Genomic DNA, 230,686 nt, shown 5'->3' on the forward strand with positions numbered 1-230,686 from the left:
GTATTCAACATTAACGAATGCTATATCATCATGATCTATTTTAGCAATTCTAGATAAGTAGCTATACGTCAACTCATCATCAGAGTCTAAAAACACTACATATTTTGAAAATACAGACCTCAACCCTAATCTTCTGCAGAAATTAGCTCCTTTATTTCGAGGAAGAGCAATCATTTTAACTAAACCATTAGCGTTAATCTTAATATATTCAGCAATAGCATTACAATGACTATTAATCGAAAAATCGTCGACAACAATGATCTGAAAATCGAAACCAAAATCAAAACCCAGCAATATTTTAATATTTTTTATTACTGTATCTGAATTATTATAATGCGGTATAACAAACGATATCAAACACATTTCAAAAAAATACCTCAGAAAATTAAACTAGAAACCTATAATCTATATAATGCACGAATAACTTGCAATTGATCACACAGATCTATTCTGAAATTCATCAAATTCGCGTACGCATTATACGAAATAAGATCCACTTATCACGTACAATAGCGTCACCAAAATCATTATAATCCCTAGTAAAATCACCAATAATGACCAACATGCCTAAATTTTCATCTACTAAGCTTCATTGGCTTGCCGACACACCCACATCCGCCCTCTTCGACGACATCTACTTCTCCATCGAAGATGGTTTGGCCGAAACCAAGCACGTGTTTCACGATAGCAATCAACTCACCGAACGCTTTGCGGCAGTTGATACCTTCACCATCGGCGAAACGGGCTTCGGTACGGGGCTTAACTTTCTCGCCACGTGGAAGCTGTTTCGTGAACAAGCGCCGGCATCAGCTAAGTTACATTTTGTGAGTGTTGAGAAATACCCTATCGCATTGGATGATCTCACCCAAGCCCTCGCCCTATGGCCAGAGCTTAGCATGTTCTCTGAACAGCTTATTGTCCAGTATCCATCGCCTTCACCGGGATTTCATCAACTTTTTTTTGATGACGGTCGTATTACGCTGACCTTGATGCTGGGTGATGCGGTTGATTGTTACCGCCAGCTTGACGCTCAAGTGGATGCTTGGTTCCTCGATGGTTTCACGCCAGCGAAAAATCCTGAGATGTGGTGCCCTGAACTGTTTCAGCAGATCGGTCGTCTCAGCAAGCCGGAAACAACCTTTTCCACCTTCACCTGCGCTGGCGTGGTTAAGCGCGGTATGCGAGATGTAGGCTTTACGGTAAAAAAAGTAACCGGCTTTGGTCGTAAACGGGAGATGTTCGTGGGCACTTTTACTGCTGATAAACCCGATCAACACCCACCGGAAAGCCCAGCATGGGCGCGATTACCCCTAAAACACAGTGGAGAGAAAACCGCCATTGTGATCGGTGCAGGTATTGCGGGCTGCTCTACGGCCCATTCATTGGCGAAACGTGGCTGGAAGGTTACGGTGGTCGACAGACATCCACAGATTGCCGCTGAAGGCTCCGGCAACCATCAAGGGGCACTGTATGCCAAGCTCCCCATTGAGCCCATACCCACCAGCCGTATCCATCTATCGGGCTATCTCTATAGCAGTCATTTTTTGAGCCAATATCTCTCTGATCGTTCTGATATCTGGTCACCCTGCGGTTTACTACAGCTCGCTGCCCATGAAAAAGAACAGGCTAAGCATCAGAAACTGGCCGAGTCCGGTAACTACCCTGACTCCGTGGTTCGTTATGTCGAGCAGCAGGAAGCGTCTGAGATTGCGGGCACCACAGTGAGTAACAGTGGTTTATATTTTCCTGAAGCCGGCTGGGTGTCACCGCCGTTATTGTGCCAGTGGTTATGTGAGCACCCCAATATTACGGTCATGACCGATACTCAGATTACTCGACTCGTACGGGATGATCACCAGTGGCACTGCTTCACCCAGAACGACCAACCCTTGACCGCAGCGATATGCATCATCGCGTCAGCCGCCGATAGTGTGGCCTTTGAGCAGACTAGCTATCTTCCAGTTCAGAATATTCGTGGGCAGGTGTCTATCACCAATGAACACTCGGGATTACCTGAGCTTAACACCGTCCTCTGTAGCGAGGGTTATATCTCTCCTACACAACAAGGGCGTTATTGCTTCGGCGCGACCTTCGAGCTTAAAGATCCATTGACCGATATCCGCGAGTCAGGCCACCAGCATAACCTCACAAAGATCACCAATATGGCGCCCGATCTCGGTGATGCGCTGACGCAGTACCATGTCAATCATCCTCTAAGCGGCCGCGTCGGCTTTCGCTGTGCATCACCTGATAAGCTGCCGATTGTCGGCCCCGCCCCGGTCTATGATGGGTTTATCAAGGATTATGCTCGGCTGCGACACGATGCAAAGTCCGTGATCGAAACAGTGCCACAACACTATCCTGGATTATTTGTTAACCTCGCCCATGGATCTAAAGGGCTGATTAGTTGTCCTATTAGTGGAGAGGTTATCGCGGCGATGCTGGAAAATGAGCCCTTACCGCTGGAGAAAGAACTGATCGATAAACTCATCCCAGCACGATTTATCATCAAGAATTTGATCCGCCGGGCGATATAATCTAATTGATTCAATATGAAGCGTAGTGAACTGTTATGGCATTGGTTATTTACGACCAGGGATACCGCATCAAGACACCGGTTAAATCACTGTTTGCTCCCCGTGGAGTGGAACAACTCGGTGCGTCTACCCATACCGCCCCCGCCGGTGGTGATCGAGACCATGAGAAAGAGATGGTCGATCAGTCACAACAACATGATATCGCGCCCAGCGGCCAAGGCCATGCTCAGGGCAGTGCCCGTAAAGCAGCATCGGTTTATAGCCAAACTGGGGGCGACAATAACAGCTTAGAGCACCGTGCTTATATACCGGCCTCGCTGATTATGTCCTATCCGATACAATCGGTCTTAGAGGGCAGTAAGATTCAGTCGGCGCTATACAAAATGAAACAGTATTCGATCAGTCACCTGCTGGTGCTATCGGGGACAGGACGACTCATGGGTATAGTGACGGAAAAACTTTTGCTGCAATACCTAAGCTATCAAGGGGCGCAAGAACATACCATTGAGGACACCATCGAACGCTGCTATTCCACCCAAGTGATCACCGCCACGCCGGATACCAATATTCGGCAATTGGCCGTCAGTTGTGTGGAGCATCACCTGAGTTGTATTCCGGTTGTGGAGGATGACGGTACGCTGAAAGGGATTATCACCCGTACCGATCTACTGCAGTCGCTCATCAATAACGAGTGGCTGGACAGCCGCTAACTCCATCCTTTGCCACGATTTAATGACGGCTTGTTCACTACCGCTTAGGCGGTAATGCGTTTTCTTCGTTTAGGCGGATAGTCTCATCTCGACTACCAAATAAACCGGCCAGAAAGGCAAACACCTTTTTAATACCCCGCCAGATTTTCGGCAGCAACCAGATGACCAGCGCAATAAACAGCACCAGCGCGATAAGAAAGGCTACAGGATAGTTTAACGCAGCCCACAGGCCACCAAACACCGCCAAATCTTCGGTAATGGATGCGGCCCAGTTACTCACCGGTTCGGGGGAGGTGTTGATCATCACTCGTCCACCCGCTTTGAAAGCATGACTGGTCGCCGACAGAGAGCCCCCAACCAAAGCCGCTGCAACGATAACCGCGGGATTCATATCACCCATCGCACCGGCGGCCAGCGCTGCTCCTGCGGGAATACGTATAAAGGTGTGCAGGGTGTCCCAACCGGTATCTACACCGGGGATTTTATCGGCAAAAAATTCAACACAGTACATAAAGCCTGCGGCCATCAACACCATCGGATCTGCAACGATTTCTAAGCCACTAGGTAACTCAAAATGACCCATATTGGCCGCTAACCCGAGCATCAAAATGGTGGCGTAAAGATTGATACCACTGGCCCAACCGACCCCCATGGTCAACGCAATCAGGGCGGTAATCTGTTCTAACTGATCCATGACCTACCTCGTTCAACTATAAACGTTCACGAGCCACTATATTGCACAGGCCTGTACTCTGACTGAACAAAACCACGGCTTCACCGCTAGTCAGTTTAGCCCTAACCTGATCGATACGCGTATCCATGCTGGTTTCATTAAAACCATAGTCTGTCCCATCACGGGTTACAAACTCCTTAATCAGGCTGGTGAGGGTATCGGTTTGAAGTTGTTCCCAAGGAATAATCATCGTTACCAAGGCCAGCGAAAGAAGCTGTCGGCACGCTCTCGTATACGAGGGCAAGATTTTAAGTCTTCTCGGTATTGCTCGGCCCGCTGTTCAACCTGTTCCGCCTGTTGAAGTAGCACCGGATCGGGATGATATTCCAGTCGACGCAATCCACCATGGCCGATGCGTGATGCGATATAGAGCTTGCCCGCATCGTTCATCGCTAGATCGTTACGCTGACTGGCCATCTGCGCATGCCAGCCAAGATAATCCAGCGCAGTGTCAATCTCAGCCACCGAACCCGACCAGTTCTCACTCGCTAGGCGATACTCTTCCCAATCGGCATAAGGCGGCTGGATATACTCGCTGGCATCGGTACCCACCGGCATGTTTAACTCAGCCAAGGCGATATGCAGAGGCAGCCCCCAATGGCTTTCGGTGGCTACCGCAGCATCGAGCCAATCGTTATTCTGATAGAGGCCACGGCAAAATGGATTATCAGGCTTGGCAAACCGTTCCGGAACGACGTCAGCAATCTGACTACAGCCCTGCAACAACAAGGCACTCAGCAAACACAAAGGGATTGACCGGTAAAACATCGAGCGCTGCATGGGTTTGTCTTCCTTAATCGTTATAGTCTGCCAACAATGCTATGAGTTGTGGTTCATCCATTACTGGGATATTAAGTTCTTCGGCTTTCTGTAATTTAGAGCCGGCCCCTGGACCCGCCACCACACAATCGGTTTTCTTCGAGACGCTACCGGCCACTTTAGCCCCTAGCGCCAGCAACTGTTTTTTAGCCTCTGTACGCGGCATCTGCTCAAGTGTACCCGTCAGCACCCAGGTTTGCCCCGCTAATGGCAGATCCTGATGATCTACCTCAACATTCTGCCAGTGAACGCCCGCAGCACGAAGCGCTTCAATGACTTCTCGGTTATGCACCTGATGGAAAAAGCTCACAATATACTGCGCCACAATCGGGCCGATATCCGGCGCCGCCTGAAGTTCCTCTTCGCTGGCGCTCATCACCGCTTCGAGTGAGCCAAAATGCAGGGCTAAGGTTCTTGCAGTCGCTTCGCCCACTTCACGGATGCCCAAGGCATAGATAAAGTTGGCTAGTTCCGTCGCCTTGCTCTTCTCGATACTCTGCAACAGTTTAGTCGCTGACTTATCCCCCATCCGCTCCATACTGGCTAACTGCAAATGGTGTAATCGATAAAGATCCGCAGGGCTATGCACTAACTCTTTCTCGACTAGGCCGTCGATCAACTTTTCCCCCAGCCCATCGATATCCATCGCTTTACGAGACACATAATGTTTGAGGGCTTCTTTACGCTGGGCGGCACAACTCAATCCTCCCGAACAACGCGCTACGGCTTCGCTGTCCACACGAATAATTTCAGAATCGCACACAGGACAGCGTTGCGGTAGTTGAACGACCTCGGTGTTGGCAGGACGGAGTTCCAATACCACCGAGACCACTTGCGGGATAACATCACCGGCGCGCCGAATAATCACACTATCGCCGGCTCTGATGTCTAGGCGTTCAACCTCATCCATATTGTGCAAGGTGGCATTACTCACCGTCACACCGCCAACAAAGACCGGCTGTAAACGCGCCACCGGCGTGATCGCTCCGGTGCGCCCCACCTGAAATTCAATCGCGTTTACGATGGTCATCTCTTCCTGTGCGGGGAACTTATGTGCAATCGCCCAGCGAGGCGCCCTTGAGACGAAGCCTAAGCGCTGCTGTAGCGCGATATCATTAACCTTGAATACGATCCCATCAATCTCATAGGCGAGCTGGTTACGGCGCTCTGAGAGCGCGTCAAAATACTCAAGACAGCCCTTTGCCCCCTGCACCACGGCCATTTCTGCGTTAATTTTCAGCCCCCAGGTGGCCAGTTTACGCAAAATCGCCTCATGGCTATCAGGAAGTTCACCGCCACTGACCACGCCTACGGAATAACAGCACATCTCCAGTGATCGTTGTGCGGTAATCTTGGGGTCCAACTGACGCAGACTGCCTGCCGCGGCATTACGGGGATTCACAAAGGGTTTATCGCCCCGTTTCAAAGCCGCTTCGTTAAGCCGCGTAAAGCTCCGGCGGGGCATATAGATCTCCCCCCGAACCTCCAGCCGTTCGGGGTAACCAGAACCCATCAACTTGAGTGGTATCGATTCAACGGTTCTGACATTAAGGGTAATATCTTCACCGGTGCTACCATCCCCGCGGGTGGCGCCCCGTATTAATTGACCATTTTCATACAGCAAGCTGACAGCGATACCATCCAGCTTTGGCTCGCAAGCAAAGGCTAACGGGGTCTCTTCATCCAGTTTTAGGCGATCACGCAGGCGTTTTTCAAAGCTATACATATCCTCGGCCGAAAACGCATTATCCAGCGACAACATCGGCATCTCATGACGCACCTGAGTAAAGGCCGCTAGCGGTTCAGCCCCTACTCGCTGGGTCGGAGAATCCGGCGTAATCCATTCGGGGTGTTCATCTTCGAGCGCTTTCAACTGACGAAAGACCCGATCATATTCAGCGTCAGGCACCTGAGGATCATCGAGCACATAATATTGGTAGTTGTAGTGACGCAATTGATCGCGCAGCTGCTCAAGCAACTGCGTCATAGAGGTATCAGGTTTCATCGGCTTTTATCTGGGACTATCAGGCGGTTGTCGTTTTTTTCAGCTTACGCATTTCGAATTTACGAATGCGCTCACGATAATGTTCTTTGGTTTGATTACGCATAGTGGAGCGGTTCTCATCCAGCAGCACGCCGTTGAGATTAGCCGCCACCGCAGAGGCTGTGGCTAACATACATTCGTAAGCGTTCATCACATCGCGGGGTTCTTCCATGGACATAAAGAACGTCACACCACGGGTTTCAATGCTATCCATGGTGTCGATATCGAAATAGCCGGGTTCCAGCGCGTTGGTCATACTGAACTGTATCGCGCCTTTATCGATACCATCTTCATAACGATGGAATATTTTCATATCGCCATAGCGCATACCGCAGGCCAATAAAATTTGCAGCAGGTTACGGCCAGAAAAGCTTTGCTCCCCTTCCGTGGCCACCACAGAGATCACCAGCACCTTATCGGCTTCAGGAATTTTCTGCAGCGATTGACCTTTGATACCCATCGCAGCCGATTCAGCTTTATCTTGCGCTTCAGCTGTTTGCTTAATATGGCCATGATCAGCGGATGGATTTGACCTAGAGACTGTCGGCTCATCTCGGGAGGCCGCCGCGACATTAGCCGATTCATCGGTAAATAACCCCGTTAGTTCGGTTTGCTCATCATCATCGATAGCCGAAAAATGAGCGGGTTCGATGGGCGCTTCATACCTTGGTTTTGACTGAACGGATGGTTCGGCTTTTCTTAAAGGTGCGGCACGCTCTTGGTGTTCCGGCAGATCCATACTGGCCTGCTGCAACGGCTGATGATCGTCCCGTTTCGGACGCATAAGCTCGCTGACCGGGCGGGTATAATCAAATTCATGTTCGTCTTCATCAACCATGATGTCATCGCGGGTTTCGCTGCGGAAACCCTCTGGCAACGAATCGATCAGATCATCCTCTTCGACGGCGTAGGCCGCAGGGCGACGCTTATCCACTACCTCTTCGGCAGAGAACATATCATCGATATCAGGCTGATCTGTTGCTTCAACAGGTCGGACTAAGGGCGCGGTTTCTGGTTCTAATTCTACTTCTAGCTCGGCTTCTAACTCTACTTCTGGCTCTGGCTGAACAATCGATTGAATCATAGGAATATCATCGACAATATCACTATCATCAACGGTATTTATGGAATCGGTTCGCGAAGGTTCTGCTGACTCAATCTCTACAAGTGTTTCCGGCTCAGCTGTCCGTACAACCCGCACCGCAGAAACACCTTCATCCATTTCATCAAATGAAGGGCCATCATGATGGGGAGGAAAGCTATCGGCTGGCGCAAACAATGGATCTTGCTCATCCGCCACATCGGTTAGCAAGGATGGGATCTCATACTCAGGTTGTGGTTTATCAGCTGCGGGGGTCGCAAGAGGCTCTTTCGATACCTCAGGTTTATGCGCACCTAGTTTTAACTCAGGCTTTAACTCAGACTTTAATTCAGGCGCGGACTGGGCCTTTGCTGACGCTGCAGGCTGAACTTCAGGCTCGACCTTTCTCACCGGTGACAGGTCTAAGCTATTAAAACTAGGCTCAACATGGGCTTCTGCAGTACGGGCATCTGAAAAACTAGGCTCCGTCTTATCAGCGGAAGTAGTACGGCCGAACGCAGGTTCTCGGCGAGCATCCGCGCGAACGTCACCGCTCTTATTAGCATTCGTATTAGCATTCGCGATATTTGCATTAGCAACACGGGCGCCGCCACCCGGCAATTCAGGATTAAAGGAGGATTCTTCGACGACTTCGGGTAGATCGGCTAACGACTTATCGATTTTCATCTTCAGTCGATTACCGCTACCACGCATCCGGCGCCAACCATCCAATACAATCAGGAGAACAACTATCACGCCACCGATAATCAGCCATTCGCGTAATCCTAATTCCATTGCCAGATATTACCCTTATCTAATTTATATACATTGCACAGAAATACCTGTGCTGGATTTCATCAATTATTCAACGACGTGATCAATAGACAGTTCTAATATATCAACTTGTCCATGAACAGCAACAGAAGAAATGATTCCGCTCAAATCACCCGGCTGAGGCGTCGGTTGTCCTGACGCCGATATCCGCGCGACCAACTCAACGGTTTCGGCTCCCGACAGCTTCGCTTGTGGACTCATAGAGCTACTATCATCCAACACCACGGTCAACGGCAGATCAGCGACCGTCAAGCGCTTAGCCGCCAGTGGCATGCGTCCACCGACTGGACGGGCTAAGACAAACAACGTCATATCGGGCGTCACACGACTACGCAACGCGGGGTCGAGGCTCACGGACAATGTCAATTTCACCTCGGCTAATTCAGGTAGATCGGGAACCGTCTCACCTGCCGCCAACAATTTATCCCGAGCCGAACGAATACCCGACTTGAGTGAATCCGCCTGCTCATCTACCGCATTACGAAGCCCTTTCTGCCAGAATGCCATTGCCTGGCGATAGTCTTCCTTCTCGTAGGCCGCAATACCTAGCAGACCCAGTGCCGTCACTTCATAGGGATCGATCGACAGCGTTTTTTCGACTTCGTTATTAATCTGATCATTCAACTGCCCTTGATTGGCAAAAAACAGCGCTTGGGCATATTGACCATTCACACCGGCATATTGCGGTGCCTCTTCTGGTAAATATTTTAACGCGTTGCTATACCCTTCTGCTGCCGCTGGGTAGTTTTGCATGCTCATAAAGGTGTTTGCCAGCAGATACCAACCCTGAGGGTTTTCTGGTTCCTGTGCAAGACGGTTTTGCAGGGCGGTCACCGCTTCTTCAACCGTCGGTGTTTTACCATTAAATGGATCGATAGGGCCGTTGATTGCGATGGCTAAGTCACCTGAGCGCCCTTGCTCTGAATAGATAGCTAACCCCGCTGCCGGCACCAAGATTGCCAGTACAAACGCCGTGATAACGCCACGGGAGGTAATGATCAAGGGTTTACTGGATGAACTAACGGTATCATCCACGTCTTGGAGCAGGTTGCGTTCTAATTCGAGCTTCAACGAGGCAAAGTTTTCCTCATCGAGGTTGCCCGCTGCACGCTCATGATTAAGCTCGGCAAGACGCTCTTCGTAGATAGAGATATTCAGTTCGCGACGATCGACATCCGCCTGATTCTCCGCCCCAGACTGACGTCCTTGATAAACCGGATATAGAACGAATGCCACCGCCAGCAGTGAAAGCAGTGCAATACCTAACCATAACGCCGTCATTTAGTTTGTTCCTGTTTCAATAACTGATCGAGCTTTTGTTTTTCCACATCACTCAGGTTAGCCTTGGGTTTACCCGGCTCGGCCTTTTTGCGTTTGCCACTCACCAACAACACCACGACCACACCAATCAGCAGCAAACCCGCTGGCCCATACCATAGCAGATAGGTTTGCTCGGTCACCCGCGGCCGATAGAGAACAAATTCACCGTAGCGACCGACCATAAAATCAATTACCTGCTGGTCGTCAGCACCCTCTTCCAGCATGCGGTGTAACTCGTTACGCAGATCTTCGGCGATCGGCGAATTGGAATCAGCAATATTCTGATTCTGACACTTAGGGCAGCGCAACTCAGCCGCTAGCGATTGAAACCGCTCACGGGTAGCATTGTCCTTAAATTCATAAGTATCGATGGCGGCACTGGCTAACGTGCTAACACTCAGCAGTATCACCCATAAAACATGGCGGATCATCAGTTCACCTCCAGCTGTTTCATACGCTCACGCAAATCACTCCAGACCCGCTCATCGATCGCACCGATATGCTTGTAACGGATAATTCCTTGAGCATCCAACAGAAAGGTTTCCGGCGCACCATAAACCCCTAGATTTAATCCAAGTTTTCCGTCTGGATCATAAATATTCAGAGCGTAAGGATTTCTGTAATTATCCAGCCAGATCTTCGCTTTCTCGCGATCATCCTTGTAGTTAACGCCGTAGATCGTAATGCCTTCATTCTGAACCATACGGTTTAGCTGGGCATGCTCCTCTTTACAGGTCGGGCACCAGGTTGCCCAAACATTCAGCAGTGCTGGGCGCCCTTTTAGATCGGCAGCGGTAATGGTCTGTTGCTCATCGAGCAGATCAGACAAACTAAACGCAGGTACCGGCTTATTGATCAGCGGTGACGGTATGCTTTCGGTATTTTTACCAATACCGTTCCAAAGAAACAGCCCTAGTGCAACAAACAACACTAGGGGAACAATAACAATTAATCGACGCATCGTTATACCTATTGAAACACTTAATCAAGCCGCAGCCCGGGCAGCTTCCCGCCGGGCCTGTTTACGGTATCGAGGATCGGTCGCCGCCAGGAGACCACCAGCGGTCATCAGCAAGCCACCTAACCAGAGCCAGCGAACATAGGGTTTGTACTGCACCCGCACGGCCCAAGCACCATCGCCTAAGGATTCGCCCAACGCCACATAAAGATCACGGAACAAACCAGGATCGATATCCGCTTCAGTCATCACATTGCCTCGGGCAGGGTAGAAGCGTTTTTCCGGTTTTAACTCACCGTAAAAGTCGCCTTTATAAAGCACCCGTATCACCCCCACATCAGCGGTATAGTTAGGCCCCTGTTTTTTCTGTGCGCCTAAAAACTCAAACTGATAGTCACTAAAATGCAGCACATCACCCGGCGCCATTCGCAGGTCTCGTTCTTCGTTATAGATGCTAACCATCAGTGCACCCACAACCGCTACCGCGATCCCGAAGTGAGCTAGCATCATGCCCACATAGCTACGGGACATACCTGTTAAGGCTTTTTTCAGGTTACTGCGACCCGCGACCTTGCGCCAAAAATCTTTGATGCTGGTAAAGACCACCCAGAACACCAGCGTCATCACACCGGCAACCGTTAGATTAAAGCTCTCGGCATAATAGTATTGGAATAACAGCCCGGCAATCAGGCTTAATACCGCTGGCAACCATAGCTGCTGTAGCAAATAGGTCAGTGACGTTTCCCGCCACCGAGCAGCCACACCGACCCCCATCGCGCCAAGAATCAGCAACATCAAAGGAATAAACAGCGAGTTAAAATATGGCGGGCCAACCGAGATCTTACCCCACCCCATCGCATCCACAATCAATGGATAGATAGTGCCGAGCAATACCATCATCGCCGAGACGACCAAGAGGATATTATTAATCAACAGCATGGTTTCACGGGATAACAAAGCAAAGCTGGATTCACTCTTCACATTCCCCGCTTTTACCGCGTAGAGCACCAAAGAGCCACCGATGGTAATAACCAACAGCGCCAGAATAAAATAACCACGGTCGGGATCGGACGCGAACGCATGCACCGAGGTCAACACACCGGAGCGCACGAGGAAGGTGCCGAGCAGACTCAAAGAGAAGGCAAAGATCGCCAGCAATACGGTCCAACTCTTAAACACACCCCGTTTTTCGGTCACCGCCAGTGAATGCACCAGCGCCGTGCCTACTAACCAAGGCATGAAAGAAGCGTTTTCCACAGGATCCCAGAACCACCAGCCACCCCAGCCAAGCTCGTAATACGCCCACCAGCTACCCAAACCGATACCTAGGGTCAGGAAAGCCCAAGCAATACTCGTCCAAGGACGAGACCAACGGGCCCAAGCAGAATCGAGACGACCGGTAAGCAACGCAGCAATAGCGAAAGCAAAGGCGACAGAGAAGCCCACATAGCCCATATAGAGCATCGGTGGGTGAATAATCAGCCCGATATCCTGCAGCAACGGATTAAGATCGCCACCTTCCAACGGAAACGCCGGCAGATGTCGATCAAATGGGCTGGAAGTCATCAGGGTAAAGAGCGTAAAACCAACGGCCACGATCCCCATCACCCCTAACACTCGGGCAACGATCTCGATCGGCATGTTTTTACTTTTGAAGGCCACCGCCACGGTCCAACCACTGAGAATAAACACCCACAGTAGCAAGGAGCCCTCATGCCCACCCCAGACCGCACTGATCTTAAAATACCAAGGTAACAGGGTATTGGAGTTGGTGGCCACATAGACGACGGAAAAATCATCAACGACAAAGGAGTAACCCAAACAGGTAATACTGATCGCCAAAAAGAAAAACATCCCCACCGATAACGGGCGGGCATAGTTCATCATCAGCGTATTACCCATGGAAGCGCCGACCATCGGCACAACCGCCAGTAAGGCAGACATACAGAGCGCTAAAATCAGCGCGTATTGTCCTAATTCTGGAATCATAACGGCTGGGCTCCTTTAGCGCGCATCTGCTCCGGCATCTTACCGGCTTTTTCTAACGCTTCGGCGACTTCCGGTGGCATATAGTTTTCATCATGTTTCGCAAGCACTTCGACGGCTTCGAACACGCCATCACTGTTCATCTCACCCTGAGCAACGATCCCCTGCCCTTCACGGAAAAGGTCCGGCAGAATACCCGTAAAGTGAACCGTCACCTTGTTAGCAAAGTCAGTCATCTCGAAGGTCACGTCCAAGCTTTCGGTATCCCGCTTCACACTACCTTCAACCACCATGCCGCCGGCTCGGATACGGGTCCTTTCCGGCGCTTTTTGTTCGACAATATCGGTGGGCGAATAAAATAGGTTTATATTTTGGTTAAGCGCGTACATCACCAACCCGACAGCGGTGGCGGCACCAAAGACAATAAAAAGCACAATAATCAGGCGCTGTTTACGTTTAGGGTTCATGGGTTTTGTTTCTCCCTGCGCAGCCGGCGGGCTTGCTCACTAAAGATCTGACGCTTTTGCATCAGAGGATTGACGATATTGATCGCGATCACCGCCAGTGCGATCGCATAACTCAGCCAGACATAGAGGCCGTGACCGCCCATGTCGATAAATTCGGCAAATGATTCGAAACTCAAACTGATACCCTCAATTAGCCATCAAGGCGCGTACCCAACTGCTACGACGCTCACGTTGAATAATTTCATTGCGCAACCGCAGCATCATTGCTACGGCAAAGAAACAGTAAAAACCGATCACCATGACCAACAGTGGCAGCCACATTTCAGATGGCATCGCGGGACGCTCGGTCAGTGTGAAAGTAGCCGGCTGATGGAGTGTATTCCACCAATCGACGGAGTATTTAATAATCGGAATATTAACCAGCCCCACCAAGGCCAGCACCGCCGTCGACTGGGCCGCCGTGCGCTCGCTTTCAATGGCAGAATTCAGGGCAATAATCCCCAAATACAGAAAAAACAGTATCAACATCGAGGTTAGTCGTGCATCCCACACCCACCAAGAGCCCCACGTCGGTTTACCCCAGATGGCACCGGTCGCTAACGACAAGATAGCGATAGAAGCGCCAATCGGTGCACAGCATTTCGCCACCATATCGGCGATTTTCATCTTCCAGATAAGGCCGATTGCGCCCGCCACTGCCATCAGCATATAGCAGGACTGCGCCAAGATAGATGCCGGCACATGGATATAGATGATGCGGAAGCTATTGCCTTGCTGGTAGTCCGCAGGCGCAAAAGCCAACGCCCAAACCGTCCCGACCACCAAGGTCAACAATGCCGCTATCGCAAATATCGGTAGTAATTTACCGGTAATGTCATAACACCAGCGGGGAGAAGCCAGTTGATAAAACCAACGTGGCATCCACTTCTTTTCAGCCATATTTCAACCTTTCGGGGATTTACCCACTTACACTAATTCTCAATGCGGCACCTATTGCCAGCGGAGCCAACACCAAACCCAGAGACAACATGGCTCCAAGAATGGCCAAATATCCCCCTAGGGGCAGGCCTGTCACAGCACCCTGTACCGCCGCGCTACCAAAAATAAGTACCGGAATATAAAGCGGCAAAACCAGCAACGAGATCAACACGCCGCCTTTGCGTAAACCAACGGTTAGCGCGGCGCCAATCGCGCCCACCAAGCTTAAGGTTGGCGTGCCAAGCAATAGGCTCAGCACCAATCCCCACATACCATCGCTGGGTAAAAACAACATGACGCCCAGCAGCGGAGCCAAAATAGTCAAGGGCAAACCGGTTAACATCCAGTGGCCCAGCACCTTCGCCAGCACCACTAAATAGAGCGGCTGCGGGCTAAGTAAAATTTGTTCCAGAGTTCCGTCTTCAAAATCAGAACGAAACAGGCTATCCATCGATAGCAGGGTTGCCAACAACGCGGCAACCCAGACCACACCCGGCGCCACATCAGCCAAAAAAGTGGGATCGGGGCTAACCCCTAACGGAAACAGGGTCGCCACCATCAAAAAGAAAATCAGTGGGTTGACCAGATCACTCTTACGCCGATACGACAGTAGCAGTTCTCTTTTTAATGCCCCCCAAAACGGGCCATCAACTCGGCACTCGGTGATCATAGCGTCGACTTCCGGTCGATTAGGCATACTATCACTCATAAAGTTCCCGCTAATTGATCAAGATTAAGTCGGCGTATTTTATCACCCATCGCCAGCTCATGATGGGTCGTCAGAATAACGCTCCCTCCCTGCTCGGCATGGGCCATCATCAGCGCCTCTTGTGCAGCGACACCTTGTTTATCGATCGCCGTAAAGGGCTCATCCAAAATCCATAGTGGCGCTCGGCTCAGATAAAGCCGCGCCAAACTGACACGACGATTCTGCCCTGCAGACAGCGTATGACAGGGCACATCTTCATAACCGGTCAAACCCACCTGCATCAGCGCATAATCAAGTTGCTCCAGCGCCATATCGGGGTGCAGTGAGGCATACCAATGGAGGTTTTCCCGCGGTGTCAGCACCGCCTTAACGCCCGGCTGATGACCAAAATAGAGTAACGCTTCACGGTATTCCGAGGCACACTTTTCAAGATGCTCCCCTTGCCAGTAGATATCCCCCTCGAAGTGAGATGACAAGCCACTAAGAATACGCAACAAGGTGGTTTTACCACTGCCATTCTGGCCTTCTATCTGAATCACTTCACCCGCGTGCACTTCGAAGCAAAGCGCTTCAAAAAGCACTCGCTCATCCCGTTCGCAGAACAGATTCTCGATTTTCAGTCTGGGTGTGGACAACAGGGCAACCTCAAAAAAGCCACTTCAAAAAGTAAAAACGGCAATGCCTACCTTTATAATTAGCAATATCCGCCGAAAGCAAGGCATTATATACAAAATAAACAGCCGTAGTGCATAACTCGGTTAAAAGAACTATGAAGGTGTTGAGCCGGTGCAGGAAAATCGCTAATGCTTAATCCGCTGAGCATACAAAATCTGCAAAGCAGCGCGGGTAAATCGCTATCGGCCACCGAACTGGTGCGTGCTTTGCCGCTAAATACGCCAACGCAAATTAACGTTCGCCAAAGCAGCGCCGATGCTTCACGGCCTAATCAGTTTAACCTGCAAGTACAACTGGGCAGTCAGCTCTATCAATTGAAGAGTGACCAGTCACTACCGTCAGGCAGCACGGCCACACTCACGCGAACCGCCGCCGGTCAGTTGCTCCTGAGTAGCACGCCCAATCAATCTCCAGCGGCCCAGCCTAACACCCTAGGCACGCCAGCAACGAACAACCAAAACACAGCCGCCAATCAACCGCTTATCCCACTAAAGACCAGTACACAAACATCCGCGGGCACAACGGCAACGATTCCGGCCAGCGCCGCCACGCAAATCAACTCACTATTACCGCTAAACCGCCCTGTGTTGGCGACTCTGACGGTGGCCGTGCGGACAGGCGCAAGCGAGGGCAACCTTCTCGCAACGATTAATGGTCGTAGCGTGCCCCTGTCGCTCAATCAAGCACTACCCTTTGATGGTAAAGTGGTGTTGACCCGAACCTCCGATCAACAGGTTCAGATACAGCCTCTCCCTGCATCCACCCAGAACCAGAATCTCAACAATACGATCAACGACGCATTACGCTATGTGTTACCCACCCAACAACCGGTTGCCGGCAGTCTACTCAAGCTTCAGCAACTCAATAACAAAACCGGGGGCGAGAAAAGCCCTGTTAATAGTGCGATCAGCTCAATACTGAGCCTGTTTGGTGTCAAAACAAGCTCCGCGGCAGACGCTCAAACGGGGGTAAAACAAAACTTACTCAATGGCGGTCTATTTACCGAGAGCAACCTAGCGAATCCCGGTAAGCTGATCACCAGTAATGAGATGAAATATCAGCTCAATCAGCTATTACAGCAAGCGGATAAACTGCCGGAACAGGCACGACAGCAGCTACAAGATATTGTGAAAGGCTTGCTCAACCGAGTCACCAGCAACCAGTTAGAAAGCCTACAAAACACCCGCACAAACAATGACGGTGTAGAACGTTTTTTCACCCTGGACCTTCCGGTTAAAAATGGTGAACAGCTCGATAATGTCGAACTCAAAATATCCGAACACCGCCGCCAGCTCTCTGAGGATGAATGGCAACACTCATGGCGCGTCAGACTACACTTTGATCTAGAACAACAGGGCACCATTGATGCGGAACTGGTGCTGGAGGATGAACATCAGATAACCGCTCATTTTTGGTGTAGCCAAGCGGAGGTTGCAGAGGAGTTAAATGACAAACTACCCGAGTTCAATCAGCAGCTACATCAGCAGGGCTTTAGCATTCAATCAACCCATTGCAGTGAAGGTGCAGCGCCGAAAGCGATCAACCGAATCGAGCCACTAATCGATGTTACGACCTAAGCGAGCCCAAAGATGAGCAAAAAAGCAGACGAGTATCAGAAAGCCATTGCCCTGAACTACGATCATGAAGGTGCCCCAACGCTAACGGCGAAAGGACAGGGTGTGATTGCCGAGCAGATCATCCGGCTCGCCAAGGAGCATGATGTACATATCCATGAGAGCCCGGAGCTGGTTGAAGTGCTGTTACGCTTGGAACTCGGCGATGAAATTCCAGAGAGCCTGTATCGTGCCATCGCCGAAATTATTGCTTTTACCTATAAGCTAAAGAATGGGACAAATTAAAGCGAACGCTTTCTCCCGCCATAACAAGATCAACCCTGTTTATCAGGCGCCGCGATCTCTTTATGTAACAAGGCCATCAGTTCGGCTTCGGGTCGACCAATGCCGCAGTTTTTAACCAGATCATCGACATCAGCGCCCATTTCCATCAACCGAGCCGCCTGATTATAGGCCAACACGCCGGGGTCACGATTCGCTAATTCCTGCTGTTTTTCAGCGGTAATATTGAGCTGATTTTCCACATCCATCAACCGATGCCCCATGCCGATAGAACTACTCGTCAGGGCTTGAATCTCATTGCGCAGCACATTGATCAGCGCTTCATACTGTCGCTGATGCTGCTGTAACTGTCGTCGGGCATGAATCGTATATCCTACCGATACCGATGCGATCAAGGCGACTACCGCCAAGGCTAACCAGATCATCTTATCTCCTCTTCACTGATGTCGGGCCGCATTGAGGCCATCTAATAACGCGGGGATATTCATCACTGCACATTGGTGCTCCATACAGGTACCCAACAGCCAAGGCCTGGCTTGCGGGTTGTTATTCCACGTAATACTGTCTTCTTCAATCGCTTGGGAACCGATCATCGAATCGATGGTGATCGCCCAGCCGGCATCTTTAATCTTGATCAATTCAGAGTAATCCGCTTTATCGGGCTCATAACGCTCGGGAATCGTCCACATACCGGTATCGACCACCCGCACCAGCGTACCGGACTCATCATAGCTGCCTAACACCCAATCAGCACTATGATTCAAGCCCAACTTCATGGTGCTAATATCATGGGCACCCTGCAGATATTTAATCGGTAAGGCTAACCTAACCCCGTACATTTTCACCAACAGACATTGCAGTGGCTCAGCCGGTTCTGGTTCTGGTTCTGGTTCTGGTTCTGGTTCTGGTTCTGGTTCTGGTTCTGGTTCTGGTTCTGGTTCTGGTTCTGGTTCTGGTTCTGGTTCTGGTTCTGGTTCTGGTTCTGGTTCTGGTTCTGGTTCTGGTTCTGGTTCTGGTTCTGGTTGAACAGTATCAAATGACTGAGGCTGCATATCCAATGTTATTTCTAGCTCTTCCAGTGCAATATCTTCCATCTCGGGGCCTGCTTTTGGCAGATCCAACACACTAGGGGCCTCACTGATATCCGCCGCCATCGCTTGCTCTTGCGCGAGTTCCAGCTCAGCGTCGACACTGCTGGAGCTATGATCATCTTTCAGCAAGGCATCCAGATACTCTTTCACCAGTTGTTGCTGCCGGTTCAATTGCCCGTCACTCATGCTCTGCTCCGTTCCGCCAAACCGCGTAAAATACGGATATACGCCTGCACGCCCGGCATGGTTAAATCCAGCTCAGACGGTGTCACGCCCTTTGCACTCGCGGTAATAAACTTACTATCCACCGGCACTACTGATGCGGCCATATGATCAACAAATCGCTGATGCAACTCCCGTAAACAACTCACGGAGGCCGGAATCGTGCGGTCATAAAATGTGGGGATCAAGGTATAGGTCAACTGCCGTTTACGCGCCCGATTAATCATCGCAATAGTTCGCAGCATTCGCTCGAGCCCCTTCATCGCGAGAAACTCGGTTTGTACCGGTACTAACAGATGACCACAGGCAGCTAAAGCGTTGATCATCAACACACCTAACACCGGTGGACTATCGATCAGCACATAATCATAACGGTCTTTAACGAGACGTAACGCTTTAGCGATCTGTAGCCCCATGCCTTCCTGACCGCCTGATTTGCGTTCCAGTGTGGCCAGTGCTGTGGTTGCCGGTATAAGGTCGATGCCCGCGTTCGAGGTCGGCATCAACAATGGCTCCAGCAGTTTAAGATCCACCTCGCGACCGAGTTGAAACAGGTCGTATACACTGTTTTCTAACTCATCGGGGTCATATTTAAAATAACTGGTCATCGAACCGTGAGGATCTAAATCCACCAGCAGTACCCGCTGCCCGGCATCAGCTAATAGCCCAGCCAATGCAACCGCCGTCGTGGTTTTACCGACACCACCTTTCTGATTAGCAACCGCCCATACTTGCATTATTGCGGTAACTCCTGTGCCTGCGGAGAGAAGCTCTCCGGCGACGTTAATGTTTCTGTATCCAGAGGTTGAGTGGGTTCTTCGCGCTTAAAGCTAATCCGTCCCTGCTCATCCTTCACGGTTTTTATAGCTGATTCAGGCAAGCCACTTTCAGTCAAAATCGTGCTCACTGCATCCTCACTGACTTGCTCGCTACCAAAAGCCGAAACCACCCGCTGAGTTTTACGATCACGGGTGACCACGATAACAATGCGCCGATTGATTCGGCGACCAACTTCGGTGCCGTTGTCGGCTAACGGTTGATATTCTCCATAGCCGACTGCCGCCATTCGCTGCGGTGGCACGCCGTTCATCTCCAAAATTCGCACCACACCGGCAGCTCTCGCGGCGGATAGCTCCCAATTAGAGGGGTAACGATCCGATGAAATAAACTGATTATCAGTATAGCCTTCAACGTGAATAGGGTTGTCATACTGTTTGAGTATTTTCGCCACCCGTTCAAATACCGGGTCACTCGTAATCGCTGGCAACGCTCCCCCTTCGGGATAAACAAGATTGGCGCCCAACTCTAATGCCACCCAGAGGTTGTTGCTCTGTACCGCAACATGCCCGCTGCCGATCAATTTTTTAAACTGCATCTGCAACTGTTCACCGATCGCTTTCAGCGCGGCGCTATTTTCCGGTTTAGGTGGCACTATTTTAACCACCGAGGTCTCTTGATTGGCCTCACCATGGGACACCCCCACGCCGGTGGGCAACACATCCGTTGGACTACCGACCGGCGAGCTCAACACCGACTGTTGAGAAAACACACCGGCCAATGATTCGGCAACCTGCCGATATTTCTCTTCATTCACCGAAGACATGGCATACATCACCACGAATAAAGCCAACAACAATGTCAAAAAATCAGCATAGGAGATAACCCAACGCTGAGAATGTGCATCCTGTTCATCAACTCTACGCCTGGCCACCTTAAGACTCCTGCTCCAGATAGCCCTGTAGTCTTAATTGAATAATGCGCGGATTCTGGCCCTCAGCGATCGACAACAATCCTTCTAGCATCATCTCCTGAAAATAAAACCGTTTCAGCACCATCGCACGAATCTTATTAAATAGCGGCAAAAACAGTAAATTAGCAATCGCCACGCCGTAGATGGTTGCCACGAAAGCGGTGGCAATACCGGAGCCAAGATTAGCCGGATCAGCGAGGTTAGACATCACATGGATCAGCCCCAGCACCGCGCCTATAATACCCATGGTTGGCGCATAACCTCCCATACTCTCCAGCACCTTCGCCGCCTGTAAATCGCGATTTTCACGGCTAACTAACTCTGTTTCTAGGGTCAAACGGATAACATCAGAGGTGCGGCCATCCACTAGCATCTGCAGGCCGTTGCGCACAACGCTATCACTCTGCCCGGCAATCTCATCCTCCAAGGCTAATAAGCCTTTGCGACGGGCAAGCACACACCAGTTAACAATATTATTGACCCCTTCGCGGTAATCTAAATCGTCCTTACCAAACACGCTCGCCGATAGTTTGATCGCACGTGAAAGCTCCCCTGGGGATGACTGAATCAGCACCGCCGCAAAGGTACCGCCGACCACAATCAATAACGCGGGAACGTCAAAAAGCTCATCAAAACCGCCCCCTTCGAGGTAGTTACCGCCAAAAATGGCAATAACCGCCAGCAGTATGCCACTCAAACTTACGAGGTTCATCGATGCCCCCAATGGTTAAATAGCTGCCGGATGCTGTCTAGATTGAGTACCGCATCGGCTAAATCCGCTTGAATAATCGCCTTCGGCATACCAAAAATAGTACAGCTCTCTTTATCCTGCGCCCAAACCGTTGCCCCCGCATTTTTCAAAATACGCGCCCCGTCGCAACCATCTGCGCCCATCCCCGTCATGACGAGCGCCAGCGCCCTGTTCCCATAGCCTTTAGCCACCGAGGCAAAGGTAAGATCGACACTGGGTTTATACGTCATCCGCTCATCACTCGCGCGGATAATCAATTTCCCAGAGTTTGCGGGATCTAAGATCATCTGCTGTCCACCCGGTGCGAGATAAGCATGTCCAGGTTTAAGCTGATCGCCATTTTCGGCTTCTTTAATCGAGATAAGACTGAGGTCATCGAGACGCTTCGCAAAGACCGAGGTGAAAGCTTTCGGCATGTGCTGCGTCAGTAGAATAGGCACGGGAAAATCAGCGGGAATCTGCGTCAAAATAAACTGTAACGCCGCGGGGCCACCGGTAGAAGAACCGATGGTGACAATATCACACTCAGGCCAATGAACCCCATGAGCCTGCTTATCGACCCGCGACGCTCTGGGGATGGCGGTTGCACTAACGGCATGTTCTTGAGTTCTAGCGCTGATAAAAGAGGCTGGCCGTTGTTTCTGCCGCCCTAATACAAGAATTTTTTCTGCCAGAATACTTTCAATATGTGCGGATTCCTCTGAGCCTGAGCCAGACACCCAAGCCCTAGCATCTTTCTCCATGTAATCCGCTGCCCCTTGAGCTAAGGCTTCAAGGGTAACCGATGCGCTGCGACGGGTGAGCGAGGAGAGCATAATCACCTGACAAGGGCATTCATGCATGATCTGCTTTAAGGCGGTGATGCCGTCCATCTTCGGCATCTCGACATCCATGGTGATAACATCCGGCTTCAGCTGTTTAGCTTTCTCCACCGCTTCCACGCCATCTTTCGCCGTATCCACCACCGTAATATCGGGGTGATTAGCCAATATTTGCTTGATACGGTTACGAAAGAAAAATGAATCATCAACCACTAAAACTCGAACGGCCATACAGTTATCCAGTATAAGTCTGCCGAGCGTATATCATGCTCAACTAGCGTATGCCTTCAGCAGGCTGGGAATATCAATAATCAAAGCGATCCGTCCATCACCGGTAATAGTGGCGCCGGACAATCCAGGGGTTCCATGTAAAACAGAACCGAGCGGTTTAATCACCACCTCTTCTTGGCCGACAAGCTGATCAACCACAAAGGCGACCTGCATCGTACCGACATTGGTGATCACGACATGGCCATTTTCAGGCAATGGATCCTTCTCGAACCCTTTCATCAACCAGCGTTTCAAATGGAACAGCGGCATCGCTTTATCACGCACAATAATAACCTGCTGACCATCCACCATATTAATTTGGGTCAGGTCGAGGTTAAATATCTCATTCACGTTCACCAGTGGCAGCGCAAACGCTTGCTGTTCTAGTAGCACCATCAGCGTTGGCATAATAGCGAGGGTCAGCGGCACCTGTATCTCAATGCGCGACCCCATCCCCAGAGTCGAATCGACATCCAGCTTCCCGTTCAGTTGAGAGATTTTGGTTTTCACCACATCCATCCCAACACCACGGCCAGAAACATCGGAGATCTGCTCTTTGGTCGAAAATCCTGCGGCAAAGATCAGGTTATAACACTCATGATCCGTCAAGCGCGCAGCCGCTTCCTGATCAAGCATCCCCCGTTTAACCGCCAGATTTCGTAGTAGGTCTGGGTCCATACCCGCGCCATCATCCTCAATCACCAGCAGGATATGATCACCTTCCTGCTCCGCCGACAGCAAGACATGGCCTTCACGGGGTTTATCATTAGCCTCCCGTACGGCAGGCTCTTCAATACCATGATCGATAGCGTTTCTAACGAGGTGAATCAGTGGATCAGCTAGGGCTTCAACGAGGTTTTTATCCAGATCGGTATCTTCGCCCCGTAGCTCAAGATTAACTTCTTTATGCAACTGGCGAGAGAGATCTCGAACCAAACGGGGAAAACGCCCAAATACTTTTTTAACCGGCTGCATACGGGTTTTCATGACCGACATCTGCAGGTCGGCGGTCACCATATCGAGGGATGCCAAGGCTTTGGACATATCCCCATCATCGACCTCGGTACCCAATCGAACTAAACGGTTGCGCACCAACACCAGCTCACCGACCATGTTCATGATCTGATCCAGCAAACGGGTATCCACCCGTACATTACTTTCGGCGACCGGTTTATGCTGCTGCGGCTGAGATTTAGCCGCTGTGGGCGCTTGAGCATGTTCACTATCGGCTACAACCGGCGCAGTCGACGCCGGCTTTACCTGCACAACAGGGGCTACAGCGGGCGCAGCGGCAACCGCAGCAAAAGCACCTTCCCCTTTAGACTGTAGATCATCTAATAAATTTTCGAACTCATCATCCGTAATCAGCTCGCTACCGGCAGGCGTGACAGGGCTAGCCGTCACTGAAGGCGCTACCGCACCGAGCAACTGATCAAATTCCGCATCAGCACTGCTCTCTACATTACCTGCTGGGCTAACACCCGGCGCACCACCAGGGCCATGCAGTGTATCCAGTAGATTATCAAACTCATCTTCGGTAATCAGATCGGAAGTCGGTGATACAGTACCCGGTGCACCATGGGCACCGTGCAATTGATCTAACAGATCATCAAACTCTTCTTCGGTGATCAGGTCTGAGGTGGCGTCTGCGTTATTGCCCAGATCGCCCACCAACATATCGAACTCAGCACTCACCGCCGCGTCGTTATGGACGGGAGCCGGCTGTATTATTTTTTCTGCCACAACTGAAGTTTGCACCGGCGCCGCTGCCTGACCCGATGCCATTGCGTTTAAACCCGCTAACAGTTGCGGATCGACCGGATCGGGAAAACCGCCCTGTTTCACCGTTTCAAACATCGCATTGATGTTATCCAATGCCTGTAACACCAAGTCCATCAGTGTTGAGGATACCTGTAAGGCGCCATTACGTAGCTGATCAAATAAATTTTCGGCGCTATGGCAACAATCCACCATCGGATCTAACTGTAAAAAGCCAGCGCCGCCTTTGACCGTATGAAAACCGCGAAAGATAGCATTGAGTAACTCGCTATCCTCTGGGTGCTGTTCAAGATCGACCAGCTGTTCAGATAGCTGTTCGAGAATTTCCCCGGCTTCGACTAAAAAATCTTCCAGTATTTCCTGATCAACATTCAAGGACATTCGTATTACCCTTTAAAAACCGAGGCTAGACAGCAGATCATCAACATCATCCTGATTGGATGCGACCGCCCCTTCGTTACGCCCTTTCATTTGCGGCCCTTCGCCTTTGGCCTCTGAACGCTCGGCACTCGCTGATACGTCTGCCGAGGTGGCACCGGCAACAGCCTTGCTTGTCGCCAACGCTCCCAAACTATTGACTCGGGAGGCCACAGCCATCAAACCTACTAGTTTTTCTTCGATATCGGCGACCAATTGAATCACCCGCTTAATCAGCTGGCCTGTAATATCCTGATACTCTTGAGCGAGCAAGATACCCATCAGACTCTCTTTGAGGCTAGCTAAAGTAACGGAGTGATCTACCGCATAGCGACAGGCTTTTTCATACAGCGCTTCAAGTTGAGGATGATCCTGTTTCAGTGCCGCCAACTCATCAATCAGCTCTTGACGCCGCACCACATCCTGTTCGATCAAGGCCACATATCGCAGCGCATCATCAACCTGATCAATGGTTTTATGGGCGTTGGTTTCCGTCAGTTCGATAACATAGGAGAGACGTTCAGTGGCGTCTGAAATTGAAGCGATATGCTGTTTAGAATCCTGTAACAACTCGGCTGAGCTAACATCATCGGTAAAGCCAACAATGGCGTTATGGACCGCCCGCGTCAGGGTGCCCACTTCATGATAAAGCGCCCGATGGCGCATCTCATTGAGTTCTTGCACCTCATCCATTGCCTGTGGCAACTGCCCCTGATTCAGCAGATCGACTAATCGCTCTGCTCGCGTTTGCAGTTCAGCCTCAAATAGATGCTGGTCATAATACGTTTCAAAATCAGACATTAACGCCTCCTAGCCCTGTAGGCGCTCAAAGATTTTATCTATCTTTTCTTTTAGTACCGCGGCGGTAAATGGCTTAATAATATAACCGTTTACACCGGCCTGAGCCGCCATGATGATCTGGTCCCGTTTCGCCTCAGCCGTCACCATCAGGATCGGAATATGGCTCAGTGAAGGGTCAGCCCGCACGGTTTTCAACAGATCAATGCCGGACATCTTCGGCATATTCCAGTCGGTCACCAAAAAATCGATACCGCCCGACTTCAACACAGGCAACGCGGTTGCACCATCATCGGCTTCAACAATATTGGTAAATCCAAGGTCACGCAGCAGATTTTTTATAATCCGGCGCATTGTTGAGAAATCATCTACTACCAGAATTTTCATGTCTTTATTCAAGACAATCCCTCCTAACACTCTTTTAAGCGATGCGGTATTCGTTCAACCTCATCGCCACTCTTTTAAACGGCCACGTAATCGTAATGCCGCCTGACTATGTATCTGGCTCACTCGTGATTCACTCACACCAAGCACTTTACCAATCTCTTTAAGATTGAGTTCTTCATCGTAATACAGTGACAACACAAGTTTTTCACGTTCAGGCAACCCCTGTATTTCAAGGGCTATGGCCTTCATAAAATCTTTTTGTTCAAACTCTTCAGAAGGATTTGGTTCATTACTGGCAATGGTTTCGCCTGGCCCTTCATCCTGAGGCCCCGTCAATTTATCAAAACTAAACAGACGACTCTCAGATGAGTCTTTCAATAATGCATGATATTCCGTCACACTAATATCAAGTTCCGCAGCAACCTCCCCATCTTGGGCATCTCGGCCAGTACGCGACTCGATAATCTGAATAGCTTCGGAAACTCGACGACCATTACGGTGTACAGAGCGAGGCGTCCAGTCTCCACGACGGACTTCATCGATAATAGAGCCGCGAATACGAATGCCGGCATAGGTTTCAAAGCTAGCCCCTTTGCTCGCATCATATTTTTTGGCCGCTTCCAATAGCCCCACCATGCCGGCCTGAATCAGATCTTCCAGTACGACATTACTCGGTAGTCTTGCCAGTAGGTGATGAGCAATACGCTTCACCAGCGTCGTATGCTGCTCAATAACCTCCTGACTTGACTTAAACTGAAGCGGATTATACATAGAGACCATACGCTACTCTGATAATTTATTCAGGCGCCAGAAATCAAGCGCTCAACAAAGAATTCAAGGTGCCCCCGGGAGCTGGAAGGCATCGGCCAGGCGTCTACTTTCGTCGCTAGCTGTTTATAGGCCAACGCCGCTTTACTCTGCGGAAACGCTTTTAAAACAGCACGTTGCTGCTTCACTCCCTTTCTGACTGCTTCATCATAAGGGATTGAACCCAGGTATTGAAGTGTCACGTCAAGAAAGCGGTCAGTTACTGTTAATAACTTGTTATACATGTTCCGTCCTTCCTGCTCAGAACGGACCATATTGGCCAATACCCGAAAACGGGTCATTTTGTAATCACGATTCAGCAGTTTCATCAGCGCGTAGGCATCGGTAATCGACGTCGGCTCATCACAGACCACAACCACCACATCCTGAGCGGCGTTCACAAAACTCACCACCGCCTCAGAGATACCCGCAGCGGTATCGATCACCAAGATATCGAGATCATCGGCAATCTCACTGAATGCGTGGATCAGTTCCGAGTGTTCGTGGACGCTGAGAGAGGTCATCGCTTGAGTTCCGGATGCCGCCGGTACTATCCGGACATTAGTGCCAACATCGATCAGTAACTCTTGCAAACGACATTCACCGGATAACACATCGGAAATATTGCGCTTCGCTTTCACGCCCAGCAACACATCCACATTAGCCAAGCCTAGGTCGGCATCCATCAGTACCACTCGATGGCCCATCTCACCTAACGCCAGACTCATATTGACCGAGACATTGGTTTTACCGACGCCACCTTTACCACCGGTAACAGCAATCACCTTAACCGGTCGAGAACTACCCATGGCGGTTTCCTGTATGTGTTAACAAATCAGCTCTCCCAATGCTCATCTCTGGCCAACCTATCTTGCTGATGTTCATGAAATACACGGCGACTACGGCTCGCTTTCTGTGCCGTAATCACCGCTCGGCTTACCAGATCTTTTTTGTGTGCCACATCTATATCATCGGGCACCCGCTGACCATCGGTCACATAACTCACCGACAAACCATTCTCGATAACCAGATCTAACGCTTCGCCCAGATTACCGGATTCATCCAATTTACTCAGTACACAGCCACTTAAACCCAGTGGCGCATAGGTTTCATACGCACTTTCAATCACATGTCGCTGACTCGAACAGGATAACACTAATAACTTTTTCAGCCGCACAGACACATCTTCTAACATATTCAACTGTGCTTGAGTGTGCGGTTCGTGGGCGTTCATACCGGCGGTATCGATCAATACTAACCGTTTACCCCGAAGCGAACCTAACACCTCATCCAAGGAGTTGTTTTCATCCACCACCCGTACCGGCACATCGAGGATACGGCCAAAGGTTAACAACTGCTCATGGGCCGCGATACGATAGGAGTCGGTCGTCACCAGCGCCACACTTGAACTGCCGTGTTTTAAGACATAGCGCGCCGCCAGCTTGCCGATGGTGGTGGTTTTGCCCACCCCAGTCGGCCCAACGAAGGCGATCATGCCGCCACGTTCAACAAAATCCTCGCCCATCACCGGAATATGATCGCTAAACCGCGTCAGGGTTGTCCGCCAAGCATCATCAAGCTCATCCGTATCAACCACTTTAGCGGATAGCTGTCGACTCACCTGCGGCCCTAAGCCGATCCGCTCGAGGCGACGTTCCACCTTCGTGATGGCCGAGTCAGCCAACTCATGACGGGGGCGTTTAGCGACATTAGATTTCGCTCGCAGAGGCTTAGGCGGTACCGGTGCGCTTTTCGGCGTTTCATCCAGCACCGGTGCTTGGGGACGTTTAAGCAGACTTTTAAGGGACTCAATTTCTTGCTGTAACGAAAGGATAGCGTCTTGTTCACTTTCGCGAGGCGCTTCTGCTGCAGGTTTAAATTCATGCCGCTGCCGAGTGGGATCGAGTCGCGGTTCAGCTACCCGAGCGGGACGCTCTTGAACCTGAGGCGGATGCTGCTGTCGACCTTGCTGGCGACGCTTAAGGGTATCGAGGATTTCACTCAGCTCGTCGTCATCATCGTCTAGTTGGCGGTTTTTTTGCCGAGGTTCCGGTGCGCCTTCCTGAGCAGTCGCGATACGCGCTTGAACCTTACGCAACTCTTCAGCAAGATTACTCTGCAATTTAGCGGGTTGCGCCGATTCTTTACGGGCGTGCTCTACCGCCCGCTTGCGTTTAAAATCCTGTTGCGCCGCTTCGTACTCATGCTCATGGGCAGCCACGACCTCAACGCCACCCGCCACGCGATGATTAGAGACGATCACGGCATCCGGGCCGATCTCGTCCCTGACCCGTTGCATGGCCTGCCTCATATCCGGAGCAAAAAAGCGTTTAACTTTCATAACCGTCTCTATTCATTACCCAATCAAGCCTTCGCCTGATTCTGGCCACCCACTGTAGCAATAATCGTAACCCGTTTATTTTCGGGGATTTCCTGATAAGAGAGCACACTAATTTGATGCTCTCCATAGCGTACAAACTTAGCCAACAACGGCCGTATCGGCGCTGCAACCAGCAAGATTGAAGCCCGTCCAGCAATCTCTTGCTGTTGCGCCACCTCAGCCAAGGAGGTTTGCAACCGCTCAGCCATGGTCGGTTCAATCACCATGCCTTCACCGCCCTCTCCCCGCTGAACCGACCCCAGCAATAACTGTTCGAGTTGAGGATCGAGGGTAATTACCGGCAGTTCTTCATCATTACCAACAATATTCTGCACAATCATGCGCGACAAAGATATACGCACGGCGGCGGTCAACCCCTGAGGGTCCTGCGTCCGCGCTACCGCCTCGGCCAATGATTCGGTAATGGTCCTGAAATCCTTGACCGGCACCTGCTCCATCAACAGATTCTGCAGCACTTTTAACAGTGTACTCACAGAAAGCTTGCTTGGAACTAACTCTTCTACCAGTTTTGGGGATGTTTTTCCTAACATATCCAATAATTTCTGTACTTCATCATGCCCCATCAACTCATGGGAGTGGGCTTGAAGAATCTGATTCAGGTGGGTAGCGACCACCGTACCGGCATCCACCACGGTATAACCGAGGGTCTGCGCCTGCTCTTTTTGACTCTGTTCTATCCATACCGCATCGAGACCAAAAGCGGGATCTTTCACATCGATCCCTTTTAACGCCCCAAACACCTGCCCCGGGTTAATCGCTAACTCGCGATCCGGATAGACTTCAGATTCACCGACAGACACCCCCATCAAGGTAATGCGATACGCGCCAGGCATAAGATCGAGGTTATCCCGAATATGCACCGATGGAACGAGAAAACCTAAATCTTGTGACAGTTTTTTACGCACACCTTTAATTCGGTTTAATAGCTGCCCACCTTGCAGTTTATCCACCATAGGGATCAGACGATAACCCACTTCCAGCCCGATCATATCGACCGGCATTACATCATCCCAGTCCAGCTCTTTTACATCCTGATCAGGCTCTGGCTGTTTGGTCTTAGTTGTCGTCTCCTCAACCAGCGCCGCCGCCGTGGCAATATTTCGCTGATTAATAAAGTAGGCGCCAATACCCGCCGCAATAGCTAAGGATAAAAAGGCAACATGGGGCATACCAGGAATGGAGCCCATAATGAAGAGAATAGTCGCCGCCACCGCTAACGCCTTTGGCGAACCGAACAACTGGCTAATCACCTGCTGTCCCATATCCTGAGAAGAGTTCACCCGGGTAACCATAATCGCGGCAGCGGTTGATAGTAGCAATGATGGTATCTGTGCCACCAAACCATCACCGATGGTCAACAAGGAGTAATAACGGGCCGCCAACTCAAACGACAGATCATGCTGTAACATGCCGATCCCTAGCCCACCCAAGATATTGATCACCAAGATCAAGATACCGGCGACCGCATCCCCTCGGACAAACTTACTGGCACCATCCATCGAACCATAAAAGTCGGCTTCTTGCGTGACGTCCTCTCGGCGTTTTCTCGCATCGTCTTGGCTAATCAAGCCGGCATTCAGATCGGCATCGATCGCCATCTGTTTACCCGGCATAGCATCCAAGGTAAAGCGAGCACTTACTTCCGATATACGCCCGGCACCTTTGGTTACCACCACAAAGTTGATAATCACCAAAATCATGAAAACCACTAGGCCTACCACATAATTACCACCGATCACCACCTCACCAAAGGCCTCGATCACCTTACCTGCTGCATCGCCCCCCTCGTGGCCATAGAGCAACACCACCCGTGTGGACGCCACATTCAGTGCCAAGCGCATCAAGGTCGTAATTAAGAGAATGGTGGGGAAGACCGCAAAATCGAGCGGGCGCATCGAATAGACACACACCAGCAGCACAACGATCGACAGGGCGATATTAAAGGTAAACAATGTATCCAGCAGAAACGGCGGCATCGGCAGCGTAACCATGCCGAGCACCAGCAGCAGCAAAAAAGGGATACCTAGATTCCCTTTACCTACTCCACGAACATTGTTGTAGATGGCTGCTCTATCCATTACGCCCCAAACGAGATCTCGCCGCTCACAAAGCGTCAAAAAAACATCATTAAATAATTAGTTATTAGAATATTAAAAAATAGCATTAATATGAGGCTAAAAACATCAATTTTTTGACGCTTTACTCACCATAGCGCAAGAAAATGCAAGAATCCCGCCAGATACAGAGAATTTAACAAAAAAAGAGCAAAACAGAGGAAAGATTATTCATCCTGACGCAACTCATCAGGAATATCCAAATCCTGAGAAACGTCTTTCGGCGCTGGGCCTTGCTGACGTTTATAGCGCTGCAATTGGAAGACATACGCCAGAATCTCAGCCACCGCCTTAAACAATCCAGCGGGAATCTCTTCATCAACTTCGGTCGAATGATAGATCGCCCGCGCCAGTGGCGGTGCGGACAGTATCGGAATATCGTGTTTATCGGCGATCTCTCGGATCTTCAAGGCGACAAAGTCACCCCCTTTCGCCACCAGATAAGGCGCGCCACCGCCCCCTTGGTCATATTTTAACGCCACCGCATAATGGGTTGGGTTGGTAATTACCACATCCGCCTCAGGCACCGCGGACATCATCTTACGCTGGGATATTTCACGCTGTAGTTGACGAATACGCCCTTTCACCTCAGGCTTACCTTCGCTGTTCTTCATCTCATCTTTAACTTCTTGAAGGGTCATTTTCAGCTTTTGCGTATAGTCGTATATCTGAAAGGGCACATCGATCAACGAGATCAAAATCATCGTGCAACTCATCACCAAAAATGCCCAGATGACGATCTCAGTAGCATGGGACATCGCCGGAAAAACATCCTGCGAGCCCAAGGAGAATAGCGCCTGCTTCGATGCCATCAGCACCATAAATGAGAGCGACCCTACCACCAAAAATTTCGCCAATGCCTTAAATAGTTCCAACAACGCTTTCAGCGAAAACATCCGCTTAATGCCTGCCAGAGGATCGATTCGGCTAAACTTAGGCGCCATCGCCTTCATACTCACATTCCAGCCGCCCAGCGCAAGAGGCCCAACAATCGCCGCCACCAACAGCACCATAAAAAAGCCTAAGCAGGCCCGCAGCGCTTCGGATAACGAATAACCTAAATGCGCAAACATCGAAGCAGGGTCCATAACCGCCTGCCGATCAAGGCTAAAGTTATATTTCATCATCCCTGCCATTTTATCCGCTACTTCACCGCCAAACATCATCGCCGCAGCCGCAGCGGCTAACAATAAGATAGTGGTGCCTAACTCCTTCGAGCGGGCAACATCCCCCTTCTCTTTGGCGTCACGCAGCCGTTTCGACGTGGGTTCTTCGGTTTTCTCCTGACCGCTATCTTCAGCCATCTATAGCACTCCTACGCCGATAACCTCATCGAGGTAATTAAAGGCAATCGCTACAAACCGCTGATACTGACCCAAGAAACCTTCAAGGCTGACCCAAGCGATCACCAACCCTACGAGCATGGTAAATGGAAAACCGATAGCGAAGATATTCAATTGCGGGGCCGCCTTGGCCATCACGCCAAAGGCAAAGTTGATCACCAGCAGGGCCGTCACCGCCGGCAACGCCATCAATAGGGCGCTGGCTAGCATCCAACCACCCGATTTAGCCAATGCCATATACCCGGAGACCGGCATCGAACCGGCCGAAATCGGTAATACAAAAAAGCTCCGTGCCAAGGCTTCGAACATCACTAAATGCCCGTTAAATGACAAAAACAGCAACATCACCATCATCAGATATAACTGCGATAATACCACTACTGAGACACCGTTGGCCGGATCACTCACCGACGCAAAGCCAAGCCCCATCTGCGAGGAGATCAACTGCCCACCCAAGGAGAAAATCTGAAACAACACCTGAAGCACAAAGCCCATAGCCGTCCCGATGATCACCTGCTGCGCTATCAGAATATAGGCTTCCAAAGACATACCATCGACCACCGGCATCGCCGGTAGAGTTGGCAGTAACACCACGGTCATCGCTAACGCTAATCCCATACGGATGCGGACGGCCACCAGCTGGGTACCGATCATCGGAATAACCATAAAGAAAGAGGCGATACGAAAGAAAGGCAGCAAGAATTGTGCTACCCATTGTTCCAACTGAAGCGTCGTCAGTTGCAGCACAGGCTACCCCAAAAACAATGGAATATTGGCAAAGATGCTGTTGAACTGATCCATCAGCTGCCCAAGAATCCACGGTCCTGCCCACATAATGGTTAGCAAGGTCACCAACAGACGTGGCAAAAAGCTCAGAGTTTGTTCATTAATCTGCGTCGCCGCTTGAAAGGTCGACACCATCAACCCCACTAGCAACGAGGGCACCACGATAACCGCCACCAGCACCACGACCAAAAACAGGGCTTCGCCAAATAGATCAAGAACCATTCCCGGTGTCATAACATAGTCTCCAAGCTCGGCTTTACAGGAGCTTTCATCTGGATTTTAAGCAGATCAAACAACAAAACTACCCGCCAATGTCCCTATTACCATAGCCCAACCATCAACCAGTACAAATAACATAATCTTAAAAGGCAGCGAAATAATCACCGGTGACAGCATCATCATACCCATCGCCATCAAGATACTCGCCACCACTAAGTCGATCACCAAAAACGGAATAAACAGCATAAATCCGATCTGAAAGGCGGTTTTCAACTCACTGGTGACAAAGGAGGGGACCAATATCGTGAAAGGAATATCATCCGGTGTTTCCACCGCAGGGGTACGGGAGATATTCATAAAGAGATTAAGATCGGTCTCTCGGGTCTGCGCTAACATAAAGCCTCGAAACGGAATACTCGCCGCTTCCAACGCTTCTAACGAAGTGATCTCTTCATTCAGATAGGGTTGCACCGCCTGTTCATTCACATCATCCAACACCGGCGACATAATAAACAGGGTCAGGAACAGCGCTAAGCCGACTAGTATCTGATTCGAGGGAGTTTGCTGTAAACCTAACGCCTGACGCAAAATCGCAAAGACAATGATAATGCGGGCAAAGGAGGTCATCATCATCAGAATAGCGGGCAGGAAGGTCAACAGCGTCATCAGCCCCAGAATCTGGAGCGTCACACTGTAATCTGCCGTTCCATCGGCATTCGTCGTTAACGTAACCGCCGGAATACCAATATCGGCCGCCTGCGCAAAGCTAGGCAGCAAGACGCAGAAAAACGGCAATAGCCGAGCGAATAAGCGGCTCACTCGGCCTCCTTACGGCTCAGCACCTGCTGAAGCTTAGCGGCGAATTCGCTGGGCGCTGTACCGGTCTCAATCAGCGGTTGATCATAACTTTGCAATAGATTCACTCGCCCCGGCGCCACCCCCAACAATAGCTGCTGATCACCGGCCTGAACCAGCACCAGCTTTTCCCGTGTCGTCAACGGCACGGAAGCCACGACACGCAAGGCTTTATTCTGCCCCGGCAAGCCGGAATAACGCTTCAACAGCCAAGCCAATGACAAAATCAGCGCGATAACCAGAATCAAGCCCGCCGTTAACTGCATGATCGAACCACTGTTAACGGGGTCGACCATCTGACGCGGCACAACAGAAGCGGTTTTACCTTCTGTTTCGGCAGCTACAGCGAAACCGCCACCACAGCAGAGCAGCACAGCCGACCATAAGCGCAGACGCAAGCCAATCATCTTAGCTTATCTATGCGTTCCTGCGGACTGATCACATCAGTCAGCCGGATTCCGTAGCGATCATTCACCACGACAACCTCACCATGTGCCACCAGCGTACCGTTCACCAGCACATCCAACGGCTCACCGGCCACCCGATCTAGCTCGACAACCGACCCCTGATTAAGCTGCAGCAGGTTGCGAATCGAGATATCAGACCGGCCAACCTCCATGGATAACTTAACGGGGATATCAAGAATCACATCTAAGTTCGGGTTATCCAGCCTAACGCTATCATCTTTCAGCTCATCCAGATCAATGGCTTGCCCTTGCGAGGCTTCAGACTGCGCCTGTTCAGCCATCGCAGCGCCCCAATCATCAAGACCCTCTTCCTGGCCCTGCTTGTCAATATCGTCATTACTCATGAGTGATACGCTCTGTCCAACGGTTTAGTCATTTTTACTCCGGCTAATAATTTTTACCGCCAGATTCCCTCGAGATGTCCCTAGCTTACAATTAAATACCGGTACTCGTGCAGCTTTTAGTTTCAGCGTGTCGGCAATATCGATAGGAATAATATCACCCGCCTCCAGTTGCATAACATCGCGCAACTTCATTTTACGCTCGGCGATCACCAGATCTAGGTTGATCGGCGCGCCCAACATATCTTTTTTCAGTGCAGTGAGCCATTGCTCATCCAGCTCTTCCTCAGCGGGTTTATAGCCAGAGATCAGGATATCCCGTATCGGCTCCAGCATGGAATAAGGCATGGTGACATGAAACTCACCGGTACCGCCTTCCATATCGACCTGAAAGCTGCTGACCACCACCACTTCAGAGGGGTTAATCACGTTAGCCATCGCGGGATTGATTTCATGGCCGCTAATCTCAAACTTTAGCGGCATCACCGGCTCCCAAGAGCCTTCTAAATCGATAAAAAACTGCCCAATAACTTTATTAATCAGGCGAATCTCTGTGGGTGTAAACTCCCGCCCTTCAATCTTGGCATGCCGGCCATCGCCACCAAAAAAACTATCCACTAAGCGAAAAACGAGCTTAGCATCCATCACCAACAGCGCGGTGCCTCGCAAAGGCGACACCCGCAGCAAATTAATACTCGTAGGTACATAAAGCGTATGGATATAGTCGGAGTACTTCATAATCTGCACGCCGCCAACGGAGACATCGGCGTTATTGCGTAGCAGTGTAAACAGGGAGATGCGGGTATGACGGGCAAACCGTTCGTTGATCATCTCCAGCGTCGGCATCCGGCCACGAACGATCCGCTCATGGCTGGCAAGATCATAAACCTTGACCCCTTCACCCTCTTCGACAACGCTTTCTTCAGTCTCGATATCCCCATCATCCACGCCATGCAGTAGCGCGTCGATTTCATCCTGAGAAAGCAGATCTTTAACTGTCATATATGCTTATCCATCACTGCATTACAAAGCCTGTAAAGAGGATTTTCTCAACGCCGGGCTTGCCGATTTTCGCCTGCATAACCCCTTGTATCGCAGCCAAAGCGTCTTGTTGAAGCTTCACTTTGCCTTCCATCGTGCGCATTTCATCAAACGACTCACTGGAAAATAATTGATTCAACACAGAGACAATTTTTGGCATATGCTTGGTTAAGGCAGCCACCACCTCACTGTCGCGACTTTTTGCCTCGACATACAGTTGCATATAGTGGGTACGACCATCTTTACTCGGTACAACGATGGTAAAGTAAGGACTACCCTCTAAGGTTCTAATCTTGGTATATAACGCCCGCGCGGGCTTATCCGGCGCAGCCTTCTCGGCATCCGCGGAATCATCTGAACCCACCAAGAACATCGCTACCCCACCACCTATAATGGCTGCCAAGAGAACCCCAGCCACGGCGATAATAATCAGTTTTAACTTACCCAATCCCTTTTTGTTACCCTCAGTCGCCTCGCCAGCAACTGCATCTGCACTTTCATCAGCCATTATTTGCCCCACTGACTATCGACCGGAAAACCGGCAAAAGCATAAGAATACAACTCAAGCTGTAATATAACATACTGATTCAACAGCGGAAGCAAGCGAGTCAACATTCAGGCTAAGTTCGCCCTTTAGGCATAATAATCGACCAAAGAAAGGCTTTCGGTGACGGCGGATTCATCTTCACCCTCATCAACGCTACCGTTCGAATACCCCGCATAAGCAGCACTGCCCGACGGTGACCCATCACGCTGCTGACCCGATTGGTCTTCCACCGACGATTCCGACAGATTAAACCCTTGATCGGCAAACATCTCACGCAGCTTCGGCATATTTTGCTCTAATGCTTCTCGCACACTGCCGTGGGGAGTATTAAACACCACGCTGACCTGATCATTCTTCACATGCAACTTCACCTGCAACGAGCCTAGCTCCGGCGGATCAAGCTGAATTTCGGCAAACTGACCATTTTTTGACGCCATCATCATCACTCGGTCATTGACCGCCTGACTCCAACTGGGCGTACCAGGCCTAACACCCTGAGGCATTACCTGGGGTGACTCTTGAGCGGTCCGGGTCGATTTAGACGCCGCAGCGAGTGAATCGGCAAAACCGGTTAGCGAGCTTTCTTGTCGACTCTCTGAGCGGCCACTCAACTCTAGACTAGAGGCTTTATCGGTACCGGAAGACTTTAAGGACGCCCGGATGCTATCCGCTATTAACGTGCCGCTCTGAGCAACCGCCTGCCCCGTTGTTGGATCAATCACCGGCCCAGCTTGCGTAGAGGCCGCCTGACCCAATGTTTGCGCAGTCATTTCTGTTGCTACCGCACCTGTGACTGCTGAGCCTATGGCTTGCCCTGCTGCCTGTCCTGCTGCTTGCCCTGCTGCTTGCCCTGCTGCTTGCCCTGCAGCTTGTCCTGCAGCTTGTCCTACTATTTGTCCTACTATTTGTCCTGCCGTCTGATGAGCAGCTTGATTCACGGTTTGCTGAGCAGTCTGAGATGCCACAGATTGAACCAAATCACCGCTAGGCCGCACAGCTGACTGTTGAGTTAAGCCTGACAGCTCGGTTCCTATAACCGCCTCTCTAGTCTCTCGGGATGCCTGCCTATCGATAGCAGCCGCGTCGCTTTCCACCGCAACCTTTTGATCAATAACGCTAGTATCAAGCACACTGCTGACCAACGTTCCCGCGCTGACGTCCTGATGATCACCCTGCCCCTGTGCAGCCGTTATCACTGGCATAACACCTTCAGGAAAGGTCCCGTTGGTCGCTGCAATTGGTGATTCAGTCACAAAACCCGCACGTCGCCCCGTTGATACAGCAGGCGCTGCATCCGCGGGTGCAGACTCAATCGAGCTTGCTACTTTTTCAGGCACCTTCACCAAACCGCTTAATGCCGAATCAGCGCTAACCACCACACCGACATCACGATGCTGCGCAATCTGTTGTAGTGTTTGATCACCTAGCTGGGTGACATCAGGATAAGATTCAAGCTCTTTATCTAACAATCGACTTGACTGCAACCGTTGCTCAGTCATCTCTGCGGCTTCAGCCGTGACATCAGCCACCGTATCAACCACGATTTGCACACCGGATGCTCCGGCAGGCAAAGATCGACCCCCGTCCGGCAAAGGCTGTCCGCCCTGCTTTTGTTGCTCAAGCATTGCCCGCTGCTGCGCTTGCTGCATCGATTGATCGAATGACGACAAATTGCTGGCGGCTGGCGGGTTCAAATGACCCATGGATGGCGTGTCCGCGGCACTAACACCACGGTTTGATGCCGATCCAACATTTAACAATGATCCAACTCCCGTCGTCGAAAGCGTTTGATTCATGCTGCACTCCCGGGCAGATTGATAGCTAAGCATGAGAATGCACAATCAGTGCCACTTTAACGAGAAAGATTAAAGTCAGATCAACGGGGGACGAATAAGCTGTGAACGCTCATCCAATTCTTTCTGCAACTGACGATCAGCCTCTTTAGATTCCTGCCCCTTCAGCTTATCGACAAGCATCTCGACAGATTTAAAGTGCTGATAAGCACTCTGCCAATGGGCAGTCACTCTTTCTAACTGCTCGCGATCTATTCGCAAGGCGTTTTCCTGCTGCTCAACCGCCACCCGTAACTTTTGCATAAACGCCTGATGGGTATGAATCTGTCCTGGGGAGATACCGCTAGCGCCGACCTGATAGAAGTTATTGGCATAATCCGTGTAATAACCCTGCAACTGCGCCAGAGTGCCTTCCCCCTGCTGCACCTTCCCCTGCGCCTGGCTCAACCACTGGTCAGCCTGCTTGCGTTTACGCTCCGCAAGATCTAATACCACCTGCAATCGCTTTGAACGCTTCATGGTTTCGCCTGCTTATTCTTGTTGCCCATCGCAATATTCTGCTGCCCCTGCTGCACGCCGGGCATACTGGCAGGGTTAGGCGTTAGCACCATCGCTAGATCGGTTAGGCTCTTCTTAAAGGCGTAGGATTCATTGAGCCCCTGCTGCAAAAAGGCGTTCATCAGAGGCATCCGCTCGATCGCGAAATCGGTCTCGGCATCACTCCCCCGCACATAGGCACCGATTGATATAAGATCCTGATTTTGCTGAAATTTTGAATAGAGCTGTTTAAAGCCCATGGCCGCTTGCAGATGATCAGAACTCACCACCGACGGCATCGCTCGACTGATCGACTGCTCAATATCAATGGCGGGGTAATGGCCTTTTTCCGCCAAACTTCGCGACAACACAATATGCCCATCCAGAATAGCCCGGGCAGAGTCGGCGATAGGGTCTTGCTGATCATCCCCCTCGGTCAATACCGTATAGAACGCCGTGATGGAGCCGCCGCCCTGTTCGCCGTTACCGGCACGTTCCACCAACTTAGGTAGCTTGGCAAACACCGAAGGCGGATAGCCCTTAGTGGCCGGCGGCTCGCCCACGGCCAACGCAATCTCACGCTGGGCTTGGGCATAACGGGTTAACGAGTCCATCAGCAACAGGACATTCTTACCCTGCTCGCGGAAGTACTCGGCCAAGCGGGTCGACAACTGAGCCGCCCTTAAACGCATCAGCGGTGATTCATCGGCGGGCGAGGCGACCACCACGGCTCGGCGCATACCCTCTTCACCCAAGCTATGATCGATAAACTCTTTTACCTCACGACCACGTTCTCCGATCAGCCCCACCACTACAATGTCTGCTTCGGTAAAGCGGGTCATCATCCCCAGCAATACACTCTTACCCACACCACTACCGGCAAAAAGCCCCAAACGCTGTCCACGCCCTACGCTTAACAACGAATTGATCGCCCGAATACCGACATCGAGTGTCTGCTTGATAGGCTGCCGGCTCAGCGGATTAATATTGCGCCCCTGAAGTGGCACAGTGGTTTTACAGCCCAGTTCGCCGAGGCCATCCAAGGGTTTACCCACACCGTTAATGACGCGACCCAGCAACTCAAACCCCACCTGCACGTCACTACCACCAGCCATCGGGCTGACGCGGGCGCCAGGGGCCAAACCTTCTAATTGATCAACAGGCATTAAATAGAGACGGTCGCCGGAAAAGCCCACCACTTCGGCTTCCACCGGTGCGCCATGTTCAGGATAGATAAGACAGTATTCACCCATCGAAGCCTTGATACCCACCGCTTCTAGAGTCAAACCGATAAGACGCGTGACTTGTCCATGGGCTACGGGCGCTGGTATTTGATAATCCAGCCCTTTAAGACGGGATAAGCGGTTTATTAGCGGATCATTCATGGGCGTCTGATGACGGCTCAATCTCTGCCGAGACCGACGCCTCATCTTCCAACTGGGTAAGCGTCTGACGTAACTGCTTCGCGGCCGCTTCGAAACGACGTTCAACGGTGTTATCGAGTAGACCATAACCGCTAGCGACCTTACAACCACCCCGCGCCATCGTCGACTCTTCTACCAAGGACCAGCGGTCATTCAAGGCTAACAGCGGTTCTAAGGCTGGCACATCATCGGGATGTAAAATAACTTTAATATCGGCACCGGTTTGCGGCAACTGGGCTATCGCATCATCGACCGCTTTCATTATCGGCGCACTATCTAGCTCAATCTGCGCACCGATCACCGCCTCACTAAATTCGGTGATCAACTCAACCAGCAACCGTTCAAGCTCGGCCGTCATCTGCTGTAACGGTTCAGCCAGCTGCTGCTGCAATGTTTTTAGCAATGCTAACTGCGTATCGATTTCAGCACGGGCCGCCGCTAAACCCTCTTGATGACCGGCTTCCCGCCCCTCTTCAAGCCCTTTCTTTAAACCTTCATCATGGCCCTGCTGCAGACCTTCCTGATGAGCATCTTCACGAATTTTCTCGAGTTCCGACAGCTTTAAGCGGCCATCGACCTCCTCTTCAACCACCTCTTCGACCACAGGTTTAGGCTTTTGCTGCAACCCAACCACGTGACGACCTTGCACCACCGGCAACGTCCATAGTGCGGCGGCCTTCGCATCTTCTGCACGAATTCTGATGACTGTTTTATCGATCGCCTTCATCGTCATTACAGCATCTCTTCGCCGCCGCTACCCAGCATAATTTCACCTTCGTCGGCTAGACGACGCGCCACCGTCAGAATCTCTTTCTGAGCATCTTCCACTTCACTCACACGCACCGGCCCTTTCGCTTCGAGATCATCCCGCAGTAGCTCGGCCGCACGTTTAGACATATTTTTAAAGATTTTATCCTGCAACGAAGATTCCGCACCCTTCAGTGCAACCACCAAGGTATCGGTATTGATTTCACGCAGAATAACCTGAATGCCGCGGTCTTCAACCTCAGCTAAGTTATCAAAGACAAACATCATCTCAGAGATCTGATCACTCAGAGGCTCATCCACCTCACGAATTTTCTCCATCAACTCCTGTTCGATATTGCTATCGAAGTAGTTCATGATATTCGCCGTTGTCTGCAGCCCGCCTAGGCTGGCGCTCTGACTACTAGAGCCGGAGAATTGCAGTTCAAGAATATCATTCAACTCTTGTAGCGCCGACGGCTGAATCTGATCGAGCGAGGTGATACGCATCAAGATTTCAAGACGCACATTTTCATCAAAGCGTTGCAATACATGCGCCGCTTGATCGGGGTCGAGATAAGCGATGACTACCGCCTGTATCTGCGGATGCTCATAACGAATAATCTCGGCCACTTGCCGAGAGTCCATCCATTTTAAACTTTCTAACCCAGAGGTATTGGTGGTCATCAGAATACGGTCAACCAGTGTCTGCGCGCGATCATTCCCCAACGCCTGACTCAGCATCTCTTTAATGTAATGGTCGTTATTAATACCGATACTGGTCTGGTCACTAATCGCTTCCATAAAGTCAGCCATGACCGACTCAACCGCCGACTGGGGAATATTATCCAGATTACTCATGGTCAGGCCGAGCTGCTGCACCTCTTTTTGCCCCAGATAGCGCAACACTTCAGCCGCATCGCTCTCGCCCAACGAAATCAACAATACCGCGGCTTTCTGAATATTGGTCAGCTCAATGCCTGATTCTGTCACCTGATCATTCATTCTCAATCACCCACTGTCGGATCGCCTGCGCCACTTTGGCGGGATCTTCAGCGATCATGCTGCGAATCGCGTTCATCTGATACTCATAGGTTTCATTTGGCGTGGGCGCCAGCGCATTATCAATACCACTAAAGGTAACATGGTCCGGCGAGATACCACTCATATCCAAGGATTCAAGATCACCGGCCATATCCGTTTCAGTTTTAGCCTCTGCACCATCAGCCGCAGCCTTTTGGGCCGCGCTAATCGCCAAGCTCTTCATAATCGGCCGCAATACACCAAAGACCAACAGCAGCACAAACAAGCCACCGAGCACCTGCTTCACCAGATCCAGCACCCACTCCTGCTTCCAGATGGGCACTTCTTCTTCCTGATAAATCTCAGGCACAGCAAAGGGCGAATTAATCACACTCACACTATCACCCCGAACGGCCGAGTAACCCACCGCATCTTTAACCAGTATAGCCAAGCGATCGAGCTCATTCTGCTCCCAAGCGGCGCGAACCTTTTCACCGCCCTCAGGATTGGCCGTAGGAATATCATCAACCACGACAGCCACCGATAAACGATTAATCTGACCCAGCTGATGTTTGGTATAACTGATCGAGCGATCGAGTTCGTAGTTACGCGTCGCTTGCGAGCGGGCATTTTTCGGCACGGCTCGCTCGACAACGCCCTCGTTCTGAATGCCGGTCGCGCCAACTTCCGGCACTGAACTGGCCCCCGGGGGTTGATTAGACAGGGCACCCGGCACACCGGAGGCGGCTTCCTGCCCCGTGGTGCTTTCATCCAAAACCTGCTCACTGCGCAACGCAGGCAGATCTGGGTTGTAGATCTCATCGGTTTGTTCAACCGAGGTAAAATCAATATCAGCCGACACTTCCGCCCGATAACGACCCAGCCCAACCACCGGCTGCAAAATACTGTTAACCCGATTAACCAGGGTCTCTTCTATGCGACGGGTATATTCCAGCTGTTTGGCGGCCAGTACTACATCGGTATCCATATCCCGGGTATTGAGTAGACGGCCTTTTTGATCAACAACGGTAACATCTTCGCTGGATAACTCTGGGATACTGGAAGCAACCAGATTGGTAATCGCTTCCACCTGAATCGCCTCTAGGCGACGCCCCGCCACGAGATCAAGAAACACCGAAGCGGTCGGTTTGCGCTGATCACGTATAAATACCGATTGTTTTGGCAATGCCAGATGCACCCGCGCACTTCGCACCGCCAACATACTGGTCACAGTACGGGCCAACTCGCCTTCTAATCCGCGACGATAGCGGGTGGTTTCCATAAATTGGCTAGTACCCAGCCCCTGCTCTTTATCGAGCAGCTCAAAACCTACGGTGTTATCACCGTTAAAGCCTTCGGCGGCTAAGCGTAAACGGGCTTTATGCACATACTCTTCTGCCACTAGAATATTGTGGCCGGTGGAATCAAACTTATAGGGAATACCGTTGAGCTGTAGCTGCTCGATGATCGGATTAGCATCCGCGTAGGAAATATCATTATACAGCACCCGATAATCGGGTTCTTGTGACCAGAGGACAACCGCAAAGCCGATCGCAATAGTGGCGGCTAGCCCCACCATCAGACCTAACTGGCGCACCAACCCCAAGCGGTTAAAGCCAAAGGCTACCGACCCACCTGTTGCTGTTTGCACTGCTGCGTTTTCCATCTAACCGAGTACCCTGATGCTACTTCTGCACTGTATTGTGTGTTTCATTAACATTAGATCGACATTTTAATGACGTCTTCATAGGCACTAATCATCTTATTACGCACCTGAGTTAACGCCTGAAAAGACACCGAAGCCTTCTCCATGCTGATCATGACCTGATGTAGATCAACCCCCGCAGAACCCTGTTCGTAAGAAGTTGCTAAACTTTTCGCCTGCGCTTGAGCGTTATTCACGCCATCGATGGCTCCTTTAAACAGATCAGCAAAGCTTTCACCATTCTGCTCATCGGCAACCTGCCGAATCGCAGTAGGACGACTAATCTCAGAGGACATGCCCTGCTGGGCCTGCATTTTGACTTCACGCATCTGCTGTAGCACTGCGTTAATCTCTGCACGTTCAATCATACACACCTCGGAAATGGCAATATATTGACATTATAAGTTTGATCCGCCACTTAGCAAGCAACAAAACACTCTATTCGCCAATTTTATGACACAAAAACCTGTCAATTTTTAATCTCACCTTGGTATAAAGCAAAAAACGAGCCATAGGCCCGTTTATTTTTTGACAGCAAATACCTACCGAGACGCCGGCGGTTGGCCATATTTCAACCGAACATACATCAATGCCACTGTAATCGCGTCCCCCAGTGCCGTATGCCGCTCTAACATCGGAATATCCAGCTGTTTAGAGATCGTATCAAAGCGCAAATCAATATCACCGCCAACATACCGCCACTTAATAATATCGTGATACACATGGGACAACTCAATCGCCTTGCCCGGCAAACCAAAACCATAGCGTGGCCGCAGATACTTCTCTAACATGCGCACATCATAATTAACGTAATAACCAAGAATAGGCCGATTGCCGACAAAGGCTAGCACCTGCTCCAACGCCTCATCCATATCCACGCCATCGATGAGGTCCGCCGCCCGTATCTTATGTATCTTGATCGAATCGCCGGTCAAGCTCTTAGGCGGTTTCAGCTTAATATCCAGCCGTTCGCTGGTCATCACTTTGCGACCTTTGATTTTCACCGCACCAATCGAGAGTATTTCACCCTCTTTAATATTAAGACTGGTGGTCTCACAATCCAGAGACACCACTTCATCGCCATCATAAGGCTTAAACAGATGTGCATGAGGACCCTTTTTATGGTTCATGCGCTCCTTTATTTTACGAATACTTCTGGGAATAATCATTTTCCGTGTTAGCCTCCCAGGTGATATCTAAGCTCTAGGTGTTTCTTAAAACCCTTAACGATATGCATGCCATCCCTCAGCAGATCTTTTTCCATTTTATCCAGTGATGATAATTCAAGAATATTGGGCGTTTGATCGACACCGCTTTCAGATTCATCGATCCGCTTAACCTGTTGCTTCAAACGAGTTTGAATAAACAGGGCGAGCGCTTCACCTAATTCACGCCCATGCTCCGCTTTCATCTGCCCCATCTCCACCAGCGCTTCGATACGTTTAAAGGTGTTGGTTTCGAGTATTTTGAACTGCAGTGCCATGGTGCGAATACCATGCACGATGGGGAAAATACCCGCTTTCTTAACATCCAGTTCGCCTTTATCTTTCAAATTACCGAAAAAAGTGAGTGGCGTATTAAACTCAATGGCCGCTCGGGCAAAATGGGAAAAGAACACATCGTTATTTTGTAGGTGGCGTAAAAACCAGTTTCTTGAGGCCTTAAACAGCGCCACATTACCCGCCACCGGATGCGCATCTACGGCGATAGCCAGATTCATCTGCGCCTCGCCTTCGCACTGATAAGACCAGTCGCTCATCGCCTGCGTCCACTGGCCGATCGACTTAACCCAAGCCGGATTAGACACCATAATATTGCCCGGACACTTAGGAAAACCAAAGGATATCAAGGTTTCAGTAAAACGCTCCATGGTCGCCTGCATCTCTGGCCAGATCAAACCATCTCGATAGATCAGAGCATTATCCTGATCGGTCTTCATGATCTGTTCTCCACGGCCTTCACTGCCCATCACCACCAAGCAAACATGGGGCTGCATATCAGCGGGCACAATCAAACCAAACAGTTTGGCAATCACTCGCTCATTCATCGCGGCGATCAACTCCATGGCAAAACGCGCCTTAACGCCCTGCGACACCAAGGCTTTGATCAGGTCATTCAGCCCATGCGCCGCTTCATAAAGGTCTTCAACCGTCTGCGCCCGCTCGATGCGCAGGCCGATTACATGGGAGTGGCTAGAAAAATAGCTCAACACATCGGTCAGTTCAATGACGCCTGTTAGGCTACCATTATCCATCACCACAATCCGCTCGATACGCTGCTGGGTCATGGTAATCAATGCATTAAAGAGATAATCATCGGAGGTCATCGAAATCAGTCGATAGCTGGCGATACCCGCGACACCCGCGTCGAGAGACAGCTTATTGATAATCACCGCATCCAGCAGATCAGTACCCGTTACCATGCCGTAGCGATTGCCCCGCTTAACCAAAACGCAATCAGAGCGTTTTTCACGCATCAACTGAGTCGCCTCGGTGATCGTCGTGCCATCCAGTACAATCAACGGCTCTCGGATCAAGCCATCTTTAATCTGCGCCAACATAAACTCTGCCATATCCTGATCACCGCCCTCCTGGGCTTGGATTTCAGTTTTGGCAGAAAGACTTTGCTGGAAGTAATCGGCAAAGCGGCTATTGCTAGCGCAGAGATCGAGCAGTACACGGGTCGGCAGTATGTGACAGATAGTCTCATCGACAGCGATAAAATTATGGATCGCCTTACCTTTGAGGGCCGACCAACCACCGAAGTAATCTTCGTTGGTATAGTGCACATAGAGATGTTCCTGCGCGCCCTGCTCTTCGACCTCATCACTCTCGGCGACACGCCCCTTTAAGATGATATAGACACCTTCAGGCACGCTACCGGCGGCAAGAATCGTCTCACCCGACTGATAATAGCCAATATCAAGGCTTGAACTCAGTATTGCCTGCTCCTTCTCGGTGAGCAAACTGAACGGCATATTTTCTATTTTGAAAGATGTTGGCATTGTAATCTCCTCAATCCGCCGCTACTGCAAAGCGTCTGATTAAAGGGTCATAAAAACCCTTTAAGCCGAAACTTTCGCTTCATAAAACAGGTCCGATAAAAAAGGCGCGCCAACCTTCGCTGACGCGCCTTACATTTAATCAGATCTTTTCAGACCTTAGTGCGCGTGAGCTTCACCTGCACCGCGGGGTACACGAATACTCTCAACCATTTCCTGAATTTCAGCAGGTGGTGGAGGAGTCATCATGCAAACCACATAGGCAACGACGAAGTTCAGGATCATACCAACGAAGCCGAAGCCACCGGTGGAGATACCCAAGAACAGATCATCTTTCGATCCACCCATAAAGGTGAAGTAGATCATGTAAGCCATGGTAGAACCAAGACCGACGATCATACCGGCAATCGCGCCCTCTTTGTTCATGCGCTTATTGAAGATACCCATTACGATAACAGGGAACACGGAGGAGGATGCCAGACCAAAGGCCAATGCAACTACCTGTGCCACGAAGCCTGGAGGATTGATGCCGAAGTAACCCGCAATACAGATGGCCACCACTGCAGCAAGACGAGCATACATAAGCTCCTGCTTCTCACTGATATTTGGATTAACACAGGTTTTCATCAAGTCATGCGCAATCGCTGTGGAGATAACCAACAACAAGCCCGCTGCTGTCGATAGTGCTGCGGCAACCGCACCCGCTGCAACCAAGGCAATAACCCAGCTAGGTAACTGAGCGATCTCAGGGTTAGCCAATACCATGATGTCACGGTCAACATAGACTTCGGTCACGAATGGAGCACCCGGAGCCGGTGTTGGATTAACCTTAGCGTTGGTAACCGCACGCTCACCATGAATACCACGGGCTTCACCATCAAACGCTGGCTTACCACCTTCAAACGCTGAACCGGCAGCATACTGTACTTTGCCGTCACCGTTATAATCGTGCCAGCCTAACAGACCCGCATTTTCCCAGTTCTTAAACCAGGTAGGCATCTCACTGTAGGCAGTACCTACATTAGTTGCATCAGTACCGTTAATCGTTTCGATCAGGTTTACACGACCGAAACCAGCAACACCCGGAATCGTAGTGTACAGAATCGCGATAAAGATCAACGCCCAACCCGCAGAAGTACGCGCATCTTTAACACGCGGCACGGTGAAGAAACGTACGATAACGTGCGGCAGACCCGCAGTACCCGCCATCAAGGCCGCTGTCAGACAGAAGACATTGATAGTGGATTGCTGACCCGAGGTATATTCAGCGAAACCAAGGTCAACAGACAGCTTATCCAAGGTTGCCAAGACAGACATACCTGAATCCAGCGTCGCACCCAAACCAATTTGCGGCAAGAAGTGACCGGTTATCTGCATCGACATAAAGATCGCAGGCACCATGAACGCCAGAATCAGTACGCAATACTGTGCAACCTGAGTATAGGTAATACCCTTCATGCCACCCAATACGGCGTAGAAGAATACGATCGCCATACCGATAATAACACCGGTGTTGATATCAACATGCAGGTAACGGGAGAACACAATCCCCACACCACGCATCTGACCAGCAACATAGGTAAAGGAGATCACGATAGTACAGATGATGGCGATAACACGCGCCGTCTGTGAGTAATAGCGATCGCCGACAAAGTCAGGCACGGTAAACTTACCAAACTTACGCAGGTAAGGTGCCAGCAGCATCGCCAATAGCACATAGCCACCGGTCCAGCCCATTAGGTAAGCGGCACCATCACGACCAATGAACGAGACCAAGCCCGCCAAAGAGATGAACGACGCTGCAGACATCCAGTCAGCCGCCGTTGCCATACCGTTAGCGATAGGGTGTACACCACCGCCCGCCACGTAGAATTCTTTTGTTGACCCCGCACGGGCCCAAATAGCAATACCGATATAGAGCGCAAAGGAGCCCCCTATAAAGATGTATGTAAGTAGATCAAGACTCATATTAGTAATCCTCAGCTCAGCCGTTATTGTTGTTATTCATGAACGTCGTATTTTTCATCAAGCTTATTCATGCTGATTACGTACATCCAGATTAGAGCTACATATACGAAGATTGCACCCTGCTGCGCGATCCAGAAACCCAGAGGGAAACCGAAGAACGGAATTGCGTTCAATTGATCGACAAACAGGATTCCTGCTACGAAAGACACTACAAACCATACTGCGAGGTAAGTTATGATAATGCGTAGGTTTTCAGCCCAGTAGGCCGAAGCATTGTCTTGTGAAGAAGTAGACATTTGCACCATCCTTATTTTTGTTATTAAGGTTAATTAAAAGTTGTGGACTATTAGAATTTAACAAAGAGTGAAGGCAATAAAATCCCCTACTTTGGTCTGATTAAAGTGATCAAAAAGCCACCAAATCAGCCCGAGCCCACGCCCTACGCCACCTGAGGGCATTCCGGAAAAACCGTTAGAACTCAATAGACTAGACAAAGGTATAAGAGCAATAGGGTTCTTCCCTCGAGTTCGGTTACACTAGACACTTCAATAGCGTAACAACAGGCAGACCTGACGATGCTTTCTGGCGGCTCTATTATTCTTATCTCTCTAGCCTATGTGGGGCTACTCTTTGCCATTGCCTACTTTGGCGACCGCAGTGCTAAAGGACGCTCATACGCCAGCAATCCAGTAATCTACTCCCTGTCTCTGGCTATCTACTGTTCATCTTGGACGTTTTATGGCGCGGTAGGCCGAGCATCGGTCACCGGTTGGCAGTTTCTAGCCACCTATCTAGGCCCAGCCATAGTGTTTATTTTTGCTTGGCGAGTGATCGAAAAGGTCATTTTGGTCAGCAAGCAGCAGAACACCACCTCTATCGCCGATTTTATCTCCTCCCGTTACGGCAAAAGCCAGGCGCTAGCGGTGCTCGTCACCATCATCGCAGTATTTGGCACCATCCCCTATATCGCTATGCAGCTGAAAGCCGTGGCGATCAGCTATGATGCGATCGCCCCCGGCGCTACCGAAGCCCTCAGTAAAGGTAACGATACCGCCCTGTTTGTCGCTTTACTCATGGCCCTCTTTACGATTCTATTCGGCACCCGCCATATCGATGCCACCGAACACCACGAAGGCATGGTATTAGCGGTCGCGTTCGAATCGATCGTTAAGCTCACCGCCTTTATCGCTGTCGGCCTGCTGGTCACCTTTCAAATTTTTGATGGTGTACCCGATCTGATTAACCATATCCGCGCCCAACTTAACAACAACGCTAATTTCAGCAGCCCACTGAATGGCAACTTTCTTGGCAACAGTTTCCTCACCGAGATACTGCTCGCCTGTGCAGCAATACTCTGCCTACCACGTCAGTTTCACGTCACCATTGTCGAAAACACACGGGTGGAAAACCTGAAAACCGCCCGCTGGCTATTTCCGCTTTATATGCTGCTGTTATCCCTATTTGTCTTGCCGATCGCCACGGCCGGGATGACCCTATTCGCCGATACCGATATCAATGCCGATACGTTTTTATTGATGCTGCCACTGCATGTCGGCTTTGAAGATCTCGCCACCTTTGCCTTTATCGGCGGCCTATCCGCCTCCACCAGCATGGTCATTGTGGCGGCTATCTCGCTCTCCACCATGGTCTGTAACGATATTGTGATGCCTCTGTTACTAAGGGTTTCTTGGCTCAAATTATCGAAAAACAAAGACCTCGGGGCGCTGCTGCTCAAGGTTCGACGCATCACCATCATCTGCCTGATGATCATGGCCTATTTCTATTATCGGATATTAGGGGATCAAGGCACCTTAGCGTCCTTTGGCTTACTGGCCTTTGCCGCTTCGGCACAGTTTCTACCGGGATTACTCGGTGGCGTTTATTGGAAAACCGGCTCACGCTACGGCATTTTAGCGGGCCTCAGTGCTGGCTTCTTGATCTGGCTTTACACCCTCGTATTTCCCACGCTATCCAGCGCGGGGCTGCTACCGGCCTCTTTTATCGAAAACGGATTATTCGGCTACGACCTGCTGCGCCCAACACAGCTGTTCGGCATCACCGGTATGGACCCGCTCACCCACGGTACGTTCTGGAGCCTGTCGATCAATACCTTGCTCTACGTGGTGATATCTCGCTACAGCCCGCAACGACTGGTCGACCGAATTCAAGCCAGCGCCTTCGTCGATGTTTATAGTAAAAACCTTTCCGAAACCTCACGGGTGTTCAGCCATGCAACCGTGGGTGATTTGCAGATACTCACCGAACGCTTTCTCGGTATCAGCCGTACTCAACACGCCTTCACCGGCTTTGCTCTGAAGGCCGGTATCGATCCACCCCTGTCCGGCGATAAAGCCAGCTCAGAACTGATTCAATTTACCGAACGGCTACTAGCCGGCGTGATCGGTGCCTCTTCCGCACGCATTGTGCTGGCATCGACACTGCGCGGTAAGGATATGCAGATCGGCGATGTGGTTACCATCGTTGACGAAGCCTCGCAGGCACTGCGCTTTAACCGTTCGCTGCTGCAGTCCACCATTGAAAACATCACTATGGGGATTAGTGTGGTGGATCAACAGATGCGCTTAGTCGCTTGGAACCGCCGCTATATCGAGATGTTCGAATACCCCAATGGGCTGATCTGCGTTGGTCGCCCCATTGAGGAGATCTTCCGCTATAACGCTACAAACGGGGAGTATGGCGCGGGCAATATCGATCAACAGGTGAAAGATCGCCTCACGACGTTAAAAGAGGGCAAAGCGCACTCATATGAACGTCACCGTATGGATGGCTCGGTGCTTGAAGTACGCGGCAACCGTATGCCTAACGGTGGTTTCGTCAACACCTACATGGATATCACCGAGCATAAACGGGTACAGGAAGCCCTGCGTGAGAGTGAACAGAATGTGCGTACCTACACCGATAATGTGCCGGTACTGATCGCCTTTTTGGATACCGATCGTAACTTCCGCTTCGTTAACAAAGCCTATGCCACCACCTTTGGACTCGATCGGCACAATATCGCCGGCGTGAATAGCGCCAGCATTCTCAGCCCCGAAGAGTTTGAGATGCGCCTGCCCTACGTCAACAAGGTATTGCAGGGTGAACGGCAACGCTTTGAAACGAAGATCCCCTCCTCGGATGGCCACACCCGTTATGCCGAAGTCACCTATATCCCCCATATCAACGAAGCGGGCTATCAACTCGGCTATTTCACCCTTTATCAAGATATCACCGAGCGCCGTAAGGCCGAGCAACTCCTACAAGAAACCAATGAGAATCTCGAACAGCGCGTGCGGGAGCGAACCCATACATTGTCGGTGGTTAACAAAGAGCTACGTAAAGAGAACACCATCCGCGCCCTCATCGAGGATGAGCTACGCCAAGCTAAGTTTGATGCGGATGCCGCCAACCTCGGCAAAACCCGTTTCTTAGCGGCCGCTAGCCATGACCTGTTGCAACCTCTGAATGCCGCCCGCCTGTTCATCTCGGCACTCGCACAGCAGAAACATAACGAAGAGACCCAACAACTGGTCCACAACCTTGATGGCTCGCTAAAAGCCGCCGAGAGTCTGATCACCACGATCTTAGATATCTCCAAGCTGGATGCCGGTGCCTTAGAACCGAACCTTAGCCATTTCTCGATCAATGCCATGTTCGACCACCTCAGTGCTGAATTTACCGCGCTGGCGGAAGAGAAAAACCTACAGTTCGATTTTGTAAAATGCTGCCAGACCGTCCACTCCGACCAACAGCTACTACGTCGAGTGCTGCAAAACTTCTTATCCAATGCGATTCGCTACACGCAACAGGGCAAGATCATGCTTGGCTGCCGTCGCGTGGGCCGACAGTTACGTATTGAGGTGTGGGATACCGGTGTCGGTATTCCGACAGACAAACTCAAAGAGGTCTTTGAGGAGTTCCATCGCATCAACAACCCTAAGCACTCTCAGGTTGACGGCCTAGGCTTAGGGCTGGCCATCACCGAGCGTATCGCCCGGATGCTGCACCACCCGATCGATGTGCGCTCCTGGCCCAACAAAGGCACGGTCTTTAGTGTCACCGTGCCACTAGGGGATAAAACCAAAGCGGTTAAACCGCGCCCAGAAAAACGGGGTTGGATTCGCAGTAAAGGGCTCGAAGGGATTAAGGTGCTGGTGATTGATAACGAACCTAAGATTCTCGAAGGTATGGGGGCGTTATTACAGGGCTGGTCCTGCAGCGTGCTCACTGCCATCTCGGCGGCCGATGCGCAAGCCGATATTATTGCGCAAGAGTTTGTACCGGATATTATTCTCGCCGACTACCACCTCGATGAAACGCTCACCGGCGTGATGGCGCTGCAAACCTTAGCGCCATTATGGGATCATCCGATCCCTGCGGTGGTGATTACCGCCGACCGCACCGACTCGGTCAAAGAGGAGATCAACGCACATCATGCAGAGATTTTACATAAACCGATCAAACCCGCCGCACTGAGGGCGATTATCAGTAAGCTGATCACCGTGAAGCCATAAGCTTTTCACCTTAAAGTGATCGGCTCGCAATCGCTTAGGCTGTTGATGATTCGCGGCTGGCCGCTGGCGAAGAGGCAATACCAAACCGTCAACACTTACCGACCAGACACAAAAAAGCGCACTCAGGGTGCGCTTTTTAATCGAAAGACGTTTGGCTGCTTATTAACCCATTTCAGTCTTAGGTGGATCAACACACAGACGCTGTGCAGCGATAACCGCTTGAGTCCTACTATGAACACCGAGCTTACGCAAAATCGCCGTTACATGGGCTTTGATGGTCGCTTCGGAGACATTGAGGTCATAAGCGATCTGCTTATTCAGCAAACCTTCGGTTAGCATGGTGAGTACCCGAAACTGCTGCGGTGTCAGGGATGCCAAATTGGTGGCGAACTTCTGATCCTCTTCGGTTACATCCACAACCCCTTCGGCGACCTCTTCTGGCAACCACTCTTCACCTTCAAGCACCGTGGTAATCGCTTCAGCAATCACATCAAGAGGAGAGGATTTAGGGATAAAGCCAGAAGCACCATAATCTAGCGCCCGCTTCATCACCGAGGATTCTTCACTCCCCGAGACCACGACCACCGGAATACCGGGATTTTTGCCGCGCAAAAAGACCAAACCGGTAAAGCCATTGGTGCCTGGCATATGCAGATCGAGTAATACCAAATCAGCATCGGAGTGACTTTCAACCGCCGCCTGTACCGCTTCTAGGGAATCGGCTTCGACGATTTCAACGCCGGGGACAGCCTGAGTGACAGCCTGTTTCAGTGCTGCACGAAATAACGGATGATCATCCGCAATGATTATCTTCTGCGCCAGTTGCATTCAGCTAATCTCCCTCCTTACTCGTTTTCACCGATGAAAACGGGTAAATCTATCTATTTATAAGGTGTAAAACGCGACACGATAGCCGCTTGCCACCTGATGATACTAACACCACTTGTAACGCAAAACTCCCCCCCGACCTTAAAATCGGGAGGGAGTTTAATAATTGTAGCTCGAAGTCAGTGCCTTAGCACCTTTACTTACGATTCATGCGGTGTTCAATCAGATCATCAACAACCGAAGGATCAGCTAGTGTTGAGGTATCACCCAACGCAGTGAAATCATCCTCGGCAATCTTACGCAGAATACGGCGCATGATTTTACCGGAACGGGTTTTCGGCATACCTGGCGCAAATTGAATCAAATCCGGTGACGCAATCGGACCGATCTCTTTACGCACATGCAGTCGCAGCTCTTTCAGCAGCTCATCGGATTGCTCAAACCCAGACTGCAGGGTGACATACACATAGATACCCTGACCTTTGAGTTCATGTGGATAACCGACTACAGCTGCTTCAGCAACCGCGGGGTGTGCCACCAGTGCCGACTCTACTTCAGCGGTACCCATCCGGTGACCAGACACGTTGATCACATCATCCACACGGCCGGTAATCCAGTAGTAGCCATCTTCATCACGGCGAGCACCGTCACCTGTGGTGTAATAGCCCTTATACGTTGTGAAGTAGGTTTGCACAAAGCGCTCATGATCGCCCCAGATAGAACGACTCTGACCCGGCCATGAATCTTTAATTACCAAGTTACCATCGGTGGCACCTTCCAGCTCATGACCATCAGCATCCAGCAACGCAGGCTGTACACCAAAGAATGGACGGGCAGCCGCACCCGGTTTCGCTGCGGTGGCACCCGGTAGTGGCAGAATCATCATGCCGCCGGTTTCAGTCTGCCACCAAGTATCAACGATAGGGCAACGGTTCTGACCGATCACGCGGTAGTACCACTCCCATGCTTCAGGGTTAATCGGCTCGCCCACGGAACCAAGAATACGCAGGCTAGACAGATCGGAATCACCGAGCACATCTTCACCCTGCTGCATCAAGGCACGAATAGCCGTTGGTGCGGTGTAGAACTGGTTCACCTTATGTTTTTCGATCACTCGACCAAAACGGCTGTTATCCGGATAGCTAGGCACACCTTCAAACATCAGTGAGGTCGCACCATTTGCCAGTGGCCCATAAACGATATAACTATGACCGGTTACCCAGCCTACGTCGGCGGTACACCAGTAAACATCGCCATCTTTATAATCGAAGGCGTATTCATGGGTCATAGAGGCATACACCATGTAACCACCGGTCGTATGCTCCAAGCCTTTTGGCGCACCGGTAGAACCCGAGGTATACAGAATAAACATCGGCGCTTCGGCGTCCATCTCTTCAGCGGGGCAATCGCTAGAGGCATCAGCGACAAGATCTTCATACCAAACATCAACCTCGTCATTCCAAGCAACATCCTGCTCGACCCGTTTAACGACGATCACGCTTTTAACTCGGGCTTTAGCCTCGGGATGTTCCAGCGCTTTATCAACATTCAGTTTAAGCGGCACCGATTTACCGGCCCGCAGTGAATAGTTAGAGGTCACGACCACCTTAGAGTTAGCGCCTTCAATTCGGGCCGCCAACGCTTCAGGCGAGAAACCACCAAAGACAATCGAGTGCACCGCACCGATACGGGTACAGGCCAACATAGCCACCGCCGCTTCAGGAATCATCGGCATATACAGCGTGACGACATCACCCTTCTCGACGCCCTGAGCTTTCAGTGCATTCGCAAACTTACAGACACGTTCGTGGAGATCACGATAGGTGATGTTTTCAGAATCACTTGGATCATCACCTTCCCAGATAATAGCGACCTGGTCGCCACGGGTTTCGAGATGACGATCAAGACAGTTATAAGAGGCATTCAGTGTGCCATCTTCAAACCAACGGATATCAACATTATGCGGATCAAAAGAGGTGTTTTTAACTTTCGTGTAGGGTTTAAACCAATCGAGTCGTTTACCTTCGTTGCCCCAAAAGGTGTCCGGATCGTTAATCGATTGCTCATACATCGCAAGATATTTTTCATTATTGATATGCGCAGTCGCAGCCAGCTCTTCGCTAACCGGATATATTTTAGAATCGCTCATGTTGATGCCCTTAGCTTATTATTTATTCTATGCTGTGATCATGCCGAGTCATCTTCGTTCAGCATGTCTCCCTATCCCTGCTCTACCGATATTATTATTGTTTGCGGCGAGATGTTTCAACTAACGTTACCGCTAGCCCGCCTTCAGAGAAAATCAGAAAATAGCAGTCTCTCTGAAACGGTTATTATAGTGGTTAATGTTATACCTAATGGAGCCATTCCTCCTGAATTAGACATTGGTCTATCCATCACAGGCCATTAGTCGTAGAAATGGTTATCCTACACCTTTAGTATCAAAACCAGCCTCAAAACCGTCTCAAAAAACAGACTATCTCGATTCGTTACCCAAGCCCTAGCGTCTCAATCCGCTTTAAGATTAGCCTTTCAATTCAGCGTCGAGATCGATACCGGCTTCACGCATCTGCGCCAGCTTATAACGCAATGTCCGAGGGCTAATCCCCAGTTTTTCCGCCGCGTCTTTACGACTGCCGCTGGTTTCCCGCAGGGTTTCGATAATCAGTTGAAACTCATGCTGCTTCATATCATTGCCCAACTGACTCTGCTCATCGCTCGCCACGGGGGCCGCATTAATACGCCCCGCCATATCGGCGGCTTGCATACTGCCCGGTTGGATATGCAGATCGGCAGCACCAATCAATGCGCCCTGCTGTAAAATCAGCGACCGTTGCACGATATTATCCAGCTCACGCACATTGCCCGGCCAGTGGTAAGCCTGCAGCGCCCGCTGTGCATCATCGCTGAGCGATACCGAGGTACGATTCATTTTGCGAGAATACTTCGCTAGCAACCGTTGCGCCAACGGCACGATATCACCGACACGCTCCCGTAGCGGCAACCACTGCAGCGGAAATACATTTAACCGGTAGTAAAGATCTTCACGGAATTTATGCTCTGCGACAAACTCTTCTAACTTACGGTTCGTGGTCGCCAGAATGCGCACATCCAAGTTGATCACTTTACGTCCACCGACCCGCTCTACCTGCTGCTCTTGCAACACCCGTAATAACTTCGCCTGTAAACCCAAATCCATTTCGGAAATCTCATCGAGCAAAATCGTGCCGCCATTGGCCTGCTCAAACTTGCCGGGGTTACTGGTATAAGCTCCGGTAAACGCCCCTTTCTCATGGCCAAACAGGGTGGCCTCCAGCATATTTTCAGGGATCGCCGCACAGTTAATCGCCACAAAGGGCTTATCCGCCCGTGGTGAGTGCATGTGGATATACTGCGCCAACACCTCTTTACCGGTACCGCTTTCACCGGTGATCAGCACCGTGGAATCGGTTTCGGCCACCCGCCGTGCCACCTGTAACAGCTGTTTACTGCTGTTCTCTTCGGCGATAGGTTGGATGTTATCGGGCTCATTCAGGTGACTACCGGTATAACGCTTTACCACATCGATCAACGCTTCGGGGGCAAACGGCTTCATCAGATAATCCACCGCGCCACTGCGCATCGCCTCAACCGCTTTATTCACCTGGCCATATGCGGTGATCAGCATCACCGGCAAACAGGGCTGAGCCTGCTGTATTTTGCCCAGTAACTGGTGGCCATCCATGCCACCCATATTGACATCACTCACCACCATATCCACCGAGTGTTCGGCGATCACTTCAAGTGCCTGCTCGCCGGATTCGGCTTCTAAATAGTCAAAACCGGCCAGCTCTAGGGTATCCACCAGCGCCTCTCGCAGATCGGCATCATCTTCAACCACTAATATTTTCATCGTCATAAGCTATCCGGTCCTGATTGATCGCTGAGGCCACTCTGATGAGTGACGGCATGGGCTTGATCATCCATATGATAGGGGATCAGAAAGGCTGCCTGAGTCCCCACACTTGGCTGAGAGCGCAGCAGAAACTGACCATGATGCGCCTTCGCCACCACCTGAGCCACCGCCAAGCCTAGCCCCGTGCCGTGGGACTTCGTCGAATAAAACGGCTCCAACACCTTACGGCATAGCGCCGCATCCATACCCGGGCCATTATCTCGCACTTCGATACCTAAGTTATCACCCACCAACTGCGCTTCGATCACCAACTCACTGCCTTTACCGCCCGCCTGCAGTGCATTGTTGACCAAGTTCATAATCGCCCCCAGCAGGGCATCTTTATTACACTGTAGCTGCAGATCAGGCACCCGGTTGATACAGTCACAATCCGCATCCCAACTCAGTAGCGGCATATCTAGCGCATCTTCCAGTTCCCGAAACAGTTGCGCGATACTGATGCGATCGTCTAGACGGGTTTCACCCCGCGCAAAGATCAGCATATCCCGCACCTGTAACTCTAAGTTTTCCAACCGCGACTTTACCTTGCCAGCAAACTTAATACGCTGCTCTGGCCGCAACTCTGGCTTCATTAGATGTCCAGCATAGAGTAACGCGGCGGAGAGAGGGGTGCGCACCTGATGGGCCAACGAAGCCATCATCCGCCCCATCTCTGACAGCCGTTGATAGTGGGCCAGACGCCCTTGCAGTAAGCGGGTATCGGTCTGATCGGTCAACATCAACAGTTGCCCGGTTTCATTCACTAAGGTACTCGTCGACAAGCTGACACGGCGACCGCTTTTTAGTGATACCTCATGCCCATCATCGCTACGCGGGGCGAAACTACGCTGTATCACCGCCACCCAGGTTTCATGTTTGAGCGGTAAGCCCAGCAACTGCTCGGCGGCACTATTACACTCAGCCACCCGCCCTTTACTATCGATCACCACTACACCGGCGGGCAACAGATCGAGCAGGTCTTCGAGTCGTCCCGATAGGCGATCATGGGCCGCCTGTTTTTCGACACTCGCCTGCTGCGCCTGAGCCAGCTGCGCCTTTAATCGGCTGTTTTCCTGTTCTAACTGAACAAGCTTAGTCTGTGCGTCTGTCATCATCTATTTTCGCTGAATTCCATATTTACGCATCTTTTCCACCAGCGTTGTGCGGCGAATCTGCAGTAGGTCGGCGGCCCGCGCCACCACCCCGCCGGTTTTATCCAGCGCCTGAGTAATAAAGCCCTGCTCGATAGTCTCGGTATAGGCCTTCAGGTCCATCCCCTCATCCGGCAACAGCATTAACGCCTGTCCAGTCGGGTCTACCCCCTCTTCAGCGGCAACCGGCATCTTATACAGATCAGGATTCGGCTCCGCCACATGGCGAAACTTCTCCGGTAATTCATTCACCCCCACCACCGCATCGGGATAGAGAATTGCCAACCGTTCGACAAGATTGGCCAGTTCGCGGATATTGCCCGCCCAATCATGCTGCTGTAACGAGCAGATCGCCGCCGGATGAAAACGGATACGCCCAAAGCCCTCTTTCGCCACCCGTCGCGCAAACTCCTCCACCAATGGCGGAATATCCTCTATGCGGGCTCGCAGGGGCGGCATATCAATCGGAAACACATTGAGACGATAATAAAGATCTTCGCGAAAACTGCCCTCGACAATCATCTGCTCGAGATTTTTATGAGTCGCGGCAATAATCCGCACATCGCAATCGATCGTGACACTACCGCCCACCCGTTCAAAGCAGCGTTCTTGCAACACCCGCAACAGTTTCACCTGCATTGGCAATGGCATATCGCCGATCTCATCGAGAAACAGGGTGCCACCATTCGCCAACTCAAACCGCCCCGCCCGCGAACTGATCGCACCGGTAAAGGCACCCCGTTCGTGGCCGAACAACTCACTCTCTAATAGGTCCGCCGGAATAGCGCCACAGTTAACCGGCACAAAAGGCCCATTGTTGCGTTTCGAGGCCCGATGCAGGTTATTGGCAATAATCTCCTTACCCGTCCCGCTTTCGCCGGTAATCAGTACATTGACATCCCGTCCGGCCACCTGACTGATCATCTTCCGCACCAGCGCCATCGCCTCACTGTGCCCCACCATGCCTTCAAACTGGCTCGCCACGGATTTCGGTGAGAAGAGATCGGGCTGCCCAGCATATTGCAGCTGCAACTGCCGGTAGATCAGCGCACGATGCAGCATCACCGTCAGCTCGGTTAAACGGGCATCGGGGTTCAGCCGACCAATGATCTTTTCCTGCAGCGCTGCCGGCAACTGCTCTAACTCAGGCCAGGGAGAGATCGCCACCACCGGCAGCTTGTCATCCAACTGATCTAACTGCTGCATCAGTTTTTCCAGCGACACTGGCACGCGACAATGCCCCAACCAGACCACCGCCCGATCGCCCGGCGGCGTGACATTCTGCAACCAAGACACATAGTCGGTGGTGATATGGCTGATATCAGCAAAGTCTAGCCGCTTTGATAGATGGGTGCGGCTATCGGCGTCATCATCGATATAAATAATATGTAGCGGGCTACTCATAGGATTAGTCACTCTCGCTCAACAGTCATCGACTGAAAATTCAGTCCAACCCTTGAGCATAAGGCTCTAACAACAACTTTTCGTCAGGGGTCTCACAGATGCTTTCACAAACACCTGCACAATACGTCAAATTTATGACATGCAGAGGTAAAAGACAACAGATGGCAGTGATGTTTTTTTGACGCTACCATGCAATACACTACACCTCCGCCGCCTTACGGCTTACCTTGTTTGTTTTAAAAAACACACCATTCAATAAACACAACCCAAAATGGGTAATCACGCCACACCCCGTATTTAGGGGGTTTAGGTAAAAAAAACCATTTATTATCAATTTTTCTCACCGACACCCCTAAAGTTTCAAAAAACGACGCCGTTAACCCTTTCACGAAATGAATTAATAGTGAGGTAGCTAAGGCTGCCTCGGAAGCTCAAAAAGGCCGAATCAGAAGACATACACTGGTTAGGTTAAGGAGATGAGAAAATGGCACTAGGTATACAAACAAACGTTGCATCATTGAATGCCCAAAACAATCTGAGCAAGTCGCAGAGCAGTCTAGAAACGTCGCTAGAACGTCTATCGACTGGTTTACGTATCAACAGCGCAAGTGATGATGCGGCCGGTTTAGCAATCTCTGACCGTATGACCTCTCAAATCAACGGTTTAACCCAAGCAACACGTAATGCTAACGATGCTATCTCCCTGACACAAACCGCTGAAGGTGCGATGTCAGAATCCACCAACATTCTGCAGCGGATGCGTGAACTGGCTATCCAATCTGCCAACGATACTAACAGCGCATCTGATCGCGCTAACCTGCAAAAAGAAGTCTCTCAGCTACAGTCTGAATTGAACCGTATTGCCGATACCACCTCTTTTAACGGAAAAAACATTCTAGACGGCACCTTCACTTCTGCTAAGTTCCATGTCGGTGCTGAAGCTGACCAAACCATTAATGTCTCTATTGGTAGTGCTCGTGCCACTAGCATGGGTAACTACTCGTTAACTACCAATGGAACAAGCACTAAGGCAGTGGCAGCAGCAGCCACTGCGGGAGATAACTCTACAGGCGATGAAGATCTCACTATTAGCGGTCCATTAGGTTCAACATCAGCTGCTGTGGATATAGCAGCAAAAGATAGCGCTAAGACTGTTGCTGAAAAAGTGAATGCAGTTCAAAGCGACACAGGTGTAACAGCCAAAGCAATAAGCCAAGCAAAACTTTCCGGCATCTCTGCAGGCAATATTTCTCTAACACTAACAGGTGATACTACTGGTGGTGCACAGGCCATTACCGCCAACGGCGTAACAGCCACTGACGTATCTGCACTGTCAGAAGCCATCAATGCCAAAACATCAACTACCGGTATTACCGCAGAGCTATCCAGCGATAAAACATCGATCACTCTAATCAGTGCAAATGGTGATGATATTGTCATTGAAGGAGCCTCGAACGGAGTAGATACTACTGCTGTAATGTCTGTACAAGGTCTTAATGCGGATGGAACGGACTCTGGGACAGCGGCCAACCTTGTAGATGCATCAACTACAACAGCAGGAGTCGATAGTACACGTGTCGGTGGCGATGTAACCTTCTCTGCCAGCGGTACATTTAATGTTACTGCTACTGCTACTGGTGGGCTATTTGATGCAACCGCAAAGACTGCGGAACTAAATTCCGTCGCAGAAATTGATATCAGCACACAAACGGGCTCTAACGATGCTTTAGATGTGATCGATCAAGCACTAGCCTTTATTTCTGAATCTCGGGCAGACCTTGGTGCGGTGCAAAACCGCTTAGAAAGCACTATCAGCAACTTGACCAGTATTACCGAGAATGTGACTGCTGCTCGTTCTCGTATAATGGATGCTGACTTTGCCTCTGAAACTGCAAGCCTGACTAAAAACCAGATTCTGCAACAAGCGGGTACTGCGATGTTGGCTCAGGCCAATACATTGCCACAGGGCGTTCTGTCTCTGCTACAGTAAAGATAAGGCACTAATAAAAAGGGGCGGGCTTGGCCCGCCCTTTTTTTGTTAAGCCTATAGCAGCCATCAACCACCGATGTAAGGATGTACGTTATGTCTAATGATATGCAGATCACTCCTAACCAGACCACGGCAACGGCTAGCGGCACACCGTCCCAGCCAAGCAATCGCCAAGCGCCAAGCGTTCAGCAGCCAACCGAGACTGTTGAAAAGTCAGCGATTCCCGATGCTGAAACACTCGAGCAAACCGTGACTGACATTAATGACGTGATGGCTCAATTTCAGCGAACCCTGAACTTTTCAATTGACCATGACGCCGGAAAAACGATAATTAAGGTTATCGATACGTCGAATGATGAACTCATCCGTCAGATACCCTCTGAAGACTTTATCGAAATCAGCAAGCACATTGAACAGATGAACAATTTATTGTTCAGTGGGAAGGCTTAGATTGCCTTCTTTATTTCTCGCTTAGAGAAAATTAAAACGAGGTAGCTATGACCATCTCATCACCAGGTATCGGCTCCGGCCTTGATATCCAAAGCATTGTCCCCGATTTAGTGGCGGCTGAACGTGAGCCCACGCTCAATCGGTTATCCCAATCTGAAGCCACCCTACAGGCAGAACTTTCTGCGGTTGGCCTACTGAAAAGCGCACTCTCCGACTTTCAAAGCAAGTTTAGCGGCCTAAAAGATCCTTCCAGCTTCAGTAATCGCACCTCATCCTCCTCTGATACAGACATCGCAGGCTTCAGCGCCGATAATGATGCGGCGGCGGGAAGTTACTCTCTCGAAGTCACCAGTTTAGCATCGGCACAAAAGTTGGTGACTCAACAAGATTATATTGTTAGTGAAGGTACTCTCGACTTTAGTGATGCCGATGGCAGTTTCTCTGTCACCTTGGACAGCAGCAATAATGCAACCATTCAAGATGTACGTGACGCCATCAATAACGCTGACGATAATATCGGTGTAACCGCCACTATTCTCAATGTGAATGGCAATGAACGCTTAGTGTTTACCGCTAACGAATCCGGCACCGATAATGCGCTTACCATTAGCGGCACATCCACCACCGGCGACTTAGATATCTATGATTATAATTCCGGCAGCGCGACTCCCGATGCTAATGGTGATGTCGCGAGCTACTATGATCAAGTAATCACGGCAGCTGATGCAGTCTTTAGTGTTGATGGCCAATCGATGACCAGCTCAAGCAACACCATTACTGATGTTATCCCCGACGCGACGATCACTCTCAAAGACAGTAATGTTGGCGAACCCATTACGCTTTCGATCAGTGAAAATAGCAGCGCTATTAAAAACCAGATCACCACACTGGTTGATGGCTATAATGAACTGATTGCGCTTATTAATGAGCAGACCAGTTACGATGCCGATACGGGGGCAGCAGGTTCTCTGCTAGGCGATTCCTTGGTTAATACCATTGAGCGCCAGATCCGCAACACCTTAACCGACCGTATCGAAAACAGCGACAGTAATTACACCTCTTTGGCTTCTATCGGTATCACCACCACCACTGATGGCAGCCTCGAACTGGATAGCGACACCCTAGATACGGCGCTTGAAAACGATTACACCGGCGTAGCAACACTGTTTTCTGATGAAACGCAGGGCGTGGCCTTTAAAATCGATGCGATGCTAGAAAACTACTTACAAACCAGCGGCACCATCGATGGTCGAACAGACTCTATTAACGGTAAATTAGAGGATATAACAGACGAGCGAACAGCCCTTGATTATCGTAGTGCACTGCTTGAAACTCGACTATACAAGCAGTTTAACGCCATGGATTTACTGGTCGCTCAGTTAAACTCTACCGGTTCTTGGCTCACGTCAGCACTGGACAGTCTACCAGGCGTAGTTCCCCAAACTAATTAATAACGTTTATATCGCTGTTACGCTTATCTTTCGAACAGATACAACAATCCTTAAGGATCAATAAATGAAACGCAACCTTGCCTCCCAACAGTATCAAAAAGTGGGACTCAACTCGGCTTTGGCAAATGCAACACCCCACCAGCAAGTCTTAATGCTGATGAATGGCGCTCTAGGCAGTATTGCAACCGCTAAAGGCGCGATAGAGCGCCATGATATCGAACTTAAAGGCACCAGCTTGAGCAAAGCCATCTCTATTGTCGGCGGCTTACAAGCATCACTGGCTGACACTGAAGCGAATGAGATCGCACAGAATCTTGATAACCTCTATACCTATATGGCCGACACGCTGTTGAAAGCCAATATTGAATCATCGATAGAGAAGCTAGATGAAGTCACGCAACTCATGCTGGATATCAAATCGGCTTGGGAGCAGATTCCCGCTGAACACCATAATACCCAGAGTCCAGTAGAGAAATAAACATGGCTCAACTCAGCCCTGCTGCACTCAATTGGCTGCAGCAGTTTTCCGATATTGAACATCTGCAGCAAGCTATTTTCGCCGTGCTGAAAAAATATTCGGCTGGTCAACAGACGGGCGATAATCCCGATGATGAGGCTGAATTCGTTGACCTAGTCAAACAACAAGATCAACTGATTCGCCGACTCCCCTTCGATCAACTTAACGCTGAAGATGTTAGCCAATTGCAAGACAAGATAGCGCAATTACAACAGCATCATCAGACACTCACTCAAGCGATCAACCACCAAAAGCAGCGTTTGCTGAATCAATCCAGCCAAAGTAAAAAAGCAGGTCGCAGTATCAAAGCCTATCAACAGACACAAGATTTATAGTGTTGCTTGACGCCCAGCTTAAATAACGCATATGAAAAAGCCCAGTCACCTGGGCTTTTTCATATAACAACATCCCTAAAGGGACGACCTCAGTTTATATAATTAAATAAGCTAAGGCCCTGTATCTTGGCAAAACTACCGTAAGCCGCGTTTAACGCTGTTTCCTGTAACGTAAACTGACTAATAGCCTCAGCATAATCGAGATCCCGTATAGCTGACTGGGCTTCATTGGTATAAATAATATACTCACTATTGACAGATTCCTGAGCCTCTAAGGTATTGATTCGGCCACCAATACTGCCACGCACTTCAATGTTTTTATTCTCGATAGTATCGATCTGCAGTAGTGCTCGATTGACCGCCTCATTGAGCTTTTCAGAACCTAGAGAATCATTAACGGTATCTGTATCACTGAGGGCAGCACTGAGTTGATGCACCATGTTTAGTACATTCGTACGCTCAGTATCTGTTTCAAGCGTTACCGAGCCATCTGCTGGATTATCAATCTCGAGACTAACCCCTTCGAACTCAATGACATCACCCTGTTGATAACTAATATCCGTTAACGCTATCGCCGGATTACCACTAAAAACAGGATCTCCCTGCGAACCTTCCACACTATAAGTGCCTGCGGCGGTATCAAAGGAGATAATGGCAGGCCCGCGACTATCCGTAAACGCTTCAAACGTGCCGAAGTTTGTAATAACACGCTCTGAAAATTCAGCGCCACTTGCGGGTGCTAAGGTCAACTGGCTTGCTACATTCTCGAAGACATTAAAACCGGAATCGGTTGAGATAATATTGGTATTTGCCCCCACCTGTATAGAACGCGTTCCTTGATCTCCGTTATAGACGTAACTGTCTGTTGCGCCATCATAACTATAGGCCGCATCAAAACCAGCATGCCCCGAGAAAAGATACTCCCCCTGCACATCTTGAGTATTGAGCAGTCCAAAGAGTTGATTCTCTATCTCATCCAGCTCACTGACGATCAACTGACGATCATTATCACTCACCGCCCCGCTATTCGCCTGTATCGCTAGCTCTTTTATTCTGACGGTTGCTAGATTCACCGCATCTAAGGTTGTTTCTTCTAGGCTAAGACGACGACGAGATACATCAATATTGTCCTGATACTGTTCAGCTTTCGCGACCTCTTTATCCAATTTAATGAGCTGCGCCGTTCCTACTGGATCATCAGAGGGCTGTAAAATACGCTGCCCAGTGGATAACTGTTCCTGTGTTTTATACAGGCTGCTGTTGGCCGTATTAATATTCTCAGTGCTACGACTAAAGATCTGCGCAGTTGAAATTCGCATCATGTACTCCTAGAACTATAAACTTTGCAGCAGACTATCAAAGATAGTCTGCGATACCCGGATCAGCTGTGCCGATGCCTGATACGCCTGTTGATATTGCACCAGCTTAGTCGCTTCTTCATCTAGGTTAACCCCAGAGACACTGGATTGCGCACTGATACTCGTATCCAGTACCGCCTTATTCGCCTGCTGCGAGATAACTGCGGTCGCCGTTCTAGTACCTACCTTCTCAATCAAACTGCCGTACAGGTCTTGATAGGACCCTTGATCAAACAGTTTACTTTGCTGCATATTCGATAAAGCAAAGGCATTTCGGTTATCCGACACACCATCTTCGTTGAAATCAAAACTAAAGCTATCTCCCGCCTTAGGCTGATTAGCGACGGTAATACTGTAACCGTCCAACTCAATGTCATTACCCGCGATATATGTTTGATCTAATGCCCCAACGGGCACCGGACTATTTGGATCGGTCATATCATAGACGGTGTAGGTCATTTCTCCGGTAGTAGAACCAACCAAGTCATTAAAGACTATTTTAACCGGAGGAGACATCTCACCGGCTGTGGCAAAAGTCGCTGCCTTTGGGTTAGTAACGCTAACCGTTGCGACACCACTCCCTTGGTTATCAATATCAGTGCTAATACGAATCGGTGATGCCAGTGCTAGCTCCTGACCACTTTGAATAACGAGTGACAAATCTTCTGCGCCACTGGTGACCGGCTGAATAGTAAAACTATCCCCTTTCATTAAATCGGTATCGGTCTGAATGGTGACTTTAATACCATCAACAGCAAAGGATAAAAACTCACCATTTGGGTCTATGTAAACCTGATTCTGACCGACAGCATCAATACCCTCTGCAGTCGATAATGGCGCTAATGGATCATCATCAACATTATCAAGCTGATCAACACGTATCTGTTTTCCGTCACTACTGCGATACAGCGTTAACCGACCACCATCGCCGACAACTAGCTCATATTCACTTGCTTGAAGTTGATCAACATTCTGTATTTCAACCCGCGCAACATTAATATCTGACTGATTGTTACTATTGGGCGTAATGCGTTTGCGCTGTAAAAAATCGTCATTCATATCGGTAAACAGATCGCCACCGAACTCATTATTCAAATTAATACCGGCACGATGCTGCTCATTCATGCTCTCCGCTAACCCAATGGCAATAAGCCCCAACTGGTTGCGTGCATCATTTAGCGCCTCTTCCCGATATTGAATAAGGCCGCCCACCTTACCCCCAGTAATTTCACCATTGATGTTCACCGTTGCATTAGCATTGACCACCGCTAGTTCTTTTTGCGAACTATCCGTCCCTAACACGGAGACAACCTTCTCTGCAGTAGAGCCAATCACCAGTGGTTGCCCATTACCGATAAAAATACTGTATTGATCAGAGCTTTGATCAACGACCGTTACACCGACTATTTCAGAAAGCTGATTCGTGAGTTGATCTCGCTGATCCCGCATCTCATTCGTTGAGCGATTAGTCGCTTCCGCCACACTTATTTTCGCGTTAAGGTCAGCGATATTCGACGCTATTGTTGTGATCTGCCCAGCATAACTATCCATCTGCTGATTGATCGTATCGCCTTGACTCTGGATATTTGCGTCTAAGTCATTAAAGCGCTGCACCAAGGCATCAGACTGTGTAACAAAGAGTTGTCGATTGGCGGTCGAGGTCGGATCATCCACGACACTCTGTAAGGCACCAAAGTAATCATCCAATGCCGTAGAAATACTTTGCGTATCACTCGCCAATAAATTATCTAGTCGTGAAGAGAGGTCCGCATAAGCCGATGACTGATTATAGGAGGAGAGATCAGTCCAGACCTGCTGAGTAAGAAACTTATCAGTGATCCGTTCAATATCTTGTACATACACCCCACCTAAGTTTGGATGTGCAACAAGGTCTACTTGCTGACGGCTATAGCCGTCAGTATTTACGTTACTAATATTTTGACCGATAGTATTCAGCGCGGCTTGGTTTGCCTGCGCGGCCTGACTACCAATACTTAACAAATTGGACATATATAAACTCCCGGGAACACTCTATCGGCAAAGCAGGGAGCAGACAGGTTTCACCTTATAACTGCTCACTATAGCGGCCAACCCTTAACTTTCTTTAATGTTAGATCCAATACTCGTCGTGGTACTGAGCCCGGCCAGAACATCCCCATCAAAAATACGACCGATCTTCTCGGCATAGTTGGGATCTGTAGCATAACCGGCCTGCTGCAAACTATTCAGGTAACTATAAGGATCACCCGCCTGTTCCAGCGCCTGTTGATAACGCGGGCTATTACTCAAGAAATCGGCGTAATCACGAAAACTCTGTTCATAAGAGTCATATACCCGAAACGAAGCGCGTTCCTGCTGCGCGACGCCATCACGAAATTCGACGGTGCCCACCTGCGCTTTCTCGCCATCCCAACGACTATCCGCTTTAATATTAAAGAGGTTATGGCTGGTGCCATCGGGTGTTTGAATCAGATACCGTCCCCAGCCCGTTTCCAGCGCCGACTGAGCCAATAAAACCTTAGGATCAACCCCCAACTCTGCCGCCACGCTCTCGGCCAACGGCAATAGGGTTGCTACAAACTGCTCTGGGGTATCGAAGCGTCGCGGTTGTGAAGGTTCGGCTGTTGTCTGCTCCTGTGACGCAGTATCACTCACACTCACCGCTGCTACCTCAGGGGCCTCAGAGGCATCCTGTGACGCTTGCGTCGATACTTGTTCGGCTGCCTTCTCTAACGCCCGACTGTTCGCCTGTGCCTGACCCAAAATCGCAGACGCAGCCATACTGGCGGCGGTATCCACGGTTCGATTTAACATCCGTTCCGATTCGGACAGCGGTTTCAGCCGGTTCTCCTCATCATCACTCTCCAGTCGTGGATCGACATTACCACCCAACTGGCGCACCAAAATTTCGGCCAAACCGAAGCCTTTATTTTCGGCGATCTCTTTTGTCAGCTGGGTATCACCCATCTGCTGATAAAATTCCACCTGCGGACTATTGAAATAGCTATCTTCAGAAAAACTGGCATTGGCTTCACGCATGCTTTTAACCAGCATGTTCAAAAATAGCTGTTCAAACTGTTCCGCCACCGCTTGCAAGGCTTCAGGATCTTTATCCTTGGCCTGCTGACGCAACTTATTCATCTCACCTAATTCGGTGAAGAGCTGAGCATGTTGACTCGGATCGGTGTTCATCATCAGCCTCAGATAACTATCAGTTCTGCTTTAAGGGCGCCGGCTTGTCGCAGCGCTTCCAATATGGCCATCAGATCACCCGGAGCAGCCCCTACTTGGTTAACCGCCTCGACGATATCCTGCAAAGAAGCACCCGGTGAAAATTCAAACATGTGGCCACTGCCCGCATCGACCTCAATACCGGTACGCGGCGTAACAACCGTCGCACCGCCCGCTAAAGCGTTCGGTTGATCGACAGCCAGATCTTCGGTGATCGCCACCGTCATACCACCATGGGTGATAGCCACCGGTGACACACGCACGTTTTGACCGATAATAATGGTGCCGGTCCGTGAGTTAATAATCACCTTAGCCACTTCCTGCGCCGGCTGAACCTCTAGGTTTTCTAGCACCGATAGGAAAGACACCCGCTGGTTTGGGTTACGAGGGGCAGACACCCGAATCGAGGTTGCATCCATCGCCTGCGCCATACCCGGCCCTAACAAACTATTGATCTGTTCGGCGACGCGGCGCGCCGTGGTAAAGTCAGCATAGTTCAAATTCAGCACTAAGCTATCGCCCTGTGCAAATGCATTCGGCACAGTCCGCTCAACCGAAGCGCCACCGGGGATGCGTCCAACACTCGGTACATTGAGGGATAACCGCGAACCATCAGAGCCCTGCACACCAAAGCCAGACACCACCAGATTACCCTGTGCGATCGCATAGATCTGACCATCGGCCCCTTTCAACGGTGCCATAATCAGACTACCGCCCCGTAGGCTTTTAGCATCACCGATGGTCGATACTGTCACATCGATCACCTGCCCCGGCTTAGCAAAAGGCGGCAGATCAGCATGCACCGCCACCGCGGCAATGTTTTTCGAGGAAGGGTCGATACTCGGCGGAATAGCCACACCAAAGTTATTCAACATGTTGCGAAAGGTCGCCGAGGTAAACGATGTTTTATCACCGGTACCATCCAAACCCACCACTAAACCATAACCCACTAATTGGTTACTACGCACACCAGCCACCGAGGTCAGATCTTTTATGCGTTCCGCATTCGCGGTGCTACTCAACAGCAACGTTATTAAAGCGATCATCCAGAAACGATTCATCATGGTTCTCCGTATCATTCCTTAGAATGGCCACAGCGGGCCGATAAAGAATTTTGACAACCAACCCATGGAGTTGGAATCATTCAGCTCACCCGAGCCACTATAGGTAATCCGTGCATCCGCTAGCTGGGTTGAATTCACCGTATTGCTTGAGGTGATATCCTGTGGCCGAATCATGCCGCTCACACGGATATATTCATCCCCCTGATTCAGGGTTAGCCACTTCTCACCTTTCACAATCATTAGCCCATTCGGCAGCACTTCATGCACCGTCACGGTAATGTTGCCATCCAGACTATTACTCATATCGGATGAGCCTTCACCATCAAAGGCTGTTTCTGACTCTCCCGAACCAAAACTCAGCGGCTTACCCAAAATCGTTGGTTGAATGCCAAACACCGTTGGCGAGTCTATAGTTTGTGAATTTGATTTATCCACCGACGTTTTATTACTTTTCGTGGAGGAGGTGCTCTCCTCCAGCACGATAGTAATAATATCGCCCACCCGATGCGCCCGACCATCACCATACAAACTGTTACTGGTGGCAGCATTAAAGATAGAGCCGGTCACTTCCCGTGGGGCTTCCATCGCTTGGGGACGAACCGGCGCAAAGCGTGGGTTATCAGGCTTTGGCACGGCGCTAGTGCACCCCCCTAACAGGAGTACAGCGGCCAGCATAGCGAGATATAATTTCATCGGTTAACTCCTACTCAGATCAATACATTAAGGCTTATAGGTTCTGAGTCACGTAAGACAACATCTGATCGGCGGTCGAGATGACTTTCGAGTTCATCTCGTAAGCACGCTGAGTGGTGATCATATTCACGAGCTCTTCAACGGCATTGACGTTAGAACCTTCCAGCATCCCTTGGCGTAACTGTCCCGTGCCCCCTTCGCCGGGATTGGACAGAACCGGATTACCACTGGCGGCGGTTTCAAGGTAGAGGTTTTGACCATAGGACTGTAACCCCTGAGCGTTGACAAAATCAGCCAACTGAAGCTGCCCAATCTCTTGCGGGTTTGGATCTCCCTGAACAACCACACTCACAACACCATCGACCCCAACGGTCATCGACTGCACTTCGTCGGGCAGGGTCAAGCCTGGCTCGAGCAAATACCCTTCGGAGGTCACGATCTCACCATCGGAGTTCAGTTGAAACTGACCGTGCCGAGTATAGCCAGTATCGCCATTCGGCAATGCAACAGGCCAAAAGCCACGCCCTTCAATCGAGATATCAAAGGCTTCACCGGTGGTTTCTAACTCGCCTTCTTGAAACAGCTTTTGCGTACCGGCGACCCGCACCCCCGACCCCAGCTGCAAACCCGAGGGTAGTTGCGAGTCATCGGCGGTCTGAGCACCCGGTTGACGTTGAATCTGATACATCAGATCTTCAAAGACGGGACGATCTTTTTTAAAGCCAACGGTACTGACGTTTGCCAGGTTGTTGGAAATAATTTTCAGGGAGGTATCCTGCGCGCTTAAACCCGTTTTTGCTACAAAGAGGGCTCCATGCATACTTATTCTCCACCTGCGTTATTCATCATTATGCTGTCACTGAAGTGACAAAATTTGGGTGGCAGCCGAGGAGTTCTCTTCTGCCGTCTTCATCATTTTTACTTGCATCTCGAACTGACGCGCCAGATCGATGACCGAAGTGAGTTCGGATATCGAGTTCACATTGCTCGATTCCAAAAAACCGGAACGTATTTTCACATTGGCATCCGGCAACAGCGGCTGATTATTGCCGGTATGCATCATGCCATCGACCCCTTTAAACAGTTCCCCCGCATCAGGGTTAACCAGTTTAATACGATCGAGAATCGCCAATTCGCTAGCCGCATCGCCTGCAGGGCGAATAGTAATAGTGCCATCGCCGCCGATTTCCAGCTGCTCAAAGGGCGGCAACGTAATGGGAATTCCACCATTACCCATCACCTGATCACCCGAATGCGTCACCAACTGATTAAGACTATTGATCTGCAACTCGCCTTGGCGGGTATAAGCCTCATTGCCATCCGCATCGATGGTCGCTATCCAACCATCACCATCAATGGCGACATCCATCGAACGTCCAGTTTGCATCAGGGTACCGCTGGACATATTGGTGCCCGGCCGTTCAGCCATGGCGTAGACCCTGGAGTTAAAACCGTCACCTTCAACCTGCATTGCCCGCGCTTGAGCAAAGTCAGCCTTAAAGCCTGTTGTCGTCGCATTCGCCAGATTGTTCGCGTGGGCTTGTTGAGAGCGCATATTCTCGCGCGCGCCACTCATAGCCAGATACAACACTTTATCCATGGGATACCCCGTTTGCCGCCTTAACGCTAAAACGGTCAGACATTGCCGCTTTAGTGGTTTAAATTCACTAACAGATAAAATGCAATGCCTGTGCCAACCTTTCATAAAGACGTAAAAAAGGCGACCGAGGCCGCCTTATAAACAACTGAGTTATTACCCAAAATCAGATCTGGAGAATCGCCTGAGTGACGGTATTCAGCGTTTCGAGGGTTTTAGAGTTAGCCTGGAAATTACGCTGAGCTTCAATCAGGGCAACCAATTCAGTCGACAGATCAACGTTAGATTGCTCCAGAGCCGCCGAACGCAAACTACCATTCAAGCCGGTACTCGGTGGGTTCAGCAGCGCACCACCGGATGACAGGGTCGCCGTCCATTCAGTATCGCCCGATGGCTGTAAGCCCGACTGGTTTTCAAAGGTCGCAAAGGCAACCACGCCTAGGTTCTGGGTTTCGCCATTAGAGAAACTCGCCACCATCTCACCGGTTTCAGCAAAACTGACACCGATCAGATCACCCTTCGTATACCCATCCTGAGAGGATGATTTGACGATCGAAGCGGAAGCAAACTGCGTACTATCAGTCAAATCCAAATCGATCTCGGTGTCAGCGTTCGCAGGGTCGGCACCTTTAACCGTTAAGGCAGGCGCCGTTGCACCCGCAACGAAGCTGGTACCATTAACACTATCCAAAAAGCCAGTACTTGGATCAAACCCAAGCATCACCGCGCCGACTTCGCTTAGGGTATTGCTACTATCAACCGAGAAACCGGTCTCGCCAGGATCAACACTCTTACCTATATCCAGCAATTCAGTACCGTTCAGATAGGCATACATCTGATACTGGCCACGATAACTATTATCCCCGTCATAGGTGTCATCAGCATTGGCCGTTAATACCGCAATAGTTGATGCACCGGTTTCGGCTACGCTAAATCCAGTACCAATATCGCCATATTCCGCCTTGAAGCGAACATCCAACTGAAACGTACCACCCTCTTCAACCACAGTGACCGACTCGACACTTGGATTACGGTCTTTAATCTCAGCTTGCTTATCGGTAATCAGGGCGGAGATTTCATTTACGGTAGAACCGCTAGGAATACTAATCGCCACACCACCGATGTTCAGCTCAGTATCAGCATCGGGACTCCCTAATGTATAAGCCTTATTCTCATTAGCATCACGTTCAGTTTTCGTAGGGACTATATCTACTCCACCGCTATCCTGAATGAGCATGTCACCATAACTACTGTATTGAGAGTAAGTTTCAAAGCTCACCGAACCTGTACCCGCAGCAGCGGTAGCATCTTGAGTGAATGCCAGCGTCGATGTGTCGATACGCTTGTCAGTATTCTGTAACGTACTTAAATCGGCAGCCGAGGGGGTACCTGACGCATCAAAGCTAACATCAACACCACTAATATTTAAAGTAGCGGGAACACTCACATTGACCGCATAAATATCACGAACGGGACGCTGCTCAACCATATTATATTTAATGGTATTTTCATTACCCAGACTATCAAACGTTCTCACTGTGGTGCTGTAAGTAAAGCTGGCCGGCACGTCTTTATCATAGGGTGTCGTTAACAGTGTTGGATCTTCCGCATCATTAATATTGAACGATAGATCAATGTTCCCGGTTGCATTAGGCGGGCTTTCTTTCTCTGTTACCGCTAAGTTTTGCAGAGGTAAACGGTTACCTTTATCATCTAAACCATACCCCTGTAGGTACTTACCCGTTTTAGACACGATGTAACCATCTTTATCCAGCTCAAAGGCACCGGCACGGGTATAGGTAACACCCCCCTGCCCATCATCTAACTGAAAGAAACCAGCCCCATTGATCGCAAGATCAAGGTTATTACTGGTAAATTCGGTGGTACCCGCCTCAAAGTTTTGCGCGATGTCCGTGACGGTTACACCGGAGCCAGCCACATTACTTGAACCGGCCCCCACGATCGCGGAAGCATAGACATCACCAAACTCGGTACGCGAGGATTTGAAGCCAACGGTACTGGAGTTGGCAATGTTATTACCGGTTACATCAAGATCAGTCGATGCCGCTTTTAAACCTGTTATCGCAGTGCTAAAACCCGCCATAATTATCTCTCCGATTTAACCTATTCGTTTAACATCAGTAAAGTCCACTGAGCCTGCATCGGTATTCACTTTCATACCGATACCATTCTGCCCGAGCGTGACGCTATTGACGTTGTAAGCAATATAGCTAGTCGCGGTTGCGTAATTACCGTCAACCTGCGCCTCAGCGACGACGCGATAATCACCCGCAGGGCGATCACCCGCACTCCAAACAAAGTATTGATCACCGGCCGCTTGGCTACCCATCTCCACTTCATCGACAAGATTATTATTACTGTCGTAGATAGAAACCCGTAGATTTTCAGTACTCACTGGCAACTCGACGACGCCTCGAATCTCACCGGACTCAGCCACTTGCGCCATATCTGTCTTGGCGTAGATGTCCTGACCAATCATCGACGATGCCTGCAATGTCGCCTGACTCGACAGCAATGAAGCCGCCATCGTTTCCATAGTAGTGTTGAGCTTGGCGATATTTTCAACCGTACTCATGCTGGCAATCTGCTGCATGAATTCGCTGGTTTCGGCCGGGCTAGTTGGATCCTGATTCTGTAGCTGCGCGATCATCAGCTTCATGAACATCTCGCTGTCTTCACTACTACTGCTTGTCGTTGTGGTAGAACCACTCTGATTCTGCGCATTGATCTGATCGTAGATCGACTGCGTTCCTGTAACGTCGCTAACACTCATAACTTTTACCTCTCTTCAGACCTTCTGCGCTTATTGCCCCAGGGTTAGCGCTCGCTGCATCATCTGTTTTGCCGTATTCATGATCTCAGCATTAATCTGAAAAGAGCGTGACGCCGAGATCATATCCGCCATCTCTTCAACAACATTGACATTGGGGTAGTAAACATAGCCGGTCTCATCCGCCATCGGATGATCTGGGTTGTATTCCGAACGCAGAGGCGCGTCACTTTCCACAATGCCGGAAATAGCCACACCCTGCCCAGCCTGCACACCCAAGGGCGCACTCCCCGGCTGAGTGTTGGCCATCTCTTTTAGCTCAAATACGGGTTTTCGCGCACGATAGGTTTCACCGGCACTACTACTCACGCTCTCGGCATTGGCCATATTACTGGCCGTGGTATTCAGGCGCACCGTTTGTGCGCTCATGGCTGAACCCGCTATATCAAAAACATTACCCAGAGACATGATTACTCACCCTTAATCGCGCTAGTTAAGCCTTTAAATTTATTATTCAGAAACTGAAACGATGCCTGATAATCAATTGCATTTTCGGTATATCGCGCCATTTCTGCCTGCACATCCACCGTATTGCCATCCACACTCGGCTGGCTGGGTATGCGATACATTAACTCTGACGCATAGTCCGCGCTGATTAAGCCGGTGCTGTGTTCATCACTCGTACGGCTCATCTGCAAAGGCTGCTGACCACCCTGAACACCCTGTAAAACACTTTCGAAGTCGATGTCCCGAGCCTTGTAATTCGGGGTATCACTGTTGGCAATATTATTGGCCAAAATTTCGGCACGTTGAATTCTTACGCCTACGGCTTTTTCATGAATTCCCAGTGCGTTATCAAAACTAATGGCCATCGATTTGCCTCCCAGTGTTTACTTGCATAGGTATAATGCAAAACTAATACCAGAATATAAATTTCATTAAAATACAGCGAGTTAAAATCATTGCCATACCAAAGCGGCAACCGTTAACCGGATAACAGCGGCAAAGCGGCAAGACGACAGAGAGGGCGGCAAGGCAACGGATCAATCACCCGAACGCGTTACTTGCCTAAGATGGAGATAGACGTAAATCAGAAAAGGAATTTATTTAGCTTTATAGATAATGCCAGGACGGCAGTGAACCATATCAAACAGATCGTTGAGGTTCCCGATAGATTCAGACGCCCCCAGCAACAAATAACCACCGGGTTTCAGTACCTTATGAATCTTTCTCAAAATATCACTTTTGCGCTCTGTGGAAAAATAGATCAACACATTACGACAAAAAACAATATCGCAGGGACCGATACCCGGATAATCACCCAGCAGGTTCAGTTCTTTAAAGATCACCCGCTGCTTGACCTTTGGCATCAACCTCCAAACATCTTCAGCGCTGGGTTCAAAAAACCTTTTTAAGCGATCTTGAGATAACCCCCGACCCAGTGCCAGCATCTCATATTCGGCCAGCCGTGCCTGTTCAAGCACACGGGTAGAAATATCGGTGGCGATAATCTCTTCACCTAATCTAAAGGTGCCTGGATGTGCGCTCTTAAACTCATCAATGATCATACTGATCGAGTAGGGTTCTTGGCCGGTTGAACAGGCCGCCGACCAGATTTTTAATCGCTGCGAAGACGCGTTAACCGCCAGCTCCGGCAGTAGCTTATCTTTTAAAATCGCGTAGGGGTGATTATCACGAAACCAGAGTGTTTCGTTGGTGGTCATCGCATTAATGACCTGCTCTTTAAGACGGCTGTTACCCGGGTGCGCCAATACCGTCGTCAGTTGACCCAGTGAGTTATATTCGCCTTCAATAAGAATTTTGCCGAGCCGGCTTTCAACCAGATATTGCTTATGTTTTGCCAACAGAATGCCGCAAGCTTTCTCGAGAAATAGACAAAACTGATCGAACTCGGGTTGAGTGATGCTTATTTTCTTATCATTCAGCGTCATGCCCTCATGTTTCTTTGAGTGACTCACCCCTCGATTGACTCGATTCGCTTAATCACAGCATCCGCCAATTCATCTGGATTAAACTTACCGATAAAAGCATCCGCACCCACACGTTTAACCATCGCCAAATTAAAGCGTCCACTCAAAGAGCTATGTAACATAACATACAAGGACCTTAAGCGGATGTCCTCACGAATTCGTTTAACCAGTGTATAGCCATCCATCTGAGGCATCTCGATATCAGAAATAACCATGAGGAAGGTGTCGGTTAGTTTTTGCTCTTTATCGGCTAACTGCGTCAACATATCCAACGCTGCCTGACCATCATTCGCCGTCACCACATTGATATTCAGGTTCTCTAACGCTTTTTTCACCTGTGTTCGGGCAACGCTCGAATCGTCGACCACCAAAATACGGTAGCCTGACGCACTCTTTTTCACACTGTCGGTGATGGTGGTTGATTTCAGATCCGTGCTCACCGGAATTAGATCAGCCAACACCTGTTCAACATCTAGAATCTCAATTAAACCACCCTCAAACTGAACCACAGCGGTCAGGTAGTTCTTCTCTTTGGTTTCGATGGGCGGTGGACTGACCTGATCCCATTTAGCCGGTAGAATACGATCAACATTACGCACTAAGAAGGCTAAAACACGGCGGTTATACTCGGACACAATCAAGAAACAATCCAGCCGCTCCTGTGCATCAACGGGCGTACCACCAATCGCTTGAGACAGATCGATCACCGGAATGGTTTCACCGCGAATATGCGCCAGCCCCTTCAAGGCGGTTGTCTGTTTAGGAATGCCGGTTAGCTCAGGACAGGTTAGAACTTCACGGACCTTGAAGACATTGATACCATAAATTTGGTCATCATTGAGTCCGAACAAAAGCAGTTCAAGACGGTTTTGTCCCGCCATATTGGTACGTTGGTTTACAGTACTGTTTATACCTGACATGATGCTCTCTGTGCTAAGCGTTACCTGAACATTGACAACCTGATTGCAATAACAAGGTTGCAATGAGAACTTCTGGATTCAGCGTGAAAAAATATACATTCTCCACAATAATCACTCTTATAGCTATGTTAGCCGTGCCAGTAAAGGGCGCACTGGCAGAAGATTCGCTTTTAATCTCCCAACAAGCACAACAATACCTAGAAAAACAGTATCAAATTAGTCAGCCGATGGCCCGTACTATCGTCAAAGTAAAGCCTCTAGCCAAAACCCTAGAGAGACGTCATTGCAATGAACCCATCACCATTACCCACGCGCCTAGTAGAGCGAATCGCATATCCGCCAAAGCGATCTGCCATCAACCTGCGTGGACGATTTACCTATCGGCAACGGTAGAGCAATGGCTGCCGATCGTTCTTACCAGTCGAGCGTTAAGAAAAGGCACCATTTTGGGAGATTCTGATATTTATCTCAAAGCATTTGATATCAAACGCATCACATCGACCTATTTTACCAATCCCGGCGAACTCATTGGCCGAGAGCTAAAACGCTCAATTGCCGCTAACCAGGTCATCTCGCCCTCACAGGTTGAAAAAAAGCTGCTGGTCCGCAAAGGTGATGTCGTTTATATTCAAGCGAACAAAGGGCCAATGTCTGTACGGGTGACCGGCACCGCCCAACAAGACGGCTCCCTTGGTGAACAGATATCGGTTATCAACAACCGCTCAGGCAAGCGGGTTTACGCTTATGTCAAAAGCCAAGGTGTAGTCTCGGTTAATGGCCGCTAACAGCCCCTCGCGGGCCGATATATGAACTGCTATACTAAGGCCATTATTTTTATAAATACTGTTAAAGTTTCCCATCGACTCGCCGATAGCTGTATGTAGAACAGTATGAGGACCAGAAAATGGTTATTGATATCACGGGTTTAACGTCTTCTTCTCAGGCGACTAACTCTCGTGCCAAGGTAAATGAACAACCTGCAGCCGAGAGTGGCACATCGCAATCACAGACACCTGCGGCGGAATCTACACGCTCGTCTGGCGTTAGCTTGAGCGCGGCTGCACAGGCTGTGCAAAAGAGTGCGGGGGAAGTAGCTGAAGGAGGCTTCACCGTTAACGAACAGAAAGTCGCTGATCTGAAGGCCGCTATTGATAGTGGTAGTTATCAGATTGATTACGAGAGCACTGCTCGCAACCTGTTCCAGCTCGAAAGTCTGCTGGACTAATATCGGGATCACACGATTGTGACAAATCCGCTACCCTCTCTCGACCAAATAAATGCCCTGACTCTTCAGGGCATTACTTTGCTAACAACTCTCAATGAGTTGCTCGATGCCGAATATAAGGCACTGCAACAACGAGAAGTTGAGCAACTACAAACCTTGGTCGACAATAAAACAGCGGTGTTGCTCCAATTAGAAGAGAACAATCAGGCCCGTAATCAATGTTTTGGCGCGGCCGGTATCTCCCCCGATAAAGCAGGCTTAACCGACTACCAAGCCCGCTTAACCGATGCAGAAGGCTTATCATTCAAAGCTCATTGGAGTGAACTCGAGCAGATACTGCGACAGGTGAATGATAAAAACAAACGCAATGAAATAGTTATCTCGCGTAACAGCCGCAATCTGGAACAGCTGATGAACATCCTCAGAGGACAGAACCAGAAAAACACTCTCTATAATCAGAGTGGTGGAAAGGGCAACTACGCAGCGCAAAACAGCCTCGGAAAAGCCTGATTCTTTACCATTCCTGCCAGCACTAAAGCACAAACCGCACCGGTCATATTCACAGCCGAACCAGACAGCATCATTTTCATGAAGCCTCAGCATCGCCAGAAAAGATATTTCCCATCTAATCCTCGTCATCTAAAATTTGTTTGCCATAGTTAACCAACACTTGACCATCAGGCTAACGATGTGACCGATTGCGTCTAATGTGGCGACTCGATGAAGCAAGGCTAAGCAAGGCAGTGATTCCCACTTATCCCCGATGCCCCCTCTAATGAAAGCATGACTATTTGCAGCATATTAACGTTTGTATGGGGAAGACGCTTTTCCAATGCGCCCAAAACACTTAAAATGAAGCCATTTGCTCACGCCAATTCACCACTACTCAGAGCCCCATTAATGAACATTAAATATGCTATTGCCGCTGTCAGCATCAGCTTTGCAGTGACCACTACTGTACAAGCCGACATTGTGGTTTCATCCAAAATCGACACCGAAGGCGGCTTACTGGGTAATGTCATCGCCCTTGCACTAGAAGATGCCGGTTTACCGGTTGAACGTCGCTTGCAACTAGGCGCAACCCAAGTCATTCGTGAAGCACTGCTGGCTGATCAGATTGATATCTACCCAGAATACACCGGCAATGCGGCTTACTTTTTTAATGAAGCTGACAGCGACGTCTGGAAAGATGCCAAAGCGGCTCACGCGCGCGCGGCTGAATTAGATGCTGAAAAAAACCACCTGACTTGGCTAAAATCCGCACCCGCCAACAACACCTGGGCGATCGCCTTGACAGGAAAAGTCGCTGCGCAACATAAACTGACCACCATGTCAGAGTTCGGCGCTTGGGTCGCTAATGGCGGTGAAGTAAAGCTAGCGGCATCAACCGAATTTGTTTCTTCACCTGCGGTATTACCCGCAATGCAGAAAGCGTATCAGTTTAAGTTAACTCCTGATCAAACCGTGGTGTTGGCTGGCGGCGATACTGCCGCAACGATTCAAGCAGCGGCGCGTGGTACTTCCGGCGTGAATGCGGCCATGGCTTACGGTACTGACGGTGGCGTTGGTGCAACGGGCTTAGTCGTCATGGTTGACGATAAAGGTGTGCAGCCTGTTTACGAACCGGCTCCCGTGGTTCGCGATGCCGTGCTAAAAGAATACCCTTCGATCCCCGATGTGCTAAACCCGATTTTTGAAGGACTGGACATGGCGACACTGCAAAAGCTGAACGGTCGCATCCAAGTCAATGGCGAACCTGCTGAAGCAGTGGCGCGCGACTACCTGACCAAAACTGGCGTATTGGACTAATCCCAACTGTGAAATCCGTGCGAGCAGCAGAACTCAGACTATCCCTACCAGGCCTGCTGCTCGCAGCGCTCGGTTTTCTTGCCTTGCTCGCGCCGTTTATGACGTTAGCCGCCAACAGAATCGTTGCGGGTGAAGGCTTAACTGCTTGGCATCTGGCAGGGCCTGATGTCACCCTGCCAGGTTTGATCGCCATCGTTTCCGGTTTGATTCTTGGCCTGTTTGCCGCATGGCCTAAGGCACGTTTGATCGGTGCAACCCTTGGACTAGCAGGGATCGTTTGGCTACTTTCCCAGAGCGCTTCACCCTTGCTGGAAGGCGCTGGAGAGTACGCGCGGGTTTCGCCGGGATTAGGATTCTGGTGCTTATTAGCCGTGCTGATGTTAGTCATGGCCGACGCAATAACCAGCCTTTCTCCTGGCCCACGAACGCGCATTGCTTTGTTAGCATCGATGCTCGGGTTACTGGCCATCGTACTAGGCACCGGCTTGCTATCTGACCTCTCGATCATGCAAGAATACGCCAGTCGCAAAGACGCTTTTCACGCCGCGGCACTGCGCCATCTGACACTTGCCTTTGGCTCACTAGCCTCTGCTACGGCTATCGGCATTCCTCTCGGCATACTCTGCTATCACGGCCCGAGATTGCGTAAAATTGCACTTCCCGTGCTGAGCTTTCTGCAAACCATTCCATCGCTAGCGATGTTCGGCATTATGATTCCGTTGCTAGGTTGGGTGGCTAATAGCTATCCCGCCGCCAAAGCGATGGGGATTGCTGGTGTAGGATTTGCACCCGCCTTTTTAGCTTTACTGCTTTATTCCTTATTACCGGTGGTGGCCAATATGGTCGCTGGGCTGCAAAGCACGCCAGAGAAAGCACGGGATGCCGCACGGGGCATGGGAATGACAACATGGCAACTGCTGATGCGTGTTGAATTGCCGCTTGGATTGCCCGTGATTCTAGCCGGACTGCGCATTGCCTTAGTACAGAACATTGGACTCGCCGTGATTGCCGGATTGATCGGTGGCGGCGGTTTTGGCACCTTCGTATTCCAAGGCCTTAATCAAACCGCCACCGACCTGATATTACTCGGCGCATTGCCCACCGTGGCACTGGCATTGACGGCTGCCATTCTGATGGATGTGCTGGTCGAACTGACCAACCCGACTCCAAGGAAAGCATCGTGATCGAGATCGATAAGATAAGCAAAACCTATGATGGTGTAACGGCGGTAGATGAGGTTTCGATGGTGGTTGATACGGCCACGATTACCGTGATTGTGGGTACGTCTGGTTCCGGAAAAACAACTTTGCTGCGTATGATTAATCGTCTTGTCGAGCCAAGCTCCGGCGAGGTGCGCATTAACGGAGAAGCCACCCATACGGTAGCAAAAACCTCACTGAGACGGCGTATCGGCTATGCCATCCAAGGTCATGGTTTATTCCCACATTACACCGTCGCACGCAATATCGGAACCGTGCCAACACTGCTCGATTGGTCGCAAGAAAAGATCGATACCCGTGTCGATGAGTTGTTGGATCTGTTTTCAATGCAGCCAGATAAATTTCGTGATCGCTACCCTGCGGAACTATCCGGTGGGCAGCAGCAACGCGTGGGGGTGGCTAGAGCGCTAGCTTCACGTCCTGATCTATTATTGATGGATGAACCGTTTGGCGCACTCGACCCCATCATCCGAGCTCATGCTCAGAAAGATCTGCGGCATATACAGCGCACGCTGGGCTCTACGATTATGTTGGTCACTCATGATATGGAAGAAGCCATTCAACTAGGTGACCGAGTCGCGGTAATGGATGCCGGTCGACTAGTGCAATACGGCACACCTGCCGAGATTATCCAACAGCCTGCCACCGAATTTGTTGCCAAGATGGCGGGAGGTGTGGAGCGACCGCTGCGACTTTTATCTTTATATCCGGTCTCTGACATTATCGAAGAAGGGACAGCAGAGGGCGAGCCGCTAGATGCAAATACCTGCTTGCGGGATGCTCTCTCCATTTGCCTGTGGTCAGGTCGCGACGTATTGCCGGTTGTGAATGAAGGCGTGCCCGCTGGCCGCGTAACACTGGCAGCCATTCGCGCCCGCGCCGAAGGCCCGACATGAAATTGGCAATGATATTTCGGACGGCGCTGGTCGCTCTGTTGTTAGCGCTGGTGATCAAGCCTATCTGGTTTACTTGGGCGTTCGCCCCGTTGGCGCCCGAGAAAGGTCCGATCATTTACGAAAGAGCGTCCCTGCTCTCGCTGTCATTAAGTCACCTTGGTCTGGTGTCGCTGGCCTCAGTTGCAGCGACCTTAGTGGCTGTGACATTAGCTATTCTTGTTACACGACCGGCGGGCGCAGCGTTCTTACCCTTATCGCGGACCATTACCAATATGGGCCAGACATTTCCACCGGTTGCGGTATTGGCACTCGCCGTTCCCGCGCTGGGTTTTGGTACTGGGCCAACACTGGTGGCGCTGTTTTTGTATGGGCTTCTGCCAATTTTTGAGAATGCGATTACCGGCTTTTCAACCTTACCACCCGCCACGATGGAAGCGGCTCGTGGGCTGGGTTTGAGTCGCTGGCAAAGACTCATTAGAGTTGAGATACCCTTGGCGTTGCCGGTCATTCTCACTGGGATTCGGTTGTCCGTCGTGATTGCTTTGGGGACGGCAACTATCGGCTCAACCGTGGCAGCGCGGACCTTGGGCGAGGTGATTATCGCGGGCTTGTTAACCCATAACACGGCTTATGTATTGCAGGGTGGTTTGATTGTGGGGCTGTTTGCCGTACTTATTTATGATGCGCTTGTGCAGCTTGAGGCGATGCTTGTTAACAAATATTCTGCATAGTCTGATTAACGAATAATTAAATGGTGCCGGTATAGCAGGACCAAATACTGCATAGCCTCGCCCCGCTCTCTTGAAACCGGCAGATTAAGCCTGTTCAACATTGGCGGGCTATACCGGATGCTAATCCCCTCGAAAAATAACGATGCTCAAAAGTAGAATTTTTTGTCATCTATATGCATAAAGTTTTGCATGAAAAAGTCATCTAGGTCGATCAATATTGAAATTCAATCCGGCCTAAGGCATAGTAGCGCCCCTATGACCCCGTAGCTCAGCTGGATAGAGCGTTTGCCTCCTAAGCGAAAGGCCGCGCGTTCGAATCGCGCCGGGGTCACCATTTCCTCTCCATGAATATAGCCAATCCAGATATTTCTAAACGGGTTCGGCCGGTACTAAGACTCAAATAACGATTAGGGTTGTTGGCCCGCCGCTAACCGAGCATTGATCTGATCGACAACCGCCGGTAAATCGGCTACCGAGTCAATCACGTAGTGAGCCCCTGAGAGCGACATCTGACGATGAGCTTTCATCCGGATACTCTCCTGATCCTGAGTACTCAGCGCCTCCCACTGCGCTAGGCTTAAACCGTTAGCATTACCACTAATGGCCACCCCAACGGTCCACATGCCCGCGTTCAAACCTTCTTCGATACCGGTTTCAGTATCATCTACCTTGATACAGGCTTGAACTTCAAGAACACCCAGCTTATCCATCACCGCCTGTGCCATATAAGGATATGGGCGGCCTTTTGAGACTTCGGTGGCACACACATTCACATCCGCTTCATAGCCTAATTCTTTAGCAACCGCTTTAACCTGACCATACATTTCTGTGTTGTAGCCCGTATTTCCGCCTAACTGAATACCCTGCTGACGTAATTCGCTCACGGTATTAAGCCACCCTGGAATCAACTCACCACAGCGTCGAATAGACGCTAACTGCAAGGGTAAAAACTCTTCATATAGGGATTGTACGTCGTCTTCAACGGGTTCCGCCCCCGTAACCGTCTGCCACTGCTCTGCGATCTCGGGCATCGCCAGCATTTTTCGAATATGGACACTCTTTTCAGTCCCCATCGGCTCTCTTGCTTGAGCCTCGGTCGCTATCACACCATGTTTTTTAAATAGCTCTAAAAAAGCAATGATAGGCGCCCGCGACCCAAAATCGATCGTTGTGCCCGCCCAGTCACAAATCACGGCTTTCACTGGCCCGGTGTATTTTCGGGTATATTGGTAGTGGCTTGCTGTAGCTATCATCGTTGTCCTTCCTGTTTTGGCATATTCAATGTCATGCCCCATTATATGTTTCGCCGTATCGATCGACGGTTAGTTCATGCCAACCAGTAAAGCTCTGTACTGATAACCTTAATCAATCGTTCCATATCTTCAGGAAATACATGCCCTATATTGCCTATACGAAAACAGTCTGCATCTGAGACTTTGCCCGGATAAATCACAAAACCTTTGAGCTTCAGCCGTTGATAAAACTCTTCAAATTGATAAGCGGCGTCAGTCGGATTATAAAAAGTGGTGATAAAAGGTGACTGAACATCATCCTCTAACATCGTTTTGAAACCTAAAGCTCGCATGCCATCAACCAATACCTGATGGTTTTGTAAGTAACGCTGATGCCGAGCATCAACACCACCTTCCGCCGCTAGTTCAATCAACGCCTGATCGAAGGCTCTCACCGTATGAGTGGGGGATGTAAAACGCCATTTACCACCGCCCTCTTGCATGCATTTCCATTGATCATACAGATCAAGAGAAAGTGAACGGGCCATCCCTTGTGTCAGTTCTAGTGCTGAGCGTTTTGCAATGATAAAGCCGAAACCTGGTACACCTTGGATGCACTTATTTGCACTGCTAATCAAAAAATCAATATCGAGTTTTGCAACATCGATTGATACGCCACCAAAACTACTCATGGCATCAACGATCAAACAGGTATTGCTGTTTTTGACAATCTTCGCAATCTGCTCAATAGGATTAAGCCGCCCAGTCGTCGTTTCACAATGTACAACCGCAACGTGACTATAGCCGTGATCACCGGATAACTGCTGTTCAAGGGCGTCTAAATCGATAGCGCCTTGCTCACCGAAATCCCACACCTTAACGTCGATCGACAGCACATCAGCAATTTGACCTATACGCTTGCCATAAGTCCCATTAGCGAGAACTAATAACTTACCATCAGGGGGAATAACCGAACCAATAACACTCTCAACAGAGGCAGACCCACTCCCTTGCATTAATACGCAAGTGAATTCTTCAGAGGCAGCATCGCTTTCAGGCAACGCTAGCGCAACAAGCCTGTCACGAATAGCGTTAACGAGTTGATTATATTCCTGATCCCAAGTGCACCAATCTTTCATCATCGCTTGGCGTACCGTCGGGCTAGTCGATAGAGGGCCCGGTGTTAAAAGTAGATAGGGGTTATCTGGTATAGCGCTCATCAAGTATCGCCTCTGTATGGCCAATGTATTTTTCTGGTATAGACCAGATTTGAATTAAATAATATTGCTTGTTATTAGCTCAGTCAACATATGAATTAAATATTTTTTATATGTTAAAAATAATAAATTATTGGCATATACCAGAAATATATTACTTTATAAACCTTGCCTATAAGTTTTATTTATTAAAGTTAAAATGGCCAGCCCAGCGGGTAATCCCCGAAAAGTTACGTCGTTAAAAAGGAGTGTTTTCGTAATCTATACGCAGTAGGTTCTGCATAGAAAAGTCACTGTATACGGATAACCAAATCATGACGATTTTTAAGAAAGCTGAAGCAGGAACGCCTGCATCAGTGAAACCTATTATCGCTATCCGACTAAGTTAGCCTCAGAGAATAACAAAATCGCAGATTGGCTCACTCAGTTGACGGAGAAAAATACGGGTTGGGGCTTTGGGACGCGTGCGTTGAATACCTTCGCAACGTTAATGGCTTATCACTGGAAACATAAGCGGGTTTACCGCATCGACTCTGAGTTGGCATTGAGCCTAAGAATATGGCCCCGAGACGGCTAAAGAGACACAAACCTGAGCTGTTACCGCTGCGTGGTAATCAGGCATGGTCAATCGACTTCATGCACGATTCATTATCTGATGGCAGGGAGCGCCGTTTTTTAAATGTGATAGATGATGTTAAGCCTTAAGGTTTAACGGCTGACGCCGGTTTTACAAGGCCTTCGATGCGGGCTTAGATACCGGCTATACGGTCGCTTAACTTCTACTTTAAGCTCCTGTGAAATTAGCACCTACTAAAAAGGAGCGGATTATTCGCTCCCTTACACCGTTATTAACGCATTCTTAAGCGAGCACTACTTCAGTGTGCTATTCAAGAATAGCCGGTCTAAGCGTTGTTAACTTCCATGGAGATTTCCAACACATCGTGCCGCCAAAATTCTTGGTCGAATTCGACGATATTATCATGCTGGTCATAACTAGCACGGGTTAGATATAAACAGGGCGCACCGGCAACCACCTGCAACTCTTCCGCTTGAGTGCTATCCAATGGTGCGGGGTACATGTTGATAACGGTACGGCTAATTTTAATGCCGTACTGTTCTTTCAATGTTTCCGTCAAAGAACACTCTAGTGGCAGATCCAGTAGGCCAGGACACAGCACCGGATTGACATTGATATGCTCAACTAATACGGCTCGGCCATCAATCAATCTACGGCGGCGCAAGAGATAGACGGGAGCACCCACCGCAATATCCATCGTACGGTTGACCCAATCTGATGCGGCCATTTCCGTTTTCGAAAGAATAACGGTTTCCGGCACGCGGCCCTGCGCACGTACGTTATCCATAAAGCTGACACTTTTGGTGGGGTCGTAAAACAACCTCGGCGGCGAAACATACCAACCACGGCGAATAAGTCGATAAATAAGCCCTTCGGACTCAAGCTGCATAAGGGCTTGGCGTACGGTGACCCGATTAATATCATAGGCATCCTTCAAGTCTCGCTCTGAAGGAAGTTTAGTATGAGGAAGCAGTGACCCCTCTTCTATTTTTTTTGCGAGGCTATCACGTAATCGAAGGTAGTACGGAATATGCAGGTATTTCATTGAGTACATACCAGATAAGCAGGTTTTTAGTCGCACGAAGTATACGTAAAGAGATCATTACAATCAACGATCTGCTCATGTCTGGTTTATTTAAAACTTTAAATTATCAACAGACTATAATATTTTAACCTCTAATAAAAACAATTTATCCATGATAACAAACGAAATTTTAAACCCTTACTTAAAAATCTGGTATAGACCATAATTTATATTATAAAGATAACCATTTTTAAACGAATTATCTAACATCTCTAATCCTAAAAAACATCGTCGATTAACGAGTACTAACTATGAGTGTTTTGGCAGCAATACTGCTGACAATTTCTGCCTTATTTCACGCTAGCTGGAATCTGTTAGGCAAAAAGGTACACCCCTCTCCAGCATTTTTTCTAGTCGCCAACATCATGGCATGCTTATGCCTGTTACCCGTGGTCGCCATTAATCTAAATGCTTTATTGTCTATCCCTCTTACCGTTTGGGGGTTGGTCTTAATCACGGGATTTTTCCAAGCGATATACATGTGGGGGTTGGCTGGCGCTTATAAACATGGCGCAATATCCGTTGCCTACCCCTTACTTAGAGCCTCACCGGTATTGTTTATCGCCCTATTAACGGCTCTTTTAGGCCAAGGCGCCGCTTTGACAACCACCGGTATCATAGGTGTCCTGCTCGTCTCTATCGGTTGTCTGTTAATTCCTATGCCTTCCCTGCGAGGCATTCGCGTTTCGGCGTTTCTCAACCTATCCTGCTTATTTGCACTAATCGCTGCTATAGGCACTGTCGGTTATACACTGGCCGATGATAAAGCCTTATCGACCCTCAGAAACCTAGGCGACCTGCCATTAACCGTTATTGAAATTAGCTTACTGTATCTATTTTTAGAGAATTTAAGTTGTTCATTATGGTTAGCATTGATCACTATTCCACAACAAAAAAATCGCAGAGATCTGGTTGAGATCGCCCAAAAGCATCTATCGAAAGCCACTTTAACCGGATTTTCGATGACGATTACCTATGCGATTGTATTGATCAGTATGGCGTACGTAGAGAATGTTAGTTACGTCGTGGTCTTTCGTCAGCTGAGCATTCCCATAGCTGTCATGATGGGGATTGTTTTACTCAAGGAAAACGGCAGTATCCCAAAATTCGTCGGTACCATCAGCACTTTTCTCGGCATCATAATTATCAGCATCTAATGCTTATGCCCTGCCCATAGCTCTTACTTAACACAGGCTCTTACCTGACATAGACTCTCACCTAACAGAGCCTAAGACCAGTGGTAGTCTAGGCGCTGTTATAAAACCAGTGTAGTTGACAGCGATGATGATCGTCGTAAAAATAACTTAACGACTGAATAATCCCCCAAGCATCCCTTAGAAGCCACCAGCCTTATCATCTTCTTTAGATAATCATCTTAACCCGGCCAGTCTCTATTATCGTTTAAGCTTTAGTCTCAGCTAATATCACTACCAAAGGCCAATCGCCTTCCCGTTCACCTATGTTAGCTGTTAGAATCCTGCTCCCTCATTCGACGGCACAACATACAGGAGTCACCCATGTCTAAGTGTTTCTATAAAGGTACTCCCGAAATCATGGGTAACTACGGTAAAAGTGGTTATAACACCAAAGCCAAGGTAAAACTCGGTAGTGAGATCAGCCCACTATTAGTGAATGTGACGTCCGAAGCACGACAACAGGAAGTTGAGGCGCTTGCCGCTGAGCATGACTTGGTTGTTAAGGTGACAGTTGATGCCGATATTGACGAAAATATCACCGCGCTCACCGCCCTGCTTACCACGCCTAAAACCGTGCATAACGAGAAAACACCCGAGAGAAACGCCCCCTGCTCTTGTGGCAGCGGTAAGAAATTTAAAAAATGCTGTGGCTAAACGGCAGTGGTGTAAAGAGTCCAACCCATCATGATAAAAGCGCGCCAATAACCGTTAAGCTTCTCTAATCAAACTCAAAACCGTCTTCGATCTAAGCCTACAGAGCCTTCGCATAGTGATAGAAAGGCTCGGCGACACGCTTTATGCGATCACTATCTAACCGGCAGCTATTTAATCGGCAATGTTTCCATTTGGGCAAACGATTGCCAGATCATGCTCGCCACCGGCCCTAAACTATCTTCCAAGTTACGGATTAGACGCACCTCTCCCATCACACTATATTCAACATCACTCGGGGTTAAACGAATTAACTCGCCGCGTTCGAGTTCATCCGTTACCAAGTGTTCCGCCACATAACCCCAGCCTAGCCCCGCCAAGAGCAACTGTTTTACGGTAAAGCCATCCTGTGCTTTCCAGCGACGCACGCCTTTATCCAGCATTAAGCTATCAGAATCAAAACTAAAACGACTCGTCTCAATGGTGAGATGTACCTGTGACTTTAACTGTTCAGAATGGGTCACAGGACCATCAGGAAACAGCTCCGGTGCGGCCACCATGAGAATACGAAAATGCCCAATCGGCAAGGTATCAAAATCACCTGCGGCATAAAGCGTCGGCCACCAAGGACTCACCACTAAATCCGCCTGTTTATTGCGCAACATATCCAGTGCGCCAAAACGTGATTTTTCTGAAATTTTAAATTCAGTTAATGGATACTCTTGCTGGCACAGTTTCAATACTTTCAGAACCTGCGTATAGGGACAGACCTGATCAAACGCCACCCGAATGAGGGGCTCATTACCGGCACCTAAATGTTGGCCTAGGGAGTTTAGTTGATGGCTATTCAACAATAGCTCTTGAGACTTGCGATAAAACGAAAGACCCTCTTCCGTTAGACTGAGCCGATAGCTGTCGCGGTTGAGAATTTTAAAGCCATATTCATCTTCTAACTTTTTTATTGCCATCGATAGCGCCGGCTGCGTTTTATGCAGACTTTCAGCGGCTAGTTTGAGTGAGCCACACTCAACGATACGGCTAAGCATACGTAATTGCTCGAGTTTCATATAATTTTTACTTAACGTCTTAGCAAAATTTAATGAATATTATTTAAGCAGGTTTTCACCTATAGTGCACCGCTAAATTGCTGATACCCTCAGCAGTAAAATACTGTCTGTCATTCAGTGTTAAGCACTCCACAGAATTATTATCGTCGCCGCACATGTAAACCAACATCTCTGGTTTCATTCCCGGCAATATTTTTAGAGGTTTTACATGCAGGTTTTATTCCGGCCTTTTCCGATGTCTATTCTCGCATTGCTAATCATCCTGACGGGCTGTAGTGATAATGACGCGGCCGTTTCTGCACCGCAGATCATACGTCCGGCCAAGATATTTGAAGTCGCGAACCCCACTTCATCCGATATTCGCAGCTTTCCCGCAGAAGTCGAGGCGAATGCCGATTCTAAACTAGCCTTTAGAGTCAGCGGGCAGATCTCTGAAGTATTGGTCAGGCCTGGCCATGAGGTGAAAAAAGGGCAAGTACTGGCACGTCTGGACCCGACCGATTATAAGCTCACCTTGGATGACCGCCAGGCGCGTTATGAATTAGCCCATTCACAATTTGAGCGTTCAAAAACCATGCTAGGGCGAAAGCTGATTTCGCAATCTGATTTTGATGAAGCCAGTGCCGAACTAAAAGTGGCGCTAGCGTCTTACAATGTCGCAAAAAAAGAGCTGGACTATACCTACCTGCGAGCACCTTTCAGCGGTACCGTCGCGCGCGTCGATGTTGATACACATGAAAACATTCAGGCAAAGCAAACGATCTTAGTGCTACAAACTAGCGATCAGGTTGATATCACCATCCAGGTGCCTGAAAACATCGCCTCACGTGCTAAAACGAACACCGGTTATCAACCCTCCGTGGTCTTTGATACCCATCCTGACCAGAGCTTTCTGGTCAGCGTCAAAGAGTGGGACACTCAGGCAGACCCGTCGACGCTCACCTATAAAGTCGTGTTCTCCCTACCTACGCCCGAATCATTTACCGTTCTGCCGGGTATGGCCGCCAGCGTCAAAGTGGATCTATCAAAAGTCACCGACCTCAGCAGCACCCGCTTAATGCTCCCCGTTGGCGCCGTGTTTGTTGCGGAGGGTGCACCACTCTCGGATAACACCCGATATATATGGAAGTTTGACCCTGAAACACAGCAGGTTCATCAAGCAACGGTCACTGTTGGCAACATCACCCAAGAGGGCATCGTGATTAACAGCGGTATTGAACCCGGGGACCAGGTGGTCGCGGTCGGCGTCAACTTCCTTTCGGAAGGACAGAAAGTTCGCCCCTGGAACAGAGAAGGCGGCCTGTAAATGAAACTGACGGAATACTCCATCAAACGTCCCGTCACTAGCTGGATGTTTACGCTGCTGCTATTAATTGGCGGCATTATCGCTTACAACGGTTTAGGCCGACTAGAAGACCCCTCTTTCACCATTAAGCAGGCGATGATCACCACCGCCTACCCCGGCGCCTCGCCGACTCAGGTTGAAGAAGAGGTCACCTACCTGCTTGAAAATGCGGTGCAGCAACTGCCCTATGTGGATTATGTCACCTCCATCTCCTCGGCAGGCTTTTCACAGATTATCATCGAGATGAAAAGCACTTACCGGCAGAATGATCTCAAACAGATATGGGATGAGCTGCGGCGTAAGGTGACGGATATAGCAGGACAGCTTCCTCCCGGTGCGGCAACCCCCACCGTTATTGATGAGTTTGGTGATGTCTACGGGGTATTGCTGGCCGTTAATGGTGACGGCTATTCCTACGAAGAACTAAAAGACTATGTCGACTACCTTCGCCGCGAGCTAGTACTCATTGACGGCGTTGGTAAAGTCACCGTTGCAGGGGAACAGCAAGAAGAGGTCGTCGTTGAGATCTCCCGTAATAAGCTCTCGGCCCTCGGCATCCCCGCCAGCCATATTTTTGAGCTATTAGAAACTCAGAATCAGGTCTCCAACGCCGGCAGTATCAAGGTCGACAGCGAGTATATCCGTTTACACCCGACCGGCGAATTCAGTAGCGTCAAAGAACTAGAAGGGCTGTTAGTGTCCAAGTCTGGCACCTCACAACTGGTCTATCTAGGCGATGTTGCCAGCGTCAGTCGCGCCTATGCCGAAGTGCCAAACAATATTATTAATTACAACAATCATGAGGCGCTATTACTGGGTATCTCGTTTAGCACGGGCGTCAATGTCATCGATATCGGCGAAGCGATCAAACAACGCATGACCGAACTGGAATACGTTCGCCCCGTTGGTATAGAGATCAACAGTGTCTACAACCAACCGACCGAAGTCGATAATTCGATGCAGTCATTCATGCTCAGTCTGGTTGAAGCGGTCCTCATTGTTATCGCCGTGCTACTGATATTTATGGGTCTGAAGAGCGGCGTATTGATCGGTTTGATACTACTGTTAACCGTGTTTGGCAGTTTTATCTTTATGAAGATCTTTGATATTGAGCTACAGCGTATTTCGCTGGGGGCCCTGATCATTGCCCTCGGAATGCTCGTTGATAATGCCATCGTCATTACAGAGGGCATCTTAATCGGCCTGAAAAAAGGGCAAACAAAGCTTCAAGCAGCGTTGGAGATCACCCGTCAAACCAACCTCCCCTTATTAGGTGCGACGGTTATTGCGATTACCGCCTTTGCACCCATCGGCCTATCATCCGATGCCTCCGGTGAGTTTGCCGGTAGTCTGTTCTGGGTACTGTTTATATCATTGCTGCTCAGCTGGGTCACCGCGATCACCCTAACGCCCTTTTTCGCCGACCTCATGTTTAAAGAGAGCACCGTTATCCGCGATACCAATGATGCGGATGCCGAGCTATATCATGGGGTGATATTCACCGTCTACAAGGCTATTTTGCACCTCTGTATGCGTTTTCGCGTTGTCACCATCATCATGATGGTCGCCCTATTTGCCATTGCTATTGTTGGCTTTGGCCAGGTAAAACAATCCTTCTTCCCGCCCTCCAATACGCCGATGTTTTATCTGGATTACTGGCGTTATCAAGGATCAGATATTCGTGAAACACAGGCGGATATTAAATCGATTCAACGTTACCTGATGCAACAGGACCTAGTTGAACAGGTCACCAGCACTACCGGGCAAGGGGCTCCACGTTTCATGCTCACTTACGCCCCAGAAAAATCCTATGCGGCATTTGGGCAGGTCATTGTTCGGGTTCAAGATCGAGAATCATTACCCAAGGTAATGGCCGACCTGAGAGACTATATGAACAATCATTACCCTCAGGCGCAGTTTAAAGTCAAACGGATGGAGATCGGGCCATCGACCGATGCCAAAATTGAAGCCCGCTTTAGCGGCCCAGATCCCGATGAATTGCGTCGACTGGCCAGCCAAGCTATCGCCGTCTTGCAGTCAGACCCTGGGGCTCACAATATTCGTCATGACTGGCGGCAACGTAGTAAAGTCATTCGGCCTCAATTTAATGAAGCCATGGCTCGTCGAGTCGGGATCAGTAAACAGGATGTCGATCAGCTATTATTGACCACCTTCTCAGGCCAGCAAGTGGGGCTTTACCGCGAAGGTACTCGACTGTTACCAATCATCGCCCGTGCACCGAAAGATGAACGCCTAACAATCGATAGCTTGCCGGAACTTCAGATCTACAGTTCGGCAACTAACGCCTATGTGCCGATCACTCAAGTCACCAGTGGCTTTAAAACCGATTGGGAAGATTCACTCATTATCAGACGCGACCGAAAACGCACCATTACGGTGATGGCGGATCATGATGTGCTGGGGGATGAAACCGCCGCAACCCTGTTTAACCGTATTAAACCAGAGGTAGAGGCGATCCCACTACCTTCGGGGTATCAGTTGGAATGGGGGGGTGAGGATGAGTCGTCCCGTGATGCGAAAGCAGCTCTCTTTGGTGGGCTACCGCTGGGTTACCTCTGCATGTTCATCATTACGGTGCTGCTGTTTAACTCGGTTAGAGCCCCTCTGGTGATCTGGGCCACCGTCCCTCTCGCCTTAATCGGGGTATCCTTCGGTTTGCTCGTCATGGGCGCGCCATTCAGCTTTATGGCGCTTCTAGGGCTATTGAGTCTGTCGGGGATGTTGATTAAGAACGGTATCGTACTGGTGGATCAGATCAACCTAGAGCTTTCTCTGGGTAAAGACCCCTATCTAGCGGTCTTTCATTCAGCGATCAGCCGGGTGCGCCCTGTGGCAATGGCCGCCATCACCACTATTTTAGGGATGATCCCTCTATTGTTTGATGCTTTCTTTCAATCAATGGCGGTCACCATCATGTTTGGTCTAGGCTTTGCCACCATTCTGACGCTCATCGTGGTGCCGGTACTCTATACCATCTTCTACCGTATACCCCGTCCTACTCACAACAAGGTATAACGTAAAAAGCCGATAACGACATTGTCGTTATCGGCTTTTTATCTCAAACCTACTCACATCTCTAAACCTGACACGCAAAATCCGTATCTTTGTCGCGACGTGGTTATTCGATAGCCACCAGCAACTCATGGCCCACCACTTCATCAATCACGTTATACGGGATGCGATACTCTTTTTCTTCAAACTTTACGACCGCATAGTCATAGCACATCTTTAGAATGATGCAGTTAGCAACAGTGTCACCTTTAGCGACCCGGATTATATTTCGATTATGAAGAAGCATTCCAACAGCCTTTAAAATAGATTAACTGAGCCTACTGATTAGACTTGATTCTACCACCCTCTTTTCGCTAACCCTACCGGCTATACAACATAAAAGCCCTACGCGATGGCTATAATCAGCGTTAAATGTTGGTGTTACGCCACTCAAACACACGCTATCGAACAGCATAAAAGCCTACTTCAGCAAGGAACCTAACGAAGATGACGGCAACTCGGCCAACGGCATCTGACGGTATTTTTTCAGCAGTATTTTCTTCGCTTTTTGCTCTGGCGCCAACACGACCCGCTCAACGAGGTTAAGATAACGATCGACCATTTTAAGCCGCCCCTCTTGCCGCACCTTATCATTGCGAGCGGTTTCCAAAAATAGCTGAGCTAAGTTCAGAACCGCTGAATGGTTATTGAAATCAAAATCAACCGCCGCACCAAAGGACTTGATCGCCAAACCGACCTTACCCGACAAGTAATGTTTAATACCTAACCGATTGGCCTTATCACTCATATCCGGATTGATCTGTTTGACATAAACCTCTTTATTGTCCGGCACCACTGCTGTTTTTTCCAATACCGGTAGGGCTTCGCCCGACATCACCAACAGCTCACGACCAATATCAACGGGCGTATCTAGCTCTCGATTAATCAGTTTTGCATCCCGTAGAAAACGTTCTTTCTCTTTCTCATCCCCGAGATCTTCCGCCAGTTGACTACGGATAAGAAAGGCTCTTACTTCAGCATTACGATCCGATGAAAACTGTTGGCGGGCATTAATCAATAACCCATCAATCTCACGTTCAATCTGCTCACGGGCGTTATCATCACTGCTCTTCACCTCCATACGTCGCAGGTTAGCCAACTTTAGGTAAGGCTCCGCAGAGCGGTAGCAACTGTTTTTACCTAGTGAGATAGAGCGTCGATAAGCTCCCTTCGCCAGATCCATCTCTTGGGTCTGAATAGCAACACGCCCGAGTTCCATCTGTCGCGGAATACCCAGCGGGGCACGGATTGTCGCTTCCTTTAGGGTTTCGCGGGCTTGCACTAGATCGCCCATTTTTTCATGCACTTCAGCGAGCAGGTCATACGCGGCAATTAATAACGGATTATCGTTAATCAGTTCCTGTAATAACTGTTCTGCCGCGGTCAGATCATCCAAACCACAATATGCCTTACAGAGGTACAGCCCCGCTTCTTTATCCCGAGACTCCCAATAAATACTATCAAATAGCTCGCGAGCCTTTTCATACTCCCCGAGGTCAAGCAGTAGGGTGCCGCGTACTTTTTGTAGATGGTTATATTCGGGGTGTTGACGATCGATTAACGCTTCACAAATTTGCAACGCCTGATAGCGCGCACCGGATTCAATCGCCAGATCAACAGGGCGCAAGGCTTGCTTACGGCGCATAATATGATCGAGCCGAAATTTAAGTTCTTCGATAGAGAATGGTTTGGTAATCAGATCATCGGGCTGGCTATCAATGGCGTGCAGTATCACTTCCTGCGATGAATCGCTGGTCATGCATACCCATGCAGCACTGGGCTTGATAAAGCCTCTAAAGCGAGCTTCTTCAAGAATCTGGATGCCGGTGACACTGTCGCTGGCATTATGACCTAACAGAATGACATCAAAGTCATTTTGCGCAATCAGCGGTATAACTTTGTCATTGATGGTCACCGCTTTAACATTGCTGATACCCAGCTCACGCAGCATATAGTAGATCGTTGCGCGCATATTACCGCTGCTGTCGATTAACAGGACATGCTTGTCCGAATAATCGATTCGAGTATCAGTTGAGTTATTACGCACAGAGGCCACGGTTTACCTTGTTTAAAACTTAATTCAACCAAGTATAAGAGGCATGCCGTCAGGGAGGAAGGAAAAACGTACCAAAACGAGATCTAGTTTTTACTAGACTTTTTACTAGACAAAAAAAAGCACCGGTGTAGGGTGAAACACTCGGTGCTAAATACAGTTCTATGCTGTGGAGGTCATCATATCCATTTACCAGCAAAGCGTTACTGACCCAGATCAACGGCAACCTTGGTTCAGCATTTATTACCTACAACTTTTGACTAAGCGCCGCCACAATGTTATTCCAGTAAACTAACTATAAATAAAAGAATCTGATCTGCTATGACTACCGCATTTATTACTCATCATGACCAAGGTCTGCACAATATGGGGCCGGAACACCCAGATAGCCCTATTCGCCTCTTAGCGATCCAGAAAGTTTTGCAGAAAACGGGATTGATTGAGCATCTTAAACAGATGGAGTCGGTTCATGTAACCCCTGAGCAGATTCAGTTGGCCCACGCCAACCTGCACCAAAAACGACTGGAGATGAAGGTCCCCGAAGAAGGCGTCTTTTATGCAGACGAAGATACCGCGCTCTGCCCGGACTCCCTGCATGCGGCTAGCCTAGCCGCTGGATCAGCCATTCTCGCCACCAATCAAGTGCTATCAGAAAAAGTCGACAATGCATTTTGTTCCGTCCGGCCTCCCGGCCACCACGCAGAACATAATGCGGCGATGGGGTTTTGCTTTTTTAACAACGTGGCGATCGGCGCCATGCATGCACTGTTGCAACCTAATGTTAACCGCGTAGCGATTGTTGATTTTGATGTTCACCACTGCAACGGCACGGTAGATATCTTCAAAGATAAACCCGAAGTGTTGGTCTGCTCAACGTTCCAACACCCCTACTACCCAGAACGATATGCCAATATTCAACGGGACAATATCATCAACTGCCCTATTGAAGCCCATACTCGGGCATCAATCTTCCGCGAAAAATTAGAGAAATATTGGCTGCCTGCCATTCAACAGCATAAACCCGACATTCTGTTTATTTCCGCCGGCTTCGACGCCCATCATGAAGATCCAATGGGTGATTTGAATCTGACCGAAGAGGATTACCGCTGGGCCACTCAACTATTAGCCGATGCTGCTAGAACCACCTGTGGCGGCCGTATCGTCTCGGTACTGGAAGGCGGGTACAATCCCGTATCTCTCGCGTTTAGCGTACAGGCGCACTTAGAGGTCCTTGCAGGGTATTAAATGCTACCATGACTGATTCATGGCTTTTAAAATACGTTTTTCTCTTTCTGAAACATAAAAAAACCGCCCGAAGGCGGTTTTTTTTTGTAGCTGTAGGGATTAGCCCACAAACTTAATCATAACACCCGCAGCCACTGCTGAACCGATAACACCGGCAACGTTAGGCCCCATGGCATGCATCAGCAGGAAGTTTTGCGAATTCGCTTCAAGTCCCAACTTATTCGATACCCGAGCAGCCATCGGTACGGCGGATACACCCGCAGAGCCGATCAATGGGTTGATGGAATTACCACCGGCCATCTTGTTCATCACCTTGGCCATCAACACACCACAGGCAGTACCGATCCCGAAGGCGATCACACCCAGTAGCAGAATACCCAGTGTCTGCAGATCAAGGAATTTGTCAGCAGACAACTTAGAACCCACCGACAGACCCAAGAAGATAGTCACGATGTTGATCAATGCGTTCTGAGCAGTATCGCTCAAACGATCAACCACACCACACTCACGCATCAGGTTACCGAAGCAGAACATACCTAACAGTGGCGCAGCATCCGGTAGCAACAGGGCAACCAGAATCAGCAACACGATAGGGAACATGATCTTTTCAGCTTTAGAGATATGGCGTAACTGCACCATCGCAATTTTACGTTCAGCTTCCGTCGTCAGCGCACGCATAATCGGCGGCTGAATCATAGGCACTAATGCCATATACGAATAGGCTGCTACCGCAATCGCACCCAACAGATCCGGTGCCAGCAATGAGGCCACATAGATCGCTGTCGGGCCATCCGCACCACCGATAATACCGATGGCGGCTGCATCCTGAATTGTAAAGTCCATAATCCCTAAGGTCGTCAATGACACCGCACCGATCACAGTCGCAAAGATACCAAACTGCGCCGCAGCCCCGAGGAATAATGTTTTAGGATTCGCCAGTAACGGACCAAAATCGGTCATCGCCCCAACACCCATAAAGATCAGCAGAGGCGCCGCCCCTGAAGCAATCGCAACGGTATAGAAGTTATACAACATACCGTTATTAAAGCCGTGATCGTTTGCCGCATAAACCGCTGCGGTATGGGTTGCCGCGTCTGCCGCATGATAGGCGTGCGTCACGACTGCCGGATCAGCGCTGTTAATATTCAATGCAGCAGACAATGTCTGAAGCATTTCTGGGCCACCCAGATGGATCGCATTTTCAACAGCAGACATCGCCAAACCCGCTTCCGGGATATTGGCCATAATGCCGCCGAAGCCGATTGGCACTAACAACAAAGGCTCAAAGTTCTTACGAATAGCAAGAAACAGAAGCAGGAGCCCAATCAGAATCATAAAGACCTGACCCGGCGTCACATTATATATCCCTGACGCGAGCCAGAGATCCAGTAGCTTATCCATTCAGAACCGCCCTTATACTAGCGTCAGCAGACTGTCACCAACCTGTACAGTGTCGCCTTCTTTAACATCGATAGTCGAAACAGAACCGGCACGTGCCGCACGAATCTCTGTTTCCATCTTCATCGCTTCCAGAATGACCAGAACATCACCTTCTTGAACTGTCTGACCTGGAGAAACAATCACCTTCCAGATATTACCCGCCAACGGAGCCGGTACAGATTCAGCAGGGCCCGCAGCCGGTACGGCAGCAGCAGGTGCAGCGGCCGGCGCAGCAGCAGTGATATCACCACCCTCTGAAACCTGAACAACGTAGTTCTGACCGTTAACATTAATGGTGTAAGTCTGTGGACCAGTATTCTTAGGTGCAGCCATTGCTAGGGCGTCCTCTAATGTAGGTGCGGGTTCAAATGCGTCAGGGTTGCCGCGATTTTGAAGGAATTTTAGACCAATTTGTGGGAACAGTGCGTATGTCAGAACGTCGTCAATCTCGTTCTCACCGACCGCTAGGCTGATGCCTTTCTCAGTCGCCAACGCTTGCAGTTCAGTGACCAGCTTATCCATTTCGGATTCAAGCAGATCCGCCGGACGACAGGTGATCGCTTCACCACCATCAAGCACCCGAGCCTGCAGTTCGGTATTGTAAGGTGCTGGCGCTGCGCCGTATTCACCCTTCAGGATACCCTGAACTTCTTTCGAAATGGTTTTATAACGCTCGCCCATCAGGACGTTGATCACCGCTTGAGTACCCACAATCTGTGATGTCGGAGTAACCAATGGAATCAAACCGAGATCTTCACGAACCCGAGGAATCTCAGCCAGCACTTCATCAAACTTGTCAGAAGCACCTTGTTCACGCAGCTGGCTTTCCATATTGGTCAACATGCCACCCGGCACCTGAGCGACCAGAATACGGGAATCAGTACCGCGTAAAGAACCTTCAAATTTCGCGTATTTCTTCCGCACTTCACGGAAGTAAGCCGCGATCTCTTCCAGTTGTAACAGATCAAGACCCGTATCACGATCAGTTCCAGCCAGCGCTGCAACCACAGATTCAGTCGCCGTATGACCATAAGTCATCGACATAGAAGAGATAGCCGTATCAACACGGTCGATACCGGCTTCAACTGCTTTCAGAATCGTCATATCAGACAGACCGGAAGTCGCATGTGCATGCAACTGTACTTCGAGATCGGTTTGAGCTTTTAAGCGAGACACGAGATCAAAGGCATCATAAGGTGTCAGAATACCGGACATATCCTTAATCGCGATCGATTCAGCACCCATATCTTCCAGCGTTTTCGCGTACTCAACCCACATATCAATGGTATGAACAACACTCTTGGTATAAGAGATAGTGCCCTGAGCGTGCTTGCCACTTTGCTTAACCGCTTTAATCGCCGTTTCTAAGTTACGCGGGTCATTCATCGCATCGAAGATACGGAAGACATCAACACCGTTAGTCGCAGCACGTTCAACAAACTTGCTCACAACATCGTCAGCGTAGTGACGGTAACCTAAAAGGTTCTGTCCACGTAGCAGCATCTGCTGCTGTGTATTAGGCATCGCTTTTTTCAATTCGCGAATACGATCCCAAGGATCTTCGCCAATATAACGAATACAGGAATCAAACGTCGCTCCGCCCCAGCTTTCTAGGGACCAGAAACCAACTTTATCTAGTTTCTCAGCGATTGGCAGCATGTCGTCAATGCGCATGCGGGTAGCAAACAGAGACTGATGCGCGTCCCGAAGTACTACATCGGTAATGCCAAGAGGTTTTTTATCAGACATGGGTATAGGCCTTTTGTCGATTAATGCTCTTTAAATACATATATGGTTTTGGCTGCAACTCAGTGCTTACGGAACTGATGTACAGCGGCGGTCATAACGGCAACCAACTCATCATTTCCTGGCGAGGCGGCTGCTGCAACAGCGGGTTGTGGTTTTGCGGGCTGAGGTTTCGCCTCAGGCGCAAACTTGGTTACCAGCTTCGACATAAAGCCTGTTGCAAAAACCAACAGGGTCAGGAATACGAATACGAATCCCATACCAAAGACCATCAAACTCAGGCCTTCTGACATTAGATTATCCATCTAACGGGTGCTCCTTATTTTGTACGAAACCCATATGTCCGTTGCCGGCTTGTGGCCGCGTCTCCTCCTCGGAGTGAAGGATCCGGTTGCAACAGAACAGATGAACAGTTAATAAACGGCCAACAATTAAACCTGAATTATGCCTTTCAGGCAACTACTTAGAAGGTAAACAGCCGATAAAAAGTGTGGCCAACGTCTGTAAATAAACTACAAAAAACGTCTAAAATACGTCAATCGACCTACTTAGCCATTCTGCCACCAAACCCGTTTTAATCCTCTGGACGATAGACTTTAACGTTCAAATAACCCTTATCCTGTAGGTTCTGGGCATGCATCTGACTCATGACCCCTTTATCACAATACAAAAGGTATTCATGGCTAGAATCGAGATCTTGGAATTTTGTTTCAAGATCAAAGAAGGGAATAATCAGCACTTCAGCCTTGGGCATATTCAGCGGTTTACGCTCCTGCTCGCGACTATGACGAATATCGATAATTTTCTGATGCTCACCCACCCGGGTCAACGCTTCGATCGTTGTATGCACATTGATGTCTTCGACAATTTTATCGATCGCGATCACCTGAGTATTTTCCAGCGCCTGAGCCAACACATCATAATCGAAGTTAGCCTCTTCCTCTTCAACACGCTCTAACTTCGCATTCGTGGTCGGGCGGTCGGAAATAACACCGCAATACTCGGGAATATTCTTAGCGAAATCATACGCCCCGATGGTTTTGGTAATATCAATGATATCCTGTTTATCCATAGTAACGAGCGGTCGTACCACTAGCTTACTGGTTACCGAATCAATCACCTGAAGGTTAACCAAGGTCTGGCTCGAAACCTGCGCAATACTCTCACCTGTCACCAATGCAGGTAATTTCATTTTATCCGCAACTTTTTCCGCCGCACGCATCATCATACGCTTCAAAACCACCCCCATATGGGTGTGATGAACGTTCTGTAGAATTTCACCTACAACCTCATCAAACGGTACGGAAATAAACTTAACCCGTGAAGCGCTGCCATACTTCTGCCACAGATACAGTGCGATCTGCTTCACTCCCATCTCATGGGCACGCCCACCTAGATTAAAAAAGAGAAAGTGAGTTTTACTACCTCGACGCATCGTCATATAGCTGGCAACCACCGAGTCAAAACCACCGGATATCAGAGAGACTACATCTTCCTGAGTGCCTAGCGGATAACCACCAAGCCCCTTGTGCTGATGGGAGATCAAAAATAGGTGTTCATCACGAATCTCAAGTTTAACCGTCACCTCGGGATTGTGCAGATCCACCCCTTTGGTATCACAATGTTGCAGTAGGCCACCGCCGATATAGCGCTCTAGGTCTACCGATTTAAACTCATGCTTACCGCCCCGCTTGATCCGCACGACAAAGGTTTTGCCCTGTAACTGGTCAGCATAGACCTCTTTAGTAATTTGAAAAACGTCTTCAAAGCTCCCCAAAGGATACTGGTCAACTTCAAGAATATGCTGAATACCCGGCGTACAGGTCATCAAATCGATCGCCTGCTCCCTTAGCTCAACATCCGCTGACGGCAATTCAACCTCAACTCGATCCCATAACCCCCGCACCTTAATATCGTTATCAATGCGCTTCAATGTCACTTGCAGGTTAGATTGCAGACGTTGAATAAAGCGCTTACGCACAGGTTTGCTCTTAATCGTAATTTCAGGGAAGAGTTTGACAATAAATTTCATGATTTACATCTGCGCAGGGTTAAAAGGGCGGCCATTATACATTGCTAACAGAAGGGGACAAAATTCATACAGCCCGCACAGAGCCCAATAGACAAAAAGAGTGATAATCATGCGCGACGCTTAACAATATCAACGACAGCCTTGTTCACCATAAACATCAAAAGAGCCTTGTCGATAAATGACTGACGACTAAGCGTAACGATAGGTGAGCATAATGGCGTTAATAAAATCAGAAATGAAAAAAGATCGATATAATTTAAAAAGCTAAAGATATATTCGACATTCAGATAAGCAGATAAAACATTGAAGGGAATTTATGAGGATTTATAACATAGACAATCATATTAGCTGGTGCGCCCGGCACGATTCGAACGTGCGACCGCCTGGTTCGTAGCCAGGTACTCTATCCAGCTGAGCTACGGGCGCGTACAGGTAATATTTTAAAGCAGATGAAACAATCAAACAGTTGGAACAATTAAGCAGTTGAAGCTTTCACATTTATTTAGGTGGTGCGCCCGGCACGATTCGAACGTGCGACCGCCTGGTTCGTAGCCAGGTACTCTATCCAGCTGAGCTACGGGCGCTTACCTAAAAATGTTGTGCATCCATTTATTTACCATTCTTTAGAGATTATAAATAATCTTTTCAAGAAGTGGTGCGCCCGGCACGATTCGAACGTGCGACCGCCTGGTTCGTAGCCAGGTACTCTATCCAGCTGAGCTACGGGCGCTAAATGGCGGTGAGAGAGGGATTCGAACCCTCGATAGAGTTTCCCCTATACGCCCTTAGCAGGGGCGCGCCTTCAGCCACTCGGCCATCTCACCTTGACAACGGCGCGTATAATACAAGATTGATTTTCAAAAGAAAAGTCCTAATCTTGTAAAAGCGCAATTATTCGCTTTCTTGCTCTTTCTCCTTCTGAATACGCTGATAGATCTCTTCACGATGCACAGAAATATCTTTAGGCGCGTTAACACCAATGCGTACCTGATTCCCTTTAACACCTAAAACAGTCACGGTAACGTCGTCACCGACCATCAAGGTTTCACCAACACGGCGAGTAAGTATAAGCATAGAAAAATCTCCTTATTTAACAGACAAGTACTACAGACCTGACCTCTCCTGTTTGCATTATTGCAAAACAATGGGCTGCCGCAGGGTGACCTTGCGTTAAACATTATATTTGTTCAACAGTAGCCTAACTATAGACCACTGTTGGTAAGTTTATTCGCTAACTGTATCAGCTGCGTCTAGATCGAAAGCAGAATGCAAACCACGCACCGCTAATTCCAGATACTTTTCAGCAATGACCACAGAAACCTTAATCTCAGATGTTGATATCATCTGAATATTGATATTGTCACCCGCGAGCGTATCGAACATCTTACTGGCAACACCTGAATGAGAACGCATACCCACGCCAACAATAGACACCTTAGCGATCTTATTGTTCCCGCTGATCTCCCGCGCGCCCAACTCCTCCTGCACCTGCTGAAGAACCTCCTGCGCAGCAGCAAAGTCATTACGATGGACCGTAAATGTAAAGTCAGTTGTATTATCCGCCGCCACATTCTGAAGAATCATATCGACTTCAATATTCGCCCGACTAATAGGCCCCAGAATACGAGAAGCAACACCTGGAATATCTGGCACGCCCAGAACTGTCAGCTTCGCTTCATCGCGGTTAAATGCAATACCTGAGATGACCGGTTTTTCCACTGTATTGTCTTCCTCTGTTGTTATAAGCGTACCTGGACCCTCCTTAACACTATGTAGAACCCGGAGAGGCACATTATATTTACCTGCAAACTCGACCGAACGAATCTGCAAGACCTTCGAACCAAGACTGGCCATTTCCAGCATCTCTTCGAAGGTAATCTTATCCATACGTCGCGCACCCTCTACGACCCGAGGATCAGTAGTGTATACGCCATCGACGTCAGTATAGATCTGGCATTCGTCAGCTTTTAGTGCCGCCGCTAAGGCAACACCAGTCGTGTCCGAACCACCACGACCTAACGTCGTGATATTGCCGTCGGGATCGACTCCCTGAAAACCAGCCACCACAACGACGCGGCCCTGCTGTAAATCAGTACGAATCGAATCGACTTCAATGTTCTGAATCCGTGCCTTCATATGCACATCATCAGTTAAAATTTTAACCTGACCACCGGTATAAGAGCGAGCACTCACACCACGGGCTTCAAGCGCCATACACAGCAGCGCGATGGTAACCTGCTCACCCGTAGAGACCAGCACATCCATCTCACGAGGACTCGGCTTTTCTTGCATCTCTTTGGCTAGACCGATCAGGCGGTTTGTTTCACCACTCATGGCTGAAACCACCACCACAATATCATGCCCAGCTTCACGGAACCCTTTAACTTTATCGGCTACACCCTGAATACGATCAACGGTACCAACCGAGGTTCCTCCATACTTCTGTACATATAGGGCCATGCTTATCTGTTCCCTTTATCAGCCTCACGGCTGTCATAATTACAAATTTTGTTCGACTAACTGCTGTACAGTCGCCAACACCGCTGGCAGAGCTTCAGTATCGGTTCCGCCTCCCTGAGCAAAATCAGGACGACCACCACCTTTACCGCCCAATGCGGCTGTCAGGTTGCGCACAAGATCACCGGCTTTAACCTGCCCGGTCAGATCTTTTGTCACACCCGCAGCCAAACTAACCTTGCCATCGGCAATCGTTGCCAACACCACAACACCACTTCCCAGTTTATTCTTTAACTGGTCAATCGTGTCGCGCAATGCTTTGGGATCGACACCCTCTAGCTGCTCAGCCAACACTTTAATGCCTTTCACTTCAACAGCATTGCCCAACAAGTCTGCACCTTTCGCGGCAGCCAACTGGGTTTTCATCTGCTCAAGCTCTTTTTCGAGCTGACGACTCTTATCCGCCTGTTCTTGAAGTTTGGCTTCGAGCTGCGCTGCAGACTGATCAATATAAGCAAGCGCTTTAGCACCGGTCACCGCTTCAATACGGCGAACACCCGCTGCAATACCACCCTCCGAAATAATCTTCAGCAGTGCGATATCACCGGTACGGCTCGCGTGGGTTCCACCACATAGTTCGACAGAAAAACCATCGCCCATGGTCAACACCCTAACGGTCTCTTCATATTTCTCACCGAAGAGGGCAGCAGCGCCGGTTTGTTTCGCCGTTTCAAGGTCCATGATATCGGTTTGAACCAGGGTATTCAGACGGATTTGGGCATTACAGATCTGCTCGATTTGCTTCAACTCTTCCGGTTTAACCGCCTCAAAATGAGAGAAGTCAAAACGTAACCGATCAGCATCGCAGAGTGAACCTTTCTGCTGTACATGCTCACCTAATACCTGACGCAATGCTTCATGCAGTATATGGGTAGCCGAATGATTGACCGCCGTTGCCCGACGTCTCGCTTCATCTACTTGAGGCGCAACCGTATCACCCACCTGCAGACTACCACTCACCAATACACCGTGGTGCAGATGGTTTTTAGATTCTTTAGTACAGTCTTCGACTTTAAACTCAACACCCGCAGCCGTAAGCACACCGGTATCGCCCACCTGTCCACCAGACTCGCCATAGAAAGGTGTCTGATCCAGCACGACCATACCCTGATCGCCCGCATTTAATTGCGCCACTGGCTCACCATCACTAAACAGCGCAACCACGGTGGCAGAGCCATCTAGCTGGTTGTAACCGGTAAACTCCGTCTGACCTTCAAGCTGTAAGGTATCGTTATAATCAACGTTGAACTTACCCGCCGCGCGAGCACGGTTACGCTGATCTTCCATCGCTTGATCAAAACCATCCATATCGACAGTCAATTCATGCTCACGGGCGACATCGGCCGTCAAATCGACAGGGAAACCATAGGTATCATATAACTTAAAGACGGTCTCGCCCGGAATCTCGGTACCTTTCAGGTCAGCAATAACCTCTTCCAGCAAGCGCAATCCATGATCCAGCGTTTTGGCGAACTGCTCTTCCTCTTTTAACAGGATACGTTCAACCTGAGCCTGCTTCTCTTTGAGCTCAGGATAAGCATCGCCCATCTCTGCCGTTAATGCCGCCACCAGCGTATTAAAGAACGCGCCGGTTGCCCCCAGCTTATTACCATGGCGCACCGCACGGCGGATAATCCGGCGCAATACATAACCGGCACCCTCATTAGAGGGAATAACATCATCGCAGATCAAGAAAGCACAGCTACGAATATGATCCGCAATCACTCGCAAAGACTGGTTATCTGTCTCTTGGCAACCGACGGCAACCGAAGCGGCTTTCAGCAAGTTTTGAAATAGGTCTATTTCATAGTTAGAGTGAACGCCTTGCAGAACAGCTGCGATACGCTCAAGGCCCATACCGGTGTCGACGGAAGGCTTAGGCAGCGGTGCCATCACGCCATCGGCGGAACGATTGAACTGCATGAAGACGAGGTTCCAGATCTCGATATAACGATCGCCATCTTCTTCAGGGCTACCTGGAGGGCCACCCCAAACATCTGCACCGTGATCATAAAAGATTTCACTCGATGGACCACAAGGGCCTGTATCACCCATCGACCAAAAGTTATCTTCGTCCAACTTTGAAAAACGCTCTGGATCGATACCCATCTCGTCTTTCCAGATCTTTTCCGCTTCATCATCCGAGATATGTACAGTAACCCAAAGCTTCTCTTTCGGCAGTTCCAGAATCTCGGTCAAAAAATGCCAAGCAAAACGGATCGCCTCACGCTTGAAGTAATCACCAAAACTAAAATTACCCAGCATTTCAAAAAAAGTATGGTGACGCGCCGTATAACCCACATTATCTAGGTCATTGTGCTTACCGCCGGCCCGCACGCAACGTTGACTGGTCGTAGCTCGGCTATATGGGCGCTTATCGCTACCGAGAAAAACATCTTTAAACTGCACCATACCCGCATTGGTGAACATCAGGGTTGGGTCATTCGCTGGAATCAGTGAACTACTTTCAACAATTTCATGCCCCTGAGACTGGAAATATTCCAGAAAGGCCTGACGCAGTTCAGCACTTTTCATCTTTTTCATCGCTTTAATCGCTCGCAATACCTAACCGTTACATCACTGTTTCCGATACAAAACATAAACTTAGAAACAGACGTGAAAATCATTACAAAAATGGCGAAGTAGTATATAACGAGACGTTTAATTCTACGAATATTTTTATTTCGGGAGGTTTTTCTAGACGGAGGGTTTGAGCTGATTTTTAGATCTAAAAACGGAGTTACTCATGTTCAGAAGCGGCTTCGATGGCATAATTAATCTGCGCCGCATTGAAGCCCCGCTGTGACATAAAGCGCATTCGTTTACCCTTCTCTTTATAGTCAGCTGCATCTAAGACGGTCCGGTATTTACGGGCATATAGGTCCGCAGCCAGCTCGAACCAGTCAATATCAGCTTCTTCAAAGGCGCTAGCAATTAATTCACTATCGATCCCTTTACGCTGCAACTCGAAACGGATCTTGATCAACCCCTGCCCTTGCCCCACCCGCATACGTATAAAACTTTCGGTGAAGCGCTGATCTGATTGATATCCCTTGGATTCAAGCTCATCCAGCACTGAGTCAAGATCCACCGCTTCACAACGCGCTGACAACTTATCCCGCAACTCTTTACGGGAATGCTCTCGTCGAGCCAACAAACCAATGGCCGCACTTTTTGCCTCAGCTTGAGTTTCGAATACTCTCATCTTTCCACCTCAGACAAATTAACCAGAACACACAAAAAAGGAGCCATAGGGCTCCTTATTTCAAACATTACTCAAACGATTATAGATCGAGTTGAGGCTCAGCTTCTTTTTTTTCATCTTTCGCTTTCGCGACAGGCGCGACCAATAGCTTTTCACGAATCGCTGTTTCTACTTCTACAGCGATTTCTGGATGCTCTTCGAGGTATTTAGCCGCGTTTGCCTTGCCCTGACCAATCTTAGTGCCTTGATATGCATACCAAGCACCGGATTTATCGACGAAACCATGCTTAACACCCAAATCTATCACTTCACCCATATGGTAGATGCCGCGGCCATACATGATTTGGAACTCAGCTTCACGGAACGGCGGAGATACCTTGTTCTTAACAACCTTAACCCGTGTTTCGTTACCGACGATCTCATCACCCTGCTTCACCGCACCGATACGACGGATATCCAAGCGAACAGAGGCATAAAATTTAAGCGCATTACCACCGGTTGTCGTTTCTGGCGAGCCAAACATAACACCGATTTTCATTCGGATCTGGTTAATGAAAATTACCAGTGTATTGGCATTCTTCACATTACCCGTCAATTTACGCAATGCCTGAGACATCAAACGCGCTTGCAGACCCATGTGAGAGTCGCCCATCTCGCCCTCAATTTCGGCCTTAGGTGTCAAGGCAGCAACCGAGTCGATAACCAAAACATCAACCGCGTTAGAACGGACTAACATATCGGTAATTTCTAAGGCTTGCTCACCGGTATCGGGCTGAGAGACCAACATTTCATCGACATTAACGCCGAGCTTTTCAGCATAGCCCGGATCGAGTGCATGTTCTGCATCAACAAACGCACAGGTTTTACCCATTTTCTGCGCTTCAGCAATTACCTGTAGCGTTAAGGTAGTCTTACCTGATGACTCAGGCCCGTAGATTTCAACAATACGACCGGTTGGCAAACCACCTATTCCTAGAGCAATATCCAACCCTAAAGAACCTGTCGAGATGGCAGGAATCGCTTCCCGGGGATGATCTCCCATCTTCATGACGGCACCTTTACCAAATTGACGTTCAATCTGACTCAGGGCAGCATCGAGTGCTTTCTGTCTGTTTGCATCCATTGTAATGACCTATCTCTGCAGCGCAGTTAAAATACTGTATGTTTGACCAGCATTATTAACATAGCCGCTTCTGTTTGCAAGGAAAAAATATGTTTTTTTATACAGTGCTTTTACTTAATTGTTTTATAAGCCCTTTTAAGGCTTCATTCACAGCCGACAAACGAACCGCCTGCCGATCACCGTCAAACTGAAAACAACGAGCCTCTGTTGCTTGCCCTTCAAAAGCCCACCCCATCCAGACAGTTCCTACCGGTTTTTCTGGCGTTCCGCCCCCGGGACCAGCGACTCCACTGATCGACACACTCAGATCGGCCAAACTATGCTTAACGGCACCCTCAGCCATGGCAGCCACAACCGCTTCACTGACCGCACCATCACTCACAAACAACTCTTTCGGCACGCCCAGCATCTGAGTCTTCGCTTCATTACTATAGGTCACAAAACCACACTCAAACCAGTTTGAGCTACCGGCTAAAGCAGTGATTTCCTGCGCCACCCAACCTCCGGTACAGGACTCCGCCGTCGCAATTCTGACTCGATGATCCTGTGCCAACGTTGCTAACTGCACCACCAACGCCTCGGTTTCCATTTAGCCTCCTATCCTATAGTAATCACTCTCTACAATAATCCACATGAGTAAGCGACTAATAGGGTGGAGCAATCGCTTTCTAAAAACCACTTATCGACTGACACGCCCATTAATGAATATCATCAGCACTCATGAAACTGCAACAAAGAATATCACTGCTAAAGTCCCCATGCATTAATCGACCGGTTTTCATTATAGACGAACTCATAAAGGATATATCCACACCTAAAACCCAATTAAAACAAGACAACTTGCCCTCAAGAAGCAGTGTACAGAAACAGATAAACTCCAGCATCAAACTCTATCCGTATTGATGGGTAATTTTGCTACACTATGCGCTCTTTCAATGGGCGAACTGTTTACCCTGTATAAACGTTAGCGACACCCAGTACCACATAAGCAAATATACAGAGAAGCAGACGGTATAATTAGGCCAGCAGACCCCATAACACACTGTTTTATATAGATGTCACTAGAATTTAAATGATAAAAAAAATCGTTACCGCCAAAGCAGCTAAACCCGAACATACGCCAATGATGCAGCAATACCTTAAAATTAAGGCGGAGCATCCTGATCAACTGGTGTTCTATCGCATGGGTGACTTTTATGAGCTGTTCTTTGACGACGCCAAGAAAGCATCACAACTGCTCGACATTTCCCTTACCGCTCGTGGTAAATCAGCCGGTGATCCTATCCCAATGGCGGGTATTCCATACCATTCCGCCGATGGCTATATCGCTAAAATTGTTCGTGCCGGAGAATCCGTCGCTATCTGTGAGCAGGTCGGCGATCCCGCTACTAGCAAAGGGCCCGTCGAACGCAAGGTCATGCGTATTGTCACACCGGGCACACTCAGTGACGAAGCTCTGCTTGATGAACGACGCGACAGCCTGCTGATTGCCGTCAATACCGATCTACAACGCTACGGCATTGCCATTGTCGATATCAGCACCGGTCGCTTTAGCTTGCTGGAAATTAACGATGAAGATGCTCTTCACGGTGAACTCGAACGGATCAAACCGGCTGAAATACTCTTTAATGACGGCCACAATCTCGCTGAATGCCTCAAAGGCTATACCGGACTACGCCCTCAAGCCCCGTGGAATTTTGAACGGGAAACCGCCGAGCGACTACTCTGCCAACAGTTTCAGACTAAAGATCTCAGCGGCTTTGGCTGCGATCACTTACCTGTTGCACTTGGCGCCGCAGGCTGTCTGCTGCAATATGCTAAAGACACTCAACGTACCGCGCTACCCCATATCCGCCGCCTCATCCTCGAACAGCGCGATGAGAGTGTCATTCTTGATGCGGCCACCCGTAAGAACTTAGAGATAGATCAAAACCTTGCCGGCGGGCGGGAAAACACCCTTGCGTCGGTGATTGATAAGACGGCGACGGCAATGGGTAGCCGGATGCTACATCGCTGGCTTAACCGCCCTCTACGCTGTCGTAACACCCTGCAATCACGACAAGCAGCGCTACAATGGCTGATCAGCGATTATCATTTTGAACAGATATCCCCTGCACTGAAGCAGATCGGTGACATTGAACGGGTGCTGGCACGGGTGGCGTTACGCTCTGCACGGCCCCGCGATCTTGAAAGACTAAAGAACGCCTTTCAGGTATTACCAGAGATACAGGACCACCTAGCGCCCACCCAACCCCCTCGACTCAAAGCGCTTGCGGAAACCATTAGCACCTTCCCTGAGCTCAGCGAGCTTTTAAATAAAGCCGTGATTGAAAACCCGCCAGTCGTGATCCGTGATGGTGGTGTTATTGCTACCGGCTATGATGCCGAACTGGATGAACTCCGCGGTCTGAGTGAAAACGCGGGGGACTACTTGGTTCAACTTGAAACCCGTGAACGGGAACGTACCGGCATCAGCACTCTAAAAGTGGGGTACAACCGCGTACATGGCTACTTTATTGAGATAGGTAAAGCGCAGAAAGCCGATGTGCCTGCGGATTATATTCGTCGTCAAACACTCAAAAACGCCGAACGCTATATCACCCCAGAGCTAAAAACCTTTGAAGATAAGGCTTTAAGCGCTAAAAGCCGCGCCCTAAGCCGAGAAAAATCACTTTATGAAGCGCTCATAGAAACCCTAGCCGAACCTCTCGCTGAACTTCAAGATAGTGCCGCCGCGCTCGCTGAGCTCGATGTATTGTGTAACCTCGCCGAACGCGCAGACAGCCTCGATTACGTCGCCCCTACCCTGACCGATGAGCCGCAAATTCAGGTTACTGGCGGCCGCCATCCCGTGGTCGAAGATGTACTCGACGATCCTTTTGTTGCCAATAACCTAAGCCTCTCCCCTGAGCGGCAAATGCTGATTATTACCGGCCCAAACATGGGTGGTAAATCCACCTATATGCGCCAAGCAGCTCTCATCACACTATTGGCTCACATTGGCAGCTATGTCCCAGCACAGTCAGCGACTATCGGTTTAGTTGACCGTATTTTTACGCGTATGGGGTCTTCGGACGATCTAGCCGGTGGCCGTTCAACCTTTATGGTTGAGATGACGGAAACCGCCAACATTCTGCATAATGCCACGGAGCGCAGTTTAGTGCTCATGGATGAAGTTGGGCGCGGCACCAGCACCTTCGACGGGCTATCACTGGCTTGGTCTGCTGCGGAATATCTAGCCAACGAGGTCAAAGCCATGACCCTGTTTGCGACCCACTACTTTGAATTAACGGTGCTGCCAGAGCTCTGCCAAGGGGTTTTTAATGTTCACCTAACAGCGATGGAGCATCAAGATCATATCGTCTTTATGCATGAGGTTCAGGAGGGCCCTGCCAGTCAGAGCTACGGCTTACAGGTCGCACAACTGGCGGGCGTTCCCGCAAATGTTATTAGTCGTGCTCGCCAAAAGCTCATTCAACTGGAGGAAGATACCGGACAAACCGAACAACGCCGCCAGCCGCCACCGGTACAAGATGATCTATTTGTCGCGCCCCGCCCTCATCCAGCTCTGACGCAACTGAAGGCACTGGAACCGGACAACCTGACACCACGACAAGCACTCGATCTTCTCTATGTGCTCAAAAAAGAGGCTGATCGAAGCTAAAGCAAAAAGGGCACTCTAGCTCAGCTAATCGGCTGGGCCTAAAAACAAAAAACCGAGCAGATGATATGCTCGGTTTTATGAGGCCAACAATAAGATAGAGTGCACTAACCTTTCAGTAGGTCTTCACCACAAAGGCCATTGCGTTCAACAATTTCACGCAATTTACGCAGCGCTTCTACCTGTATCTGCCGTACCCGCTCTCGGGTCAGGCCGATCTCTCTGCCGACCTCTTCTAGCGTGCTCATCTCATAGCCTCTAAGACCAAATCGTCGAGACAGTACTTCAGAATGTTTTTCCGGCAACATATTCAGCCAACCTTCCAAATTACCGCTAATATTCGATTTTTGCAGCAAGGTTTCCGGGTCGGACGATTCCTCATCGGCAATGGTATCTAACAACATCTTGTCAGAATCTTTACCCACCGGCACATCGATCGATGTTACCCGCTCGTTCAAGCCAAACATCTTCTCGACATTTTCTACCGGTTTATCAACCGCTGCTGCGATCTCTTCAACCGTTGGCTCATGATCAAGCTTCTGCGCTAACTCGCGCGCGGCACGTAGATAAACATTCAGCTCTTTGACGACATGAATCGGCAACCGAATAGTACGGGTCTGATTCATAATCGCCCGCTCGATGGTCTGTCTTATCCACCAGGTCGCATAGGTTGAAAAGCGGAAGCCTCGCTCGGGATCAAATTTTTCGACCGCACGAATTAGCCCAAGGTTACCCTCTTCTATCAGATCAAGCAGTGTTAAGCCTCGGTTGATATAGCGTCGCGCAATTTTAACCACCAAGCGCAGGTTACTTTCAATCATCCGTTTACGGGAAGGCTCATCGCCTTTTAAAGACAACCGAGAGAAATAAACCTCCTCTTCGGCAGTGAGCAATGGAGAAAAGCCGATTTCGTTCAGGTATAACTGTGTCGCATCCAGCGTTTTGGCACTCAGCAGATCGTTATGGGCCATACTCCCTTTGCCCCGTCCGCTGTTGAGAAATGTGGGTTCGTCTTTCGTCTTATCAGCCAGGTCAGTCTCTTTTACATCAACTGAAACGGTCTCTAGCCCCTGCTCATTATTTTCTACATTTACCATCGTATTAATCCCGAGTAACTTCGTTATTATTACTTTTTATGAGTTACTACTTAGTGATAATGAATTAAGTGTTCATCGTTTACGCGGCAGATACAACATTGGATCAACAGGTTGGCCATCTCTGCGAATCTCAAAATGCAGCATTGTTCGGGCAGCGCCACTATTGCCAATCTCAGCAATTTTGTCGCCTGTTTTTACCTTATCATTTTCTTTCACAAGAATGCGACTGTTATGCGCATACGCACTTAGAAATTTCTGATTATGGTGAATAATAACAAGATTGCCATAACCTAATAAACCACTACCGGCATAGACCACTTCACCCGCCTCAGCCGCATACACCGGCGCACCTTTTGGGCCAGCAAAGTTAATCCCCTTATTAACCTTACCCTTACTACTGAAACGCTGAATAATCTGGCCAGACGTGGGCCAGCGCCAACTCAAGGTGCGGGCAGCAGTAGACTTGGTCGCTTTTTGAGTGCTTGTTGACGTACTTTTCTTAGTCGCTACCACAGGGGCGGCAACCACTTTTGGAGTAGTCGTTCGTTTGACCGGTTTGGTTGTTTTCGTGGGCGCGACCGCTACAGGTTTTTGACTGGGTTTAACGGAGGAAGATCTCTGCGCCGCTCGAGGAGCGGAGCCATTAAGGGACAAAACTTGACCCGGATAGATTTGATAATCAGCGCCGATATTATTACGCCGCGCCAACTGCTTAAAATCTAAGCCATAACGAAATGCGATCGAGTAAAGCGTATCACCTCGTCGCACCCGATACTGACCGGGCGACTGACTACTCACCACTTTGACCGGCTGGCGACCGCCAATGGAACGTTCATCAATCGGCGTATAACGACTGTTAGAGCCACAGGCGGACAGCATCAAAACAACGACGAATAACGCCGTGGCTGTGAAAGTATCAGCGTGAGCTCTCACCATAGTTTATTCCTTAGCTGCCTGAAAGCGCTCCATGACAACCACAATCGCAATACCAACCAGCGCCAAACCCAACGCCCAAAGCAGAAAGGATGGTTGCCCCGTAATGCTCTCGAAATGCCACGGGAGTACATTATCTTGCAATAACGGCACCTGCTCTCCGTGCCGATTAATGGTGTAAGAGAGGGTATATTTCCACGGCCACACCTTATTCAGCGAGCCCAACATAAAGCCTGATAACAATGCCAAGGTTACCTGATGATGATGGCTAAACATCCAGCTTAGCACCCGAGAAAAGCTCATAATACCGACGACACAGCCTAACATGAATAGGCTAATGAGCTGGAGATCCACCCCCTTAACTGCCGTCAAGATATGCGCATACATTCCCAGCAGTAGTAAAATAAAACTCCCAGAGATACCGGGTAAAATCATCGCACAGATGGCGATAGCACCGGAGATAAATACCATCGTCGCCGTTGGTTCAACGCTCACCGGCGCGAGACTGGTGATGAGATAAGCAATAATGGCTCCGATAATAAAACTGGAGACGAGGTTCGCATCCCATTTTTTAATATGGCTCATTACCAGCCACACCGACGCCAGAATCAAACCAAAAAAGAATGCCCATAATAAAATCGGGTAGTTGCTAAGCAGAAACAACACTCCGCCGGCTATGGTCGCGATACTGGCCACAATACCGGCGAGCAGTACAACGAGGAAGTTGCCATTGACCTGCTTCCAGAAAGCTGCCGGCCCCTGCTTAAACAGCACCCGCAACGCGGCAGGATTAAAGCTTTTAATCGTATTAATCAGTTCTTCATAGATGCCGGTAATAAACGCAATGGTACCGCCGGAAACACCGGGAACCACATCGGCAGCGCCCATCATCACGCCTTTAAAAAACAGCCCTAGAAAATCCCTAGTTGTACGCTTTGTATTCATTTAACCTTCCGTCAATCTATCTGCTCAGCGTACCGTACCACTCAAGAGCGGCACAAATTTAACCCCTTCAAGCACCGATGTTTCATACTCCGTTTCTGAGACCTTAATAACCAGTTTAAGTTGCTGGTTTTGTGTCCCACCCACCGGAATCACCAATCGTCCACCCACCGCTAACTGAATGAGTAATTCAGCGGGGACCTCTTCCGGTGCCGCAGTGACCATAATGCCATCGAAAGGGCCTCGCTCAGCCCAACCCATGCCACCGTCACTGTGTTTCAGCGAGACATTACGGATTTTCAATAACGAAAATCGCTGACGCGCTTTCTCTTGTAGAGGCTTAATCCGCTCGACACTGAACACCTTGCTAACCAATTGTGCCAGAACCGTGGTCTGATAGCCCGAACCGGTACCCACTTCGAGTACTCGTTCCAATGGACCGCCAGCTAATAGAATCTCGGTCATGCGCGCAACAATATAAGGCTGCGATATCGTTTGGTTAAATCCAATGGGCAAAGCAGTATCTTCATAGGCCCGATGGGACAGTGCCTCATCGATAAAGATATGGCGCGGCGTATTACCCATCACATCCAACACGAGCTGATCGGAAATACCCTGTTCTTTCAGCCGCTGCACCAATCTGCTGCGGGTACGCTGGGAGGTCATCCCAATCCCCTGCAACTGCAACTTATTCACTCTGCATCCTCTAACCAGTTACTCAGATTATCCATACCGGAATACTGAGTCATATCTATATTAAGGGGGGTTATCGAAACATAGCCCGATTTTACCGCAAAAAAATCAGTACCAGGGCCGCAGTCAGCCGCGACACCGGCGCCCGCAATCCAAAACCGCTGCTTACCACGAGGATCGAAGGATTCAACCGGCGCATCCGCCATCACTCGGTGACCTAAACGGGTCACATGGGTCCCCTTTATCTGATCTAACGGCAGATCTGGAACATTCACATTCAACACCGTCCGCGGCGCTAACACCAACCCACGAATATTCTTAATGAGCTGTCGCACTACCTCTGCCGCGGTATCATAATGCTGAGGGTTACTCCCTTCTAACGATACGGCAATAGGCGGCAGGTGAAGATGTCGCCCCTCCATCGCAGCCGCCACCGTGCCGGAATAGATCACATCATCACCCAGATTGCAGCCACAGTTAATCCCAGAAATCACCATATCGGGCGCATCACTGTAGATCCCAATCCCTAGATGCACACAATCGGTCGGCGTTCCATTAATACTCACAAAACCGTTTTGATGATGATGCGATTCCAGTGGACGGTCCAGTGTTAAAGAGTTACTCGCACCACTACGGTTTCGGTCAGGCGCAACCACCACTACCTCAGCATCCTGCGCTAAAATTCGCGCCAATGACTCCAAGCCTGGGGCATAAACACCATCATCATTCGATAGTAATAATTTCATTATTCAGCCTCGGGGTCCGGTTGAGCGGCTGCCGATGACACCTGTGCTAATTCACGTAACACGCTAGTCGCGAAGCTACCCGCAGGCAGGTCGAAGGCTAACAAAAACTGATCATCCGCTTCCTGCTCAATCGTTAGATGCCCAGGCATCAATCGAGTTGAGCGGCGCTCCTGATTCAGTCCTAACTTTTCTAACCCGGCCAACTGCTCCTGCCAAGGTGTTAATTGCTCTATTTCCCACGTAGCCGCATCGGCAGTACAAATAGAACGGCCTCGTCCCCACATCGCCGCCGTCAGATGCAGATCACCCGACTGCAAACGACTCAGAATCGTCTCATCTTCTGCTTCAAAGGGAAAACAACTTTGACTACCGTTGATCATCAATACATCACCGGCCATTGGCTGAGCAAAGAAAGATTGTTCTATTCGCTGGGAAACCAACTGATTAAACATATAGGAGCGTACGGCGGAGATATATAGGCCTTTCTTGTGCCGTTGCCGTTCTTTTAACTTACCCGCAATCAGTAACGCTCCCTTGGTGAGGTTACCGCCGTGATGACCAAAGCGCTGCTCACCAAAATAGTTTGGCACGCCTTGGCGAATCTCTTCCACTCGGCTCAGTAAAACAGCAGGCTCGGTCACTTGTCGTAAACGTATCTGAAAACGGTTACCGGTCAGACTGCCCAGCCTTAATTTACGCGTATGTTTAACCGATTTCAGTACCTTGATAGTATCGGTTTCAAACAACGACCAGGTTAACGGGGATCGACCGGGCATATGTACGCTAAACCACTGTTCAGTGATGGCATGGCGATCCTTCTTGCCTGCATAACCCACTTCTTTTGGGCTAACCTGACAAAAATGTGCCAACTGCCGAGCAACCCAGTCGGTATTTTCGCCCGTCTTACGGATATACAGAAACACATGATCGCCGCTGCCTTCAGGTTCAAACGACAGATCTTCTATTACTCGAAAGTCATCGGGCTCAGTTCGGATAACCGCACGACTGGCAGGCTCACCATATAAATATTGTAATTCAGTTGGAAAGTTCATTGACGCTAGGGGTTCCGTGACTGACCGCTATCGGCCGGTGGTTTTCCTGGCAACGCGGGAACCAATTGAAAGAAGGACTCGCCCTCTTTTATCATTCCCAGCTGATTTCGGGCACGCTCTTCCAGCGCCTCCAGTCCCTGCTTAAGGTCTTTAACCTCAGCATCTAACTGATGGTTGCGATTTACCAGAAGGTCATTTTCAGCCCGTTGCCGTTCGATCTCCTGCTGCAATGCCTGCACATCACCAAGATTAGCCTCGCCAAACCATAGCCGATACTGCAGTCCGATCAAACAGACCAACAGCAGCAACAAAATTGAACGAAATAAACTCCAGCGAAACACAGTTTGACAGCACTCTTATTCTATATAGTCAAAAAAGGGGGCGTTAAGCCCCCTAGTATTTCATAGATCAGTTAAAAATTAACCCTGACCCTTAATTTCTGATAAACCGTTGTAGACAGCGTCTGCACCCAGTTCTTCTTCGATCCGTAGCAAGCGGTTGTATTTCGCTACGCGATCAGAACGGCACAATGAACCGGTTTTAATCTGTCCTGCTGCTGTACCGACGGCCAGATCAGCAATGGTGGTATCTTCTGTTTCACCTGAACGGTGAGAGATAACCACGGTAAAGCCTGCATCTTTAGCCATTTTAATGGCATCCAATGTTTCAGACAAAGAACCGATCTGGTTGAATTTAATCAGGATGGAGTTACCGATGCTCTGCTCGATACCACGGCTCAGAATTTTGGTGTTCGTCACAAACAGATCATCACCGACCAACTGAATCTTATCGCCGATTTTCTTCGTCAGATACGCCCAGCCATCCCAGTCAGACTCATCCAACCCATCTTCGATCGATACAATAGGATAGTTGTCGGTCAGTGCAGCCAAGTAATCGCTGAAACCTTCGGCATCAAAGACTTTACCTTCACCTGATAGATCATACTTACCGTCTTTGTAGAACTCAGAAGCAGCACAGTCCAGCGCCAAGGTAACATCTTTACCTAGCTCATAACCGGCATTAGAGATCGCCTCTTGAATGACAACCAACGCTTCTTCATTAGAGGCCAGGTTCGGTGCAAAACCACCTTCATCACCAACAGCCGTACTCAAACCGCGAGCTTTCAATACTGCTTTTAAAGAGTGGAAGATTTCTGCGCCACACCGCAGGCCATCGGAGAACTTAGTAAAGTTAACCGGCTGAACCATGAACTCTTGAATATCAACATTGTTATCGGCGTGTTCACCACCGTTAAGGATATTCATCATTGGAACAGGCAAAGAGAACTGACCCGCCGTGCCGTTAATTTCAGCAATATGCGCGTAAAGAGGAATGCCTTTAACCAGTGCTGCTGCTTTCGCCGCTGCAAGAGACACCGCCAAAATCGCATTGGCGCCGAGGTTTTCTTTGTTTTCAGTACCATCCAGCGCCAGCATTTTATTATCCAACGCACGCTGATCGGTAACGTCCATGCCGATCAAGGCATCGCGAATCACACCGTTAACCGCGCCTACCGCTTTCAGTACGCCTTTACCGAGGTAACGGCTTTTATCACCATCACGCAGCTCCAACGCTTCACGAGATCCAGTAGAGGCACCTGAAGGCGCGCAGGCAGAACCCATCACACCGGAATCCAGGATTACATCGGCTTCAACGGTCGGGTTACCACGGGAATCAAGAACTTCACGGGCTTTAATGTCAGCAATCTGTGCCATTGACGAAACTCCAAAAATAATATGTATTCTTTATTTTTCAAGGTCAGCGTAAGTTAACGCCGCCTCAATAAAACCGCTGAACAAACCATGCCCATCCCTTGGGGTAGAGGTAAATTCAGGGTGGAACTGGCAAGCAACAAACCACGGATGATCCGGAGCCTCGACCACCTCAACCAACTCGCCATCAACAGAGCGGCCTGAGACAATCAGACCCGCTTCTTCAAGCTGTGCAACATAGTTGTTGTTCACTTCGTAACGGTGGCGATGGCGTTCTTTAATGTCGCTGGTGCCATAGGCTTGATAAGCCGTTGTGCCCTCTTTTAAGGTACAGACCTGAGCGCCTAAGCGCATAGTACCGCCGAGATCATCGGTATAGCCGCGAACCTCTTTAGCACCCTCTTCGGTCATCCATTCGGTGATTAAACCGATCAACGGCGACGCCGTATTAGCATCAAATTCAGTACTGCTAGCATCGGTAATACCAGCTACATGGCGGGCATATTCAATAACGGCTACCTGCATACCAAGACAGATACCTAAATATGGCACCTTGTTTTCTCGGGCATACTTCACTGCCGCAATTTTACCTTCGACGCCACGTTCACCAAAACCACCGGGCACCAAAATAGCGGAAACATCTTCAAGCAGATCGACACCATCACGTTCAATCTGCTCTGAATCGATATATTTGATATTTACTTTAGTACGCAGTGCAATACCGGCATGGGAGATCGCTTCAATCAGCGATTTATAAGCATCCAGCAGCTCCATATACTTGCCGACCATGGCAATCGTCACTTCACGATGCGGGTTCAGCTTGGCATCGGATACACGATCCCATTCAGAGAGGTCAGCAGACGGACATTCTAGATTAAATTGCTCAATGACAATCTGATCCAGCTTCTGCTCACTCAGCATACGCGGAATTCTGTAGATACAGTCAGCATCCGGTAACGAGATAACCGCACGCTCTTCCACGTTAGTAAACAATGAGAGTTTACGACGAGAAGAGATAGGCAGTGCGAAATCTGAACGACACACCAAGATATCAGGCTGGATACCGATAGAACGCAGCTCTTTTACCGAGTGCTGGGATGGCTTAGTCTTAATTTCACCCGCGGTGGCGATATAAGGCACGAGCGTCAGGTGCATAAACATCGCCCGACGAGCGCCTAGTTCAACTCTTAACTGGCGCACCGCTTCCATAAAGGGCAAGGACTCGATATCCCCAACGGTTCCACCGATCTCAACCAGCGCAATATCAGCATCGCCGGAGCCTTCCAGTACTCGACGCTTAATCTCATCGGTAATGTGCGGAATAACCTGAACCGTACCGCCCAGATAATCACCACGGCGCTCTTTACGCAGCACATGTTGATAGACCCGACCCGCCGTAAAGTTATTGCGTTTCGACATGGTCGTGCGGATGAAACGCTCGTAATGACCTAAGTCTAAGTCAGTTTCGGCACCATCTTCGGTCACAAAGACCTCACCATGTTGGATTGGACTCATAGTCCCTGGATCGACGTTAATATACGGATCCAGTTTCAGCATGGTGACTTTCAGCCCCCGGGCTTCAAGAATAGCTGCGAGTGAAGCGGATGCAATGCCTTTCCCCAATGAGGAAACAACACCGCCTGTGACGAAAATATATCGCGTCATGAGGAACCTGTATCTGGTCGTGAAAAGTGAGTCGCGCTGCTTAAAAAACAGCTACTAAAGATGGGGCTACAGGGTATCAGAATCGCCCTTAACAGACAATGCAGTTGGCTGCCATTTCAACGCAAAACCGCTGCCTTTTTTTTCGCTCTGCCAATTTTCGCAGACACATATTCCGGGCAGCGCAACAATCTCATCACCGACCACACAGACGGGCCACGAACGACGCTGCCAAGCAGGGATGCCTGACTCCTGAAAAAGCTTCTTTAACGAACAGGACCCACCCCGCCCTAACGGCCGACAACGATCACCGTCACGACGGTTACGGAGCGTTACCCCAGCCAAAGACTTCAAGCCACGCACTGCTGATTCACTCACCACAAGACGTCCCTGCGGGAGTTCCAGCGACGCGATCAAAGGGCGATCACCCCACTCAAGCTCGGTGTCATCAGTCTGAAGCAACAATACACCCTGATAGCGGCGAAGCTGCAGATGCCCCAGCTGCACAACCGGCTGTCGATCATCGGCGGCACCGATTAACTGCTTTATAGCCAAAAGCTGCCGCTCGCTCAGTACAACATCCGCTGCTCTACACCAAAACCGCAATAGATTATTCTGCCGAGCCGGACTCAACTGCGCTAAAGCAGAGCAATCGAGCCCATCACCTAACGCTACAGATTCGCTATCGATTATTGCTAGATCTTGATGCAACTGCTCGGATTCTCGCATAAAGCGAGCGGTGCTCGCCCAACGACGGGCAAAACGAGGCCAACGGGCTTCAAGCACAGGGATGACTTTATGGCGGAGATAGTTACGGTCGAATGATAGATCGCGATTACTCGGATCTTCTACCCATGCCAACTGCTCTGCTTGCGCCCACTGCTGCAACTGCGGTCGCGCAATATCCAGTAACGGCCGAAACAGGCTCGCCTTGCCGAATGTGCGGCGCGGTGGAATACCCGCTAATCCACGTACACCCGCCCCCCGTAGCAAACGGAACAACATCGTTTCAGCCTGATCATTCAAATGGTGAGCTAATAACAAACAATCATCGGGTTGCAGAATTTTTTCGAATACCCGATATCGAGCATCCCGCGCGGCGCGCTCCACGCTAGCTCCCTCAGGGACAACCACTTGTTCATGATAAAAGGGAAGATGGAGCGATACCGCTAATTGTCGACAGAAGTCGGTCCATTGGGATGACTGCGCTTGAAGCTGATGATCAACAGTGACCACCAATAATTGCTCAGCAGGAATAGCTCTCGCAGCCAGATGGAGTAAAACAACGGAATCTAGCCCACCACTTAACCCGATCACCCAGCGTTTAATGGTATCGGGACAGCTTTCAAGCTGATGATTAAAGTGCTGTTGAAGATCGTTCATATTAATGAATATAACAGCCTTTCAAATACTGACAGGCAAAAAAAACCGCCGGATTAACCGACGGCTTCCGTGTTACTGACTGATGCCGTAGGACATAAGCCGCTGATAACGCCGCTCAATCAACTCATCCGGCTCGATATCGCTCAACCGCTCAAGGGTTTCCATCAAGTGTTTTTTCAGGTTAGCCGCCATCAACGCATGATCTCGGTGGGCGCCGCCCAAAGGCTCATCAATAATCTGATCGACCAACCCTTGTGCATGCAGACGGTCAGAGGTTAAACCCATCGCCTTCGCCGCATCCGGCGCACGATCGGCACTCTTCCATAAAATAGAGGCACAACCTTCCGGCGAGATAACCGAATACGTAGAGTATTGCAGCATCATCAGTTCATCACAGACACCGATAGCCAATGCACCGCCTGATCCACCTTCACCAACAACCGTCGCCACAATAGGTGTATTCAAGCGAGACATCGCAGCAAGATTGAAAGCGATCGCTTCAGACTGTCCTCGCTCTTCTGCATCAATACCCGGATAAGCTCCCGGTGTGTCAATGAAGGTCAGGATAGGCATTTTAAAACGCTCAGCCATCTCCATTAGACGCAACGCTTTACGATAACCCTCTGGACGGGGCATACCGAAATTACGACGCACTTTTTCTTTAACTTCTCGCCCTTTTTGATGGCCAATGACCATCACCGGACGCCCTTCTAGCCGCGCGATACCACCGATCAAGGCGCGGTCATCGGAAAAGTGCCGATCACCATGAATCTCTTCGAATTCATCGAAGATCATGTCGACATAATCAAGGGTGTAAGGGCGCTGAGGATGACGGGCAATCTGAGAAATCTGCCATTCACTCAGGTCACTAAAAAGAGATTTCGTTAGCGTACGGCTTTTGGCCTGTAGCTTTGAGATCTCTTCCTCAATATTCAACTCATTGTCATCACCAACCAGACGTAACTCTTCAATTTTTGCTTCTAGGTCTGCAATTGGCTGTTCAAAATCCAGATAATTGGGATTCATGTATTGATATTCCGTAAGTTCGCTTCGTTCCGGCCGGGACACAGTAGCAACAGAGATCAGCCGACGCTAAAAAAGTTGGCCTAATTCTACCCCGAGTCGCGTTCAAGAACCACCCTGAATCAGTAGCGGATCCTAACTGCATCGCCGCCAAACTGATCTTTGAGTTTCAGTAATAGCTCATCTGTCGGCTGTACTTGCCAAGCCTCACCTAAACAGAGTGTGGCAGAGGCATCAACGCTCTTATAACGCAATGCAACCGGCATAGTGACTTGGCCTTTATACTTACCTAACAGCTCACCAAAAGCCTTCAGCGAGCGATCTTTCAGTTGCCCCGCATCACAATCCACCTCTATATGACGCCCATAACGAGCGCGACACTGAGTCACATCGACGACTTTGTGGCCACGAACCTTGAGCTTATCGGTACCTGAATAGCTATCGATAGTGATCTCACCTTCGATCAGCAGGATGGCATCTTTATTCAATAGCGGGCGATATTCATCATAGGCTTCGCCAAACAGAGATATCTCGATACGGGAGGTGCGATCGTCCAGTGTGACAAAACAGAGCGAATCACCTTTCTTGGTTTTCTTAACCCGCACATCCACCACTAGGCCCAGCATTTTCTGCTGCTGCCCACGTTGCGGCATTAACTCCGCAATTCGGCGTGTAATAAAGTGCGGTAGTTCGGCTTCGTATTCATCAATAGGATGCCCAGTAACATAGAGACCCAGCGTATCTTTCTCACCTTGCAGACGCTCTTTGTCGGTCCACTGGCGCAACTTCATATATTCGGCATAAGGATCGCGAGGCTGTTCGGCTTCGACTTCACCAAACAGATCGAACATGCCCGCACTCTGGTTGCGTTCAGACTGATCCGCCGCTTTAAGCGCCTCACCAATCGCCGCCCATAGCTGGGCACGATCCGGCCCAAGGTGATCCAAAGCGCCTGAACGAACCAAGGCTTCCAAAACCCGCTTATTAAGTTTTTTACTGCCCACCCGCTTACAAAAATCGAAGATATCCTTGAACTGACCACCCTCATCACGAGCGGCCACAATCGCTTCTATGGGCCCTTCACCCACGCCTTTAATCGCCCCCAAACCGTAAACAATTTCACCCTTATCGTTAACGGTGAACATATATTCACCCCAGTTAACGTCGGGTAGCACCAGAGGCAGCTTCATGGTGCGACACTCTTCGATAAAGATCACCACTTTATCGGTATTCTGCATATCAGAAGAGAGCACTGCCGCCATAAAGGGTGCAGGGTAGTGGGTTTTCAGCCAAGCGGTTTGGTATGACACCAAGGCATAAGCTGCTGAGTGAGACTTGTTAAAACCATAACCGGCAAACTTCTCTACCAGATCAAAGATGTTACCCGCCAAATCAGGGTCAATACCGTTAGCGACAGAGCCTTCTAAAAACGAGCTACGCTGCTTCTCCATCTCTTCAGGTTTTTTCTTACCCATCGCTCGACGCAGCATATCCGCGCCGCCGAGGGTATAACCCGCCATCACCTGAGCGATCTGCATAACCTGCTCTTGATACAGGATGATACCGTAAGTAGGCTCGAGCACCGGCTGAAGGCTATCTAGCTGATAATCCGCATGGGGATAAGCCAACTCAGCCTGACCATGCTTTCGCAGAATAAAGTCATCAACCATGCCTGATTGCAGCGGCCCCGGTCGGAACAAGGCCACCAAGGCGATAATATCCTCAAAGCGGTCCGGTTTTAGGCGACGAACCAAATCCTTCATACCACTGGACTCGAGCTGGAACACCGCGGTGGTTTCGGCCGATTTTAGCAATTCAAAGGTCGCGGGATCTTCTAGGTCTATTAGGGCGATATCCAGTGGTTCTTCACCGGTCTTGGCCCGAATGCGGTCAATGGTTTTCACCGCCCAATCAACGATGGTCAGGGTCCGCAGCCCCAAGAAGTCGAACTTAACCAGTCCGGCCTCCTCCACATCACTCTTATCGAATTGAGTGACTAAGCCATGACCAAATTCATCACAGTAGGTGGCCGAGAAATCGGTCAATTTGGTTGGCGCGATAACCACACCACCGGCGTGCTTACCGACGTTACGGGTCAGCCCTTCTAGCTTGAGGGCCATCTCCATAATCTCTTGCGCTTCTTCGCTGGAGTCGACGAATTCCTTCATCAATGGCTCTTCAACCAAGGCGCGGGTCAGGGTAATACCCACTTCAAACGGAATGAGTTTTGAGAGTTTATCCGCCAGACCGAACGGTTTACCCTGTACTCGCGCAACGTCACGCACCACCGCTTTAGCCGCCATGGTACCAAAGGTCACAATCTGCGATACCGCGTCACGACCATAGGTTTCCGCAACATAATCGATCACTCGATCACGGTTATCCATACAGAAGTCGATATCGAAATCGGGCATCGATACCCGCTCTGGGTTTAGGAATCGTTCGAATAGTAGATCATATTCTAGGGGGTCCAGATCGGTAATTTTCTGCGCATAGGCCACCAATGAACCTGCACCTGAACCACGGCCAGGGCCTACCGGTACGCCGTTATCCTTACCCCACTGGATGAAGTCCATTACGATCAAGAAATAGCCGGGGAAACCCATCTGGGTGATAATATCTAGTTCAAATCGTAACCGCTCTTCATAAGGTCGGCGTTTTTCCGCATATTCGGGATCATCTTTGTCCAGCAGGATTTCCAGACGCTCTTCTAAACCTTTCCAGGAAACCTCGGCAAAAAACTCATCCATGGTTACCCCTTCAGGAATAGGGTATTTCGGTAGATAATAGGTGCCTAAATCTAGCTCTACGTTACAACGTTTTGCGATCTCTACCGTATTCGCCACTGCGGAAGGAATATCACTGAACAACTCAACCATCTCTTCGGCTGAGCGTAGATACTGTTGTTCACTATAATTCTTTGGCCGATGCGGATCTTCCAGCGTGCGCCCTTGGTTGATGCAGACGCGAACCTCATGGGCTTCAAAATCCTCTGGCCGTAAAAACATCACTTCATTGGTGGCCACCAAAGGACAACCGGTCTCATGAGCTAGCTGCACTGTCGCATGGACACAGCTTTCATCTCCGGGGCGACCGGTCCGTTGAATTTCGAGATAGAAACGATCGGGAAATACCGCTTGCCATTGTGCCAATACAGCATGGGCAGAATCATTGTCGGCCAGCGCTCGGCCCACTTCACCATCTTTGGCTCCTGATAACGCGATCAACCCCTCAGAACGATCTGCAATCCAGCTGCGTTTTAGCAACGCCAGTTCCGGCTGGATATTCTGCCCTTTCTCATAGGCCAGCGAGATCAGCTCCATCAAATTCCGATAGCCTTTATCATTCATGGCTAACAACGTCATCCGATGGGGGGTATCTTCAGGATCGGTTTCATTTTCAATCCAGATATCCGCACCAAAAATTGGTTTAATACCCGCCCCAGTCGTGGCTTTAAAAAACTTAATCAAGGCAAACAGATTCACCTGATCCGTAATCGCAATAGCAGGGATTTGCTGGTCTTTCGCCACCTTAACCAGTTCTTTAATACGAACAAGTCCATCAACCAGTGAAAACTCTGTATGTAGACGCAGATGTACAAATGCCGGATCAGTCATTTCAACTCGTTTAATCAGTTATATCGGTATTTAACGCTAGCAACTCAGCCACCGGTCGAAAACTTCGACGGTGCTCAGGTAGCGGGCCTAACAGACGTAATTGTTCCATATGAAGGGCGGTCGGGTAACCTTTGTGCTTAGCAAAACCGTAACCCGGATAGCGATGATCTAATGCGACCATTTCACGATCTCGGTAGACCTTTGCCAAAATAGACGCGGCGCTGATTGCCGGCTCTTTCAGGTCACCCTTAACGATGGCCTCAGCGCCACAAGGCAACCCAGGGGGGCAACGATTACCATCAATCAGGGCAAAATCAGGTTGAATACTTAGCCCCAAAACCGCCCGTTGCATCGCCAACATGGTGGCATGCAGAATATTCAGCTGATCGATCTCTTCCGGCGTTGCCCAAGCGATCGACCAAGCTAGCGCGCGCTCCTGAATCAACGGAAACAGCAGCTCCCGCTTTTTCTCCGAGAGCTTTTTAGAATCGGTTAAACCCTCAATAGGTTTAGTGGGGTCAAGAATCACCGCCGCCGTCACGACGTTTCCTATTAATGGGCCTCGACCCACCTCATCAACGCCGGCAATCAGTCTCTCGTCAAAGGCGTTACGCACCAGCATCACCACTGAGTCGCCCACGCGACTCGAGTAACTGTACAATCGCATCGACGGCTTTTTTACTCGCATCCTGACGCAACTGCAGGTGGATCTCACTAAAACGCTGCTTCAATTCACTCTGCTCATCACTATCAAGTAACGCTTGCTCAATTGCGGGCCCCAACACCTCGGGGCGCACATCATTTTGCAGAATTTCTGGCACCAATGGCGCATCCGCCAACAAGTTTGGCAAAGAGATATATTGACTACTCACCAAACGTGACAGAATTTTATAGCTCAGAGGCGCCATACGGTAAGCAACCACCATTGGCTTCTTCAAGAGCAATGCTTCAAGGGTTGCTGTGCCCGATGCGATCAGTACCGCATCAGCCGCCGTCATCACTTCGCGGGAACGCTTTAATACCAGCACAATAGGAAGATCACTGTATTGCCGGTCAATGAGTTCACGTAAGTGATCATACCGCTCCTGATTAGCGGCAGGCATCACAAAGACTAAATCAGTATTTCGTTTCAGTAACCAACGCGCCGTATCCAAAAAAGGCTCGGCAAGATATTTAAGCTCTCCACCTCGACTACCTGGCATCAGCGCCACAATTCGCTGTCCGTGAGGCAGGTCAAGATCAGTCCGCGCAGCACTCAAATCAGGCTCCAACGGAATCATATTCGCCAAAGGATGACCGACAAACTCCACCGGCACCCCATGCCGTTGATAAAATTTCGCCTCAAACGGGAATAACGTCAGCATTAAATCGGTAGTTTTAAGTATCTTAAATACTCGCTTACTTCGCCATGCCCAAACGGAAGGACTCACGTAATGCACGGTTGGAATACCGGCTTGGCGTAACTTACCTTCGAGGTTTAGGGTGAAATCAGGGGAGTCGATACCGATAAAAACATCAGGTGGCTGCTGACCAAATTGGGTAACTAGGGATCGGCGAATACCGAGCAACTCGCGTAAACGCCCCAGCACCTCGAACAACCCCATCACCGATAAACGCTCCATCGGGAAAAGGCTGACGCAGCCTTCAGCCTGCATCAATTCACCACCGATACCTTCAATATAAATATCGGGAAAGCGTTTCTTAAGCTCAGCCAGTAAGCCAGCACCCAGAATATCGCCGGATGCTTCCCCAGCCACAATGCCAATACGCAGGGTACTCATACCCTAACGAATGATGCCTCGGGTTGAGGCTTTAAGAGAATCAGACAGCAACTTGATTTCAGGCGTTTCAAGTACCAAGGACTCAAGCTGCGAAATAGCGTCTTCAAGCTTTAACCCCTGGCGATAGATGATTTTATAAGCCCGTTTAACATTCTGAATGGCGGCCGCAGAGAAGCCACGACGACGAAGCCCCTCAGCATTAATACCGTGGGGTTTTGCACTATTACCATTCGACATAATAAAGGCCGGAATATCTTTCAGCACCACACTACCAGCGCCACACATACTATGGGAACCAATCAGGCAAAACTGATGCACCGCCGTAAAACCACCAAGAATAATAGAATCACCTAAGTGGACATGCCCAGCTAATGCACAGTTGTTCGCCAAAATATTATGATCACCCACGATACAATCATGCGCGACATGGACGTTCGCCATAAATAGATTATGACTACCAATGACGGTAATACTATTATCTTGAACAGTCCCCCGGTGAACCGTACAGCCTTCTCGAAAGACATTGTTGTCCCCGATCAGCAGCTCCGTTGGTTCACCGTTATACTTCTTATCTTGGCAGTCCTCACCGATGCTGGCGAACTGAAAGATATGATTATCCGCACCAATCTTCGTCGGCCCTTTGATAACCACATGGGAATGAATCTTGGTTCCCGGACCGACCACAACATTGGGGCCAATAACGGTCCATGGACCTACTTGAACATCATCAGCCAAGCGGGAGGATGGGTCAATAATGGCCGTGGAATGGATCAAATCTACACCTTTCTATCTGCGCAAAGAATCGTTGCGGTACTGACAACATCACCGTCAACAGTAGAGCGAACTTCAAACTTCCAGATACCGCGTTTTTCTGAAATAATTTTCGCTTCCAACTGCAACCGATCTCCGGGAACAACAGGACGTTTAAAACGTAATTTATCAGAACCTACAAAATAGTAAATAGAACCATCTTCTGGTGTTTTACCCATGGTTTTGAAACCTAGGATACCGGCAGCCTGAGCCATCGCTTCAACAATCAGAACGCCAGGCATCACAGGATAATCTGGAAAATGACCATTAAAGAAGTTTTCATTCACCGTCACGTTCTTATAGGCGACGATTGACTCACCAGGCACTAGCTCAACCACTCTGTCTACCAGAAGGAAGGGGTAACGGTGAGGTAAATATTTGCGGATCTCTTTTACATCCATCATCATTCAGGCTGACCTTAAGTATGCTACTTTACAGTTGTTCTAACTTTTTAACTCGATGAAACAGCTCGTCTAAATGACGAAATCTCACCGCATTTCGCTTCCATTGCTGATGTGACTCCATCACCGTACCGGAAGAGTACGCCCCCGCTTGCAAGATTGATTTACTAATCAAGCTCATCGCTGTGACATGGGTACCATCGGCAATCGTCAAATGTCCCGTTATCGCGCAAGCGCCGGCAATCGTACAATTTTTGCCTATGTGAGTACTACCAGCAATTGCTGTACAGCCGGCTATCGCCGTATTATCACCGATAGTCACGTTATGGGCGATCTGAATTTGATTATCCAGTATCACGCCACAACCAATCACCGTGTCATCTAAAGCACCTCGGTCGATCGTTGTGTTAGCACCCACTTCAACACGATCACCTAAGGTGACACCGCCTAACTGATGAATTTTAAGCCACTCACCATGGTTATTAGCAAAACCAAAACCGTCCGCACCAATCACTGCGCCACTATGAATCACACAATTAGCGCCGACCGTAATCTTATTGTACAGGGTTACATTGGCCGCTATACGGGTATTTTCACCGATAATACAATCAGGGCCGATAACGCTGTTTGCACCTAGGGTGACACCCGAGCCAATCACTACCCGATCACCAATCACCGCATGGGCATCAACGGATACTCCATCGCCCAACACGGCAGACTCACTAATAGTAGAGAGAGGATTAATGCCCCCTACTGAAGACTCAGACTGCTCACAAAATAAAGCCGTTGCCCGCGCATAGGCAATATAAGGATCGTCAACCACTAAAGCGATCGATCGAACCGCATCACGGTGCTCAGGCCGGACTAGCACAGCACCCGCCTGAGACGCCTGCAGCTGCGATTGGTAGCGGCCACTATGCAAAAATGACAACTGATTCTCAGCGGCTGACTGCAGCGTCCCGATACCATCGATAAGAAGTTCTGAATCAACCGTCTCGGCTCCTAGCAACACTGCTAGCTCCGAAACGGTAAAACGCCGTTTAGCCATAAAACTGCTTACTTCTTATTCAATAGTTCAATAACGCGGGACGTAATATCTAACGCAGGCTTAGCATAAAACGTTGCCTGCTTATTAAGCACCAGATCATAGCCTTCGCTATCGATCAGATCACGAATAACCGCATCCATCTTTGGCTGCATCTCTTTCAGGAATGCATCTTCACGTTGGCGCTGTTTCTGCTGTAGCGCCTGACCTAACCGCTGATACTCGCCATAGGCTTTCTGAAACTGCACTCTCTGCTGATCTTGCACCTCTTTAGATTGAGTTCCAGCACCCTTCTTAATTTTTTCCTGAATCTGTTTTACCTGAGCCTGCAGGTCTACCAACTGCTTTTGCTCACTACTGAACTCTTTTTCTAGCTTGCCGCGAAACTCAGCTGCAGCCTTACTTCCCAGTAACGCCTGCTGCGCACCCAAGATCACTATTTTTTCTGCCATGGCGTTAAAACTGAGCAGCACACCCAGAATGATTATCAGTGGTCGAAACATTTTTTTCTCCTTAGAACGTTTTACCAAGCGCAAATTCAAAGAAACGCTCTTCATCATCGTCATCAGCATTCAATGCTTTTGCTAGTGCAACCGAGATAGGCCCAATCGGTGTTATCCAACTAAAGCCAAAACCAGCTGAATAACGTAGATCATCTAGCCTAATACCACTTTCACAGTTAGTACTACCTTCTAGACAATCAGTTTGAAAGACATTACCCGCATCAAAAAACAGCAGCGTACGCATTGAATTAGAGTCTTTTACAAAGGGTACTGGGAAGATCAGTTCAGCGCTCATATCGATGGCAACATTACCACCCAAAGGATCTTCATCATCACTAGAGTCACGAGGGCCTAACGAATTAGAATCGTAGCCTCGGACTGAACTCAAACCACCGCTATAATAGTTTTTAAAGATAGGGTATTCGTTATCTCCGAGCGCACCGGCAAACGCTAAGCGCCCGCGCAAGGAGCCGATCAACCCCTCGCCATCCTCAGACAATGGGAAATAGATACGCCCTTTATATTGCTCTTTGTGATAAGACAGGTCACTACCAGGAATACCTATTTCAATCGATGCACTTTGCGAATAACCTTTGGTTGCAAAGATCTTCCGGTTCAGGTGGTTATCACTCCAACCAAGACTAACGTTGAAGATATTATATTTATCTCCTTCATTTTTGATGAAGGTTAGTACTTCAGGTGCAGTATCATCAATCGTGTTTATCTTCACCCCTTCATAGTTGAAGCCGAAGTTAAGGCGTTGATAATCATCCATGGGATAACCAAAGTTAATCCCCGCACCGAAGGTGTCAGTCGAGTAATTACTAATATTATCTTCATCGTAATCGGTCTCACGGGAGTAGATATTATAACCACGGCTCACACCATCAACGGTGTAATAAGGCTCGACATAGCTAAACTTATACTCTGTGACCGTGTCACTCTGGGTAATACCAAAACCAACACTATTACCCGAGCCGAGAAAGTTATCCTGTTCAACACTCAAGTTAAAAATGGCGCCACTGGTTTGTGAGAAGCCTACACTGGCAACAAAGTTACCGGTATTATCCTCAATAACATTGTATTCCAGGTCAACCAGGTCATCCGTGCCAGGCACAGGTTTAGTCTCAACATTAACTTCTCTAAAATAGCCCGTTTGGTCTATTTTCTGCTTAGAACGTTCAATAGCCGCCGAAGAAGCCAAGCCTCCTTCCACTTGAGTCATAGAACGTCGAGCGACTTTATCCGCTGTTTTTGTATTACCTTTAACCGACACACGGCGAACATAGGTCAGTTTACCCGGCGCAATAAAGAACTGTAGATTGACGGTATTATCATCTTGGACTTGCGGAACTGGGCTCACATTAGCAAACAGATAGCCCTTATCACCTAGTTTCCGAGTTAGCGCCTCTTGAGAGGCCGTCATTTCACGGCGAGAGAAAGTACTACCTTCAACAACGGTAATCGCATCCATCAGCTCTTGTTCATCGACCACTAGGTCACCGGCCACCGATACACCGGACACAGAAAACTTCTCCCCCTCGGTCACACTCACGGTAATAAACACATGCTTTTTATCCGGTGATAATGATACTTGCGACGAATCGATAGAGAAGTTGATATAGCCTCGGTCTAGGTAATATGAACGTAAACGCTCGAGATCACCCGATAACTTTTCCCGAGCATATTTATCCGAGTCACTGAAGAAATCCCAGAAGCCAGGCAGCTTCAGCGAGAAATCTTCTTTTAATTCCTCGTCACTAAAGACAGTATTGCCAATAATATTGATATGCTGAATGGTGGCAACCTTGCCCTCTTTGATATCGATATTCAGCGCAACGCGATTCTCCGTTAGTGGCTCAATTTCGACTTGAATATCGGCACCGTAGCGCCCCTGTCCGGCATAGAGACGTAACAGATCCTGCCGAATTTTATCCAAGGTTGCCCGCTTAAAGACGTCACCTTCACGCAGGCCGTTCTCCTTTAGACCATCCAGCAGCACTTCGTCTTCCAACACCTTATTACCCTCAAGGCGGATAAGGCTGATGGCAGGACGTTCTTGTACATTGACGATCAGAACATCACCTTCACGGGCGATCTCAATATCATCAAAATATCCGGTACGAAACACACGGCGAGTCGCTTCAGCAATATCACCCTGATCGACACTCTGGCCTGAATCAATATCGAGGTTGCGCAGCACAAGGCCTGGCTCCACCCGTTCCAGCCCTTTCAGACGTACGTCGTCTACTGTGAATGACTGTGCCGCGGCGACCGATGAGCAAAGGGCCAGGGAAAAAAGAAGTCCGAATCTGATCTTCATGAACTGGTTCTTATATTGTAAGAGAAAAATTAAAGCCGCATTAGATCATTAAAAATAGCGACGCCCATAAGCGAAAACAAAATAGCCATTCCAAGCCTTAAGCCAACCATCTGTACCTTTTCAGATACCGGCCGCCCCCTTAGCAACTCAACCGCATAATACAGCAGATGACCACCATCCAACATGGGTATAGGCAAAAGGTTAAGAATACCCAGACTAATGCTTAAATAAGCTAAAAAGCCAACAAAAGCTTCAACCCCCGAGGCAGCAGAAGCCCCCGCCACTTTAGCAATGGTTATCGGTCCACTCAAGTTTTTTACCGATAACACACCTTTAAGCATTTTCCACATAGAATCAAGCGTTAGCGTAATCATCTGCCAGCTTTTCGAAACCGCCTGCCCCATGGATTCAAATACGCCATAACGCACCTGCCGAAGCATTTCTGGCGGCCACTTGACCGCCGCCACACCCGCACCGACATAGCCAACGACGCCATTCGCTTCATCTTTATGATCCGGCGTCATGCTTAATGATAATTGCTGTCCCGCACGATCAACCTCAACCTCAAGCAACTGCCCAGGATGCTGTCGGATAATGGTCACCAACTGCACCCACTCCGACACCGGCTGATCATTTATCGCAGTCACTTTATCACCGGCCAACAAACCAGCCTTATATGCAGCACCTTCAGGCAATACCTGCCCAATCACTGCCGGATAAACGGGACGAAACGGCCGAACACCAATCGCCGTCAATGGGCTCTGGGTTTCCGGATTAAACTGCCAGCTTTGTAAATCAAGTCGATACTCTTGAGGCGCACCACTCAACCCCTGACGCGCGGTCAGCGGCACCACAGCAGATTCACCAATATAGGTTGCCAGTGCCATATTAACATCATCCCATGACCGTGTATCACGACCAGCGACCGAGACAATTTCAATACCCGGGGACAAACCAGCATGTTCAGCAATACTCTCAGCAGTAACGCTACCAATCACTGGCGCTACTTTCTCAACGCCCGAGACAAACATCGCCCAGTAAACGAGTACCGCAAAAATAAGATTGACGACAGGCCCAGCAGCGACAATCGCAATACGCTGCAACACAGGCTTACGGTTAAAGGTTTGATCCAAAAGACTAGGATCAACATCACCTTCCCGCTCATCCAACATCGACACATAACCCCCTAGTGGGATCATGGCAATAACATATTCAGTATCTAGTCGGTCGCGCCAGCGCAATAGCGGCTTACCGAAACCGACAGAAAAACGTAACACTTTGACACCACAACGCCGAGCCACCCAAAAGTGACCATACTCATGGATTGTCACCAAGATTCCGAGGGTAACAATCAGCGCCAATACGGTATTAAGAATATCCATCTTTCCCCAAAATCAACTCATCGACAACAGATGTAAGCACAGTACGAATACCGGCGCAGCGGCGGTAATACTATCGATTCGATCAAGAATCCCACCATGCCCTGGCAATAACTGACTACTATCTTTGATGCCACGATGGCGTTTCAACATACTTTCAAAAAGATCGCCAAGGACCGATGCCAATCCAGCCAGCATGGCTATCAGCAACAGATAGACTCCAAGAAGCAGATCAAGTTCAAGATAGACTATAAAACAGAGAGAGATAAGTGCACATGACGTCAGCCCACCCCATAAGCCTGCTCGGGTTTTACCAGGACTAACATTCGGCGCCAGCTTAGCTTTTCCCCAGGTTTTACCTGCAAAATAAGCCCCAATATCAGCACCCCAAACTAACAACAGCAACATCAGCAACAAAACATCGCCCTTTGGTTGATGCTGCAACGTCACTAACGCCATCCAAGTAGACGTTAACACTAACACGCCGATCAACAAGCGCTGCCAACTCGCCTGCCAACCACTGACCACGGGGTAACGCACCACCCAAAAGGCAGCCATCCACCAAAACAGTACGGCGACCCAGAGAAAACCTGAAAACTCCCCAGCAGGGGAGTAGTAGTTAAGCGTTGCCATCAATGCGGCGATCAAGGAGGTATAGGCAAGACGGGCAGTCGAGGGAATCAAGCCGGCGAGATTCGCCCACTCCCAAGCACCCAATAAAACGATACCAGCAACAAATAGCTTAAATACATCGAAGCTCGAGAGAAAAAGCCCCGCTAAAACAATCGGAGCTAACAGGACAGCCGTCCAGAATCTCTCTTTAAGCATTCTCAGCCTCTATCTGTTCACTAGTTTTACCAAAGCGTCGCTCACGGGTAGCGTAACTCTGAATCGCTGCACCCAGCGCATATTTATCGAAATCAGGCCACAGCAGATCACTAAAGAAATACTCACTGTAGGCCATCTGCCAGATAAGAAAATTACTAATCCGCTGCTCACCCGCCGTACGAATACACAGATCCGGCGCGGGCTGATCACTCAGACAGACCATCGACCCCAACAGCTCAACATCTAATTGATCCGGGGTAAATCGGCCGTCAACACAACCTTGAGCAAAACGCTGCGCCGCCTGAACGATATCCCATCGACCGCCATAATTGGCGGCAATGTTAATCAGTAGCCCAGTATTCGACGCAGTTAACTGCTCAGCTTTATCGATTTTCTTTTGTAACGAACGACTAAAAGCGCTTTTATCGCCCACAACCCGCAACTGAATATTGTGCTTGTGAAGCTTTTTAACTTCACGATCGAGAGCCAGCGCAAACAACTCCATCAACCCTTTAACTTCAAGGGGTGGCCGCTGCCAGTTTTCGCTACTAAAGGCGAACAGCGTCAACACTTCGACACCCAGTTCCGCACAGCCTTGCACGACACTGCGAACGCTATCCACCCCCGCCCGATGACCCGCAAGGCTTCCCTTGCCATGTTTTTTTGCCCATCGGTTATTACCATCCATAATGATGGCAATATGGCGGGGAACAGATCGACCCGAAGGCAAGCTGAGCTGTAGTTTTTCAGACATATCAGTTGTCGACCGCCGAAGCCGCCGACTATTCCCTATCAAATTTCCATCAAATCTGTTTCTTTATCCTGAAGCAACTTATCGACATCGGCGATAAATTTATCGGTCAGCTTTTGAATCTGATCCTCTCCACGACGGGCATCATCTTCGGTGATCTCTTTCTCTTTCAGCAGATCTTTAATATCACCGTTCGCATCACGACGAATATTCCGAATAGATACTCGGCCGTTTTCAGCCTCATGGCGCGCCTGACGAATATAGCCCTTGCGGGTTTCTTCAGTCAAAGCAGGCATAGGCACGCGAATCACCGCACCAGCGGTAGACGGATTCAAGCCCAGATCAGACTTCATAATCGCCTTTTCAATATCAGGGACTAGATTCGACTCCCATGGAGAGATCGACAGTGTACGGCCATCTTCAACACTGATATTAGCCACCTGGCTAAGAGGTACCGCAGAACCGTAGTAACTGATATGTACCGTTTCTAAAATACTTGGATGGGCACGACCCGTACGAATCTTTCTCAGATTTGTAGCTAAAGCTTCCAGGCTTTTACCCATACGATCCTGGGCATCCTGAGCGATCTCATTCAGCATATATATCTCCTACCGTCGCATTATTATCAATGACGGTTCCTTCGTCGCTGCCAACAATCAGGTTAGCCAACGCACCCGGCTTATTCATATTGAAAACCCGAACCGGCATATCATGGTCACGGGCCAAACAAATTGCAGTCAAATCCATTACACCCAACTGCTTATCTAGCGCTTCATCAAAGGTCAGATGCATATAACGCTTGGCAGACGGATCTTTCATTGGATCTGAGGTATACACACCATCAACTTTGGTGGCTTTAATCACAACATCTGCATCGATTTCGATGCCCCGCAAACAAGCGGCAGAATCGGTTGTGAAAAACGGGTTACCAGTACCCGCCGAAAAGATAACAACATCACCCTGACCTAGGTAACGGACCGCATTACGGCGATCATAATCATCAACCACGCCGCGCATCGGTATCGCAGACATCACGCGGGTTGCTATATTACAACGTTCGAGGGCATCGCGCATCGCCAATGCATTCATGACGGTTGCCAACATTCCCATATGGTCACCGGTTACCCGGTCAAGACCCGCTGCGCTTAACGCAGCACCACGGAACAGGTTACCACCACCTATTACCATGCCTATCTGAACACCTATCCCCACCAACTGACCGATTTCAAGCGCCATACGGTTCAGCACTTTTGGGTCAATCCCGAAGTTTCCTTCGCCCATTAGGGCTTCGCCACTTAATTTAAGAAGTATACGTTTGTATTTGGAATGCTTATTTGAGGCAGGCATCGGTATCGTCTCCACCCAGACTGAGTTCGCACCAGTGTAACAAGAATAAAACAGATTGCGCACCCAGAACAGGCACGCAATCTTCACAAGACTAGTATTTAGCCTTTCAGTTGTTCAGCAACTTCAGCAGCAAAGTCTTTATGCTCAACTTCGATACCTTCACCCACAACGATGCGGACGAAAGAAGAGACAGAAGCGCCAGCATCTTTCACTAGCTGACCGACTTTCACATCTGGGTTTTTAACGAATGGCTGTTCAACTAAGCTATTTTCAGCCAGGAACTTGTTGATACGACCAACAACCATTTTTTCAGCAATTTCAGCAGGTTTACTAGCCATATCAGGCTGAGCAAGAATGATCTCTTTCTCTTTAGCAACCACTTCTGCAGGCATATCGTCTTTGCTAACCACTTGTGGATTAACAGCCGTTACATGCATCGCAACATCTTTTGCCAGCTCAGCATCACCGCCCGTTAAAGCAACGACTGCAGCCAAAGTGCCAGTACCGTGTACATAAGCAGCAACGGTTTCGCCTTCAACAATCAGAACACGACGCACACTGATGTTCTCGCCGATTTTCTGAACCAGCGCATCACGCACATCCGTCAGCTCACCAGCCATCAATGCAGCAACATCATCTTGCTTATCAGCAAAGGCTTTTTCCAACACAGTGTTAGCAAAAGTCTTGAAGTTATCATCACGCGCAGCGAAATCAGTTTCAGAGTTGATTTCAACGGCAACAGCATAGCTATTGTCATCAGCCACTTTAACAACAACCATACCTTCAGCAGCGGTACGGCCTGATTTTTTAGCCGCTTTCATACCTGACGCTTTACGCAGATCTTCAATCGCTTTCTCGACATCGCCATCAGCAGCTGCCAGCGCTTTTTTACACTCCATCATGCCGAGACCGGTACGATCGCGCAGCTCTTTTACCTGCTTAGCGGAGAACTTTGCCATTTGGTTTTACCCCATCAACAATCTATTAATTCAAATTCAAAAAAAGGGGAGCAACTCAGCTCCCCTCCCGCGTGCTTGAATAATCTATCCAAACCGCTTGACAGCTTGATTACTCAGCAGCAGCTTCGTCGTTATTTTCAACTTCAACGAATTCGCTTTTGGCAACAGCATCAATGTCAGTATCGTCAGAACATGCATCAGCAACAGCTTTAACATAGATCTGGATCGCACGTAGCGCATCGTCGTTACCTGGAATAACGTAATCAACGCCATCTGGGTTACTGTTAGTATCAACGATACCGATAACCGGGATACCCAGCTTGTTAGCTTCGTTGATAGCAATACGTTCATGATCCACGTCAACAACGAACAGTGCGTCCGGTAGGCCGCCCATATCCTTGATTCCGCCGATAGACAGTTCCAATTTCTCCATCTCACGCTGACGCATCAAAGCTTCTTTCTTAGTCAGCTGAGCGAAAGTACCATCCTGGCTTTGTGATTCTAGATCACGGAAACGACGGATAGACTGACGGATAGTCTTGTAGTTAGTCAGCATACCACCCAACCAACGATGATTAACGTACGGCATATTTGCGCGAGACGCTTCTTCTTTGATGGTTTTGCTGGCAGCACGTTTAGTACCCACGAACAAGATCTTGTTCTTGTTTACTGCCATGCCTTTAACAACATCCAAAGCACCGTTCAGTGCTGGCAGAGTGTGTTCCAGGTTGATGATATGGATTTTGTTACGAGCACCGAAAATGTATTTACCCATTTTCGGATTCCAGTAACGGGTCTGGTGACCGAAGTGAACACCTGCTTTCAGCAGGTCACGCATTGTAACTTTTGCCATTATACTTTCCTAAGTTTTCTGGGTTAGACCTCCATGCACCCCATCCCCCAACCGCAAGCGGCACCCAAGGTGATGTGTCGGTAACATGTGTGGATTTATGAAACCTGTGCTTTACTAATACAGATTTCGAGCGCGACTTTATACCATAAATCACTTTTTTTTTGAAGCATAATTTACAATCTATTTATCACACTCTTTTGTTCTTAGCGGCTAAATTCGCTACAATTGCGCCACTGACAGCTGTCTCCATCACGATATCCCACGCCCCACAGGCTTACATATTTAAGGGTTAATATGAGCATCACTATCAAAACGCAGGAAGAGATCGAAAAAATGCGTGTCGCAGGCCGTCTGGCTGCGGAAGTTCTGGAAATGATCGAACCTTTCATTAAACCAGGCGTTACCACGAATGAGATCAATACGATCTGTCACGACTATATGGTCAATGAGCAGGATGTCATCCCAGCCCCGCTCAACTATCACGGTTTTCCTAAATCGATCTGCACCTCGGTTAACTACGTTGTATGCCACGGCATCCCCAACGATAAGCCGCTGAAAAATGGCGATATTATTAACCTCGACATCACCGTTATCAAAGACGGTTATCATGGCGATACCAGCAAAATGTTCTATGTTGGCAATGTAGCTCCGCACGCTCAACGCCTCTGTGAAGTCACTCTCGAATGTCTCTACAAAGGAATGGCTTTGGTAAAACCCGGCGCCCGTCTAGGCGATATTGGTCATGTGATCCAAAAACATGCTGAAGCCAACCATTACTCTGTGGTGCGTGAATACTGCGGTCACGGCATCGGCATCGGCTTTCATGAAGACCCTCAGGTGGTTCATTACGGTACACCCGGTACCGGCGTCGAACTGCTGGAAGGCATGTGCTTCACCATTGAGCCGATGATCAACGCCGGCAAGCGTCAGGTTAAAACCTTAAAACGCGATGGCTGGACAGTAGAAACCGCCGACAAACGACTTTCGGCTCAGTGGGAACACACCCTACTCGTTACCGCCGATGGCTTTGAAGCCCTGACCAAACGTAAAGACGAAACATTCTAAACTCTCTGCTGACGGGGATATCCATGTCGCACACCGCTTTTGCCGCTGATGAAACACTTTTTTCAGCCAGTGCATTTTCAGCCGCATTGGCGGAATCCAACTCACCGATACCGGTATTTAAAAATACCTTAAAGGCCGCTCAGGAGACCATGGACACCCGTTTTCGGGCGGGTGAAGATATCCGAAAATTGATCTACGGCCGCGCTTGGCTGGTCGATCAACTACTGCTGCAAGCCTGGAACCTGTTTGACTGGCCGGAGCAGAAACATTTCTGTCTAATGGCCGTTGGCGGCTACGGCCGCGGTGAGCTTCACCCCAAGTCAGACGTCGACATATTGATACTGCTCGACAACATTAGCGATGCCGAAGTACAAGATAGCATTAGCGGATTTCTCACCCTTCTCTGGGATATTAATCTTGATGTTGGCTCGAGCGTACGTACCCTTGATGAGTGCTATGAAGAAGCTAAAAACGATATCACCATCGCCACCAACCTGATCGAATCTCGCCCACTCGTCGGCAATGAAGATTTACACGTACAGATGTACCTACGGGTCACGTCAGAGGGTGCCTGGACCGATAAAGAGTTCTTCCTCGCCAAGGTCAACGAACAAAACAATCGTCACGATAAAACCAATGACACCGAATACAATCTTGAGCCAAATCTAAAAAACTCTCCCGGGGGCCTGCGGGATATGCAAACTATAGGTTGGGTCTCCAAACGCCACTTTGGCGCCACCTATATTCGCGACTTAGTCGATCATGGTTTTCTCACCGAGCTCGAGTTAGACACCCTCAACAGAGGCGAACTCTACCTTTGGACAGTTCGTTATGCGATGCATATGCTCTGTCAGCGCAGGGAAGACCGCTTACTGTTCGACCACCAGCGTAGCCTCGCTGAACTCTTTGGCTACACCGACCAGAACGGTGCCCTCGCAGTTGAGCAGTTCATGAACAAGTATTATCGGGTGGCGAAGGCCATGTCCGAATTCAACGGTATGCTGCTGCAATATTTTGACGAGGTTATCCTACGCCACGAAGAAGAGCAGGTCATTGAGCCGCTAAACAATCGCTTCAATCTACATAACGGTTTTATCCGGGTCGCTTATGAAAGCGTTTTTGAACATCATCCCTTTGCCATGCTAGAGATGTTTGTCCTGCTAGCCCAGCACCCTGAAATAAAAGGCGTTCGGGCATCCACCATTCGACTGATCCGCAATAACCGTCATCGCATTGATGACGATTTTCGTAACGATATTCGTAATACCTCGCTCTTTATGGAGCTGCTCCGACAGGATAAAGGCGTTTCCACCGAACTAAAACGGATGAACCGTTTTGGCATTCTCGGGCTTTATCTACCGGAATTCGGCGAAATTATTGGGCAGATGCAGCATGACCTATTTCATATCTATACCGTCGATGCCCATACTCTGAAAGTGATCCAGAAGATTCGAAAATTCCGCCATCAGGATCAGCGAGAGAAGTTCCCTATCGCCTATCGGATTATCAATCAGCTACCTAAGCTAGAGCTCATCTATATCGCCGGCCTCTACCACGATATCGCCAAAGGCCGCGGTGGCGACCACTCCGAGCTCGGCGCTGAAGATGCTATCGCTTTTTGCCTACGCCACCACTTGGGCAAATGGGATACTCACCTAGTACAATGGCTGGTACGCAACCATCTGCTGATGTCGATGACAGCCCAGCGTAAAGATATCTCTGATCCCGATGTTATCCTCCATTTTGCTAAGCAGGTGAGAGATATCGTCCACTTGGATTACCTTTACATCCTCACCGTCGCCGATATAAACGCCACCAACCATAGCCTATGGAATAGCTGGCGTGCCACGCTGATGCGTCAACTCTACACAGAGACCAAACGCGCCCTACGTCGTGGGCTAGAAAACCCCGTCAACAAAGATGATCGTGTCGAACAGATTCAAAATGAATCACTAGCCATTATGCAGCGCAAAGGCTATGAAGAAGAAGATGTATTGGAGTTCTGGAAACTACTGGGGAATGATTACTTCCTGAGAGAACAACCGCAACACATCGCATGGCAAACTCAAGCGGTTCTTGAACATGGTAATTCCGATCTCCCTCTGGTGATGATCCGTAAAACCTCTTATCGAGCGTTCGAAGGGGCCACCGAAATCTTTATCTACATGCCCGACCTTCCCTGCCTTTTTGCGGCCGCGGCATCAGCCCTTGATCAACTCAAACTGAACATCCAAGACGCACGCATCATGGTGGCTGATAATAATCAGGCACTCAATACTTATACGGTATTGACGGAAGATAATGAACCGCTGCCCGATGATGACGCCTTTTTAGAACAGATTCGTCAGCATCTAGTAGAGGAACTCGATGACCCTGAGGATTATCCCGACATCATTCAACGCCGCATACCTCGGCAGATGAAGCTGTTCGCCTATCCAACACAGGTCAATATGAGCACCGATCCAGCCACACAGCTCACCACCTTAGAGATTATCTCCCCTGATCGCCCCGGCCTCTTAGCGCGCCTGGGCGGCATCTTCGTTGATTTCGATATTTCAGTACGTAAAGCGAAGATCGCCAGCATCGGCGAACGGGTAGAAGATTTCTTCTTTATCTCTGATAGTGACGGCCACCCTATCAGTGATCCAGATATCTGCATCAAACTGCAGCAGGCTATCTGCCAACAACTCGACGAGTATAGCTAGTCAAACCATCTAAGCCGACTAGCGAATAAACAATAAGGAATACCCATGGACAAACAAACACAGACCGAACTCGAAGCGGCCGCTTTTCGCCGCTTAGTGAAACACCTTGATGAACGTAAAGACGTGCAAAATATCGATCTGATGATCTTGGCTGGATTTTGCCGCAACTGCTTATCCAAATGGTATAAAGCCGCCGCCGATGAGCAAGGTGTAGAACTCAGCTACGAAGCGGCCTGCGAACAGGTCTATGGTATGCCTTATAGTGACTGGAAAACGAATTACCAACAAAAGGCCACGCCAGAGCAACTCGCCGCCTACCAAGCGACTCAGAAGCCCGCATAAAGCCATCTGACGGCCTCAGCAGCTTATCCCAGCCCCTAAGTAAAAACGGCCCATAAAAAAACGCAGGCGTTTTAACCTGCGTTATTTATTCAATATCCCACCGCATACTGCCGCGTTAGTTACTGGCCTCCCAGGCCTGCTGCAACTGATTAAGATCAACTTCAAGAATAGTGGCATAAACATCGGTCTGTACCGGATAGCTTTTGACGACCCGCGCGCCGCGGATAATACCCGCAACCGCCCCCTGAAATGCATTATCTTGCAAGATCAAATCCTTTACCGATGTCGTGCCGGCGATATACTGCCCGTGCACCAAGGCGGTCAATTCCCGATAGGCATCCAGCTTAGAAGCCTTCATCGCCTGCAGTACCTTATGCTGCTGACTCTGCCCTGTCTGCAAACTGATCGGCGCATAGCCCGTCACCTGAACCCAATTAGGCTCTAACGCGGAATCGTCCACCCGCGTTGGCAGATCGGGCAGTGCTGAAACAATATCTTTAGTCGATTCAACAAAGGTTTCACAGCCATTCAGTGAAAACACCAGCAATAACGCAAAACAGATCTGCGACAGTCGTTTCATATAACCCAGTATCATTGATCACTCTCCGTGGTGCGACGCCGAGTACCGTTTTCGATAATCATCCCCTCATCCATCGCTTTGATCGGATTGTAGCCGGGCAGTACACCTTCCAGCCGAGCAATCGGGATATTGGTTTGCGACGATGCCAGAATCTGCCGCGTGGTGCTGTCCAGTACCCGGGCGTTAATAATAATGCCATCCTGATGCTGGCTATAAGTGCCGGTCAGGACAAAATGGATGCGAAAGCGATTGCGAATACTCGAGAGATTAGCCGTCGATAGCGGATCTTTTACCGTGGTATTTAAACTCACCGCACGAAAATCGACCAAGTTATAACCATGCTGCTGCAACTGAAATATAAAATTTTCACTGAGACGCTCACCGGTTGCTGTACCTGACGCCTTACTGCCAAGCGCCACAAACGGCAAAATAGCAATCGGCAATCGTTTAACGCGGTTCTCCTGCAGGCCAACATCCAACTGAACAGCCATCTTAGCCACCGCCTCACTCAGCGGATCTGCTCCCGAAGGCTGAGCATCGACCACACTCACCTCATATTGAGTCAACGCTTTTTGTGCCTCAAGATTGGCCGCCTCTGCTTCACGCATCTGCTCCAACGCTTGAGGGTCAACATGCTGCACAGTCACAGGAACCGGTTGATTCAGCACACACCCTGCTAACAGGATGGGACAAAGCAGTAAAGAATATCTCATCAACCTGACACTCAGAATTAAATATGGTTTTAAACTAACATAAATCAGATAGTTAAACAGTCCCTGCCGTATTGCAACGGGCCAATAATTTGCATACCTTAGTGTATTATCGGTCAGCCACAAAGCATGTTTAATCCTATGATACGTATCGCCGCCGTTTTACTGTTTAGCTTTCTTAGTCTTTCGCTTCATGCTGTCACCATGGAGGCCGAAGGTAGTGCATTAATATTCAATCAGGATATTGATTCAGCCCGCCAAGCCGCCATCAAAAACGCGACTCAGCAAGCCTCATTACAGGCAAGTGCGATTGTTAGCAGCACCCAAAGCATTAACCAAGGCGTCTTGAGCATCGATAACATGCAGGTCAGCACCCTCGGCATGCTCAGCAACATCGAAGTACTGGATGAAAAGATACAGGGGCGAATGCTTTGGGTTAAGGTACGCGCCGATGTCGATTTTGAAAAAGGCTGCCCTGCTGGTATTTCCGGCCACGGTTACCAAAAATCCGTTGCCGTGACCGCCTTCCCTTTGCTCTATCCACAGCAAGCCAACCTTGGCGATCTCAGTAATATACAAACAGAGCTAAGCCACATTCTTAGCAACCAGATCAACCAAAGCAGCAATCTCAAAGCCCTCAACGCGGGCATGCTTAATGTTCAAGAAAGCGCGGCCAACGCCCCTACCCGTCAACTCAGTGCGGGTGCGTTAACCACCGTATTGGGCTACACCCGCCAGCTTGATGTGCAATATATCGTCTCCGGCGTTATCCGCGATATGACAATGTACGACTCATCCGTCACCGACCCTAATCGAAATTTCCTCGTCGATCTATACAATAAAATAGATTATCGCAGCAAACGCCACCTACGCAGCTTAGCCTTGGATTTATATATTCACGACGGCTTTTCCGGAGCGTTATTATTTAGCAAACAGTACGCTACCGCGGGACGTTGGAACCTTGAGCCCGAAGCCCGCCCCCGATTTGCTAGCGCTGAATTCTGGCGACAGGATTATGGCCAACAAACGCGAACGCTGATCAATCAGGTCGCCAGCGATCTGAATGAAGAGTTACGCTGCATGCCGTTCTCGGCCCGCATCACCAAAAGCGAAGACAACTTACTTTGGTTTAATGCCGGCGCGCTGGCGGGCATCAAAGTGGGCGACAAACTCACCGTATATCGTAAATCTAATTTTTTCACCGATAACATGCGCAGTCATGTTCAGCTAACCAATACCCGTAAAACGATGACCGTCACGGAAGTACAGCCCATGTTTGCCATTGGTCGTCTAGCTGAAGATGGCACCATCGATAATATCCAACCCGACGATGTGGTTATCGCTTGGTAGATAAGCAGAGTGCCGCTATTTTTTCATGGGATAACTTAAGTACACAAAATGACACCTTTATTCTGCATCAACGGAATCGATTAAAAACAGTAACGCCGATTATCCACAGCCCGTTCAAAAACATCATAACTAGGGTCACTGAGGGCAATTCATGCCGACCTCGCATGAATATCTTTCTTGCGATATTGTCAGCTTAATCATCTAGCCGACACGCCATTGAAAACCCATTGCTATTTCACAACTTGTTAATCAGGTAACTTAATAGGCATAATCATCTATTTACTGAGAGATCATTATGATCAATCAATTACAAGAAAAGTATCAGCTATCGTTATTGTTATTACTCGGCTCGGTCGCGACGCTGGGAATCCTCCCCTTTGTGGTGATACGCTATCTTGCAGGCAATACACTCGCCTCGATGCTGGATATGATGCTGATACTGGGTATCTCAGCATTAGTCGCCTATGCTTACCGCTTCAAAAAGATCCGCATTGTCAGCGCAATAATCGCTCTATTTATAAATGCGGGCCTGCTAGTCGTTGTTATCGCCAACGGGGTCGATAGTTTTTTTTGGATTTATCCCGTCTTTGCCAGTACCTTTATTCTCGTCAAACCCATCGAAGCCCTAAGCATTAACATCATTGCCAGCATTGTGTTGATGGCATTTTCTGATGTCTTCAACTCCATCTCACTGATCTCCTATATAGTCACCATCGTCATGCTATCCATGAGCACCTTTGTTTATGCCAGCCACAGCGAGAAGCAGTTTCGCTTATTGGAAGCCCTCAATACTATCGATCCTTTAACGGGCGCCCTTAATCGGCGAGCACTGAACTCAGATATCAAGATAGCCTTAGCCAGTGCTGAACATAACGGTACAGAGCAGTTCTTAGCCATCCTCGATTTAGATTATTTTAAGGCCGTCAACGATACATATGGTCATGCGGTTGGTGATCAGGTATTACAAGATTTCGTCACCATTACGACGACTAACATTCGAAAATATGACCGGCTTTATCGGCTCGGCGGAGAAGAGTTTGTACTCTTAGTCTCCACAGCCAAAGAGCAACAACAAGCCTTTATTGACAACCTGAGAACAACCATCAAAAAAGAGTTAAAAACACCGGATGGCAAAGAGGTCACGGTCTCCTTAGGTGTAGCATCTTGGGCATCAGGAACGACCGTCGATACTTGGCTTAAACGCGCAGATGACGCACTTTATCTCGCCAAATCAGAAGGTCGTGATCGTGTCACCTACTGCGATAAATAACGCATATTGTTATCCACAATCGCTATCGATGAAACTCACCCGCCCTCTCTGGCTGATAAGTCACCTCTCTCAGTTTAACTTTCAGAGAACCTCCACCGGGTTTTGGCCATTCAATCTCATCTCCCTGAGACAGACCCAGCAAAGCACTCCCGACAGGGGCTAAGATTGATATCGTCGTGCCCGTTGTATCGACATTTTTGGGGTAAACCAGTGTGAGCTCGAACTCCTCTTGGGTCGATTCGATAATAAACTTCACAGTTGAGTTCATCGTCACGATGGTCGGCGGCATTAATTCAGGCTCCACCACATTCGCTCTAGCTAGCTCAGCTTCAAGTTCAGTAGCTCCTGCAAAACTGCCTTTCGGCAAAGATTCAATAAGATCATACAATCTATCTGCATCTAATGAGGAGATAGTAATTTCCGGCCTTGTAGTCATCTCTTTCTCAATATATTAACAATAACGTTTCACTATAAACCCCTGCCCCCTCTCACTAAGTAGAGCGGGCAAGGGTTGTTTCAAAATAAATCAAAATATTAGCTTTAGTAAGATAGCGTTCTAACTGATTGCGATAGTGAGGGATTTTTTAGTTGATCGATAACCACTTCAACAAACCTATGCTTCAACCGAAAAAGTACGCCTCAATACTTCAGTTTATTTAAACAGCATCAACGCTAAAAACGAACGCTGATTGATACTCTGATATTAGCCTGTTCCAAACTTTATACAAGCCTCAAATCTCTTCATGAAACAGCGCCCTATTAACCAAAAAAACCACCCGATGGCGGTTTTTTTATCTCGAGGTTTAGCTAATGAGTTAATGTCTCATCCAAGCGTAAAATCAGCGATATTTTCATACTTAACAAACAACGTAACATTGCTTTTACTGGCTACCGCGGATGCTCACTTCCACTCGGCGATTTATGGCTCGCCCACCAACGGTATCATTACCGGCGATAGGATAACGCTCACCATAACCCCGCGACTGCAGCCGTAAAGGCGGCACACCACCATTAGATAAATACTGAGCAACACTCGCTGCGCGCCGCTCAGACAGGGTCTGATTGGTTTCAAAAGAGCCCGTGCTATCGGTAAAGCCATCCACACTCACCACGGTTTTATCAAACTTGAGTAACACCTTGATAACCGAGTTCAATGTCGGATAGAAGCCTTGATCGATCGTATAAGCGCCAGTAGCGAAGGTCACGTTTCCAGGCATAACCAGCCGAATCGAATCACCTACCCGCTCGACGCGAACCCCAGTGCCTTCCAATTCCTGACGCAGTAGCATCTCTTGCTGATCCATGTAGTAACCGATACCACCACCCACAGCACCGCCTAACAAGGCACCCGCGATTGTCCCTTCGGTCCTCTTACCATCACCTGCTACCACATTACCTAACACGGCTCCGGCAACAGCTCCCATACCAGCACCCGTTGTGGCATTACTCGTCTTAGATTGCTGGGTGTAAGGATCCAGCGTCTGACATCCTGCAAGTGCGATAACACCCGCCAACATTATAACTTTCTTCATTATCATCCCTTGGGTATCCATAAAACAGATCAGCCGGTTTCAGATATGCCTGAGTACTGATAAGATTCATCACCATAACAACCGTTAAAACAGCCTTCTGATGCAAAACGTGCTCAGTCCGTTTTTTTAGTCGATATTAGTCGCTATATTGCCAACTAAGTTCCGCTTTAGCCAATATCGTGACTTAATTATCGTTTTTTAACCTGAATATCACCAGAGTGATACATTTTTACCCATATAGATCTGGTTTCAGGTTACAACAACTTATAGAATCGGTGTAACGCACTAAGCTAGACCCCTGTATCGCGGTCGTATCACCTAGCTCCGAGGATTATCACTTGTCTCAACTACCAGTCATTGTGGGGTTCGGCGGCATCAGCCCAGCCGGACGAAGTTCCTTTCACCATGGCTATCGCCGCCTGTTGCTCGACAAGCTAAACGATACAGACCGCAACGAGACGCTACTCGATTTGGCAACGCTAATGGGGTTAGCCAGCTACCAAGACAACCAATATCTCGATCAACAGGGCAACCCAGCATCGATTAACGACCTGTTAGATAGCATTAGGCCTCAGGTTTGTAACAGCACACTTATTCGTCGTATCGAAAAAGAGTGCTTCGATGTTCACAAAGTGACCTTCAACAAACCCGCAACATTGAACACCGATGGCGCCATCAGCTTTACCCTACGCGCCCGTCAGATGCCGAAAAACATCCCCGCTAATTGGCAGGTTAAAGCCCTTTCGGCCAGTCAAATGGAGGTTACCGTTCAGGGAGATCTCGAGGTTATCTTCCCTGACGTGAAAGAAGCGCTTGTGCAGTCAGCCGGACAGCTGCCCAACGGTTTCCAACCGGGCAAACTGTATCAGTCACGAAATCACCCACGTAATATTCAGATGACCATTTTCGGCGCTTCCGATGCCCTACAATCGGTCGGTATTCCATGGGATAAAATTGCCGCCAGCGTACGCCCCGATCAAATCGGCGTATATGCCAGCAACTCAATCGGCCAACTGGATGATCTCGGTTTTGGCGGTTTGACCAAATATCCATCCATCGGCAAACGAACCACCTCTAAGCAGATGCCTCTCGGCTACGCGCAGATGCCCGCTGACTTTATTAATGCTTACATCCTTGGCAGTGTCGGCGTCACCGGCGGTGCACTGGGTGCCTGTGCCACCTTCCTCTACAACTTACGTAACGCTGTTAATGATATTCGTGCCGGCCGCCGCAAAGTGGTCTTAGTTGGCGGTAGCGATGCCCCGGTCATTCAAGAAGTAATTGAAGGTTTTCGTTCGATGGGCGCCCTAGCAGAAGATAAAGACCTGCTCGCCCTCGATAATCTCAGCGAACTCAGTGCCGATGATTACCGCAAAGCCTGTCGCCCCTTTGGTAACAACTGCGGTTTTACCATCGCCGAATCATCACAATTTACCCTGCTAATGAGTGATGACTTAGCACTGGAGCTCGGTGCAGATATCTACGGCGCGGTACCCGAAGTGTTCGCTAACGCCGATGGCCATAAAAAATCGATCTCTGCCCCCGGTATTGGCAACTATATTACCTTAGGCAAATCCGCCGCATTAATAAGCCGCATGCTTGGCGAGGAATCACTACAGCAGCGTAGTTTTGTGCAAGCCCACGGCACCAGCACACCGCAAAACAGGGTAACGGAATCCCACGTTATTAATGAAACAGCCAAAGCCTTTGGCGTGACTAACTGGACCGTTGCCGCACTCAAATGCTACATCGGCCACTCTCAGGGTACAGCGGGGGGCGATCAACTAAATCTATCACTCGGCAGTTGGAAATACGGTTATATCCCAGGCATCGTTACGACTCCTGAATTTGCCACCGACATCCACGCCAGCAACTTGCACCTCAGCAATCAGCATATAGAGGTGGGGCCACAGGGGATGGACTCGGTGATTCTAAACTCCAAAGGGTTCGGCGGTAATAATGCTAGCGCCGTGGTATTAGCGCCTCACATCACGCAACAGATGCTGCTAAAACGTCACGGCCAAGACGCTTTCAACCGCTACCAGGATAAACTCCAAGTAACCCGTGAAGCAGCATCACAATATGATCAGGATAGTATTAAGGGCCTAACTCGGCCGATCTATCGCTATGATAATAATGTACTGACCGGCGCAGACCTTGAGATCAATAGTAACGAAATCAAACTGCCAGGTTATGCCCAAACCGTTAGTTTAGATATCGATAACCCATTTGAAGATATGAACTAAACTGAGCACGCCAAAAACACGGATGTTTAAGCGGCGACTCTAAGACTCACAATTAAATATTCAGGGTTATTCGCCCATGCGTTCCCTGACCAACGCGGATGTACGGCCACCGAAAAACGGCTAACATCCGCTTTTAGGTTTTACAGCTAAAAAGAACCAACAGAGACAATTAAAGAACTTTTAGACTAAGCATCATTATCAGTGACACGCGGACTCCATTGAGATGATCGACACTAGTAAAAAAGGTTGAAGCCAACTGGTTTAACCACGTATATACCGACACCTTTTGACACATCTTTTTAGCACACCTTAGAAGACATCAACGATAGCTTTTATAACGACAAAATCTTCGTTGACTGAGCCGATGTCACCTCAATAATCGTTTGTAACGGTTGCTGCCGAATGTGTGCAACCGTTTCAGCCACCATCGCCACCCGCTCTGGATAATTCGCCTGCCCCTGATACCCAAACAGCGGCATATCGGGACTATCGGTCTCCAATACAAAGCTGTCCAGCGGCAACTGCGCCACCAGCCTTCGCAGTTTTGTCGCACGCTCATAAGTTACCGCGCCACCAATACCCAGCTTAAAGCCCAATTTAAGATACTCAGACGCTTGCTGCTCACTACCAGAAAACCCATGCACTAAGCCGGCCCGCGCAAGCTTTAGCTGTCGCAGTTGCTTTAATACCTGATCATGAGCTTTACGCACATGAAGTAGCACCGGCTTATCAAACTGTTTCGCCAGTACTAACTGAGGCCGAAATACCGCTAATTGCGCCTCTAAATCGGCATTAGGAATAAAGAGATCTAGGCCTATTTCACCTACTGCAATCACCTCTAGATGCTGACTTAATCTCTCTTCGAGGGTATTCAGATCATCCGTATGATCACCTTGCAGAAAACAGGGGTGCAATCCTAATGCGGGATAAAGGCCGGAATAGTTAGCACAGAGGTTAAGCACTCCCTCCCAGTTATCCACCGCAACACCCGGCACGACAAAACGATCGACACCCGCCTTATGCGCGCGCGCCAGCACTGCGGTAATATCCGCAGATAGTTCAGGAAAATCGAGATGGCAGTGAGAGTCGATAAGGGTCATAACAGAAAGTATACGGCAGATAGTGACGATAACGTACTGTCAGCGACACTAACCGCAAATATAGAAACGCGCCCGAAAGGCGCGTTTTTTTAGTGCTTCTTTTTTAGTGTTCCCGGGTTGCTCGGAACTGCAGGTCAGGCCAACGCTCCTCAGTCAAACTGAGGTTAACCCGCGTCGGGGCTAGATAGGTCAACAAGCCACCGCCATCGAGCGCTAAGTGATCGCCACCTTTACGGCGGAACTCTTCGAGTTTACGTTCATCGTCACATTCCACCCAACGAGCGGTGGAGATCGTAACAGGTTCGTACATACACTCAACCTTGTACTCATCTTTGAGGCGGTAAACCACCACCTCAAACTGCAACTGCCCAACCGCCCCTAAAATCAGATCGTTTTTATTGATCGGCTGGAATAACTGCACCGCGCCCTCTTCCGATAGCTGTTGCAAACCTTTCTGCAACTGCTTCATTTTTAACGGATCTTTAGGACGCACTCGACGGAACATCTCCGGCGCAAAGTGAGGAATACCGGTAAACTTGAGGTTTTCGCCCTCGGTAAAGGTATCACCAATCTGAATTGTTCCATGGTTATGCAGGCCGATAATATCACCCGACCAGGCTTCCTCAACATTGGAGCGATCGCCCGCTAAAAAGGTGACCGCATCGGCAATTTTGACATCTTTTTTAATCCGCACATGGCGCATCTTCATGCCGCGGGTATAACTACCAGAGCAAACCCGCATAAAGGCGATACGGTCACGATGCTTTGGATCCATATTGGCTTGAATCTTAAAGACAAAGCCGGAAAACGCCTCTTCATCCGGTGCCACTGGACGAGTAAGTGTCTCCCGAGCAATGGGGGACGGCGCTAATTCAACAAAACCATCGAGCATCTCCCGCACACCGAAGTTCGACAGTGCCGTACCGAAATATACAGGCGTTTGACGGCCCGCCAGATACTCATCCTGATCATATTCATGGCTGGCACCCCGTACTAGATCGACTTCCTCAACAAAGTCATCGTACAACCCGCCTAACAGCGTTTTCGCTTCATCAGTCGCTAGCCCTTTAACCTGAATATCATCCGGAATAATGCTGCCTTGGCCCGGGGTAAAGACATGAATGGTATCGGTATAAAGGTTATACACACCGCGAAAATCTTTACCCATGCTGATCGGCCAAGTAATCGGCGCCGCCGCAATTTTCAAGACCTCTTCAATCTCATCCAGCAAATCGATCGGATCTCGAATATCTCGGTCCATCTTGTTCACAAAGGACAGAATCGGCGTATCCCGCAGACGACAAACTTCCATCAGCTTAATCGTCCGATCCTCGACACCTTTCGCTCCGTCCACTACCATCAGCGCGGAATCGACCGCGGTCAGGGTACGGTAAGTATCTTCCGAGAAATCTTCGTGCCCCGGGGTATCGAGTAGATTAACAATACGTCCGTTGTGCGGAAACTGCATAACCGATGAGGTCACCGAGATGCCCCGCTCCTGCTCCATACTCATCCAGTCGGAGGTGGCGTGACGATCAGATTTCTTCCCCTTAACGGTACCGGCCTTCTGAATCAGGTTCCCGAACAACAGGAGTTTTTCGGTAATCGTCGTTTTACCCGCATCCGGGTGAGAGATGATAGCGAAAGTCCGACGTGTCGTGACTTCCTTAGAGATACTAGACATAGAGATCCGGTTATTGTGGCAACAGCCCTGCAAAGCACACCGCAGTGACTTAAAAATAGAATGGGCGCTATTTTCGCCGATCAGCACAAAATCCACAACCGAAAGCTATTGACTCAGCCTAGATTCCTGAGAAACTGGCAGATAAAACGATCGAACAGTACTTAAGGAATATTAATGCCCAGTGTTTATCAGTTAAAAAGTGCTTTTTCAGATCGATTACGTCCGATCACTAATTACCTTGCTCACAAAGGCGTTACCGCCAATCAGGTGACGATTGCCGCCCTGCTCGGATCAATTGTACTGGCCGGCGGGCTGTATTTTATCGAAACCGACACCGCTACGCCCCTTATCTGGCTCAGCATTCCGGTATGGATGTTTATTCGGATGGCGCTGAATAATATCGATGGCATGCTCGCCCGAGAACATAATATGGCCACACCGGAAGGCGCCATTCTCAATGAAATGGGTGACGTTGTTTCCGATAGCGCGCTATTCCTCGCATTTGCCGCCCTACCTGGCGTTAATGCTCCTCTCTTGGTGATATTGACACTGCTGGCAGTGATGAGTGAGATGATCGGTGTGGTCGCGATTCAGATCGGTGCCAGCCGCCGCTATGACGGCCCTTCAGGTAAAAGTGATCGTGCCCTATTTTTCGGCGTCCTGGGATTTCTCTATGCCGTGGGCATCAACCCTGGCGGCTGGAGCACGCTCGTCTTACTGTTAATTATCGCACTCCTTTGCCTAACCATTATTAACCGCGCCAAAGCCGCATTAAAGGAAGTGAAAGACAGCGCCCCAACAGATGCCATTTAAAGCGTTTTGTCCTCGGCTGATTCGGTAGAGGAGAGGGTAATACAATATTCAGACAGCTGTTGAAATGATGCCGTGGCTGAGTTCATAAAGCCCGCCGCTGTTTCGCGCTCGGTGAGGTTTTCGCCAATAACTACATCGCAATTAAAGGGCACGAGCAATGCTTCACCTTTCGGCAAGGCTCTGCCAAGACCGTGCAACATCGCCGGCACAACAGGGATATCCGCCCGCTCTTTTATCAGATAGTAGATACCTTTTTTTAGGCGACTCATCTGTTCAGGCTTGCCGCGGCTCCCTTCGGGAAATAGCACCAGAATATCCCCTTCACTCAATGCCCTTGTGCAACCACTAAACAGCACTTCCCGATCGGCGCCACCGCTGCGATCCAGAGGAATAATACCGATGCATTTCAAGGCAATCCACGCCAGCAATCCACCGTTACCCAAGAAATAATCGGCCGCCGCAACGGGCCTCACCTTATGGATCACCGATAACGGGAAGAGACTCAACAACACTAACGTATCGAGATGGCTATTATGGTTCGCAATCACGATCGCGGGGCCTTTTTTCGGTAGGTTATCCCGCCCGATAATATTGAGCCCTAACAACAGCAGAACAACCGGTTTTACCAGCAGCGCAAAAAATAACACCTTAATAACTCTATCCATGGGACGGCTTCCGATAATTAATAGTGGCTATAGAAGAGAAAATGAAAGAATAGCGGCGCGGTGAACATCAAACTATCCATCCGATCCAAAATACCACCATGGCCCGGTATTAAGCGGCCGGTATCTTTAATCCGCAGGTCTCGCTTCACCGAGGAGATAACGACATCACCAAAGAAGCCACTGACACTGATTAACATCCCCGCAATGAATGACTCCCACCACAGCAGAGGGGTCAACAAAGGACCGATGAATCCTGAGATCAAGGTAATACTCACCACACCGCCGAGAAACCCTTCCCAGGTTTTATTAGGGCTAACCTTCGGAATAATTTTGTGTCGGCCCAGCATCTTGCCCCAAATATACTGACAAACATCGTTAAATTGCGTCATAAACAGCAAAAACAGCACCGGACCAATATAACCGGCGGCTTCATTCTGCACCGGCAGCATCAACAGGTAAGCGATATGACTGATGCAATAAACCGTCAGCATCGTGGCCCAGTGCAGAATACCCGCCGAATGGATAAACCCGCGGGTTTCGCCTAGCAGTACCATCCGCACCGGCAACAGCAGGAAAATATAGATCGGAATAAAGATAATAAACATGCCATACCAACCACTTCCCACCCAGTAATACTGTAATGGAATAGCGAGATACGCCCAGAAAATAACCCGACGATCATTTTGCCGAGTAGGCACGATAGAGAGAAACTCTTTCAGGGCAAGAAAGCTGATCAAACCAAAGAAAGCGACCGCTAGCGTCTGATTAAATAGCAGTGCCGCAAAGAGGATACCGATCATCATCCACCAAGATTGCACCCGCTGGCGTAACTCAGTGTAATCTTTTTCAGGATGACGTTGTTGCAAACGGTAACTGATCACACTACCGCTGATGAGCAGCACAATGACTAACAGCATCAGATAAAATGAGTGGATTGGAATATTAAACATAGGCCTACAAGATCCCTTTGAATGAATGAGGAAAGGCCAGCGATATCAATAAAGCACCCGCCCCGCGCAACAGTATACTGCAATCAACCGATAGCATAAGACTACCTGATGACGTCGACCCACTTAATCAACCCTATCTCATCAAGCGAGGCTTTATTCAGAGAACTTCCAGGGTTTGTCTTGAGGCACATATAAGCTCTCTTTTTTAATACAACGCTGATGGATATCGGTAGCTTCGGATAACAAAACATCCCGCCCCTCTGCCATTTTTCGACTATAAAGCGGTGTTACCCAGCCATAAAATACCGCCTCACAACGCTGAGTGGTTTGCACCCCGACAATATCTTCTTCATGCCAGTCACACTGATAACCCGCAATCGTTTTCAAGGTCTCGTGCTTGGCAGGTAGAGCATAAGGGGTTTGGCTTATGTCAATCAGCGGATGTCGTCGCACTCTTGCGATATCACCCGTTGAGAGGTAGGTATATACCGCATCAGCCGTTTCCCAACGTTCCTTTTGGTAGGGCGTATAAAGGGTTTCACCACGTTCGCGAGCCGCAGCTTCTAACATCTGCCCCGTCTCGGCGTAGTAGCGTGTCTCAGCCGTTGCTGTGACGACCTGACGAGCCTGTCTATCGGGTTGCTTATCAATCAGTCTCGTCACGTAATGATCATAGGTGATGACAAACGCCGGCACCTCCCCCGCTTCGCAGTTCAGCGGTAAATCCTCAGCATAGCTCGAGGATGCAGCCAGCCAAAAAAGGGATAGCAGAAGTGTAAAGCTGTTCCGTTTCATCATCAGACCCGTTAATAATCTGTCATCGTTATAGCAACGTTTTGTAGCGGTTAAATCAACAGAGTGCAACCGCGTTAAAGAGAGTTGGCCATAATATTTAACAATATAACCCCTCGGCCCCCTTTCAGACTAAAAACCGTGCGACAATCTGCCACATCCGTGACCTACGCCTCTTGGTTATAATTTCCCTTTCTGCCAAGCTAACGCTATGAACTACACCAGCAATACTCGCCACCAGCTGTTACAGCTAAGTTATATCCGTACGGTCACCATTTTTGGGCAGAGCGGCTTACTGCTTTACCTATTTTTTGGCCTTCATGTCAGCCTCAATTTTTGGCTCATCGCCTTTGCTTTGCTGGCGATGGCGCTACTCAACTTACTCTCCCTTTTACGGCTTAACTCGCCGCTACCCCTGACGCAGCTCGAATTTTTCTTTCAACTGGTGGCCGACATCGCCTTCTATGTCTGCCTGCTGTATCAGATGGGGGGTGTGGGCAACCCCTTTTCAGCCTTGCTACTGATTCCGCTGATTATCAGTGCCACCTCACTGCAGCGCCAATACACCTGGCTAACCGCGCTCTTTGTGACCCTCAGTTACACCCTGCTGATGCGCTTTTTTATTCCCATCACACTGCCAGATACGGGCCATCAGCATCAAGCGGCGGCATTATTAAACCTTCACTTAATCGGCATGTGGATTAATTTTATCCTGACCACCATTCTGATTACCTGGTTTGTGGTCAATATCCGCGAAAATCTGCAACGTCAGGAGCACAAGCTCAAGCAGGCTAGAGAATCCAACCTACGTAACCAGCAACTGCTATCACTCGCCACCATGGCGGCTGGCACTGCCCATGAGATGGGTACGCCACTGGCGACCATGCGCGTGCTACTGCACGAAATGAAACTTGACCATAGCGATGATAGCGAACTATTAGACGACATTGATATTCTGCAATCTCAGGTTGAAAACTGCGCCGACCGATTAAAACAGCTCGCGGAATCCGTGCGCCAGGAACAACAAGAGTCACGGGCGTTACCCGCCAAGCAGTTTTTCGACGAGATCATGGATCGCTGGCAACTCATGCGGCCGACGGCTCATTTCAATCCGCCCGTCATCCATTTAACAGGGGAGCCCACCGTCTTCAGCTCCATCCCCCTACAGCAGGCGTTTATCAATCTATTGAATAATGCGGCCGATGCGTCTGATCAACCACTACAGATCGAGGTCAGCTCGGATTCACAGCAAATACTCTTTACCATTCGTGACCAAGGGCCGGGTATCCCGCTAGAACAAGCGGAAAAGTTAGGTAGCCCGTTTATCACCACTAAGGGTAAAGGCTTAGGTATCGGGTTATTCCTGACCGCCAGCGCGCTCGACAGTTATGGCGGTGAAGTCTGCTTATTTAACCACCCTCAGGGCGGCACACTGACCGAAGTTAAACTACCGATAATCAACGAGAATCCTCAGAATGGACACTAACTCAACCGCTTTACGCTTTCTGATCGTGGATGATGACGAAACCTTCTCTCGGGTGCTAAGCCGAGCGATCAAACGACGGGGATACGAAACCGCGATTGCCGGCTCAGCAGAACAGGCACTCACAATGCTGGAGACCTTCAGGCCCGATCTAGCCACCTTAGACCTCAAAATGGATGGCGCTTCAGGTATCACCCTGATCCCCCAACTAAAAACCGTGAATCCGGATATTCGCATCCTGATACTAACCGGCTATGCCAGCATCTCTACCGCCGTTGAAGCGATTAAACTAGGCGCTACCGATTATCTAGCAAAGCCTGCGGATACGGATCAGATATTAGCCAAGCTCAAAGGCGCTGCACCGGACCCTGACGTTGAGATAGCCGATAAGCCGATGTCGGTTGGACGCTTAGAGTGGGAACATATTCAAAAGGTGCTCACCGAGCATGAGGGTAATATCTCAGCCACTGCGCGGGCTTTAGGGATGCACCGGCGCACGTTGCAACGCAAACTACAGAAGCGCCCCGTTAGAGAGGAGCACTAAGGGTTTATTATTGATCGTCGATATACTTTTTAGCATCGAAGGTGCGAATCCAATCGGGATAGAACACCATCATACCGGTCATGATAATGCCGTTAAGCAAGCCTTCCGGAAAAGCAATTAATGGCAGTATCTGTATATACTCACGATAGATTTTCTCGCCACTATAAACATCATCGATCCATAACAGAAAGCCCATACTCAGCCCCCCCGCTAAGGTTGCCGCACCGGCACCAAGAAAAGCACAGAGAAACAGATAGACAAAGAAGTTAGGAGGTAGTCGCGCCTCGACCTGTCGTAAAATAAGATAACTCAGCAGCGCTGGAATCACGATAGTACAAAGCCCATTCACGGCAAAACCATGCCAGCTTTCTTGCCCCATTAAGGTGGTGCCTAACAACGCCATACTGGCGGATAAAATCGCCAAATTCCAACCAAACATCAGCGTCAGCACAGTCACACCGAGAAAGTGGATACCTAACCCCGGCGTAATACCCGCGCGCAACTGCCACAACACGACCAATCCTACCGTCGTCCCGAGAAATAGATGCTGTAGTTGGCGATTACTAACAAGGGTCGACCAAGGCGCCGTCCAGATAGCCATGCCCAGCAGCAGAAAATAACCGGCTTGGGCAAACCAAAACCAGAAGCCCGTAATAATATCTGACGTTAAATTCATAGAAAAATCCGTTAATGAAGCCCTTATTAACCCTTATCGCTTAAACCGCCAAGACCTAAACGTTATTTTTAGGGCGACTGCCGTTTTACCGTTAACCATCGACCGCGCGCAGACCGAAGTTTAACTTATCGAAGAGTTTAGGAGATTGTTACAGCTCATTAAAACAGCATCTTCACTACCGTTAGCCGTGGGATAATAGCCTTTGCGGATACCATCCTGCTGATAGGCTAAACGGCTATACAGTTTCAGTGCCGCATGATTACCGCTGCGCACCTCTAACAAACAACGACAAATCCCCTGCCCCTCAAGCTGAGCATGTACGTACTGTAACAGTTCACCCGCCGCACCTTGACCACGACACTCAGGGTGAACGCCAATCTGCAGCAGCTCGGCTTCATCCAATACGGTCGATAACAAAGCAAAGCCTATCAACTGTTCAGCCTGCCACAGACCAAAACAGAGATAACGCTCGCCGGACAGATAGGAGGTTAATAACTTATCCGACCAAGGCGGATCAAAACAGCACGCTTCCAGTGCCGACAGTGCGGCCAAATCAGTTTCTTGCAGGGTGCGTAGATTTTGCTTATTCATCGCCCACTCGGGTGTGCAAATGGTTTAATAACGGCTGCAAATCACTCCAGACATCCCGTTTACACCCCGGCAACATCATCATCTCGGTGAGGCTAGCAGACGCCAAGGTTTTAACATCAGAGCGCAAACTGAATAACATGCCTCGCAGCTGCTCTAGCGGCTCTTCCCGCTCCAACACCATCTGTGCGGCGGCTTCACCCAACAACAGAACCGTGGCCACGGGGGATTTTTGCAGACTTTTCTTGAGCTTATGCTGCACGGTCAGACGTGCTTGTTCTGCACCCTGATCGAGGGATTTACTGGCAAACATCGGCCAAGGCAGGGTGTGATATTCACGGGCACTGCCGCCGGACAATCCTAACGAGCGGAGAATCTTATCCAAGAGGATTTGATGATGAGCATCCGCCTGACCACTATTCAATGATGCTCTAGCCGCGGCGGATACCGGGGGCAATGAGTCGATCACTAAACAGTCTTGATACAGCATAAAGGCTAATTTAAACGGTCGCTGTGGCGTCTGTACTGAAGAGACCTCATCGACGGATGAATCTTCGGACGCTGCTTCAGAGAGCGGGGCAGTCGGACGGCTAGAGGCGGTGACAGGATCGACAACCGGCAACCTGGGCTTCACTGGAGCCGAGATCGGGGCTGTTGTCGGGGCTGTTGTCGGAGCTATGATCGGGGATACAGGAGCGGGTAGCGGTACGCTTGAGGGTACAGCAGGCTTGGCCGCTTCAGCACCAAAACTGGCACTGAGTTCAGCCCGAGCTTGCTTCGCCGCTCTCGCACGATCCGCCGGATTCAGAATCGGTGCTGAATGCGGAGAATCCGTCCCGACGGCAGCCTCGCCCGATTCCGGCCAGCAGTACTCCCACACCCAGTCAGGCGTAGGTCGAGCACCCGGTAGCTGTCGACGGGGCAGCCAACTGGCAATACCCAACGTTTTCAGATACTGATTGCGCAGTGACTGCTCCATACTCTATTCCTTGTGCCCTGAGGCTAATCTCGGACTTAAACCGGACGTTAACTGGACTTCAACTGAACTTCAATTAAATGCCGATATTAAACCTGTGGATGCGCTTTTTCGACCGTCGATTCAAGCATATTCAATGCATGGATATAGGCCTTAGCTGAAGCGATAATAATATCGGTATCGGCGCCTAAACCATTGACGATACGGCCACCTTTTTCCAACCGCACGGTCACTTCGCCCTGAGAGTCTGTACCGCTGGTAATCGCATTAACCGAATACAGCTCCAATGACGCACCCGAATCGACGATCGTTTCAATCGCTTTAAAGGCCGCATCAACGGGGCCACTGCCCTCGGCTTCGGCAGTCTGCTCGGTATCATCCATCGAAACGGTCACTTTCGCCAACGGCACTTCACCCGTCTGAGAATTCACCGCCAAACTGCTGAGCTTAAACTTCTCGTAATGTGACGCACGGGTATCACTCACCAGCGCCTGTAGATCTTCATCGAAAATCTCATGCTTTTTATCGGCCAAATCTTTAAATCGAGCAAAAGCGGTATTCAACTCAGCATCGGATTCAAACGTCGTACCCAACTCCTCTAAACGAGAACGAAAGGCGCTACGGCCAGAATGTTTACCCATCACCATCTTATTGGCGTTCCAGCCAACATCTTGTGCGGTCATGATTTCGTAGGTTTCACGATGTTTCAGCACGCCATCCTGATGAATACCGGATTCATGGGCAAAAGCATTCGCCCCGACAATCGCTTTATTGGGCTGTACAGGGAAACCGGTAACACTGGAGACTAAACGGGACGCAGGAACGATCTGCGTAGCATCAATACCGGTATGTAAACCCAGCACATCCTGACGAGTACGCAGCGCCATAACGACTTCTTCGAGTGACGCATTACCCGCCCGCTCACCTAGACCATTAATAGTACATTCCACCTGCCGCGCACCGGCCGTCACCGCCGCGAGAGAGTTCGCGACCGCCAAGCCTAAGTCGTTATGACAGTGTACCGAGAAAACCGCTTTATCCGCATTGGGAATACGGCTAAGCAGTTGTGTGATGGTATGGCCGAACTCGTCTGGAACCGCATAGCCGACTGTATCGGGGATATTGATGGTGCGGGCGCCAGCATCGATAACCTTCTCGATAATACGACACATGAAATCCAGATCAGAACGGCTGGCATCTTCTAGAGAAAACTCCACATCGCTGATCAGGTTACGGGCGCGTTTAACCGCATAGACCGCCTGCTCGACAACCTTATCAGGGTCCATCTGCAACTTATATTTCATATGGATCGGCGAGGTGGCGATAAAGGTATGTATCCGCCCCGAATTAGCATTCACTAACGCTTCACCGGCGCGGTCGATATCCGCATCCAGCGCCCGAGATAGAGAACAGATAGTGCTGTCTTTAATCGTATCCGCAATCGCTTTAACCGAGGCAAAATCCCCCGGAGAGGCGATCGCAAAGCCTGCCTCAATCACATCGACCCGCATCTTTTCCAGCTGTTTAGCAATGCGTAGTTTCTCTTCACGGGTCATGGAGGCGCCGGGGCTCTGTTCGCCATCACGCAATGTTGTATCAAAAATAATTACACGGTTATTATCGGTCATGACCGGACTCCAAAACTGATTAACGACGGCGATACCCAGCGCTGTAAACAGGCGGCATTGCTAAGCCGGAAAAAGGGATCAACAGGTGGCGGAACAGAAAGTTGCAAAGGTAAAAATTTGCCGGAAAATCGGGGCCGCATCCACTATATTATCTGATTCTGACTAATATAACTTCCTGATGGCTATTTGCAACTCAATGACGTACAAATAAATGCCTGTCAGCCTCTAAATTAAAGGGATACAGCCGATGAGTAAGCGCGGTGATAATAACCAAGATTTAACCACACCTTTCGATCAGTCAGTCGACCGTCAAACCACCTCTAGTCAAAAGTGGGAAAAATACCGCGATACCGATATTTTACCTATGTGGGTGGCCGATACCGACTTCATGGCCCCGCCTGCGGTGATCGAAGCCCTACAGGCGCGGGTGGATCACGGCATATTTGGTTACACCAACACGCCGACCGAACTCAACCAGTTGGTGATTGAGCGGATGCAAACACTTTACCAATGGTCGATTAGTGAAGAGTGGCTCGTTTGGCTACCGGGGCTCGTATGCGGCCTTAACCTTGCCTGCCGCAGCGTCGGCGTGAGTCAAGATGAAGTCGCCACCGCTAAGCCGGTTTACCCTCCTTTTATGTCGGCACCCCGTTTATCTGATCGCCGCTTAATCACCGTGCCGATGATCGAACAACAGCAACGCTGGTTAATCGATTTTGATGCCCTAGAGAACGCCATCACCGACAACACTTCGCTGCTGCTCTTCTGCAACCCTCACAATCCCGGAGGCACCGTCTACCGCGCTGAAGAGTTACAACGGCTAGCGGATATCTGTATCAAACATGGGTTAACCGTCTGTTCCGATGAGATCCATTGCGACCTGATTATGGAACCCGGCCTCAAACATATCCCCTTAGGATCACTCAACCAAGAAATCGAAGCCCAAACGATCACCCTGATGGCCCCCAGTAAAACCTTTAATATTGCGGGGCTCGGCTGCTCCTTTGCCATTATCCCCGACCCACAGCGACGCAAACAGTTTCAACAGACCCGTAAAGGGATCGTGCCAGACGTTAATTTACTCGGTTATACCGCAACGATGGCGGCCTATAAAGAGGGTGGCGAATGGCATCAACAACAGCTGGATTACCTCAAGGGCAACCGCGATTATTTAATCAAAGAGATCAATCAGATACCCGGCCTACGACTCAATCCGGTCGAAGCCACCTATTTGGCATGGATCGATGTCTCTGCCGCTAAATTGGAAAACCCCGCTCACTTCTTCGAGCAAGCAGGGGTAGGGATGTCCCCAGGACGGGATTTCGGCGATGATCGCTTTATGCGACTCAATTTCGGTTGTCCGCGCAGCATGTTAATTGAAGCCGTTGACCGGATTCGCCGCGCAATGCTGAGTCACTTGCCTAGTGGATAATGCCTTCACCAAGTACACTTTGTTTTATGAGTAGAACAAGTATGATGTTTTCAATAAGCTGACGTAGCCATCTATTGGCTACGCCTAGACTTTCAAAGTTACGGCTGTTTTAAATACTCACGCAACTCCCACTACGCCGTCCTCCTTGCCATTGGCAAGATTGAGACTGAATACAACTATCACGCCCTTTGTTACTACACTGCGCAGCGTTATTTCCGTTGTTTCCGTTGTTTCCGTTGTTTCCGTTGTTTCCGTTGTTTCCGTTGTTTCCGTTATTTCCGTTGTTTCCGTTGTTTCCGTTGTTTCCGTTGTTTCCGTTGTTTCCGTTGTTTCCGTTGTTTCCGTTGTTTCCGTTATTTCCGTTATTTCCGTTGTTTCCGTTGTTTCCGTTGTTTCCGTTGTCTCCGTTGTCTCCGTTGTCTCCGTTGTCTCCGTTGTCTCCGTTGTCTCCGTTGTCTCCGTTGTCTCCGTTGTCTCCGTTGTCTCCGTTGTCTCCGTTGTCTCCGTTGTCTCCGTTGTCTCCGTTGTCTCCGTTGTCTCCGTTGTCTCCGTTGTCTCCGTTGGCATCTGTTGAACCGGTATCACCTGTTGAACCTGTTGAACCTGTTGAACCTGTTGAACCTGTTGAACCTGTTGAACCACTACCCGTACTACCACTGGTACTAACAACACTTGCTAAAGTACAGGTCAACGAAGCGCTACCGTTACCTGAAGCGCAGGAAGTAGGTAGATACTCGGCTGACACACCGGAGCCGTCAGGGGATGTGCAATCCCAGCCAATCAGATAGTTATTATTACAACGAGGCACAAACTGGAGCACATTATGATTACCCAGTTTACTAAGGTTATATTCAACACTGATAACACCGCCAGAAACACTAACCGTATCTATATAGTCGGTTTCATAATCCCCTAGATTAAGCCCCAAACCCGTGTCAGTTGCAGGGATTTCACCCGTTTGCATTAATTCATCAGCCATCCGTAGCTTGACCGGGCTTACTATACTAAACCCTTCGGACACTTTCGCTTTGGTTGTATAGCTGGTGTAAGCCGGTATCGCTATCGCAGCCAATACACCTACCACCGCTATCGCAATCAAAATCTCGATCAGCGTAAAACCGGAATGACTTTTTCTCATATATGCGCCTTTTGATAAATAAACCACTAAAACCACTGCTGGTTACTTAATGAACAGTATAGCTTAAAAGGCGCTTGTTATGGACGGGGAGACAGATCTTATGCTCACTTTGAGAGGTCAATACCCAGAAATAAAGCCAGCGATGGTGATAAATTACGAATAGGCGATAGGTGACTCATTGCGAACGAGAAAAAACCGATGATTGATACCCCTTGGCCACTCTTTTGATGGCCTTCATGACCTTTTGTGCGTTGAGCCGCAGAGACTCAACCACAAAGAGTATCAAGCCCGCTCAAAGGGCAGAGCTATCACGTCACTAATATTGCCAGTGCCTAGTGCCAACATCACTAACCGATCCAGTCCGATAGCTACGCCGGCACAGTCAGGCAGACCGCTTTGCAATGCGGCCACCAACAATGAATCGGTCGGCCTAACCGGCAGTCCCTCCGTTTGCCGCTGAAGAATATCCTGTTGAAAACGTTGGGCCTGCTCACGGCTATCCGTCAGTTCGAAATAACCATTCGCCAGCTCTACTCCGCCGATAAATAGCTCAAATCGACAGGCAACTAAGTGCCCCTCCGCATCGAGCTCCGTACGGGCTAATGCTGCCTGACTCGCAGGATAATCATAGACAAACACCGCACCTTGATCCGCCAATTGCGGTTCGATCACATGGGACATCAGCAGGTTTAACCAGTTATCGCGGTTATCATCCTCCATCTGCACCTCGATATGCTGTCGAGCAATGGCGACCAGCTCACTCACCTTGACCGATTGGAGGTCTATTTGAATATATTGCCGAAATAGATCGGCGTAGCTGATCCGTTTAAAATCACCGAGACCGATAAGGGGGCCCACCAGCGCTTCAACCTCATCCATCAACTGATGGTGATCGAACCCAGGGCGATACCACTCCAACATGGTAAATTCTGGATTATGACGCCGACCACACTCACCGTTACGAAACGCCTTGCAGATCTGGTAGATCGCCCCACTGCCGGAAGCCAGCAAACGTTTCATGGCATATTCAGGCGAACTTTGCAGATAGCGCGTTTGTTCCTGCTGGCCCGGCAACGGGTGATAACGACACTCAATGGTATCGATATAGGGGTCACTCACGGCAGCCGCTGTCATCAGCGGCGTTTCGACCTCCATCACCTGACGTTCGGCGAAAAAAGCACGAATCTGAGCTAGTATGCTGGCCCGGCGCTGCAGGTTTTCAATAGGTGCGGTTGCCCGCCAAAGTTCACTCATGGAAATCACTCGTTGATCAGGACCTAAAATGGCAGAAACTGCCGCTACTGCATCCACTACATTTGCTGATTCAAAAGAGTCTAGACATATGCAGGCTGTTCATCGCAGTTCCTGCGTGCGCCCGAGGCATACGCCGACCCAAGAGCGCCTGTACATCGCTGCTCCTGCGCATCCCTGCACCCGTGGCATACGCCGACCCAAGAACGCCTGTACATTGCCGCTCCTGCGCATCCCTGCGCCCGCGGCATACGCCGACCTAAGAGCGCCTGTACATTGCCGCTCCTGCGCATCCCTGCGCATCCCTGTGCCCACGGCATACGCCGACCCAAGAGCGCCTGTACATCGCCGCTCCTGCGCATCCCTGCGCCCGCGACATACGCCGACCCAAGAGCGCCTGTACATCGCCGCTCCTGCGCATCCCTGCGCCCGCGACATACGCCGACCCAAGAGCGCCTGTACATCGCCGCTCCTGCGCATCCCTGCGCCCGCGGCATACTGTACGTCCTGTACATAAAAACGGCAGCCTAGGCTGCCATTAATGATCCGCTGAATGCGCGATGGTTCTATTATGCGCGGGAAACGTAATCGCCGGAACGGGTATCGATCTTCAGGATATCGCCCTGCTCAATAAACAGTGGTACACGCACTACCGCACCAGACTGTAACTTAGCCGGTTTAGAGCCGCCCTGCGCCGTATCCCCTTTCAAACCGGGATCCGTTTCAACCACTTCTAGCTCCACGAAGTTAGGTGGCGTAATAGAGATAGGATTATTGTTCCAGAGTGTGACCAAACACTTATCTTGCTCTTTCAGCCACAGGTGAGCATCGCCAATCGCTGTTTTATCGGCAGCCACTTGCTCATAGCTTTGTGGGTCCATGAAATGCCACATTTCGCCATCGCAGTACAGATATTCCATATCCGTATCCATGACATCCGCCCCTTCCGCCGTTTCGTTCGACTTGAAGGTACGCTCCCAGGTACGACCGGTAATCAGGTTTTTCAGTTTAACGCGGGTAAACGCCTGTCCTTTACCTGGTTTCACGAATTCAACATCTACCATTGAACAAGGATCACCCTCGATCATCACTTTCAGGCCATTTTTAAACTGGTTGGATGGGTAATTTGCCATATTGATCTCGAAATAGATTAGACTCAGGTGATCTGTTGCCACCGCAAAATTGACACACATTCTACTTGAAAGGAGAATGCGAGCAAATTTTCCAGCGAAATTAATCCACTATGAACTCAATCATTCCGTTGCCGGACACTTGGCAGACCCTACTCAGCCAGACTTTAGAGAGTCCAGAAGCGCTGATTCGTTACCTCGATCTGCCTGAAAGCCTCTTAGAGGGGGCCAATCGCGCCCATGCCGAGTTTGCGATGCGCATTCCTCGCCCTTGGCTCGACCGTATTGAGAAAGGCAACCTTAACGATCCTCTCCTGCGACAAGTACTCCCGCTGGGCGAAGAGATGGATGATGTGCCGGGATTTACGCAGGATCCACTGGAGGAGATGCATAGCAACCCAGTAGAAGGGTTGATTCATAAATACAAGGGCCGAGTGCTGGTGATACTCACCGGCGCCTGTGCGATTAATTGCCGCTACTGCTTTCGTCGTCACTTCCCCTATGCCGACAACCGCCTCGGGCCGACGCAATGGCAAAAAATCATCGCTTATATCACCGCGGACAGCAGCATAACGGAGATTATTTTTTCCGGTGGTGATCCGCTGGTCTCCAGTGACGCCCGCTTAAAGCAGTTTATTACCGACCTCGAACAGATCCCCCATCTGACTCGCCTACGCATCCATAGCCGACTACCCGTAGTGCTACCCCAACGGATTACTGAATCTCTCACACAGGTACTGCAACAAACCCGTCTGAAGGTCGTTACCGTGATTCACAGCAATCACCCGCAAGAACTCGATGAACAGGTCGCCAACGCGGTACAACGATTACATCAGGCAGGTGTCACGGTCTTTAATCAAGCCGTGCTTCTGCGGGGTATCAATGACAGCTGCGAGATTCTCAAAGGTCTCAGCGAAAAACTATTTGATATTGGCGTACTGCCCTATTATCTGTTTACCTTTGATCCGGTCAAAGGTGCGGCCCATTTTGATATCCCCGATAGCGAAGCCAAACAGCTGTTGCAGCAGTTACAGGATCAACTCCCCGGCTACTTAGTACCCCGCCTCGCGCGGGAGATCCCCGGTCGTGGCTCTAAAACCCTGCTATCCCTCGATCAGGATTAACAGACGATGCGACAAACAGAGCGAAACCCGTTACAAACCCTGCTGCTATTTATCGTCGCTTTAGCCTTTGGTTTCGGCACCCTGATACAGATCGCCGATCAATCCAAACCGGATCAACAACTCGATATTCACTACCAATCGTTAACAACAGCGGCCGATATCATCCCGCTGACCAACCCCACCCGCGCGATTGCTTACACCTCGGTGGTCTCCTTAGATACACTGCCGGTCGCCGATAAAAAACAACGTTTTATCGCACTCCTGTTACCCGCCATCCTCATCAGCAAGCAAAAGCATCAACAACAGCGCCTAAAGCTCGACAAAATTCTAGCCAGCAAAAAACCGACCAGCCCTGAGCAAACTTGGCTGAATCAACAGATGGCCCTCTATGAAGTAACAACGCCCAGCCAACTGAAGCAGCGGATGATCAACCTACCTAACAGCTTGATACTGGCTCAAGCGGCACTCGAGACTGGCTGGGGAAGTTCGCGATTTTTTGTCCAAGCCAATAATGTGTTCGGCATCTGGTCATTCGATCCTAATGAAAAGCGGATGATGGCCAGCCAGCAACGGGAGGGGAGGAAAATATATGTGAAACGATACGATTCGCTGCTAGGCGCGATAGACGACTATTTTTTGACCCTTGGACGGGGTAGCGCATACAAAGAATTGCGACAGGCTGCCCGTAAAACCCAGAACAGCCAACAACTGATCCGTCACCTGCATCGCTATAGCGAACTGGGAGAAGATTACATTCAGCGCTTAGCTACACTGATTCGCCACAATAACTTAAAGCAGTACGACCAGTATCACTTACAGAACAAGGCATAAGCTTCAGTGACAACACCTTAGGCTGATTGATTTAACGCTAAACGCTAGCCTCAGCTGACGTTGGTAGACAACTAACGGTCATCTTCACCGCTCACCTGCTGTAACAGCTTATCTAGCGGTTCTGGGTAACCCAAACCATACCCCTGCCCATAATCGACACCAATATCACGCAACATGTCACAAATCTCGGTGTTTTCAACAAATTCAGCAATGGTCGTTTTATGCATCACATGGCCGATATCGTTGATCGATTTAACCATCGCTTGGTCCAGCTCATCATCCAAAATACCTTTCACAAACATGCCATCGATCTTCAAGTTATCCACCGGCAAGTTTTTCAAGTAGGCAAAAGAGGATAAACCACTGCCAAAATCATCTAATGAAAACTGACAACCATAGGCCTTCAGCGCATTAATAAACCGCTGTGCCTCAAGAAGATTAGCAATCGCGGCGGTTTCCGTAATCTCAAACTTCACTTTGTAAGGCAGCAGCGTAGAGCTTTCTAAATGACCGATGATCGCTTCTTTAATGCGCTGATCCCCTAAACTGCTACCCGAAAGGTTAATCGCACAGCAACCGAAATACTGACTGAACTGAGTAAAGTTGCGATCTAACCAAGCAAACGCATGGCTAACAACCCACTCATCGATCCGGCCAGCTAACTGATAACGTTCAGCGGCGGGCAGAAACGCGCCAGGCGGAATAATATTACCCTCCCGATCTTTCATCCTCAGCAGCAGTTCGACATCCGGTTTAAGCTGTGTATTTTGCAATGGCACAATCAGTTGGCCATAGAGCGTAAAACGATCCTCTTCGAGGGCCGCATTAATCTCAGAGACCCAATGCATCTCACCTTCCCGCTGGGCCAACATCTCATTACCCACGGTGTAGAGGTGCACTCTGTTACGCCCCGCATCTTTAGCGGTATAGCAGGCGGAATCAGCCTGTTTCAGCACTTCGGTTAGGTTAGCCGAGTGCTCTGTGATAGCGACAACCCCGACACTCACGCCAATATTAAATGACTGCTGTTCCCAGCAAAACTTAAACTCAGCAATCGCATCCCGCAGGCTTTCAGCCACCTCATGCGCTTTTTCCAGTGAACAGTTCAATAATAAAATACCGAACTCATCACCGCCCAAGCGGGCAAGGGTATCATTGGACCGCACCTGACTTTGCAGTATCGATGCGATCTGTCGCAGCAGTTCATCACCGGCAACATGACCACAGGTGTCGTTCACCACTTTAAACTGATCTAGATCGAGGAAGCAGAAGGCATGTTGGCAACCAGGGGCGCGCTGATGCTGAAACATCGACTGCAAACGCATCTCGAACTCTCGCCGATTGATTAGGCCGGTCAATTGATCATGGCTGGCATGATAGCTCATCTGTTCAGAGATCAAGCGATTCTCTGTCACATCCAGCAACGTCACAACATAGTTAGTCAATTGACCCATGAAGTCATAGATCGGCGCAATATTCACTTGCGCCCAGAAAAGCTCGTTGGATTTTTTCCGATTCCCTAAAATCCCGCCCCAGTCGGGCTGGTCAACGAGTCTCGGCCAGAGGTCTCGGTATGAGGTTTCACCCGGTTGTTCAAAGTGCAGCATATTGATATTTTGACCAACCACATCATCAAGCGTGAAGCCCGTCTCTTCCGTAAATCGAGGACTTGAGTATTCGATCTCACCATCAGGCCGAGTGATCAAGACCATATTAGGGCTAAACTCGACCGCCTTGGATACTTTTACCAGTTCTTGCTCGGTTCGACGACGTTCCTCAACTTCATATTGCAGCGATGCGGTTCTTTCTTTAACCAGCTGGCTAATGCGTATCGTGCTACCGGTCAAAGACAGCAGCCAGCCCCCCAACAACGCGGTGAACATCATTCCCCCTAGGAGAATAATCCAACTACTCCACTGGGAAAAATGGAATAGAAACTCAGGTTTGGCGCTGTATTTAAACAGATAAACCCGCCCACCCATCAGATATTCTTGACTCCAAGTCAGCTTTTCTGCCGCCACCGGCGATGACTCTCCCGTGGGATAGATCTGCAAAGACCCGTCGGTAATATCAAACAGTTCAAGTTCCATTTGAGTCGACTGATCAGCCCGCTCTTGTAAGACGGCACCGATAAAATCACTTATCCGATAAACGGTTGCAACAACCCCCTCCTCTGAGACGCCATCAATACCGGCATGACTGATATGCAGATACTCAACGACGCCCCACTGAGCACCTGATTCCTGAATCAACCGAAACGGCGCCGTCGCGACAGGCATGCCGAGCTCTCGTGCTTTTTCCACTGCCACTAGCGCAATAGGATTACTCGCGACATCGAAACCCAAGGCCCGTTTATTGCCATCAAACGGCTCGACATAACTGATGGGATAATAAAAGTCTCTCTCACCGGCGATCACCAGAGCCCCACTGTCATCCTTTTCGACAATACGCCCGGAGAAATTCTTGGATCTCTCATAGTTCTGTCGGTTGGCATTAGCGATTCGCGGCGTCCACTCCAGCGCCTGCAGCTCGGGGTAGCGCTGCAGTATATGTACCGTAAAATTAGAAAAGTCTTCTCTATTAATATGACTGCTGCTCAAAAAAAGACTTTGCAATGAGAAGAGCACTTCACGACCGGCTTCCAGCCGACTCTCGATATTAGAGTGCAGTTGTTCCGCCTGTTGATTAAACTTTAATCGACGTTCCTGTAGTTCGTAATTTTTAGTAATTAAAAACAACACCACAATCACCATCAACAATCCGGTCATCGGTAAAACAATGGCCATTTTTCGCGTATAAAGCGAACTCTGTCGATGGGCAAAAAGTGCGAGCAATACCGGCGCAACCACAATGGCGCCGATGCTGTCACCAATAAACCAAGTAAGCCAACCAACAAAGAAATGCTCTGCGCCAACAGCATCAAACATCAACAAGGTTATATTCGCCACTAGGCTAGAAAAAAACGATGCCAACGGGCCGATAATCAGTAAAAAACAGACAATCTGCTTATCATCGATAAGGGTTGGAAAACCACCTAATAAACGGTAAACCAGCCATACAGCCCCCACCGCTTCCAGTAAGGCCGCACTGCTCAGTAGGACCATCAACGTCAAGGACCGCAACGAAGACTCGACACTACTAGTATCAAGCCAACTGCTGGCGTAAAAGATCATAAAAGCGACAAAAAGCCCAAAACTAGCCCGATAACCCCGTAGCAAGATCGCCGTAATCGACACCCCAGCCGCAGGCCATACCGCAGACGCATCGCTCGGTGGAATCGACAATAAACCTTCTGACAGATAGGCCAGCAACAGATAAGCCATACCCGGAAATACATGGGTATAAAGCAGATCGCTAAAACGATCGAATGGTCTTATAGAAGTCGTTAGCTGTGATGACATGTCTAAATGGCGTTCTCTATAGGTGCTAGGCAATATAAAATCATAAGCGCAAAATGAAAAACATTCTGAATTGATATTGGTCTAAAACGAGTGCACTTGCAAAATAACTTTCTGAAACAGAACCTTAAGATAGCCCGCAATACCGCTTCAACTTGACCTTTTCACGGGTCGAATCATCATCGACAAGTCGACAGCGCTACTTAAAAGGGCCGAGAAATATCAAGTATCGCCATTGAAAGGCAGCTAGGAACTCATCGAATAGCGGAGCAAATAGCGGGAGGTAGGCAGGAAAGGCAGACAAATAATATACAACGAGACAGAGCGGCCCAATAATCGATGGACATCCCAGTCCACGGTGAATCTAACGTTTAGACAGAAACCAACGATCACTTAAAGAGCACACTAGCCTAAATCTGAGGGGTAACGGCTGAGCACTGCGGATGATAGGGCCTGATATTAGCGCTCATAACCGGCCGGTGTTAGGTATTTCTTGGCGGCATCACAGGGAAAGGTGTTACTGTTCCCTTCACTTCCGTAATTTTTGCAGGGCCTTGATGTTTAACTTCATCGATACGAATCACCGCCTGCATCGGAATATAGCTTCTTTCTACATCTTCAAACTGCTTCTTTAACTTCTCTTCAGTGGGATCAACGACCATAGAACCCTGACTACCAAAAATGATATTTTCTATCTCAAGAAACCCCCAAAGGTCACTTTGGTAGACATTCTGCGCATAGATCTCATAGATCTCGTTCTGATTTAGAAATTTTATTCGGTAGATCGGATCGCTTGCCATGGTTCATCATACTCACAAAAAGTTAACTGCCGTTATTATGGGGGCGCTTTAACTGATTACAAGTACTCATCGAGGCCGGTTAAAAACTATGCAGCTGGGTTGCCATAAAGTATAATTCCCGCCCTTTTCATTTCTCCAAGCCGTAAAAATAGGTGAGCCATGGCCAAGAAGCTATTCATTAAAACCCACGGATGTCAGATGAACGAATATGATTCATCGCGAATGGCCGATCTGCTGGGCGAAAGCCATGAGCTAGAGCTGACCGACAATCAGGAAGAAGCCGATGTATTGCTGCTGAACACCTGTTCGATTCGGGAAAAAGCTCAGGAAAAAGTATTTCACCAGTTAGGCCGCTGGCGCAAACTGAAAGCCAAGAATCCTAATCTAAAGATCGGTGTCGGCGGTTGCGTGGCATCACAAGAGGGTGACGCCATTCTTAAACGCGCCCCCTATGTTGATATGATCTTTGGGCCACAAACCCTGCATCGTCTGCCTGAGATGATCGATATCACCAATGCCGGCACCCATAAAAAAGGCATCGTCGACATTAGCTTCCCAGAGATCGAAAAATTCGATCATCTCCCTGCACCAAGAGTCGAGGGGGCCGAAGCCTTCGTTTCCATCATGGAAGGTTGTAGTAAATACTGTACTTTCTGCGTGGTGCCGTACACCCGTGGTGAAGAGGTTAGCCGTCCGTTAGATGACATCTTGGCCGAAGCCGTCGAGCTGTCGGAACAGGGTGTTCGCGAGGTCCATCTACTGGGGCAGAATGTGAACGCTTACCGTGGCGACACCCACGATGGTGATATTGCCGACCTAGCCGAGCTGATCCGCTGCATTGCGGCTATTGATGGTATTGACCGTATTCGTTTTACCACCTCTCATCCCGTCGAATTTAGCGATAGCTTAGTCGAGGTATACCGCGATGTGCCGGAACTGGTTAGCTTCCTCCATCTGCCGGTACAAAGTGGCTCTGATCGCATTCTAATGGCGATGAAGCGTGGTCATATGGCACTGGAATACAAATCATTGATTCGTAAAATCCGTGCGGCGCGCCCAGATATCACCCTATCATCGGACTTTATTATCGGCTTCCCCGGTGAAACTGAGGCCGACTTCGAAGCCACCATGAACCTGATTGCTGAAGTCGGCTTTGATAACTCCTACAGCTTTATCTACAGCCGCCGCCCTGGTACTCCTGCTGCCGACCTGCCGGACGATGTATCGGAAGAAACGAAAAAGCAGCGTCTGAAAATTTTACAAGACCGCATTACCCAGCAAGCACTACAGATTAGCCGCCGCATGGTCGATACGGTCCAACGTATCCTCGTGACCGACTACTCACGTAAAGACCCAGGCATGCTGCAGGGACGTACTGAAAATAACCGGGTGGTTAACTTTCGTTGCGAAAATCCAGATCAGATTGGCCACTTTGCCGATGTGCGCATCGCTGAGGTTTACACCAACTCGCTATTAGGTGAATTGGTCGGCTCCGAATTGGACGGCACACTGCAGTAAGCCGTGCCGATTTGGCCCTATACACGCGACTGTCGCGCCGCTAAATTAAACAGATTCGTTATCTTAAGGATGCATTCTTGAATACAGCGCAAACCATCCAGCTCACCTTAGAGCCGGATAATACTCAATCACTCGCTAACCTTTGCGGTCAACTCGATGAACATCTGCGCCTAATGGAACAACGTCTAGGCATAGAGATCAGTAACCGAGGTAATCATTTTAAACTGGCGGGCAAATCCAATGTGGTGCGCGCCGGTGCGAAGATGCTTGAACAGCTGTATGAAGATGCCCAACAAGGCGAACAGATCACCCCAGATCAGATTCACCTGCTGCTCCAACAATCCGGTATCGAGCAGCTCTCGGGTAGTGAACTGACCGCGCCGGTCTACCAAGCCGACATTGCGATTCAAACCCGTAAAACGCTGATTCGCCCCCGTGGACCGAATCAACAAACCTATGTCCGTACCATTCTGACCCATGATATCAATTTTGGTATCGGGCCTGCCGGCACGGGTAAAACCTATTTAGCGGTGGCTTGCGCCTGTGAAGCCTTAGAACGCGAAGAGGTCAGCCGTATCCTTCTGGTGCGCCCAGCAGTGGAAGCAGGCGAAAAACTAGGCTTTCTGCCCGGCGATCTTAGCCAGAAGGTAGACCCCTACCTGCGGCCTCTCTACGATGCCCTCTATGAGATGTTGGGCATCGAGCGTGTCAGCAAACTGATTGAACGCAATATTATCGAAGTGGCACCGCTGGCCTATATGCGCGGCCGAACCCTCAATGGCTCCTTTGTTATCCTCGATGAAAGCCAGAACACCACCCGCGAACAGATGAAGATGTTTCTGACTCGGATCGGCTTTGGCTCAACCGCGGTCATCACCGGCGACACCACACAGATCGATCTACCCAAAGGCGTCCGCTCCGGCCTGATTCATGCTAGCGAAGTCCTCAAAGACGTCAAAGGTATCGGCTTTACCCGCTTTACCGCCAAAGACGTGGTACGCCACCCATTGGTCGGACATATCGTTGAAGCCTATGATCAGTATGAACAACATCACGACGCTCAGTCGGCTAATCAACAGGGGCACCGATGACTTACTTTGTTGACCGCCAGTGTCAAATCGCCGACGAAGGCCTTCCCAGCGAAGAGCAACTCACCACCTGGGTAACAGCAGCCCTTAAAGGCCGCCTTGAGGATGCTGAACTATCGATCCGAATCGTCGACCCTGAAGAGAGCCAGACGCTGAATCATCAGTACCGCGGCAAGGATAGTTCAACCAATGTGCTATCCTTCCCATTTGAGATGCCTGAGGGCATCGAACTCGACCTACTAGGCGATCTGGTCATTTGCGCAGAGGTTGTTGCCCGCGAGGCCGAAGAGCAAAATAAGCCATTATTTAACCACTGGTGTCATATGGTCGTGCATGGAGTCTTGCATCTACTTGGATTCGACCATATAAATAACGCTGAAGCAGAAGAGATGGAACAGCTGGAGCGGGATATTCTTGCGAGTTTAGAGATACCCGACCCTTACTTAATCACTGAATAAGCCTGACACCTAACACACGGAGTACCACATGAGCGAAGAGCGATCGGGACATGGCCAAAATAATAAGTCTTGGCTAGACAAGCTCTCCCAGATTTTTTCTGACGAGCCCAAGACCCGGGAAGATCTGTTGGCCGACCTAAAAGACGCCACCGATGAAAACGTTCTAGATCAAGAAGCCTTCAGCATCATCGAAGGCGCCATGCAGGTTGCTGATCAGCAGGTGCGTGATGTCATGATCCCCCGTTCGCAGATGATTGTGGTTGAAGCTGACCAAACGCCGAAAGAGTTTCTCCCCATCATCATCTCTTCGGCCCACTCCCGCTTTCCCGTAATTGGCGAAAACCCCGATGATATTCTGGGGCTATTGCTGGTAAAAGACCTACTGCCACTTATTCTCGATGAAAACCATCTAGAAAATTTCGATATTCGGCAGTATGTGCGTAAAGCGACCTTTATTCCTGAGAGCAAACGCCTTAACGTGCTACTCAAAGAGTTTCGTGCGACCCGTACTCATATGGCCATTGTGGTCGACGAATATGCCGGTGTCTCTGGCGTCATCACTATCGAAGACGTGCTCGAACAGATTGTCGGGCAGATTGAAGATGAGCATGATGTCGAAGATGATGACGGCAATATCAAGCCGTTCGATGATAATGGCTATATCGTTAAAGCTCTGACACCGATCGAAGACTTCAACGAATTCTTCGATATTGGTATGCCGGATGATGATTTTGACACTATCGGCGGCCTCGTCACCCAAAAATTTGGTCACCTACCCCGTAAAGATGAAAGCGTTGAAATCGATGCTTTTACCTTTAAAATTCTCAGCGCAGACAACCGTCGAATCCGCCTACTTCAGGTTATTCGGTCAGAATCGGTCAAACAATAATGACAAACCGTACCTCCTTGATCGCTTGGCGGGTCTTGCTCAGCATAATAGCCGGTGCACTTGCCCCGCTATCGCTAGCACCTTTTGACTACTGGTATCTGGGAGGCGTATCGGTCGCCTTACTCTTTACACTGCTACATCACTGCTCACCCCGCGCAGGCGCTTGGCTCGGCTGGTGCTATGGCCTAGGCTTCTTCGGCAGCGGCGTTTCTTGGGTGTTTGTCAGTATTCATGAATACGGCAACGCATCAACGCTCTTAGCCGGCGCGATGACGGCTCTCTTTGTCGCCGCACTGGCTATTTTATTTGCCATACAGATATGGCTTTATACTCGCCTATATCGCAACCTCATTGGCTTTTGCGCTTTATGGATACTATTTGAATGGCTGCGTAGTTGGCTATTGACCGGCTTCCCCTGGCTTTATCTTGGCTACGGTCTAGTCGACACGCCCTTAGCGGTGTTTGCGCCTCTAGGCGGCGTATGGTTGCTCAGTCTTTATGTCGTGTTAACCGCTACCCTGCTGGTTACCTTCGTTAAACGCCTAAAACAACCTCTACAGGCAGCGACCATTCTCATGGTGCTTGGGCTGCCTTGGGTTGCCATAGAGCAGAACCAGATTCCCTCCAACTGGACAACGCCGGTAGGCGAACCCCTTAAGGTAATGGTAGTACAGGCCGATATCCCACAACAACTCAAGTGGAGCCCAAGCCAGTTAGAAACAATCTTACAAACCTATGTTAATCTGAGTCAGGACAGCGATAAGGTCGACCTATTGGTCTGGCCAGAAACCGCGATCCCCAGTTTTTACCGTACCGCGAAAACAATGCTCAGCCCGCTGATCACCTATTTAGAGAGCAACGATACCGCACTTATCAGCGGTATTCCCTCAATCTATCGTGACCCAGAAGCACCGAAAGGTCGGCGCTATACCAACAGCTTAACCCTATTTGCAGGCGGAAGCGGCAGCTACGATAAGCAACGCTTAGTACCCTTTGGTGAATATGTGCCATTGGAAAATCAACTGCGCGGCATTATCGACTTCTTCGACCTGCCGATGTCAGAATTCAGCCTTGGTGCGCCGAATCAGCCACTACTAGAAGCCGCCGGCAGTCAGATAGCGCCCTTTATCTGTTATGAAATTGCTTATCCAGAATTGGTAAGAGAGCAGAGCCTAGAAAGCGACCTGCTACTCACCGTCAGTAATGATACCTGGTTTGGCCATTCCAGCGCCCCGGCACAGCATCTACAGATCGCCCGTATGCGAGCTTTAGAAACCGGTCGTTGGCTCATTCGCTCAACCAATAACGGTATTAGTGCGCTGATCTCCCCTGAGGGTAAGATCAACACAACCATACCCGCCTATGAACAAGCGGTAATGATCGGCGAAGTTCGCCGTATGCAGGGCCTCACCCCCTATCAGGAGTGGGGCATTAAGCCGTTACAGATCGTTATCGGCTTGCTGTTATTCATCGGATTAATCACTGCCCCACGGAGCAGATTGACGCGTAAAGAGCTCTGAGCCACATTTAGGGCAGGCTTCTAAAGGACCAGTCGTGGTATGCACGACGGATTCACCACAGGCAACACAGACAAAGGTTCCCGGGGCGGCAATTTCACCGGCGGTGTATTGATCATCGCCTTCGGCTAACCGTTGTTGGAGCTCGGTGATACCGATCCGGGTTTTATCGGCTAAATCCATCAACTGGGTGGCAATGGTCTGCTCAAGGTAGTCGAGATCAAAATTCAACCAAGCCGCAATCCCCTCACCCGTTTCATGGGCGTAATAACCCAGTTGTTTCAAATCCCGCTTGAGATAGGCACTCAGAAGATCCATCTCATCGCGGGTCATATCTTCAGCCGCTAACTCTAACTCGACCGCTTCTTCAATTTTCTGCTGCAGGTAATCCCATGACCACTGTTCTGCAGACGTTAAATCCTCACGTAAACGGTTTAATACCCGATCATATTGCGCACTAAGATCTTTATCACGACTCTCTTTACTTCCCTTGTTACTCATATCACTCTCCAAAGCCGACTTAAAACTATATGTAGCATTACATATATTGTATCCTATGCAACACACTTGAAACTATCCTTTGACCGGCACCCTATAATAGCCGGTTTTTTATCATCAGAGTCAAAATGAACGAACAATATAACCCGCAGCATATTGAGCCTGAAGTCCAGAAACACTGGGTCGACAACGAGAGCTTCAAAGCCACTGAAGACCTGTCCAAAGAGAAGTTCTACTGTCTCTCCATGTTCCCCTACCCCAGTGGTCGGCTACACATGGGACACGTACGCAACTACACGATTGGCGATGTAGTTTCACGTTACCAGCGAATGCAGGGCAAAAATGTCCTACAACCGATGGGATGGGACGCTTTCGGCTTGCCTGCGGAAAACGCGGCTCTGAAGAACAAGGTCCCGCCCGCTAGCTGGACCTACGAAAACATCGATTATATGCGTACTCAGCTAAACCTGATGGGATTTGGCTATGATTGGAGTCGCGAGATTGCTACCTGCCACCCCTCTTATTATCGTTGGGAGCAATGGTTCTTTACCCGACTGATGAAAAAAGGCTTGGTCTACAAAAAAGACTCTGAAGTTAACTGGGATCCCGTTGACCAAACAGTATTGGCTAACGAACAGGTTATCGACGGTCGCGGCTGGCGCTCGGGTGCCTTGGTTGAGCGCAAAAAGATTCCTCAGTGGTTCCTGAAAATCACTGATTATGCCGATGAGTTGTTAGACGATCTTGATAAGCTCGATGAATGGCCTGAACAGGTACGCACCATGCAGCGTAACTGGATTGGCCGTTCGGAAGGGGTCGATCTCAGTTTCCATGTTGACGGCTTTGGCGCACTGGATGTGTTTACTACCCGTCCTGACACCCTCATGGGTGTAACCTATGTGGCGGTTGCTCCTGGCCATCCCCTGGTACAGCAAGCCGCGGCCGACAACCTCGAACTGGCAGCGTTTGTCGACGAATGCAAAAACATGAAAGTGGCCGAAGCCGACATGGCCACCATGGAGAAAAAGGGCTTTGCCCTGGGCATTGAAGCAACCCATCCCCTGACCGGTGAGAAAGTCCCCGTTTGGACCGCTAACTTCGTGCTGATGGACTACGGCTCCGGTGCCGTTATGTCAGTGCCTGCGCACGATCAGCGGGATTATGAGTTTGCCAAGAAATACAACTTGCCCATCAAACAGGTTGTCCGCCCAGCCGATAACCGTGAGATCGACCTCGACAAAGAAGCCTTCACCGATAAGGGCGTGCTGGTTAACTCCGGTGACTTTGATGAGCTAGAGTTCGACGTCGCCTTTAAAGCTATCTCTTCGGAACTACAGAGCAAAGGCAAGGGCAAAACCACCATTAATTATCGCCTACGCGATTGGGGCGTCTCCCGTCAGCGCTACTGGGGCACACCTATCCCTGTGATTAACTGCGATAGCTGTGGCGCCGTACCAGTCCCAGAAGATCAGTTGCCGGTTGTATTACCCGTTGATGTGACCTTCGACGGTGTTGGCTCACCGATCAAGAAGATGGATAGTTTCAAGAAAACTACCTGCCCTTCTTGTGGTGGTCCTGCCGAGCGGGAAACCGATACCTTCGACACCTTTATGGAGTCCTCTTGGTATTACGCCCGCTATGCCTGCCGCAACGCCGATACCATGCTAGAACCCGAAGCAGCCAACTACTGGCTGCCGGTGAATCAGTATATCGGTGGTATTGAGCACGCTATTTTGCATTTGCTCTATTCCCGCTTCTTCCACAAACTGATGCGCGATGAAGGCCTCGTTAACTCTGATGAGCCGATCGAACGACTACTATGCCAAGGCATGGTGCTAGCCGATACCTATTATCGCGATGATGCCAATGGCGGTAAAACTTGGATTCCGCCCACTGAAGTCAAGGTTGAACGCGACGAAAAAGGCCGAGTCACTCAGGCGGTACATATCGCCGACGGCCAACCGGTCGAATCAGCCGGCATGGGCAAGATGTCCAAGTCGAAAAACAACGGTATCGATCCTCAGGTGATGATCGACAAATACGGTGCCGATACCGTACGCCTGTTTATGATGTTTGCAGCGCCACCTGAGCAATCACTGGAATGGTCTGACTCCGGCGTTGAAGGGGCTCACCGCTTCTTACGCCGTCTCTGGAAACTCGTCTACGATCACCTGCAACATTCGGCTGATCCGGTGGCACTTAATCCAGCCAGCCTTAACGATCAACAGAAAGAGCTACGCCGTAAGACACACGAAACCATCAAAAAGGTTTCCGACGATATTGAGCGACGCCAAACCTTTAACACCGCCATCGCGGCAGTGATGGAACTAAGCAACGCCATTAGTCGGTTTGCCGATGACAGTGATCAAGGTCGAGCCGTGGTACGTGAAGCAGTCACCGCCGCCGTGCAGCTGCTTGCGCCGATTGTACCGCATATTACCCATCAACTATGGGCAGACCTCGGCAATAACAACAATCTGCTAGAAGCCCCTTGGCCTATCGTCGATGAAGATGCCTTAACGCTAGCGAATGTACAGATGGTGGTTCAGGTAAATGGCAAGGTCCGAGGTAAAATTACTCTGCCTGCTGATTCCGAAGAGAGCATCGTACTGCATACCGCGCTGGCTGATGAAGGCGTACAACGTCATATGGATGGCAAAACCATCCGTAAACAGATCGTTGTACCCAATAAGCTCGTTAACATCGTGGTAGGTTAAGGACATAAAAATGATACGCTGCCAAAGCCGGCTATCGGCTACAATCTTCTTTACTGCTTGTTGTCTGCTGCTATCGGCCTGCGGGTTTCACCTGCGCGGTAGCGCAGATATCGCCGAGCCGCTGCGGCAGCTAACCCTGAAAACCCCAGAGCGCTCCCGCAGTCAACTGGCGCCTACTCTTCGTCGGCAACTAGAAGCCAACGGCGTAAGCGTTAATAAAGGGAAAGGCTACCTGCTACAGATCGTCTCAGAGAAACGCAGTCGACGTGAAGCAACGCTAGGAGCCAACGCCGATATTGATGAATACGAATTAACCACAAAAGTGAATTTCATCGTTAGAGATCCACAGGGAGAGGTTGTCTTAGAGCGTGATATCGAAGCCGAACGTACCTATGATTACGATACGGATGCAGAGACCGCCAGCAACGCGCAGGAAGCGCAACTGTACACCGAAATGGATAAGCAACTGGCCAATCAAATACTCCGTTTATACACCCATGTACAAGCGGCGACCCCGACTCCTTAACCTTAGATATTAGGCCCTATGAAAATAAAACCGGAGCAACTTGCCAGCAAACTCAGCCAGCAGCCGGCTCCGGTTTATCTTGTTACCGGCGATGAAACCCTGCTGATTGAAGAAAGCTGTGATCTCTTACGTCAGCACCTCCATAGCATCGGTTTTAGCGAGCGGGAAACTCTCCATGTCGAAAGCGGTTTCAAGTGGGAATACCTACTCGAATGCGCTAACGCACTCTCACTGTTCGCCGAACAGAAAATCATTGAACTGCGTCTCGGCAGCCAAAAGCTTAACAAACAGTCTAGTGAAATTCTTCGGGAATACCTACAACGGCCCGCCGAAGACAATGTACTTCTCATCATCGCTAATAAGTTAGATGCCTCCGCCAAAAAAAGCGCCTGGTTCAAAGCGATTGATCAGCAAGGCATTATTGTCGAAATCTGGCCGATCGACCTGCAACAGTTACCGAATTGGATCAATCAGCGCGCCCGCCAGATCGGCTTAACGCTGGAAAATGATGCGATCCAACTGCTCTGTGAACGCATCGAGGGTAACCTACTCGCCGCGAAGCAGGAGCTCGACAAACTCAACCTGCTGTATGCAGGTCAGAATGTAACCGTCGATATGGTGATGGACAGCGTCTCGGATAGCTCCCGTTATGATATCTACGGCTTAACAGAAGCCGCCATACTGCAACAGGTACCACGCTGCACTAAGATTATTGATGTACTGCGCCAGGAAGGCACGGAAGCCTCCGTTGCTTTATGGGCTATCGCCCGCGATGTCCGTTCACTGATCGCCTTGCAGAGCGGTCTTCAAAAAGGAACCCCCTTCGATACTCTCTGTCAGCGAGAACGGATCTGGGGCAATCGTAAAAATCAGATGCGCAACGCCGCACAGCGACTCTCTAACGATCAGCTCAGTTTGATGCTGAACCGCTGCGCCGATGCCGATGCTCAGATTAAAGGCGAACCCGGCGATGCTTGGTTGACACTCACAGGTATTATCTTACAACTGGCAGGGGTTGAGCTTTCACTGGAGTATTAGCAGTGAAAAACAGCTCTCAGTTAATCGATGGGCCCTTTCCTCGCAACAATCTGTACTACCGCGCTTTCACCCTGATGGTACTTTCCTTCAGAGATATCTCTTTCCACTTCGGCCGCTACGATAAAGTCTAACCCTTTCAGCTCGTCTTCTAACTCAACTAGCGCCATCAACATCGCTTTATCTGGTGGCCCACCAACACCGGTCATCTCAAGATGACGCTCAGTGTACGCCTCTAAAATAAACACGCCGTTGTTTTTTAGCGCACCCTTCACTTGGCCATGAACCTTTTTACGTAACCATGCAGGCAAATGGGCTGCGATAGATACGATGCCATCCCACTGGTCATGACCAATATCATAATCAACCAAATCAGCAACGATGGTTGAAATACTTACCCCACTCTCATTCGCGAGTCGTTCAGCTTTCTGCAGACCAACTGACGATTGATCGACCGCCGTGACCTCATATCCCTGTTGAGCTAAGAAAACAGCATTGCGGCCTTCTCCCTCAGCAAGGCAAAGTACTCGACCACCCTTAGGAATGCGAGCATATTCAGATTTGAGAAAGTCATTTGCTTGCGTGCCATAAACAAACTCTTTATCGCTATAACGCTGATCCCACATCGGTGGTTCCTCCACGATTTAATCACAGATAAGTTAACGCAAGCACCACGGCGACCATGATTAAAGGGGGTTAAAGGATATTAGCCATATCGACAGCAGACCTATTATCCGAAGCTCTGTCTATTATCAACAGCTAAAATAAAAGAGCTTAGATATTAAAATCTACGGCTCTAAGTCCTCAGATAGGCGTCTACAAATGCTACCCCTCTAATACCAACTCAACTTTTGTTTCATGCATGATATTGTCATCCAATGGGCAGCGATGACAAACAGACTGAAAGAATGCCTCTTTTTCCTCATCACTCAGGTCTGCATCGATCTTCGCTGTGACCGTGATCGTCTGGAACCCTATCCGGTCCTCTGTCGGCTTGCCTAACAACCCTGCTGGATTCATCGTGCCTGCCACGTCAATATCAATACTCCGCATCGTAATGCGCTGCTGATTGGCTGACAAACGAGCAATACTCCCGATGCACCCAGCCAGTGAAAACAAAAACAACTCGAGGGGAGATGGACCTTTATCGGTACCACCGGCATGAACCGCTTGATCAATAATGACTTTGTGACCGCGAATATCAGCATGAACCTGACAACCCGCCCCCATCGATGCTGAAACAGAGATAACTTTGCTTGCTGACATAATAAATACCCTAGATTAACAATAACTAAATAAGAAAAATCTAATATAATTATGGCACATGTTTAGTGATGAAATGAAGGACAAAAGTGAGTTGTAACACGTTTTAATTGATACTTGCTAGCAAGCCTTTTCCAAACCATGCCACCATTGAAAACATAACCATTAACCAGTATCGGTTTATCGTAACAGGGTGTAATTGAGACAAGAGATACTTGCATGCAGCTCACAGAAAAACGTCAGCTCATTAAAATCGAAGAGGGTAAAACAGGGGGTATGCTAAAAAAAGACAAAGAGGGCTGTTAACAGCAGCCCTCTATGAAAACAGTTAACGAAGACCTATGACAGATCCGTATCATCACTTGAGGTCTGATCCACTTTATTTGACTGAGGGTCACACCAACGCCCCTCTTCACCATGATCCAGCGTTTCACGCAGGGTATAGCCACGGGTATTCGAGGTTTCAAAAAAGATTCGCGACATCATTTCGGCCAAGACACCGGTCGTAATAAATTGCAGCGAGACCACCAACAGGAATATCCCCACTAAGAATAAGGGGCGACCACCGATATCCTCTCCCAGAAATAGCTTCACACCGATCAGCCAGGTCATAATCAATGACCCAACGACGCCCATACCCAGCCCTAGATAGCCAAAGAAGTGCCCTGGGCGCGCTTTGAACTTGAGGAAGAAGAACACCACCAACAGATCAAGAATAACGCGAAAGGTACGCGATAGACCGTATTTAGACTCGCCAAATTGACGGGCATGGTGATCTACCACCGTTTCACCGATGCGTGAAGGCTTGGTGACCGAAGCGACCCACACGGGGATAAAACGGTGCATTTCGCCAAACAGACGTACCTGTTTAATCACACTGGCGCGATACACTTTTAGGCTGCAACCATAGTCATGCAAATTAACGCCGGTCACTTTGGCGATCAAACGGTTAGCCTGACGCGAGAAAAATTTGCGGGTTGATTCATCTTCCCGCTGCTTTCGCCAGCCTTGCAACATATCGAGATCGCGCTCTTCCATCTCGACAATCATCCGCTGAATATCTGCGGGATCATTTTGTAGATCGCCATCCATGGTAACAATAATTTCACCACGGGCCGCATCGATACCCGCCTGCATAGCGGCAGTCTGGCCAAAATTACGTTGCAGCTCCACGATCCGTAGGTGATCACCCCACTGATCCCGAGCTTCCGTTAAACGCCCTACTGTATTATCTGGGCTACCATCATCGACGCAGATCAGCTCCCACTTACCGGCATAATCACTAAGGCACTCATGCACCCGCTCAACCAGCGGAAATACACTGTCCTCTTCCTTATACATCGGTACGACGATCGATAATGATTTCATAAACTACCCAGATTCAGGACATAAAATTGTTGTAGGACTCTATCACAAAGTCCTTTTGATATGAAGATGAAGCCCGTATCACGGGCGTTACAGCTCATTCTATTTTTGTACTCAACGACACTTCACGGTAAAAAACTTTCGCCACTAGCCATCCAAGCCCAAAGGCAAAAAATGACATCAACAACAGAAACAGATGTAGTTGCACCGCCACTTTTAACAACGCGGAGGTATCGATAGCATAAAACTGTCCAGCTAAAACAAAGGCAGCCTCAAAGGTTCCCGAGCCGGCCACACCATGGATTGGCAGGATAGACGAAAGATCAGCCACCGCCACACTGGTAACGGCCTGCGCCAGCGTCAGCGCTGATAATTGTAAGACCACCCCAAGAAACGCCAGTAGTTTAGTCATCCAAATGGCATAGGTCGTGATCACAATCGCACCGAAGTGACCGCCACGGGTGGGTAGATCATGGAATGCCTGCGCCAATTTGGCTAACTTAGCGCTACTTGAACGCCGCAACAACCATACGGCCAATCGCTTGCCCTGATTAAACAGCAACAGACCTATCACCGTCACCAGCGCCAAACCCAATGCAGCCCAAGGGCTGAACTGCCATAGTGCAAGAATACCCGCCACCGATAGCAACGCCACCAGATCCAGTAAACGGTATAGCAGTAAATGAGAAGATGAGTTAACCACCCCAATACCGAAGTAGCGCTTAATCAGTACGGGAAAAGCCACTTCACCCGTCCGCATCGGTAGCAGGTTATTCAGCAAATTATGATTGGTACTGAGATAAAACATCTGTGGATAACGACTGCTGGGCAGTTCAAAGCTAATCTTTATGCGCAGCGCCCGCAATGCATTGCTACTGAGCGAAAGGATCACCAACATCATTAATGTGCTGCCGCTGAACCCCTGCCATGAGGTCAGTAGACTGTACCAACCGATTTGATACTCTACGACTGCCACGGTGATGAGTAGAATCACCACCGACAGCAGTAGTTTAAGCAGTTGAGCGCGGCGCATCAGCTGATTGTTTCACCTTTGGCTTGCAGGTCAGCATGATAAGAGGAACGCACCAATGGCCCACTGGCCACTTGAGAGAAGCCGAGTTCTTTAGCAACCTGAGCATACTCATCAAATTCAGCCGGCGTCACATAGCGATCGATCGGTAGATGATCACGGCTAGGTTGCAGATATTGACCAATCGTCAGCATATCCACACCATGGGCACGCAGATCTTTGAGTACATCGAAGATCTCTTCCTTGGTCTCGCCCACACCCACCATCAAACCCGACTTAGTCCGCACATCAGGGCAGCGCTGCTTGTACTTTTGCAGTAGATCCAATGACCACTGATAATCGGCACCGGGACGCACTTTACGATATAAGCGCGGCACTGTTTCCATATTATGATTAAACACATCGGGAGGCGTTTGCTGCAAAATATCCAAGGCGATATCCATCCGGCCTCGGAAATCTGGCACCAGGGTTTCAACTTGAATAGAAGGGACAGCCTTACGCGTTTCAGTAATACAACGGGCAAAGTGATCCGCACCACCATCACGCAGATCATCACGGTCTACCGAGGTAATCACCACATAGCGCAATCCCATATCAGCGATCGCTTCAGCTAACTCTAGTGGTTCATTTTCAGGTAGGGCTTTAGGACGGCCATGGGCAACATCACAGAACGGACAACGACGGGTACAGATATCGCCCATAATCATAAAGGTCGCGGTACCGTGGCTAAAGCATTCCCCTAAGTTGGGGCAGCTAGCTTCTTCACAGACCGAGGCCAATTTATGTTTACGCAGTTTATTCTTAATGCCCTGAACTTTCGGCGTTGTCCCCAAAGAGACCCGCAGCCATTCAGGTTTACGCAGAATCTGATCTCGCTCGGTAGGAATCACTTTAACAGGGATGCGGGCTACTTTTTCCGCCCCGCGCAGCTTTACACCCGCTTCAGCACGTTTTGGCTTATCGTCCGCAGCCCCTACACTTTGCACATTTACGCTATTTTCAGACATCTATACCTTCCAACGAATTAGCATTGGTGCGCTCGTTATACTCGAGTCTTGTCACCAGAATTTCTATAAGTGAATCCTTAACGGACTCCCTGTCGACATTGTCGACTAGGTTGATTAGCCGGGTCACTGCCATACCGGCATAACCACAGGGGTTTATCCGGTTAAAAGGTTCGAGATCCATATCTAAGTTAAAAGCCAGCCCGTGAAACGAGCAGCCTTTTCTCACTCGCAATCCCAGCGAGCAAATTTTTGCTTCATCGACATAAACCCCTGGGGCATCGGCCTTCGCATAAGCGGCAACACCATAGCCTTGCAGGAGCTCCACGATACTCGCTTCCATACGAGCCACTAGCTCTTTAACACCAAACTTCTTACGGCGAATATTCAACAGTAGGTAAACCACCAATTGACCGGGACCATGGTACGTCACCTGCCCACCACGATCGACCTGCACCACGGGGATATCACCGGGATTCAGTAGATGCTCCGTTTTACCTGCGTGCCCCTGGGTGAATACTGGCTGATGTTCTAGCAACCAAATCTCATCCACTGTATCAGGCGTTCGCTCTGCGGTGAACCGTTGCATGCTCTGCCAAGTAGGCAGATATTCAACCAGCCCTAAATCACGAACAACAATCTGCTCAGACAACGGCATCATATCACCATTGTCACACGGCCAGTCTCCAGCAGATCCTCATGCAAGGCTTTTAATTGCTCATGACCTGTCGCCGTAATTTTCATCCGGACCGATGTAAAGGTACCTTTGCTGCTACCCTGTAACTCGACCTTGGTGATATCTAAGTCAGGCACATGAATGCGCACAACTTCGATCACGACATCTTGAAAATCGGGTCCATCACGCCCGATCACCTTAATAGGGTAATCTGGACAAGGAAACTCAATTTTAGGCGCGGCTTGCTTTGTTTCTTCTGCCATAACTTTCTCTCAATCACTCAGCCATTCATCAGATCATTTTGATAACAGGTAAACAGCTCAAACATTCTTGCCCATAAAGGGCCTTTTTTTCCGTCAGCCACCGGCTGACCATCGATTTCGATGACCGGTACCACCGCTCGGGTTGAGCTACTCACCCACACCTCATCCGCCGCCAGCAGACGCCCATAATCGATATCGGCCTCCTGCATGCTAATACCATCCTTCGCGGCCAATTCAAGTATCAACTCTCGGGTCGTGCCACCCAAAATTTCTGAACCTCGCTTGGGTGTGTAGATAACACCGTTTTCCACCAGCATCAGATTACAGGAAGCACCTTCCGTCAGCAGGCCATCACGCATCATCAGTGCATCTTGCGCCCCTGCCTGCTTGGCCTGCTGCATCACCAAAATATTAGGCAGTAGGCCCGTGCTCTTAATATCGCAACGCCCCCAACGCAGATCCTCGGTGACGATGGCTCGAACACCCGACACAGCGTCGGGCCCAGAGCCATAAATATCCTTAATCGGATTACAACAGGCAAAGACTGTAGGCGTCATCTCGGCATCATAAACATGACTTCGACGCCCCGTATTACCTCGGCTGATCTGCAGATAAACCGACAGATTACCGCCGCCATTCAATTCAACCAGATGCGTCAGAATAGTGTTCCAGTCATCATCAGCCGTTATCTGTATCGCCCGCAGACTATATTGCAGCCGCTGTAGATGTTCATCCAGCCGGAAGCCCACCCCCTGATAAAACGGAATCACCTCGTAGACACTATCACCAAACAAAAAACCCCGGTCAAACACTGACACCTGAGCTTGATCTGCTGGGATATAATCGCCGTTCAGAAATACTGTATTCATCTTCGTTTAACGACAGATGCCCGGACTCATTAACTAAGTCCGGGCATCCATGCCTCAAAACCTATCGATTAATTGATCAGGTTATAAAAGAATAACGCGATGGCATCCCATATACGTTGCAATAAACCTGCCTCGGCAATGCTTTCCAACGCCACTACCGGCGCTTCAGCCACGACTTTATCGTCCAGCATCACTTTTAGAGTACCGAAACTTTGGCCTTTTTCGATCGGCGCCTTAATCACTTTATCCAGATCTAACACCGCCTGCAGCTGCTCACCTTCACCCCGAGGGATAGTGATCGCCATTGCATCGGTCAAACCAACCTTAAGCTGGCTCTGCTGACCCGCCCACACTTTGGTAGTTTCCAATACCTGACCGGCATCATAAAGCTTATGGGTGCGGAAATAACGGAATGAATAGGCGAGCAACTTCTGGCTTTCCTGCGCACGAGCCTCTTCGCTACTGGTGCCCATCACCACCGTAATCAGACGCATACCATCGCGCTTAGCCGACGCGACCAAACAGTAACCCGCCGCATCGGTATGGCCCGTTTTCAGACCATCAACGGAATCATCCCGCCATAACAACTTATTGCGGTTAGGTTGGCGAATTTTGTTATAGGTAAAGTACTTTTCAGAATAAACCCCATACTGTTCAGGGTAGTTTTGAATAATCGCCCGCGCGAGTAGGGCTAAATCAAACGCAGATGAGTAGTGATCATCAGCCGGCAGCCCTGTAGCATTCATGAAATGGGTATTTTCCATCCCTAATAGAGCTGCATGCTGATTCATCATATCGGCAAACGCCGCTTCACTACCGGCGATATATTCAGCCACGGCGACGCTGGCATCATTACCCGACTGAATAATGATCCCTTTTAGTAGGTCACTCAATAACACCTGAGTGCCTTCTTGAATAAACATACGTGACCCAGGTGCTCGCCAAGCCTTCACAGAGATAGGCACTAAGTCATCTTTGCTAACGTTACCTTTTGTCAGCTCACCCTCAAGGATATAGCTGGTCATCATCTTCGTCAGACTTGCGGGCGGAAAGCGCTCAGTTTCACGGCTCGCCATAATGACCTTACCGGTATCCGCATCCATAACAATATAAGCCCGCGCCGCCACCTGCGGAGGTGCCGGCGTAATTTTTGCTGCCTGCACCGGCAGAGCAAAGACACACAAAGTTAACAGAACAAAACGCATTAGCGCAGAGCGACAAACAAATTTTCTAATCATAGTGTTATAGATACTTTTTTCGGTTGCAGAAGGTCTCGATACTGCTCAGACCTGAAAACAGACTAAAGGTTCGCGAAGAATTCAGCAGTTACCGATAGTCGATCCATTTAAACGCGCCTAGTCTACCAAATGTGGCTGCAGATAGCCTGCCGCTTCGATACGTGAAACTAATTCTGCTAAATTGGCATTCAACAGAACAGGGCCAACTTGGACGCGATAGAGCGTCCGATCTGACCGCTGCAAGGGCACAATTCTAACCTGATATCCTGGCAACATGGTCTGCAGCTGCTGTTGAGCATCCAGTGCGGTGGTCTCCAAACTGAAAGCACCCACTTGCAGATAACGAGCACCTTCTGATGGTGTCGCCGTGGTTGGCGCAGGAGCAGCACTCACAACCGCCGCAGTCGAAGTACTCCAACGGCTAGGGTCGATCGCTTCAACTTCAACGTTCGCTGTGCCCTGACCCAGCATATCAAGCTTAGAGGCAGCGGCGTAAGAGAGATCAATAATCCGTCCACCATGGAATGGCCCCCGATCATTAACCCTAACAATCACCTGACGACCGTTCTTAAGGTTGGTCACCTGTACATAGCTTGGCAGAGGTAGCGACTTATGCGCCGCACTCATCGCATACATGTTATAGGTCTCGCCGTTCGAGGTCTTATGACCATGAAACTTCTTGCCATACCAAGAAGCGACACCGCGTTCTTTATAGCCGTTACCCGAGGCCATCACATGATAGGTTTTACCCAATACGGTATAAGGACTTTTATTACCTCCTCGACTCTTCGCTTCAACCCGAGGCACCGCATTGGGCACATTAGACACATCAACATTACTCGAAGGGCCGTAGTCCTGATCCACAGAATAGCGTCCCCCAGTGGAGGAACAGCCCGCCAATAGCGCAACCATTGTTAGCACTAAAAGGTTGTGGATAACTCGACTCATATTCATTAACCCGCCGTTGCTTTATGTTTTTCAGCCACCGCTTGCCCCAGCTCATAAACAGCCATGGCATATAGACGGCTATGATTGTAACGGGTAATAACATAAAAGTTATGCAGCCCAAACCAGTAATGGAACTCACCATCCATTTCCAACCGCATCAGGGTCGCCTTTTCATCAAGACTCAGATCTTTACGGGTGCGAATACCCCGCTCAGCCCATTCAGCCAATGTCAGTTCGGGCTTCAACCCGTTATTAATCCACTCTTCATCGGCTAGCTGTTGCATCACCACATTGGAGCGTACCGCTTCGCCTTTTTTCCAGCCATGGGCGCTAAAGTAATTAGCGACACTTCCGATCGCATCAACTGGGTTATTCCAGATATCTTTCTTACCATCGCCATCAAAATCGACTGCAAAACTTCTGAAGCTACTAGGGATAAATTGCCCATAGCCCATCGCACCCGCGTAGGAGCCTTTCAGGACGAAAGGATCGGCTTTTTCTTCACGCAAGAGATAAAAATACTCTTTCAACTGGCCCTGAAAAAACTTACCACGGGGCGGATAATCAAATCCTAGGGTCGACAACGCATCGATCACCCGATAGCTGCCCATATTCCGGCCATAACGGGTTTCTACACCGATGATCGCAACAATAATATGCGCTGGCACACCGTATTCTTTTTCTGCCTTCGCCAAGGCATCGCCATATTTATTCCAGAACTCAACGCCCTGTTTAATACGCGCATCCCGCAAAAAGATATTGCGGTACTCACCCCAGTTGAGGCGTTTTTCCGCCGGGCGTGAGATCGCTTTAAGAATGCTTTCCTGACGCTCAGCAGAACGCAGAATCGTTTTAATCTCTGAGGCATCAAACCCCTCTTTGGCCATATCTGAGATAAACTGCTGTGCAGCAGGGTGATCGCCATAACCATGAGCCGCCACCTGAGTGCCCCATACCAACCCGGTACAGAGCGCAACTCCGGCTAGCAAACCTGAAAATTTAGTTTTGAACATATCACCCCACCTTAATTAACCATCACTGATGGCATTGCTAAACTATTATATCGCTATCAACAGCACTCTCAGAGTATCCCGACTTTATCACAGAGTCACAACAACAAAACCGCTGAGTCATTATCTTTTGTCTTAATGCGTAATCATCTGCCGATGTGCCTGCACCGACATCAACAACCCAAAACCGGCCATCAATGTCACTATCGAGGTACCACCATAGCTAACCAACGGTAGTGGTACTCCCACCACCGGCAAGATACCCGTTACCATACCGATATTCACAAACACGTAAACAAAAAAAGTGAGCGTCACACTTCCCGCCACCAGCCGACCAAAACTGTCTTGAGCTTTGACGGCAATCACCAGCCCTCGGCTGATAATCAATAGATAGATCAGCAGCAACGCTAAGATACCGATCATACCCATCTCTTCCCCTAGCACCGCAATAATAAAATCGGTATGGCTTTCGGGGAGAAAATCCAGCTGTGACTGGGTACCCAGCATCCAGCCTTTACCCTCAAGACCACCCGATCCGATCGCGGCTTTCGACTGAATAATATTCCAACCGGCCCCGAGAGGATCGCTTTCTGGATCGAGGAAGGTCAGCACCCGCTGCTTCTGATAATCTTTCATCACCATCCACAACCCAGGTAATCCCGCGGCAGCAACGGCTAACGCACCGAAGATATAACGCCAATAAATACCCGACAGCAGTAACACAAAGATCCCCGAAGCTGCGATAAGCAATGAGGTACCCAGATCCGGCTGTTTCATGATTAACACCACCGGCACAAAAATCAGCACCAGCGAAATCACAATATGACGAAAACTCGGCGGCAGTGGCCGGTTCGCTAAATAACAGGCCACCATCAACGGCAGCACTAACTTAACCACCTCCGCCGGTTGAAAACGGAACCCCGGCAACGCTATCCATCGCTGCGCACCTTTCGCGCCAACGCCCACCAGCAAGACAGCCAATAACAATCCGAGACTAATCACATACATCGCGGGGGCCCAGCGGGCAAACAACTGCGGCCTCATCTGAGCAAAAACAGTCATCACAAACAGCCCCGCGCCCATGCGAACCGCCTGCCGGATGACATAGCCCATATCGCCACCCGATGCACTGTATAGCACCACTAAACCGAAACCACACAGAATCAAGATCAACAGCAGCAATATGCCATCTAGCCGAGTATATGACCAAAAGCCTCGGCGTCTCGCGAGGTGAGGATGCGCATCTGGCATTGTTCGTTGAAAATCAGCCATCGGTTGCTTCCCCTGTCGATAAGCTCTCGTCCGCATCCAGTTTTTTGAGTGCCATAAAGGCATCAATCACATCTCGTGCTATCGGTGCTGCGGTACTCGAACCACCGCCACCATTTTCAACAATGACCGAGACGGCAATCTCCGGCTTATCCGCCGGTGCAAACGCGAGAAATAACGCATGGTCCCGGTGCCGCTCGGCTAAACTTTCCGCATCGTAGACTGCGTCCTGCTTGATCCCGACCACCTGAGCGGTACCCGTTTTACCGGCTATTTGAAAATCCAGTCCACGACCAACCTTACGTGCGGTACCACGAGGCCCATGCACGACCGCCACCATGGCATCGATAATGCGCTGCCAGTACTCTTCATTCTTCAATTGAACATTGGGCAGTACCGCACTGGTGCCTTCAAGACCACTAATCTCAACCACGCTGCCATCAATCACTTTAGGGTCCCGTTGTTGATTGTGGGTCATCACCCCTTTCAGCATTCGTGGTTGCTTCCACTCTCCGCGATTCGCCATCACCGCCGCAGCCGTCGCCAACTGCAGTGGTGTTGTCAACATCCAGCCCTGACCAATGCTCAGGTTAAGGGTATCCCCGGAAAACCATGAGCCTCTACCGGTGCTGCGCTTCCATGCTTTGGATGGCAAAATGCCTGGCAATGCCTCCGGTAGATCTAGACTGGTCACCTGACCAAAACCAAACCGCCCGAGATAATCCGAGATAATGTCCACCCCGGTGCGGTTGGCAACATCATAAAACCACACATCACAGGATTGATAGATCGCCATATCAAGCCCCACCGTACCGTGCCCGCCACGTTTCCAATCTCGATAGCGACGACCGCCATGGGTTAAGGTATAAAAACCGGGGTCATATACCGTATGGGAGGGGCTCACAGCACCACTATCGATCACGCCTAACGCCACCATCGGTTTGATCGTAGAACCGGGAGGATACTGCCCCCGTAGCGCTCGGTTAAACAGTGGCAGATCGGGAGATTCCCGCAATGCTTTGTAAGCTTTCGTACTGATACCCGTCACAAACAGGTTCGGGTCATAACCGGGGTTACTCACCAGCGCCAAAATACCGCCGGTTTTCGGATCGATAGCCACAATGGAGGCTCGCCGCCCTTCTACTAGTTTTTCAGCAGCCTGCTGTAAACGAATATCGAGATGTAGGACAATGTCTTCCCCCGGCACCGGGTCCGTCTGCTCAAGCACCCGCATGACCCGCCCTCGGGCGTTGGTCTCAACCTTGTGATAGCCCACTTGACCATGTAAGAGAGGCTCGTAAAAACGTTCGATCCCCAACTTACCGATATAGTGGGTACCGCTATAGTTTTTCGCATCGGTGCGCTGCAGTTCTTTCTCGTTAATACGCCCAACGTAACCCAGCGCATGTACAAGACTCGCACCAAAGGGGTAATAACGAATCAAGTCCGCTTCAACCTGAACCCCCGGCAATCGCTGATAATTCACCGCAATCCGGGCGATCTCATCATCGGTCAGCCGAAAACGCAAAGGCACGGTTTCATAGGGCCGTCGACGTTGTTTCAAGCGTTTACGGAAGGATGTCAGTTCTCTATCGGTGATAGGAATGAGGCGTTGCAGTTCCGTCAACGTGGCCTCTAAATCACCCACCTTCTCTTTTAACAGCGTCACACTGTAGCTCGGGCGGTTATCGGCCAGTAAGGTACCATTACGATCGTATATCAGCCCCCGCGTCGGGGCGACCGGTTGTAACTGAATACGGTTATCATCGGACAGCGCCGCTAACTGATCATGCTGCACAACCTGCAAAAAATAGAGGCGGCCAATCAGAATACCCAGCAACAACAGCACAACCATAAAGGCGATAACTGAACGCGCTAAAAAGACCCGCCCCTCTTTGGTATGATCTTTTAGGCTATCAAAGGCTGACATTTAGGTAGTTCTTCACAGATTGATTTTCACGGATAGGTCGTAGCTGATTATTTATGATAAGGATGGCCCTGCAGAATGCTCCAAGCCCGATAGAGCTGTTCCGCAAGAAGAATGCGAACCAGCGGATGCGGCAACGTCAGCCCCGAAAGGGACCATTTCTGATTTGCCAAAGCGATACATTCAGGGGCTAGCCCGTCTGGGCCACCCACCAGCAAACTGACATTCCGACCAGACATCTGCCACTGTTCAGCCTGCTCGGCCAACTGTTCAGTACTCCAGTTTCGACCGCCAACCTCAAGTGCAATCACCTGATCACCTTTCGGTATCGCCGCCAACATCAACTCACCCTCTTGACGCTTGGCGCGGGCCAGATCGGCCCCTTTACCACGATGTCCTAGAGGGATCTCTATGATATCCAGCGAAAACTCATTCGGCAGGCGCTTCTGATACTCGCTAACCCCTTCGATGACCCAGCTAGGCATCTTGGTGCCTACGGCAATAAGGCGTATTTTCATACTAAGACAGCTGTCCTTCTTTCTGGTGCTTATAACTCAACGTTGACTAAACGGTTTCCGATTCAGTCACGCCATCAAAACCCCACAGTTTTTCTAAGTCATAGAAGCTACGCGCATCCGGCATCATGACGTGAACGACGAGATCGCCCAGATCAACTAACACCCATTCACCGGTATCCACACCTTCAATACCCAACGGCATAACACCCTGACGCTTCATCTCTTCCTGTACATGTTGTCCTATAGACATCACATGTCGCTTAGAGGTTCCGCTGGCAATCACCATCCGGTCAGTCACTGTTGATTTATTGGTGACATCAATCTCGACAATATCCCGTGCTTTCATATCATCAAGGGCTTCACGTACAGCGATGATCATCTGATCCATTTCCATTAGTAGTTATTTACCTTCAGTTGGTTGCTCATAATCATAGAGCTTGTTGTGTTTTATATAATCCCACACCGCATCCGGTATGAGGTAACGAGGCGAGAATCCTGCACGGATCAACGCTCTAATCTGTGTTGCTGAAATACCCAGCGGCGTCAGCTCACGAAAAATCACATGACCCGACGGAAACTGCAGCATCGTGTCAATATCATCCACTTCATGCTGCTGACTCAACTGCTGCATCTGATCGCAGGGCTCATAAATCCACCCCGGACGTTTGACCACCACAATATGACAAAGATTCAGAAGTTCTTGCCAGCGATCCCATTGTGGCAGAGAAAGGTAAGCATCCATACCCAGTATCATACAGATAGGCACGTTTTCGCCCAGTTCACGGCGAAAAGACTCTAGGGTTAATACCGTATAGGAAGCCTCGGCGGAGGTAACCTCTCGATCATCCGCCACCAAAGCGCGCTCATCGGCAACCGCTAAACGCACCATATCTAAACGTTGCTGACCACTACGTTCGGGCTGTTTACGATGTACTGGCGCTTTAGAGGGCATCAGGGCTACTTGCTCGACCCCTAACCACTGTTGGATTTCTAGCGCGGTGCGCAGGTGACCATTATGGATAGGATCGAAGGTCCCACCCATAAAGACCTTAACCGGTTGATTCATCACGTATTATTGACGGACATGACCATCACCAAGCACCACATATTTTTGCGAGGTTAAACCCTCCAGGCCAACCGGTCCTCGGGCATGTATTTTATCCGTTGAAATACCCACCTCAGCACCCAAGCCATACTCAAAGCCATCAGCAAAACGGGTTGAGGCATTAACCATCACCGAACTTGAATCCACTTCCCGTAAAAAGCGACGTGAAAGGGTGTAGTTTTCCGTGATGATCGAATCCGTATGATGGGAACCATAGCGATTAATGTGTTCAATCGCTTCATCCATATCATCCACCAGCTTGATCGACAGCACAGGCCCTAAATATTCGGTTTCCCAATCGATCTCGGTGGCTTCTTTAATCTCGGGCAACAGCAGGCGAGTTTTTTCACAACCGCGTAGCTCAACCCCTAGCGATTGATACTGCCCAGCTAATTCCGGCAGAATATCTTCCGCACGATCGCTATGCACTAACAGCGTTTCCATAGTGTTGCAGGTACCGTAGCGGTGGGTTTTGGCATTAATCGCCACATTAATCGCCTTAGATTTATCGGCATCCACATCGATATAGACATGACAGATGCCATCTAAGTGTTTAATTACCATCACCTTCGCATCACGGCTCACCCGTTCGATCAGGCTTTTGCCGCCACGGGGCACAATCACATCGACATATTCAGGCATGGTGATCAGTTCGCCCACCGCTTCTCGGTCGGTTGTTTTCACCACCTGAACGGTGTTTTCCGGCAGTCCTGCTGCTTTCAACCCAGCTTGGATACATTCAGCCACCGCGGTATTACTGTGAATCGCCTCAGAACCACCGCGCAAAATAGTCGCATTACCTGATTTAAGACAGAGGCTCGCCGCCTCAACCGTCACATTGGGACGGGATTCATAGATAATGCCGACGACGCCAAGCGGTACGCGCATCTTACCTACTTGGATGCCACTCGGCTGATAGTTCATATCGGTTATCGCACCGATCGGATCGGGTAAAGCGGCGACCTGACGCAAACCTTCAATCATGGTATCGATCTGAGACTGCTTTAGCTCTAGACGATCCAGCATCGCATCATCAAGGCCATTCTCACGACCCTGCGCTAGGTCTTTAGCATTCGCCGCCACCAACTGCTCACGGGATGTATCAATCGCATCCGCCATTGCCAGTAAAGCACGGTTTTTTATGCCGGTATCAGCTTTCGCGATCGCACGTGAAGCAACACGCGCCTGCTGACCCAGTTCTGCCATATACTCTTTAACGTTCATAACCTTCCCTCTCCGTCGAGACCGCGCATTATAACCTGCCCGACAGCAGGGGTCATCGACAGAGAAAGCAAAACAGTAAAAAACCCGTTTTTGCGGGGTAACTTAGCTGCTATTATCTGCAGGCTCTACTGTCCCGGGATATTTACCGTCGGAATATGGATAAACCGCAACGATTTTCAGTCACTTTCCATCAGCGCACCTGGCTGATGCTGACCATTGCCTCTATTTTATTGGTAGGCCTGCTGCTGTCTGGCCTTTACTTGTCGGTGGTCGCAGGCAAAATCGCCCAACAACAAACCCGACAACAGGGCGCTTTGCTAGGCCAACAGACCGTCACACTCATCAAACCGGCACTCATGGCCGGCGATTCGGTCAGTCTCAACGTCATCCTCAACCAACTGGTACAGCAGCCTAGCGTTGACGCCATTATCCTCACCGACCCCAAAGACCGATTATTAGGCCGGGCCGGCGATGTTAAGCATGATAATTTAATCCATCAAGAGATCCTGATTCGGCAACAGAAAGAAACTCTCGCTATCTTAGAGCTGCGCCTCAATCCAGCCTCAAATAAAGCCAATCTCAACGCAGTCCTAGTACAAGCAGCAATCCTCGCTCTGATCACCGCCATTTCAGCCCTACTCGGCTGCTGGTACTTTCTCGCCCGCTATAACCAACCCGGGGCAGAACTCAGCGAAACCACAGCGCCGCCGTTAAGTATTAACGAGCCATTGATCGATACATCAGCGCCGAATGAGGAGAACGACACTCACGCCGACGACAATGAACAACTGGTCGATTTATTAAGGCCCGCCGATGACGCCCCTCATATGCCGGATTTTGCCCCTTTCTCTGATCACAAAGAGACTCCGCAGGTCGAGCCAGGCGTAGAACCAACCCTAGAACTGACGTTGATCGAAGAGGTCGACCTAGAACCAAAGGCCAAGCCACTCAACCCACTCTTCGCAAACAGCAAGCACGAAGTTCAACTCGACCTCTATGCCTTTGAGCAGGAGTTAGAATTGATCGTCTCCGCCGAGGCAGCAGGCTATTTACTCTACCTCGACCTATCATCCGGCCACGCAGATAACTTACTCAACGAAGAGTTACAGGAACTACAGGCATACTATTATCAGATGCTCGATATGGTCGTGACTATTTATCAGGGCGAAGCAACCCGACTCGATAACGGCGACCTACAACTAGCCTTCCTCAAGCCCAATAAAGACGACGCCCACGGCATCAACGCCATCTGCGCCAGCCAGTTATTTAATCGCCTTTACAAGCTATTTAACCAACAACGGATTCTTAGTTTCCAACCAGTGCTTAACCTACATATGGCGCTCGTGCGAGGCCACTATCAAAAACTGGCACGTATGCAGGAAGAAGCACGTTATTTAACCCACAGTACCGATAGCAACGAACTCATTACCCATACAACCCTGAGCGAAGCGCCCGACTTAAAAGTCAGCTTGTTAGCTGGGGCCGATATTGTCCGTGCCGAAGAAGACAAGGTACTGATTAGATCAGTCAATGAAAACTACCAGAAACTACTGGATAAACAGGCGCGCCACCTGTTAAGTAAACTATTCCCAGCCAGCTAATCAGCGCAGAGAATCCCTGTATTGCCCAAGCAGTACAGTTTGATCCAGATTTAGTTTTACCTTGTATCTGTACCGCTTCACCCTAGCTCCCTATACTCACCCCTTTATCACTGTCAGATTTAACCTAAGGCAACATCATGCTCAATGACCTGATCATTCTTTTTATCGCAGGCTTTCTTGGCGGCATTTTAAACTCCATTGCTGGCGGCGGCAGTTTCATCACCTTTCCCGCCCTGCTGTTTGTGGGCGTTCCGCCTATCAGCGCTAACGCCACCAACACCTTTGCCTCATGCTCAGGCTATATGAGCGGTAGCTGGGCGTTTAGAAAAGACCTTGCCGAGATCAAAGATCAGCTACCCCGCTTTATCCTACTCAGTCTACTGGGTGGTATCAGCGGCGCTTGGCTACTGCTACAAACCCCAGAAGCATCTTTTGAAATGGCGGTTCCTTGGCTTCTGTTGTTTGCCACACTACTGTTTATCTTTGGCGGACAACTCAATCGCAGCCTAAGACAACTGAGCACTCGACATCGCCACGCCTCCTCTGCCGGCGCGGTACTGCTCATCATGCTGCTGTTCGGCGTTTGCCTCTATGGCGGTTTTTTTAATGCGGGCCTAGGCATTATCTCACTAAGCTATCTTGCTCTAGCCGGGCACACCGATATCAACCGGATGAATGGATTGAAGCTACTGATCTCAACCTTCGTCTCACTAATTGCCATCGTCTTGTTTGCCTATGATGGCGTCATCGCTTGGTATGAAGGCTCTATCGTTTTAGTGGGCACCGTGCTCGGTGGCTATATGGCCGCTCATCTATCACGCAGACTGCCCCAGCAACTGGTGCGCAACTTCGTTATCATCGCCAGCATCGGTATCACGCTTTACTTTTTTTATGATGCCTACCTAATCAAACCAAGCTTAGCGAGCTAACATAACGCTATAATTTGTGCTGCGCTGCGCCGCTGTCATCGGCGTCAGCGATTATTCGCGTTTATCCCAATATTGTTTGACGATCACCCACTTTAGCCACACTGACCACTCCGCTGCATTACTCTCCGTAGACCATCCTGATCACTACCCTTTATTACCTATGCCCATGCAGCTTTTACATCTACTGCTGCCCAGCAGATTCAACATCACGGCGGCCCAAACACCTTTACAGCTTCACACCAAGCACAACAGGAAGCCTACGCCAGTGGCGCATAGTGTTTAATAAACAGAAAAGGGGATAAAACGACACAACACTAATCAAATAAAGCGATCACTGCTGAGCAAAAAAACAGGGAGGTTTAAGGTCTTACGAATAATCAGGCGAACCGACAAGAGCAGCGGTTGCGAAGAGGATTAAAAAAGTAAAAAAAAGGAGCTCATCAGCGCTCCTTTTTTATCAGCTTAGAAGTCTTACTTCTTAGCAGCCATCTGTGCCTTGATCAGGTCACCGATAGTGGTAGGTCCAGCAGTCTCAACTGGCGCATCAGCAACAGCTTTGATCGCTGCTTTCTCATCTGCCTGGTCTTTCGCTTTAATAGACAGAGTGATAGAGCGGTTACGACGATCCAAGTTAACGATCTTCGCTTCAACTTCTTCGCCTACTTTCAGGACAGTAGAAGCATCTTCGATACGATCGATACTGATGTCAGACACTTTCAGGTAACCTTCGATGCCTTCAGCCAGCTCGATGTTAGCGCCTTTAGCGTCTACAGACTTAACAATACCTTTAACGATAGTGTTTTTGTCGTTGGCAGCAGCGTACTCAGAGAAAGGATCGCTTTCCAGTTGCTTGATACCCAGAGAAATACGTTCTTTCTCAGCATCAATAGACAGGATAACGGCTTCAACTTCTTCGCCTTTCTTGTATTCGCGCAGTGCAGTTTCACTATCCGCATCCCAAGAGATGTCAGACATGTGAACCAGACCGTCAAGATCATTTTCCAGACCAACGAAGATACCGAAGTCAGTAATTGTCTTGATAGTACCAGTTACTTTATCACCAGCAGCGAACTGCTCAGCAAAAGTAGACCATGGGTTAGCGATACACTGTTTCATACCTAGAGAGATACGACGACGCTTCTCATCAACATCCAGAACCATTACTTCAACTTCGTCATTCACTTGAACAACTTTAGAAGGGTGGATATTTTTGTTTGTCCAAGACATTTCAGAAACGTGGATCAGACCTTCAACGCCATCTTCGATAGACGCGAAGCAACCGTAGTCAGTCAGGTTAGTCACACGTGCAGGAACTTTAGTTCCAGCAGGGAAACGAGCCAAGATAGAAGACCAAGGATCTTCATTCAGCTGTTTCAGCCCCAGAGACAGACGGTTAGTTTCTTTATCAAACTTGATGATCTGAACAGTAATCTCATCACCCGGAGTCAGCATATCGCTAGGGTGAGAAATACGCTTCCAAGCCATGTCAGTAATGTGCAGCAGGCCGTCAACACCACCCAGATCTACGAATGCACCGTAGTTGGTCAGGTTTTTAACGTAACCTTTAACTTGCTGACCTTCTTCCAGAGTAGCCAGCAGCTCATCACGTTGAGCGCTGTTAGCTTCTTGAAGAACAGCACGACGAGATACAACGATGTTGTCGCGCTTCTGATCTAGCTTGATCAGTTTAAATTCCAGCTCTTGACCCATCAGGTGGTCAACGTTTTTAACTGGACGAACATCTACCAATGAACCTGGCAGGAATCCGTTGATTTTGTTAACAGTAACGGTGAAGCCACCCTTAACAGTACCACTGATGTAACCTTTAACAGTTTCTTCAGCTTCGAATGCAGTTTCCAGAACGCCCCAAGACTCAGCGCGTTTAGCTTTTTCACGAGACAGACGTGTTTCACCGGAACCATCTTCAACGCTTTCCAGTGTTACCTTAACCATGTCACCCACTTGAACTTCAAGTTCTTGGGCATCATTAAGGAACTGGCTGCGGGCAATAACAGCCTCAGATTTCAGGCCAGCATTTACGGTAACCCAGTCACTATCGATGTCGATAACTTCACCCATAACGAGGGTGCCTGGCACCATAGCAACGAGTTCAAGGGATTCTTCAAATAAGTCAGCAAAGCTTTCGGTCATGCTTTTTCCTATACAGCAAATCCGTAGGTAAACAGGATTCGCAGGGGGTCAACCTGTATTGTCAGTTGATACAGGGCAGTTTAATTATCTTGTGAGGTTGCACAGACTGACTAAAAAAACAACCAAACAAGAGAGGTAGGGGCAGTATTATACAGATAACTTCTGCAATAAGAAAGCAGGTAGGTGATTGCAATAGCGTTGCCGCTATCATCATCGCACACACAAACAGTACAGACCTGTATTTCGATAAACAAAAAAAAGAGCCATCGGTCATGGCTCTTTCTATTTAGACGTTATCTTCTGTTTTGAGTTTAGTTACGACTCAACTCAGCGGCTAGTCCGGTTCATCGGATGAATCCGTAGACGGCTTCACGATCACATCCAGAGAATCCACCCGTTGATAGCCCCGTGGCAGTTTATTACCTCGACGGCCACGCTCACCACGGTAATGCTCCAAATCAGACGGTTTCATCTTCAGATGCTGACGACCAGAGTTCACCTGCAGAGTATCCTGCTCAGACAGCGTCACCATCGCAATCAGTAACTCCTCCCTCGCAGCGGCTCTGGCAGATGGAATATTGATAATCTTATTCCCTTTACCACGCCCTAATTCAGGCAGGTCTTTTACTGGGAATACCAGCATACGACCTTCGTTTGTCACCGCCACCAGCAGATCACTCTCTTTGCTAGACAGGGCCATCGGCGGCATCCCCTTCGCGCCTTTCGGCAGTGTCAGGGCCGCTTTACCGGTACGGGTTTTACTGGTCATATCGGCAATTTTGGTGACAAAGCCATAACCAGCATCCGATGCCAGCAGCACTGCATCATCATCTTTACCGGCAATCGCACCATCTATCGTCGCTCCTTTCGGAAGCGTGAGCTTACCTGTCACCGGCTCACCCTGTCCTCGTGCTGATGGCAAGGTATGCGCCTCTAAGGAATAGGCACGTCCGGTACTGTCAAGCAGAATAACCGGTTGATTCATCCGTCCGAAACACGCCAACTTAAAGCCATCACCGGATTTATAGCTCAACCCCTCAGGATCGATATCATGACCTTTGGCAGAACGAATCCAACCCTGCTTGGAGATCACCGCAGTAATGGGGTCCGCCGTCAGCAGCGCTTTCTCATCCATGATTTTCGCTTCTTCACGGGCAACGATAGGTGAGCGACGATCATCACCATACTCTTTCGCATCGGCCTTCAGCTCATCACGGATCAGTTTACGCATCAGCTTTTCAGAACCCAAAATCTCTTCTAGGTAGTTGCGCTCTTCGGTGAGCTCATCAATCTCACCGCGAATTTTAATCTCTTCCAGCTTAGCCAACTGACGCAATCTGATCTCTAGAATAGCCTCGGCCTGCGTCGCGGTAATACCAAAGCGTTCGATCATCACCAGCTTAGGCTTCTCTTCGGTGCGGATAATCTCAATCACTTCATCGATATTGAGATAGGCCACCATTAAGCCTTCTAAAATATGTAACCGGGCCAGCACCTTGTCCAAGCGAAACTGCAAGCGGCGGCGTACGGTTTCTGTGCGGTACACCAACCATTCGGACAGGATCTCCTTGAGGTTTTTCACCTTAGGGCGACCATCGATACCGATCATGTTCATATTGACCCGGTAAGTACGCTCTAGGTCAGTACTGGCGAACAGGTGAGCCATCAACTGCTCAACATCGATTCGGTTTGAACGGGGTACAATTACCAAACGGGTCGGGTTTTCATGATCCGATTCATCTCGCAAATCAGATACCATCGGCAGTTTTTTCTGCTGCATCTGCTGGGCGATCTGCTCCAACACTTTCGCCCCAGACACCTGATAGGGCAGCGCAGTAATCACAATATCGCCCTGCTCTCGGCTGTAGACCGCACGCGCTCTGAGACTACCTTTGCCGGTCTCATACATCTTCTGCAGTTCTTTGCGGGGAGTGATTAGCTCAGCGTCGGTGGGCATATCCGGGCCGGGAATAATCTCACATAACTCATCGATGCTCATGCTCGGCTTCGACAGCAGCTTAATACAGGCTTGCGTAACTTCGCGAAGGTTATGGGGCGGAATGTCGGTCGCCATGCCCACCGCGATACCAGTAGTGCCGTTCAGCAGGATATTTGGCAGCCGAGCCGGCAGTGTCAGTGGCTCATCGATGGTGCCATCAAAGTTTGGCCCCCACTCAACGGTCCCCTGCGCTACCTCTTTAAGCAACACCTCGGCGTATTTCGCCAATTTAGACTCGGTATAACGCATCGCCGCGAAGGATTTCGGATCATCTGGCGAACCCCAGTTACCCTGACCATCGATCAGCGGGTAGCGATAGGAGAATGGCTGCGCCATCAACACCATCGCTTCATAGCAGGCGCTGTCACCGTGTGGGTGGAATTTACCCAACACATCACCCACGGTACGGGCCGACTTCTTATATTTTGCCGTCGACTTTAAGCCCAGTTCAGACATCGCATAGACAATGCGTCGCTGTACCGGCTTCAGACCATCGCCGATATTAGGCAATGCTCGGTCGAGGATGACGTACATGGAATAATCCAGATACGCCTTCTCGGTATATTCTTTCAGTGACAGGCGTTCAATGCCTTGATCGATATGTACTGTTCCGCTCATTTTTTATCCCGGCGCTCATCTAACTCAATAATTGCTTCAGCGTATTCATCAATATAACCGCGAGGTCATCAAGCAGCGTCACACGTCTGCCAGATTACCTTTACTTTCGAGCCACACTTTTCGGTCGGGAGAACGCTTCTTCGCTAGCAGCATATCCATCACCTCATTGGTGCCATCGCCCGGTTCGATGGTCAGCTGGACCAAACGACGGGTATCACGGGACATGGTAGTTTCACGCAGCTGTAGCGGGTTCATCTCACCCAAACCCTTGAATCGCTGCACACCGATCTTGGCATTTTTCCGCTCACCTTTAATCCGCTCAACAATGCTGTCTTTTTCATTATCATCGAGGGCATAGAAGACATCTTTGGCCACATCGATGCGATACAGCGGCGGCATCGCCACATAGACGTGTCCAGCGGCCACCAGCGGTTTAAAGTGACGCACAAAGAGGGCACACAGTAGCGTGGCAATATGCAGTCCATCGGAATCCGCATCGGCAAGGATACAGATTTTGCCGTAGCGTAAACCATCAAAGTTATCCGTGCCTGGCTCTACGCCGATAGCGATGGAGATATGGTTGACCTCCTGAGAAGCCAGCACATCATTGTGATCGACCTCCCAGGTATTGAGAATCTTCCCCCGTAGCGGCATCACCGCTTGGTATTCACGATCCCGCGCTTGCTTGGCAGAACCACCCGCCGAGTCCCCTTCCACTAAGAAGAGTTCACCCTGCATCGCATCGTTACCGGTACAGTCTGCCAGTTTACCGGGCAGCGCAGGCCCTGAGGTCACCTTCTTACGAATCACTTTTTTATTAGAGCGTAACCGCTTCTGCGCATTGCTGATGACCAATTCGGCGATCTTTTCACCGTCTTCAACATGACGGTTAAGCCACAAACTAAAGGCGTCCTTCACGGCGCCAGAAACAAAGGACGCAATTTCCCGTGAGGACAGCCGCTCTTTCGTTTGCCCTGAAAACTGCGGATCCTGCATTTTCACCGAGAGGATATAGCAGCAGCGCTCCCAAATATCTTCTGCCGAGATTTTCACGCCTCGGGGCAGCAAAGTCCGGAACTCACAGAACTCCCGCATCGCTTCCAGCAGGCCGGTACGCAAACCGTTCACATGGGTGCCACCCTGAGCGGTAGGGATCAGGTTAACGTAGCTTTCGCCGGTCAACTCGCCACCCTCTGGCAACCACTGTATTGCCACATCTAAGCCATCTCGTTCGCCCTGAAACGAGACGGTAAAGGGCTCTTCCGGCAGAGTTTCAAATACCTGAGTGGTACCTTTAAGGTAATCCACCAAGCCATCTTCGTAATACCACTCATCTTTCTCTTTAGTGGCGCCGGTGGCATCGGTGAAGGTCACCCGTAAACCCGAACACAGCACCGCTTTCGCCCGCAGCATATGCCGCAGTTTCGTTAGGTGGTATTTCGGGGTATCAAAATATTGCGGATCGGCCAGAAAGCGCACTTCGGTGCCGGTATTGCGCTGCCCGCAGCTATCGACAACCTCTAAGTCGGATACTTTTTCGCCATCGGCATAGGTCATCCGATAAACATTACCGCCTCTGCGGATGGTCACTTCCAGCAGTTTCGATAGCGCGTTCACCACCGACACACCCACCCCGTGTAGACCACCGGAGTAGTTGTAGTTTTCATTGGAGAACTTACCCCCGGCATGCAACCGGGTCAGAATCAGCTCGACACCACTCACCCCCTCTTCGGGGTGAATATCGACCGGCATTCCTCGGCCATTATCTCGGACACTCACCGCGCCATCTTTATGCAGTGTGACATCAAGCTGGGTCGCATGGCCCGCTAGCGCCTCATCCACACTGTTATCGATCACTTCCTGGGCTAGATGGTTGGGTCGGTCGGTCTCGGTATACATACCCGGACGGCGACGAACCGGGTCCAGCCCGCTCAGTACCTCAATTGCATCAGAGTTATAGGTATTACTCATCGGAAGTTTCAGTCCTTATTTCCCCTGCGGTCAGGTCAGTGACCGCGGGCAACTCAACCCGACCTTCGGCAAAAGCCAAAATCGCCGGAATAACAGATTCAAATTGATCAAAACCGTGGCATCCACCCTGCTGCACCAGCATCGGTGAATCCTTAAATTTTTCTACCGCTTGTCGATAATCCAGTGTTTCATCGCCAGCCTGGGTTAATAACAGATAACGGGCAGGGTCTTTCAGGCGAGGACAATCGATAGCCAACAGCTGATCGAGATGCTCAGCCGTCAACTCATATTGTTCATCGCTATAATAGTTATCCTGCTCACCCAGCATCTCAGCCAACAGCTCATAAGGGCGCACCGCCGGATTAATCAGCACCGCTCGCACACCATATTTTTCCGTCAACCAGGTACTGTAATAACCACCCAACGAGCTACCCACCAGCACAATGGCGCGCTCAGGATGGGCCTCTATCAGCTGTTCAAGCAACGCGATGGCGTTAGCCGGCCAATGGGGCAGCGCGGGCACAATCAACTGTTCAGCGCGTCCGGCAGCACTCATCCAGTCGACAAAAAAACGAGCTTTATAAGAATCCGGCGAACTATTAAAACCGTGAATATAGATAAACAGTGGTTGGGGCATTGATAACCTTTATTCTCTGATCTCTATCTGTATATATATACATGCTTTCGGTAAATTACCGGAGAGCGCGAAGCGATGCAACCTTAACACGCCACTCTTTTGACTCGGGTTGCGATACGCCCATCGGGATAGAGTTGCAAAAGTCGATAAGCGGGACGGGCGAGGGTCGGCTCATCTTCAAGGGTCATCAGATCACATCCGGCTTTAAACTGCACCGAACTGGATGGCGTCATCAGCACGCGAACCCCTTGATATAGTTGATCCCTCGTTTGATGCACATGCCCGTTAACAACCCCTTTAACTTGACGGTGGCCCGCCAACAGCGCCCAAAAAGCATCAGAGTTGGCTAGCATAATGGAATCTTGCCAAGCACTCTCCACCGGCACGGGGTTATGATGCAGCACTACGAGGCAGTGATAATCCTGATACCGCTGTAATTGCTGCTCCAGAAAATCTAACTCTGTCTGCGCCAACTGGCCGCTACCCTGTCCATCCGGTTGCGAGGTGCTATCTAACAGCAGGATCACCCAATCCTGTTCAACGATGGTGCGCAGGTTCATCCTGCCACCGAGCTGTAACATCAGCTCAACATCATCGTGATTTCCGGGGATCCAATAACTGGGCAGCGGTAACGCCGCCAGCCGATTTTGCAAACGACTGTAACCGTTTAAAGCGCCATGATGGACCAGGTCACCGGTCCACAGAATCAATTCGGCGTCGCCTTGCTCGAGCAGGTCATCCACGACCGCAACCAAGCTCTGCTCTACATCTCGACCTCTATAACGATGATCGGGATCATTTTGCAGGTGGCAATCGGTAATCTGCGCAACGATTAGCGGTTTCATATAAAACTCATGTAAAGCTCATGTAAAACTATAGGCGGGCTCGGCGGCCTGACCATGAGTGAGGCAGTGGCTGAGCCACTCACCTAGATACTGATTAAGCTGAGCCTTCTCATCTTTCTGGTGCATCTGCGCATTGGGATAGTTGTAAACACCCCGAAAATGACGCTTACTTTTCAGGCAGATCACCTCCGCCGCCCGCGCATCATGGTACATCCGAACAATCAGGCTAGGCGCCTCAAGCCAACGGTGATCAGAACTCTGCGAGACCAATACGGTGGTGGTATAGGTAAAACGCTCCTCAATCTGCAGGCGCACGGTACTCTGCTGCTGATGACAGCTAACCTCAAACACACGCTCATCACGCTGTTCAATATCCGGCATCAACCGCATCAGTCGCAGATAATTGGCCTCACAATCAGCCATCTGCTTTACCAGATCGGGTACATAACGTTTTTTCATTTTCTCTACGGCTCTTAAATCTACAACGTTTAAAATTTAAGTTTTAATAAACAAACCATGACGGTTAAACCCAAGGGTTGTGTTCACTAACCATGGATTAACAACCCCAACGCTGCAACAGTGTTGCTCGATTCAACTGCAACCATTGGACTGCGATGATGGTGGCAGCATTGTCTATAACCCCGTTGGCCACCAGCTCACACACTTCAGCGAAGGGTAGCACATGCACGAGAATATCCTCACCCTCCTGCGCCAAACCATGCACCCCACCGACCACTGTGCTATCCACTCGCGCACAGAGAAGATCCACATACTCATCACTGCCACCGGCACTCGGCAGATAACGGGTAATCGGCACGATACTGTGAATCTGCGCCCCCGCTTCCTCTTCCGCTTCACGCAGAGCAACATCATTCGGTGTTTCGCCGCTTTCAACAATCCCAGCCACCAACTCTAACAGCCAAGGACTATCGGCTTTACCCAGCGCCCCCACTCGAAACTGCTCGACTAAGACTAGCGCATCATTATCGGGATCAAACAGCAGTACACAGACGGCGTCGCCGCGCTGAAACTGCTCCCGCACTATCTCAATCTCGCCCCCTTCAAAGAGCGCGTGACGAATCGTGAGGCGGCGTATTTTAAAAAAACCATCACAGGTACGTTCCTGCGCAATAATCGCCGCATCCGCCGCGGCAAAGGTGGGTTGCCAGTTAGCCATCTTTTATGTCCGGTTGAAGATCCTATGAGTAAGCGTAAAGATTCAACTCTACGCCTTAATCGCCGGCGATATTAACCAAAGCCGTACTAATATAACGTGCGCCAATATAGCATGACTGGTCAGACACACTGAATAGCGCTTATAATGTTAGACGATAACGATATTCTATTTTATGCTATGAAGTACTCTACCTATACGAGGTCTATCCGCGGCTAATGTCTGAACCATCATCTCGCTTACCATCCGCCATGATACGCTACCTCCCCCTTGCTTACTGGCTAAAAGACTATCAGCGGGATGATTTTGTTAGTGATCTGATCGCCGGCATTGTGGTGGGGATCTTACTGATTCCTCAGGGTATGGCATATGCTTTCTTAGCCGGCTTACCCCCAGAATATGGTTTATATGCCGCGATTGTTCCGCTGTTTATCTACGCCTTACTCGGCTCTAGCCGAAGCCTCGCCGTAGGGCCCGTTGCCATCGCGTCACTGATGGTGGGCTCAACCATCGCCGATGCTACCGCCCGTGGGCTCGGAGACCCGGTTAACATCGCCATCAACCTTTCGTTGTTAGTCGGCGTGATTCTTATCTGTTTGCGCATACTGCGGCTCGGATCGATTGTTAACTTTATGAGCCATTCGGTCATCTCCGGCTTTACCAGCGCCGCCGCTCTCTTAATCGGCGTTAGTCAGCTGCGCCATTTAACAGGGCTTTCGATCCCCAACGATGGTTTTATCACGGATTCATTCGGCTTTTTGCTACAGCATCTTAGCAGTATCAACGTCGTCACCTTATTTCTGGGCTTACTGGGGTTATTAATACTTTGGTTTGCCAAGGCTCGACTCGCCAATCTACTCAGCCGTACAGCCTTACCCAACTGGTTGATTCAACCCATTTGCCGCGCCGGCCCCATGTTTGCCATGATTGTTGGCACTCTCTTGGTGGCAAGCCCTGGGTTAGATCAGCACTATCAGGTCGCGATTATTGGCAGCATTCCAGAAGGGCTGCCCAGCCTGCAACTTATCAGTATTGACCTACAACTGTGGCAACAACTCCTCACCCCCGCCATTCTAATCGCCCTGATCGGCTTTCTTGAAAGCGTCTCCGTCGGTACCACCTTGGCGAGCCGCGAGCGGGAACGCATCGAACCCAACAAGGAACTGATCGCTCTCGGCATGGCTAACCTTGGGGCCGCTTTCAGCGGTACCTATCCCGTGGCTGGCGGCTTCGGCCGTTCGATGGTGAACTTTGCATCCGGCGCCCGCACCACCATCGCATCACTGATCGCCGCCGTGATGGTGGCGGTAACGGTCAGCTTTTTAACGCCGCTGTTTTACTATCTACCCAAAGCGATTCTCGGCGCGGTGATCATTATGGCGGTGTTACCACTCATGGATATTCGGGCCTTCACCGATAGCTGGAAATTCAATAAGGCCGATGCGTTAACCATGTTCATCACCTTTATCGCGGTACTGACACTGGGCGTTGAGATCGGCATTCTCTGCGGGATCGCGATCTCTTTTCTACTGTTTATCTATCGCAGCAGCCAACCCCATATCGCCGTAGTTGGCCGAGTGGGCGAGAGCCAACATTTTCGCAATGTAGCACGTCATGAAGTCACCACCGATGAACATATCCTCGCCATCAGAGTCGATGAGAGCCTCTACTTTGCGAATACCCGCTTTGTGGAAGACTTTATACGTTCACAATGTGCCTCTCGGCGGGAGGTTGAACACGTCATTATGATCTGCAATGCGGTGAATTTTATCGACGCCAGCGCCTTAGAAAGTTTAGAAAATCTAACGGTACAACTGGCTTCTGAGGGGGTCACACTCCACTTAGCCGAGGTCAAAGGCCCGATTATGGATCGGCTACAAAAAACCTCCTTTCTACAACAGCTCAGCCCCGGACAGGTATTTTTTACCGCCGATGAAGCGATGCGAACCTTAATGCAGACGGGCGATAGTGAGACAAGCGCTTCATCAATAGAGCGCCATCAATGAGCGCGCATTTTTCGCCGTTGGGAAACAAACAGATAGCTGCCTTCCCGCTTTTTAGCTTCTTTTTTGGCTTGGGCAGCTAGTTCAGCCACCTCATGATAGCTCAGGCAACGATAAGGGTCCGGATGCACCACGCCACAGGATAGACTGAGCACCGGATAGAAGACCGAATCGCCTTTGCGACTCGCCGCCCAGATCCCCCCTTGTTCTAGATCTTTGGGGCTATAGAACTCACGCACAGCCTGATCAAATGCCTTCAGAATCCGTTCACAACGAAGCTGCCAGTCTTCGGTGCGAAACACCACCACAAAGTCATCGCCCCCCACATGGCCGGTAAAATTCTCACCATTGGCATGACGGGTCAGCAGTTCACCCAAGAGCTGAATCAGCCGGTCGCCCTTCACATAGCCATAATTATCATTGAAAGGCTTAAAATAATTGATATCAAAGTAGGCAACGCGAAAATTTTCCGTCTGCTTCAAGAGCCCATCGATCTCCCGATTGATCGGCACATTGCCCGGCATCAGGGTTAATGGGTTAGCATAACGGGCATTACGAATTTTCAGTTCAGTGATGTTTTTCAACAGGTCCCGTACATTACCGATCCCCTGATAGAGGCCATCTTTGGTGATCACCAGCCCTTGATGCAGATATACCGCATCCTGCTCGGTAATCAACCGCGAGACCTGTTCCAAACTGGTGTCCGACTCAATAATGATCGCTTTAGTATCCAGAATACGAGTCACCGGACGGTTTTCATACAGTGCCCGTCCATACTGGGTGGAGAACAGCTCTAGCAGATCAGAGCGATGCACCGTACCGATCGGCCGCCCCTCTTCCAGAACCGCCAAAATATCGTACAGTGGATTATCACTAAACAGCTGCGCGGTATAACCCATCTGGTCATCAAAGCTAAGCGCTGGCGCCGGGTGAATCAGCACCGCCGCCGTCTCGGCCATATCTTTTTCACTGCCAGCACGGCGCTTACGGGGCAGCCACTCTTGGCTATCACACTCCATTTTCGGCTGCTGTGTGGGCATGCCTAGATAGAACCCTTGGCCAATCGTTGCCCCCAACTCTTTTAGGGTCAGCAGCTCTGAGCGGGTTTCCACCCCCTCGACAATCACCTTCGAGCCAACACCGTTGGCGATACTGCAGATCGATTTTACAAACTGACGCTTAATCGGCTCACGATCCACATTATGGATAAAGTGACGATCAATTTTGACATAGTCTGGCTGCAGCTCCGACCAGAGTTTTAGCCCTGAATAGCCGGTACCCAGATCATCCACCGCCACCTTAAAGCCCATCTGTTTATAATAATTGATCGCTTCAAGGGTCAACCCATAGTTATCGAACGGATGCTGCTCTGAGATCTCAATAACGATAGAATCTAGCGGAATGTTCAAGGATTTGAGCCACTCAGCGGTTAATCCCTTACGGTGTTCTGGCGTCCCCAACAGCGATGCACTGACATTGAGAAAGAGCTTTCCTTCTAACTCTTGCTGCGCATAGGCTTCCAATGAAAGACGCCGACATAACAGCTCTAGCCGATGTTCCAAGCCACACGCCATCGCCGTGTTAAACAGAACCAGAGGCGAATGCAACTCACTGTTTTCCGGCCCACGAATCAGCGCTTCATGGCCCAGCACCTCACCTCGGCGTAGATCAACGATAGGCTGAAAATGAGGATATAACTGTTCCGTTTCAATCAGTTCCTGAAGTTGGGTATAACGATCGGGTATAGTCTGTGAAACGGTCATAGTCAAAGTGTCGGCAATGGCGGCTAATTCCGACTAGCTTATTAAGCCCAGGTGACAGTAAGATGACAACCGACAGGCTTTATCGCCATTCTTGTTAGCTAATTAAACCTAAGCACATCAAAAGTAGCACCCAATAATTTTATTTACAGGGATATTGAGCAGATAACACTTAAACCTATTAAGTTACACAAAATTACTTACAGGGCCTACGTTTATACTGTCGACGAAGTTTAGTAGTAATAGTTTTTATCGATATTATTCGATAATGATCTGCATTTAAGGGTCGATCATCATTTTCTTTATCATTAGTGACTGCTCTACGCAGATCCTTAAACAGTTCTTTTTGGTAAATGTTTCCTCCAACTTTTGCAATTTCACTCGCAATAGTCGTAAGTTCTTTAACCTCTCTAGTAAGCCTTCCCATCGAAATCACATCTCGAGAATCGTTAGCAGCAGTCATCCAAAAGTTAAGAGACTCATCTTCAAGAACCGCTAATTTTTCACGAAATTCTCTGACCCATTCATTGTGGCTGGCAACTCTGGTTAATTCCTTATTTTTAGTCCATTGCACAATAGCGATTATGATACTGATAGCACAAGTGAAAAGAACTAAAAACCAAGTTACGTACTGCGTTTCATCTTGCAGCAATCCAACAAAACCATCTAACCATCCGTACTCAAAATCCTCACTAGCACTAAGCATGTCTAAATCATCAGATTTATTCATACCACTACTCATTATTAGCAATCTCGTCATCTATATACTCTTGAATTTCATCAATAAGCTCTGGCTCTTCATGTGAAATAAACTTGATGCTTTTGACTAAGTCCGGCGGAATTCCCACTCGAATTAAGCCGCCAAATGCCTCTTCAAGAAAAGATGAGCCAAAGCCTTCCGTATCATCAAGATCAACTGTCATATCGCACTCTTCGCTTAGTTCTTTAATCAACCATTCCCTAAACTCCTCACCTGAGCTAGGCCCCAGTTTTTTGTATCTTGGCCCCGGACAAGGGTATCTACTAGCAACCTTTATAATCTTCATTGAATATCCACCTTTAAGGGTATAACCCACTCAACAATTGTTCCAGAAACCGACCGTTTGTGGTCTATTGTCACTTCTTTAATCATACCTTCAGTACCTTTATACATATACTTTCCATAGTTAGAAGAAATAGACATAAAGCCAGTACCTATTGAGTCAATTACTTGCTTCATATCTGTTAATCCTTTACCGCGATATGATTTTCCCGTTCTAGTACGAGACAAGCTTGAAGCTGCTTGAATATATGTAGAATCTTTTGCCTTAAAAAACTCAAATCCTAACAGATCAAAAAGCTCCTCAATTTGGGACGCTCCCTGTGTTTTTGGTAACGTGAGAGGTATGCCAACACCTTTATCACAAATAACAACCACCAATTCGGAATCTCTAATTCCAGCGAACGTCCACCATTTTGCTGTATTATCTGCTTCACAGTGAATATTATCGTCAATATATGCATGCTCTACAGAGTTGGACATAGCCTCAACAAAGCCTCGGTAAAGCTTTTTACTTGCACTTCTTTCCAATTCATTTTTTATATCTGCAATCATATCTTTAGCAAGAATAGGCTCAGAACATGCACCTGAAGTATATTTCCAGAATGTCACATCATCATATTCTTTTGTCTTTCGCGTTTCTTTTTTAAGCAAGTCATAAAACCCCACTTGCTTTAGAATGCTTTCCATCTTGGGATCTTTTGGATGATTAAATGATACAGCTCGCACACCCAACCTGCTCTTTTTAGTTATAACATCAATTTCTGCCAAAAATGACAACATCGCAGCAGCGCTGATGTACTGAGTATCAGAAAAATTAAGATAAATTCGTCTATTAGCTCTCAGAGCACAATCTCTCACATCTTCAAGGAAGGAGTTCGTAAGCTCATAATTATCTTTATGATAATAATCAATGCTACCAGGAACCCTAAAGGTAACTCTTGTGTTAGATGAATAATTATTAGAACGTGTCACTCTGTGGTGTGGAAACTTCACTTTATCTAATGACTGTTTCGCTTTTTCAAGCACTTCCCAAGAACAATGCTCACAGTTTCTTAACTTCGCTTTTAATTTGCTGCGCTTAGCCCTCAAACACTTTTTATTAACAATAGAAGCCTTAACTACAGTTTTTTTCTTCATCCTCTCCTCCTTGAAAAGTCCATATTACCACGAGATTTTATATAAGTGAGTAGCTCTTTCACCTATACAATATGAGGCTTCGTAGGAATACGACACCTTTATCAATGACTGTAAAGCTTCATGGCGACTTACGCTGAGCTTCAGGCAAAATAAGAATTACGCTGTCACAGCTCACCGCATAAACAATAGTATTATTATTGATCATATTTATACCTGACTGCCTCCAAGTAAAGAGGGTTACCTCTGCAAGGAGAAACCGCGGAGCATCTGTATCTCTTCGGGCCATATTGTTTCATCGATAGTTTCCAATACCATCGGGATACCCTGAAAACGAGCATCCGCCATAATAAAGCGAAATACCTCTAAACCGATCTCCCCCATCCCCAAGCTGTGATGGCGGTCTTTATGGCTGTCAAAGGTTGCTTTGGAATCGTTCAGGTGCATCCCCTTCAGATATTCAAACCCCACAATGCGTTCGAACTCAGCAAAAGTATGCTCGCAATCCGCACGGTCACGCAGATCATAGCCGGAAGCAAAGGTATGACAGGTATCGAGACAAACACCCACCCGACTTTTATCTTCAACTCGGTCGATGATCTGTGCCAAATGCTCAAAACGGCAACCTAGATTACTGCCCTGACCGGCGGTGTTCTCGATAACAGCCGTCACACCCTCGGTTTTATCCAACGCGATATTGATGGATTCAGCAATGGTATTAAGACAGGTCTCTTCATCCACCTTACGCAGATGACTGCCCGGGTGAAAGTTGAGATAACACAGCCCCAGTTGTGCGCAACGCTGCAGCTCATCGATGAAAGCGGCCCTCGACTTAGCCAACGGTTCAGCTTCTGGATGACCTAAATTAATAAGATAGCTGTCGTGCGGCAAAATCTGCTCTGCCTTAAAACCCAACCGTTCACAATTATCACGAAACGCTTTGATACTGGCGGCGGTAAGCGGTTTCGCCTCCCAACGGCGTTGATTTTTAGTAAACAGGGCAAAGGCATTAGCCCCCAACTTAGCCGCATTCAGTGGGGCGTTTTCAACACCACCACTGGCACTAACATGAGCGCCGACGTAATACATAGTTAACACCTTAAAGAGTTTTTGAGATCACCAGAGATGGCAGAGGGTCGTGCTTAAGGTAGATCAGCGCGCAACCGGAGCTTCCGATTGCGCAAGGGCGATAGTGATTACAGCTTGCAGCCGCCACCTAGGCAATCATCAAAATCCATACTTTCCAGCTCGGCACGTTCCGCTTGGGCGGTTTTAACACGGCTAAACATCAGTGCTTCGACACTACCATCATCACTAATACCCGCTTTTTCGAATACAGCAATCAGTGTGTTTAGCTCGTCTAGGGTAAAATCATTCATCGTTTTGCTCTCATTAAAAATAGCGGCCTTAAAGCGGCAGCAGGTGGTCAATCATTAATTGCAGGCTACGCTGCCCACGAAATTCATTCACATCTAAACGATACACAGCCCGTACTCGCTGAATGGCATCATTCGGCCAGATATCGGTATCGGCATTAAAGTGGATCGCATCGATAGCGGTTCCACTCTCGGGCTCCATCAAGACTAACTTCAGGTGGCGCTGGCCTACAATACGTTGCTGCAGCAGGGCGAACTCTCCGTCAAACAGAGGTTCTGGAAACTCGTGTCCCCAAGGGCCTGCTTCTCGCAGCAGCTCAGCCATCTCCATGGTCATCTCTGACGAGGATAAACGACCATCGGTGAGCACCGCATGTTGCAGCTGCTCTGCACTCAGCTGACGCCGCACTTCCGCATCAAACGCCTGCTGGAATAAACTGAGGTTTTCGGCGGCGATGGTCATGCCGGCAGCCATCGCGTGGCCACCAAATTTTTTCAATAATTCGGGGTGTTTAGCAGCTACCGCATCGAGGCCATCCCGAATATGGAAGCCATTAACCGAACGCGCAGAACCTTTTAATTCACCCGCATCCCCCACCGCAAATGCAACCACGGGGCGATTCAGCTTTTCTTTGATACGTGAGGCTAAAATACCGATAACCCCTTGATGCCAATCGACATCATAGAGGCATAGGCCAAAGGGCAGTTCCCCTTCAGCATCCAACTCTAGCTCTTCCAGCAAGGCGTTGGCCTGTTGCTGCATCTCTTGCTCAATCCCACGCCGCTCCTGATTCAGGCTATCAAGCTGCAAGGCAAGCTGTTGAGCCCGTTCCGGATTATTCGTTAGCAAACACTCGATACCGATCGACATATCATCCAGACGCCCAGCGGCGTTCAAACGCGGCCCCAAGGCAAAACCTAGATCGGTGGCGGTCATACGACTGCGCTGCCGTCCACTGATCTCTATCAGCGCCAGCAGACCCGGACGCGCTCGGCCCGAACGGATACGCTGCAACCCTTGATACACCAGCGTACGGTTATTCTGTTCCAGTGGTACCACATCGGCAACGGTACCCAGCGCGACCAAGTCCAGCAAAGACGCCAGATTAGGCTTGGCTAGCCCCTGTTGATCAAACCATTGCTGTTCATCCAACGCCCGTCGTAAAGCGGTCATCACATAGAAGATCACACCAACACCGCAGGTGGATTTTTCACTAAAGTGACAGTTGGGTTGATTGGGGTTCACAATGGCGCAAGCCGCTGGCAATCGCTCTCCCGGCAAGTGATGGTCGGTCACCACTACATCGATACCAAGACTGTTGGCTTTGGCAACGCCATCGACACTGGAGATACCATTATCTACCGTGATGATGAGATCCGGCTTCAACTCGGCGGCCACCTTCACAATCTCGGGGCTTAGCCCGTAACCATACTCGAACCGGTTGGGCACCAGATAACTTACCCGTTTTGCGCCCATCATCCCCAGCCCAAGCAGGCCGACCGCTGTACTAGTCGCGCCATCGCAATCGAAATCGCCCACAATCAGAATATGCTGATCCTGCTCGAGCGCTTGGATTAAACGCTTAACGGCCGCCTCCAGCCCCAACATATCCCGACCGGTTTGTAGTTGCTGCAGACTACGCCCTAACGCATCAATATCATCGAGACCACGGCTCGCATAGATACGAGCGAGTAGCGGATGAACCTGATTAAAAATCTGACTATGTGAATCTGCCTCTCGGCGACGAATGATAAGATCACTCATTAACAGGGGTACCCAAAGTAGCGGCTGGAAATAACGTATCGGTTTTATCCGTCAAATAGTAGACAGTCAAACCGATCCACTCACGCACTGCGATTGAAAGTTCATAAAGATTGCGGCCTAGATCTGCCCGCCAACTACTCAAGCCAACCGGCCGGGAGTAATAATCCACAGGATAGGGAATAACATTCCAGCCCTGCAGCCTAAAAATCCCCATCGAACGGGGCATATGATATGCCGAGGTGACCAACAACCAGCCGCGAGGGTCGTTAAGATCGATACCCGCGGGAACCATATCTTGGCTATAAATCGCATTCTCAAAGGTATTCCGCGAATCCCGCTCAAAGATTACCCGTTGATCAAGCTGCAGGGCCTTGAGCCAAGTACGCTGCACATCGGCGCCCCGAAACTCAGCCTTAAGCACCGAACCCGAGCCGCCCGTCAGAATCACCGGCACATCCTCATAACGCTGCAACAGGGGCAAAATAGCCATATTCCGCTCCGCCGCCATATTGAACTGCGGTTGTTGCCAAATCTGGCTAAGTTCCGCCTCTTCAGACCCGCCGAGCACCACTATACCGGCCACCTCGTGCGGCAGAGTAGCCGGTGATGGGAAACGCTTTTCTAGCGGTTGTAGCAGCAGATCCCCGACCGGATAAAAAGTCAGCAATAACAAACAAACCGCCGCCAGCGAAGAAAGCTTACGCCACCCCTTCAATAGCCCCAATACCAACAGTAAAACCAGAAAATTACCTGGGTTAGCTAACACCCAAAAACCTTTCGACAATTGAAAAAACAGGTCCATGCTTGTTATCCCCCAATAAAAAGCCCGTTAAGGTCAGGGACTCTAACGGGCTATTATCAATGCATCAAGCGATTAGTCGTTATGCACATGCTCGGCAACAAACTGCTGCACGGTTTTTAGTTCATTAGGCAGTACGGTGAACTGCTCTTCACGCTCAAATAGATCCGCCATATGGGCCGGTAACTGAGGCGATTCAAGCCCCGCTTTCAACACCGCTTCAGGGAATTTCACCGGATGGGCCGTCGCCAACACAATCATAGGTACGCTTGCATCGCGCTTACATTCACGCGCAGCCACCACACCGATAGCGGTATGTGGATCAAGCAGATAACCGGTTTCAGCGGCTACCGTTTTAATCATGTCGCAGGTTGCTTCATCATCACAGGCAAAGCTATCAAACAGTTCACGGACTTTTTCCCAGCGCGGCTGATCAAGCTGTACCGCTTCTGTTTTAAACTTCGCCATTAAATCGCTAATCGCTGCACCATCACGGCCATAGACATCAAACAGCAAACGCTCAAAGTTAGACGACACCATGATATCCATTGATGGTGACAAGGTATGAACCAGTTCCCCCTTACTCATATCATTGCCGGAAATCACCCGGTGCAGAATATCGTTTTTATTGGTCGCCACGACCAACTGACTGATCGGCAAGCCCATCTGCTTAGCCAGATAACCCGCAAAAATATCGCCGAAGTTACCGGTTGGCACGGAGAACGCCACATCACGATGCGGCCCACCAACAGCCAGCGATGCAGAGAAGTAATACACGATCTGGGACATAATACGCGCCCAGTTGATCGAGTTCACGGCACCTAGCTTACGTCCACCGAGGAAATCTTGATTGGCGAAGCTATCTTTGACCATCTCCTGACAGTCATCGAAGTTGCCTTCTAGGGCGATATTGAACACATTATCTTCGATAATGGTGGTCATCTGTTTGCGCTGAACTTCAGACACCCGGTTGTACGGATGCAGAATAAAGATATCCAGATGCTCACTGTGACGACAGCCTTCGATCGCCGCCGAACCGGTGTCTCCAGAAGTAGCCCCCATGATAACCAGACGCTCTTGGCGCTTGGTCAGGGCATAATCCATCAACCGACCCAGCAGCTGTAGGGCAAAATCTTTAAACGCGAGGGTTGGGCCGTGGAACAGCTCCAGCACCCACTCATTGGTACCCAGCTCTTTCAACGGCGCAACAGCGGTATGATTAAAGCCCGCATAGGTGTCATCGATCATCTTTTTCAGATCAGCATCAACGACACAATCACCCACAAACGGCTTAATAATCTTATAAGCTAACTCGTTATATGGCAGGCCCGCCCAAGAGGCAATCTCCTCTTTGCTAAAGGTTGGCAGCACTTCGGGTACATATAAACCACCATCACTCGCCAAACCGGCCAGTAATACTTCCTCAAAATTCAGCGCTGGGGCCTGGCCCCGGGTAGAGATATATTTCACGATCTAAATTCCTACGTTTGCGGTTGCCTTATAGATGCTCAACACGGATACGAGTTACCGCTTCGTTCACATCAGCCAACGCTTCAATCTTAACAATCGCTTCGTTCATCAGCTTTTCCTTCACATCCTGAGTCAGAATAATGACAGGCACTTGCTGCTGATGGGTCTCTTTCTGCACGATCGCATTAATACTAATCTCAGATTCGCTCAGAATAGAAGCAACCTTTGCCAGTACTCCTGGGCGTTCATTCACCGTCAGGCGTAGGTAATAGCCACTCACAACCTCTTCAACCGGCGAAATTGGCATCTCAGACAGACTACCCGGCTGGAAAGCCAGATGAGGTACGCGATTATCACGATCAGCTGTCAGCATCCGCACGACATCAACCACATCAGCGATCACCGCAGAGGCGGTGGGTTCTGCACCGGCACCCGCACCGTAATACATGGTCTGACCTACCGCATCACCATCGACCAACACCGCGTTCATCACGCCGTGTACATTCGCCAGCAGTGCTTTTTCAGGAATCATCGTCGGATGGACCCGCAGCTCGATACCGCTTTCGGTGCGACGACTAATACCTAAATGCTTAATCCGGTAACCCAGCTCTTCAGCATATTGCACATCGGCCGCCGTAATATTACTGATCCCTTCGGTATAGGCTTTATCAAACTGCAGTGGGATACCAAAGGCGATAGACGCAAGAATAGTCAGCTTATGCGCCGCATCAATCCCTTCCACGTCGAAGGTGGGATCCGCTTCGGCATAACCCAGCGCCTGCGCTTCGGCCAGTACATCTGCAAAATCACGGCCTTTATCGCGCATCTCGGTCAGAATAAAGTTACCGGTGCCGTTGATAATACCCGCCAACCAGTTAATTCTATTACCCGAAAGCCCTTCACGGATCGCTTTGATCACCGGAATACCGCCGGCAACGGCTGCTTCAAACGCCACCATCACGTTTTTCTTTTGGGCCGCGGCGAAGATCTCATTACCGTGCACGGCGATCAACGCTTTGTTTGCGGTCACCACATGCTTGCCGTTTTCAATAGCGGTCATCACCAGCTCAAGCGCTGTATCATAACCACCGATCAACTCAATAATAATGTCAATTTCAGGGTTGCGAGCAACCTCGAAAATATCCGCTGTAATATGGGTACCCTGGGTGTCGCAATCAGGATTTTCACGACGGGCGCCTATCGCTTCTACAACGATACTACGACCCGCACGACGGGCGATCTCTTCCGCGTTGCGCTTGAGTACATTAAACGTACCACCACCAACGGTGCCAAGACCACAGATACCAACTTTTACAGGTTTCAAACCATTACCTCACGCTATTACTAGGCTATCAGAGCGACAGACATTTCTGCGGTTAAAAAATAGGCACGCATTATAGCTAAATCCACGTCTAAGCTCTACGCAGCGCCCCACCTCAGGTTAAAAAAAATCACCTTTCCAGAAAAAGGCTATAAAAAAAGAGAGCCTAGGCTCTCTTTCATCATAACAGGATGGTAATAACCGTTTTAATGTTTACTTAACACCCAACATTCCCGCCAATTGGGCTGCAGGCATGTAGCCCGGCACCATAGTGCCATCTTCCAGCACCAACGCAGGTGTTCCGGTAACCCCCATCTGCTGACCTAATTGGTATTCATCCATCACCGGACTATCGGCACAACTGATCATCGGGATGGTTTGACCCGCTTTCGCTTTATTCATCAAGCTAACCTGATCCGCTTCATCTGCACACCAGATAGCATCCATCACCTTTTGCGTTTTTGAACCCGCACCCGCACGAGGGAAGGCTAAATAGCGCACTTCGATGCCACGCGCGGTAATATCTTCAATTTCGCCATGCAATTTACGGCAATAGAAACAATCCGTATCGGTAAACACCGTCAAATGCGCTTTTGTTTCACCTTTCGCTGGATAGACAATCATATCGTCACGCTTAAGCGCCGCTAACTGATCGACTCGGCTGGCTTTTTTACCCTCTTCCGTCAAATTAACCAGCTGACCATCCGTCTCTACCCGAAACACTTCACCAACAATAAAGTGGCTACCGGAATCATTGACGTAGAGTTTCTCACCACTGGCTAGCGTAACCTCATAGAGCCCAGGAAACGCAGCATCAGCAACGGCAACAATAGGCACCTGACTATTAAGCGAGCTCAACGCAGCACGAATCGTGGCTTCTTTATCGGCATCTGCCGCGGACACATTGAAGCTCAATAGAGCCATAGCCACCCAGGAGAAAAATATTTTGCGCATAATACCCTCTAACACCCAGGTTTCCGGGCATCTTTCATCAAAAATGTTACTTAACGGGCCCCAAAGATCAGACCCCAGCTAAAAAACTTACCCTTAAGACGCTAAAAGCACCACTTAGTTTCCAGCCTAGCCGCGAAAACTGAAAATAACCTGAAAATCTGGCATATCAGCCTCGGGGGTGGTGCTGCTTATGCAACGATTGTAAACGATGCTGAGCAATATGCGTATAGATCTGTGTGGTCGACAGGTCACTATGACCCAATAAAAGCTGCACCACCCGCAGATCGGCACCATGATTTAACAGGTGAGTCGCAAACGCATGTCGCAATACATGGGGTGAAGGTAGCTGCTCTATCCCCGCCGTTAAGCCATGGCGTTTGATACGGTGCCAAAAGGTTTGCCGCGTCATCTGCTGCCCACGACGACTAGGGAAAACAACCTCATTCTGAGAGTCATGAATCAACGCGGGACGCGCCTGCTTGATATAGCGCACCAGCCAATCAGCCGCTTCATCACCTAAGGGTACTAAGCGCTCTTTATCTCCCTTACCCACCACTCGGATGACACCTTGGCGCAGATTAATCTGCGACAGCTGTAAGCTAACTAACTCACTGACCCGCAATCCCGATGAATACAACATCTCGAGCATCGCCCGATCACGAAAGCCTAAAGCATCGCCGGTATCCGGCGCCTGCAATAACGCCTCAACATCCGCTTCACTTAAACTTTTCGGCAAGGGTCGGCCCCGCTTAGGACTATCAACTTGCAGCGTAGGATCTTCACTCAAGACCCCTTCCCTTAATTGATAACGATAAAAACCACGTAAACAGGACAGCAAACGAGCGGTAGAACTCCCTTTCATCCGCT

Annotated in this window: 208 protein-coding genes, 5 tRNA genes and 1 pseudogene (2 of these 214 only partly in view); 48 read left to right on the forward strand and 166 right to left on the reverse strand. The window is 49.5% G+C overall.

Annotated elements, in window-relative coordinates; translation table 11 throughout:
• On the reverse strand, nucleotides 1-363 hold the 5' portion of the coding sequence (locus tag EH243_RS04165; RefSeq protein WP_126157394.1) for a glycosyltransferase family 2 protein. It extends 528 nt beyond the left edge of the window; 363 of the gene's 891 nt are visible here — the first part of the coding sequence; its start codon is at nucleotides 361-363; its stop codon lies beyond the left edge, outside the window.
• A 200-nt stretch (nucleotides 364-563) separates the two neighbouring features.
• Between EH243_RS04165 and mnmC the strand changes: the two genes are divergently transcribed.
• Both mnmC and EH243_RS04175 read left to right on the forward strand, forming a co-directional pair.
• On the forward strand, nucleotides 564-2,537 hold the full coding sequence (gene mnmC / locus EH243_RS04170; protein WP_164549045.1) for a bifunctional tRNA (5-methylaminomethyl-2-thiouridine)(34)-methyltransferase MnmC2/FAD-dependent 5-carboxymethylaminomethyl-2-thiouridine(34) oxidoreductase MnmC1: 1,974 nt from the start codon (nucleotides 564-566) through the stop codon (nucleotides 2,535-2,537).
• Between the two features lie 35 nt (nucleotides 2,538-2,572).
• Nucleotides 2,573-3,247 (forward strand): CBS domain-containing protein, encoded by a 675-nt coding sequence (locus EH243_RS04175; protein ID WP_126157396.1) that lies wholly within the window; start codon nucleotides 2,573-2,575, stop codon nucleotides 3,245-3,247.
• A 37-nt stretch (nucleotides 3,248-3,284) separates the two neighbouring features.
• Here the strand turns inward: EH243_RS04175 and EH243_RS04180 are convergent, their stop codons facing one another.
• From EH243_RS04180 to ccmA, 14 genes are all read right to left on the reverse strand, one after another.
• Complete coding sequence (locus EH243_RS04180) at nucleotides 3,285-3,941, reverse strand: DUF4126 domain-containing protein (protein WP_126157397.1); 657 nt, start codon at nucleotides 3,939-3,941, stop codon at nucleotides 3,285-3,287.
• Between the two features lie 16 nt (nucleotides 3,942-3,957).
• Nucleotides 3,958-4,170 carry a YheU family protein gene (locus EH243_RS04185; RefSeq protein WP_126157398.1) on the reverse strand — a complete coding sequence of 71 codons (213 nt, stop codon included), beginning with the start codon at nucleotides 4,168-4,170 and terminating at the stop codon, nucleotides 3,958-3,960.
• Between the two features lie 2 nt (nucleotides 4,171-4,172).
• On the reverse strand, nucleotides 4,173-4,760 hold the full coding sequence (locus tag EH243_RS04190; protein ID WP_126157399.1) for a transglycosylase SLT domain-containing protein: 588 nt from the start codon (nucleotides 4,758-4,760) through the stop codon (nucleotides 4,173-4,175).
• Nucleotides 4,761-4,773: 13 nt separating this feature from the next.
• Nucleotides 4,774-6,804 carry an NAD-dependent DNA ligase LigA gene (gene ligA / locus EH243_RS04195; protein WP_206441507.1) on the reverse strand — a complete coding sequence of 677 codons (2,031 nt, stop codon included), beginning with the start codon at nucleotides 6,802-6,804 and terminating at the stop codon, nucleotides 4,774-4,776.
• Nucleotides 6,805-6,823: 19 nt separating this feature from the next.
• Complete coding sequence (zipA, locus tag EH243_RS04200; RefSeq protein WP_126157400.1) at nucleotides 6,824-8,719, reverse strand: cell division protein ZipA; 1,896 nt, start codon at nucleotides 8,717-8,719, stop codon at nucleotides 6,824-6,826.
• 66 nt (nucleotides 8,720-8,785) lie between these two features.
• Nucleotides 8,786-10,039, reverse strand: a complete 1,254-nt coding sequence (gene ccmI, locus EH243_RS04205; RefSeq protein WP_126157401.1) for a c-type cytochrome biogenesis protein CcmI — start codon at nucleotides 10,037-10,039, stop codon at nucleotides 8,786-8,788.
• Entirely contained in the window at nucleotides 10,036-10,509 is a 474-nt protein-coding gene (locus EH243_RS04210) for a cytochrome c-type biogenesis protein (RefSeq protein ID WP_126157402.1), read from the reverse strand. The genes ccmI and EH243_RS04210 overlap by 4 nt, the downstream gene beginning before the upstream one ends.
• A complete protein-coding gene (locus EH243_RS04215) occupies nucleotides 10,509-11,039 on the reverse strand; it encodes a DsbE family thiol:disulfide interchange protein (RefSeq protein ID WP_126157403.1) in 531 nt (176 codons plus the stop codon). The genes EH243_RS04210 and EH243_RS04215 overlap by 1 nt, the downstream gene beginning before the upstream one ends.
• A 24-nt stretch (nucleotides 11,040-11,063) precedes the next feature.
• Complete coding sequence (locus tag EH243_RS04220; RefSeq protein WP_126157404.1) at nucleotides 11,064-13,025, reverse strand: heme lyase CcmF/NrfE family subunit; 1,962 nt, start codon at nucleotides 13,023-13,025, stop codon at nucleotides 11,064-11,066.
• Entirely contained in the window at nucleotides 13,022-13,489 is a 468-nt protein-coding gene (gene ccmE / locus EH243_RS04225) for a cytochrome c maturation protein CcmE (RefSeq protein ID WP_126157405.1), read from the reverse strand. The genes EH243_RS04220 and ccmE overlap by 4 nt, the downstream gene beginning before the upstream one ends.
• Complete coding sequence (ccmD, locus tag EH243_RS04230; RefSeq protein WP_126157406.1) at nucleotides 13,486-13,665, reverse strand: heme exporter protein CcmD; 180 nt, start codon at nucleotides 13,663-13,665, stop codon at nucleotides 13,486-13,488. Before ccmD ends, ccmE begins: the two co-directional genes overlap by 4 nt.
• A gap of 10 nt (nucleotides 13,666-13,675) precedes the next feature.
• Nucleotides 13,676-14,428 (reverse strand): heme ABC transporter permease, encoded by a 753-nt coding sequence (locus tag EH243_RS04235; protein ID WP_126157407.1) that lies wholly within the window; start codon nucleotides 14,426-14,428, stop codon nucleotides 13,676-13,678.
• A 19-nt stretch (nucleotides 14,429-14,447) separates the two neighbouring features.
• On the reverse strand, nucleotides 14,448-15,137 hold the full coding sequence (gene ccmB, locus EH243_RS04240) for a heme exporter protein CcmB (RefSeq protein ID WP_241234997.1): 690 nt from the start codon (nucleotides 15,135-15,137) through the stop codon (nucleotides 14,448-14,450).
• Nucleotides 15,138-15,172: 35 nt separating this feature from the next.
• Complete coding sequence (gene ccmA, locus EH243_RS04245; RefSeq protein WP_126157409.1) at nucleotides 15,173-15,811, reverse strand: cytochrome c biogenesis heme-transporting ATPase CcmA; 639 nt, start codon at nucleotides 15,809-15,811, stop codon at nucleotides 15,173-15,175.
• A gap of 168 nt (nucleotides 15,812-15,979) precedes the next feature.
• On the opposite strand from ccmA, the gene fliK reads away from it, so the two are divergent.
• Together fliK and EH243_RS04255 are read left to right on the forward strand one after the other, a co-directional pair.
• Nucleotides 15,980-17,428 carry a flagellar hook-length control protein FliK gene (gene fliK, locus EH243_RS04250; protein WP_126157410.1) on the forward strand — a complete coding sequence of 483 codons (1,449 nt, stop codon included), beginning with the start codon at nucleotides 15,980-15,982 and terminating at the stop codon, nucleotides 17,426-17,428.
• Between the two features lie 12 nt (nucleotides 17,429-17,440).
• Nucleotides 17,441-17,710 carry an EscU/YscU/HrcU family type III secretion system export apparatus switch protein gene (locus tag EH243_RS04255; RefSeq protein WP_126157411.1) on the forward strand — a complete coding sequence of 90 codons (270 nt, stop codon included), beginning with the start codon at nucleotides 17,441-17,443 and terminating at the stop codon, nucleotides 17,708-17,710.
• 29 nt (nucleotides 17,711-17,739) lie between these two features.
• Here EH243_RS04255 and EH243_RS04260 read toward each other — a convergent pair whose 3' ends face one another.
• The 32 genes from EH243_RS04260 to EH243_RS04415 form a co-directional block, all read right to left on the reverse strand.
• Nucleotides 17,740-18,132 (reverse strand): DUF2802 domain-containing protein, encoded by a 393-nt coding sequence (locus EH243_RS04260; RefSeq protein ID WP_126157412.1) that lies wholly within the window; start codon nucleotides 18,130-18,132, stop codon nucleotides 17,740-17,742.
• A gap of 12 nt (nucleotides 18,133-18,144) precedes the next feature.
• Nucleotides 18,145-18,984 carry a chemotaxis protein CheW gene (locus EH243_RS04265; RefSeq protein WP_206441510.1) on the reverse strand — a complete coding sequence of 280 codons (840 nt, stop codon included), beginning with the start codon at nucleotides 18,982-18,984 and terminating at the stop codon, nucleotides 18,145-18,147.
• Complete coding sequence (locus tag EH243_RS04270) at nucleotides 18,981-19,757, reverse strand: ParA family protein (RefSeq protein WP_126157413.1); 777 nt, start codon at nucleotides 19,755-19,757, stop codon at nucleotides 18,981-18,983. The genes EH243_RS04265 and EH243_RS04270 overlap by 4 nt, the downstream gene beginning before the upstream one ends.
• A complete protein-coding gene (locus tag EH243_RS04275) occupies nucleotides 19,757-20,731 on the reverse strand; it encodes a flagellar motor protein MotB (protein WP_126157414.1) in 975 nt (324 codons plus the stop codon). Before EH243_RS04275 ends, EH243_RS04270 begins: the two co-directional genes overlap by 1 nt.
• A 1-nt stretch (nucleotide 20,732) precedes the next feature.
• A complete protein-coding gene (locus tag EH243_RS04280) occupies nucleotides 20,733-21,482 on the reverse strand; it encodes a flagellar motor protein (RefSeq protein WP_126157415.1) in 750 nt (249 codons plus the stop codon).
• Nucleotides 21,479-22,573, reverse strand: coding sequence for a protein-glutamate methylesterase/protein-glutamine glutaminase (locus EH243_RS04285; protein ID WP_126157416.1), 1,095 nt, complete (start codon nucleotides 22,571-22,573; stop codon nucleotides 21,479-21,481). Before EH243_RS04285 ends, EH243_RS04280 begins: the two co-directional genes overlap by 4 nt.
• 39 nt (nucleotides 22,574-22,612) lie before the next feature.
• Nucleotides 22,613-24,772: a chemotaxis protein CheA gene (locus EH243_RS04290; protein ID WP_126157417.1), complete on the reverse strand. Its 2,160-nt coding sequence runs from the start codon at nucleotides 24,770-24,772 to the stop codon at nucleotides 22,613-22,615.
• 12 nt (nucleotides 24,773-24,784) lie between these two features.
• Nucleotides 24,785-25,609: a protein phosphatase CheZ gene (locus EH243_RS04295; RefSeq protein ID WP_126157418.1), complete on the reverse strand. Its 825-nt coding sequence runs from the start codon at nucleotides 25,607-25,609 to the stop codon at nucleotides 24,785-24,787.
• Nucleotides 25,610-25,618: 9 nt separating this feature from the next.
• Complete coding sequence (gene cheY, locus EH243_RS04300) at nucleotides 25,619-25,993, reverse strand: chemotaxis response regulator CheY (RefSeq protein WP_478212946.1); 375 nt, start codon at nucleotides 25,991-25,993, stop codon at nucleotides 25,619-25,621.
• A 60-nt stretch (nucleotides 25,994-26,053) separates the two neighbouring features.
• Complete coding sequence (locus EH243_RS04305) at nucleotides 26,054-26,764, reverse strand: RNA polymerase sigma factor FliA (RefSeq protein WP_126157611.1); 711 nt, start codon at nucleotides 26,762-26,764, stop codon at nucleotides 26,054-26,056.
• 29 nt (nucleotides 26,765-26,793) lie between these two features.
• Complete coding sequence (locus tag EH243_RS04310; RefSeq protein WP_126157420.1) at nucleotides 26,794-27,609, reverse strand: MinD/ParA family protein; 816 nt, start codon at nucleotides 27,607-27,609, stop codon at nucleotides 26,794-26,796.
• A 26-nt stretch (nucleotides 27,610-27,635) separates the two neighbouring features.
• Entirely contained in the window at nucleotides 27,636-29,141 is a 1,506-nt protein-coding gene (gene flhF, locus EH243_RS04315) for a flagellar biosynthesis GTPase FlhF (protein WP_126157421.1), read from the reverse strand.
• Between the two features lie 23 nt (nucleotides 29,142-29,164).
• Nucleotides 29,165-31,279, reverse strand: a complete 2,115-nt coding sequence (flhA, locus tag EH243_RS04320) for a flagellar biosynthesis protein FlhA (RefSeq protein ID WP_126157422.1) — start codon at nucleotides 31,277-31,279, stop codon at nucleotides 29,165-29,167.
• 203 nt (nucleotides 31,280-31,482) lie between these two features.
• Nucleotides 31,483-32,619: a flagellar biosynthesis protein FlhB gene (gene flhB, locus EH243_RS04325; protein WP_126157423.1), complete on the reverse strand. Its 1,137-nt coding sequence runs from the start codon at nucleotides 32,617-32,619 to the stop codon at nucleotides 31,483-31,485.
• The gene (gene fliR / locus EH243_RS04330; protein ID WP_126157424.1) at nucleotides 32,620-33,405 is read right to left on the reverse strand and encodes a flagellar biosynthetic protein FliR; all 786 of its coding nucleotides are present in this window, start codon (nucleotides 33,403-33,405) and stop codon (nucleotides 32,620-32,622) included.
• Between the two features lie 3 nt (nucleotides 33,406-33,408).
• Entirely contained in the window at nucleotides 33,409-33,678 is a 270-nt protein-coding gene (gene fliQ / locus EH243_RS04335; RefSeq protein ID WP_126157425.1) for a flagellar biosynthesis protein FliQ, read from the reverse strand.
• A 54-nt stretch (nucleotides 33,679-33,732) separates the two neighbouring features.
• Entirely contained in the window at nucleotides 33,733-34,458 is a 726-nt protein-coding gene (fliP, locus tag EH243_RS04340) for a flagellar type III secretion system pore protein FliP (RefSeq protein WP_126157612.1), read from the reverse strand.
• 20 nt (nucleotides 34,459-34,478) lie between these two features.
• A complete protein-coding gene (gene fliO, locus EH243_RS04345; RefSeq protein WP_126157426.1) occupies nucleotides 34,479-34,925 on the reverse strand; it encodes a flagellar biosynthetic protein FliO in 447 nt (148 codons plus the stop codon).
• Nucleotides 34,922-35,329, reverse strand: coding sequence for a flagellar motor switch protein FliN (fliN, locus tag EH243_RS04350; protein ID WP_126157427.1), 408 nt, complete (start codon nucleotides 35,327-35,329; stop codon nucleotides 34,922-34,924). The genes fliO and fliN overlap by 4 nt, the downstream gene beginning before the upstream one ends.
• A gap of 24 nt (nucleotides 35,330-35,353) precedes the next feature.
• Complete coding sequence (gene fliM, locus EH243_RS04355) at nucleotides 35,354-36,328, reverse strand: flagellar motor switch protein FliM (protein WP_126157428.1); 975 nt, start codon at nucleotides 36,326-36,328, stop codon at nucleotides 35,354-35,356.
• 13 nt (nucleotides 36,329-36,341) lie between these two features.
• Nucleotides 36,342-36,875 (reverse strand): flagellar basal body-associated FliL family protein, encoded by a 534-nt coding sequence (locus tag EH243_RS04360; RefSeq protein ID WP_126157429.1) that lies wholly within the window; start codon nucleotides 36,873-36,875, stop codon nucleotides 36,342-36,344.
• A gap of 125 nt (nucleotides 36,876-37,000) precedes the next feature.
• Nucleotides 37,001-38,710: a flagellar hook-length control protein FliK gene (locus tag EH243_RS04365; RefSeq protein ID WP_126157430.1), complete on the reverse strand. Its 1,710-nt coding sequence runs from the start codon at nucleotides 38,708-38,710 to the stop codon at nucleotides 37,001-37,003.
• 75 nt (nucleotides 38,711-38,785) lie between these two features.
• The gene (fliJ, locus tag EH243_RS04370; RefSeq protein ID WP_126157431.1) at nucleotides 38,786-39,226 is read right to left on the reverse strand and encodes a flagellar export protein FliJ; all 441 of its coding nucleotides are present in this window, start codon (nucleotides 39,224-39,226) and stop codon (nucleotides 38,786-38,788) included.
• On the reverse strand, nucleotides 39,223-40,629 hold the full coding sequence (gene fliI / locus EH243_RS04375) for a flagellar protein export ATPase FliI (RefSeq protein WP_126157432.1): 1,407 nt from the start codon (nucleotides 40,627-40,629) through the stop codon (nucleotides 39,223-39,225). Before fliI ends, fliJ begins: the two co-directional genes overlap by 4 nt.
• Nucleotides 40,622-41,401: a flagellar assembly protein FliH gene (locus EH243_RS04380; protein WP_126157433.1), complete on the reverse strand. Its 780-nt coding sequence runs from the start codon at nucleotides 41,399-41,401 to the stop codon at nucleotides 40,622-40,624. Before EH243_RS04380 ends, fliI begins: the two co-directional genes overlap by 8 nt.
• Nucleotides 41,401-42,417, reverse strand: a complete 1,017-nt coding sequence (fliG, locus tag EH243_RS04385) for a flagellar motor switch protein FliG (protein ID WP_126157434.1) — start codon at nucleotides 42,415-42,417, stop codon at nucleotides 41,401-41,403. The genes EH243_RS04380 and fliG overlap by 1 nt, the downstream gene beginning before the upstream one ends.
• Nucleotides 42,410-44,101 carry a flagellar basal-body MS-ring/collar protein FliF gene (gene fliF, locus EH243_RS04390; RefSeq protein WP_126157435.1) on the reverse strand — a complete coding sequence of 564 codons (1,692 nt, stop codon included), beginning with the start codon at nucleotides 44,099-44,101 and terminating at the stop codon, nucleotides 42,410-42,412. The genes fliG and fliF overlap by 8 nt, the downstream gene beginning before the upstream one ends.
• 53 nt (nucleotides 44,102-44,154) lie before the next feature.
• Nucleotides 44,155-44,508, reverse strand: a complete 354-nt coding sequence (fliE, locus tag EH243_RS04395) for a flagellar hook-basal body complex protein FliE (protein WP_126157436.1) — start codon at nucleotides 44,506-44,508, stop codon at nucleotides 44,155-44,157.
• A 174-nt stretch (nucleotides 44,509-44,682) separates the two neighbouring features.
• A complete protein-coding gene (locus EH243_RS04400) occupies nucleotides 44,683-45,309 on the reverse strand; it encodes a 3'-5' exonuclease (protein ID WP_126157437.1) in 627 nt (208 codons plus the stop codon).
• Between the two features lie 8 nt (nucleotides 45,310-45,317).
• Complete coding sequence (locus EH243_RS04405) at nucleotides 45,318-47,144, reverse strand: DUF294 nucleotidyltransferase-like domain-containing protein (protein ID WP_126157438.1); 1,827 nt, start codon at nucleotides 47,142-47,144, stop codon at nucleotides 45,318-45,320.
• A gap of 156 nt (nucleotides 47,145-47,300) precedes the next feature.
• A complete protein-coding gene (locus EH243_RS04410; protein WP_126157439.1) occupies nucleotides 47,301-49,109 on the reverse strand; it encodes a sodium:solute symporter family protein in 1,809 nt (602 codons plus the stop codon).
• A gap of 32 nt (nucleotides 49,110-49,141) precedes the next feature.
• Entirely contained in the window at nucleotides 49,142-49,405 is a 264-nt protein-coding gene (locus EH243_RS04415; RefSeq protein ID WP_126157440.1) for a DUF4212 domain-containing protein, read from the reverse strand.
• Between the two features lie 279 nt (nucleotides 49,406-49,684).
• Between EH243_RS04415 and EH243_RS04420 the strand changes: the two genes are divergently transcribed.
• Nucleotides 49,685-53,623 carry a NahK/ErcS family hybrid sensor histidine kinase/response regulator gene (locus EH243_RS04420; protein ID WP_126157441.1) on the forward strand — a complete coding sequence of 1,313 codons (3,939 nt, stop codon included), beginning with the start codon at nucleotides 49,685-49,687 and terminating at the stop codon, nucleotides 53,621-53,623.
• Between the two features lie 162 nt (nucleotides 53,624-53,785).
• Here EH243_RS04420 and EH243_RS04425 read toward each other — a convergent pair whose 3' ends face one another.
• The 5 genes from EH243_RS04425 to EH243_RS04445 form a co-directional block, all read right to left on the reverse strand.
• Complete coding sequence (locus tag EH243_RS04425; protein ID WP_126157442.1) at nucleotides 53,786-54,451, reverse strand: response regulator transcription factor; 666 nt, start codon at nucleotides 54,449-54,451, stop codon at nucleotides 53,786-53,788.
• A 196-nt stretch (nucleotides 54,452-54,647) separates the two neighbouring features.
• Entirely contained in the window at nucleotides 54,648-56,600 is a 1,953-nt protein-coding gene (gene acs, locus EH243_RS04430) for an acetate--CoA ligase (RefSeq protein WP_126157443.1), read from the reverse strand.
• A 375-nt stretch (nucleotides 56,601-56,975) separates the two neighbouring features.
• Nucleotides 56,976-58,349: a sigma-54-dependent transcriptional regulator gene (locus EH243_RS04435; protein WP_126157444.1), complete on the reverse strand. Its 1,374-nt coding sequence runs from the start codon at nucleotides 58,347-58,349 to the stop codon at nucleotides 56,976-56,978.
• Nucleotides 58,346-59,500, reverse strand: coding sequence for a sensor histidine kinase (locus EH243_RS04440; RefSeq protein ID WP_126157445.1), 1,155 nt, complete (start codon nucleotides 59,498-59,500; stop codon nucleotides 58,346-58,348). Before EH243_RS04440 ends, EH243_RS04435 begins: the two co-directional genes overlap by 4 nt.
• Nucleotides 59,501-60,940, reverse strand: a complete 1,440-nt coding sequence (locus EH243_RS04445) for a sigma-54 dependent transcriptional regulator (protein WP_126157613.1) — start codon at nucleotides 60,938-60,940, stop codon at nucleotides 59,501-59,503. It lies immediately after the preceding gene.
• Between the two features lie 484 nt (nucleotides 60,941-61,424).
• Between EH243_RS04445 and EH243_RS18760 the strand changes: the two genes are divergently transcribed.
• The 5 genes from EH243_RS18760 (at nucleotide 61,425) to EH243_RS04470 (ending at nucleotide 65,683) form a co-directional block, all read left to right on the forward strand.
• Nucleotides 61,425-62,930, forward strand: coding sequence for a flagellin N-terminal helical domain-containing protein (locus EH243_RS18760; RefSeq protein ID WP_126157446.1), 1,506 nt, complete (start codon nucleotides 61,425-61,427; stop codon nucleotides 62,928-62,930).
• Between the two features lie 93 nt (nucleotides 62,931-63,023).
• Nucleotides 63,024-63,380, forward strand: coding sequence for a flagellar protein FlaG (locus tag EH243_RS04455; protein ID WP_126157447.1), 357 nt, complete (start codon nucleotides 63,024-63,026; stop codon nucleotides 63,378-63,380).
• Between the two features lie 47 nt (nucleotides 63,381-63,427).
• Nucleotides 63,428-64,831, forward strand: a complete 1,404-nt coding sequence (gene fliD, locus EH243_RS04460) for a flagellar filament capping protein FliD (RefSeq protein WP_126157448.1) — start codon at nucleotides 63,428-63,430, stop codon at nucleotides 64,829-64,831.
• Nucleotides 64,832-64,895: 64 nt separating this feature from the next.
• A complete protein-coding gene (gene fliS / locus EH243_RS04465) occupies nucleotides 64,896-65,309 on the forward strand; it encodes a flagellar export chaperone FliS (protein ID WP_126157449.1) in 414 nt (137 codons plus the stop codon).
• A gap of 2 nt (nucleotides 65,310-65,311) precedes the next feature.
• Nucleotides 65,312-65,683, forward strand: coding sequence for a hypothetical protein (locus EH243_RS04470; protein ID WP_126157450.1), 372 nt, complete (start codon nucleotides 65,312-65,314; stop codon nucleotides 65,681-65,683).
• 89 nt (nucleotides 65,684-65,772) lie between these two features.
• Here EH243_RS04470 and flgL read toward each other — a convergent pair whose 3' ends face one another.
• The 13 genes from flgL to EH243_RS04535 all read right to left on the reverse strand — a co-directional run bounded on the left by flgL (nucleotide 65,773) and on the right by EH243_RS04535 (nucleotide 79,328).
• On the reverse strand, nucleotides 65,773-67,002 hold the full coding sequence (gene flgL / locus EH243_RS04475; protein WP_164549046.1) for a flagellar hook-associated protein FlgL: 1,230 nt from the start codon (nucleotides 67,000-67,002) through the stop codon (nucleotides 65,773-65,775).
• A gap of 15 nt (nucleotides 67,003-67,017) precedes the next feature.
• Nucleotides 67,018-69,051, reverse strand: a complete 2,034-nt coding sequence (flgK, locus tag EH243_RS04480; RefSeq protein WP_126157452.1) for a flagellar hook-associated protein FlgK — start codon at nucleotides 69,049-69,051, stop codon at nucleotides 67,018-67,020.
• An 84-nt stretch (nucleotides 69,052-69,135) separates the two neighbouring features.
• Nucleotides 69,136-70,233, reverse strand: coding sequence for a flagellar assembly peptidoglycan hydrolase FlgJ (flgJ, locus tag EH243_RS04485; RefSeq protein WP_126157453.1), 1,098 nt, complete (start codon nucleotides 70,231-70,233; stop codon nucleotides 69,136-69,138).
• Between the two features lie 8 nt (nucleotides 70,234-70,241).
• Entirely contained in the window at nucleotides 70,242-71,336 is a 1,095-nt protein-coding gene (locus tag EH243_RS04490) for a flagellar basal body P-ring protein FlgI (RefSeq protein WP_420897530.1), read from the reverse strand.
• 18 nt (nucleotides 71,337-71,354) lie between these two features.
• The gene (gene flgH, locus EH243_RS04495) at nucleotides 71,355-72,029 is read right to left on the reverse strand and encodes a flagellar basal body L-ring protein FlgH (RefSeq protein WP_126157455.1); all 675 of its coding nucleotides are present in this window, start codon (nucleotides 72,027-72,029) and stop codon (nucleotides 71,355-71,357) included.
• A 34-nt stretch (nucleotides 72,030-72,063) separates the two neighbouring features.
• Entirely contained in the window at nucleotides 72,064-72,849 is a 786-nt protein-coding gene (gene flgG / locus EH243_RS04500) for a flagellar basal-body rod protein FlgG (RefSeq protein ID WP_126157456.1), read from the reverse strand.
• Between the two features lie 36 nt (nucleotides 72,850-72,885).
• Nucleotides 72,886-73,629, reverse strand: a complete 744-nt coding sequence (flgF, locus tag EH243_RS04505; RefSeq protein ID WP_126157457.1) for a flagellar basal-body rod protein FlgF — start codon at nucleotides 73,627-73,629, stop codon at nucleotides 72,886-72,888.
• Between the two features lie 163 nt (nucleotides 73,630-73,792).
• Entirely contained in the window at nucleotides 73,793-75,730 is a 1,938-nt protein-coding gene (locus tag EH243_RS04510) for a flagellar hook protein FlgE (RefSeq protein WP_126157458.1), read from the reverse strand.
• Between the two features lie 15 nt (nucleotides 75,731-75,745).
• The gene (locus EH243_RS04515) at nucleotides 75,746-76,420 is read right to left on the reverse strand and encodes a flagellar hook capping FlgD N-terminal domain-containing protein (protein WP_126157459.1); all 675 of its coding nucleotides are present in this window, start codon (nucleotides 76,418-76,420) and stop codon (nucleotides 75,746-75,748) included.
• Nucleotides 76,421-76,450: 30 nt separating this feature from the next.
• The gene (flgC, locus tag EH243_RS04520; protein ID WP_126157460.1) at nucleotides 76,451-76,885 is read right to left on the reverse strand and encodes a flagellar basal body rod protein FlgC; all 435 of its coding nucleotides are present in this window, start codon (nucleotides 76,883-76,885) and stop codon (nucleotides 76,451-76,453) included.
• A gap of 2 nt (nucleotides 76,886-76,887) precedes the next feature.
• Nucleotides 76,888-77,289, reverse strand: coding sequence for a flagellar basal body rod protein FlgB (gene flgB / locus EH243_RS04525; protein WP_126157461.1), 402 nt, complete (start codon nucleotides 77,287-77,289; stop codon nucleotides 76,888-76,890).
• Nucleotides 77,290-77,520: 231 nt separating this feature from the next.
• A complete protein-coding gene (locus tag EH243_RS04530) occupies nucleotides 77,521-78,369 on the reverse strand; it encodes a CheR family methyltransferase (protein WP_126157462.1) in 849 nt (282 codons plus the stop codon).
• Between the two features lie 23 nt (nucleotides 78,370-78,392).
• On the reverse strand, nucleotides 78,393-79,328 hold the full coding sequence (locus tag EH243_RS04535; RefSeq protein ID WP_126157463.1) for a chemotaxis protein CheV: 936 nt from the start codon (nucleotides 79,326-79,328) through the stop codon (nucleotides 78,393-78,395).
• A gap of 83 nt (nucleotides 79,329-79,411) precedes the next feature.
• Between EH243_RS04535 and flgA the strand changes: the two genes are divergently transcribed.
• The 8 genes from flgA (at nucleotide 79,412) to EH243_RS04575 (ending at nucleotide 85,543) form a co-directional block, all read left to right on the forward strand.
• Entirely contained in the window at nucleotides 79,412-80,113 is a 702-nt protein-coding gene (flgA, locus tag EH243_RS04540) for a flagellar basal body P-ring formation chaperone FlgA (RefSeq protein ID WP_164549047.1), read from the forward strand.
• 119 nt (nucleotides 80,114-80,232) lie between these two features.
• On the forward strand, nucleotides 80,233-80,553 hold the full coding sequence (gene flgM / locus EH243_RS04545; RefSeq protein ID WP_126157465.1) for a flagellar biosynthesis anti-sigma factor FlgM: 321 nt from the start codon (nucleotides 80,233-80,235) through the stop codon (nucleotides 80,551-80,553).
• An 18-nt stretch (nucleotides 80,554-80,571) separates the two neighbouring features.
• Nucleotides 80,572-81,063 (forward strand): flagella synthesis protein FlgN, encoded by a 492-nt coding sequence (locus EH243_RS04550; protein ID WP_164549048.1) that lies wholly within the window; start codon nucleotides 80,572-80,574, stop codon nucleotides 81,061-81,063.
• Between the two features lie 390 nt (nucleotides 81,064-81,453).
• On the forward strand, nucleotides 81,454-82,362 hold the full coding sequence (gene osmF, locus EH243_RS04555) for a glycine betaine ABC transporter substrate-binding protein OsmF (protein ID WP_126157467.1): 909 nt from the start codon (nucleotides 81,454-81,456) through the stop codon (nucleotides 82,360-82,362).
• An 8-nt stretch (nucleotides 82,363-82,370) separates the two neighbouring features.
• Nucleotides 82,371-83,546 (forward strand): ABC transporter permease, encoded by a 1,176-nt coding sequence (locus EH243_RS04560; protein ID WP_206441512.1) that lies wholly within the window; start codon nucleotides 82,371-82,373, stop codon nucleotides 83,544-83,546.
• On the forward strand, nucleotides 83,543-84,478 hold the full coding sequence (locus EH243_RS04565; RefSeq protein WP_126157468.1) for an ABC transporter ATP-binding protein: 936 nt from the start codon (nucleotides 83,543-83,545) through the stop codon (nucleotides 84,476-84,478). Before EH243_RS04560 ends, EH243_RS04565 begins: the two co-directional genes overlap by 4 nt.
• Nucleotides 84,475-85,209, forward strand: a complete 735-nt coding sequence (locus tag EH243_RS04570; RefSeq protein WP_126157469.1) for an ABC transporter permease — start codon at nucleotides 84,475-84,477, stop codon at nucleotides 85,207-85,209. Before EH243_RS04565 ends, EH243_RS04570 begins: the two co-directional genes overlap by 4 nt.
• Nucleotides 85,210-85,466: 257 nt before the next feature.
• Nucleotides 85,467-85,543, forward strand: a tRNA-Arg gene (locus EH243_RS04575).
• A 73-nt stretch (nucleotides 85,544-85,616) separates the two neighbouring features.
• On the opposite strand, the gene phnX is transcribed toward EH243_RS04575, so the two are convergent.
• On the reverse strand, nucleotides 85,617-86,462 hold the full coding sequence (gene phnX / locus EH243_RS04580; protein WP_126157470.1) for a phosphonoacetaldehyde hydrolase: 846 nt from the start codon (nucleotides 86,460-86,462) through the stop codon (nucleotides 85,617-85,619).
• A 74-nt stretch (nucleotides 86,463-86,536) separates the two neighbouring features.
• Nucleotides 86,537-87,661 carry a 2-aminoethylphosphonate--pyruvate transaminase gene (gene phnW, locus EH243_RS04585; RefSeq protein WP_126157471.1) on the reverse strand — a complete coding sequence of 375 codons (1,125 nt, stop codon included), beginning with the start codon at nucleotides 87,659-87,661 and terminating at the stop codon, nucleotides 86,537-86,539.
• A gap of 349 nt (nucleotides 87,662-88,010) precedes the next feature.
• On the opposite strand from phnW, the pseudogene EH243_RS18865 reads away from it, so the two are divergent.
• Nucleotides 88,011-88,360: pseudogene (locus EH243_RS18865) on the forward strand (IS3 family transposase); the annotation flags it as partial.
• Between the two features lie 200 nt (nucleotides 88,361-88,560).
• Here EH243_RS18865 and EH243_RS04590 read toward each other — a convergent pair.
• Nucleotides 88,561-89,280 (reverse strand): UTRA domain-containing protein, encoded by a 720-nt coding sequence (locus EH243_RS04590; protein WP_126157472.1) that lies wholly within the window; start codon nucleotides 89,278-89,280, stop codon nucleotides 88,561-88,563.
• 290 nt (nucleotides 89,281-89,570) lie between these two features.
• Between EH243_RS04590 and EH243_RS04595 the strand changes: the two genes are divergently transcribed.
• Both EH243_RS04595 and EH243_RS04600 read left to right on the forward strand, forming a co-directional pair.
• A complete protein-coding gene (locus EH243_RS04595) occupies nucleotides 89,571-90,476 on the forward strand; it encodes an EamA family transporter (protein WP_126157473.1) in 906 nt (301 codons plus the stop codon).
• A 360-nt stretch (nucleotides 90,477-90,836) separates the two neighbouring features.
• Nucleotides 90,837-91,169, forward strand: a complete 333-nt coding sequence (locus tag EH243_RS04600; RefSeq protein ID WP_126157474.1) for a PBPRA1643 family SWIM/SEC-C metal-binding motif protein — start codon at nucleotides 90,837-90,839, stop codon at nucleotides 91,167-91,169.
• A gap of 167 nt (nucleotides 91,170-91,336) precedes the next feature.
• Here the strand turns inward: EH243_RS04600 and EH243_RS04605 are convergent, their stop codons facing one another.
• Entirely contained in the window at nucleotides 91,337-92,233 is an 897-nt protein-coding gene (locus tag EH243_RS04605) for a LysR family transcriptional regulator (RefSeq protein ID WP_126157475.1), read from the reverse strand.
• Nucleotides 92,234-92,468: 235 nt separating this feature from the next.
• Here EH243_RS04605 and EH243_RS04610 point away from each other — a divergent pair, with 235 nt between their 5' ends.
• Together EH243_RS04610 and EH243_RS04615 are read left to right on the forward strand one after the other, a co-directional pair.
• On the forward strand, nucleotides 92,469-93,539 hold the full coding sequence (locus tag EH243_RS04610; protein WP_164549050.1) for an efflux RND transporter periplasmic adaptor subunit: 1,071 nt from the start codon (nucleotides 92,469-92,471) through the stop codon (nucleotides 93,537-93,539).
• Nucleotides 93,540-96,614 (forward strand): efflux RND transporter permease subunit, encoded by a 3,075-nt coding sequence (locus tag EH243_RS04615; protein ID WP_126157477.1) that lies wholly within the window; start codon nucleotides 93,540-93,542, stop codon nucleotides 96,612-96,614. It begins immediately after the preceding gene.
• Nucleotides 96,615-96,717: 103 nt separating this feature from the next.
• Here the strand turns inward: EH243_RS04615 and EH243_RS04620 are convergent, their stop codons facing one another.
• Nucleotides 96,718-96,897: a hypothetical protein gene (locus EH243_RS04620; protein ID WP_126157478.1), complete on the reverse strand. Its 180-nt coding sequence runs from the start codon at nucleotides 96,895-96,897 to the stop codon at nucleotides 96,718-96,720.
• A gap of 174 nt (nucleotides 96,898-97,071) precedes the next feature.
• Nucleotides 97,072-98,697 carry a response regulator gene (locus tag EH243_RS04625; protein WP_241234992.1) on the reverse strand — a complete coding sequence of 542 codons (1,626 nt, stop codon included), beginning with the start codon at nucleotides 98,695-98,697 and terminating at the stop codon, nucleotides 97,072-97,074.
• Nucleotides 98,698-99,024: 327 nt separating this feature from the next.
• On the opposite strand from EH243_RS04625, the gene EH243_RS04630 reads away from it, so the two are divergent.
• Entirely contained in the window at nucleotides 99,025-99,948 is a 924-nt protein-coding gene (locus tag EH243_RS04630; RefSeq protein ID WP_126157480.1) for a histone deacetylase family protein, read from the forward strand.
• A 99-nt stretch (nucleotides 99,949-100,047) separates the two neighbouring features.
• Here the strand turns inward: EH243_RS04630 and EH243_RS04635 are convergent, their stop codons facing one another.
• The 14 genes from EH243_RS04635 to EH243_RS04700 form a co-directional block, all read right to left on the reverse strand.
• Entirely contained in the window at nucleotides 100,048-101,349 is a 1,302-nt protein-coding gene (locus EH243_RS04635; RefSeq protein ID WP_126157481.1) for a sodium ion-translocating decarboxylase subunit beta, read from the reverse strand.
• A gap of 12 nt (nucleotides 101,350-101,361) precedes the next feature.
• Entirely contained in the window at nucleotides 101,362-103,137 is a 1,776-nt protein-coding gene (oadA, locus tag EH243_RS04640) for a sodium-extruding oxaloacetate decarboxylase subunit alpha (protein ID WP_126157482.1), read from the reverse strand.
• Nucleotides 103,138-103,196: 59 nt separating this feature from the next.
• Nucleotides 103,197-103,439, reverse strand: coding sequence for an OadG family protein (locus EH243_RS04645; protein WP_126157483.1), 243 nt, complete (start codon nucleotides 103,437-103,439; stop codon nucleotides 103,197-103,199).
• A gap of 269 nt (nucleotides 103,440-103,708) precedes the next feature.
• Nucleotides 103,709-105,166: a tRNA uracil 4-sulfurtransferase ThiI gene (thiI, locus tag EH243_RS04650; protein ID WP_126157484.1), complete on the reverse strand. Its 1,458-nt coding sequence runs from the start codon at nucleotides 105,164-105,166 to the stop codon at nucleotides 103,709-103,711.
• A 349-nt stretch (nucleotides 105,167-105,515) separates the two neighbouring features.
• Nucleotides 105,516-105,592: transfer RNA gene (locus EH243_RS04655), tRNA-Arg, on the reverse strand.
• An 81-nt stretch (nucleotides 105,593-105,673) separates the two neighbouring features.
• A tRNA-Arg gene (locus EH243_RS04660) sits at nucleotides 105,674-105,750 on the reverse strand.
• Between the two features lie 69 nt (nucleotides 105,751-105,819).
• Nucleotides 105,820-105,896 (reverse strand) — tRNA-Arg (locus EH243_RS04665).
• Nucleotides 105,897-105,900: 4 nt separating this feature from the next.
• Nucleotides 105,901-105,990, reverse strand: a tRNA-Ser gene (locus EH243_RS04670).
• Nucleotides 105,991-106,057: 67 nt separating this feature from the next.
• Nucleotides 106,058-106,240, reverse strand: a complete 183-nt coding sequence (gene csrA / locus EH243_RS04675; protein WP_126157485.1) for a carbon storage regulator CsrA — start codon at nucleotides 106,238-106,240, stop codon at nucleotides 106,058-106,060.
• A gap of 150 nt (nucleotides 106,241-106,390) precedes the next feature.
• Nucleotides 106,391-107,626, reverse strand: coding sequence for an aspartate kinase (locus EH243_RS04680; protein WP_126157486.1), 1,236 nt, complete (start codon nucleotides 107,624-107,626; stop codon nucleotides 106,391-106,393).
• 39 nt (nucleotides 107,627-107,665) lie between these two features.
• Nucleotides 107,666-110,218: an alanine--tRNA ligase gene (alaS, locus tag EH243_RS04685; protein WP_126157615.1), complete on the reverse strand. Its 2,553-nt coding sequence runs from the start codon at nucleotides 110,216-110,218 to the stop codon at nucleotides 107,666-107,668.
• Between the two features lie 205 nt (nucleotides 110,219-110,423).
• Nucleotides 110,424-110,888 carry a regulatory protein RecX gene (locus EH243_RS04690; RefSeq protein ID WP_126157487.1) on the reverse strand — a complete coding sequence of 155 codons (465 nt, stop codon included), beginning with the start codon at nucleotides 110,886-110,888 and terminating at the stop codon, nucleotides 110,424-110,426.
• Between the two features lie 79 nt (nucleotides 110,889-110,967).
• The gene (gene recA / locus EH243_RS04695) at nucleotides 110,968-112,011 is read right to left on the reverse strand and encodes a recombinase RecA (protein WP_126157488.1); all 1,044 of its coding nucleotides are present in this window, start codon (nucleotides 112,009-112,011) and stop codon (nucleotides 110,968-110,970) included.
• Between the two features lie 97 nt (nucleotides 112,012-112,108).
• Nucleotides 112,109-112,600, reverse strand: a complete 492-nt coding sequence (locus tag EH243_RS04700; protein ID WP_126157489.1) for a CinA family protein — start codon at nucleotides 112,598-112,600, stop codon at nucleotides 112,109-112,111.
• A 483-nt stretch (nucleotides 112,601-113,083) separates the two neighbouring features.
• Here EH243_RS04700 and mutS point away from each other — a divergent pair, with 483 nt between their 5' ends.
• The gene (mutS, locus tag EH243_RS04705; protein ID WP_206441514.1) at nucleotides 113,084-115,675 is read left to right on the forward strand and encodes a DNA mismatch repair protein MutS; all 2,592 of its coding nucleotides are present in this window, start codon (nucleotides 113,084-113,086) and stop codon (nucleotides 115,673-115,675) included.
• A 104-nt stretch (nucleotides 115,676-115,779) separates the two neighbouring features.
• On the opposite strand, the gene rpoS is transcribed toward mutS, so the two are convergent.
• The 26 genes from rpoS to rpsB all read right to left on the reverse strand — a co-directional run bounded on the left by rpoS (nucleotide 115,780) and on the right by rpsB (nucleotide 143,512).
• Nucleotides 115,780-116,769 (reverse strand): RNA polymerase sigma factor RpoS, encoded by a 990-nt coding sequence (gene rpoS, locus EH243_RS04710; RefSeq protein ID WP_126157490.1) that lies wholly within the window; start codon nucleotides 116,767-116,769, stop codon nucleotides 115,780-115,782.
• Nucleotides 116,770-116,841: 72 nt separating this feature from the next.
• Nucleotides 116,842-117,705, reverse strand: a complete 864-nt coding sequence (locus EH243_RS04715; RefSeq protein WP_126157491.1) for a peptidoglycan DD-metalloendopeptidase family protein — start codon at nucleotides 117,703-117,705, stop codon at nucleotides 116,842-116,844.
• A 3-nt stretch (nucleotides 117,706-117,708) separates the two neighbouring features.
• On the reverse strand, nucleotides 117,709-118,647 hold the full coding sequence (locus EH243_RS04720; RefSeq protein WP_206441517.1) for a polyprenyl-phosphate transporter: 939 nt from the start codon (nucleotides 118,645-118,647) through the stop codon (nucleotides 117,709-117,711).
• A 24-nt stretch (nucleotides 118,648-118,671) separates the two neighbouring features.
• Entirely contained in the window at nucleotides 118,672-119,340 is a 669-nt protein-coding gene (locus EH243_RS04725; RefSeq protein ID WP_126157492.1) for a protein-L-isoaspartate(D-aspartate) O-methyltransferase, read from the reverse strand.
• A complete protein-coding gene (surE, locus tag EH243_RS04730) occupies nucleotides 119,337-120,083 on the reverse strand; it encodes a 5'/3'-nucleotidase SurE (RefSeq protein WP_126157493.1) in 747 nt (248 codons plus the stop codon). The genes EH243_RS04725 and surE overlap by 4 nt, the downstream gene beginning before the upstream one ends.
• Nucleotides 120,083-121,135 carry a tRNA pseudouridine(13) synthase TruD gene (gene truD, locus EH243_RS04735; protein WP_126157494.1) on the reverse strand — a complete coding sequence of 351 codons (1,053 nt, stop codon included), beginning with the start codon at nucleotides 121,133-121,135 and terminating at the stop codon, nucleotides 120,083-120,085. The genes surE and truD overlap by 1 nt, the downstream gene beginning before the upstream one ends.
• Nucleotides 121,136-121,140: 5 nt before the next feature.
• The gene (gene ftsB, locus EH243_RS04740; RefSeq protein WP_241234993.1) at nucleotides 121,141-121,476 is read right to left on the reverse strand and encodes a cell division protein FtsB; all 336 of its coding nucleotides are present in this window, start codon (nucleotides 121,474-121,476) and stop codon (nucleotides 121,141-121,143) included.
• A 78-nt stretch (nucleotides 121,477-121,554) separates the two neighbouring features.
• Nucleotides 121,555-122,850 carry a phosphopyruvate hydratase gene (eno, locus tag EH243_RS04745; RefSeq protein WP_126157495.1) on the reverse strand — a complete coding sequence of 432 codons (1,296 nt, stop codon included), beginning with the start codon at nucleotides 122,848-122,850 and terminating at the stop codon, nucleotides 121,555-121,557.
• 30 nt (nucleotides 122,851-122,880) lie between these two features.
• On the reverse strand, nucleotides 122,881-124,512 hold the full coding sequence (locus EH243_RS04750; RefSeq protein ID WP_126157496.1) for a CTP synthase: 1,632 nt from the start codon (nucleotides 124,510-124,512) through the stop codon (nucleotides 122,881-122,883).
• Between the two features lie 66 nt (nucleotides 124,513-124,578).
• Complete coding sequence (tilS, locus tag EH243_RS04755; RefSeq protein WP_126157497.1) at nucleotides 124,579-125,892, reverse strand: tRNA lysidine(34) synthetase TilS; 1,314 nt, start codon at nucleotides 125,890-125,892, stop codon at nucleotides 124,579-124,581.
• A gap of 72 nt (nucleotides 125,893-125,964) precedes the next feature.
• Entirely contained in the window at nucleotides 125,965-126,918 is a 954-nt protein-coding gene (locus tag EH243_RS04760; protein WP_126157498.1) for an acetyl-CoA carboxylase carboxyltransferase subunit alpha, read from the reverse strand.
• Nucleotides 126,919-127,037: 119 nt separating this feature from the next.
• On the reverse strand, nucleotides 127,038-130,532 hold the full coding sequence (gene dnaE / locus EH243_RS04765) for a DNA polymerase III subunit alpha (RefSeq protein WP_126157499.1): 3,495 nt from the start codon (nucleotides 130,530-130,532) through the stop codon (nucleotides 127,038-127,040).
• A gap of 10 nt (nucleotides 130,533-130,542) precedes the next feature.
• Nucleotides 130,543-131,154: a ribonuclease HII gene (gene rnhB, locus EH243_RS04770; protein WP_126157619.1), complete on the reverse strand. Its 612-nt coding sequence runs from the start codon at nucleotides 131,152-131,154 to the stop codon at nucleotides 130,543-130,545.
• Nucleotides 131,141-132,313, reverse strand: coding sequence for a lipid-A-disaccharide synthase (gene lpxB, locus EH243_RS04775; RefSeq protein WP_126157500.1), 1,173 nt, complete (start codon nucleotides 132,311-132,313; stop codon nucleotides 131,141-131,143). Before lpxB ends, rnhB begins: the two co-directional genes overlap by 14 nt.
• A gap of 3 nt (nucleotides 132,314-132,316) precedes the next feature.
• Entirely contained in the window at nucleotides 132,317-133,087 is a 771-nt protein-coding gene (gene lpxA / locus EH243_RS04780) for an acyl-ACP--UDP-N-acetylglucosamine O-acyltransferase (RefSeq protein WP_126157501.1), read from the reverse strand.
• A 2-nt stretch (nucleotides 133,088-133,089) separates the two neighbouring features.
• Nucleotides 133,090-133,530, reverse strand: a complete 441-nt coding sequence (fabZ, locus tag EH243_RS04785; RefSeq protein ID WP_215951321.1) for a 3-hydroxyacyl-ACP dehydratase FabZ — start codon at nucleotides 133,528-133,530, stop codon at nucleotides 133,090-133,092.
• 25 nt (nucleotides 133,531-133,555) lie between these two features.
• A complete protein-coding gene (gene lpxD, locus EH243_RS04790; RefSeq protein WP_126157502.1) occupies nucleotides 133,556-134,572 on the reverse strand; it encodes a UDP-3-O-(3-hydroxymyristoyl)glucosamine N-acyltransferase in 1,017 nt (338 codons plus the stop codon).
• A gap of 8 nt (nucleotides 134,573-134,580) precedes the next feature.
• Nucleotides 134,581-135,072 carry an OmpH/Skp family outer membrane protein gene (locus tag EH243_RS04795; protein ID WP_126157503.1) on the reverse strand — a complete coding sequence of 164 codons (492 nt, stop codon included), beginning with the start codon at nucleotides 135,070-135,072 and terminating at the stop codon, nucleotides 134,581-134,583.
• A gap of 10 nt (nucleotides 135,073-135,082) precedes the next feature.
• On the reverse strand, nucleotides 135,083-137,395 hold the full coding sequence (gene bamA, locus EH243_RS04800; protein WP_126157504.1) for an outer membrane protein assembly factor BamA: 2,313 nt from the start codon (nucleotides 137,393-137,395) through the stop codon (nucleotides 135,083-135,085).
• A 29-nt stretch (nucleotides 137,396-137,424) separates the two neighbouring features.
• A complete protein-coding gene (gene rseP, locus EH243_RS04805; protein WP_126157505.1) occupies nucleotides 137,425-138,777 on the reverse strand; it encodes a sigma E protease regulator RseP in 1,353 nt (450 codons plus the stop codon).
• A gap of 12 nt (nucleotides 138,778-138,789) precedes the next feature.
• On the reverse strand, nucleotides 138,790-139,602 hold the full coding sequence (locus tag EH243_RS04810; protein WP_126157506.1) for a phosphatidate cytidylyltransferase: 813 nt from the start codon (nucleotides 139,600-139,602) through the stop codon (nucleotides 138,790-138,792).
• Nucleotides 139,595-140,356 carry a polyprenyl diphosphate synthase gene (gene uppS / locus EH243_RS04815; protein WP_126157507.1) on the reverse strand — a complete coding sequence of 254 codons (762 nt, stop codon included), beginning with the start codon at nucleotides 140,354-140,356 and terminating at the stop codon, nucleotides 139,595-139,597. The genes EH243_RS04810 and uppS overlap by 8 nt, the downstream gene beginning before the upstream one ends.
• Nucleotides 140,357-140,394: 38 nt before the next feature.
• Nucleotides 140,395-140,952, reverse strand: a complete 558-nt coding sequence (gene frr, locus EH243_RS04820) for a ribosome recycling factor (RefSeq protein ID WP_126157508.1) — start codon at nucleotides 140,950-140,952, stop codon at nucleotides 140,395-140,397.
• On the reverse strand, nucleotides 140,942-141,700 hold the full coding sequence (pyrH, locus tag EH243_RS04825; RefSeq protein WP_126157509.1) for a UMP kinase: 759 nt from the start codon (nucleotides 141,698-141,700) through the stop codon (nucleotides 140,942-140,944). Before pyrH ends, frr begins: the two co-directional genes overlap by 11 nt.
• A gap of 98 nt (nucleotides 141,701-141,798) precedes the next feature.
• Entirely contained in the window at nucleotides 141,799-142,659 is an 861-nt protein-coding gene (gene tsf / locus EH243_RS04830; protein WP_126157510.1) for a translation elongation factor Ts, read from the reverse strand.
• Between the two features lie 109 nt (nucleotides 142,660-142,768).
• Nucleotides 142,769-143,512: a 30S ribosomal protein S2 gene (rpsB, locus tag EH243_RS04835; RefSeq protein ID WP_126157511.1), complete on the reverse strand. Its 744-nt coding sequence runs from the start codon at nucleotides 143,510-143,512 to the stop codon at nucleotides 142,769-142,771.
• A gap of 294 nt (nucleotides 143,513-143,806) precedes the next feature.
• Here rpsB and map point away from each other — a divergent pair, with 294 nt between their 5' ends.
• From map to EH243_RS04850, 3 genes are read left to right on the forward strand one after another with little or no spacing between them, the layout of a single operon-like run.
• On the forward strand, nucleotides 143,807-144,577 hold the full coding sequence (map, locus tag EH243_RS04840) for a type I methionyl aminopeptidase (protein ID WP_126157512.1): 771 nt from the start codon (nucleotides 143,807-143,809) through the stop codon (nucleotides 144,575-144,577).
• 23 nt (nucleotides 144,578-144,600) lie between these two features.
• Complete coding sequence (locus EH243_RS04845; protein WP_126157513.1) at nucleotides 144,601-147,282, forward strand: [protein-PII] uridylyltransferase; 2,682 nt, start codon at nucleotides 144,601-144,603, stop codon at nucleotides 147,280-147,282.
• Nucleotides 147,283-147,327: 45 nt separating this feature from the next.
• Nucleotides 147,328-147,624 carry a DUF1244 domain-containing protein gene (locus EH243_RS04850; protein WP_126157514.1) on the forward strand — a complete coding sequence of 99 codons (297 nt, stop codon included), beginning with the start codon at nucleotides 147,328-147,330 and terminating at the stop codon, nucleotides 147,622-147,624.
• Nucleotides 147,625-147,739: 115 nt separating this feature from the next.
• Here the strand turns inward: EH243_RS04850 and EH243_RS04855 are convergent, their stop codons facing one another.
• Both EH243_RS04855 and EH243_RS04860 read right to left on the reverse strand, forming a co-directional pair.
• Nucleotides 147,740-148,219 carry an LPP20 family lipoprotein gene (locus tag EH243_RS04855; protein WP_126157515.1) on the reverse strand — a complete coding sequence of 160 codons (480 nt, stop codon included), beginning with the start codon at nucleotides 148,217-148,219 and terminating at the stop codon, nucleotides 147,740-147,742.
• On the reverse strand, nucleotides 148,216-148,917 hold the full coding sequence (locus EH243_RS04860; protein ID WP_126157516.1) for a FlgO family outer membrane protein: 702 nt from the start codon (nucleotides 148,915-148,917) through the stop codon (nucleotides 148,216-148,218). The genes EH243_RS04855 and EH243_RS04860 overlap by 4 nt, the downstream gene beginning before the upstream one ends.
• A gap of 126 nt (nucleotides 148,918-149,043) precedes the next feature.
• Between EH243_RS04860 and EH243_RS04865 the strand changes: the two genes are divergently transcribed.
• Both EH243_RS04865 and EH243_RS04870 read left to right on the forward strand, forming a co-directional pair.
• Nucleotides 149,044-150,264 (forward strand): flagella assembly protein FlgT, encoded by a 1,221-nt coding sequence (locus EH243_RS04865; protein ID WP_126157517.1) that lies wholly within the window; start codon nucleotides 149,044-149,046, stop codon nucleotides 150,262-150,264.
• Between the two features lie 295 nt (nucleotides 150,265-150,559).
• Nucleotides 150,560-151,534, forward strand: coding sequence for a GGDEF domain-containing protein (locus EH243_RS04870; RefSeq protein WP_126157518.1), 975 nt, complete (start codon nucleotides 150,560-150,562; stop codon nucleotides 151,532-151,534).
• Between the two features lie 22 nt (nucleotides 151,535-151,556).
• Here the strand turns inward: EH243_RS04870 and rnk are convergent, their stop codons facing one another.
• Nucleotides 151,557-151,970 carry a nucleoside diphosphate kinase regulator gene (rnk, locus tag EH243_RS04875; RefSeq protein ID WP_126157519.1) on the reverse strand — a complete coding sequence of 138 codons (414 nt, stop codon included), beginning with the start codon at nucleotides 151,968-151,970 and terminating at the stop codon, nucleotides 151,557-151,559.
• Nucleotides 151,971-152,415: 445 nt separating this feature from the next.
• The gene (locus tag EH243_RS04880; RefSeq protein WP_126157520.1) at nucleotides 152,416-153,066 is read right to left on the reverse strand and encodes a YiaD family glycine zipper/OmpA-like lipoprotein; all 651 of its coding nucleotides are present in this window, start codon (nucleotides 153,064-153,066) and stop codon (nucleotides 152,416-152,418) included.
• 338 nt (nucleotides 153,067-153,404) lie between these two features.
• Between EH243_RS04880 and EH243_RS04885 the strand changes: the two genes are divergently transcribed.
• The gene (locus EH243_RS04885; protein WP_126157521.1) at nucleotides 153,405-155,312 is read left to right on the forward strand and encodes a beta-ketoacyl synthase; all 1,908 of its coding nucleotides are present in this window, start codon (nucleotides 153,405-153,407) and stop codon (nucleotides 155,310-155,312) included.
• 332 nt (nucleotides 155,313-155,644) lie between these two features.
• Here EH243_RS04885 and EH243_RS04890 read toward each other — a convergent pair whose 3' ends face one another.
• Entirely contained in the window at nucleotides 155,645-156,412 is a 768-nt protein-coding gene (locus EH243_RS04890; RefSeq protein ID WP_126157522.1) for a TatD family hydrolase, read from the reverse strand.
• Between the two features lie 103 nt (nucleotides 156,413-156,515).
• Entirely contained in the window at nucleotides 156,516-158,096 is a 1,581-nt protein-coding gene (locus EH243_RS04895) for a peptide chain release factor 3 (RefSeq protein WP_206441519.1), read from the reverse strand.
• A 174-nt stretch (nucleotides 158,097-158,270) separates the two neighbouring features.
• On the opposite strand from EH243_RS04895, the gene EH243_RS04900 reads away from it, so the two are divergent.
• On the forward strand, nucleotides 158,271-158,909 hold the full coding sequence (locus EH243_RS04900; protein ID WP_126157523.1) for a CDP-alcohol phosphatidyltransferase family protein: 639 nt from the start codon (nucleotides 158,271-158,273) through the stop codon (nucleotides 158,907-158,909).
• Here the strand turns inward: EH243_RS04900 and EH243_RS04905 are convergent.
• The 3 genes from EH243_RS04905 to EH243_RS04915 all read right to left on the reverse strand — a co-directional run bounded on the left by EH243_RS04905 (nucleotide 158,906) and on the right by EH243_RS04915 (nucleotide 161,319).
• Nucleotides 158,906-159,574: a lysophospholipid acyltransferase family protein gene (locus EH243_RS04905; protein ID WP_126157524.1), complete on the reverse strand. Its 669-nt coding sequence runs from the start codon at nucleotides 159,572-159,574 to the stop codon at nucleotides 158,906-158,908. The two genes, EH243_RS04900 and EH243_RS04905, sit on opposite strands and share 4 nt — an antisense overlap.
• Before the next feature lie 17 nt (nucleotides 159,575-159,591).
• Entirely contained in the window at nucleotides 159,592-160,524 is a 933-nt protein-coding gene (locus EH243_RS04910) for a phosphatidate cytidylyltransferase (protein ID WP_126157525.1), read from the reverse strand.
• Nucleotides 160,525-160,677: 153 nt separating this feature from the next.
• Nucleotides 160,678-161,319, reverse strand: a complete 642-nt coding sequence (locus EH243_RS04915) for a hypothetical protein (RefSeq protein WP_126157526.1) — start codon at nucleotides 161,317-161,319, stop codon at nucleotides 160,678-160,680.
• Nucleotides 161,320-161,527: 208 nt separating this feature from the next.
• On the opposite strand from EH243_RS04915, the gene EH243_RS04920 reads away from it, so the two are divergent.
• Nucleotides 161,528-162,802: an ATP-binding protein gene (locus tag EH243_RS04920; RefSeq protein ID WP_126157527.1), complete on the forward strand. Its 1,275-nt coding sequence runs from the start codon at nucleotides 161,528-161,530 to the stop codon at nucleotides 162,800-162,802.
• Nucleotides 162,792-163,343 carry a response regulator transcription factor gene (locus EH243_RS04925; protein WP_126157528.1) on the forward strand — a complete coding sequence of 184 codons (552 nt, stop codon included), beginning with the start codon at nucleotides 162,792-162,794 and terminating at the stop codon, nucleotides 163,341-163,343. The genes EH243_RS04920 and EH243_RS04925 overlap by 11 nt, the downstream gene beginning before the upstream one ends.
• A gap of 7 nt (nucleotides 163,344-163,350) precedes the next feature.
• Here EH243_RS04925 and EH243_RS04930 read toward each other — a convergent pair whose 3' ends face one another.
• The 4 genes from EH243_RS04930 to EH243_RS04945 all read right to left on the reverse strand — a co-directional run bounded on the left by EH243_RS04930 (nucleotide 163,351) and on the right by EH243_RS04945 (nucleotide 167,211).
• Nucleotides 163,351-164,019: an energy-coupling factor ABC transporter permease gene (locus tag EH243_RS04930; protein WP_126157529.1), complete on the reverse strand. Its 669-nt coding sequence runs from the start codon at nucleotides 164,017-164,019 to the stop codon at nucleotides 163,351-163,353.
• 120 nt (nucleotides 164,020-164,139) lie between these two features.
• On the reverse strand, nucleotides 164,140-164,610 hold the full coding sequence (gene rimI / locus EH243_RS04935) for a ribosomal protein S18-alanine N-acetyltransferase (RefSeq protein ID WP_126157530.1): 471 nt from the start codon (nucleotides 164,608-164,610) through the stop codon (nucleotides 164,140-164,142).
• Nucleotides 164,603-165,586 (reverse strand): uracil-DNA glycosylase family protein, encoded by a 984-nt coding sequence (locus EH243_RS04940; RefSeq protein WP_126157531.1) that lies wholly within the window; start codon nucleotides 165,584-165,586, stop codon nucleotides 164,603-164,605. The genes rimI and EH243_RS04940 overlap by 8 nt, the downstream gene beginning before the upstream one ends.
• An 86-nt stretch (nucleotides 165,587-165,672) precedes the next feature.
• On the reverse strand, nucleotides 165,673-167,211 hold the full coding sequence (locus tag EH243_RS04945) for a 2-isopropylmalate synthase (protein WP_126157532.1): 1,539 nt from the start codon (nucleotides 167,209-167,211) through the stop codon (nucleotides 165,673-165,675).
• A gap of 247 nt (nucleotides 167,212-167,458) precedes the next feature.
• Here EH243_RS04945 and EH243_RS04950 point away from each other — a divergent pair, with 247 nt between their 5' ends.
• Nucleotides 167,459-168,643, forward strand: a complete 1,185-nt coding sequence (locus EH243_RS04950; RefSeq protein ID WP_126157533.1) for a MalY/PatB family protein — start codon at nucleotides 167,459-167,461, stop codon at nucleotides 168,641-168,643.
• 109 nt (nucleotides 168,644-168,752) lie between these two features.
• Here the strand turns inward: EH243_RS04950 and EH243_RS04955 are convergent, their stop codons facing one another.
• The 3 genes from EH243_RS04955 to efp all read right to left on the reverse strand — a co-directional run bounded on the left by EH243_RS04955 (nucleotide 168,753) and on the right by efp (nucleotide 172,165).
• Nucleotides 168,753-169,781 carry a pilin gene (locus EH243_RS04955; RefSeq protein WP_126157534.1) on the reverse strand — a complete coding sequence of 343 codons (1,029 nt, stop codon included), beginning with the start codon at nucleotides 169,779-169,781 and terminating at the stop codon, nucleotides 168,753-168,755.
• 282 nt (nucleotides 169,782-170,063) lie between these two features.
• Entirely contained in the window at nucleotides 170,064-171,035 is a 972-nt protein-coding gene (gene epmA / locus EH243_RS04960) for an EF-P lysine aminoacylase EpmA (protein WP_126157535.1), read from the reverse strand.
• Between the two features lie 566 nt (nucleotides 171,036-171,601).
• On the reverse strand, nucleotides 171,602-172,165 hold the full coding sequence (gene efp / locus EH243_RS04965) for an elongation factor P (protein ID WP_126157536.1): 564 nt from the start codon (nucleotides 172,163-172,165) through the stop codon (nucleotides 171,602-171,604).
• 110 nt (nucleotides 172,166-172,275) lie between these two features.
• Between efp and epmB the strand changes: the two genes are divergently transcribed.
• Together epmB and EH243_RS04975 are read left to right on the forward strand one after the other, a co-directional pair.
• A complete protein-coding gene (gene epmB, locus EH243_RS04970; RefSeq protein ID WP_126157537.1) occupies nucleotides 172,276-173,286 on the forward strand; it encodes an EF-P beta-lysylation protein EpmB in 1,011 nt (336 codons plus the stop codon).
• 6 nt (nucleotides 173,287-173,292) lie between these two features.
• Nucleotides 173,293-174,117: a glucosaminidase domain-containing protein gene (locus tag EH243_RS04975; RefSeq protein ID WP_126157538.1), complete on the forward strand. Its 825-nt coding sequence runs from the start codon at nucleotides 173,293-173,295 to the stop codon at nucleotides 174,115-174,117.
• A 71-nt stretch (nucleotides 174,118-174,188) separates the two neighbouring features.
• On the opposite strand, the gene EH243_RS04980 is transcribed toward EH243_RS04975, so the two are convergent.
• Nucleotides 174,189-177,518: an EAL domain-containing protein gene (locus EH243_RS04980; protein ID WP_126157539.1), complete on the reverse strand. Its 3,330-nt coding sequence runs from the start codon at nucleotides 177,516-177,518 to the stop codon at nucleotides 174,189-174,191.
• Nucleotides 177,519-177,997: 479 nt separating this feature from the next.
• Nucleotides 177,998-178,315 carry a DUF1820 family protein gene (locus EH243_RS04985; protein WP_126157540.1) on the reverse strand — a complete coding sequence of 106 codons (318 nt, stop codon included), beginning with the start codon at nucleotides 178,313-178,315 and terminating at the stop codon, nucleotides 177,998-178,000.
• 159 nt (nucleotides 178,316-178,474) lie between these two features.
• Here EH243_RS04985 and miaB point away from each other — a divergent pair, with 159 nt between their 5' ends.
• The 5 genes from miaB to lnt all read left to right on the forward strand — a co-directional run bounded on the left by miaB (nucleotide 178,475) and on the right by lnt (nucleotide 183,788).
• Nucleotides 178,475-179,833 carry a tRNA (N6-isopentenyl adenosine(37)-C2)-methylthiotransferase MiaB gene (gene miaB / locus EH243_RS04990; RefSeq protein WP_126157541.1) on the forward strand — a complete coding sequence of 453 codons (1,359 nt, stop codon included), beginning with the start codon at nucleotides 178,475-178,477 and terminating at the stop codon, nucleotides 179,831-179,833.
• Nucleotides 179,834-179,910: 77 nt separating this feature from the next.
• On the forward strand, nucleotides 179,911-180,924 hold the full coding sequence (locus EH243_RS04995; protein WP_206441520.1) for a PhoH family protein: 1,014 nt from the start codon (nucleotides 179,911-179,913) through the stop codon (nucleotides 180,922-180,924).
• The gene (gene ybeY / locus EH243_RS05000; RefSeq protein ID WP_126157542.1) at nucleotides 180,921-181,379 is read left to right on the forward strand and encodes an rRNA maturation RNase YbeY; all 459 of its coding nucleotides are present in this window, start codon (nucleotides 180,921-180,923) and stop codon (nucleotides 181,377-181,379) included. Before EH243_RS04995 ends, ybeY begins: the two co-directional genes overlap by 4 nt.
• 28 nt (nucleotides 181,380-181,407) lie before the next feature.
• Nucleotides 181,408-182,268 carry an HlyC/CorC family transporter gene (locus EH243_RS05005; protein WP_126157543.1) on the forward strand — a complete coding sequence of 287 codons (861 nt, stop codon included), beginning with the start codon at nucleotides 181,408-181,410 and terminating at the stop codon, nucleotides 182,266-182,268.
• Nucleotides 182,268-183,788 carry an apolipoprotein N-acyltransferase gene (gene lnt, locus EH243_RS05010; protein ID WP_126157544.1) on the forward strand — a complete coding sequence of 507 codons (1,521 nt, stop codon included), beginning with the start codon at nucleotides 182,268-182,270 and terminating at the stop codon, nucleotides 183,786-183,788. Before EH243_RS05005 ends, lnt begins: the two co-directional genes overlap by 1 nt.
• On the opposite strand, the gene EH243_RS05015 is transcribed toward lnt, so the two are convergent.
• On the reverse strand, nucleotides 183,744-184,286 hold the full coding sequence (locus EH243_RS05015) for a zinc ribbon-containing protein (protein ID WP_126157545.1): 543 nt from the start codon (nucleotides 184,284-184,286) through the stop codon (nucleotides 183,744-183,746). The genes lnt and EH243_RS05015 overlap by 45 nt on opposite strands.
• Before the next feature lie 125 nt (nucleotides 184,287-184,411).
• On the opposite strand from EH243_RS05015, the gene leuS reads away from it, so the two are divergent.
• The 3 genes from leuS to holA are packed head-to-tail and all read left to right on the forward strand — an operon-like array spanning nucleotide 184,412 to nucleotide 188,564.
• On the forward strand, nucleotides 184,412-187,000 hold the full coding sequence (gene leuS / locus EH243_RS05020; RefSeq protein WP_126157546.1) for a leucine--tRNA ligase: 2,589 nt from the start codon (nucleotides 184,412-184,414) through the stop codon (nucleotides 186,998-187,000).
• Between the two features lie 10 nt (nucleotides 187,001-187,010).
• A complete protein-coding gene (locus EH243_RS05025) occupies nucleotides 187,011-187,526 on the forward strand; it encodes an LPS-assembly lipoprotein LptE (RefSeq protein ID WP_126157547.1) in 516 nt (171 codons plus the stop codon).
• 18 nt (nucleotides 187,527-187,544) lie between these two features.
• Nucleotides 187,545-188,564, forward strand: coding sequence for a DNA polymerase III subunit delta (gene holA / locus EH243_RS05030; RefSeq protein WP_126157548.1), 1,020 nt, complete (start codon nucleotides 187,545-187,547; stop codon nucleotides 188,562-188,564).
• 20 nt (nucleotides 188,565-188,584) lie between these two features.
• Here the strand turns inward: holA and EH243_RS05035 are convergent, their stop codons facing one another.
• From EH243_RS05035 to EH243_RS05115, 17 genes are all read right to left on the reverse strand, one after another.
• Nucleotides 188,585-189,187 (reverse strand): class I SAM-dependent methyltransferase, encoded by a 603-nt coding sequence (locus tag EH243_RS05035; RefSeq protein WP_126157549.1) that lies wholly within the window; start codon nucleotides 189,185-189,187, stop codon nucleotides 188,585-188,587.
• 199 nt (nucleotides 189,188-189,386) lie between these two features.
• On the reverse strand, nucleotides 189,387-189,827 hold the full coding sequence (locus tag EH243_RS05040; protein WP_126157550.1) for an OsmC family protein: 441 nt from the start codon (nucleotides 189,825-189,827) through the stop codon (nucleotides 189,387-189,389).
• A gap of 336 nt (nucleotides 189,828-190,163) precedes the next feature.
• Nucleotides 190,164-191,192, reverse strand: a complete 1,029-nt coding sequence (locus EH243_RS05045; protein WP_126157551.1) for a glycosyltransferase family 2 protein — start codon at nucleotides 191,190-191,192, stop codon at nucleotides 190,164-190,166.
• Between the two features lie 94 nt (nucleotides 191,193-191,286).
• Nucleotides 191,287-192,222 carry a lysylphosphatidylglycerol synthase domain-containing protein gene (locus EH243_RS05050; RefSeq protein WP_126157552.1) on the reverse strand — a complete coding sequence of 312 codons (936 nt, stop codon included), beginning with the start codon at nucleotides 192,220-192,222 and terminating at the stop codon, nucleotides 191,287-191,289.
• Nucleotides 192,222-193,226 carry a lipoyl synthase gene (gene lipA / locus EH243_RS05055; RefSeq protein ID WP_126157553.1) on the reverse strand — a complete coding sequence of 335 codons (1,005 nt, stop codon included), beginning with the start codon at nucleotides 193,224-193,226 and terminating at the stop codon, nucleotides 192,222-192,224. The genes EH243_RS05050 and lipA overlap by 1 nt, the downstream gene beginning before the upstream one ends.
• A complete protein-coding gene (lipB, locus tag EH243_RS05060) occupies nucleotides 193,219-193,881 on the reverse strand; it encodes a lipoyl(octanoyl) transferase LipB (protein ID WP_206441521.1) in 663 nt (220 codons plus the stop codon). Before lipB ends, lipA begins: the two co-directional genes overlap by 8 nt.
• Nucleotides 193,881-194,162, reverse strand: coding sequence for a YbeD family protein (locus tag EH243_RS05065; RefSeq protein WP_126157554.1), 282 nt, complete (start codon nucleotides 194,160-194,162; stop codon nucleotides 193,881-193,883). The genes lipB and EH243_RS05065 overlap by 1 nt, the downstream gene beginning before the upstream one ends.
• A 17-nt stretch (nucleotides 194,163-194,179) precedes the next feature.
• Nucleotides 194,180-195,031, reverse strand: coding sequence for a D-amino acid aminotransferase (locus EH243_RS05070; RefSeq protein ID WP_126157555.1), 852 nt, complete (start codon nucleotides 195,029-195,031; stop codon nucleotides 194,180-194,182).
• Nucleotides 195,032-195,099: 68 nt separating this feature from the next.
• A complete protein-coding gene (locus tag EH243_RS05075; RefSeq protein WP_126157556.1) occupies nucleotides 195,100-196,269 on the reverse strand; it encodes a D-alanyl-D-alanine carboxypeptidase family protein in 1,170 nt (389 codons plus the stop codon).
• Between the two features lie 117 nt (nucleotides 196,270-196,386).
• Complete coding sequence (locus tag EH243_RS05080; protein WP_338142341.1) at nucleotides 196,387-197,223, reverse strand: septal ring lytic transglycosylase RlpA family protein; 837 nt, start codon at nucleotides 197,221-197,223, stop codon at nucleotides 196,387-196,389.
• Nucleotides 197,223-198,230 (reverse strand): lytic murein transglycosylase B, encoded by a 1,008-nt coding sequence (gene mltB, locus EH243_RS05085; protein ID WP_126157557.1) that lies wholly within the window; start codon nucleotides 198,228-198,230, stop codon nucleotides 197,223-197,225. The genes EH243_RS05080 and mltB overlap by 1 nt, the downstream gene beginning before the upstream one ends.
• A gap of 132 nt (nucleotides 198,231-198,362) precedes the next feature.
• Nucleotides 198,363-199,499: a rod shape-determining protein RodA gene (rodA, locus tag EH243_RS05090; RefSeq protein WP_126157558.1), complete on the reverse strand. Its 1,137-nt coding sequence runs from the start codon at nucleotides 199,497-199,499 to the stop codon at nucleotides 198,363-198,365.
• Nucleotides 199,492-201,426, reverse strand: a complete 1,935-nt coding sequence (gene mrdA, locus EH243_RS05095) for a penicillin-binding protein 2 (RefSeq protein WP_126157559.1) — start codon at nucleotides 201,424-201,426, stop codon at nucleotides 199,492-199,494. Before mrdA ends, rodA begins: the two co-directional genes overlap by 8 nt.
• Before the next feature lie 47 nt (nucleotides 201,427-201,473).
• Nucleotides 201,474-201,941, reverse strand: coding sequence for a 23S rRNA (pseudouridine(1915)-N(3))-methyltransferase RlmH (gene rlmH / locus EH243_RS05100; RefSeq protein WP_126157560.1), 468 nt, complete (start codon nucleotides 201,939-201,941; stop codon nucleotides 201,474-201,476).
• A gap of 46 nt (nucleotides 201,942-201,987) precedes the next feature.
• Nucleotides 201,988-202,335 (reverse strand): ribosome silencing factor, encoded by a 348-nt coding sequence (gene rsfS, locus EH243_RS05105; protein ID WP_126157561.1) that lies wholly within the window; start codon nucleotides 202,333-202,335, stop codon nucleotides 201,988-201,990.
• Nucleotides 202,336-202,341: 6 nt separating this feature from the next.
• Nucleotides 202,342-203,007 carry a nicotinate-nucleotide adenylyltransferase gene (gene nadD / locus EH243_RS05110; RefSeq protein ID WP_241234994.1) on the reverse strand — a complete coding sequence of 222 codons (666 nt, stop codon included), beginning with the start codon at nucleotides 203,005-203,007 and terminating at the stop codon, nucleotides 202,342-202,344.
• Between the two features lie 6 nt (nucleotides 203,008-203,013).
• Nucleotides 203,014-204,270: a glutamate-5-semialdehyde dehydrogenase gene (locus tag EH243_RS05115; RefSeq protein WP_126157562.1), complete on the reverse strand. Its 1,257-nt coding sequence runs from the start codon at nucleotides 204,268-204,270 to the stop codon at nucleotides 203,014-203,016.
• A gap of 155 nt (nucleotides 204,271-204,425) precedes the next feature.
• On the opposite strand from EH243_RS05115, the gene EH243_RS05120 reads away from it, so the two are divergent.
• On the forward strand, nucleotides 204,426-205,871 hold the full coding sequence (locus tag EH243_RS05120; protein WP_126157563.1) for a hypothetical protein: 1,446 nt from the start codon (nucleotides 204,426-204,428) through the stop codon (nucleotides 205,869-205,871).
• A 137-nt stretch (nucleotides 205,872-206,008) separates the two neighbouring features.
• Nucleotides 206,009-206,800, forward strand: a complete 792-nt coding sequence (locus EH243_RS05125) for a sulfite exporter TauE/SafE family protein (protein WP_126157564.1) — start codon at nucleotides 206,009-206,011, stop codon at nucleotides 206,798-206,800.
• A gap of 471 nt (nucleotides 206,801-207,271) precedes the next feature.
• Here EH243_RS05125 and rpsA read toward each other — a convergent pair whose 3' ends face one another.
• From rpsA to EH243_RS05160, 7 genes are all read right to left on the reverse strand, one after another.
• On the reverse strand, nucleotides 207,272-208,951 hold the full coding sequence (rpsA, locus tag EH243_RS05130; protein WP_126157565.1) for a 30S ribosomal protein S1: 1,680 nt from the start codon (nucleotides 208,949-208,951) through the stop codon (nucleotides 207,272-207,274).
• Nucleotides 208,952-209,285: 334 nt separating this feature from the next.
• Nucleotides 209,286-211,568, reverse strand: a complete 2,283-nt coding sequence (parC, locus tag EH243_RS05135) for a DNA topoisomerase IV subunit A (protein ID WP_126157566.1) — start codon at nucleotides 211,566-211,568, stop codon at nucleotides 209,286-209,288.
• Nucleotides 211,569-211,646: 78 nt separating this feature from the next.
• Nucleotides 211,647-213,539: a DNA topoisomerase IV subunit B gene (gene parE / locus EH243_RS05140; RefSeq protein WP_126157567.1), complete on the reverse strand. Its 1,893-nt coding sequence runs from the start codon at nucleotides 213,537-213,539 to the stop codon at nucleotides 211,647-211,649.
• A complete protein-coding gene (locus EH243_RS05145) occupies nucleotides 213,532-214,176 on the reverse strand; it encodes a YqiA/YcfP family alpha/beta fold hydrolase (RefSeq protein ID WP_126157568.1) in 645 nt (214 codons plus the stop codon). Before EH243_RS05145 ends, parE begins: the two co-directional genes overlap by 8 nt.
• 83 nt (nucleotides 214,177-214,259) lie before the next feature.
• The gene (locus EH243_RS05150) at nucleotides 214,260-215,021 is read right to left on the reverse strand and encodes a phosphodiesterase (protein ID WP_126157569.1); all 762 of its coding nucleotides are present in this window, start codon (nucleotides 215,019-215,021) and stop codon (nucleotides 214,260-214,262) included.
• A gap of 18 nt (nucleotides 215,022-215,039) precedes the next feature.
• On the reverse strand, nucleotides 215,040-215,480 hold the full coding sequence (locus tag EH243_RS05155; protein ID WP_126157570.1) for a DUF1249 domain-containing protein: 441 nt from the start codon (nucleotides 215,478-215,480) through the stop codon (nucleotides 215,040-215,042).
• Nucleotides 215,481-215,577: 97 nt separating this feature from the next.
• Nucleotides 215,578-216,198 carry an NUDIX domain-containing protein gene (locus EH243_RS05160; protein WP_126157571.1) on the reverse strand — a complete coding sequence of 207 codons (621 nt, stop codon included), beginning with the start codon at nucleotides 216,196-216,198 and terminating at the stop codon, nucleotides 215,578-215,580.
• A 215-nt stretch (nucleotides 216,199-216,413) separates the two neighbouring features.
• Here EH243_RS05160 and EH243_RS05165 point away from each other — a divergent pair, with 215 nt between their 5' ends.
• Nucleotides 216,414-218,201, forward strand: a complete 1,788-nt coding sequence (locus EH243_RS05165; protein WP_241234995.1) for a SulP family inorganic anion transporter — start codon at nucleotides 216,414-216,416, stop codon at nucleotides 218,199-218,201.
• Here EH243_RS05165 and EH243_RS05170 read toward each other — a convergent pair.
• From EH243_RS05170 to xerD, 12 genes are all read right to left on the reverse strand, one after another.
• Nucleotides 218,195-219,961: a GGDEF domain-containing protein gene (locus EH243_RS05170; protein WP_126157572.1), complete on the reverse strand. Its 1,767-nt coding sequence runs from the start codon at nucleotides 219,959-219,961 to the stop codon at nucleotides 218,195-218,197. The genes EH243_RS05165 and EH243_RS05170 overlap by 7 nt on opposite strands.
• A 193-nt stretch (nucleotides 219,962-220,154) precedes the next feature.
• On the reverse strand, nucleotides 220,155-220,688 hold the full coding sequence (locus tag EH243_RS05175; protein ID WP_126157573.1) for a hypothetical protein: 534 nt from the start codon (nucleotides 220,686-220,688) through the stop codon (nucleotides 220,155-220,157).
• 4 nt (nucleotides 220,689-220,692) lie between these two features.
• Nucleotides 220,693-221,004 (reverse strand): STAS-like domain-containing protein, encoded by a 312-nt coding sequence (locus EH243_RS05180; RefSeq protein WP_126157574.1) that lies wholly within the window; start codon nucleotides 221,002-221,004, stop codon nucleotides 220,693-220,695.
• Entirely contained in the window at nucleotides 221,001-222,137 is a 1,137-nt protein-coding gene (locus tag EH243_RS05185) for an ATP-binding protein (RefSeq protein WP_126157575.1), read from the reverse strand. The genes EH243_RS05180 and EH243_RS05185 overlap by 4 nt, the downstream gene beginning before the upstream one ends.
• 237 nt (nucleotides 222,138-222,374) lie before the next feature.
• Nucleotides 222,375-223,223 carry a deoxyribonuclease IV gene (nfo, locus tag EH243_RS05190; protein WP_126157576.1) on the reverse strand — a complete coding sequence of 283 codons (849 nt, stop codon included), beginning with the start codon at nucleotides 223,221-223,223 and terminating at the stop codon, nucleotides 222,375-222,377.
• A gap of 107 nt (nucleotides 223,224-223,330) precedes the next feature.
• Nucleotides 223,331-223,513: a hypothetical protein gene (locus EH243_RS05195; protein ID WP_126157577.1), complete on the reverse strand. Its 183-nt coding sequence runs from the start codon at nucleotides 223,511-223,513 to the stop codon at nucleotides 223,331-223,333.
• Between the two features lie 28 nt (nucleotides 223,514-223,541).
• Nucleotides 223,542-225,275 carry a single-stranded-DNA-specific exonuclease RecJ gene (gene recJ, locus EH243_RS05200; RefSeq protein ID WP_126157578.1) on the reverse strand — a complete coding sequence of 578 codons (1,734 nt, stop codon included), beginning with the start codon at nucleotides 225,273-225,275 and terminating at the stop codon, nucleotides 223,542-223,544.
• Entirely contained in the window at nucleotides 225,268-226,077 is an 810-nt protein-coding gene (locus EH243_RS05205; protein WP_126157579.1) for a YdcF family protein, read from the reverse strand. Before EH243_RS05205 ends, recJ begins: the two co-directional genes overlap by 8 nt.
• A 72-nt stretch (nucleotides 226,078-226,149) precedes the next feature.
• The gene (thrC, locus tag EH243_RS05210; RefSeq protein ID WP_126157580.1) at nucleotides 226,150-227,544 is read right to left on the reverse strand and encodes a threonine synthase; all 1,395 of its coding nucleotides are present in this window, start codon (nucleotides 227,542-227,544) and stop codon (nucleotides 226,150-226,152) included.
• Nucleotides 227,545-227,572: 28 nt separating this feature from the next.
• Entirely contained in the window at nucleotides 227,573-228,868 is a 1,296-nt protein-coding gene (locus EH243_RS05215; protein WP_126157581.1) for a homoserine dehydrogenase, read from the reverse strand.
• A 210-nt stretch (nucleotides 228,869-229,078) separates the two neighbouring features.
• Nucleotides 229,079-229,819, reverse strand: a complete 741-nt coding sequence (locus EH243_RS05220) for a thioredoxin fold domain-containing protein (RefSeq protein WP_126157582.1) — start codon at nucleotides 229,817-229,819, stop codon at nucleotides 229,079-229,081.
• Nucleotides 229,820-229,985: 166 nt separating this feature from the next.
• Nucleotides 229,986-230,686, reverse strand: the 3' portion of a protein-coding gene (xerD, locus tag EH243_RS05225) for a site-specific tyrosine recombinase XerD (RefSeq protein ID WP_126157627.1). The gene runs 211 nt beyond the window's last position; 701 of the gene's 912 nt are visible here — the last part of the coding sequence; the start codon falls outside the window, past its right edge — the gene reads right to left on this strand; its stop codon occupies nucleotides 229,986-229,988.

It is taken from the genome of Amphritea opalescens, from assembly GCF_003957515.1.
GTDB lineage: Bacteria > Pseudomonadota > Gammaproteobacteria > Pseudomonadales > Balneatricaceae > Amphritea > Amphritea opalescens.

What these genes read in the sequence shown, in the direction of transcription:
- surE (WP_126157493.1), bottom strand. Translation starts at nt 120,083, where the DNA reads ATGAAATTATTACTATCGAATGATGATGGTGTTTATGCCCCAGGCTTG.
- lpxD (WP_126157502.1), bottom strand. Translation starts at nt 134,572, where the DNA reads ATGGCTAAACGGCGTTTTACCGTTTCGGAGCTAGCAGTGTTGCTAGGA.
- EH243_RS04280 (WP_126157415.1), bottom strand. Translation starts at nt 21,482, where the DNA reads ATGAACCTCGTAAGTTTGAGTGGCATACTGCTGGCGGTTATTGCCATT.
- dnaE (WP_126157499.1), bottom strand. Translation starts at nt 130,532, where the DNA reads ATGACTGATCCGGCATTTGTACATCTGCGTCTACATACAGAGTTTTCA.
- fliQ (WP_126157425.1), bottom strand. Translation starts at nt 33,678, where the DNA reads ATGACACCGGGAATGGTTCTTGATCTATTTGGCGAAGCCCTGTTTTTG.
- EH243_RS04260 (WP_126157412.1), bottom strand. Translation starts at nt 18,132, where the DNA reads ATGATCTGGTTAGCCTTGGCGGTAGTCGCCTTGATCGCATCGGTATCG.
- EH243_RS04860 (WP_126157516.1), bottom strand. Translation starts at nt 148,917, where the DNA reads ATGAGATATTCTTTACTGCTTTGTCCCATCCTGTTAGCAGGGTGTGTG.
- rseP (WP_126157505.1), bottom strand. Translation starts at nt 138,777, where the DNA reads ATGGATATTCTTAATACCGTATTGGCGCTGATTGTTACCCTCGGAATC.
- leuS (WP_126157546.1), top strand. Translation starts at nt 184,412, where the DNA reads ATGAACGAACAATATAACCCGCAGCATATTGAGCCTGAAGTCCAGAAA.
- recA (WP_126157488.1), bottom strand. Translation starts at nt 112,011, where the DNA reads ATGGATGCAAACAGACAGAAAGCACTCGATGCTGCCCTGAGTCAGATT.
- EH243_RS04920 (WP_126157527.1), top strand. Translation starts at nt 161,528, where the DNA reads ATGAACTACACCAGCAATACTCGCCACCAGCTGTTACAGCTAAGTTAT.
- EH243_RS05180 (WP_126157574.1), bottom strand. Translation starts at nt 221,004, where the DNA reads ATGAAGATTATAAAGGTTGCTAGTAGATACCCTTGTCCGGGGCCAAGA.
- EH243_RS04595 (WP_126157473.1), top strand. Translation starts at nt 89,571, where the DNA reads ATGAGTGTTTTGGCAGCAATACTGCTGACAATTTCTGCCTTATTTCAC.
- thiI (WP_126157484.1), bottom strand. Translation starts at nt 105,166, where the DNA reads ATGAAATTTATTGTCAAACTCTTCCCTGAAATTACGATTAAGAGCAAA.
- rpsA (WP_126157565.1), bottom strand. Translation starts at nt 208,951, where the DNA reads ATGACCGAAAGCTTTGCTGACTTATTTGAAGAATCCCTTGAACTCGTT.
- EH243_RS04635 (WP_126157481.1), bottom strand. Translation starts at nt 101,349, where the DNA reads ATGGATAAGCTACTGGATCTCTGGCTCGCGTCAGGGATATATAATGTG.
- rodA (WP_126157558.1), bottom strand. Translation starts at nt 199,499, where the DNA reads ATGGCTGATTTTCAACGAACAATGCCAGATGCGCATCCTCACCTCGCG.
- fliS (WP_126157449.1), top strand. Translation starts at nt 64,896, where the DNA reads ATGAAACGCAACCTTGCCTCCCAACAGTATCAAAAAGTGGGACTCAAC.
- fliG (WP_126157434.1), bottom strand. Translation starts at nt 42,417, where the DNA reads ATGAATGATCAGGTGACAGAATCAGGCATTGAGCTGACCAATATTCAG.
- flhB (WP_126157423.1), bottom strand. Translation starts at nt 32,619, where the DNA reads ATGGCTGAAGATAGCGGTCAGGAGAAAACCGAAGAACCCACGTCGAAA.
- EH243_RS05220 (WP_126157582.1), bottom strand. Translation starts at nt 229,819, where the DNA reads ATGCGCAAAATATTTTTCTCCTGGGTGGCTATGGCTCTATTGAGCTTC.
- EH243_RS04440 (WP_126157445.1), bottom strand. Translation starts at nt 59,500, where the DNA reads ATGATGACAGACGCACAGACTAAGCTTGTTCAGTTAGAACAGGAAAAC.
- EH243_RS04700 (WP_126157489.1), bottom strand. Translation starts at nt 112,600, where the DNA reads ATGGAAACCGAGGCGTTGGTGGTGCAGTTAGCAACGTTGGCACAGGAT.
- EH243_RS04510 (WP_126157458.1), bottom strand. Translation starts at nt 75,730, where the DNA reads ATGGCGGGTTTTAGCACTGCGATAACAGGTTTAAAAGCGGCATCGACT.
- EH243_RS04530 (WP_126157462.1), bottom strand. Translation starts at nt 78,369, where the DNA reads ATGACGCTGAATGATAAGAAAATAAGCATCACTCAACCCGAGTTCGAT.
- pyrH (WP_126157509.1), bottom strand. Translation starts at nt 141,700, where the DNA reads ATGCCTGCCTCAAATAAGCATTCCAAATACAAACGTATACTTCTTAAA.
- EH243_RS05175 (WP_126157573.1), bottom strand. Translation starts at nt 220,688, where the DNA reads ATGAATAAATCTGATGATTTAGACATGCTTAGTGCTAGTGAGGATTTT.
- EH243_RS04615 (WP_126157477.1), top strand. Translation starts at nt 93,540, where the DNA reads ATGAAACTGACGGAATACTCCATCAAACGTCCCGTCACTAGCTGGATG.
- EH243_RS04410 (WP_126157439.1), bottom strand. Translation starts at nt 49,109, where the DNA reads ATGAGTCTTGATCTACTTACATACATCTTTATAGGGGGCTCCTTTGCG.
- EH243_RS04645 (WP_126157483.1), bottom strand. Translation starts at nt 103,439, where the DNA reads ATGGATAATCTAATGTCAGAAGGCCTGAGTTTGATGGTCTTTGGTATG.
- EH243_RS04715 (WP_126157491.1), bottom strand. Translation starts at nt 117,705, where the DNA reads ATGGTGAGAGCTCACGCTGATACTTTCACAGCCACGGCGTTATTCGTC.
- EH243_RS04945 (WP_126157532.1), bottom strand. Translation starts at nt 167,211, where the DNA reads ATGACCGATAATAACCGTGTAATTATTTTTGATACAACATTGCGTGAT.
- EH243_RS04605 (WP_126157475.1), bottom strand. Translation starts at nt 92,233, where the DNA reads ATGAAACTCGAGCAATTACGTATGCTTAGCCGTATCGTTGAGTGTGGC.
- EH243_RS04305 (WP_126157611.1), bottom strand. Translation starts at nt 26,764, where the DNA reads ATGTATAATCCGCTTCAGTTTAAGTCAAGTCAGGAGGTTATTGAGCAG.
- EH243_RS04900 (WP_126157523.1), top strand. Translation starts at nt 158,271, where the DNA reads ATGCCCAGTGTTTATCAGTTAAAAAGTGCTTTTTCAGATCGATTACGT.
- EH243_RS05065 (WP_126157554.1), bottom strand. Translation starts at nt 194,162, where the DNA reads ATGGCAGAAGAAACAAAGCAAGCCGCGCCTAAAATTGAGTTTCCTTGT.
- EH243_RS05025 (WP_126157547.1), top strand. Translation starts at nt 187,011, where the DNA reads ATGATACGCTGCCAAAGCCGGCTATCGGCTACAATCTTCTTTACTGCT.
- ccmE (WP_126157405.1), bottom strand. Translation starts at nt 13,489, where the DNA reads ATGAACCCTAAACGTAAACAGCGCCTGATTATTGTGCTTTTTATTGTC.
- EH243_RS05170 (WP_126157572.1), bottom strand. Translation starts at nt 219,961, where the DNA reads ATGACCGTTTCACAGACTATACCCGATCGTTATACCCAACTTCAGGAA.
- EH243_RS04265 (WP_206441510.1), bottom strand. Translation starts at nt 18,984, where the DNA reads ATGAGTGACGGGCAATTGAACCGGCAGCAACAACTGGTGAAAGAGTAT.
- EH243_RS04310 (WP_126157420.1), bottom strand. Translation starts at nt 27,609, where the DNA reads ATGGGTAGTTCTCGACCGGTTAAGGTGATTGCTGTTACCGGTGGTAAA.
- EH243_RS05195 (WP_126157577.1), bottom strand. Translation starts at nt 223,513, where the DNA reads ATGAATGATTTTACCCTAGACGAGCTAAACACACTGATTGCTGTATTC.
- EH243_RS04620 (WP_126157478.1), bottom strand. Translation starts at nt 96,897, where the DNA reads ATGCTTCTTCATAATCGAAATATAATCCGGGTCGCTAAAGGTGACACT.
- lpxB (WP_126157500.1), bottom strand. Translation starts at nt 132,313, where the DNA reads ATGAGTACCCTGCGTATTGGCATTGTGGCTGGGGAAGCATCCGGCGAT.
- EH243_RS05145 (WP_126157568.1), bottom strand. Translation starts at nt 214,176, where the DNA reads ATGCCCCAACCACTGTTTATCTATATTCACGGTTTTAATAGTTCGCCG.
- EH243_RS04190 (WP_126157399.1), bottom strand. Translation starts at nt 4,760, where the DNA reads ATGCAGCGCTCGATGTTTTACCGGTCAATCCCTTTGTGTTTGCTGAGT.
- EH243_RS04415 (WP_126157440.1), bottom strand. Translation starts at nt 49,405, where the DNA reads ATGTCTACTTCTTCACAAGACAATGCTTCGGCCTACTGGGCTGAAAAC.
- EH243_RS05160 (WP_126157571.1), bottom strand. Translation starts at nt 216,198, where the DNA reads ATGGCTAACTGGCAACCCACCTTTGCCGCGGCGGATGCGGCGATTATT.
- ccmI (WP_126157401.1), bottom strand. Translation starts at nt 10,039, where the DNA reads ATGACGGCGTTATGGTTAGGTATTGCACTGCTTTCACTGCTGGCGGTG.
- rimI (WP_126157530.1), bottom strand. Translation starts at nt 164,610, where the DNA reads ATGAATAAGCAAAATCTACGCACCCTGCAAGAAACTGATTTGGCCGCA.
- EH243_RS04905 (WP_126157524.1), bottom strand. Translation starts at nt 159,574, where the DNA reads ATGGATAGAGTTATTAAGGTGTTATTTTTTGCGCTGCTGGTAAAACCG.
- EH243_RS04855 (WP_126157515.1), bottom strand. Translation starts at nt 148,219, where the DNA reads ATGATACTGGGTTATATGAAACGACTGTCGCAGATCTGTTTTGCGTTA.
- EH243_RS04535 (WP_126157463.1), bottom strand. Translation starts at nt 79,328, where the DNA reads ATGTCAGGTATAAACAGTACTGTAAACCAACGTACCAATATGGCGGGA.
- EH243_RS04270 (WP_126157413.1), bottom strand. Translation starts at nt 19,757, where the DNA reads ATGCAAGTATGGGCGGTTGCTAATCAGAAAGGTGGTGTCGGTAAAACC.
- EH243_RS04890 (WP_126157522.1), bottom strand. Translation starts at nt 156,412, where the DNA reads ATGACCCTTATCGACTCTCACTGCCATCTCGATTTTCCTGAACTATCT.
- parE (WP_126157567.1), bottom strand. Translation starts at nt 213,539, where the DNA reads ATGAGTAATACCTATAACTCTGATGCAATTGAGGTACTGAGCGGGCTG.
- tsf (WP_126157510.1), bottom strand. Translation starts at nt 142,659, where the DNA reads ATGGCAAAGTTCTCCGCTAAGCAGGTAAAAGAGCTGCGCGATCGTACC.
- EH243_RS04870 (WP_126157518.1), top strand. Translation starts at nt 150,560, where the DNA reads ATGATCAATCAATTACAAGAAAAGTATCAGCTATCGTTATTGTTATTA.
- flgJ (WP_126157453.1), bottom strand. Translation starts at nt 70,233, where the DNA reads ATGAACACCGATCCGAGTCAACATGCTCAGCTCTTCACCGAATTAGGT.
- EH243_RS05045 (WP_126157551.1), bottom strand. Translation starts at nt 191,192, where the DNA reads ATGAAATCATTATCGATCGTCGTACCGATGTATAAGGAAGAGGACAGT.
- EH243_RS04435 (WP_126157444.1), bottom strand. Translation starts at nt 58,349, where the DNA reads ATGACGATGAAAATATTAGTGGTTGAAGATGATGCCGATCTGCGAGAG.
- mrdA (WP_126157559.1), bottom strand. Translation starts at nt 201,426, where the DNA reads ATGTCAGCCTTTGATAGCCTAAAAGATCATACCAAAGAGGGGCGGGTC.
- epmB (WP_126157537.1), top strand. Translation starts at nt 172,276, where the DNA reads ATGAACTCAATCATTCCGTTGCCGGACACTTGGCAGACCCTACTCAGC.
- fliF (WP_126157435.1), bottom strand. Translation starts at nt 44,101, where the DNA reads ATGGAAAACGCAGCAGTGCAAACAGCAACAGGTGGGTCGGTAGCCTTT.
- EH243_RS05205 (WP_126157579.1), bottom strand. Translation starts at nt 226,077, where the DNA reads ATGGACCTGTTTTTTCAATTGTCGAAAGGTTTTTGGGTGTTAGCTAAC.
- parC (WP_126157566.1), bottom strand. Translation starts at nt 211,568, where the DNA reads ATGAGCGGAACAGTACATATCGATCAAGGCATTGAACGCCTGTCACTG.
- fabZ (WP_215951321.1), bottom strand. Translation starts at nt 133,530, where the DNA reads ATGATGATGGATGTAAAAGAGATCCGCAAATATTTACCTCACCGTTAC.
- EH243_RS05080 (WP_338142341.1), bottom strand. Translation starts at nt 197,223, where the DNA reads ATGAATATGAGTCGAGTTATCCACAACCTTTTAGTGCTAACAATGGTT.
- EH243_RS04360 (WP_126157429.1), bottom strand. Translation starts at nt 36,875, where the DNA reads ATGGCTGATGAAAGTGCAGATGCAGTTGCTGGCGAGGCGACTGAGGGT.
- EH243_RS18760 (WP_126157446.1), top strand. Translation starts at nt 61,425, where the DNA reads ATGGCACTAGGTATACAAACAAACGTTGCATCATTGAATGCCCAAAAC.
- rnhB (WP_126157619.1), bottom strand. Translation starts at nt 131,154, where the DNA reads ATGCTGGTGCGTAACGCCTTTGACGAGAGACTGATTGCCGGCGTTGAT.
- EH243_RS04425 (WP_126157442.1), bottom strand. Translation starts at nt 54,451, where the DNA reads ATGCAACTGGCGCAGAAGATAATCATTGCGGATGATCATCCGTTATTT.
- EH243_RS04405 (WP_126157438.1), bottom strand. Translation starts at nt 47,144, where the DNA reads ATGCCAACATCTTTCAAAATAGAAAATATGCCGTTCAGTTTGCTCACC.
- EH243_RS04180 (WP_126157397.1), bottom strand. Translation starts at nt 3,941, where the DNA reads ATGGATCAGTTAGAACAGATTACCGCCCTGATTGCGTTGACCATGGGG.
- fliK (WP_126157410.1), top strand. Translation starts at nt 15,980, where the DNA reads ATGCTTAATCCGCTGAGCATACAAAATCTGCAAAGCAGCGCGGGTAAA.
- EH243_RS04600 (WP_126157474.1), top strand. Translation starts at nt 90,837, where the DNA reads ATGTCTAAGTGTTTCTATAAAGGTACTCCCGAAATCATGGGTAACTAC.
- phnW (WP_126157471.1), bottom strand. Translation starts at nt 87,661, where the DNA reads ATGAGCGCTATACCAGATAACCCCTATCTACTTTTAACACCGGGCCCT.
- ccmB (WP_241234997.1), bottom strand. Translation starts at nt 15,137, where the DNA reads ATGATCACCGAGTGCCGAGTTGATGGCCCGTTTTGGGGGGCATTAAAA.
- fliO (WP_126157426.1), bottom strand. Translation starts at nt 34,925, where the DNA reads ATGATTGGCTTGCGTCTGCGCTTATGGTCGGCTGTGCTGCTCTGCTGT.
- fliJ (WP_126157431.1), bottom strand. Translation starts at nt 39,226, where the DNA reads ATGAAGCGTTCAAAGCGATTGCAGGTGGTATTAGATCTTGCGGAGCGT.
- EH243_RS04295 (WP_126157418.1), bottom strand. Translation starts at nt 25,609, where the DNA reads ATGTCTGATTTTGAAACGTATTATGACCAGCATCTATTTGAGGCTGAA.
- EH243_RS04865 (WP_126157517.1), top strand. Translation starts at nt 149,044, where the DNA reads ATGTTTAATCCTATGATACGTATCGCCGCCGTTTTACTGTTTAGCTTT.
- EH243_RS04610 (WP_164549050.1), top strand. Translation starts at nt 92,469, where the DNA reads ATGTCTATTCTCGCATTGCTAATCATCCTGACGGGCTGTAGTGATAAT.
- EH243_RS05125 (WP_126157564.1), top strand. Translation starts at nt 206,009, where the DNA reads ATGCTCAATGACCTGATCATTCTTTTTATCGCAGGCTTTCTTGGCGGC.
- eno (WP_126157495.1), bottom strand. Translation starts at nt 122,850, where the DNA reads ATGGCACAGATTGCTGACATTAAAGCCCGTGAAGTTCTTGATTCCCGT.
- flgL (WP_164549046.1), bottom strand. Translation starts at nt 67,002, where the DNA reads ATGCGAATTTCAACTGCGCAGATCTTTAGTCGTAGCACTGAGAATATT.
- fliN (WP_126157427.1), bottom strand. Translation starts at nt 35,329, where the DNA reads ATGAGTAATGACGATATTGACAAGCAGGGCCAGGAAGAGGGTCTTGAT.
- lipB (WP_206441521.1), bottom strand. Translation starts at nt 193,881, where the DNA reads ATGCCGTTGTCTGAGCAGATTGTTGTTCGTGATTTAGGGCTGGTTGAA.
- EH243_RS05165 (WP_241234995.1), top strand. Translation starts at nt 216,414, where the DNA reads ATGTCTGAACCATCATCTCGCTTACCATCCGCCATGATACGCTACCTC.
- fliI (WP_126157432.1), bottom strand. Translation starts at nt 40,629, where the DNA reads ATGAATGATCCGCTAATAAACCGCTTATCCCGTCTTAAAGGGCTGGAT.
- EH243_RS04215 (WP_126157403.1), bottom strand. Translation starts at nt 11,039, where the DNA reads ATGCGTCGATTAATTGTTATTGTTCCCCTAGTGTTGTTTGTTGCACTA.
- EH243_RS04470 (WP_126157450.1), top strand. Translation starts at nt 65,312, where the DNA reads ATGGCTCAACTCAGCCCTGCTGCACTCAATTGGCTGCAGCAGTTTTCC.
- truD (WP_126157494.1), bottom strand. Translation starts at nt 121,135, where the DNA reads ATGAACTTTCCAACTGAATTACAATATTTATATGGTGAGCCTGCCAGT.
- efp (WP_126157536.1), bottom strand. Translation starts at nt 172,165, where the DNA reads ATGGCAAATTACCCATCCAACCAGTTTAAAAATGGCCTGAAAGTGATG.
- EH243_RS05075 (WP_126157556.1), bottom strand. Translation starts at nt 196,269, where the DNA reads ATGATTAGAAAATTTGTTTGTCGCTCTGCGCTAATGCGTTTTGTTCTG.
- EH243_RS05015 (WP_126157545.1), bottom strand. Translation starts at nt 184,286, where the DNA reads ATGAGTAACAAGGGAAGTAAAGAGAGTCGTGATAAAGATCTTAGTGCG.
- cheY (WP_478212946.1), bottom strand. Translation starts at nt 25,993, where the DNA reads ATGAAAATTCTGGTAGTAGATGATTTCTCAACAATGCGCCGGATTATA.
- EH243_RS05035 (WP_126157549.1), bottom strand. Translation starts at nt 189,187, where the DNA reads ATGTGGGATCAGCGTTATAGCGATAAAGAGTTTGTTTATGGCACGCAA.
- holA (WP_126157548.1), top strand. Translation starts at nt 187,545, where the DNA reads ATGAAAATAAAACCGGAGCAACTTGCCAGCAAACTCAGCCAGCAGCCG.
- EH243_RS04940 (WP_126157531.1), bottom strand. Translation starts at nt 165,586, where the DNA reads ATGGAGCAGTCACTGCGCAATCAGTATCTGAAAACGTTGGGTATTGCC.
- oadA (WP_126157482.1), bottom strand. Translation starts at nt 103,137, where the DNA reads ATGTCTGATAAAAAACCTCTTGGCATTACCGATGTAGTACTTCGGGAC.
- miaB (WP_126157541.1), top strand. Translation starts at nt 178,475, where the DNA reads ATGGCCAAGAAGCTATTCATTAAAACCCACGGATGTCAGATGAACGAA.
- EH243_RS04455 (WP_126157447.1), top strand. Translation starts at nt 63,024, where the DNA reads ATGTCTAATGATATGCAGATCACTCCTAACCAGACCACGGCAACGGCT.
- EH243_RS04975 (WP_126157538.1), top strand. Translation starts at nt 173,293, where the DNA reads ATGCGACAAACAGAGCGAAACCCGTTACAAACCCTGCTGCTATTTATC.
- EH243_RS04795 (WP_126157503.1), bottom strand. Translation starts at nt 135,072, where the DNA reads ATGTTTCGACCACTGATAATCATTCTGGGTGTGCTGCTCAGTTTTAAC.
- flgH (WP_126157455.1), bottom strand. Translation starts at nt 72,029, where the DNA reads ATGAAATTATATCTCGCTATGCTGGCCGCTGTACTCCTGTTAGGGGGG.
- EH243_RS04420 (WP_126157441.1), top strand. Translation starts at nt 49,685, where the DNA reads ATGCTTTCTGGCGGCTCTATTATTCTTATCTCTCTAGCCTATGTGGGG.
- EH243_RS05005 (WP_126157543.1), top strand. Translation starts at nt 181,408, where the DNA reads ATGAGCGAAGAGCGATCGGGACATGGCCAAAATAATAAGTCTTGGCTA.
- EH243_RS04400 (WP_126157437.1), bottom strand. Translation starts at nt 45,309, where the DNA reads ATGATTATTCCCAGAAGTATTCGTAAAATAAAGGAGCGCATGAACCAT.
- EH243_RS05185 (WP_126157575.1), bottom strand. Translation starts at nt 222,137, where the DNA reads ATGAAGAAAAAAACTGTAGTTAAGGCTTCTATTGTTAATAAAAAGTGT.
- fliM (WP_126157428.1), bottom strand. Translation starts at nt 36,328, where the DNA reads ATGACAGTTAAAGATCTGCTTTCTCAGGATGAAATCGACGCGCTACTG.
- EH243_RS04850 (WP_126157514.1), top strand. Translation starts at nt 147,328, where the DNA reads ATGGACAAACAAACACAGACCGAACTCGAAGCGGCCGCTTTTCGCCGC.
- zipA (WP_126157400.1), bottom strand. Translation starts at nt 8,719, where the DNA reads ATGGAATTAGGATTACGCGAATGGCTGATTATCGGTGGCGTGATAGTT.
- EH243_RS04290 (WP_126157417.1), bottom strand. Translation starts at nt 24,772, where the DNA reads ATGTCCTTGAATGTTGATCAGGAAATACTGGAAGATTTTTTAGTCGAA.
- rsfS (WP_126157561.1), bottom strand. Translation starts at nt 202,335, where the DNA reads ATGGAAATGGATCAGATGATCATCGCTGTACGTGAAGCCCTTGATGAT.
- nfo (WP_126157576.1), bottom strand. Translation starts at nt 223,223, where the DNA reads ATGTATTACGTCGGCGCTCATGTTAGTGCCAGTGGTGGTGTTGAAAAC.
- EH243_RS04750 (WP_126157496.1), bottom strand. Translation starts at nt 124,512, where the DNA reads ATGACGCGATATATTTTCGTCACAGGCGGTGTTGTTTCCTCATTGGGG.
- EH243_RS05155 (WP_126157570.1), bottom strand. Translation starts at nt 215,480, where the DNA reads ATGAAAAAACGTTATGTACCCGATCTGGTAAAGCAGATGGCTGATTGT.
- EH243_RS04880 (WP_126157520.1), bottom strand. Translation starts at nt 153,066, where the DNA reads ATGAAGAAAGTTATAATGTTGGCGGGTGTTATCGCACTTGCAGGATGT.
- EH243_RS04515 (WP_126157459.1), bottom strand. Translation starts at nt 76,420, where the DNA reads ATGAGTGTTAGCGACGTTACAGGAACGCAGTCGATCTACGATCAGATC.
- fliE (WP_126157436.1), bottom strand. Translation starts at nt 44,508, where the DNA reads ATGATTGAACGTGCAGAGATTAACGCAGTGCTACAGCAGATGCGTGAA.
- mutS (WP_206441514.1), top strand. Translation starts at nt 113,084, where the DNA reads ATGATAAAAAAAATCGTTACCGCCAAAGCAGCTAAACCCGAACATACG.
- EH243_RS04930 (WP_126157529.1), bottom strand. Translation starts at nt 164,019, where the DNA reads ATGAATTTAACGTCAGATATTATTACGGGCTTCTGGTTTTGGTTTGCC.
- flhA (WP_126157422.1), bottom strand. Translation starts at nt 31,279, where the DNA reads ATGGATAGAGCAGCCATCTACAACAATGTTCGTGGAGTAGGTAAAGGG.
- EH243_RS04380 (WP_126157433.1), bottom strand. Translation starts at nt 41,401, where the DNA reads ATGACGATGAAGGCGATCGATAAAACAGTCATCAGAATTCGTGCAGAA.
- csrA (WP_126157485.1), bottom strand. Translation starts at nt 106,240, where the DNA reads ATGCTTATACTTACTCGCCGTGTTGGTGAAACCTTGATGGTCGGTGAC.
- uppS (WP_126157507.1), bottom strand. Translation starts at nt 140,356, where the DNA reads ATGTCTGAAAAACTACAGCTCAGCTTGCCTTCGGGTCGATCTGTTCCC.
- flgF (WP_126157457.1), bottom strand. Translation starts at nt 73,629, where the DNA reads ATGGATAAAGTGTTGTATCTGGCTATGAGTGGCGCGCGCGAGAATATG.
- frr (WP_126157508.1), bottom strand. Translation starts at nt 140,952, where the DNA reads ATGCTGAATGAGATCGCTCAGGATGCCCAGGATCGTATGGGTAAAAGC.
- EH243_RS05070 (WP_126157555.1), bottom strand. Translation starts at nt 195,031, where the DNA reads ATGAATACAGTATTTCTGAACGGCGATTATATCCCAGCAGATCAAGCT.
- EH243_RS04235 (WP_126157407.1), bottom strand. Translation starts at nt 14,428, where the DNA reads ATGGCTGAAAAGAAGTGGATGCCACGTTGGTTTTATCAACTGGCTTCT.
- EH243_RS04175 (WP_126157396.1), top strand. Translation starts at nt 2,573, where the DNA reads ATGGCATTGGTTATTTACGACCAGGGATACCGCATCAAGACACCGGTT.
- EH243_RS04365 (WP_126157430.1), bottom strand. Translation starts at nt 38,710, where the DNA reads ATGAATCAAACGCTTTCGACGACGGGAGTTGGATCATTGTTAAATGTT.
- rnk (WP_126157519.1), bottom strand. Translation starts at nt 151,970, where the DNA reads ATGACTACAAGGCCGGAAATTACTATCTCCTCATTAGATGCAGATAGA.
- mltB (WP_126157557.1), bottom strand. Translation starts at nt 198,230, where the DNA reads ATGTTCAAAACTAAATTTTCAGGTTTGCTAGCCGGAGTTGCGCTCTGT.
- fliD (WP_126157448.1), top strand. Translation starts at nt 63,428, where the DNA reads ATGACCATCTCATCACCAGGTATCGGCTCCGGCCTTGATATCCAAAGC.
- lnt (WP_126157544.1), top strand. Translation starts at nt 182,268, where the DNA reads ATGACAAACCGTACCTCCTTGATCGCTTGGCGGGTCTTGCTCAGCATA.
- alaS (WP_126157615.1), bottom strand. Translation starts at nt 110,218, where the DNA reads ATGAAAAGTGCTGAACTGCGTCAGGCCTTTCTGGAATATTTCCAGTCT.
- EH243_RS04980 (WP_126157539.1), bottom strand. Translation starts at nt 177,518, where the DNA reads ATGTCATCACAGCTAACGACTTCTATAAGACCATTCGATCGTTTTAGC.
- EH243_RS04210 (WP_126157402.1), bottom strand. Translation starts at nt 10,509, where the DNA reads ATGATCCGCCATGTTTTATGGGTGATACTGCTGAGTGTTAGCACGTTA.
- EH243_RS04255 (WP_126157411.1), top strand. Translation starts at nt 17,441, where the DNA reads ATGAGCAAAAAAGCAGACGAGTATCAGAAAGCCATTGCCCTGAACTAC.
- flgC (WP_126157460.1), bottom strand. Translation starts at nt 76,885, where the DNA reads ATGTCTCTGGGTAATGTTTTTGATATAGCGGGTTCAGCCATGAGCGCA.
- EH243_RS04590 (WP_126157472.1), bottom strand. Translation starts at nt 89,280, where the DNA reads ATGAAATACCTGCATATTCCGTACTACCTTCGATTACGTGATAGCCTC.
- rpoS (WP_126157490.1), bottom strand. Translation starts at nt 116,769, where the DNA reads ATGGTAAATGTAGAAAATAATGAGCAGGGGCTAGAGACCGTTTCAGTT.
- EH243_RS04910 (WP_126157525.1), bottom strand. Translation starts at nt 160,524, where the DNA reads ATGTTTAATATTCCAATCCACTCATTTTATCTGATGCTGTTAGTCATT.
- EH243_RS04720 (WP_206441517.1), bottom strand. Translation starts at nt 118,647, where the DNA reads ATGAATACAAAGCGTACAACTAGGGATTTTCTAGGGCTGTTTTTTAAA.
- tilS (WP_126157497.1), bottom strand. Translation starts at nt 125,892, where the DNA reads ATGAACGATCTTCAACAGCACTTTAATCATCAGCTTGAAAGCTGTCCC.
- lipA (WP_126157553.1), bottom strand. Translation starts at nt 193,226, where the DNA reads ATGTCTGAAAATAGCGTAAATGTGCAAAGTGTAGGGGCTGCGGACGAT.
- EH243_RS04570 (WP_126157469.1), top strand. Translation starts at nt 84,475, where the DNA reads ATGAAATTGGCAATGATATTTCGGACGGCGCTGGTCGCTCTGTTGTTA.
- EH243_RS04690 (WP_126157487.1), bottom strand. Translation starts at nt 110,888, where the DNA reads ATGAGAGTATTCGAAACTCAAGCTGAGGCAAAAAGTGCGGCCATTGGT.
- flgM (WP_126157465.1), top strand. Translation starts at nt 80,233, where the DNA reads ATGGTTATTGATATCACGGGTTTAACGTCTTCTTCTCAGGCGACTAAC.
- rpsB (WP_126157511.1), bottom strand. Translation starts at nt 143,512, where the DNA reads ATGGCAAAAGTTACAATGCGTGACCTGCTGAAAGCAGGTGTTCACTTC.
- EH243_RS05050 (WP_126157552.1), bottom strand. Translation starts at nt 192,222, where the DNA reads ATGCGCCGCGCTCAACTGCTTAAACTACTGCTGTCGGTGGTGATTCTA.
- EH243_RS04955 (WP_126157534.1), bottom strand. Translation starts at nt 169,781, where the DNA reads ATGAGAAAAAGTCATTCCGGTTTTACGCTGATCGAGATTTTGATTGCG.
- EH243_RS04810 (WP_126157506.1), bottom strand. Translation starts at nt 139,602, where the DNA reads ATGCTTAAAGAGAGATTCTGGACGGCTGTCCTGTTAGCTCCGATTGTT.
- flgG (WP_126157456.1), bottom strand. Translation starts at nt 72,849, where the DNA reads ATGCATGGAGCCCTCTTTGTAGCAAAAACGGGTTTAAGCGCGCAGGAT.
- map (WP_126157512.1), top strand. Translation starts at nt 143,807, where the DNA reads ATGAGCATCACTATCAAAACGCAGGAAGAGATCGAAAAAATGCGTGTC.
- EH243_RS04185 (WP_126157398.1), bottom strand. Translation starts at nt 4,170, where the DNA reads ATGATTATTCCTTGGGAACAACTTCAAACCGATACCCTCACCAGCCTG.
- EH243_RS04845 (WP_126157513.1), top strand. Translation starts at nt 144,601, where the DNA reads ATGTCGCACACCGCTTTTGCCGCTGATGAAACACTTTTTTCAGCCAGT.
- EH243_RS05150 (WP_126157569.1), bottom strand. Translation starts at nt 215,021, where the DNA reads ATGAAACCGCTAATCGTTGCGCAGATTACCGATTGCCACCTGCAAAAT.
- EH243_RS04950 (WP_126157533.1), top strand. Translation starts at nt 167,459, where the DNA reads ATGAGTAAGCGCGGTGATAATAACCAAGATTTAACCACACCTTTCGAT.
- EH243_RS04630 (WP_126157480.1), top strand. Translation starts at nt 99,025, where the DNA reads ATGACTACCGCATTTATTACTCATCATGACCAAGGTCTGCACAATATG.
- phnX (WP_126157470.1), bottom strand. Translation starts at nt 86,462, where the DNA reads ATGATAGCTACAGCAAGCCACTACCAATATACCCGAAAATACACCGGG.
- bamA (WP_126157504.1), bottom strand. Translation starts at nt 137,395, where the DNA reads ATGAAGATCAGATTCGGACTTCTTTTTTCCCTGGCCCTTTGCTCATCG.
- EH243_RS05120 (WP_126157563.1), top strand. Translation starts at nt 204,426, where the DNA reads ATGGATAAACCGCAACGATTTTCAGTCACTTTCCATCAGCGCACCTGG.
- nadD (WP_241234994.1), bottom strand. Translation starts at nt 203,007, where the DNA reads ATGAATCAACCGGTTAAGGTCTTTATGGGTGGGACCTTCGATCCTATC.
- EH243_RS04985 (WP_126157540.1), bottom strand. Translation starts at nt 178,315, where the DNA reads ATGGCAAGCGATCCGATCTACCGAATAAAATTTCTAAATCAGAACGAG.
- EH243_RS04760 (WP_126157498.1), bottom strand. Translation starts at nt 126,918, where the DNA reads ATGAATCCCAATTATCTGGATTTTGAACAGCCAATTGCAGACCTAGAA.
- mnmC (WP_164549045.1), top strand. Translation starts at nt 564, where the DNA reads ATGCCTAAATTTTCATCTACTAAGCTTCATTGGCTTGCCGACACACCC.
- ybeY (WP_126157542.1), top strand. Translation starts at nt 180,921, where the DNA reads ATGACTTACTTTGTTGACCGCCAGTGTCAAATCGCCGACGAAGGCCTT.
- EH243_RS05115 (WP_126157562.1), bottom strand. Translation starts at nt 204,270, where the DNA reads ATGAACGTTAAAGAGTATATGGCAGAACTGGGTCAGCAGGCGCGTGTT.
- epmA (WP_126157535.1), bottom strand. Translation starts at nt 171,035, where the DNA reads ATGAGTGAACTTTGGCGGGCAACCGCACCTATTGAAAACCTGCAGCGC.
- EH243_RS04925 (WP_126157528.1), top strand. Translation starts at nt 162,792, where the DNA reads ATGGACACTAACTCAACCGCTTTACGCTTTCTGATCGTGGATGATGAC.
- ligA (WP_206441507.1), bottom strand. Translation starts at nt 6,804, where the DNA reads ATGAAACCTGATACCTCTATGACGCAGTTGCTTGAGCAGCTGCGCGAT.
- rlmH (WP_126157560.1), bottom strand. Translation starts at nt 201,941, where the DNA reads ATGAAAATACGCCTTATTGCCGTAGGCACCAAGATGCCTAGCTGGGTC.
- flhF (WP_126157421.1), bottom strand. Translation starts at nt 29,141, where the DNA reads ATGAAAGTTAAACGCTTTTTTGCTCCGGATATGAGGCAGGCCATGCAA.
- EH243_RS05040 (WP_126157550.1), bottom strand. Translation starts at nt 189,827, where the DNA reads ATGTCAGCAAGCAAAGTTATCTCTGTTTCAGCATCGATGGGGGCGGGT.
- flgK (WP_126157452.1), bottom strand. Translation starts at nt 69,051, where the DNA reads ATGTCCAATTTGTTAAGTATTGGTAGTCAGGCCGCGCAGGCAAACCAA.
- EH243_RS04490 (WP_420897530.1), bottom strand. Translation starts at nt 71,336, where the DNA reads ATGATGAATCGTTTCTGGATGATCGCTTTAATAACGTTGCTGTTGAGT.
- EH243_RS04915 (WP_126157526.1), bottom strand. Translation starts at nt 161,319, where the DNA reads ATGAAACGGAACAGCTTTACACTTCTGCTATCCCTTTTTTGGCTGGCT.
- EH243_RS04445 (WP_126157613.1), bottom strand. Translation starts at nt 60,940, where the DNA reads ATGAGTAGCCCGCTACATATTATTTATATCGATGATGACGCCGATAGC.
- osmF (WP_126157467.1), top strand. Translation starts at nt 81,454, where the DNA reads ATGAACATTAAATATGCTATTGCCGCTGTCAGCATCAGCTTTGCAGTG.
- EH243_RS04285 (WP_126157416.1), bottom strand. Translation starts at nt 22,573, where the DNA reads ATGGCCGTTCGAGTTTTAGTGGTTGATGATTCATTTTTCTTTCGTAAC.
- EH243_RS04895 (WP_206441519.1), bottom strand. Translation starts at nt 158,096, where the DNA reads ATGTCTAGTATCTCTAAGGAAGTCACGACACGTCGGACTTTCGCTATC.
- flgB (WP_126157461.1), bottom strand. Translation starts at nt 77,289, where the DNA reads ATGGCCATTAGTTTTGATAACGCACTGGGAATTCATGAAAAAGCCGTA.
- EH243_RS04220 (WP_126157404.1), bottom strand. Translation starts at nt 13,025, where the DNA reads ATGATTCCAGAATTAGGACAATACGCGCTGATTTTAGCGCTCTGTATG.
- acs (WP_126157443.1), bottom strand. Translation starts at nt 56,600, where the DNA reads ATGAGCGATTCTAAAATATATCCGGTTAGCGAAGAGCTGGCTGCGACT.
- EH243_RS04680 (WP_126157486.1), bottom strand. Translation starts at nt 107,626, where the DNA reads ATGGCCCTATATGTACAGAAGTATGGAGGAACCTCGGTTGGTACCGTT.
- recJ (WP_126157578.1), bottom strand. Translation starts at nt 225,275, where the DNA reads ATGAGTGATCTTATCATTCGTCGCCGAGAGGCAGATTCACATAGTCAG.